The organism is Rhodoferax sp. MLSD5-FHT05B10, from assembly GCF_058793415.1.
On sequence record NZ_JBXAFT010000003.1, the window covers coordinates 163,594 to 390,346 of the forward strand.

213 protein-coding genes, 8 tRNA genes, 1 pseudogene and 1 riboswitch (2 of these 223 running past the window's edge) are annotated in these 226,753 nt (G+C 63.5%); of the genes and pseudogenes, 99 read left to right on the forward strand and 123 right to left on the reverse strand.

What is annotated here, in order from left to right; genetic code table 11:
• The 7 genes from AC1Q5W_RS05940 to AC1Q5W_RS05970 form a co-directional block, all read right to left on the reverse strand.
• Positions 1–1,149: the 5' portion of an aldehyde dehydrogenase gene (locus tag AC1Q5W_RS05940; protein ID WP_492643217.1), read on the reverse strand. 321 nt of this gene lie to the left of the window's left edge; 1,149 of the gene's 1,470 nt are visible here — the first part of the coding sequence; the start codon lies at positions 1,147–1,149; its stop codon lies off the left edge, out of view.
• Between the two features lie 54 nt (positions 1,150–1,203).
• The gene (locus AC1Q5W_RS05945; protein ID WP_492643218.1) at positions 1,204–2,055 is read right to left on the reverse strand and encodes an ABC transporter permease; all 852 of its coding nucleotides are present in this window, start codon (positions 2,053–2,055) and stop codon (positions 1,204–1,206) included.
• 10 nt (positions 2,056–2,065) lie between these two features.
• The gene (locus AC1Q5W_RS05950) at positions 2,066–2,989 is read right to left on the reverse strand and encodes an ABC transporter permease (RefSeq protein WP_492643219.1); all 924 of its coding nucleotides are present in this window, start codon (positions 2,987–2,989) and stop codon (positions 2,066–2,068) included.
• Positions 2,990–3,000: 11 nt separating this feature from the next.
• Positions 3,001–4,101: an ABC transporter ATP-binding protein gene (locus AC1Q5W_RS05955; RefSeq protein ID WP_492643220.1), complete on the reverse strand. Its 1,101-nt coding sequence runs from the start codon at positions 4,099–4,101 to the stop codon at positions 3,001–3,003.
• Positions 4,102–4,190: 89 nt separating this feature from the next.
• Complete coding sequence (locus AC1Q5W_RS05960; RefSeq protein WP_492643221.1) at positions 4,191–5,351, reverse strand: extracellular solute-binding protein; 1,161 nt, start codon at positions 5,349–5,351, stop codon at positions 4,191–4,193.
• Between the two features lie 129 nt (positions 5,352–5,480).
• The gene (locus tag AC1Q5W_RS05965) at positions 5,481–6,878 is read right to left on the reverse strand and encodes an aspartate aminotransferase family protein (RefSeq protein WP_492643222.1); all 1,398 of its coding nucleotides are present in this window, start codon (positions 6,876–6,878) and stop codon (positions 5,481–5,483) included.
• A 32-nt stretch (positions 6,879–6,910) separates the two neighbouring features.
• Complete coding sequence (locus AC1Q5W_RS05970; RefSeq protein WP_492643223.1) at positions 6,911–8,278, reverse strand: glutamine synthetase family protein; 1,368 nt, start codon at positions 8,276–8,278, stop codon at positions 6,911–6,913.
• A gap of 103 nt (positions 8,279–8,381) precedes the next feature.
• Between AC1Q5W_RS05970 and AC1Q5W_RS05975 the strand changes: the two genes are divergently transcribed.
• Entirely contained in the window at positions 8,382–9,350 is a 969-nt protein-coding gene (locus tag AC1Q5W_RS05975; RefSeq protein WP_492643224.1) for a DMT family transporter, read from the forward strand.
• Here the strand turns inward: AC1Q5W_RS05975 and rraA are convergent.
• Positions 9,334–9,855 (reverse strand): ribonuclease E activity regulator RraA, encoded by a 522-nt coding sequence (gene rraA / locus AC1Q5W_RS05980; protein WP_492643225.1) that lies wholly within the window; start codon positions 9,853–9,855, stop codon positions 9,334–9,336. The genes AC1Q5W_RS05975 and rraA overlap by 17 nt on opposite strands.
• Before the next feature lie 177 nt (positions 9,856–10,032).
• Here rraA and AC1Q5W_RS05985 point away from each other — a divergent pair, with 177 nt between their 5' ends.
• On the forward strand, positions 10,033–10,476 hold the full coding sequence (locus AC1Q5W_RS05985; protein WP_492643226.1) for an SWIB/MDM2 domain-containing protein: 444 nt from the start codon (positions 10,033–10,035) through the stop codon (positions 10,474–10,476).
• Between the two features lie 65 nt (positions 10,477–10,541).
• On the opposite strand, the gene AC1Q5W_RS05990 is transcribed toward AC1Q5W_RS05985, so the two are convergent.
• The 12 genes from AC1Q5W_RS05990 to AC1Q5W_RS06045 all read right to left on the reverse strand — a co-directional run bounded on the left by AC1Q5W_RS05990 (position 10,542) and on the right by AC1Q5W_RS06045 (position 23,120).
• Positions 10,542–11,174, reverse strand: a complete 633-nt coding sequence (locus tag AC1Q5W_RS05990) for an ABC transporter ATP-binding protein (protein ID WP_492643227.1) — start codon at positions 11,172–11,174, stop codon at positions 10,542–10,544.
• A gap of 26 nt (positions 11,175–11,200) precedes the next feature.
• Complete coding sequence (locus tag AC1Q5W_RS05995; RefSeq protein WP_492643228.1) at positions 11,201–11,878, reverse strand: ProQ/FinO family protein; 678 nt, start codon at positions 11,876–11,878, stop codon at positions 11,201–11,203.
• A gap of 78 nt (positions 11,879–11,956) precedes the next feature.
• Entirely contained in the window at positions 11,957–12,178 is a 222-nt protein-coding gene (locus AC1Q5W_RS06000; RefSeq protein ID WP_492643229.1) for a hypothetical protein, read from the reverse strand.
• Positions 12,179–12,265: 87 nt separating this feature from the next.
• Positions 12,266–13,477, reverse strand: coding sequence for an MFS transporter (locus AC1Q5W_RS06005; RefSeq protein WP_492643230.1), 1,212 nt, complete (start codon positions 13,475–13,477; stop codon positions 12,266–12,268).
• A gap of 80 nt (positions 13,478–13,557) precedes the next feature.
• On the reverse strand, positions 13,558–14,064 hold the full coding sequence (locus tag AC1Q5W_RS06010) for a PaaI family thioesterase (RefSeq protein ID WP_492643231.1): 507 nt from the start codon (positions 14,062–14,064) through the stop codon (positions 13,558–13,560).
• An 87-nt stretch (positions 14,065–14,151) separates the two neighbouring features.
• Entirely contained in the window at positions 14,152–16,755 is a 2,604-nt protein-coding gene (gene clpB, locus AC1Q5W_RS06015) for an ATP-dependent chaperone ClpB (RefSeq protein ID WP_492643232.1), read from the reverse strand.
• Positions 16,756–16,976: 221 nt separating this feature from the next.
• Positions 16,977–17,489: a molybdenum cofactor biosynthesis protein MoaE gene (locus AC1Q5W_RS06020; protein ID WP_492643233.1), complete on the reverse strand. Its 513-nt coding sequence runs from the start codon at positions 17,487–17,489 to the stop codon at positions 16,977–16,979.
• A 3-nt stretch (positions 17,490–17,492) separates the two neighbouring features.
• Positions 17,493–17,744, reverse strand: a complete 252-nt coding sequence (gene moaD / locus AC1Q5W_RS06025; RefSeq protein ID WP_492643234.1) for a molybdopterin converting factor subunit 1 — start codon at positions 17,742–17,744, stop codon at positions 17,493–17,495.
• Positions 17,741–18,982, reverse strand: coding sequence for a molybdopterin molybdotransferase MoeA (locus tag AC1Q5W_RS06030; protein WP_492643235.1), 1,242 nt, complete (start codon positions 18,980–18,982; stop codon positions 17,741–17,743). The genes moaD and AC1Q5W_RS06030 overlap by 4 nt, the downstream gene beginning before the upstream one ends.
• 70 nt (positions 18,983–19,052) lie before the next feature.
• On the reverse strand, positions 19,053–20,489 hold the full coding sequence (gene thrC / locus AC1Q5W_RS06035; RefSeq protein WP_492643236.1) for a threonine synthase: 1,437 nt from the start codon (positions 20,487–20,489) through the stop codon (positions 19,053–19,055).
• A complete protein-coding gene (locus AC1Q5W_RS06040; RefSeq protein WP_492643237.1) occupies positions 20,489–21,823 on the reverse strand; it encodes a homoserine dehydrogenase in 1,335 nt (444 codons plus the stop codon). Before AC1Q5W_RS06040 ends, thrC begins: the two co-directional genes overlap by 1 nt.
• Before the next feature lie 70 nt (positions 21,824–21,893).
• Positions 21,894–23,120 (reverse strand): pyridoxal phosphate-dependent aminotransferase, encoded by a 1,227-nt coding sequence (locus AC1Q5W_RS06045; RefSeq protein WP_492643238.1) that lies wholly within the window; start codon positions 23,118–23,120, stop codon positions 21,894–21,896.
• A 103-nt stretch (positions 23,121–23,223) separates the two neighbouring features.
• Here AC1Q5W_RS06045 and AC1Q5W_RS06050 point away from each other — a divergent pair, with 103 nt between their 5' ends.
• The 3 genes from AC1Q5W_RS06050 (at position 23,224) to AC1Q5W_RS06060 (ending at position 26,084) form a co-directional block, all read left to right on the forward strand.
• Positions 23,224–23,589 (forward strand): Mth938-like domain-containing protein, encoded by a 366-nt coding sequence (locus tag AC1Q5W_RS06050; RefSeq protein WP_492643239.1) that lies wholly within the window; start codon positions 23,224–23,226, stop codon positions 23,587–23,589.
• A gap of 137 nt (positions 23,590–23,726) precedes the next feature.
• The gene (locus tag AC1Q5W_RS06055) at positions 23,727–24,203 is read left to right on the forward strand and encodes a peroxiredoxin (protein ID WP_492643240.1); all 477 of its coding nucleotides are present in this window, start codon (positions 23,727–23,729) and stop codon (positions 24,201–24,203) included.
• Positions 24,204–24,383: 180 nt separating this feature from the next.
• Positions 24,384–26,084, forward strand: coding sequence for a PhoH family protein (locus AC1Q5W_RS06060; RefSeq protein ID WP_492643241.1), 1,701 nt, complete (start codon positions 24,384–24,386; stop codon positions 26,082–26,084).
• A 57-nt stretch (positions 26,085–26,141) separates the two neighbouring features.
• Here AC1Q5W_RS06060 and AC1Q5W_RS06065 read toward each other — a convergent pair whose 3' ends face one another.
• The 21 genes from AC1Q5W_RS06065 to ppsA form a co-directional block, all read right to left on the reverse strand.
• Complete coding sequence (locus AC1Q5W_RS06065) at positions 26,142–27,281, reverse strand: LytR C-terminal domain-containing protein (protein ID WP_492643242.1); 1,140 nt, start codon at positions 27,279–27,281, stop codon at positions 26,142–26,144.
• Positions 27,282–27,298: 17 nt separating this feature from the next.
• Positions 27,299–28,246, reverse strand: coding sequence for a type II secretion system F family protein (locus AC1Q5W_RS06070; RefSeq protein ID WP_492643243.1), 948 nt, complete (start codon positions 28,244–28,246; stop codon positions 27,299–27,301).
• A gap of 11 nt (positions 28,247–28,257) precedes the next feature.
• Positions 28,258–29,232, reverse strand: coding sequence for a type II secretion system F family protein (locus tag AC1Q5W_RS06075; RefSeq protein WP_492643244.1), 975 nt, complete (start codon positions 29,230–29,232; stop codon positions 28,258–28,260).
• Between the two features lie 4 nt (positions 29,233–29,236).
• Positions 29,237–30,589 carry a TadA family conjugal transfer-associated ATPase gene (locus tag AC1Q5W_RS06080; protein ID WP_492643245.1) on the reverse strand — a complete coding sequence of 451 codons (1,353 nt, stop codon included), beginning with the start codon at positions 30,587–30,589 and terminating at the stop codon, positions 29,237–29,239.
• Positions 30,586–31,761: a CpaE/TadZ family protein gene (locus AC1Q5W_RS06085; RefSeq protein WP_492643246.1), complete on the reverse strand. Its 1,176-nt coding sequence runs from the start codon at positions 31,759–31,761 to the stop codon at positions 30,586–30,588. The genes AC1Q5W_RS06080 and AC1Q5W_RS06085 overlap by 4 nt, the downstream gene beginning before the upstream one ends.
• 43 nt (positions 31,762–31,804) lie before the next feature.
• Positions 31,805–32,257, reverse strand: a complete 453-nt coding sequence (locus AC1Q5W_RS06090) for a TadE/TadG family type IV pilus assembly protein (protein WP_492643247.1) — start codon at positions 32,255–32,257, stop codon at positions 31,805–31,807.
• Between the two features lie 10 nt (positions 32,258–32,267).
• Positions 32,268–32,759, reverse strand: a complete 492-nt coding sequence (locus tag AC1Q5W_RS06095) for a TadE/TadG family type IV pilus assembly protein (RefSeq protein ID WP_492643248.1) — start codon at positions 32,757–32,759, stop codon at positions 32,268–32,270.
• 10 nt (positions 32,760–32,769) lie between these two features.
• Positions 32,770–34,047, reverse strand: a complete 1,278-nt coding sequence (locus AC1Q5W_RS06100; RefSeq protein ID WP_492643249.1) for a pilus assembly protein TadG-related protein — start codon at positions 34,045–34,047, stop codon at positions 32,770–32,772.
• Between the two features lie 50 nt (positions 34,048–34,097).
• On the reverse strand, positions 34,098–34,394 hold the full coding sequence (locus tag AC1Q5W_RS06105; protein WP_492643250.1) for a hypothetical protein: 297 nt from the start codon (positions 34,392–34,394) through the stop codon (positions 34,098–34,100).
• A gap of 12 nt (positions 34,395–34,406) precedes the next feature.
• Positions 34,407–35,981, reverse strand: coding sequence for a type II and III secretion system protein family protein (locus AC1Q5W_RS06110; protein WP_492643251.1), 1,575 nt, complete (start codon positions 35,979–35,981; stop codon positions 34,407–34,409).
• An 8-nt stretch (positions 35,982–35,989) separates the two neighbouring features.
• A complete protein-coding gene (gene cpaB, locus AC1Q5W_RS06115; protein ID WP_492643252.1) occupies positions 35,990–36,823 on the reverse strand; it encodes a Flp pilus assembly protein CpaB in 834 nt (277 codons plus the stop codon).
• A gap of 62 nt (positions 36,824–36,885) precedes the next feature.
• A complete protein-coding gene (locus AC1Q5W_RS06120) occupies positions 36,886–37,413 on the reverse strand; it encodes an A24 family peptidase (RefSeq protein ID WP_492643253.1) in 528 nt (175 codons plus the stop codon).
• A 71-nt stretch (positions 37,414–37,484) separates the two neighbouring features.
• Positions 37,485–37,676: a Flp family type IVb pilin gene (locus tag AC1Q5W_RS06125; RefSeq protein WP_492643254.1), complete on the reverse strand. Its 192-nt coding sequence runs from the start codon at positions 37,674–37,676 to the stop codon at positions 37,485–37,487.
• Between the two features lie 127 nt (positions 37,677–37,803).
• The gene (locus AC1Q5W_RS06130) at positions 37,804–37,998 is read right to left on the reverse strand and encodes a Flp family type IVb pilin (protein WP_492643255.1); all 195 of its coding nucleotides are present in this window, start codon (positions 37,996–37,998) and stop codon (positions 37,804–37,806) included.
• A gap of 368 nt (positions 37,999–38,366) precedes the next feature.
• Positions 38,367–39,767, reverse strand: coding sequence for a replicative DNA helicase (gene dnaB / locus AC1Q5W_RS06135; protein WP_492643256.1), 1,401 nt, complete (start codon positions 39,765–39,767; stop codon positions 38,367–38,369).
• Positions 39,768–39,997: 230 nt separating this feature from the next.
• The gene (rplI, locus tag AC1Q5W_RS06140) at positions 39,998–40,450 is read right to left on the reverse strand and encodes a 50S ribosomal protein L9 (protein WP_492643257.1); all 453 of its coding nucleotides are present in this window, start codon (positions 40,448–40,450) and stop codon (positions 39,998–40,000) included.
• A gap of 11 nt (positions 40,451–40,461) precedes the next feature.
• Positions 40,462–40,743, reverse strand: a complete 282-nt coding sequence (gene rpsR / locus AC1Q5W_RS06145; RefSeq protein WP_142810912.1) for a 30S ribosomal protein S18 — start codon at positions 40,741–40,743, stop codon at positions 40,462–40,464.
• An 18-nt stretch (positions 40,744–40,761) separates the two neighbouring features.
• A complete protein-coding gene (priB, locus tag AC1Q5W_RS06150; protein WP_492643258.1) occupies positions 40,762–41,055 on the reverse strand; it encodes a primosomal replication protein N in 294 nt (97 codons plus the stop codon).
• 23 nt (positions 41,056–41,078) lie between these two features.
• Positions 41,079–41,444 (reverse strand): 30S ribosomal protein S6, encoded by a 366-nt coding sequence (gene rpsF, locus AC1Q5W_RS06155; protein WP_492643259.1) that lies wholly within the window; start codon positions 41,442–41,444, stop codon positions 41,079–41,081.
• 96 nt (positions 41,445–41,540) lie between these two features.
• The gene (locus tag AC1Q5W_RS06160; protein ID WP_492643260.1) at positions 41,541–43,844 is read right to left on the reverse strand and encodes a VC_2705 family sodium/solute symporter; all 2,304 of its coding nucleotides are present in this window, start codon (positions 43,842–43,844) and stop codon (positions 41,541–41,543) included.
• Positions 43,841–46,234: a phosphoenolpyruvate synthase gene (gene ppsA, locus AC1Q5W_RS06165; protein ID WP_492643261.1), complete on the reverse strand. Its 2,394-nt coding sequence runs from the start codon at positions 46,232–46,234 to the stop codon at positions 43,841–43,843. The genes AC1Q5W_RS06160 and ppsA overlap by 4 nt, the downstream gene beginning before the upstream one ends.
• Before the next feature lie 218 nt (positions 46,235–46,452).
• On the opposite strand from ppsA, the gene ppsR reads away from it, so the two are divergent.
• From ppsR to hemP, 6 genes are all read left to right on the forward strand, one after another.
• Complete coding sequence (gene ppsR / locus AC1Q5W_RS06170) at positions 46,453–47,274, forward strand: posphoenolpyruvate synthetase regulatory kinase/phosphorylase PpsR (protein ID WP_492643262.1); 822 nt, start codon at positions 46,453–46,455, stop codon at positions 47,272–47,274.
• A gap of 281 nt (positions 47,275–47,555) precedes the next feature.
• Positions 47,556–49,706 carry a TonB-dependent receptor gene (locus AC1Q5W_RS06175; protein ID WP_492643263.1) on the forward strand — a complete coding sequence of 717 codons (2,151 nt, stop codon included), beginning with the start codon at positions 47,556–47,558 and terminating at the stop codon, positions 49,704–49,706.
• 198 nt (positions 49,707–49,904) lie between these two features.
• Positions 49,905–50,576 carry an energy transducer TonB gene (locus AC1Q5W_RS06180; protein ID WP_492643264.1) on the forward strand — a complete coding sequence of 224 codons (672 nt, stop codon included), beginning with the start codon at positions 49,905–49,907 and terminating at the stop codon, positions 50,574–50,576.
• A gap of 28 nt (positions 50,577–50,604) precedes the next feature.
• Positions 50,605–51,321: a MotA/TolQ/ExbB proton channel family protein gene (locus AC1Q5W_RS06185; RefSeq protein ID WP_492643265.1), complete on the forward strand. Its 717-nt coding sequence runs from the start codon at positions 50,605–50,607 to the stop codon at positions 51,319–51,321.
• Positions 51,322–51,333: 12 nt separating this feature from the next.
• Positions 51,334–51,771, forward strand: a complete 438-nt coding sequence (locus AC1Q5W_RS06190; RefSeq protein WP_492643266.1) for an ExbD/TolR family protein — start codon at positions 51,334–51,336, stop codon at positions 51,769–51,771.
• Between the two features lie 11 nt (positions 51,772–51,782).
• The gene (gene hemP / locus AC1Q5W_RS06195) at positions 51,783–51,998 is read left to right on the forward strand and encodes a hemin uptake protein HemP (RefSeq protein WP_492643267.1); all 216 of its coding nucleotides are present in this window, start codon (positions 51,783–51,785) and stop codon (positions 51,996–51,998) included.
• A 72-nt stretch (positions 51,999–52,070) separates the two neighbouring features.
• Here hemP and AC1Q5W_RS06200 read toward each other — a convergent pair whose 3' ends face one another.
• Positions 52,071–52,475 carry a heme-binding protein gene (locus AC1Q5W_RS06200; protein ID WP_492643268.1) on the reverse strand — a complete coding sequence of 135 codons (405 nt, stop codon included), beginning with the start codon at positions 52,473–52,475 and terminating at the stop codon, positions 52,071–52,073.
• A gap of 128 nt (positions 52,476–52,603) precedes the next feature.
• Between AC1Q5W_RS06200 and AC1Q5W_RS06205 the strand changes: the two genes are divergently transcribed.
• Complete coding sequence (locus AC1Q5W_RS06205) at positions 52,604–53,293, forward strand: Bax inhibitor-1 family protein (protein ID WP_492643269.1); 690 nt, start codon at positions 52,604–52,606, stop codon at positions 53,291–53,293.
• 139 nt (positions 53,294–53,432) lie between these two features.
• Positions 53,433–53,768 (forward strand): hypothetical protein, encoded by a 336-nt coding sequence (locus tag AC1Q5W_RS06210; RefSeq protein WP_492643270.1) that lies wholly within the window; start codon positions 53,433–53,435, stop codon positions 53,766–53,768.
• Positions 53,769–53,811: 43 nt separating this feature from the next.
• On the opposite strand, the gene rlmD is transcribed toward AC1Q5W_RS06210, so the two are convergent.
• The 6 genes and pseudogenes from rlmD to surE form a co-directional block, all read right to left on the reverse strand.
• Positions 53,812–55,257, reverse strand: a complete 1,446-nt coding sequence (gene rlmD, locus AC1Q5W_RS06215) for a 23S rRNA (uracil(1939)-C(5))-methyltransferase RlmD (protein ID WP_492643271.1) — start codon at positions 55,255–55,257, stop codon at positions 53,812–53,814.
• Between the two features lie 69 nt (positions 55,258–55,326).
• Positions 55,327–56,367 (reverse strand): sigma-70 family RNA polymerase sigma factor, encoded by a 1,041-nt coding sequence (locus AC1Q5W_RS06220; protein WP_492643272.1) that lies wholly within the window; start codon positions 56,365–56,367, stop codon positions 55,327–55,329.
• A gap of 11 nt (positions 56,368–56,378) precedes the next feature.
• Positions 56,379–56,732, reverse strand: a pseudogene (locus AC1Q5W_RS06225) (peptidoglycan DD-metalloendopeptidase family protein); the annotation flags it as partial.
• Between the two features lie 240 nt (positions 56,733–56,972).
• Positions 56,973–57,860, reverse strand: a complete 888-nt coding sequence (locus AC1Q5W_RS06230) for a peptidoglycan DD-metalloendopeptidase family protein (RefSeq protein ID WP_492643273.1) — start codon at positions 57,858–57,860, stop codon at positions 56,973–56,975.
• 11 nt (positions 57,861–57,871) lie between these two features.
• Complete coding sequence (locus AC1Q5W_RS06235) at positions 57,872–58,693, reverse strand: protein-L-isoaspartate(D-aspartate) O-methyltransferase (RefSeq protein ID WP_492643274.1); 822 nt, start codon at positions 58,691–58,693, stop codon at positions 57,872–57,874.
• Positions 58,690–59,469, reverse strand: coding sequence for a 5'/3'-nucleotidase SurE (gene surE / locus AC1Q5W_RS06240; protein WP_492643275.1), 780 nt, complete (start codon positions 59,467–59,469; stop codon positions 58,690–58,692). Before surE ends, AC1Q5W_RS06235 begins: the two co-directional genes overlap by 4 nt.
• 130 nt (positions 59,470–59,599) lie before the next feature.
• Here surE and AC1Q5W_RS06245 point away from each other — a divergent pair, with 130 nt between their 5' ends.
• From AC1Q5W_RS06245 to mobA, 6 genes are all read left to right on the forward strand, one after another.
• On the forward strand, positions 59,600–60,574 hold the full coding sequence (locus AC1Q5W_RS06245; RefSeq protein ID WP_492643276.1) for an NADPH:quinone oxidoreductase family protein: 975 nt from the start codon (positions 59,600–59,602) through the stop codon (positions 60,572–60,574).
• A gap of 370 nt (positions 60,575–60,944) precedes the next feature.
• A complete protein-coding gene (locus AC1Q5W_RS06250; RefSeq protein ID WP_492643277.1) occupies positions 60,945–62,180 on the forward strand; it encodes an ABC transporter substrate-binding protein in 1,236 nt (411 codons plus the stop codon).
• A gap of 103 nt (positions 62,181–62,283) precedes the next feature.
• A complete protein-coding gene (locus AC1Q5W_RS06255; RefSeq protein WP_492643278.1) occupies positions 62,284–63,159 on the forward strand; it encodes a branched-chain amino acid ABC transporter permease in 876 nt (291 codons plus the stop codon).
• A gap of 2 nt (positions 63,160–63,161) precedes the next feature.
• On the forward strand, positions 63,162–65,105 hold the full coding sequence (locus AC1Q5W_RS06260; protein ID WP_492643279.1) for a branched-chain amino acid ABC transporter ATP-binding protein/permease: 1,944 nt from the start codon (positions 63,162–63,164) through the stop codon (positions 65,103–65,105).
• 21 nt (positions 65,106–65,126) lie between these two features.
• Positions 65,127–65,846 (forward strand): ABC transporter ATP-binding protein, encoded by a 720-nt coding sequence (locus AC1Q5W_RS06265; RefSeq protein WP_492643280.1) that lies wholly within the window; start codon positions 65,127–65,129, stop codon positions 65,844–65,846.
• A gap of 28 nt (positions 65,847–65,874) precedes the next feature.
• Complete coding sequence (gene mobA, locus AC1Q5W_RS06270; protein WP_492643281.1) at positions 65,875–66,474, forward strand: molybdenum cofactor guanylyltransferase MobA; 600 nt, start codon at positions 65,875–65,877, stop codon at positions 66,472–66,474.
• 68 nt (positions 66,475–66,542) lie between these two features.
• On the opposite strand, the gene AC1Q5W_RS06275 is transcribed toward mobA, so the two are convergent.
• The 9 genes from AC1Q5W_RS06275 to uvrC all read right to left on the reverse strand — a co-directional run bounded on the left by AC1Q5W_RS06275 (position 66,543) and on the right by uvrC (position 73,377).
• Positions 66,543–66,773: a hypothetical protein gene (locus tag AC1Q5W_RS06275; protein WP_492643282.1), complete on the reverse strand. Its 231-nt coding sequence runs from the start codon at positions 66,771–66,773 to the stop codon at positions 66,543–66,545.
• Between the two features lie 56 nt (positions 66,774–66,829).
• Positions 66,830–67,621: a heparan-alpha-glucosaminide N-acetyltransferase gene (locus AC1Q5W_RS06280; protein WP_492646108.1), complete on the reverse strand. Its 792-nt coding sequence runs from the start codon at positions 67,619–67,621 to the stop codon at positions 66,830–66,832.
• A gap of 11 nt (positions 67,622–67,632) precedes the next feature.
• The gene (locus tag AC1Q5W_RS06285; RefSeq protein ID WP_492643283.1) at positions 67,633–67,938 is read right to left on the reverse strand and encodes a DUF1330 domain-containing protein; all 306 of its coding nucleotides are present in this window, start codon (positions 67,936–67,938) and stop codon (positions 67,633–67,635) included.
• 61 nt (positions 67,939–67,999) lie between these two features.
• A tRNA-His gene (locus tag AC1Q5W_RS06290) sits at positions 68,000–68,075 on the reverse strand.
• 32 nt (positions 68,076–68,107) lie between these two features.
• Positions 68,108–70,039 (reverse strand): SurA N-terminal domain-containing protein, encoded by a 1,932-nt coding sequence (locus tag AC1Q5W_RS06295; RefSeq protein ID WP_492643284.1) that lies wholly within the window; start codon positions 70,037–70,039, stop codon positions 68,108–68,110.
• A 61-nt stretch (positions 70,040–70,100) separates the two neighbouring features.
• Positions 70,101–70,176 (reverse strand) — tRNA-Val (locus AC1Q5W_RS06300).
• A 16-nt stretch (positions 70,177–70,192) separates the two neighbouring features.
• Positions 70,193–70,465 (reverse strand): HU family DNA-binding protein, encoded by a 273-nt coding sequence (locus AC1Q5W_RS06305; RefSeq protein WP_007874140.1) that lies wholly within the window; start codon positions 70,463–70,465, stop codon positions 70,193–70,195.
• Positions 70,466–70,794: 329 nt separating this feature from the next.
• Positions 70,795–71,370, reverse strand: a complete 576-nt coding sequence (gene pgsA, locus AC1Q5W_RS06310) for a CDP-diacylglycerol--glycerol-3-phosphate 3-phosphatidyltransferase (RefSeq protein ID WP_492643285.1) — start codon at positions 71,368–71,370, stop codon at positions 70,795–70,797.
• Between the two features lie 18 nt (positions 71,371–71,388).
• Positions 71,389–73,377 carry an excinuclease ABC subunit UvrC gene (uvrC, locus tag AC1Q5W_RS06315; protein WP_492643286.1) on the reverse strand — a complete coding sequence of 663 codons (1,989 nt, stop codon included), beginning with the start codon at positions 73,375–73,377 and terminating at the stop codon, positions 71,389–71,391.
• Positions 73,378–73,435: 58 nt separating this feature from the next.
• Between uvrC and earP the strand changes: the two genes are divergently transcribed.
• The 5 genes from earP to AC1Q5W_RS06340 all read left to right on the forward strand — a co-directional run bounded on the left by earP (position 73,436) and on the right by AC1Q5W_RS06340 (position 78,758).
• On the forward strand, positions 73,436–74,584 hold the full coding sequence (gene earP / locus AC1Q5W_RS06320) for an elongation factor P maturation arginine rhamnosyltransferase EarP (protein ID WP_492643287.1): 1,149 nt from the start codon (positions 73,436–73,438) through the stop codon (positions 74,582–74,584).
• Positions 74,585–74,700: 116 nt separating this feature from the next.
• On the forward strand, positions 74,701–75,255 hold the full coding sequence (gene efp / locus AC1Q5W_RS06325) for an elongation factor P (protein ID WP_492643288.1): 555 nt from the start codon (positions 74,701–74,703) through the stop codon (positions 75,253–75,255).
• A gap of 136 nt (positions 75,256–75,391) precedes the next feature.
• On the forward strand, positions 75,392–76,993 hold the full coding sequence (locus tag AC1Q5W_RS06330) for a thymidine phosphorylase family protein (protein ID WP_492643289.1): 1,602 nt from the start codon (positions 75,392–75,394) through the stop codon (positions 76,991–76,993).
• The gene (locus AC1Q5W_RS06335; RefSeq protein ID WP_492643290.1) at positions 76,993–77,883 is read left to right on the forward strand and encodes a ribose-phosphate diphosphokinase; all 891 of its coding nucleotides are present in this window, start codon (positions 76,993–76,995) and stop codon (positions 77,881–77,883) included. The genes AC1Q5W_RS06330 and AC1Q5W_RS06335 overlap by 1 nt, the downstream gene beginning before the upstream one ends.
• Before the next feature lie 11 nt (positions 77,884–77,894).
• Positions 77,895–78,758 (forward strand): LOG family protein, encoded by an 864-nt coding sequence (locus AC1Q5W_RS06340; protein ID WP_492643291.1) that lies wholly within the window; start codon positions 77,895–77,897, stop codon positions 78,756–78,758.
• Between the two features lie 28 nt (positions 78,759–78,786).
• Here AC1Q5W_RS06340 and AC1Q5W_RS06345 read toward each other — a convergent pair whose 3' ends face one another.
• The 8 genes from AC1Q5W_RS06345 to AC1Q5W_RS06380 form a co-directional block, all read right to left on the reverse strand.
• Positions 78,787–80,181, reverse strand: coding sequence for a DNA recombination protein RmuC (locus tag AC1Q5W_RS06345; RefSeq protein WP_492643292.1), 1,395 nt, complete (start codon positions 80,179–80,181; stop codon positions 78,787–78,789).
• Positions 80,182–80,267: 86 nt separating this feature from the next.
• A complete protein-coding gene (locus AC1Q5W_RS06350; RefSeq protein WP_492643293.1) occupies positions 80,268–81,257 on the reverse strand; it encodes a 2-hydroxyacid dehydrogenase in 990 nt (329 codons plus the stop codon).
• A gap of 20 nt (positions 81,258–81,277) precedes the next feature.
• The gene (pncB, locus tag AC1Q5W_RS06355; protein ID WP_492643294.1) at positions 81,278–82,471 is read right to left on the reverse strand and encodes a nicotinate phosphoribosyltransferase; all 1,194 of its coding nucleotides are present in this window, start codon (positions 82,469–82,471) and stop codon (positions 81,278–81,280) included.
• Positions 82,472–82,474: 3 nt separating this feature from the next.
• Positions 82,475–83,101 carry an ABC transporter ATP-binding protein gene (locus AC1Q5W_RS06360; RefSeq protein WP_492643295.1) on the reverse strand — a complete coding sequence of 209 codons (627 nt, stop codon included), beginning with the start codon at positions 83,099–83,101 and terminating at the stop codon, positions 82,475–82,477.
• Positions 83,094–83,897, reverse strand: a complete 804-nt coding sequence (locus tag AC1Q5W_RS06365; protein WP_492643296.1) for an ABC transporter ATP-binding protein — start codon at positions 83,895–83,897, stop codon at positions 83,094–83,096. Before AC1Q5W_RS06365 ends, AC1Q5W_RS06360 begins: the two co-directional genes overlap by 8 nt.
• Complete coding sequence (locus AC1Q5W_RS06370; protein ID WP_492643297.1) at positions 83,894–85,744, reverse strand: ABC transporter permease; 1,851 nt, start codon at positions 85,742–85,744, stop codon at positions 83,894–83,896. Before AC1Q5W_RS06370 ends, AC1Q5W_RS06365 begins: the two co-directional genes overlap by 4 nt.
• A gap of 51 nt (positions 85,745–85,795) precedes the next feature.
• Positions 85,796–86,491 (reverse strand): nitroreductase, encoded by a 696-nt coding sequence (locus AC1Q5W_RS06375; protein ID WP_492643298.1) that lies wholly within the window; start codon positions 86,489–86,491, stop codon positions 85,796–85,798.
• Positions 86,488–86,931 carry an acyl-CoA thioesterase gene (locus AC1Q5W_RS06380; RefSeq protein WP_492643299.1) on the reverse strand — a complete coding sequence of 148 codons (444 nt, stop codon included), beginning with the start codon at positions 86,929–86,931 and terminating at the stop codon, positions 86,488–86,490. Before AC1Q5W_RS06380 ends, AC1Q5W_RS06375 begins: the two co-directional genes overlap by 4 nt.
• A gap of 260 nt (positions 86,932–87,191) precedes the next feature.
• Between AC1Q5W_RS06380 and AC1Q5W_RS06385 the strand changes: the two genes are divergently transcribed.
• Positions 87,192–87,734, forward strand: coding sequence for a phasin family protein (locus tag AC1Q5W_RS06385; RefSeq protein ID WP_492643300.1), 543 nt, complete (start codon positions 87,192–87,194; stop codon positions 87,732–87,734).
• A gap of 192 nt (positions 87,735–87,926) precedes the next feature.
• Here the strand turns inward: AC1Q5W_RS06385 and AC1Q5W_RS06390 are convergent, their stop codons facing one another.
• The 4 genes from AC1Q5W_RS06390 to icd all read right to left on the reverse strand — a co-directional run bounded on the left by AC1Q5W_RS06390 (position 87,927) and on the right by icd (position 93,084).
• Positions 87,927–88,823, reverse strand: a complete 897-nt coding sequence (locus AC1Q5W_RS06390; protein WP_492643301.1) for a patatin-like phospholipase family protein — start codon at positions 88,821–88,823, stop codon at positions 87,927–87,929.
• Between the two features lie 66 nt (positions 88,824–88,889).
• The gene (gene clpA / locus AC1Q5W_RS06395) at positions 88,890–91,214 is read right to left on the reverse strand and encodes an ATP-dependent Clp protease ATP-binding subunit ClpA (protein WP_492643302.1); all 2,325 of its coding nucleotides are present in this window, start codon (positions 91,212–91,214) and stop codon (positions 88,890–88,892) included.
• Between the two features lie 77 nt (positions 91,215–91,291).
• The gene (gene clpS / locus AC1Q5W_RS06400) at positions 91,292–91,663 is read right to left on the reverse strand and encodes an ATP-dependent Clp protease adapter ClpS (RefSeq protein ID WP_492643303.1); all 372 of its coding nucleotides are present in this window, start codon (positions 91,661–91,663) and stop codon (positions 91,292–91,294) included.
• Positions 91,664–91,830: 167 nt separating this feature from the next.
• On the reverse strand, positions 91,831–93,084 hold the full coding sequence (icd, locus tag AC1Q5W_RS06405) for an NADP-dependent isocitrate dehydrogenase (RefSeq protein ID WP_492643304.1): 1,254 nt from the start codon (positions 93,082–93,084) through the stop codon (positions 91,831–91,833).
• A gap of 204 nt (positions 93,085–93,288) precedes the next feature.
• Between icd and AC1Q5W_RS06410 the strand changes: the two genes are divergently transcribed.
• Positions 93,289–93,510, forward strand: coding sequence for a signal peptidase (locus AC1Q5W_RS06410; protein WP_492643305.1), 222 nt, complete (start codon positions 93,289–93,291; stop codon positions 93,508–93,510).
• A 68-nt stretch (positions 93,511–93,578) separates the two neighbouring features.
• Positions 93,579–94,034: a DUF192 domain-containing protein gene (locus AC1Q5W_RS06415; RefSeq protein ID WP_492643306.1), complete on the forward strand. Its 456-nt coding sequence runs from the start codon at positions 93,579–93,581 to the stop codon at positions 94,032–94,034.
• A 66-nt stretch (positions 94,035–94,100) separates the two neighbouring features.
• Here AC1Q5W_RS06415 and AC1Q5W_RS06420 read toward each other — a convergent pair whose 3' ends face one another.
• A complete protein-coding gene (locus AC1Q5W_RS06420) occupies positions 94,101–94,682 on the reverse strand; it encodes a superoxide dismutase (protein WP_492643307.1) in 582 nt (193 codons plus the stop codon).
• A gap of 45 nt (positions 94,683–94,727) precedes the next feature.
• The gene (xseA, locus tag AC1Q5W_RS06425; RefSeq protein WP_492643308.1) at positions 94,728–96,038 is read right to left on the reverse strand and encodes an exodeoxyribonuclease VII large subunit; all 1,311 of its coding nucleotides are present in this window, start codon (positions 96,036–96,038) and stop codon (positions 94,728–94,730) included.
• A 295-nt stretch (positions 96,039–96,333) separates the two neighbouring features.
• Here xseA and AC1Q5W_RS06430 point away from each other — a divergent pair, with 295 nt between their 5' ends.
• The 6 genes from AC1Q5W_RS06430 (at position 96,334) to adk (ending at position 100,189) form a co-directional block, all read left to right on the forward strand.
• Complete coding sequence (locus AC1Q5W_RS06430) at positions 96,334–96,960, forward strand: MotA/TolQ/ExbB proton channel family protein (RefSeq protein ID WP_492643309.1); 627 nt, start codon at positions 96,334–96,336, stop codon at positions 96,958–96,960.
• Between the two features lie 4 nt (positions 96,961–96,964).
• Entirely contained in the window at positions 96,965–97,393 is a 429-nt protein-coding gene (locus AC1Q5W_RS06435) for an ExbD/TolR family protein (protein WP_492643310.1), read from the forward strand.
• A 4-nt stretch (positions 97,394–97,397) separates the two neighbouring features.
• The gene (gene lpxK / locus AC1Q5W_RS06440) at positions 97,398–98,474 is read left to right on the forward strand and encodes a tetraacyldisaccharide 4'-kinase (RefSeq protein ID WP_492643311.1); all 1,077 of its coding nucleotides are present in this window, start codon (positions 97,398–97,400) and stop codon (positions 98,472–98,474) included.
• Positions 98,455–98,637 carry a Trm112 family protein gene (locus tag AC1Q5W_RS06445; RefSeq protein ID WP_492643312.1) on the forward strand — a complete coding sequence of 61 codons (183 nt, stop codon included), beginning with the start codon at positions 98,455–98,457 and terminating at the stop codon, positions 98,635–98,637. Before lpxK ends, AC1Q5W_RS06445 begins: the two co-directional genes overlap by 20 nt.
• An 8-nt stretch (positions 98,638–98,645) precedes the next feature.
• On the forward strand, positions 98,646–99,428 hold the full coding sequence (kdsB, locus tag AC1Q5W_RS06450) for a 3-deoxy-manno-octulosonate cytidylyltransferase (RefSeq protein WP_492643313.1): 783 nt from the start codon (positions 98,646–98,648) through the stop codon (positions 99,426–99,428).
• A gap of 104 nt (positions 99,429–99,532) precedes the next feature.
• The gene (adk, locus tag AC1Q5W_RS06455) at positions 99,533–100,189 is read left to right on the forward strand and encodes an adenylate kinase (protein ID WP_492643314.1); all 657 of its coding nucleotides are present in this window, start codon (positions 99,533–99,535) and stop codon (positions 100,187–100,189) included.
• Positions 100,190–100,234: 45 nt separating this feature from the next.
• Here the strand turns inward: adk and AC1Q5W_RS06460 are convergent, their stop codons facing one another.
• Positions 100,235–101,245, reverse strand: coding sequence for an asparaginase (locus tag AC1Q5W_RS06460; RefSeq protein ID WP_492643315.1), 1,011 nt, complete (start codon positions 101,243–101,245; stop codon positions 100,235–100,237).
• 115 nt (positions 101,246–101,360) lie between these two features.
• On the opposite strand from AC1Q5W_RS06460, the gene lexA reads away from it, so the two are divergent.
• The 7 genes from lexA to AC1Q5W_RS06495 all read left to right on the forward strand — a co-directional run bounded on the left by lexA (position 101,361) and on the right by AC1Q5W_RS06495 (position 108,308).
• Positions 101,361–102,035: a transcriptional repressor LexA gene (lexA, locus tag AC1Q5W_RS06465; RefSeq protein WP_492643316.1), complete on the forward strand. Its 675-nt coding sequence runs from the start codon at positions 101,361–101,363 to the stop codon at positions 102,033–102,035.
• Positions 102,036–102,059: 24 nt separating this feature from the next.
• Positions 102,060–102,392 (forward strand): hypothetical protein, encoded by a 333-nt coding sequence (locus AC1Q5W_RS06470; protein WP_492643317.1) that lies wholly within the window; start codon positions 102,060–102,062, stop codon positions 102,390–102,392.
• A 59-nt stretch (positions 102,393–102,451) separates the two neighbouring features.
• A complete protein-coding gene (locus tag AC1Q5W_RS06475) occupies positions 102,452–103,459 on the forward strand; it encodes a D-2-hydroxyacid dehydrogenase family protein (protein ID WP_492643318.1) in 1,008 nt (335 codons plus the stop codon).
• 101 nt (positions 103,460–103,560) lie between these two features.
• Positions 103,561–105,081: a 3-hydroxyacyl-CoA dehydrogenase gene (locus AC1Q5W_RS06480; protein ID WP_492643319.1), complete on the forward strand. Its 1,521-nt coding sequence runs from the start codon at positions 103,561–103,563 to the stop codon at positions 105,079–105,081.
• Between the two features lie 105 nt (positions 105,082–105,186).
• On the forward strand, positions 105,187–105,906 hold the full coding sequence (locus tag AC1Q5W_RS06485) for a Crp/Fnr family transcriptional regulator (protein WP_492643320.1): 720 nt from the start codon (positions 105,187–105,189) through the stop codon (positions 105,904–105,906).
• Between the two features lie 21 nt (positions 105,907–105,927).
• The gene (locus tag AC1Q5W_RS06490) at positions 105,928–107,013 is read left to right on the forward strand and encodes a phosphotransferase (protein ID WP_492643321.1); all 1,086 of its coding nucleotides are present in this window, start codon (positions 105,928–105,930) and stop codon (positions 107,011–107,013) included.
• Positions 107,014–107,057: 44 nt separating this feature from the next.
• Entirely contained in the window at positions 107,058–108,308 is a 1,251-nt protein-coding gene (locus tag AC1Q5W_RS06495) for an acyl-CoA dehydrogenase family protein (protein ID WP_492643322.1), read from the forward strand.
• 42 nt (positions 108,309–108,350) lie between these two features.
• On the opposite strand, the gene AC1Q5W_RS06500 is transcribed toward AC1Q5W_RS06495, so the two are convergent.
• From AC1Q5W_RS06500 to AC1Q5W_RS06555, 12 genes are all read right to left on the reverse strand, one after another.
• Positions 108,351–109,589 carry an HD-GYP domain-containing protein gene (locus AC1Q5W_RS06500; RefSeq protein ID WP_492643323.1) on the reverse strand — a complete coding sequence of 413 codons (1,239 nt, stop codon included), beginning with the start codon at positions 109,587–109,589 and terminating at the stop codon, positions 108,351–108,353.
• Positions 109,590–109,628: 39 nt separating this feature from the next.
• Positions 109,629–110,258, reverse strand: a complete 630-nt coding sequence (locus tag AC1Q5W_RS06505; protein WP_492643324.1) for a DUF6806 family protein — start codon at positions 110,256–110,258, stop codon at positions 109,629–109,631.
• 15 nt (positions 110,259–110,273) lie between these two features.
• Positions 110,274–110,366: transfer RNA gene (locus AC1Q5W_RS06510), tRNA-Leu, on the reverse strand.
• 73 nt (positions 110,367–110,439) lie between these two features.
• A tRNA-Cys gene (locus AC1Q5W_RS06515) sits at positions 110,440–110,513 on the reverse strand.
• A 55-nt stretch (positions 110,514–110,568) separates the two neighbouring features.
• Positions 110,569–110,644: transfer RNA gene (locus tag AC1Q5W_RS06520), tRNA-Gly, on the reverse strand.
• An 82-nt stretch (positions 110,645–110,726) separates the two neighbouring features.
• Positions 110,727–113,168 carry an endopeptidase La gene (lon, locus tag AC1Q5W_RS06525; RefSeq protein WP_492643325.1) on the reverse strand — a complete coding sequence of 814 codons (2,442 nt, stop codon included), beginning with the start codon at positions 113,166–113,168 and terminating at the stop codon, positions 110,727–110,729.
• 143 nt (positions 113,169–113,311) lie between these two features.
• A complete protein-coding gene (clpX, locus tag AC1Q5W_RS06530) occupies positions 113,312–114,577 on the reverse strand; it encodes an ATP-dependent Clp protease ATP-binding subunit ClpX (RefSeq protein ID WP_492643326.1) in 1,266 nt (421 codons plus the stop codon).
• 98 nt (positions 114,578–114,675) lie between these two features.
• Positions 114,676–115,305: an ATP-dependent Clp endopeptidase proteolytic subunit ClpP gene (clpP, locus tag AC1Q5W_RS06535; RefSeq protein WP_492643327.1), complete on the reverse strand. Its 630-nt coding sequence runs from the start codon at positions 115,303–115,305 to the stop codon at positions 114,676–114,678.
• Between the two features lie 135 nt (positions 115,306–115,440).
• A complete protein-coding gene (tig, locus tag AC1Q5W_RS06540) occupies positions 115,441–116,751 on the reverse strand; it encodes a trigger factor (RefSeq protein WP_492643328.1) in 1,311 nt (436 codons plus the stop codon).
• Between the two features lie 68 nt (positions 116,752–116,819).
• Positions 116,820–116,906: transfer RNA gene (locus tag AC1Q5W_RS06545), tRNA-Leu, on the reverse strand.
• A gap of 86 nt (positions 116,907–116,992) precedes the next feature.
• Positions 116,993–120,178, reverse strand: a complete 3,186-nt coding sequence (locus tag AC1Q5W_RS06550; protein ID WP_492643329.1) for an efflux RND transporter permease subunit — start codon at positions 120,176–120,178, stop codon at positions 116,993–116,995.
• Between the two features lie 7 nt (positions 120,179–120,185).
• Entirely contained in the window at positions 120,186–121,370 is a 1,185-nt protein-coding gene (locus AC1Q5W_RS06555; RefSeq protein WP_492643330.1) for an efflux RND transporter periplasmic adaptor subunit, read from the reverse strand.
• A 150-nt stretch (positions 121,371–121,520) separates the two neighbouring features.
• Here AC1Q5W_RS06555 and AC1Q5W_RS06560 point away from each other — a divergent pair, with 150 nt between their 5' ends.
• From AC1Q5W_RS06560 to AC1Q5W_RS06590, 7 genes are all read left to right on the forward strand, one after another.
• On the forward strand, positions 121,521–121,745 hold the full coding sequence (locus AC1Q5W_RS06560; protein ID WP_492643331.1) for an FmdB family zinc ribbon protein: 225 nt from the start codon (positions 121,521–121,523) through the stop codon (positions 121,743–121,745).
• A 94-nt stretch (positions 121,746–121,839) separates the two neighbouring features.
• Positions 121,840–122,196 (forward strand): rhodanese-like domain-containing protein, encoded by a 357-nt coding sequence (locus AC1Q5W_RS06565; protein WP_492643332.1) that lies wholly within the window; start codon positions 121,840–121,842, stop codon positions 122,194–122,196.
• Between the two features lie 45 nt (positions 122,197–122,241).
• A complete protein-coding gene (hpnC, locus tag AC1Q5W_RS06570; protein WP_492643333.1) occupies positions 122,242–123,102 on the forward strand; it encodes a squalene synthase HpnC in 861 nt (286 codons plus the stop codon).
• Positions 123,103–123,112: 10 nt separating this feature from the next.
• Positions 123,113–123,976 (forward strand): presqualene diphosphate synthase HpnD, encoded by an 864-nt coding sequence (gene hpnD, locus AC1Q5W_RS06575; protein WP_492643334.1) that lies wholly within the window; start codon positions 123,113–123,115, stop codon positions 123,974–123,976.
• Positions 123,973–125,319, forward strand: coding sequence for a hydroxysqualene dehydroxylase HpnE (gene hpnE, locus AC1Q5W_RS06580; RefSeq protein ID WP_492643335.1), 1,347 nt, complete (start codon positions 123,973–123,975; stop codon positions 125,317–125,319). Before hpnD ends, hpnE begins: the two co-directional genes overlap by 4 nt.
• On the forward strand, positions 125,316–127,748 hold the full coding sequence (locus AC1Q5W_RS06585; protein ID WP_492643336.1) for a Lon protease family protein: 2,433 nt from the start codon (positions 125,316–125,318) through the stop codon (positions 127,746–127,748). The genes hpnE and AC1Q5W_RS06585 overlap by 4 nt, the downstream gene beginning before the upstream one ends.
• Positions 127,749–127,808: 60 nt before the next feature.
• A complete protein-coding gene (locus AC1Q5W_RS06590) occupies positions 127,809–130,232 on the forward strand; it encodes a penicillin acylase family protein (protein WP_492643337.1) in 2,424 nt (807 codons plus the stop codon).
• A 30-nt stretch (positions 130,233–130,262) separates the two neighbouring features.
• On the opposite strand, the gene AC1Q5W_RS06595 is transcribed toward AC1Q5W_RS06590, so the two are convergent.
• Positions 130,263–130,991 (reverse strand): HAD family hydrolase, encoded by a 729-nt coding sequence (locus AC1Q5W_RS06595; RefSeq protein WP_492643338.1) that lies wholly within the window; start codon positions 130,989–130,991, stop codon positions 130,263–130,265.
• Here AC1Q5W_RS06595 and hemH point away from each other — a divergent pair.
• The gene (hemH, locus tag AC1Q5W_RS06600) at positions 130,990–132,081 is read left to right on the forward strand and encodes a ferrochelatase (protein ID WP_492643339.1); all 1,092 of its coding nucleotides are present in this window, start codon (positions 130,990–130,992) and stop codon (positions 132,079–132,081) included. The two genes, AC1Q5W_RS06595 and hemH, sit on opposite strands and share 2 nt — an antisense overlap.
• A 105-nt stretch (positions 132,082–132,186) precedes the next feature.
• Here the strand turns inward: hemH and AC1Q5W_RS06605 are convergent, their stop codons facing one another.
• From AC1Q5W_RS06605 to cysS, 9 genes are all read right to left on the reverse strand, one after another.
• On the reverse strand, positions 132,187–132,498 hold the full coding sequence (locus AC1Q5W_RS06605; RefSeq protein WP_492643340.1) for a rhodanese-like domain-containing protein: 312 nt from the start codon (positions 132,496–132,498) through the stop codon (positions 132,187–132,189).
• Positions 132,499–132,537: 39 nt separating this feature from the next.
• Positions 132,538–132,894 (reverse strand): antibiotic biosynthesis monooxygenase family protein, encoded by a 357-nt coding sequence (locus tag AC1Q5W_RS06610; protein ID WP_492643341.1) that lies wholly within the window; start codon positions 132,892–132,894, stop codon positions 132,538–132,540.
• A 115-nt stretch (positions 132,895–133,009) separates the two neighbouring features.
• Positions 133,010–133,672, reverse strand: coding sequence for a hypothetical protein (locus AC1Q5W_RS06615; protein WP_492643342.1), 663 nt, complete (start codon positions 133,670–133,672; stop codon positions 133,010–133,012).
• 141 nt (positions 133,673–133,813) lie between these two features.
• Positions 133,814–133,906 (reverse strand) — tRNA-Ser (locus AC1Q5W_RS06620).
• A 39-nt stretch (positions 133,907–133,945) separates the two neighbouring features.
• On the reverse strand, positions 133,946–135,214 hold the full coding sequence (locus tag AC1Q5W_RS06625; protein WP_492643343.1) for an aspartate kinase: 1,269 nt from the start codon (positions 135,212–135,214) through the stop codon (positions 133,946–133,948).
• A gap of 26 nt (positions 135,215–135,240) precedes the next feature.
• Positions 135,241–136,197: a tRNA lysidine(34) synthetase TilS gene (gene tilS, locus AC1Q5W_RS06630; protein ID WP_492643344.1), complete on the reverse strand. Its 957-nt coding sequence runs from the start codon at positions 136,195–136,197 to the stop codon at positions 135,241–135,243.
• A 1-nt stretch (position 136,198) separates the two neighbouring features.
• The gene (locus tag AC1Q5W_RS06635) at positions 136,199–137,176 is read right to left on the reverse strand and encodes an acetyl-CoA carboxylase carboxyltransferase subunit alpha (protein WP_492643345.1); all 978 of its coding nucleotides are present in this window, start codon (positions 137,174–137,176) and stop codon (positions 136,199–136,201) included.
• A 52-nt stretch (positions 137,177–137,228) separates the two neighbouring features.
• Entirely contained in the window at positions 137,229–137,879 is a 651-nt protein-coding gene (locus tag AC1Q5W_RS06640) for a DNA-3-methyladenine glycosylase family protein (protein ID WP_492643346.1), read from the reverse strand.
• A complete protein-coding gene (gene cysS / locus AC1Q5W_RS06645; protein ID WP_492643347.1) occupies positions 137,879–139,258 on the reverse strand; it encodes a cysteine--tRNA ligase in 1,380 nt (459 codons plus the stop codon). Before cysS ends, AC1Q5W_RS06640 begins: the two co-directional genes overlap by 1 nt.
• Before the next feature lie 184 nt (positions 139,259–139,442).
• On the opposite strand from cysS, the gene AC1Q5W_RS06650 reads away from it, so the two are divergent.
• The 5 genes from AC1Q5W_RS06650 to AC1Q5W_RS06670 are packed head-to-tail and all read left to right on the forward strand — an operon-like array spanning position 139,443 to position 143,681.
• Positions 139,443–140,543, forward strand: a complete 1,101-nt coding sequence (locus AC1Q5W_RS06650) for a tetratricopeptide repeat protein (RefSeq protein WP_492643348.1) — start codon at positions 139,443–139,445, stop codon at positions 140,541–140,543.
• 14 nt (positions 140,544–140,557) lie between these two features.
• On the forward strand, positions 140,558–141,793 hold the full coding sequence (locus AC1Q5W_RS06655) for a L,D-transpeptidase family protein (protein ID WP_492643349.1): 1,236 nt from the start codon (positions 140,558–140,560) through the stop codon (positions 141,791–141,793).
• Positions 141,793–142,365: a peptidylprolyl isomerase gene (locus AC1Q5W_RS06660; RefSeq protein ID WP_492643350.1), complete on the forward strand. Its 573-nt coding sequence runs from the start codon at positions 141,793–141,795 to the stop codon at positions 142,363–142,365. The genes AC1Q5W_RS06655 and AC1Q5W_RS06660 overlap by 1 nt, the downstream gene beginning before the upstream one ends.
• A 3-nt stretch (positions 142,366–142,368) precedes the next feature.
• A complete protein-coding gene (locus tag AC1Q5W_RS06665; protein ID WP_492643351.1) occupies positions 142,369–142,875 on the forward strand; it encodes a peptidylprolyl isomerase in 507 nt (168 codons plus the stop codon).
• A 17-nt stretch (positions 142,876–142,892) separates the two neighbouring features.
• Positions 142,893–143,681 carry a UDP-2,3-diacylglucosamine diphosphatase gene (locus AC1Q5W_RS06670; protein WP_492643352.1) on the forward strand — a complete coding sequence of 263 codons (789 nt, stop codon included), beginning with the start codon at positions 142,893–142,895 and terminating at the stop codon, positions 143,679–143,681.
• A 3-nt stretch (positions 143,682–143,684) separates the two neighbouring features.
• Here AC1Q5W_RS06670 and AC1Q5W_RS06675 read toward each other — a convergent pair whose 3' ends face one another.
• A complete protein-coding gene (locus AC1Q5W_RS06675) occupies positions 143,685–146,438 on the reverse strand; it encodes a DUF349 domain-containing protein (RefSeq protein ID WP_492643353.1) in 2,754 nt (917 codons plus the stop codon).
• Positions 146,439–147,353: 915 nt separating this feature from the next.
• Between AC1Q5W_RS06675 and AC1Q5W_RS06680 the strand changes: the two genes are divergently transcribed.
• The 19 genes from AC1Q5W_RS06680 (at position 147,354) to tolA (ending at position 165,710) form a co-directional block, all read left to right on the forward strand.
• Positions 147,354–148,172 carry a lytic transglycosylase domain-containing protein gene (locus AC1Q5W_RS06680; RefSeq protein ID WP_492643354.1) on the forward strand — a complete coding sequence of 273 codons (819 nt, stop codon included), beginning with the start codon at positions 147,354–147,356 and terminating at the stop codon, positions 148,170–148,172.
• 17 nt (positions 148,173–148,189) lie between these two features.
• Positions 148,190–148,323, forward strand: a riboswitch (ZMP/ZTP riboswitch).
• A gap of 44 nt (positions 148,324–148,367) precedes the next feature.
• Positions 148,368–149,612 (forward strand): serine hydroxymethyltransferase, encoded by a 1,245-nt coding sequence (glyA, locus tag AC1Q5W_RS06685; protein WP_492643355.1) that lies wholly within the window; start codon positions 148,368–148,370, stop codon positions 149,610–149,612.
• A 19-nt stretch (positions 149,613–149,631) separates the two neighbouring features.
• Positions 149,632–150,081 (forward strand): transcriptional regulator NrdR, encoded by a 450-nt coding sequence (nrdR, locus tag AC1Q5W_RS06690; RefSeq protein WP_492643356.1) that lies wholly within the window; start codon positions 149,632–149,634, stop codon positions 150,079–150,081.
• An 87-nt stretch (positions 150,082–150,168) separates the two neighbouring features.
• Complete coding sequence (locus AC1Q5W_RS06695) at positions 150,169–150,813, forward strand: GspH/FimT family pseudopilin (protein WP_492643357.1); 645 nt, start codon at positions 150,169–150,171, stop codon at positions 150,811–150,813.
• Positions 150,807–151,394 carry a type IV pilus modification protein PilV gene (pilV, locus tag AC1Q5W_RS06700; RefSeq protein WP_492643358.1) on the forward strand — a complete coding sequence of 196 codons (588 nt, stop codon included), beginning with the start codon at positions 150,807–150,809 and terminating at the stop codon, positions 151,392–151,394. The genes AC1Q5W_RS06695 and pilV overlap by 7 nt, the downstream gene beginning before the upstream one ends.
• Positions 151,391–152,326 (forward strand): PilW family protein, encoded by a 936-nt coding sequence (locus AC1Q5W_RS06705; RefSeq protein WP_492643359.1) that lies wholly within the window; start codon positions 151,391–151,393, stop codon positions 152,324–152,326. The genes pilV and AC1Q5W_RS06705 overlap by 4 nt, the downstream gene beginning before the upstream one ends.
• Positions 152,313–152,894 (forward strand): pilus assembly PilX family protein, encoded by a 582-nt coding sequence (locus AC1Q5W_RS06710; protein ID WP_492643360.1) that lies wholly within the window; start codon positions 152,313–152,315, stop codon positions 152,892–152,894. The genes AC1Q5W_RS06705 and AC1Q5W_RS06710 overlap by 14 nt, the downstream gene beginning before the upstream one ends.
• Positions 152,895–152,923: 29 nt before the next feature.
• Positions 152,924–156,559 (forward strand): pilus assembly protein, encoded by a 3,636-nt coding sequence (locus AC1Q5W_RS06715; RefSeq protein ID WP_492643361.1) that lies wholly within the window; start codon positions 152,924–152,926, stop codon positions 156,557–156,559.
• A 32-nt stretch (positions 156,560–156,591) separates the two neighbouring features.
• The gene (locus AC1Q5W_RS06720) at positions 156,592–157,080 is read left to right on the forward strand and encodes a type IV pilin protein (protein WP_492643362.1); all 489 of its coding nucleotides are present in this window, start codon (positions 156,592–156,594) and stop codon (positions 157,078–157,080) included.
• Positions 157,081–157,082: 2 nt separating this feature from the next.
• Entirely contained in the window at positions 157,083–158,213 is a 1,131-nt protein-coding gene (ribD, locus tag AC1Q5W_RS06725; RefSeq protein ID WP_492643363.1) for a bifunctional diaminohydroxyphosphoribosylaminopyrimidine deaminase/5-amino-6-(5-phosphoribosylamino)uracil reductase RibD, read from the forward strand.
• Positions 158,214–158,270: 57 nt separating this feature from the next.
• Positions 158,271–158,903, forward strand: a complete 633-nt coding sequence (locus AC1Q5W_RS06730; protein WP_492643364.1) for a riboflavin synthase — start codon at positions 158,271–158,273, stop codon at positions 158,901–158,903.
• A 39-nt stretch (positions 158,904–158,942) separates the two neighbouring features.
• Positions 158,943–160,187 carry a nitronate monooxygenase gene (locus AC1Q5W_RS06735; protein ID WP_492643365.1) on the forward strand — a complete coding sequence of 415 codons (1,245 nt, stop codon included), beginning with the start codon at positions 158,943–158,945 and terminating at the stop codon, positions 160,185–160,187.
• A gap of 11 nt (positions 160,188–160,198) precedes the next feature.
• Positions 160,199–161,314: a bifunctional 3,4-dihydroxy-2-butanone-4-phosphate synthase/GTP cyclohydrolase II gene (gene ribBA, locus AC1Q5W_RS06740; protein ID WP_492643366.1), complete on the forward strand. Its 1,116-nt coding sequence runs from the start codon at positions 160,199–160,201 to the stop codon at positions 161,312–161,314.
• A gap of 10 nt (positions 161,315–161,324) precedes the next feature.
• Positions 161,325–161,798 (forward strand): 6,7-dimethyl-8-ribityllumazine synthase, encoded by a 474-nt coding sequence (gene ribH, locus AC1Q5W_RS06745; RefSeq protein ID WP_492643367.1) that lies wholly within the window; start codon positions 161,325–161,327, stop codon positions 161,796–161,798.
• Positions 161,798–162,340: a transcription antitermination factor NusB gene (gene nusB, locus AC1Q5W_RS06750; RefSeq protein WP_492643368.1), complete on the forward strand. Its 543-nt coding sequence runs from the start codon at positions 161,798–161,800 to the stop codon at positions 162,338–162,340. The genes ribH and nusB overlap by 1 nt, the downstream gene beginning before the upstream one ends.
• A gap of 15 nt (positions 162,341–162,355) precedes the next feature.
• A complete protein-coding gene (locus AC1Q5W_RS06755) occupies positions 162,356–163,540 on the forward strand; it encodes a pyridoxal phosphate-dependent aminotransferase (protein WP_492643369.1) in 1,185 nt (394 codons plus the stop codon).
• 44 nt (positions 163,541–163,584) lie between these two features.
• Positions 163,585–164,280, forward strand: a complete 696-nt coding sequence (gene tolQ / locus AC1Q5W_RS06760) for a protein TolQ (RefSeq protein WP_492643370.1) — start codon at positions 163,585–163,587, stop codon at positions 164,278–164,280.
• Between the two features lie 2 nt (positions 164,281–164,282).
• Positions 164,283–164,717: an ExbD/TolR family protein gene (locus tag AC1Q5W_RS06765; RefSeq protein WP_492643371.1), complete on the forward strand. Its 435-nt coding sequence runs from the start codon at positions 164,283–164,285 to the stop codon at positions 164,715–164,717.
• A gap of 36 nt (positions 164,718–164,753) precedes the next feature.
• Positions 164,754–165,710, forward strand: a complete 957-nt coding sequence (gene tolA / locus AC1Q5W_RS06770; RefSeq protein WP_492643372.1) for a cell envelope integrity protein TolA — start codon at positions 164,754–164,756, stop codon at positions 165,708–165,710.
• Between the two features lie 97 nt (positions 165,711–165,807).
• On the opposite strand, the gene dnaE is transcribed toward tolA, so the two are convergent.
• Positions 165,808–169,374 (reverse strand): DNA polymerase III subunit alpha, encoded by a 3,567-nt coding sequence (gene dnaE / locus AC1Q5W_RS06775; RefSeq protein ID WP_492643373.1) that lies wholly within the window; start codon positions 169,372–169,374, stop codon positions 165,808–165,810.
• Positions 169,375–169,414: 40 nt separating this feature from the next.
• Here dnaE and AC1Q5W_RS06780 point away from each other — a divergent pair, with 40 nt between their 5' ends.
• Positions 169,415–170,194, forward strand: coding sequence for a sulfurtransferase (locus AC1Q5W_RS06780; protein ID WP_492643374.1), 780 nt, complete (start codon positions 169,415–169,417; stop codon positions 170,192–170,194).
• On the opposite strand, the gene AC1Q5W_RS06785 is transcribed toward AC1Q5W_RS06780, so the two are convergent.
• The 5 genes from AC1Q5W_RS06785 to AC1Q5W_RS06805 form a co-directional block, all read right to left on the reverse strand.
• Positions 170,166–170,975, reverse strand: a complete 810-nt coding sequence (locus AC1Q5W_RS06785) for a DUF2145 domain-containing protein (RefSeq protein ID WP_492646109.1) — start codon at positions 170,973–170,975, stop codon at positions 170,166–170,168. The two genes, AC1Q5W_RS06780 and AC1Q5W_RS06785, sit on opposite strands and share 29 nt — an antisense overlap.
• An 8-nt stretch (positions 170,976–170,983) precedes the next feature.
• Positions 170,984–171,385, reverse strand: a complete 402-nt coding sequence (locus tag AC1Q5W_RS06790) for a hypothetical protein (protein ID WP_492646110.1) — start codon at positions 171,383–171,385, stop codon at positions 170,984–170,986.
• Positions 171,386–171,554: 169 nt separating this feature from the next.
• A complete protein-coding gene (locus AC1Q5W_RS06795) occupies positions 171,555–172,097 on the reverse strand; it encodes a flavodoxin family protein (RefSeq protein ID WP_492643375.1) in 543 nt (180 codons plus the stop codon).
• 75 nt (positions 172,098–172,172) lie between these two features.
• Positions 172,173–172,583 (reverse strand): DoxX family protein, encoded by a 411-nt coding sequence (locus tag AC1Q5W_RS06800; RefSeq protein ID WP_492643376.1) that lies wholly within the window; start codon positions 172,581–172,583, stop codon positions 172,173–172,175.
• A 37-nt stretch (positions 172,584–172,620) separates the two neighbouring features.
• Positions 172,621–173,322, reverse strand: a complete 702-nt coding sequence (locus AC1Q5W_RS06805; protein ID WP_492643377.1) for a pirin family protein — start codon at positions 173,320–173,322, stop codon at positions 172,621–172,623.
• Positions 173,323–173,439: 117 nt separating this feature from the next.
• Here AC1Q5W_RS06805 and AC1Q5W_RS06810 point away from each other — a divergent pair, with 117 nt between their 5' ends.
• From AC1Q5W_RS06810 to gluQRS, 3 genes are read left to right on the forward strand one after another with little or no spacing between them, the layout of a single operon-like run.
• Positions 173,440–174,381, forward strand: coding sequence for a LysR substrate-binding domain-containing protein (locus AC1Q5W_RS06810; RefSeq protein ID WP_492643378.1), 942 nt, complete (start codon positions 173,440–173,442; stop codon positions 174,379–174,381).
• Positions 174,382–174,436: 55 nt separating this feature from the next.
• Positions 174,437–175,480 carry an NAD(P)/FAD-dependent oxidoreductase gene (locus AC1Q5W_RS06815; RefSeq protein WP_492643379.1) on the forward strand — a complete coding sequence of 348 codons (1,044 nt, stop codon included), beginning with the start codon at positions 174,437–174,439 and terminating at the stop codon, positions 175,478–175,480.
• Complete coding sequence (gene gluQRS, locus AC1Q5W_RS06820; protein WP_492643380.1) at positions 175,477–176,475, forward strand: tRNA glutamyl-Q(34) synthetase GluQRS; 999 nt, start codon at positions 175,477–175,479, stop codon at positions 176,473–176,475. Before AC1Q5W_RS06815 ends, gluQRS begins: the two co-directional genes overlap by 4 nt.
• Here the strand turns inward: gluQRS and AC1Q5W_RS06825 are convergent.
• The 6 genes from AC1Q5W_RS06825 to AC1Q5W_RS06850 form a co-directional block, all read right to left on the reverse strand.
• A complete protein-coding gene (locus tag AC1Q5W_RS06825) occupies positions 176,435–177,598 on the reverse strand; it encodes an ATP-binding protein (RefSeq protein ID WP_492643381.1) in 1,164 nt (387 codons plus the stop codon). The genes gluQRS and AC1Q5W_RS06825 overlap by 41 nt on opposite strands.
• Entirely contained in the window at positions 177,595–178,326 is a 732-nt protein-coding gene (locus tag AC1Q5W_RS06830) for a response regulator (RefSeq protein ID WP_492643382.1), read from the reverse strand. Before AC1Q5W_RS06830 ends, AC1Q5W_RS06825 begins: the two co-directional genes overlap by 4 nt.
• A 179-nt stretch (positions 178,327–178,505) precedes the next feature.
• Entirely contained in the window at positions 178,506–179,117 is a 612-nt protein-coding gene (locus AC1Q5W_RS06835; RefSeq protein ID WP_492643383.1) for a chalcone isomerase family protein, read from the reverse strand.
• Positions 179,118–179,205: 88 nt separating this feature from the next.
• Entirely contained in the window at positions 179,206–179,898 is a 693-nt protein-coding gene (locus AC1Q5W_RS06840) for a flagellar basal body L-ring protein FlgH (RefSeq protein ID WP_492643384.1), read from the reverse strand.
• A complete protein-coding gene (locus tag AC1Q5W_RS06845) occupies positions 179,895–180,518 on the reverse strand; it encodes a cell division protein FtsI (RefSeq protein ID WP_492643385.1) in 624 nt (207 codons plus the stop codon). Before AC1Q5W_RS06845 ends, AC1Q5W_RS06840 begins: the two co-directional genes overlap by 4 nt.
• A gap of 1 nt (position 180,519) precedes the next feature.
• Positions 180,520–181,008 carry a hypothetical protein gene (locus tag AC1Q5W_RS06850; RefSeq protein WP_492643386.1) on the reverse strand — a complete coding sequence of 163 codons (489 nt, stop codon included), beginning with the start codon at positions 181,006–181,008 and terminating at the stop codon, positions 180,520–180,522.
• Between the two features lie 302 nt (positions 181,009–181,310).
• On the opposite strand from AC1Q5W_RS06850, the gene trmB reads away from it, so the two are divergent.
• Both trmB and AC1Q5W_RS06860 read left to right on the forward strand, forming a co-directional pair.
• Complete coding sequence (gene trmB / locus AC1Q5W_RS06855; protein ID WP_492643387.1) at positions 181,311–182,087, forward strand: tRNA (guanosine(46)-N7)-methyltransferase TrmB; 777 nt, start codon at positions 181,311–181,313, stop codon at positions 182,085–182,087.
• Between the two features lie 140 nt (positions 182,088–182,227).
• On the forward strand, positions 182,228–183,154 hold the full coding sequence (locus AC1Q5W_RS06860) for a pseudouridine synthase (protein WP_492646111.1): 927 nt from the start codon (positions 182,228–182,230) through the stop codon (positions 183,152–183,154).
• A 9-nt stretch (positions 183,155–183,163) separates the two neighbouring features.
• Here the strand turns inward: AC1Q5W_RS06860 and AC1Q5W_RS06865 are convergent, their stop codons facing one another.
• The 4 genes from AC1Q5W_RS06865 to AC1Q5W_RS06880 form a co-directional block, all read right to left on the reverse strand.
• Positions 183,164–184,495 (reverse strand): ferredoxin reductase family protein, encoded by a 1,332-nt coding sequence (locus AC1Q5W_RS06865; protein ID WP_492643388.1) that lies wholly within the window; start codon positions 184,493–184,495, stop codon positions 183,164–183,166.
• Between the two features lie 129 nt (positions 184,496–184,624).
• Positions 184,625–185,791, reverse strand: a complete 1,167-nt coding sequence (locus tag AC1Q5W_RS06870) for a GGDEF domain-containing protein (protein ID WP_492643389.1) — start codon at positions 185,789–185,791, stop codon at positions 184,625–184,627.
• Positions 185,792–185,881: 90 nt separating this feature from the next.
• Positions 185,882–187,561: an AMP-binding protein gene (locus tag AC1Q5W_RS06875; protein ID WP_492643390.1), complete on the reverse strand. Its 1,680-nt coding sequence runs from the start codon at positions 187,559–187,561 to the stop codon at positions 185,882–185,884.
• Between the two features lie 113 nt (positions 187,562–187,674).
• Positions 187,675–188,826 (reverse strand): transglutaminase-like domain-containing protein, encoded by a 1,152-nt coding sequence (locus AC1Q5W_RS06880; RefSeq protein WP_492643391.1) that lies wholly within the window; start codon positions 188,824–188,826, stop codon positions 187,675–187,677.
• Positions 188,827–189,018: 192 nt separating this feature from the next.
• On the opposite strand from AC1Q5W_RS06880, the gene dinG reads away from it, so the two are divergent.
• Positions 189,019–191,169 carry an ATP-dependent DNA helicase DinG gene (dinG, locus tag AC1Q5W_RS06885; RefSeq protein ID WP_492643392.1) on the forward strand — a complete coding sequence of 717 codons (2,151 nt, stop codon included), beginning with the start codon at positions 189,019–189,021 and terminating at the stop codon, positions 191,167–191,169.
• Between the two features lie 18 nt (positions 191,170–191,187).
• On the opposite strand, the gene AC1Q5W_RS06890 is transcribed toward dinG, so the two are convergent.
• Together AC1Q5W_RS06890 and AC1Q5W_RS06895 are read right to left on the reverse strand one after the other, a co-directional pair.
• Positions 191,188–192,192, reverse strand: coding sequence for an adenosine kinase (locus tag AC1Q5W_RS06890; protein ID WP_492643393.1), 1,005 nt, complete (start codon positions 192,190–192,192; stop codon positions 191,188–191,190).
• 14 nt (positions 192,193–192,206) lie between these two features.
• Complete coding sequence (locus AC1Q5W_RS06895; RefSeq protein ID WP_492643394.1) at positions 192,207–192,983, reverse strand: ferredoxin--NADP reductase; 777 nt, start codon at positions 192,981–192,983, stop codon at positions 192,207–192,209.
• Positions 192,984–193,099: 116 nt separating this feature from the next.
• Between AC1Q5W_RS06895 and AC1Q5W_RS06900 the strand changes: the two genes are divergently transcribed.
• Entirely contained in the window at positions 193,100–193,474 is a 375-nt protein-coding gene (locus AC1Q5W_RS06900; protein WP_492643395.1) for a thioredoxin family protein, read from the forward strand.
• 31 nt (positions 193,475–193,505) lie between these two features.
• On the opposite strand, the gene AC1Q5W_RS06905 is transcribed toward AC1Q5W_RS06900, so the two are convergent.
• The 3 genes from AC1Q5W_RS06905 to AC1Q5W_RS06915 all read right to left on the reverse strand — a co-directional run bounded on the left by AC1Q5W_RS06905 (position 193,506) and on the right by AC1Q5W_RS06915 (position 199,164).
• Positions 193,506–194,642 (reverse strand): alpha-hydroxy acid oxidase, encoded by a 1,137-nt coding sequence (locus AC1Q5W_RS06905; protein ID WP_492643396.1) that lies wholly within the window; start codon positions 194,640–194,642, stop codon positions 193,506–193,508.
• 6 nt (positions 194,643–194,648) lie between these two features.
• Positions 194,649–196,310: an L-lactate permease gene (locus AC1Q5W_RS06910; protein ID WP_492643397.1), complete on the reverse strand. Its 1,662-nt coding sequence runs from the start codon at positions 196,308–196,310 to the stop codon at positions 194,649–194,651.
• A 73-nt stretch (positions 196,311–196,383) separates the two neighbouring features.
• Positions 196,384–199,164 (reverse strand): FAD-binding and (Fe-S)-binding domain-containing protein, encoded by a 2,781-nt coding sequence (locus AC1Q5W_RS06915; RefSeq protein WP_492643398.1) that lies wholly within the window; start codon positions 199,162–199,164, stop codon positions 196,384–196,386.
• A 138-nt stretch (positions 199,165–199,302) separates the two neighbouring features.
• Between AC1Q5W_RS06915 and AC1Q5W_RS06920 the strand changes: the two genes are divergently transcribed.
• Positions 199,303–200,055, forward strand: a complete 753-nt coding sequence (locus AC1Q5W_RS06920; protein ID WP_492643399.1) for an FCD domain-containing protein — start codon at positions 199,303–199,305, stop codon at positions 200,053–200,055.
• A gap of 6 nt (positions 200,056–200,061) precedes the next feature.
• Here the strand turns inward: AC1Q5W_RS06920 and AC1Q5W_RS06925 are convergent, their stop codons facing one another.
• The gene (locus tag AC1Q5W_RS06925; protein ID WP_492643400.1) at positions 200,062–200,451 is read right to left on the reverse strand and encodes a VOC family protein; all 390 of its coding nucleotides are present in this window, start codon (positions 200,449–200,451) and stop codon (positions 200,062–200,064) included.
• A 153-nt stretch (positions 200,452–200,604) separates the two neighbouring features.
• Between AC1Q5W_RS06925 and AC1Q5W_RS06930 the strand changes: the two genes are divergently transcribed.
• Positions 200,605–201,999 carry a phenylacetate--CoA ligase family protein gene (locus AC1Q5W_RS06930; RefSeq protein ID WP_492643401.1) on the forward strand — a complete coding sequence of 465 codons (1,395 nt, stop codon included), beginning with the start codon at positions 200,605–200,607 and terminating at the stop codon, positions 201,997–201,999.
• Between the two features lie 48 nt (positions 202,000–202,047).
• Here the strand turns inward: AC1Q5W_RS06930 and AC1Q5W_RS06935 are convergent, their stop codons facing one another.
• From AC1Q5W_RS06935 to AC1Q5W_RS06945, 3 genes are all read right to left on the reverse strand, one after another.
• The gene (locus AC1Q5W_RS06935) at positions 202,048–202,581 is read right to left on the reverse strand and encodes a TlpA family protein disulfide reductase (RefSeq protein WP_492643402.1); all 534 of its coding nucleotides are present in this window, start codon (positions 202,579–202,581) and stop codon (positions 202,048–202,050) included.
• 58 nt (positions 202,582–202,639) lie between these two features.
• Complete coding sequence (gene alaS, locus AC1Q5W_RS06940) at positions 202,640–205,264, reverse strand: alanine--tRNA ligase (RefSeq protein ID WP_492643403.1); 2,625 nt, start codon at positions 205,262–205,264, stop codon at positions 202,640–202,642.
• Positions 205,265–205,327: 63 nt separating this feature from the next.
• The gene (locus AC1Q5W_RS06945; protein WP_492643404.1) at positions 205,328–206,719 is read right to left on the reverse strand and encodes an aminotransferase-like domain-containing protein; all 1,392 of its coding nucleotides are present in this window, start codon (positions 206,717–206,719) and stop codon (positions 205,328–205,330) included.
• A gap of 183 nt (positions 206,720–206,902) precedes the next feature.
• Between AC1Q5W_RS06945 and gabT the strand changes: the two genes are divergently transcribed.
• The 16 genes from gabT to AC1Q5W_RS07025 all read left to right on the forward strand — a co-directional run bounded on the left by gabT (position 206,903) and on the right by AC1Q5W_RS07025 (position 224,399).
• Entirely contained in the window at positions 206,903–208,195 is a 1,293-nt protein-coding gene (gabT, locus tag AC1Q5W_RS06950) for a 4-aminobutyrate--2-oxoglutarate transaminase (RefSeq protein WP_492643405.1), read from the forward strand.
• A gap of 78 nt (positions 208,196–208,273) precedes the next feature.
• Complete coding sequence (locus AC1Q5W_RS06955) at positions 208,274–209,350, forward strand: ABC transporter ATP-binding protein (RefSeq protein ID WP_492643406.1); 1,077 nt, start codon at positions 208,274–208,276, stop codon at positions 209,348–209,350.
• A 43-nt stretch (positions 209,351–209,393) separates the two neighbouring features.
• Positions 209,394–210,425: an ABC transporter substrate-binding protein gene (locus tag AC1Q5W_RS06960; protein WP_492643407.1), complete on the forward strand. Its 1,032-nt coding sequence runs from the start codon at positions 209,394–209,396 to the stop codon at positions 210,423–210,425.
• A gap of 24 nt (positions 210,426–210,449) precedes the next feature.
• On the forward strand, positions 210,450–211,721 hold the full coding sequence (locus tag AC1Q5W_RS06965) for an ABC transporter permease (RefSeq protein WP_492643408.1): 1,272 nt from the start codon (positions 210,450–210,452) through the stop codon (positions 211,719–211,721).
• A gap of 6 nt (positions 211,722–211,727) precedes the next feature.
• A complete protein-coding gene (locus tag AC1Q5W_RS06970; protein WP_492643409.1) occupies positions 211,728–212,555 on the forward strand; it encodes an ABC transporter permease in 828 nt (275 codons plus the stop codon).
• Positions 212,556–212,565: 10 nt separating this feature from the next.
• Positions 212,566–213,516 (forward strand): agmatinase, encoded by a 951-nt coding sequence (speB, locus tag AC1Q5W_RS06975; RefSeq protein ID WP_492643410.1) that lies wholly within the window; start codon positions 212,566–212,568, stop codon positions 213,514–213,516.
• A 22-nt stretch (positions 213,517–213,538) separates the two neighbouring features.
• Positions 213,539–213,832 (forward strand): cupin domain-containing protein, encoded by a 294-nt coding sequence (locus tag AC1Q5W_RS06980; protein ID WP_492643411.1) that lies wholly within the window; start codon positions 213,539–213,541, stop codon positions 213,830–213,832.
• Positions 213,833–213,868: 36 nt separating this feature from the next.
• A complete protein-coding gene (locus AC1Q5W_RS06985; RefSeq protein WP_492646112.1) occupies positions 213,869–215,347 on the forward strand; it encodes an NAD-dependent succinate-semialdehyde dehydrogenase in 1,479 nt (492 codons plus the stop codon).
• A gap of 18 nt (positions 215,348–215,365) precedes the next feature.
• Positions 215,366–216,949 carry a methyl-accepting chemotaxis protein gene (locus AC1Q5W_RS06990; protein WP_492643412.1) on the forward strand — a complete coding sequence of 528 codons (1,584 nt, stop codon included), beginning with the start codon at positions 215,366–215,368 and terminating at the stop codon, positions 216,947–216,949.
• Positions 216,950–217,107: 158 nt separating this feature from the next.
• A complete protein-coding gene (locus tag AC1Q5W_RS06995) occupies positions 217,108–217,569 on the forward strand; it encodes a cache domain-containing protein (RefSeq protein ID WP_492643413.1) in 462 nt (153 codons plus the stop codon).
• A gap of 909 nt (positions 217,570–218,478) precedes the next feature.
• Positions 218,479–219,240 (forward strand): methyl-accepting chemotaxis protein, encoded by a 762-nt coding sequence (locus AC1Q5W_RS07000; RefSeq protein WP_492704119.1) that lies wholly within the window; start codon positions 218,479–218,481, stop codon positions 219,238–219,240.
• 62 nt (positions 219,241–219,302) lie between these two features.
• Positions 219,303–219,376 (forward strand) — tRNA-Gly (locus tag AC1Q5W_RS07005).
• Between the two features lie 148 nt (positions 219,377–219,524).
• Positions 219,525–220,058: a MarR family winged helix-turn-helix transcriptional regulator gene (locus tag AC1Q5W_RS07010; protein ID WP_492643415.1), complete on the forward strand. Its 534-nt coding sequence runs from the start codon at positions 219,525–219,527 to the stop codon at positions 220,056–220,058.
• Complete coding sequence (locus AC1Q5W_RS07015; protein ID WP_492643416.1) at positions 220,048–221,538, forward strand: efflux transporter outer membrane subunit; 1,491 nt, start codon at positions 220,048–220,050, stop codon at positions 221,536–221,538. Before AC1Q5W_RS07010 ends, AC1Q5W_RS07015 begins: the two co-directional genes overlap by 11 nt.
• A gap of 41 nt (positions 221,539–221,579) precedes the next feature.
• A complete protein-coding gene (locus AC1Q5W_RS07020) occupies positions 221,580–222,821 on the forward strand; it encodes an HlyD family secretion protein (protein ID WP_492643417.1) in 1,242 nt (413 codons plus the stop codon).
• Between the two features lie 12 nt (positions 222,822–222,833).
• Positions 222,834–224,399, forward strand: coding sequence for a DHA2 family efflux MFS transporter permease subunit (locus AC1Q5W_RS07025; protein WP_492643418.1), 1,566 nt, complete (start codon positions 222,834–222,836; stop codon positions 224,397–224,399).
• 75 nt (positions 224,400–224,474) lie between these two features.
• Here AC1Q5W_RS07025 and AC1Q5W_RS07030 read toward each other — a convergent pair whose 3' ends face one another.
• The 3 genes from AC1Q5W_RS07030 to AC1Q5W_RS07040 are packed head-to-tail and all read right to left on the reverse strand — an operon-like array spanning position 224,475 to position 226,369.
• The gene (locus tag AC1Q5W_RS07030) at positions 224,475–224,969 is read right to left on the reverse strand and encodes a hypothetical protein (RefSeq protein WP_492643419.1); all 495 of its coding nucleotides are present in this window, start codon (positions 224,967–224,969) and stop codon (positions 224,475–224,477) included.
• A gap of 51 nt (positions 224,970–225,020) precedes the next feature.
• Positions 225,021–225,659, reverse strand: coding sequence for a CoA transferase subunit B (locus AC1Q5W_RS07035; protein WP_492643420.1), 639 nt, complete (start codon positions 225,657–225,659; stop codon positions 225,021–225,023).
• A gap of 2 nt (positions 225,660–225,661) precedes the next feature.
• Positions 225,662–226,369, reverse strand: a complete 708-nt coding sequence (locus tag AC1Q5W_RS07040) for a CoA transferase subunit A (RefSeq protein ID WP_492643421.1) — start codon at positions 226,367–226,369, stop codon at positions 225,662–225,664.
• Between the two features lie 105 nt (positions 226,370–226,474).
• Here AC1Q5W_RS07040 and AC1Q5W_RS07045 point away from each other — a divergent pair, with 105 nt between their 5' ends.
• Positions 226,475–226,753, forward strand: the 5' end (the start) of a protein-coding gene (locus tag AC1Q5W_RS07045) for a helix-turn-helix transcriptional regulator (protein WP_492643422.1). 282 nt of this gene lie beyond the right edge of the window; only the first 279 of its 561 coding nucleotides appear in the window; it begins with the start codon at positions 226,475–226,477; the stop codon falls past the right edge of the window.

Sequence of the window (226,753 nt, forward strand, 5' to 3'; positions counted from 1 at the left end):
CATGTCACGGTTCACGCCATCAAAAATGGTCGGCTGCACGTAACAGCCTCCCGTCTCGCGCAACACCTGTTCGCCGCCGGCAACCAGGCGGGCGCCCTGAGCCTTGCCACTTTCGATGTAACGCAAGACCGTGTCCATCTGCGCCGGGTCCACCAGGGCCCCCATGACCGTATCCGCAAGCAAGGGATTGGCTGGCGCATAACCAGGCACAAGCGCCAGGGCCTTTTCCAGAAAACGCTCTTTGATGCCGGCTTGCACATAGAGGCGCGAGGGTGCGTTGCAGCTCTGGCCCTGGTTGAAAAAGATGCTGTGAACGGCCGCCTTGACGGCTTGGTCCAGGTCGGGGCAATCCGCGAACACGATGTTGGGCGACTTGCCGCCCAGCTCCGTCCAGGCACGCTTGAGGTTGCTCTGGCCCGCCATGACATGGATCTGCTTGCCCACGCGGGTGGAGCCGGTAAAGGCAATGCAGTCCACATCCATATGCAACGCCAGGGGCGCCCCGGCCTCGGGACCAAAGCCCGGCACCACATTGAATACACCCGCCGGAATGCCCGCCTCCAGGGCCAGATCAGCCATGCGCAGGGCTGTGAGTGGTGATTTCTCGCTGGGCTTGAGCACCACGGAGTTGCCTGCGGCCAAGGCCGGTGCAATCTTCCAAGCTGCCATGATCATGGGGTAGTTCCATGGAACGATGGCCCCCACCACCCCCATCGGCTCGCGCGTGATGAGCGCCAGCGCCGTGTCGGCCGTGGGCGCAACTTCGCCATACACCTTGTCCACCGCTTCGCCATACCAACGGATGCAGTTGGCCGCGCTGTTGACGTCGACCTTGCGGGCGTACTGCACGGGTTTGCCCATGTCCAGCGTCTCGATCAACGCCAGCTCGTCTCCGTGCTCCAACAGCAATTCGGCAAAGCGGATCAGGACGCGCTTGCGTTGCGCCGGCGCCTGGCCGCACCAGCGGCGATCGTCAAATGCGGCACGGGCTGCCACGACGGCGCGGTCAATGTCCGCGCCACTGCATCGGGCCACCTCGGTGAGCACGCGGCCGTCCACCGGCGAGAGGCATGCAAATGTGGCGCCACTCACTGCGCCCACACGCTGGCCGCCGATGACGGCACGCCCATCAAACTGCAGATCGCTCATGTCCATCTCCCGGTTTTTCTGCTGCCAACACCCGGCACCCCCGCTCGGCCAGGGTCAGCGTGGCGCGTTTTCGGCGCGGGCCGCCGCGGCAATTTCGCGTTCCCGCCGGCGGGTCTGGCGGGCTACCCATACGCTGTAGCTGATGATGGCCGCTGTCACCGTGGAAATCAACAGGGTGGCTGCGGCGTAAATGGTGGGGTTGATGCCGCGGCGGGCATAGCTGAAGATGACCTGCGGCAGGGTGCTGACACCGGGGCCGGACAGGAATTCGGAGATCACCACGTCGTCAAACGACAAGGTGAACGAGAGCAGGAAGGCCGCCAGAATGCCCTGCGCAATGTTGGGCAGGGTTACCAGGAAAAACACCTCGTGCGGCCTGGCCCCCAGGTCCATGGCGGCCTCTTCCAGTGAACGGTTCACCTCCAGCAGGCGCGACTGCACCACCACCATGCCGTAGGCCATGCCCAGCAGGGTATGGCCCATGATGATGGTCAGCTTGCCGCGTTCCGGCCAGCCCATCAAATTTTGCGCACCCACCATGAGCAGCAGCAAGGACAGTCCGATCACCACCTCCGGCATGACCAGCGGCGCGTTCACCATGCCGGAGAACACGGTGCGGCCCGGGAAACGCCGGTAGCGCACCAGCACGAAGGCGGCAAAGGTGCCCAATACGGCGGACAAAACCCCCGTGACCGAAGCCACCTGAACCGACAGCCAGAAGCCCTCGACGATCTTGGTGTCGCGTGTCAGCGCCTCGTACCAGCGCAGGGAAAAGCCGGTGAAGCGGGCATCCTGGCGGGTGCTGTTGAACGAAAACACCACCATGAATATCAGCGGCAGGTACAGGAACAGGTACACCAGGGCCATCCAGCCCTTGCCAAAATGCTTTGCCAACCAGACGTTCATTGCCAGTGCCTCATGACTTGCCGGACGCGTCCTGGCCGTCACCGGTGTAGTGGTAGTAGATGGCCAACGGCACGATGATGAGCGCAATCATCACCACCGCCAGCGCGGTGGCCCGGGGCCAGTTGTTGCTGGTGAACATCTCATCCCAGACCACCCGGCCAATCATGATGTTCTCGGGCCCGCCCAGCAGCGAAGGAATCACGAACTCCCCCACGGCCGGAATGAATACCAGCATGAAACCGGCGACGATCCCGGCCTTGGACAGGGGCACCGTCACCAGCCAGAAGGTCTTGAACGGCGTGGTGCCCAGGTCATAGGCCGCTTCCAGCAGACGGACATCCATCTTGACCAGGTTGGCGTACAGCGGCAGCACCATGAAGGGCAGGTACACATAGGTCATGCCCACCAGCATGGAAATGTTGGTGTAGAGCATCTGAACGGGCTCACTGATCAGCCCGACCGCCATCAGCATCTGATTGACCACACCCTGGTCAGCCAGGATGCCCTTCCAGGCGTAGACCCGCAGCAGGAACGACGTCCAGAACGGCAGCATGACCATCATGAGCAGCGCCGGCCGCGCACTGGGCGACGAGCGGGCGATGAAGTAGGCAAAGGGGTATCCAATCACCAGGCAGAGCACGGCGGTGCACAGCGCGTACCAGATGGAACGCAGGTAGGCTTCGATGTAGATGGTGCGAAACAGCAGACCGTCTTCGGCGCTACGGAAAATGGACCCGTAGTTCTCGTACTTCAGCTTGAGCAGGCCGGTGGTGCTGTCCCAGATGGGTTTGAAGGGGTGAATGTCGCCCGCCATATCCACGAAGCTGATGTACAGCAGGATGAGGAAGGGCAGCAGAAAAAACAGCACCAGCCAGGCATAGGGCACCGCAATGACAAAACGGCGCCCTGGCATGGGAAAGGACAGTTGGGCCATGGAGCAGTGCCTCAGTCGCGCAGCACGATCGCGGAGCGGTCGCCCCACCAGAAATACACGTCATCTTCCCAGGTGATGTCGCTGAGCTCCTGGTGCGAGGTGTTGGCTTCGGTGATCTTCACCCGGGTGCCATCGGTAGCCAGCACGATGTAGGTGTTGTACGAACCGAAATACGCAATCTCCTTGACCTTGCCGGTAAACAGGTTCACGGCCACAGCCGGGCGCACCTTGCTGATGTGGATCTTCTCCGGGCGCACGGCAATGCCCACTGGCATGTTCAGTGTGCCGCTGACTCCGTGCCCCACGTGGATCTCGCCAATGCCGGTCACGGCAGCGCAGTGGTCGTGCTCGTCCACACTCAGACGGCCTTCAAAAATATTGACGTTGCCAATGAAGTCCGCCACAAAACGGTTGGCAGGGTGTTCGTACACCTCTTCCGGCGTGCCTACCTGCAGCACCCGGCCCTTGCTCATGACGGCAATGCGGCTGGCCATGGTCATGGCCTCTTCCTGGTCGTGCGTCACCATCACGCAGGTCACACCGACTTTCTCGATGATGTTGACCAGCTCGAACTGGGTCTGCTCACGCAGTTTCTTGTCCAGCGCGCCCAGGGGTTCGTCCAGCAACAGCAGCTTGGGCCGCTTGGCCAGGCTGCGCGCCAGCGCTACACGCTGCTGCTGCCCGCCCGACAACTGATGCGGCTTGCGTTTGGCATAGGCCCCCAGTTGCACCAGATCCAGCATCTCGCCGACGCGCTGGCGGATCTCGTCCTTGGGCAAGCCCTCGCGCTTCAGGCCAAAGGCCACGTTCTCCCAGATGTCCAGATGCGGAAACAGGGCGTAGCTCTGGAACATCATGTTGATCGGACGCTTGTAGGGGGGAAACCTGGCGACGTCCTGCCCGCCCAGCAAAATGCGTCCCGCAGTGGGCGCCTCAAAACCCGCCAGCATGCGCAGCAAGGTGGACTTGCCGCACCCCGAACTGCCCAGCAGGGCAAAGATCTCGCCCTGCCGGATGGAGAGCGATACCTCGTCCACCGCCAGCGCCTCGTCAAAGCGTTTGACCAGTTTTTCGGTCACCAGGTAACCCGCGTTATCCGCTTGTGCTGTCATCAAAAGATTCCCGCTGAAGACTGGGCCAGCAAAAAGGGCTGTCTATACACGCAGTACAAACAGCCCTTGGTGGCACTCAAACCCTGGGCTTACTTGCCCTTCTTGAAGGCGTTGTAGGCGTTGGCCAACGCTTCGCGGGCTTCATTGCTGAAGCTGCTGGGCGGCACCATCTTGGCCATGTAATCGGCATCGACGAAGATGGTCTTGTTGCTGGCGATTTCAGGCTTGACCTTGTCCACGGCACCCTTGTTGCCGGTGTTGTAGGACATTTCGTTGGCCATCCGGGCGGCGTTCTCGGCGCGCAGATAGAAATCGATGAACGCATACGCGTTGTTGGGATGCTTGGCGTCCTTGGTCAGCGCGATCGAGTCGATGAAGATCAGCGCGCCGGTGCTCGGCAACAAAGCCTCGATCACTTCCTTGGAACCGTTCTCCTTGGCGCGGCCCGCGGCGATGTTGATGTCGCCAGCCCAGCCGATGGCCGCGCACGCCTTGCCACCCGCGATGTCATCGATCATGGTGGCGCTGAACATGCGCACGTCCTTGCGCACCTTGGCCAGCATGGCCGCAGCCGCCTTGTAGTCATCGGCGTTGTTGGAATAGGCGTCCTTGCCGATGTAGTGCAATGCTGCGGGCAGGATTTCGGTGGGCGAATCCAGGTAGGCAATGCCGCAGGACTTCAGCTTGGCGGTGTACTTGGGGTTGAACACCAGGTCCCAGGCATTTTCAGGCATGGGCATGCCGGCCAGTGCCTTCTCGACCTTGGTCTTGTTGATACCCACGGTGGTGAAGCTCCAGGCCCATGGCACCAGGTGCTTGTTGTCCGGGTCGGCCTTGGTCATGGTGGCCAGCAGCGCGGGGTCCAGGTTGGCCAGGTTCTTGAGCTTGGATTTGTCCAGGGGCTGCAGCAAGCCGCCTTCGATCTGGGACTTGGCAAACACCGTGCCCGGAACCACGATGTCATAGCCGGTGTTGCCGGCAACCAGCTTCGCTTGCAGCGCCTCGTTGGTCTCGAACGTGTCGTAGTTGACCTTGATGCCGGATTCCTTCTCGAAGGCCGCGATCATGCCTTCGGGAATGTAGTCGGGCCAGTTGTAGATATTGAGCACCTTCTCTTCGGTATTCGCCGGTGCAGCCGGCGCAGCGGCGACAGGGGTAGACGCGGGCGCTGCTGCCACAGGCTCCTCTTTTTTGCCGCAGGCAGCCAGCATGACCGCCGAAACGGCCAGAACCAATGCGAGTTTTTTCATGTTGTTTGACACTCCAGAAACATAGGTAAGAAACCGACGAAGCACTTCGCCAGACCTGGCGTCCGCGCATCCCGTGTGCGAAGCAATATCCGGGCCCGTAACGGTGCCCCAGCGACTGCCCCGGGTATTCTATTCAAACTGGCCGGCCGCACGCAGCTCGGCCAGGGTATCGTCCAGGCAGCGCACGATGAGCCCCATCATTTCATCGATCTGGTCCCGCGTCATCACCAGCGGCGGGGCAATGATCATGCGGTCCCCCACCGCCCGCATGACCAGCCCGTTCTTGAAGCAATGGCTACGGCAGCGCATGCCAACGGCCAGGGCGGGGTCGAAGCCCTGCCGGGCCAGCTTGTCGCGCACCAGCAGCAGTCCCCCCACAAAGCCGCAGGTCTGCGCCTCGCCTACCAGGGGGTGGGCGTTGAGTTCGGCAAACCGCTGCGCCAGGTATGGCCCGACGTCGTCCCGCACACGCTGGGGCAGCTGTTCCCGCTCCATGATGTCCAGGTTGGCCAGGGCCACGGCACAGGCGACCGGGTGGCCGCTGTAGGTGTAGCCATGGGCGAACTCCCCGCCCTGGTCAATCAGCACCTCGGCCACGCGGTTGCCCACCATGACGCCCCCCAGGGGGATGTAACCACTGGTCACCGCCTTGGCAAACGTGATCAGATCGGGCTTGTAGCCGAATTTCTCGTAGGCAAACCAGTGGCCCAGGCGGCCAAACGCGCAAATCACCTCGTCGCTAATGAGCAAGATGCCGTACTTGTCGACAATGCGCTGGATCTCCGGCCAGTAGGTCGACGGCGGAATGATCACCCCACCCGCCCCCTGCACCGGCTCGGCGATGAAGGCGGCCACCTTTTCGGCACCCAACTCCAGAATCCGGCTCTCCAGCCAACCCGCCGCACGCCGGCCAAAGTCGTCTGGCGTCTCGCCGGGCCATCCGTTTTCATAGAAATAGGGTTGCCCGATGTGGGTGAAATTGGGCAGGGGCAAGTCCCCCTGCGCGTGCATGCCGCCCATGCCCCCCAGGGACGCCCCTGCCATGGTGCTGCCGTGATAGCCATTGATGCGCCCGATGATTACCTTGCGCTGGGGCTGGCCCAGCAAGTCCCAGTAGCGGCGCACCATGCGCACATTGGAGTCATTGCTCTCACTCCCGCTGGACGAGTAGAAGACATGCTGGAAGCTGCGTTCCCCCACCGGGGGCGCCAGCGAGGCCAGCCGGGCCGCCAGGGTCGCGGCCGGCACATTGGTCGTCTGGAAGAAGCTGTTGTAGTACGGCAGCGTCATCATCTGCCGGTGCGCGGCATCGGCCAGTTCCTGGCGGCCGTAGCCCACGTTGACGCACCACAGGCCGCTCATGGCATCCAGAAAACGGTTGCCCTCGGAGTCCCAGACGTAAATGTCCTGCGCCCGGGTAATCACCTTGGCCCCGCGCGTGTTGAGGTCCTTGAAATCGGTAAAGGGGTGCAGGAAGTGGGCGCTGTCCAGCGACTGGATGTGGGCGGTATCGACGGAGGTGTTCATACAAAGGGTCCGGTGAATGGAATAGGCGCTGCTCAAACGTGCAGCAACAGGTGCTCGCGCTCCCACGGCGAGATGACCTTCATGAACTCCTCCGACTCCAGCTCCTTGATTTCCGAGTACACGGTGATGAACTCCTTGCCCAGCACGTCATGCAGGTCGGACTCACGGCTCAGCCAGTCCAGCGACTCCCCCATGCTGCGGGGCAGCGCGTACGGCGACAGGTAAGCGTCGCCGCGCATTTCCGGCTTGGGCTTGATCTTGTTCTTCAGCCCCAGGTAGCCACACGCCAGCGTCATGGCCATGGCGATGTAGGGGTTGGCATCGGCCCCGATCACCCGGTTCTCCACCCGCCGGGCCTCCGGCGTGGAAATGGGGGAGCGAATGCCACAGGTGCGGTTGTCGTAGCCCCACTCGATGTTGATGGGCGCGGCCATGTAGCGCGACAGCCGGCGGTAGCTGTTGACGTAGGGCGCCACCAGCGCCATGGCCGCCGGAATGTAGCGCTGCAGGCCACCGATGTAATGCATGAAGGCGTCCGAAGGGCTGCCATCGGGGTTGCTGAAAATGTTCTTTCCACTGTCCATGCTCAGAATGCTCTGGTGCACATGCATGGCACTACCGGGCTCGCCGGCGATCGGCTTGGCCATGAACGTGGCATACATGTCGTGGCGCAAGGCCGCCTCCCGCACCGTGCGCTTGAAGAAGAACACCTCGTCGGCCAGCCCCAGGGGCTGGTTGTGGAAGAAGTTGATTTCCATCTGCCCTGCACCCACCTCGTGGATGAGGGTATCCACATTCAGCTCCATCTTGTCGGCGTAGTCGTAGATCTCCTCGAACAGGGGATCGAACTCGTTCACCGCGTCGATGCTGTAGGCCTGACGCGAGGTCTCGGCCCGACCGCTGCGCCCGACCGGCGCACGCAGGGGAATGTCGGGGTCGGTGTTGCGGTCGGTCAGGTAGAACTCCAGCTCCGGTGCCACGATGGGCTGCAGACCTTCGGCCGCGTACAGATCGCAGACCCGGCGCAACACGCTGCGCGGCGCAAACGGCACCAGGACACCGGCGTGGTTGAAACAGTCGTGCACCACCTGCGCCGTCGGGTCCACCGCCCAGGGCACGATGCGCACCGACGATGGGTCAGGACGCAGCTGCATGTCCCGGTCCACCGGGTCGATGACGTCGAAGTACGGCCCGCTTTCCGGGAACTCGCCCGTCACCCCCATGGCCACAATGGCCTGTGGCAGACGCATGCCGCGGTCTTCCGTGAACTTGGTGCGGGGCAGAATCTTGCCGCGTGCCACACCGGTCAGGTCGGGCACCAGACACTCCACTTCCGTCACCCGCCGCTCGTTGAGCCATTGCTCCAGATCGTTAAAGGTCATGGTTTTCGGTTCGTTCATATCGCCTCCCGTGCAACGCGCGGTGCTTCCGCGCCAACACCGCCATGGTGCCACCACGGCCGCGCCGTGCCAAGCCATGGTGCTCAGGCATGATGTAGGGCTCATGACACTGCACACCGATCGCCCCTCCAGCCACACCCCCAGCCGCTGGGTGGCCTACTTTTTCCTGGCCCTGAGCATGTCCCTGGTAGGCAGCTACGTGGCGCTGTCCAAACCGCTGGTTGCCGCCCTGCCCGTCTTCCTGTTGGGCTGGCTGCGCTTTGGCATTGGCGGCCTGGCGATTGCGCACTGGCTCAAACGCCCCGCTGACGAGGCCCCCATGGCCCCCGCCACCCGCAGGCTTCTGTTCCTCGAATCTTTCCTGGGCAACTTCCTGTTTTCGATCTGCATGCTGTTCGGCGTCAGCATGACCAGCGCCGTGTCGGCCGGCGTCATCATGGCCAGCATTCCGGCGGTGGTGGCGGTGATGAGCTGGGCCTTTCTCAAGGAGCGCATTGGCCTGCGTGTATGGGCCGCCGTCGCGTTCGGCGCCCTGGGGATCGGATTGCTTGCGCTATCAAAAAATGAGCTGTCTCCGCAGGTTCCAGGCGGCTCTGAGGCCGATTTAACCCACAACAAGGCCTTGCTGGGCAATCTGCTGGTGTTCGCCGCCGTGCTGTGCGAGGCCGCCTACGCCGTCATCGGCAAGAAACTCACGGGCACCTTGTCACCCAAGCGCATCACCGCGCTCATCAACCTGTGGGGTTTTCTGCTGATGACGCCCCTGGGGCTGTACGCCGCCCTGCATTTCGACTTCAGCGCGGTCGCGCTGTCTTCCTGGACACTGCTGGTGTTCTATGCCCTGGCCGCCAGCGTCTGGACAGTGTGGCTGTGGATGAGCGGCCTGCGAACCGTGCCCGCAGCCCACGCGGGGGTGTTCACGGTCATGCTGCCCATCTCGGCCGCATTGGTCGGCGTGCTGGTGCTGGGCGAAACCCTCAGCGGGCTGCAGCTGCTGGCGTTTGCCATGGCGCTGCTGGGCGTGCTGCTGGCCACCCTGCCGGGCGGCGATACGGTTACACCAGCGGCTTAGCGCTCACCACGATGCCGTCTTCGTCGGCATACAGCCAGTCGCCGGGGCGCACCCAGACGCCCTGCACCTGCACCGCCACATCAGCCTGACCTTCGTTGCGCTTTTCGGTCGGCAGCGGCATGGCCGCCAGCGCACGAATGCCCACCGCCTGAGCGGCAAGTTCCGCCGTGTCCCGCACGCAGCCATCGATCACCACACCGGCCCAGCCATTGCGGGCCGCAGCAGCGCCCAGGTTACCGCCCAGCAATGCGCGGCGCAGGGAGCCGCCACCATCGACCACCAGCACCTTGCCGACGCGCCCCTGAGGCGTTTCGGCCCAGCCGGACGCGTCCACCGCGGCCTTGACCAGCGTGTTGTCTTCAAAACACTTGACCGTGACCACCGGACCGGAGAATTTTCTGACCTGCCCGAAGTCCCGGAATACCGGGGGCAACACTCGGAAATCGCCGGTGGAATCGTTCTTGTGTGCGTCGCACAAATCGCAGCTTGCAAACTCGGTGGCCATGCCTGGGTACTCCTTTTTGATGAATGTGCCTATTCTCCAATGGAAAAAACAACATTCCCCAGTGAAAAAAGCATTTTCCTGTTGGATAAGGTGCTTTTTCTCCAGTAGCATCCGGGTTACCAGTGAAGAAGCAGTTTTTTGCTGGTGATTAATCAACTTCTAGAAGGACAATCAATCATGGCAACTGCAAAAAAAGCTCCCGCGAAAAAAGCTGCACCTGCAAAGAAAGCAGCTCCCGCGAAGAAGGCGGCTCCCGCCAAGAAAGTCGCTGTAAAGGCCCCCGCTAAAAAAGCGGCTCCCGCCAAGAAGGCTGCCCCCGCCAAGAAAGTAGCCGCCAAGAAGGTCGTTGCGAAAAAGGCCCCCGCCAAGAAGCGCACCCCGAACGCGGCCTTCATGAAGGCCCTGACCCCCAGCGCTGCCCTGGCATCCATCGTGGGCAACAGCCCGCTGCCCCGCACCGAAGTGGTCAGCAAGCTGTGGGCTTACATCAAGAAGAACAAGCTGCAAGACGCCGTCAACAAGCGCATGATCAACGCCGATGCCAAGCTGAAGGAAGTCTTCAACAAGGCCCAGGTGTCCATGTTCGAAATGGCTGGCCTGATCGGCAAGCACCTGAAGTAAGCAACACCCCTGTTGCCAAGAAGGGCCGGCTCTGCCGGCCTTTTTTTATGCCTGCGGCACCCGCATCAGGGGTTGCCCAGCACCAGTTCCCCCGCCAGGGGAACACGGGCCGGCGCCGCGTAATCGGCCAGCACCCAGGCCCGCGACGGATGGGCCGCCGCCTCCTGCAGCAACTCCGTCACCACACCCATGGAAGCCTTGTCCAGCGCCGCAAAGGGTTCGTCCAGCAGCGTCAACGCCGCACCCGAGGCAAAAGCCGCCGCCAGCCAGACTTTGCGCTTGGACCCGGTAGACAGCATGTACATCGGCTTGGCCTGGTGCGCCGTCAGCGACAGGGCATCGATCAGGTCCTCCAGCAGAGGTTGGTCCCACAGGGGGTAACGGGCATGCAGGGAGGCAAAGTACGCCAGCGCCGTGGTCTGGTCCTGCGCATCGGACCACGGATCGGCACGGTACACCCGCTGCCGGTAGGCCTGGGGCTGTGCGTCCAGCCGCACGTCCTGGATCTGCAACTGGCCGGCCTGGGCGGGCAGATCGGCAGCCAGCAGTCGCAGCAGCGTGGTCTTGCCGCTGCCCTCGTCGCCACGCACCAGCGTAACGCCGGAGCCCACGCGGGCAGACCACTGGGCAAACAGCACGCGCTGCGGATGCGCAAAGCACAGACCGTCTGCCTGCAACACCACGGGTACGTTGACCATGCCAAGCAGCTGCGACGGGTGACCTGTCAGGCGGCCACCGCGCGGGCGCGTTCCAGCATGCGGGTAACCAGGCGCGGGTCCATGCCGTACATGTCGGCAAACACCTCCACCGTCTGCGCGCTGGCCTCAAAGGCACGCAGCAGCGCTTCATCCTTGGCGGCCAGGGCCTGGGCATCGGCCAGGGCTTCATCCAGCACGGCGTTGGCCACCTCGTCGCGGCCGCGCACCAGTTCGGCATAGGCCAGGGGCGACAGGCCCGATGCCATCAACACCTGCACGATGCGCTCGCGCAACTTCGGCCGCAAATCGTCTGCAGTGCGCGCCTGGCGGCGGCGAAACACTTCCAGCAGGGCATGGTGCACGTGTTCGGGCGCCATGGCCTCCACGGGCTGCCCCTGCAGGTCATGGCGCTGCTGGCCAGCCGCGACTGCCGACAGGTAGCGCGTAGAGCGCGTGTGCATGGACAGTGCGGCCTTGAGGGCCTCGCGCTCAAACGCCTCGGGATGGGCGGCCAGCAAGTCCTGAAAAATGCCGCGCTTGAGCGGCAGAAACACGGCACCAAAGAGCTGCGGATAGAAGGCCGCCAGCTGCTCCAGCACCGGCATTACACTGGACCGGGCCGGTTGGTTCTTAGCGCGCCTGGATTGTTTTTCCGGGGTGGCTGGTTGGAGGCTCTCAGCGGATTCGGTCAGGGTGTCGGTCATGGTTCTCGGGGGAGGAAATCTGGGTCAAGCCCTCCATCATGCCAGTGAATGCCGACACCGCACATTTCAAAGCCGTGTTCAGCCCTTTTTTCCACCCATGACGAGCAGCATGCCACCCACCACAATGGCGCCGATACCGGCCCACACGGGAATGTTGACCGTTTCCTTTTCCTTGACGGATAGCTCCAGGGGACCGACTTTGACGGCGGTAGTGTCCTTGGTATACGTGAAACCGCCGTAAAACAGCCCAAGCCCCCCCGCGACGAGTAGAACAACGGCGACCAACTTGGTTGCATTCATGGATTGATTCCTATCAGCGACACCAGAACCCCACCGCCAACTGCGGCCGGGAAAGTGTCATCCAATGCATTGAAACACAGTTTGGCGTTAGCGCACGGTGCGCACGCCCACCCCCAGCGCAGCCACCACGCTGAGCAGCAGCACCAGTGCTGCTCCCAGCAAAGTCGCACCGTACCAGCCCCGGTCCATGAACACGCCAAACACCAGGGGCGAGATGGCAAAACCAACGTCGAGCCCCGAGTACACCATGCCATAGACACGGCCCGTGGCGCCCTTGGGCGTGGCTTTCTTGATCATCATGTCGCGCGAGGGCCCGCCAATGCCCACGGCAAAGCCGGTAATGGCCAGCACCACCATGGTGGCCGTGGCGCCCAGCAGCCCGGTGCCGCACAGCGCCAGCAAGACGGCGCCCGCGGCCATGGCCAGTGCCACCACTCGGTCGCTGTTGACCACGCGCACGGCAATGAAACCACCCACAAACATGCCGAACGCGCCGCTGAGCATGTAGGCGGTGAGCGTGAGTGTGGCGGCCTCGAAACTGATGCCGTGCATGGCCTTGAGAATGGAGACCGAGAAGCTCTGCACCACCGCCAGCGTCATGGTGGACAGTAGGAAGAAGCCGAAACACCACCACACCACCGGCAGCTTCATGAAGGCCAGGTCGTGTTCCTTGTGGACCTGCGGGTCATGGCGCGCCACCTCGGTGCTCAGCTTGTCGCGCTGCAACACCAGCACGGCCAGTATGCCGGCGTACAACAGCGCCGCTGCCACATAGGCATGGCGCCACCCCACGGCCGCCCCCATGCCGGCAAAGAACACCGGCGCTGCGGCCCAACCCAGGTTGCCCGTCAGGCCGTGGGCACTGAATGCATAACCCAGGCGCGGAGCCGACACCCGCTGGTTGAGAATCGTGAAATCGACCGGATGAAACGTGGCATTGCCCAGCCCGGCCAGCGCGGCCACCAGCAGCAGGCCCGCGTACCCCGTGACCAGGGACGCCGCCACACAGGCGGCGACAAAAATCCCCTGCGCCACGAACAGCAAAGGGCGTGCGCCCAGACGGTCCACCACGAAGCCGGCGCCGGCCTGGCCCAGGCCCGAAACCACAAAGAACACCGTCATGAGCAGGCCCAGTTGCGAATAGCTCAGACCGAATTCCTGCATGAACACCGGAAACAGCAGTGGCAGCAGCAGGTGGCCGAAATGCGAACTGGCGTGCGCCAGCCCGACCAGCCCGATGACGGTGGCGTCGGTTTTGAGGGGGACGGGGATGGAGTGCGAGGCAAGTACAGCGGTCATGTGCCCATCGTAGCGGAGGCTGTTGTCGGGTGCTGCGCTGGGGGCATTCCCGCCATCACGGGGCTGCGGGTGCTCCTGGATCAGGACAGCAGGCCAAACGGGTCCTTGCGCTGGCCGTCATCAATGATCTGGCCCAGCTTGAAGATGCCGCTCACCCGCAAGGCGGGCGCACCGTCTGCCGTGACCAGGGCCTGGCCAAACAGCATGTTGCGGGTGGTGCGCAACACCTGGGCCTCGCTTTGCACCCAGGCACCCAGCATGGCAGGCCCCATGTAGTCCACCTGCAGGCTGATGGTGGGCAGAAAGCGCGAGGACATGTCTGCGGTCTGGTAGAAGGCGGCGCAGGGAATGACCATATCGGCAAAGGTGGCCATCATGCCGCCGTGGCACATCTTGAGCGGGTTGGTGTGGCGCTCCTCCACCCGAAAGCCCAGCAGCAGGCGCTCGCCGGTCCACTTGGCGTACAGCGGACCGTTGTTGGCGATGAAGGCGCCCCCCACCTCCACCATCTTGAACCCCTCGGGCACGCGCGCACCGGCGGCGGGGGATATGTCGTCAAAATTTCCGGGCGGCTGGCTGGGCGTCATATGCGAAGGGCTCGTGGTGGGTAGAAGCAATGATGCTAACCGCCCCCACGACCGCCCCCCGGTCCGATGCGTGACACCCCCCGGCCCTCAAACCTTGCGGAAACTGAACTGCCCTGGCGCCTTGATCGGGTCCACGCCCACGGCAATGGTGTCCTTGGGCGCAAAGGCGCCTTCGAGCAGCAGCTTGGACAGCGGGTTCTCGATGCGCTGCTGGATGGCGCGCTTCAGGGGCCGCGCACCAAACACCGGATCGAAACCCACCTTTGCCAGCTCGGCCACGGCAGCGTCGCTCACGTCCAGCGTCAGGTCCATCCGGGCCAGGCGCGCGGTCAGCACCTGCAGCTGAATCTTGGCGATGTCGGCAATGTGGTCGGCGCCCAGGGCATGGAACACTACGGTCTCGTCGATGCGGTTGAGGAACTCTGGGCGGAAGTGGTTCTTCAGCTCACCGGTCACGGCGTCCTTCACGTCCTCGTAGTCCTGCCCCACCATGCTCTGGATCAGGTGGCTGCCGATGTTGCTGGTCATCACGATGACGGTGTTCTTGAAGTCCACGGTGCGGCCCTGGCCATCGGTCAGGCGGCCATCATCGAGCACCTGCAGCAGCACGTTGAACACGTCGGGGTGGGCCTTTTCGACCTCGTCGAGCAGCAGCACGCTGTAGGGTTTACGGCGCACGGCTTCGGTCAGGTAACCGCCCTCCTCGTAGCCCACGTAGCCCGGGGGCGCGCCGATCAGGCGGGCCACGGAATGCTTCTCCATGAACTCGCTCATGTCGATGCGCACCAGGTGCTCTTCGCTGTCGAACAGGAAGCCGGCCAATGCCTTGCACAGCTCGGTCTTGCCCACGCCCGTGGGGCCCAGGAACAGGAAGGAGCCGGTGGGGCGGTTCGGGTCGGAGAGGCCCGAGCGCGAGCGGCGGATGGCGTTGGCCACCGCGCCGATGGCCTCATCCTGGCCCACTACGCGCTGGTGCAGCTTGTCTTCCATCTGCAGCAACTTGTCCTTCTCGCCCTGCATCATCTTGGACACGGGAATGCCGGTGGCGCGGCTGACCACTTCGGCAATTTCCTCCGCGCCCACTTGCGTGCGCAGCAGCTGGCGGGCGGCGCCATCGCCGTTCCTGGACTTGCCAGCTTCTTTTTCCTGCGCCTCTTTCAGCCGCTTTTCCAGCTCAGGCAGCTTGCCGTACTGCAGCTCGGCCACCTTGTTGAAGTCCTGCTTGTCGGTGTAATTCTTGATTTGCAGCTTGAGCTTTTCAATCTCTTCGCGCACCTGAGCACTGCCCTGAGCGGTGGCCTTTTCGGCCTTCCAGATTTCGTCCAGGTCGGCAATCTCTTTTTGGAGGTTCTTGATCTCTTCGTCAATCAGTTCCAGGCGCTTGCGCGAGGCCTCGTCCTTTTCCTTCTTGACGGCTTCGCGCTCGATCTGCAACTGGATCAGGCGGCGGTCGAGCTTGTCCATGACCTCGGGCTTGGAGTCCAGCTCGATCTTGATCTTGGAGGCGGCTTCGTCAATGAGGTCAATGGCCTTGTCGGGCAGGAAGCGGTCGGTGATGTAGCGGTTGCTCAACTCGGCCGCGGCCACGATGGCCGGGTCGGTGATGTCCACGCCATGGTGCACCTCATAGCGTTCCTTCAGGCCGCGCAGGATGGCAATGGTGGCTTCCACCGTGGGTTCGCCCACCAGGATTTTCTGGAATCGGCGCTCCAGCGCGGCGTCTTTCTCGATGTATTTGCGGTACTCGTCCAGCGTGGTGGCACCCACGCAGTGCAGCTCGCCGCGCGCCAGGGCGGGCTTCAACATATTGCCGGCATCCATGGCGCCTTCGGCCTTGCCGGCACCGACCATGGTGTGCAGTTCGTCAATGAAGACAATGGTCTGGCCTTCGTCCTTGGCCAGGTCCTTGAGCACATTCTTCAGGCGTTCCTCGAACTCGCCGCGGAACTTGGCTCCGGCCAACAGGGACGCCATGTCCAGGCTCAGCACGCGCTTGCCCTTGAGGCTGTCAGGCACCTCGCCGGCCACGATACGCTGGGCCAGCCCCTCCACGATGGCGGTCTTGCCCACGCCGGGCTCGCCAATGAGCACCGGGTTGTTCTTGGAGCGGCGCTGCAGCACCTGGATGGCGCGGCGGATTTCGTCGTCGCGGCCGATCACCGGGTCGAGCTTGCCCATGCGGGCGCGTTCGGTCAGGTCCAGGCAGTATTTCTTGAGCGACTCGCGTTGGTCTTCCGCGTCGGCACTGTCCACGGCCTGGCCGCCACGCACGGCGTCAATGGCGCTCTCCAGGCTCTTGCGCGTCAGGCCGTTGGCGCGGGCCACGTTGCCGATGTCGGCCTTGCTGTCGGCCAGCGCCAGCAGGAACAGCTCACTGGCCACGAACTGGTCGTTGCGCTTGATGGCTTCTTTCTCCGACGCCTGCAGCAGCGTGACCATGTCGCGCCCGACCTGGACCTGCTCATGGCCCTCGACCTGGGGCAGCTTCTTCATGGCCGCTTCGGCGGCCGCTGCCAGGCCTTGCACGTTGACCCCGGCGCGCTGCAGCAGGGCCTTGGGTCCGTCATCCTGGCGCAGCATGGCCAGGAGCACATGGGCTGGCTCGATGAACTGGTTGTCGTTACCCAGGGCCAGCGACTGCGCTTCGCCCAAGGCTTCCTGAAATTTGGTGGTCAGTTTTTCGATTCGCATGCAAATCCCTTAACGAAATGGTGAATTGCTTCCCATCTTGGGCGTTTGCACACGCATTTCAAGTGGGTTGGTGCACATCGGGCCAGTCTAGGCTTGCTCTTTGATACGCGTCAACAACCGATGGCCCAATGGGGCTTGCCGGGGGCCGATTTGTGCGCGTTTGGCACCATGAGGCCCCCGGCAAGCCCCATTGGGCAAATGTCACCCGGCGCGAGACACCGTTAACTCGCGTTAGGCGCCACGATGCCCCACTTGGCCAGCGCCGCGTCATCGCTCACGCGGGCATCGACCCAGCGGGCGCCCTCGGGCGTCTGTTCCTTCTTCCAGAAGGGGGCCTGGGTCTTGAGGTAGTCCATGAGGAACTCGCAGGCCTGGAAGCTCTCGCCCCGGTGGGCCGAGGTGACGGCCACCAGCACGATCTGGTCGGGCGGCTGCAGCAGGCCAATGCGGTGGATGACGCGGGCGGCGAAGATGTCGAAGCGGCGGTGCGCCTCGTCGATCATGGCCTCGATGGCCTTCTCGGTCATGCCAGGGTAGTGCTCCAGCTCCATGGACAGCACCTGGTCTTTCGCCGCCAGTCCGCCTTCGGACGCGGGCGCCGCATTGCGGTCACGCACCGTGCCGATGAAGCTGCAGACCGCACCCACCCGGTGGTCGTGGGCGCGCAGGACGGCAATTTCGGCCGCTACGTCAAAATCCGCCGTCTGGATGGAAACGCGGGGTGACGTCGCCATGGCTTATCCCCCAGTCACCGGCGGGAAAAATGCCACTTCAGCGCCCTCGGTCAGCGCCTGGGATTCGTCGCTGAGCGTCTGGTTGAGCGCCAAGCGCACCGACTTGCCGCGCGCCAGGGCCTCGGCGTAGGCATCGCCGCGGGCAATGAGTTCGTCGCGCAGCGCCGCCAGGGTGGTGGCCTGGGTGTCCAGCGACTCGCCACCGGTCCCCAGCGCCTCCCGGATGGAGGCAAAGTACTTCAGGTGCACCTTCATGCCTGCAACTCCGCGAACGAAACAAAGCGGACCATGTCCCCGGGGGCGATGGTGCAGCCGGGCGGGTTGTCCACCAGGCCGTCGCCCCACACCGCGGAGGTGAGCACGCCCGAGCCCTGGTTGGAGAACAGGTCCAGCCCGCCATTGGCATTGCGCCGCACCCGCAGGAATTCACGGCGTTTGTCCGACTTGGGCCAGGTGAAATCTGCGCGGACAGCTATGGTTTTCATAGCAACATCAGCCAGGGGCAACCCCTGCAGACGCTGCAGGAAGGGGCGCACCAGCACCAGGAAGGTCACAAAGCTCGCCACCGGGTTGCCCGGCAGGCCCAGGAAGTGGCAGCCGCCGATATGGCCATAGGCAAACGGCTTGCCCGGCTTGATGGCGATGTGCCACAGGTCCAGCGTGCCCAGCGTCTGCACGGCGGGCTTGATGTGGTCTTCTTCGCCGACCGACACGCCACCGCTGGTCAGGATGACGTCATGCGAAGCGGCGGCCTCGCGCAGCGCGTGCACCGTGGCCTCGCGCTGGTCGGGAACGATGCCCAGATCGGTCACCTCGCAGCCCAGGCGGCGCAGCAGTGCCTTCAGGAAGAAGCGGTTGGAGTTGTAGATGGCGCCAGGTGGCATGTCCTGCGGCGCCACGGTGCCGGGCATGACCAGTTCGTCGCCGGTGGAGAACAGGGCCACCCGGGGGCGGCGCACCACGGAAAGCGTGGCCATGCCCACGCTGGCCGCCAGCCCCAGCTCGGCCGGGCCCAGCAGTTGCCCGCCGGTCAGCACCACGTCGCCCCGCGCCACGTCTTCACCGGCGCGGCGGATGTTCTGGCCCAATTTGGGCGCGATATTGACCTGCACGCCGGCATCGTCCGGCAGCACGGTGCAGTCTTCCTGCATGACCACGGCATCGGCGCCCGGAGGCACCGGGGCGCCGGTGAAGATGCGCGCCAGGGTGCCGCGCTCCAGCGCCGTACCGTTCATGCCGGCGGCAATGCGCTGGGACACCGGCAGCTGCGCGCCGGGTATGAGCGCGTCCGCGCAACGCAGGGCATAGCCGTCCATGGCGCTGTTGTCCTGCGGCGGCACGTGCAGGCTGGAGACCACGTCCTGCGCCAGCACGCGGCCATCGGCGTCGGCGGTGGGCACCGACTCCACTGCCTGCAGGGGCACGGCATGCGCCAACAGGGTTTTCAGGGCGTCGTCCAGTGGCTGGAAGCTGGGGCGTGGCGGTGGGGTCATACCTGGACTCTCTATTTGCTACGATTTATATAGCTGCCTGCGCACCAACTGCGCGGGCCAGCGGCACTTTTCATGCCGAATGTGCGCATTCCCGTGCAATCAGGGCCTTGATAGCGGCCACGTCGGCCTCCATCACCTGCAACCGCTTGGGCAGGGCCTCGATGCCCTCGAACTTGGCCGGCCGCTCGGGCTCACGCCCCAGGGCCTCCACAATGGTTTCGGCAAACTTGATGGGCAAAGCGGTTTCCAGCACCAGCATGGGCACGCCCGCTGTCAGGTGCTCGCGCGCCACCTTCAGGCCGTCGGCGGTGTGGGTGTCGATCATCACGCCATGGTGCTGCCAGGTGGCACGGATGGTGTCCAGCCGGTTGGCGTGGGTGCTCTTGCCGCTGACAAAGCCGTAACGGTTGGCGCACTGTGCAAACACCGGGTCGGCGCTCAAATCGAAGCGGCCGTTCTTTGCCAGCTGGGCACCGAACAGGTCGGCCGTGCGGGCACCGTCGCGGCCCAGCAGGTCGAACACGAAACGCTCGAAGTTGCTGGCCTTGGAGATGTCCATGGACGGGCTGGAGGTCTCGTGCGTGTCGGCGCTGCCGCGCACGCGGTAGACGCCGGTGCGGAAGAACTCGTCGAGCACGTCGTTCTCGTTGGTAGCCACCACCAGCTTGTCGATCGGCAGGCCCATCATGCGGGCCACGTGGCCGGCGCAGACGTTGCCGAAGTTGCCGCTGGGCACGGTGAAGCTGACCTTCTGGCTATTGGCTTGCGTGGCCTGGATGTAGCCGGCAAAGTAATACACCACCTGGGCCAGCAGGCGCGCCCAGTTGATGGAGTTGACGGTGCCGATGCGGTATTGGCGCTTGAACGCCAGGTCGTTGGAGACGGCTTTGACCATGTCCTGGCAGTCGTCGAACACGCCCTTGACGGCGATGTTGTAGATGTTGGCGTCCTGCAGGCTGAACATCTGGGCCTGCTGGAAGGCGCTCATGCGGCCATGCGGGCTGGTCATGAAGACGCGCACGCCCTTCTTGCCGCGCATGGCGTATTCGGCGGCGCTGCCGGTGTCGCCACTGGTGGCGCCCAGGATGTTGAGCTCTTCGCCGCGGCGAGCCAGTTCGTACTCGAACAGGTTGCCCAGCAGCTGCATGGCCATGTCCTTGAAGGCCAGCGTGGGGCCGTTGGACAGGGCTTCCAGCCACACACCTTCTTCCAGGTGGCGCAGGGGCACGATCTCGCCGGTGCCAAACACCTCGGCGGTGTAGGTCTTCTCGCACAGGGCGCGCAGGTCGGCAGCCGGGATGTCGTCGATGTAGAGCGACAGCACTTCAAACGCCAGTTCGGCATAGCCCTGCTGGTGGTACACCGTGCGCCAGCGCGCCAAGGTGGCGTCGCTGACCTGCGGGTAGGACTCGGGCAGGTACAGGCCGCCATCGGGCGCCAGGCCTTCGAGCAGGATTTCACAGAAACGTTTGCGCTCGGGGGCGCCGCGGGTGCTGAGGTACTTCATCAGGCCAGCTCTTCCTTGCGAATGCGGGTAATGGGGGCCAGCACGGTGGGCAGGGCCTGCATCTGCGCCAGGGCAGCGTTCATCTTGGCCTCCACGCAGTCGTGGGTCAGGATGATGAGGTCGGTCTGGGTGGCGCCCTCGCCGCCCACTTCGTCGGCCTCGCGCTGCAGCACGGCATCGATGCTGATGCCGGCCTCAGCCAGGATGCCGGTGACCTTGGCCAGCACGCCGGCTTCGTCGGCCACGCGCAGGCGCAGGTAGTAGCTGGTAACGACCTCGCCCATGGGCAGGACCGGCAACGTGTTCATGGCCTGGTCCAGCGTGTGCGGCTGGAAGGCCAGGTGCGGGACGCGGTGTTCGGCATCGGCCGAGTGCAGGCGGGCAATGTCGACCAGGTCGGCAATCACGGCACTGGCCGTGGGTTCGGCGCCGGCGCCCTTGCCGTAGTACAGCGTGGTACCCACGGCGTCGCCCTGCACCACCACGGCGTTCATGGCGCCTTCGACGTTGGCGATCAGGCGCTTGGCCGGCACCAGGCTGGGGTGCACGCGCAGCTCGATGCCCTTGTCGGTGCGCTTGGTGATGCCCAGCAGCTTGATGCGGTAGCCCAGTTGCTCGGCGTACTGGATGTCGGCAGCACCCAGCTTGGTGATGCCTTCCACATAGGCCTTGTCGAACTGCACCGGAATGCCGAACGCAATGGCCGACATGAGGGTCACCTTGTGGGCGGCGTCCACGCCTTCGATGTCGAAGGTGGGGTCGGCCTCGGCGTAGCCCAGGCGCTGGGCTTCCTTGAGCACCACGCCAAAGTCCAGCCCCTTGTCGCGCATCTCGGACAGGATGAAGTTGGTGGTGCCGTTGATGATGCCGGCAATCCACTGGATGCGGTTGGCGGTGAGGCCCTCGCGCAGCGCCTTGATGATGGGAATGCCACCGGCCACGGCAGCCTCGAAGGCCACCATCACGCCCTTGGCGGAGGCGGCGGCGAAGATTTCGGTGCCGTGCACGGCCAGCAGGGCCTTGTTGGCGGTGACCACGTGCTTGCCGGCGGCAATGGCTTCGAGCACCAGCGCCTTGGCAATGCCGTAGCCGCCAATGAGTTCGATGACGATGTCGATGTCCGGGTTGGCAATCACGGCGCGCGCGTCATTCACCACCTTCACACCGGGGCCGACGACGGACTGGGCACGGGCCACGTCCAGATCCGCCACCATGGTGATCTCGATGCCGCGGCCGGCCCGGCGCTGGATTTCCTCCTGGTTGCGCTTGAGCACCTGGAAGGTACCCGCGCCCACAACACCAATGCCCAACAGGCCTACTTGAATCGGTTTCATAAATTTCTTAAAGGTTTACGCTTGCAACCCCCGCAGATACTGCGTGGACTGCTATCAAATTACTAGTCAATCAGTTGCTGTGCTGCTTGCGATAGGCTTCCAGGAAGCGGGCAATGCGGCTGATCGCCTCGCGCAGATCGTCTTCATGGGGCAGGAAGACGATGCGGAAATGCTGGTTGTCGGGGTAGTTGAAGCCCGTTCCCTGCACCAGCATCACCTTGGTCTCCTGCAGCAGCTCCAGGAAGAACTGCTGGTCGTTCTCGATCGGGTACATCACCGGATCGAGCTTGGGAAACATGTACAGCGCGGCCTGGGGCTTGACGCAGCTCACCCCGGGAATGGCGGTGATGAGCTCATACGCCAAGTCGCGCTGCTTGCGCAGGCGTCCGCCTTCGCACACCAGGTCGTCAATGCTCTGGTAGCCTCCCAGTGCCGTCTGCACGGCGTACTGCCCGGGCACATTGGCGCACAGGCGCATGTTGGTCAGCATGTTCAGGCCTTCGATGTAGTCGCGCGCGGGCTTCTTGTCGCCCGTCACCACCATCCAGCCCGCCCGGTAACCGCAGGAACGGTAGGCCTTGGACAGGGAGTTGAAGGTCAGCGTAAGCACGTCTTCGCTGAGCGTGGCGATGGGCGTGTGCCGCACGCCGTCGTAGAGCACCTTACCGTACACCTCGTCGGCAAAGATCACCAGGCCGTGCTCGCGTGCAACCTCCACGATGCCCGCCAGCAGGTCGTCCGAATACAGGGCGCCGGTGGGGTTGTTGGGGTTGATGACCACAATGCCCTTGGTGCGCGGCGTGATCTTGGCGCGGATGTCGTCCAGATTGGGCATCCAGCCATTGGCTTCGTCGCACAGGTAGTGCACCGGGGTGCCGCCCGACAGGCTGGTGGCCGCCGTCCACAGCGGGTAGTCGGGCGCGGGCAGCAGCAGTTCATCGCCGTAGTCCAGGAGCGCGTTGGTGGCCATCACGATCAGTTCGCTGGCGCCGTTGCCCAGGTAGATGTCATCCAGGGTCACGCCCTTGATGCCCTGCTTCTGCGTCTCGTGCATCACGGCCTTGCGCGCCGCAAAAATACCCTTGCTGTCCGAGTACCCGGCCGAGTTGGGCAGGTTGCGGATCATGTCCTGCTGGATTTCCTCGGGCGCATCAAAACCGAACGGCGCCATGTTGCCGATGTTGAGCTTGATGATCTTGTGGCCCTCTTCCTCCATCTGACGCGCCGCGTCCATGATGGGGCCGCGGATGTCATAGCAGACGTTGGCCAGCTTGGCAGATTTTTGAATGGTTCTCAAAGTCCCTCCGGAAGTCAGCAGCACAGGGCGAAACCTATAATTTGACCACAGTTCCGCGCCTAGCTGGTGCGGTGCAGCATTCAATTTTCACCCGGGCACCACCATGAAACTCCAGCCAGACACCATCCGGGGGCCCTCCATCAGCGGTTACGGGCCCGGATGGGTGGCCGTGAACGGCGAAAAAATCAGCTCCAGCATCGTCATCAGCGCGACCGGCGCCCGGTTTGACTGGAACTGCGCCCGGTTTGAAGACCTGCAGTCCAGCCACTTTGCGCAGTTGGCCGGGCTGGACGCCGAACTGGTCATTTTTGGCAGCGGCGAACGCATCCGCTTTCCGCAGGCCCAGTGGCTGCAAGCCCTGTACGCCCGGCGCATTGGCCTGGAAACCATGGATACGCAGGCAGCCTGCCGGACTTACAACTTCCTGGCCGGAGAAGGCCGGCGCGTCGTTGCAGCCCTTTTGTTATAAGCCCGGCAGCCCTTATAAGGCAGAAGACGGCTTTTCAGAGTAAAATCACGGGTTGCAGTCGAGGTGTGTCAGCGCTGTCACAGCTGGCACCCTCTGCTATTGACTGACACATCCAGCACGCGAGACTAAAACACCCTATGGCGATCGTTGTCAACAAACCCCTACCCGAATTTGAAGCCAATGCGACCGGTGGCATCAAGGTAAGCAACACCACCCACCTCGGGAATACCATGGTCTTGTACTTTTACCCCAAGGACAACACCCCCGGTTGCACGACCGAAGCCATGCAGTTTCGCGACAAATACAAGGATTTCGTGAAAGCCGGGGCAACCGTGTTTGGCGTTTCCCGCGACAACATGAAATCCCATGACGAGTTCAAGGCCAAACTGGAATTGCCCTTTGAGCTGATTGCCGATACCGAAGAAAAAATGTGCCACATGTTTGGTGTGGTCAAGAACAAGATCATGTACGGCAAGAAGGTCAAGGGTATCGAGCGCAGCACCTTCCTGATTGGCGCCGACGGCGTGCTCAAGGAAGAATGGCGCGGCCTGAAGGTCCCTGGTCATGTGGACGATGTGCTCAAGGCCGTCAAGGCGCTCAAGAAGGCCGCCTGACCCGGGCCTGTTGTGTTTTGGCACATGCTGCCACAATGGCGTTGTGATGCTCATGCATAATGATCCGATGCCGTTGAAGATCGCAACCGCGCTCCCTCAAAAAGCCGCCTTGGCTCAAGGCGGCTTTTTTGCTTTTGCGACGGCATTTCTTCCCTTTCCTCCATCCACGAGCCCTACTCCATGCCCTTGCCCCCTGCCCCCACCAAACCTGCTGACCGGCTTCCCCCCAAGGCGTTTGAAGCGTCTGCGCGCAGCGCCAGCCGGCCCGCACGCAAGCCAGCACCGGTTGACGTAGCACCGCCGCAGCCGTCCGGCCGCGCGGCCCAGCAACCCAAGGCTAGGGACAGCGCCCGCAAGGCCGTCCCCTCGCTGCTGACGCCGCCGGTCGTGGCGCCCGTTGCGGTCAAGGCCCCGGCAACCGCGCAGGCCCCGGTACCGGCGGAAACGGATACAACCCGCGCCACAACCCGTTCCCGCAAGGCCCCGCGCACCGGCCCCACCAAGCTGTTTGTGCTGGACACCAACGTGCTGCTGCACGACCCCATGTCGCTGTTCCGCTTTGAGGAACACGATATCTACCTGCCCATGATCGTGCTGGAGGAGCTCGACGGACACAAGAAGGGCATGACCGAAGTCGCCCGCAACGCCCGCCAGACCAGCCGTACCCTGGACGCGCTGGCCGCAGCGCCCGGCGCCGACATCACCGCCGGCTTCCAGCTCTCGAGCACCGGCAACCGCGACGCCCGCGGCAAGCTGCTGTTCCAGACCCAGCCACTGGATTACGCCCTGCCCACCAGCCTGCCCCAGGGCAAGGCCGACAACCAGATCCTGGGCGTGGTGGAAGCCCTGCGAAAGGCCATGGCCCCGCGCGAAGTGGTGCTGGTGTCCAAGGACATCAACATGCGCGTCAAGGCGCGCGCCCTGGGCCTGGCCACCGACGACTACCAGAATGACAAGACCCTGGAAGACGGCGACCTGCTGTACTCCGGCGCCCTTGCCCTGCCCACCGATTTCTGGGCCACCCACGGACAGACCGTGGAGAGCTGGCAGCAAGGCCAGCACACGTTCTACAAGATCGACGGCCCCATTGTTCCGGCTTTGCTGGTCAACCAGTTCGTGTATTTCGAATCCCCCGGCGAGCCCAGCCTGTACGCCCGGGTCACCGAAATCCGGGGCAGCACCGCTGTCCTGAAGACCCTGCGGGACTTCAACCACCTCAAAAATGCCGTATGGGGGGTCACTGCACGCAACCGCGAGCAGAACTTTGCGCTGAATCTGCTCACCGATCCGGAAGTCGACTTTGTCACCCTGACCGGAACCGCCGGCACCGGCAAGACCCTGATGGCCCTGGCCGCCGGTCTGACGCAGGTACTGGAAGACCGCCGCTACACCGAAATCATCGTCACCCGCGCCACCGTCAGCGTGGGTGAAGACATCGGCTTCCTGCCTGGCACCGAAGAAGAAAAAATGGGACCCTGGATGGGTGCGCTCGACGACAACCTGGAAGTCCTGGGCAAAACCGACACCAGTGCCGGCGAATGGGGGCGCGCCGCCACCAACGAGCTGATTCGCAGTCGCATCAAGATCAAGAGCATGAACTTCATGCGCGGGCGCACGTTCCTGAACAAGTACGTCATCATCGACGAAGCGCAGAACCTGACGCCCAAGCAGATGAAGACGCTGATCACCCGTGCCGGCCCCGGCACCAAGATCATCTGCATGGGAAACTTGGCCCAGATCGACACCCCTTACCTGACCGAAGGCTCATCCGGACTGACCTTTGCCGTCGACCGGTTCAAGGGCTGGCCTCACAGTGGCCATATCACACTGGCGCGCGGCGAGCGTTCACGCCTGGCCGATTTTGCCAGCGAAGTGCTGTAGCCCAATACGCCCTGAACCACCACCGACCTATCCACCCTGGATGGGCCGGTGCCGTGGCTAGGCCCAGAGCCAGCCGTCGTGGCGGACCACCACTGCTGCGGTAGAGGCTTCGGTTGCCTGCAGCCACGCTGCAATGGCCTTGCCCGCCAGGTCATGGCCCAGCACCAGACGCATCTGTACGTTCTGTCCCAGCACACGGGCGGGAACGGCCTGTACGGCCACGGGCAGTTTGGCGGACAAGGCAACGGCGGCAGTCTGCTGTCCGGCGCCGAACTGGATCTCCGTCTGCGTCTGCCGGAAACCGGTCTGGTTGGTCAGGCGTGTGGTAACCAACCCCATGGGCGCCAGACGCTCAGCCGTGCGGCGTGCCATGTACCGGATGCCCACGCCGTTGGAAACCTCAATCTTGACTCCGCGCAGGGCGGCGGCATCGGCAGGCTGCGGAACCGACGAGCGGGCTCCTCCCGCACGCGCCACTTCACGCTCTGCCGGCGGGGTACTGGCCGCCGCAACAGCGGCAGTCGGAACCGCCCGCGAGGACACTGCCGCCACTGCAACGGGTTTGTCCCGCAACTCGTACACGTTGGGAGCGACCTCGACGATCTTTTGACCCGAGGGGCTGGGTTGCGCGTTCGCCTCGGTCACAGGCTGCAACGCCACCGCGCGCGCCAGTTTGGCCTGGACCAACAGCTCCCGGTTTTTCAGGGTTGACGGCCGCGCCGGGCTCAAGTCCAGCGCGCGTTGCAGGGCCGAGTCCGCCTCGTCCAGCCGTCCTGCCAGCAACAGGGCATACCCCAGGTTGTTGTACACATGGGATGCTTGGGGCTCTGCAGACAGCGCCCGATGGAATAGCGCAACGGCCTGGTCCAGCCGATGGGTCTGGGCGTAGAGCACCCCCATGGCATTGAGCGCCCCCACGTGGGCGGGGTCTTTTTCCAGAACCTTGCCGTACTGCTCTTCGGCGCGCACCAGTTCCCCGGCGCCGTGGGCGGTTTTCCCCTGCAGGAACCAGGCGTCCACCGCCGAGGCCGGCGTGGCGATGTTGGAGGCGGGCTTGTTCGCGTGCGCCACCGCCGTTGTGCCCTTGGTCGATTGGGCTACGGCCGGGTCGCCGGGAGACAGCAGCATGGAAAGCTGCGTGCATCCCATCAGCGTACCGGTGGACACGGTTGCCAGGAGTTTTCCGTAGTGGCGCATGCGATTCTCCTAAAAAGTCAACGTACCGAACCCAGGGTGGGCAGCAGCACCCGGAAGACACTGATCATGGCCGGCCCCAGCAGGACCACGAACAATGCCGGGAAGATGAAAAAGATCATGGGAAACAGGAGCTTCAGCGGAACCTTCGCGGCCTTTTCCTCGGCGCGCAGCTTGCGTTGTTCGCGCATGGTGTCGGACAACACCTTCAGGGAGTCGCCAATATTGGTTCCGAACTGGCCGGACTGCAGCAGAATGGTCACAAAAGTTGCAACGCTCGCCACCCCGGTTCTCAGTGCCAGGTTGCGCATGGCCCCTTCACGCGAGGCCCCCACTTGCAGCTCCAGCGTCACCAGGTTCAACTCCTCTGCCAGAGCCGGGCTACGCATGTCCAGTTCCTCGCAGGTGCGCCGCATGGCGGCATCAATGGCCAAGCCGGCCTCCACGCAAACGGTCATGAGGTCAATGGCATCGGGCAAGGCCTCGTCGAGTTCCCGCTGTCGCGTATGAATCAGCAGGTTCAGGATCAGGTTGGGAAGGTAGTAACCCAGGCCTGACAGCAGGAACATGACAAACAACGTTGCCTTGGCAATGCCGGTATCGCTGAAAAACCCACCGTAGACCAGAAAAGCCAGCGGAAACGACAAGGCAAAAATGCTCTTGGCTCCCAGGTACAACATGGGCCAATACGCCTGACGCAAGCCCGCATTGAAGAACCGAACCCGCAGGTACGACGCGTCGCCGGCATCCTTGGGCGTCGACAGGCTTGCAATGGGGGTAAAAACCCGGGCCAATTTGGCCAGCCAGGACGAACCCGACTGCACCGACTGGTCCAACGGTGTCTCCGCATGCTCTTTCAGCTGCCCCAACCGGCGGCCCAACGCCTCGCCCCGGTTGAACCACATGCCGATTCCCAGCACCAGCCCGGCTATGGATATGAAGACCGCAATCAAAATGGCATTCAACATGGTCTACCCTCTCAAACGCGGAAACTGGTGATGCGCCACAGCAGGAACACCCCCAAGGCCATCATGCCCAGGGCACCCATCGTGATGGAAATGCCCGTGGGATCCGTAAACAAGATGCGCATGTAGCCGGGATTCACGACCTGAATGGCGCCTGCCACAAAAAACGGCAAGGCTGTCAGGATGTAGGCGGACAACTTGCCCTCTGCGGCCAGCACCCGAATCTTGCCAAACAGCTTGTACCGTTCACGGATCAGGTTGGACAGCATGGCCAGCAAGCCTGCCAGATTGCCACCGGTCTCAAGCTGAATGATGACGGCCATGACAAAGAACCGCATATCCGCGATCGGAACCCGGACCGCAAGATTGGTCAGTGCATCCTTGGTTGAGATGCCAAAGTTGATTTCATCAAACGTCGTCTTGAACTCGGTCGCAATCGGCTCGGGAGCCTCATTGCCCACCATGGACAGTGCAGAAGAGAACGCGTGCCCCGCCCGCAAGGCGCGGCAGATCAGGTCCAGTGTGTCGGGCAGCTGGGCACTGAGCTGCTTCAGGCGCCGGGACCGAATCCACCGCAAGCGCAGCACGGGCAGCGAAGCCAGTCCGATCACCAGCACCAGCCCCCAGAGCAACGTCCAATGGAATGCCGTGGCCAGCACGGCGCCAGCCAAGGCAGCCAAGAGACAGGTTGCCAGAAGGAAGGCGACGGTTTGACCTGAACTGGCCTGCAACAAAAGTCGATCCAGGCGCTGGATTCCCGGAATAAGCGAAAGCAACTCATGCGCCAGAGCAATCTTGCTCAACGTACGCCGCTTGACCAGCTCACCAGGGGCAGACTGGGAATGCCCCGTCGCCATCGCACGCAGGCGCCGGCGTACCCGCTTGACTTCCGGGTTTCGCGTGCTGTTCCACAGCTGGAACAATCCCTCCAGCAACAGGAACACCGCCAGGAACCCCAGCATCAAAAACAAAGCATAGGTAGTGCTCATGGTGTCATTGGTAAGTTTTACGAGGATCAAACGCCTGGTCGGACACGTTGATGCCGTACGCCTTGAGCCGTTTCATGAATTCAGGGCGCACCCCTGTCGCACCAAAATACCCCTCCACTGTTCCATCGTCCGCGATGCCAGTCTGGGTGAAGGAGTAGATTTCCTGCATGGTGATGATGTCGCCTTCCATGCCGACGACCTCCTGCATGCTGATCAACTTGCGCCGCCCATCCGTCAGGCGGCCGATCTGGATGATGGCGGAAATGGCGGAAGAGATCTGCTGCCGCATGACTTTCGGCGGCACACTCACCCCCCCCATGCCCGCCATGTTTTCCAGGCGCGTCAGGGCGTCACGGGGGGTGTTCGCGTGCACGGTCGCCATGGAACCCTCATGCCCGGTATTCATGGCCTGCAGCATGTCGAGAACCTCCACGCCACGGACTTCACCCACAATGATGCGGTCAGGCCGCATCCGCAAGCTGTTGCGCACCAGCGCCCGTTGCGTAACTTCCCCCTTGCCTTCGATATTGGGCGGCCGTGTTTCCAGCCGCACCACATGGGGCTGCTGCAACTGGAGCTCGGCCGCGTCTTCAATCGTCACAATCCGCTCGGTAGGCGGAATGGCGCTGGACATCACATTGAGCAAGGTCGTTTTTCCGGTCCCGGTACCGCCGGAAATAAGGATGTTCAGCTTGGCATGCACCATCCCCGTGAGCAGGGCGGCCAGTTCGGGCGTGAGGGTCTTGAAGCGAATCAGATCTTCGGTCTTCAGAGGGATGGCGGAAAAGCGGCGGATCGAAAGCAGGGGACCATCCAGGGACAGCGGCGGAATGATGGCATTCACACGGGAGCCGTCCGCCAGACGGGCATCCACCATGGGGCTGGATTCGTCAATGCGACGGCCAATCCGGGAGACGATCTTGTCGATGATCTTCATCAGATGCGCCGTGTCGGTAAACGTCACGTCGGTCGCTTCCAGCCGCCCTCGCCGCTCCACGTACACCTTCTTCGGGCCATTCACCAGAATGTCTGATACCGTGGTGTCCGCAAGTAAGGGCTCCAGTGGCCCCAGCCCCATGACCTCGTTCTGGATGTCCAGAACCATGCGCTTGCGGTCTGCCGAGTTGAGCGCAACACCGGAGGCATCCAGCATCTTTTCAACCAGCCCCGCCAACTCCTCTCGCAGACGATCCGCCGGCATGTTTCCCAGAACTTCCAGGTCCACCCGTCCTATCAAGTCCTGGTGCAATTTGGCTTTGAGCTTGTAGTACTCGGAGACTTCCCGTGGCCGGGTTCCCTCCCAAATCTCGGACCCCAGATGGGTGCCGGAACTGTTTTTGGTGTCTCGCAAACTCATGATAAGGACCTCTTGATTCCATGCCACCAGCCGGCTTCAACCGGCTGCGATGTCGGTGCTAATTCGTGTGCCCATTCCTGCAGCGCATGGGACACGGCATCCCGCGGCACCAGCTCCAGCAAGGGAATGCCCTGATTGATCGAATCCGTCACGGGGCCGTGGCTGTTCGGAATGGTGCGATTGACTTTCAGCAGGGTCGCCTTTTCCACGTCTTCCAGCTTGATCTCTCCCCCTTTTTCAAAGCGGTTGATGACGACCCTGATCTTTTCGTTGGAGTAACCCAGCCCCCGGAACTCTTCGACCATGCGCTTGGCCGCCCGCACAAAAGGCAAGTTCAACTGGAGGGAGAGGTAGATGATGTCGGCCATGTCCAGTGCCTGGACCGTCAACGGGTCCAGCAAGGCACTGGCGTCGATGACGACCACGTCGTAGCACGTGCGCGCCAGCCGGATGATCCGCTCGATATCCGAAGGTGACACATACTTCACGTATTCCGGTGATTCCGGGGCAACCAGAATGTGCAGGCGCTCGCCGAGCTTGATCATGCTGGAATCCAGCAAGACTGCATCAAGCCCCTCTGACTTGCGTGCGAGGTCCACCACGTTGGAGGTTGGCTTGCTGTCACCCAAAAACACCACGGCATCGCCGAAATACAGGTTGAGGTCAATCACTGCCACCCGCTTGCCCTGACGCGACAGGGCGTAAGCCAGATTGGTCGCCAGGAAAGTGGATCCAGCCCCTCCCTTGGAGCCCACCATGCCAATGACCAGACCGGACTGCTTCTCCGCACGGGCTGCCTTGGCCTGGTTGCCGCGCGCGTGCTGCAGCGCCTGCTGCACGCTGGCGAACTCGAGCGGCGTGGGCAGAACTTGTCGAACACCCGCACGCATGGCACGCATCAGGAACTCCACCGAACGGTCCGGACTGACCAAAATCAGATGCGTTTCATGGCCCCCTTGCAGGGCCAACTCGACTTGCGCAATGGCCTTCTCATCCGCATTGGGAAATTCCAGAATCACCACATCGGGTTTATCGCTCTGCAACACATCCGTCAGCTGCTCGAACGCACCTTTATGCGCCGTGAACTGAATTTGCGGCAGCACGGCAATGGATGCAGCCATCCCGTCCAGCATCTGCTTGGATTCGAAGATGGCCGATACTTTAAGTGTCATAGCAACATCCCTTGGTTAGTTTTTTAATAGTCTTGCAGTTGGTTTACGAACACACCGGATTGCCCGTGCTCTTCATGAGCTCCCGGGGCAAATTGGTGGTAAACGCCGGGAGGGGCAAAGCGACGCCGAAAAAGGGAATGAGGGGCGTAAAGGTCGCATTCACGATCGATACCTCCACTGTTTTGCAATTGCTGGCATCGCAATTTGCGGGCGCATAGGTAATGGAAATCTGCGCGTCATCCACATTGGCCAGGATGTAGCGCATCTTCTCCTTGATGCGGGAATCATTCAAATCGCACACCGTGGCCAGACGTGCTCCCCACCGGGTGGCTTCCCCCGCGGCATTGAGCGTGAACATCCAGCGACCAAACTCCATGATGCCCAGCAGCAGGGTAATGAACATGAGCGCCACCAAGGCAAACTCGACAATCGCCTCACCTCGCTGCCTGCGTCGCGGCGCTGCATGGTTCGCCAGAAGATGTGAAGGTGCGCGCACAACCCGTCCCCTAAAAATACTGAGAAACCATGGTCGTCGTGACCGGGGCGAACGTGATATTGGGAATCACCCATGGCATGAGCGACGTGAAGTCATAGGCCGCTGCGCCCGTCCCGCCGATGGTGATAGACACAAGGTTTGCCGTGCCCTGCCCTGTGGAAACATTGCTGTGCGTGGTGGGACAACTGAGCAAATCACAGACCGACACTTGCGCCAAGACCAAGCCCGGCGTCAACGGTTCCTTGCCGGAGCAATCGGTAGCACCACACACCGCCAATGACCGGGCCTTGAGCCGGATCGAGGCCGCTGTCTCTCCGGTTGGTGGGCTGGACAGGCTCTGGGTCGTCATGTACCGGACCGCCCCGCGCGTCGCCTTCACCAAGCCGTTGTACATGTACAGTGCACGCCCCAACTCGACAATGCCAAAGCACAGGATCAGCATGGGCATCATGATCAGGGCCATCTCCACCGCGGCGACACCTCTTTGCTTGTGTTGCTTCATGATCGTCTTCTCACTGCGCCATGACCGGAACCAGGGGACCCGCAGTACCGGCCGCCCCGGATGACGCACACGGGCTGCCGGCAACGTTACTCAAACCGATGTATTCCAAGGTAGCTTCATTGGGCGCGCTCCCAACATTCATAGGACTGAGCATCAGCACACAGGCCCAGCCTTCCACAGAGGGCTGCGCATTGCCACTGGTATTCCAGACCGAGCAGTCCACCACCGGAGCTACTGCCAACCGGCGATCCCGACCATACGTGACAAGGTTCGCCGATGACACCGCAGAATAGCCACCGCTGGTCCCAAAGGGCGCACCACTCTGATAGGCCAAATGGCCGCTGCGCGCCGTCTGAAAATTGACGACACCAGGAACGGTGGGTGTACCCGAATAGGCATTGAAAGCCGACGGCCAACTCTTGCTGTCCGTTGAATAGGCATACCCCGTAAAGTCGGGCGGCGCATCGCTGAGGCTGGGATTGCCACCACCGTTCTTGTAGACGCCAAACCGGCTATTCCAAGCTACACCCAAGCTGGTTTTCTGGCCTTGCTCCCCCACCTTCGCACCTGCAACCATCTCGCACTGACCACTGCCCTGCAGCAAATCGGCCAGTTCATTCGCCCCGCCATTGGGCGGCGTGAAATCAATCCAGCCGAAATTGCCGGTTCCATACGGGGCCGCACCCTTGGCAACCAACCACTGGCCCGGCGTCAGGTTGTAATTGTTCGACGCAGTCCCTCCCGACGCCTTGCACACGCCCACGGGAATGGCGCAGACCGAGGCCGATGGCGCCTGCGTGGCAACCGCCATGGCACTGACCGTCTGGCTGACAAAGTCCGGATTGATCAGCTGCATGAAATAAATGGGCAGGCCGCTCAAGGGATAGCTGCACTTGGCGTACGCTGCCGTGTTGTAGTTGGCGCTGCTGCTGTCCAAGTACGTCCCATTGATGGTGTCGGAAAAAGTAATCTGGTCTGCGGCGATGGCGACAACTTCGCTCTGGAAATTGGCGCGGTTCTTGATGGCATCCAGGTTGCCCAGTCCCCCGGTGGAAAACAGCCGGCCATAGGCCACGGCCTTCGTCAACGCGGAAGCATTGTTCTGACCGGGGCGCAACTGCGATGCGGCAGCCAGGGCGCAGGCATCAACCGCGTTCTGCAGTTCGCTCTTGACGACAAAGAAGCGTCCCAGATCAATCGCCAGACCCGCAAAGCCGATCAACACCACCAAGGTAAAACCCAGCAGCACCGTAACGGCGCCCTGTTGTCGCCGCGGGGACGAAGGCATAAGCGTGAACCGGACCATGGTGCGCACCTGAAATCACTTTCCCGGACCAGTCACTGCCCCGTTACGGAGCCACCAATGCCCAGGATCTCAAAGGTCTTGGGCGGCGACTTGAAGGAGTCTTGGTAGCGGTCCTGCGCGTTGACGGCTGCCTTGCCATCAATTCCCAGAACGGGGTCCTTGCTGACAGATGCCGTCGAATTCAGCGTCTGCCGCTCGCGCGATGCGCGAACGGCGTCGCCAAACTTGGCATCCAGTTCAGGTGTTGACGCGGCGCACCCCACTACCAGCGTACAGACGCCCAAAAGAGCCGGAAGCAAAAACAGCGTGTGTGATTTTTGAATGGACATGGCTACGCTCCGTTATTTGACTTCGAAACCACCCGACGATGGCGCCGGCGGGGCTATTGGTGTGCTCACCCGATCTGGAGGCACGTCCTGATTGCCACTGCCTTCCATCTTGCCGTTCATGAAGAACTCGCCGCGACTCGGGGGGGAGAAGCTGTCGGTTGGCAAGGCAGCCTGTCCATCCAGCGGCTTGACCAGACGCGGCGTGATGAGGAACATCAACTCGGAGCGGTCGTTCTGGAACTCACTGCTGCGAAACAGGGCGCCCAGGATCGGAACTTCACCCAGGATAGGCACCCGCTTGAAGGTCTCGGACACATTGTTCTTGATCAAGCCGGCAATTGCCAGACTTTGACCATCCATCAGCTGCACCGTTGTCTGCACACGCCGTGTGGTGAAACTCGGCAAAATAGCCGTGGTTCCATCCACCGTGGTGAACGGCGAACCCGTTTGCGAGAGTTCCGACACCTCAGGAGCCACCTTCAGGTGAATGCGCCCTCCATCCAGAACCGTAGGCGTGAATTTGAGGCCCACCCCAAACTCCTTTTCGTCCAGGGTAATGGTGCTGCCACCGGTAGTACCGTTGGCACGGGCCACGGGAATGAAGATCTTTCCACCCGCCAGGAAACTGGCCTCCTGTCCGCTGATGGAAATGATATTGGGCTCGGCCAGAATCTTGATCAGCCCATCTTTTTTCTCGGCATCAATCTTCAGCAGGTTGCCGTTGCTGCCCTGAATGCTGACAGCACCGGATCCGTTGATCAAGAGATTGGTCAGAATGTTGTAGGTGATGCCGGCAGTCGTCGCGCCGACATTGAAATTGACGCCCAGCTTGTCCAGCAGCGTCTTGGAGACCTCTGCAACCTTGACTTCCAGCATTACCTGCTGGCCTTGGGTCACCTGCAGCAGGTTCACGACTTTCGCGCCACTGCTCGCGCCCGTTGCCGAAGCACCCTGCACCGGAAGCGTAGTACCCGACTGCACCTTGGCATTGCCAGCCGTAATGGGCAAGACGAGGTTGCGGTTTATGTCGCGCACGAAGGCGTTGGCGATATCTTCGGCAAATTTGGCCTGGGTCGCACTGGAAACCGTACCGGTCAAGATCACAGAATCCGCTGCAGGGCGCACCTTGATGCCTTTCTCATCGGGAAGGAGTTCACGCAACTTTTTCTCCATCCGGTCTGCATCAATGCTGACGTTGACGTCGATTGCGGTCGTCGCGCCACCTTTGCGCCAGATCATCAGGTTGGTCGACCCATAGCTCTTGCCCAAAAGGTACAGCTCGACCGGACTGATCAGCGAGATGTCGGCCACATTGGGGTTCCCCACCGAAATACGCTCAATCGGAGATGGCAGGCGCATCAGCGTGGACTTGCCAATCACCAGATCCAGGGCGGGCCCCACCGTAGTCAAGTCAGAAACTGTGCTGGTGGTGGCCCGGGCAGCCGTGCCGGCAGTCGTATTGCCTTTGGTAACGCTTGGTTTTTGCCCCAGCGCATGGCTGCTCCACGCACCCAGGGTCGCCATTGCAAGAACACAAACGGACAAACGCATCCCGTTGCTGCGAATAGATTTAGATGTATTGTTCATTTGGCGCCTCAAAAATCAGAGTTGGCTTTCTGCACACCCCGGATAACTTCGGGAGTCCCGGTTTTCCCGCCGCTTGCACGACCGGTGCCCGTCGTCTTGGGGCGTGAAGATGCGCGTGGGGCCGAAGCCTTGGATGCAGAGGGCTGGGCAGATCCGGCAGCACCCGCCGTGTCGGCTGCTGTGCTCATCAAATCATCCCGACGGGCACCGGAGGTCACGGTGCCTGCCCGGTCCAGCGGGTTGCGGAGTACCAGAGACAAGGTCCCGATGTTGCGTGCCAGGTCAATTTTCTCAGCCTGCTCGGGATCGACTTCCAGCGTAACGGCGCTGACGACCCGGGGTTTGGTCTGGTCGCGCTTGTCATCCTGCGCGACCGCCAGCACCAGGATTTTTTCGAGCACGATTTTTGAAATGGCCTTGTCCCGGTCTTCCCGGGTATTGACCATGACGTCCACCAAGCTACCCGGCCGGATGTAGCCCGCTACGCCCGCAATCTCGTTGACCTGAACACTGATGGCGCGTTTGCCGCTCTGAATGGCGGACGACAACCCCCCCATGGCACCCACCGGCGCGAGCTTTCCTTCCAGAACGGCTTCGCCCTTGAGAATCCGTTCCACGGCCACCCGTCCGTCCAGCTTCTTGGCCTCGTTGAAGGCGCCAGGCGGCACGGATTTGGAAGGCCATGCGACGATCTGCAGCATTTCTGCACCCAACACCGTCCCGGGATCCAGGTCCGTGCTGGTCGCCACAACCAGGGTGGTGCTTTCGCTGGCTCGCTGTCCCACCCACTGTGCTGCCAGCCAGACCGCGACCGCTCCCGCCAGCAAGGAAAGCAATATCATGGCAATTGCCCGAGTGTTTTTCATTGTTCACCTTCCTTGTTCAAATTCAAAAAAACAGCGCCCTAAAATGCCCCAATGCCGGAAAGTCGTGCATAACCGTACACGACAAGCCCCAGGGCAAAGGCAAACGCATACGGCATCCGATCCGCCGACTGGGTCGCGGGGTTGAAAACCTGCGACCCTCCCCGCCCCCAGCTGCCCAGTAAGACCATTACATTGCCGAGCACCACGCGAGAATTGCGTTTCATCAACATGCGTGCAAGGGCCAACACGCCTCCGGCGACCAGAATGGTCAAAGCCAGACCAATGGCGTCCCAAGGCCCCGTAAAGGCACCCAATGCAGCCATGAACTTGACGTCACCCGCGCCCATGGCTCCAAAGAAATAAAAAGGTAAAAAGACAAGCAAGCCGACCACGATGCCCAGCAAGGCCTGACCGGCACCCAAGGCACCCGGGAACGTGTCGAACAGGCCCGCCCGCTCGTTGGCCGGCCCCAGGACATGCAAGGCAACACCTGCCGCAATCGTGAACACCACCAGAACATTGGGAATGCGGCGCTCGCGATGGTCCGCCTCGATGGCCATCAGCATGACCAGTGCCAATGTGGCAAAGCACCACAGTTGCCAGCTTGCCGGGGTGAGCGCGGGAATCATAGAAACCACTACTTGCAGGTGGAAGGACTTAGAACGCAGTTCTTGACATTCACGTACGTTGCGTCGACCTGTTGCGCCACCAGGGTCACCGTGACAATGACCGCAATGACCAGCACGGCGGCAATCAAACCGTATTCGAGAGCCGTCAACCCCCGGTCATCTTCAAGAAATTTCCGAACAACCAGAGCAAAGTGCTTCATGGTGACCCTTGGTTAAAGTGCGACAACCCCTGCACCGCAATGTGCAACGAATCTCCTCCAACACGCCCGGTGGGGAAGGCACCTGCGTGCCCCACCACCGACGCATTGGCTCAAGCCACTTGTGACATCAAGTGCCGCAATTTGCAGGCGTTGTCAAACAGGTCTTGATCTTGATAAACGTGTTGTTCAGTTCCTGCCCGACGAGATACACCGTGGCAATCACCGCCACCGCAATCAGGGCCGCAATGAGGCCATATTCAATGGCGGTTACACCCTCTTCGTCACGCAGAAATTGGCGCGTTGCGAGATACAGCTGTTTCATATTTACTCTCCAGTTAGGTCAACCCACCAGCCACCTTGCACAGGCAACTGAACCAATAGCAGAACCCCGATCAGCGACCACGCCGTCGAGCTGAAAAACTGAACCTGCCGTTAAAACAAGTAACAATTTGTTCTGCCTGAGAGGTATTAATCTCCAACTCGCACCCCACGCAGTTGCGAATAATCAATTTTCCCGACACCTATCGCCGGAGCGAAACGGGATATGCCAAATCCTGCTCCATTGACGAAAGCCGAAACGAGAAATGCACAAGATGTGTGCGACGCAGGAAGGCGCGCGTGGGCTGTTGGCAGCGCATGTGCCCACGAAGAAACTCCAGCCCGCACACCAGGGCGGCCGGAGAATAAGGCTTAGTAGTCCCCGCCGCTGCTGGCGAGGCTCTCGAACTTGGTGATCCGGTTCAGGAAAGCCAGTTTCACAGTGCCAGTGGGGCCATTACGCTGTTTGGCGATGATGACCTCGGCCACGCCCGGTTCCTTGCAGGCGTCCTTGGTGTAGTACTCGTCACGGTAGATGAACATGATGATGTCGGCATCCTGTTCGATGGCGCCGGATTCACGCAAGTCACTCATCATCGGCCGTTTGTCGGGGCGCTGTTCCACACTGCGGTTGAGCTGGGACAACGCGATCACCGGGCACTTCAACTCACGGGCCAGCATTTTTAAGCCCCGGGAAATTTCTCCCAACTCGGTGGCGCGGTTCTCGCCGTCACTGCTAGTGCCACTCATGAGCTGCAGGTAGTCGACCACAATCAGCCCCAGTTGTCCGCACTGACGGGACAAACGCCGCGCATTGGCACGCAGTTCGCTGGAGTTCAAACCGGCACTCTCGTCGATGTGCAGGGAAATGGTGCGCAGTTTCTCGATCGCCTCCGACAGGCGCGGCCATTCGTCATCGGTCAGCTTGCCCGTGCGCAGATGGCCCTGGTCAATCCGTCCGATGGAGCCCACGATACGCACCGCCAGTTGGGCCGCGCCCATTTCCATGGAGAACACCGCCACCGGCAACCCCTCGTTCAGGGCTACATGTTCGGCAATATTGATGGCCAGTGCGGTCTTGCCCATGGATGGACGGGCGGCCAGCACAATCAGGTCACCGGCCTGCAGGCCAGCCGTCATGCGGTCCAGGTCATAGAAACCGGTGGGTACCCCCGTCACGTCGTTGGGGTTGTCGGCCATCTCCTGTACGCGGTCAAGCAGCTTGACGACCAGCGAGTCCATGGCCTGAAAGCCCTGCTTGTTCCGTTTGCCCTGCTCACCAATATTGAATATCTTTTGCTCGGACTCATCCACGATCTCTGAGACCGCCCGACCTTGGGGATTGAAGGCATTGGTGGCAATCTCGTCACTGGCGCTGACCAGCTTGCGCAAGATGGAGCGGTCTCGCACGATCTCGGCATACCGGCGGATATTGCTGGCACTGGGCACGTACTGGGCCAGCGAATTGAGGTACGCCAGGCCACCAATCTCCTCGGCCCGACCCTGGCTCTGCATGTGCTCAAACACGGTGATCACATCGGCCGGCTTGCTGGCGTTGACCAGCGAACCAATGGCCGCATAGATCAGGCGGTGCTCATAACGGTAGAAATCACTGTCGACAAGAATGTCTCCCACGCGGTCCCAGGCGTCGTTATCGAGCAGCAAGCCGCCAAGCACGCTGGACTCGCCTTCAATGGAGTGCGGCGGAACACGCAGCTGGGCAATTTGACGGTCTTGACCGTATTCGTCTACGGCGGAAAATACGGCGGACATGGTGGATTAATAGCTCGATGGAAGATGGTGCGGCACTGCGCTGCATGCTACGCGGCTTGCCCGGCGGTGTCGAGGGAAAGACTGGGCATAAATCCGGTACAACATGTGGGCAAGTTGTGGAAATCACGGGATAACCTGTGCCACAAATACAAAAGCCGCAAGGGACAGGCCCTGGCGGCTTTCGCGTCATTTCGGCCAGAGCCTGAACAGGCTCCGGCGTCCATATCCGATCAGGCTGTTTCGCCGTACACGGAAACAGTGATATCCACCACCACGTCGGTATGCAAAGCCACGCTGACCGTGCTGTCGCTCACGGTCTTGATCGGACCATTGGGCATGCGGATCTGGGCCTTGGCCACCTTGTAACCGTTCTTGACCAGTTCTTCCGCGATGTCGGAGTTGGTCACGGAGCCGAACAAACGACCGTCCACACCGGCTTTTTGCGTCAGCTTGATGGTCGTGCCACCCAGCTTTTCGCCCAGCGCCTGGCATTCGGCCAATTTTGCAGCAGCAGCTTTTTCGAGCTCCGCACGCTTGGCTTCAAACTCCGCCTTGGCAGCTTCGGTAGCGCGGCGAGCGCGGCCCGAGGGAATCAGGAAATTGCGGGCATAGCCGTCCTTGACCTTGACGATATCGCCGAGGCCACCCAGGTTCACGACCTTGTCGAGCAGAATGATTTGCATGGTCGGACTCCTTAGATCTTGTGCTGGTCGCTGTACGGCAGCATGGCGAGGAAACGCGCACGCTTGATAGCGGTGTTGAGCTGGCGCTGGAAAATGGCGCGGGTGCCGGTCAGGCGTGCGGGAATGATCTTTCCGTTTTCAGCAATGAAATCGCGCAGCGTGTCGATGTCCTTGTAGTCGATCTCTTCGACGCCGGTCACCGTGAAGCGGCAGAAGCGCTTGCGCTTGAACAGCAGATTTTGTGCGGGGCGCTTGGGGCGCTTGTCTTTGTTGAATTTTTTGAACGTGGCCATGAGGGCCTCCTGAAAAAATTAATCTTGCGAAAACTCTTGAATGTGAAACACAACGTATTTGCCGTTCCGGGGAGTAGCCAGAAAACCGCTGAACCTCCAGACACTGCCGATGGCTTGTTGAACAAGCCGCTCCGCCAGCGTTCCAAAGGCCACCGCCTTCACCGCCGCCTTCACCTGTCTGCTCTGTCCTGCCTCCAGAACCTCGGACTCGTGTTCGAGTCGCAGATTCAGGGCGGGCAATCCGGCTGGCGTGTAACGCAGGGCCTCAGCCTCTGCAATGCACGCACTCAAGACAAGCGTGTTGGCAGGCACTCTCCGTCGGCAAAAATGCCGTCTTAACCCTGGTACTCAGCCTGTTGGGTCTTGCGCGCATCTTCGCGCTCGACCGACTTCATCATGGAAGAAGGACCAGTTTCGGCCTTTTTCTTCAACACGGTCAGGTGACGCAGAACGGCATCGTTGAACTTGAACGCGTGTTCCAGTTCCGACATCACAGCCTGGTCGGCTTCAATGTTGACGCACAAATAGTGGGCTTTGGCGAGCTTGTTGATCATGTAGACCAGCTGGCGACGGCCCCAGTCTTCCACGCGGTGCACCTTGCCACCGCCAGCGGTGATCATGCCCTTGTAACGCTCCAGCATGGCTGGAACTTGCTCGCTCTGATCCGGATGGATCATGAGAATGATTTCATAGTGACGCATTGATACTCCTTTTGGATATCCCGATTTTCAAAACTCTTCGGGTAAGAAAAGCTGCCCTCAGCGTCTAATTGAGGTGCAGCAAGGCGAAGCCTGCCATTATAGCCCAAGCTGGCTATGTGCGGCTAGCGGCTTTTCCGGGCGGGCCAACAGGCTCACTAGCACCGTCATGGCGAATCCGGCCGTGACGCCGAAAACCCCTGCCGATACAGGCTGGATACCCCACCATAGCCCGTCACCCGCCAGCCCGAGCGCGGCCCGCACGGCCGGTATATTGATAGCCATGTAGTAGATCGTGATGCCCAGACCGGCCAGCATGCCCGCCACGGCGCCCGATCGGGTAGCGCCCTGCCAGAAGATTCCGAGCACCATCGCCGGGACAAAAGCGGAGCCGGCCAGTGAAAACGACGCCGAAACCAGGTACAGAATGCCCGCTGGCCGCTGCGCCGCCACATACGCCGCAACCAGTGCGACCACGAGCAGGGCAAACTTGGACCACATCACCCGCCGCATGGCCTGGGCCTTGTCGCTATCCCCCTCAAAATACACATCGTGGGCCAACGCATTGCCGATGGTCAGCAGCAGGCCATCGGCCGTGGACAACGCCGCGGCCAATCCGCCAGCCGCCACCAGCGCCGAAACCACGTAAGGCAGCCCCCCGATTTCGGGACTGGCCAGCATCACCAGATCGGCCCCGAACTTCAACTCAGCGAACTGCAGGACGCGATCGCCATTGACATCGGATACCGTCAACAGCGTTGCATCCCGTGCCCACTGCGCCACCCAGGACGGCAACTGGTCAAACGGCTGCCCCACCAGATGCGCCATCACCTCGTATTTGACCAGCACGGCCAACGCCGGCGCCGACAGGTACAGCAAGGCTATGAAAAACAGGGACCACGCCACCGAGCTGCGGGCTTCGGCCACCGTCGGCGTGGCGTAATAGCGTGTCAGCAAATGGGGCAGACCAACCGTACCCACCATCAGGCAAAACATCAGGGCCAGAAAGTTCAGCCGGGAGGTCTGAAACGTTTCCCGCTCTTGCGCCGAGCCCACAGGATCCCCTGCAAACGGCGTCGTATGCGAAGGCATGCCTCCCAGAGGCTTGGCCCGCTCCAGGTTTTCGGTCAATTCCCGGGACCAGAGCTCGCGGGCGGCAGCAGCGTCCTTGGGCACGGCGGCGAGCTCGCGGCGCAACAGCATCGCACGGTCGTCGTCGGCTTTCATGCCTCCCATGGCGCGGAGTTGATCACGCAAACCCTGCCGCTCGGTCTGCAGGGCCTCATCCACATCCTGCAGCTTTTGTTCGTAAACACGGGCCCGCCGGGCGAATTCATCCGTCACCTGCCGCTCCGCTGGCGAATTCACCAACTCCAGCTCCATGGCAGCGATTTTCTGCAACTGTTGGCCGTAGGCGAAAGGCGCCAGCGGGTTCCCGATCTGCTTGTAGGACAACCAGGAAACCGGAATCAAAAACGCCAGAATGATGACAACGTACTGCGTGACCTGCGTCCAGGTGACCGCCCGCATGCCGCCCAAAAACGAACACACCAATACGCCGCCCAACCCCAGCAAAATGCCAATCTCAAAGTGAACCCCGATCAGCCGGGAGGTAATGAGCCCCACGCCATAGATTTGCGCCACCACATAGGTAAAGGAGCACAAGACCGCGGCCAATGCGGCAATCATGCGGGGCCAGCGCCCGCCAAAACGCACCGCGAAGAAGTCGGGCACCGTATACAGGTTCATGCGCCGTAGATAGGGCGCAACCAGCAGTGCGACCAGGCAAAACCCGCCTGTCCACCCCAGAACATACGCCAACCCTCCGGACTGGGCGTCGGTGCCGGAAAAACCCTGCAGATACAGCCCGCCCGCCAGGCTGATGAAGGAGGCCGCACTCATCCAGTCCGCCGCGGTAGCCATGCCGTTGTACATCCCTGGAATGCGCCGGCCGGCAACGTAGTATTCGGCCGCGTCCGCGGTGCGGCCGTACACCCCAATGACGGCATACAAAACCAGGGTTGCCGAAAGAAAGATGCCGGCTACCCAGACCTTGGACATCCCCCAGCGCTCGGCCACTGCCAAAAGCAACAGAAACGCCAGCAGGCCCGCAACATACAGGGCAAACCGCCGATGCAGCTTGCGCTTGTACAGGGCATAAGCCCTGGCATCAAACCCCGGTTCAGGCCCCTCACGCCGATTGGCAAGCCAAGCGAACAGGAACACGATGGCGATGAAAACCACCACCGAACCCTGGGCCGCAAACCAGAACCCGACCGGCCAGTTCGCCACCACGAACTGGAGGTCATGGGCAAAAAAGACCACACCAAACGACACGGCAAACCACAGCGCCAGAAGCCCTGCATGCAGAGCCCCAAAGCGCGCGACTGCCGGCACCGTCATTTGGCGGCGAGCTGCTGCCAGGTAGAAATGACAGAGTCGGGATTGAGGGAAATCGACACAATCCCCTCGTTCACCAGCCATTGCGCAAAATCGGGGTGGTCACTGGGCCCCTGGCCGCAAATACCAATGTATTTCCCCTGCCGCTTGCAGGCGGCTATGGCCAGACTGATCAGCGCCTTGACGGCAGGGTCGCGTTCATCGAAATCCGCCGCCAGCAACTCCAGCCCCGAATCCCGGTCCAGGCCCAGCGTGAGCTGGGTCAGGTCGTTGGAGCCAATCGAGAAGCCATCAAAGTACTCCAGGAACTGGTCTGCCAGGATGGCATTGCTGGGAATCTCGCACATCATCACCAGCTTGAGTTCGTTCTCGCCCCGCTTGAGGCCGTGGCGGGCCAGCAGTTCGGTCACGCGCTGGGCCTGCCCCAGGGTACGCACAAAGGGCACCATGACCTGCACGTTGTTCAGGCCCATGTCGTTGCGCACACGCTTGAGCGCCTCGCACTCCATGGCGAAGGCCTCGCCGAATTCGTGGCTGACATAACGCGCAGCACCGCGGAAACCCAGCATGGGGTTCTCTTCTTCCGGCTCGTAACGGCTGCCGCCGATCAGCTTGCGGTACTCGTTGCTCTTGAAGTCCGACAGGCGCACGATGACGGGCTTGGGCCAGAAGGCGGCCGCAATGGTGGCAACCCCTTCCGCCACTTTGTCGACATAAAAGGCACGCGGCGAAGCATGGCCACGCGCCACCGATTCAACCGCCTTTTTCAGATCGGCGTCGATGTTCGGGTAGTCCAGGATGGCCTTGGGGTGCACGCCAATGTTGTTGTTGATGATGAATTCCAGGCGGGCCAGGCCCACACCCTCGTTGGGCAACTGGCAGAAATCAAATGCCAGTTGGGGGTTGCCCACGTTCATCATGATCTTGACCGGGCTCGCGGGCATGGTGCCGCGCTGCACTTCGGTCACTTCGGTTTCCAGCAGACCGTCATAGATGAAGCCGGTATCACCCTGGGCACAGCTCACCGTCACCAGCATGCCATCCTTCAGGGCGTCGGTCGCGTGGCCACACCCCACGACCGCCGGAATGCCCAGTTCACGGGCAATGATGGCGGCGTGGCAGGTGCGCCCACCGCGGTTGGTCACGATGGCGGCCGCGCGCTTCATGACCGGTTCCCAGTTGGGGTCCGTCATGTCGGTCACCAGGATGTCGCCAGCCTGCACCTTGTCCATCTCACTGATGTTGTGCACGATGCGCACCGGGCCCGTACCGATCTTCTGACCAATGGCCCGGCCTTCGACCAGCACCGAACCCGACTCCTTGAGCTTGTAGCGGAACTCGGCCTGGTTGCCGGCCTGGCTCTTCACCGTTTCAGGGCGCGCCTGCAGGATGTAGAGCTGGCCGTCCACGCCGTCCTTGCCCCATTCAATATCCATGGGGCGGCCATAGTGCTGCTCGATCACCAGGGCGTAGTGGGCCAGTTGCTCCACATCAGCGTCGGTGAGCGAATAGCGGTTGCGCAACTCGGGTGGCACATCGGTGGTTTTGATGAGCTTGCCGCCCTGGGCTTTTTCTTCCGGGGTGGTAAACACCATCTGCAGCAGCTTGGAGCCCAGGTTGCGGCGGATGACGGCACGCTTGCCCGCCTTGAGCATGGGCTTGTGCACATAGAACTCGTCCGGGTTGACGGCGCCCTGCACCACGGTTTCGCCCAGACCGTAGCTGGAGGTGATAAAAACCACCTCCGAAAAACCGGACTCGGTATCGATGGTGAACATCACCCCCGCAGCGCCCAGATCGGAGCGCACCATGCGCTGGATACCAGCGCTCAAGGCCACCACGTCATGGGCAAAGCCCTTATGCACGCGGTAGCTGATGGCGCGGTCGTTGTACAAGGAGGCAAACACCTCGCGGATCTTGCGCAGGATGTCCTCGATGCCATGCACGTTCAGGAAGGTTTCCTGCTGGCCAGCGAAGGAGGCATCGGGCAGGTCTTCGGCCGTCGCGGACGAGCGCACGGCAAAGGTGGCATCGGCATTGCCGGCGCTGAGGGTGGCAAAGGCCTCACGAATGCCTTTTTCCAGCTCGGGCGGAAACGGCTGGACTTCGACCAGCGCCCGGATTTCGGCACCGACCTGGGCCAGGGCGCGCACGTCCTCCACGTCCAGCGCCGCCAGCTTGGCACTGATCTTTTCGGTCAGGCCGCCGAATTTCAGGAATTCGCGGAAGGCGTGGGCCGTGGTGGCGAACCCGGTGGGCACTTTGACGCCGGTGGGCAGGTGGGAGATCATCTCCCCCAGGCTGGCGTTCTTGCCGCCGACCGACTCGACATCGGTCATGCGCAGGTTTTCAAAAGGTACGACCAAATCGGTCGGGCTGAAAAGTTTCGACATTGCTAAGCTCCGGAAGTTAAAACCGTTTTGCAGCCCTCAAGCCGGCACCAGACCCGCCTGCAGCCGCCATTTCCCGTTGTCTGTCGTTGTTCTGGTTAAATCCGGGAAATGCAAAAAATGCGCTAAATTGCAGACATTGTAGGGGTCGCCCCACGGGGTCACCAACCACACCGTCGATCCCCACTTGCACTACTCTGACACTCCAACCCTGCCCCACCATGACCCACCGCACCGTATTTTTTGTCTCCGACGGCACCGGAATCACCGCCGAGACATTCGGCAACGCCATCCTCGCCCAGTTCGAGACCAAGGCGCGCCACGTCCGCCTGCCGTTTTGCGACACCGTGGACAAGGCACACCAGGCGGTGCGCCAGATCAACCATACTGGCGTGGTGGACGGCTACCGGCCCATTGTGTTCACGACCCTGGTCAACATGGAGGTGCTCAAGGTCATACAGGACGGATGCCAGGGCATGCTGCTGGACATGTTCGGCACCTTTGTGCACCCGCTGGAAAAGGAGTTCAACCTCAAATCCAGCCACCGCATTGGCCGCTTCAGCGATGCCAGCAAGAGCAAGGAATACCAGAACCGCATCGAAGCCATCAACTTCTCGCTGGCCCACGACGACGGCCAGATGAACCGCGATCTGGAGCAATCCGATGTCATCCTGGTGGGGGTCAGCCGCAGTGGCAAGACGCCGACCTCGCTGTACCTGGCCATGCAATATGGCCTCAAGGCCGCCAACTACCCGCTGATTCCGGAAGACTTTGACCGCCGGCAACTCCCCCCCGCCCTGGTGCCGCACAAGGGGAAGATCTTCGGCCTCACCATCCAGCCCGAGCGATTGAGCGAGATTCGCAACGAACGCCGCCCCAACTCCAAATACGCCTCCTTGGAGAACTGCCGCCACGAAGTCAGCGAGGCCGAGGCCATGATGCGGCGCACCGGCATCCGCTGGCTGTCCACCACCACCAAGTCGATCGAAGAGATCGCCACCACCATCCTGCAGGAAATCCACCCGGAGCGGCTGGTGTATTAACCCCCGACGCGGTGCGCCAAGCGGCGCACCATGCTTGCGGCAAGGTCATTTTTATTTTTAATAGGAATGATTCGCATTTGTATATAAAATAGGCGCTGTCCATTTCCACAACAGCCAGCCACGCCACGTACCGCTTCAGCGCCGTGCCATAGCCAGCCAAACAACGCCCCACCCGGGCCGCTGCCGCCATGCCACCACGCCGAAATTGCACCCAAAATAGCCCCCCAGGCCCCGTCAAATCTGCGCAAGCAGCTACAAAACCGATAGCGCCGAGCACGCTGTTGCCGATCAGCGCCATGCTGTTCATGGCCCCCCTGGGCGCTGCGGCACAAGACGCCAGCGATCCGGCCCCCACCCTGCCCACCGTGGTCATCACGGAACGGGCCGAGGCAACGACCGGCAAAGACGCCTACCGCACCACCCAAACCGCCATCGGCAAGGGCAATCAGCAGCTGCGCGACATTCCCCAGTCCATCACCGTGGTGACCGAGCGCCTCGTGGATGACCGCAATCTGGACACCCTCAAGGAGGTGCTGCACAACACCGCCGGCGTCACCTTCCAGGCCTCCGAGGGCGGTGAGGAGGACATCCGCCTGCGCGGCTTCTCGCTGGCCACCACGGGCGACATCTTTGTGGATGGCATGCGCGACCCGGCCTTCTACGAACGCGACACCTTTGCCAACGACCGCATCGAATTGCTGCGCGGCTCGGCGTCCATGTTGTTTGGCCGGGGCTCCACCGGCGGCGCCGTCAACCAGGTCAGCAAGCAACCCCGCACCGAGGACGTCAGCGAGATCTCCACCACCCTGGGGAGCTACAACTACCGCCGCGTCACCGGCGACTTCATCCTCCAGACCAGCGAAGACGCCGCGCTGCGCATCAACGCGATGGCCACCCGGGCCGACAATAATGGCGCGGGCAGCCGCGTGGACAAACGGGGTCTGGCCGCAGCCTACCGCTTTGGCATCGACACGGCAGACGACGTCACCCTCAGTGTGTACACGCTAGAAAACAACAATGGCATCAACTACGGCATGCCGTGGATCAAACCCACGTCCGCCGCCCCCACGTCGTCCAGCACGCTCAACAACCGCCTGGACCCCAGCGCCTACTACGGCATGGCCAGCGACTACAATAAGGGCACCGCCAACTACGTCACGGCCAGCCACACGCACCGCTTCCAAGACGACAGCACGCTCAAGACCACGCTGCGCAAGGGCCTGTACACCCGGGACCTGCGGGCCAGCGCCATCCGGCTGGCCGCCGGCACCGGACTGGACAACTTCTCCGATGCCACGGTGCTCACCCGTGGCAACAACCCCAAAGTCCAGGACCTGGACGCCACCTACGCCCAAAGCGACTACAGCACCCAGTTCTCCGCGCTGGGCCTAAAGCATGAGGTACTGGCAGGCATCGACCTCGCACGGGAAGCCAAAAACGTCTACCGCGTCAGCGCCGCCACCAAGCCGAACACCACGGTGGGCACGCCCGACGACGGGGCATGGATCGACGAGGGCGCCCGCACCACCAGCGTCTCCAGCGCCTTCGTGGCCGACAATCTGGGCCTGTATGCCCAGGACATGGTGCAGATCGCCCCCAGCTGGAAGCTGCTGGGCGGCCTGCGGTTTGACCGCATGCGCGGCAACTTCGACAACATCGCGGCCAGCGGCGCCATCACCACCTCCTACAACCAGACCATTGCCGACTGGAGCCAGCGCTGGGGCGTGCTGTACCAGCCCGACGCGCGCAGCTCGTTCCACTTTTCCTACGGCACCTCGTTCAACACCTCGGCCGACACCTACTCCTACAGCGCCCTGAGCGCCAACACCGACCCCGAGCAAAGCCGCAACATCGAATTCGGCGCCAAGCTCGACAGCGCCGACAAGCGCTTCAGCACCCGGCTGGCGGTGTTCCAGTCCACCAAGTACAACGAACGCAACACCGATCCCGACTCCGCCGCCACCGCCATGCTGCTCTCGGGCAAGCGCCACACCAGCGGGCTGGAAATCGACCTCAGCGGCCGCCTGACGCCCCGTTGGGAAGTGTTCGGTTCCTACATGTGGATGCCCGACGCCATGATCGACGTGGCCGCGCCCACGGCGACCGCCGGCGAGCGCGCGGGTGAACGCCCGTCGCTGACCCCGGTCCACAGCGGCACCGTGTGGAGCACCTACCAGCTCGACTCCGCCTGGCGCGTGGGGGGCGGCATCAACTTCCGCAGCGAACAGGCCCCCAACCGCAACCCCGGCTTCATGGCACCCGCCTACGCCACGCTGGACCTCATGACCGAATACCGCTTCAGCGAGCGTTACGTACTCAAGGGCAACATCACCAACGTGACCAACGTCCTCTACGCCGACGCCCTGTACACCGCGTTCTACGTGCCGGGCGCGGGGCGCAATGTGCAAGTCACACTGAACGTCCAATTCTGATGACCCCACGGCATGAACCTGCTCCAACCTGTTCCACAAGGATCTCCATGAACCTGCTATCAACCCTGGGCACCAGCCTGCTTCTGGCCGTGGGATCAGCCTGGTGGATTTGCCGCCCGTAAGCCCCGCGGGGCAACACGCCGCCAGCTTCTACACTATGTGGTCTTTTTTCCCGCCTTTTCACACCCATCTGTCCGCATGAACCGCACTCTCTCCATCGTCGCTGGCGTCGTGCTGTTGCACATCGGTGCGCTGTGGGCGCTGCAAACCGGGCTGCTGCGCCGCGTGACCGAATTGCTGGTGCCGGCAGAAATCCTGGTGGAAATCACGGCCCCCAGCGCGCCCGCCACAGTGCCCCCCACCGTGGCACCCCGGGCACCCAGCCCTGCCCCCGCGGCGCCCAGGCCGCCGGCACCGGTCAAGGCCCCCGCGCCGGTGGCGGCCCCCACGCCACAAGCCACAGTGGAACCGGCCCCCGCCAGCACCGCACCGGTGACCGTGGCCACCACCACGGCGCCGGCCAACGCAGGCGCCACGGGCACCGTCACCCCGTTTCCGGCCGGCAGCCCGACCGGCAGCGCCTCGCGGGTGGACCTGCCCTCCAGTGACGCCGACTACCTGCACAACCCCAAGCCGCCCTACCCGCCCCTGAGCAAGCGCCTGGGCGAACAGGGCAAGGTGGTGGTGCGGGTCTTCATCGGCACCGACGGCACGGCGCAGAAAGCTGAAATCAAGCAGTCCAGCGGGTTTGACCGCCTGGACCAGTCCGCCCTGGCCACCGCGCTGCGCTGGCGCTACCTGCCCGGCAAGCGCGCCGGCGTGCCCGAAGCCATGTGGTTCAACGTGCCGTTCAATTTTGTTCTTGAATAACCCAATCTGAATTTTTAGTGGAGTAGTTATGGATTCGCAACTCGGACTTTTGAGCCTCTGGACCCAGGGCGACTGGGTGACCAAATCAGTCGCCCTGATGCTGCTGCTGATGTCGCTGGCCTCGTGGATCGTCATCCTGACCAAGGCGCTGGATATCTTCAAATACCAGGGCGCGGGCCAGCGCACCGAGGCGTTCTGGCACAGCGAAGACTTCGACAGCGGTCTGACCCGGCTGGGCCCGCAGGACGGCAACCCGTTTGTGCAACTGGCGCTCGCCGGACGCGAGGCCACGGCGCACCACCGCAACGCCAAGACCCAGTTGCACGACACGCTGGACACCAGCGAGTGGATCAGCCGCTGCCTGCGCAACGCCATCGACGACAGCACGGCGCGCTTCCAGTCGGGCCTGGCCATCCTCGCGTCAGTGGGTTCCACTGCGCCCTTTGTCGGGCTGTTCGGCACGGTCTGGGGCATCTACCACGCGCTCATGGCCATCGGCGCCTCGGGGCAGGCCAGCATCGACAAGGTGGCCGGGCCCATCGGTGAGTCGCTCATCATGACGGCGCTGGGGCTGGCAGTGGCCATTCCCGCGGTGCTGGGCTACAACGCCCTGGTGCGGGGCAACAAGGCCATCCTGACCCGCCTCAACCGCTTTGCACACGACCTGCACGCCTACTTCCTGACGGGTGCCCGGGTGGGCAACGCGGCGGCCGATGGAAAAATCGTCGCCATGAAGAAAACCTGAAGGAGAGACCCCATGGCATTTGGTATGCACGACACGTCGGCCGACACCGACTCCGAGGTCATGAACGAGATCAACATGACGCCCCTGGTGGACGTGATGCTGGTGCTGCTCATCATCTTCATCATCACCGTGCCGGTGATGAAAAACGCCGTCAACGTGGAGCTGCCCAGCGCCACCAGCCAGCCGGTGAGCGCCAAGCCCGAGACCATCCAGCTCAGCGTGGACGCCCAGGGCGGCTATTTCTGGAACCAGAACCGGGTGACGCAGGCCGAACTGCCCGCCCTGCTGCAGGCGGAGGCGGGCAAGAACCCGCAACCCGACCTGCACATCCGGGGTGACAAGGCCGCACGCTACGAATTTGTGGCGCAGGCCATGGCGGCAGCCCAGCAGGCGGGCCTGCGCAAGATCGGCTTCATTACCGAGCCGCAGGCGGCCGCAAGTGGCCACTGACCGGATTGACCGTGCAACGCCCGCTTTCCCTTTCGCGCCATCCGGGTGCAACGCCACCCGGTGCGCCACCCGTCACCGACGCCAAGGGCCCGGGTACGGACACCGGCGATGCCGTGCTGCACTCCGCCGACTTGCTGGGTGCGCGCCAGGCCGTCGAGATCGAGCACAACGGCCAGCGCTACCGCCTGCAAGCCACCCGCCAGGGCAAGCTCATCCTGACAAAATAGGCACAAAACGGCCTACAGACCGCACAGGTCCTGCGCAGGCAGCTATCAAAAAGTGAGTGAATCTGTGCGCCGTTACGCCACAGCGGCCACGCCGGCCTTGGCGATTTGCGCGTCTTCGCTGGACTTGACACCGCTCACACCCACGGCCCCGAGGCACTGGCCGTCCTTGAGGATGGGCACGGCGCCTTCGAGCATGCCTTCAAGCATGGGTGCGCTCAGGAACGAAGCGCGTCCACCGTTGATCATGTCTTCATAAATTTTGCTGTCGCGCCGGCCCAGGGCCGAGGTGCGGGCCTTGCTCTGGGCGATGTGGGCCGAAATGGGCGCCGCGCCGTCCAGCCGCTGGAACCACAGCAGATGGCCGCCGTCGTCCACGATGGCAATGCTGGCCGCCCAGTGGTTCTTGACCGCTTCGGCTTCGGCAGCGGCGGCGATCGCCCGGACGTCGGAAAATTCGAGAATGGCTTTTGTTTTCATGGCAAATGTCTCTGTTATGGTTGCGGGGCGCAAGCATAACGTCTGGCGGCAGCCCCGGGCGCGGCAGGGTCTTGATAAGCCCTAGAATGGCCCCACCTGCTGCGGGCAGTAATTGAAGGAGTTACACCATGGACAACCGAATGACCTCTCTGGATCTTGGCTATCTGGCTTCCAGCGAACAGCGCAACCGGGTTTTGCGCAACACCTACGGACTGCTGGCGCTGAGCCTGCTGCCCACCGTGCTGGGGGCTTGGCTGGGCGTTGAACTGGGGCTGGCCGCGCTGTTCCGTGGCTGGCTGGGGATGATCCTGTTCATGGGCGTGGCCTTTGGCTTCATCTACGGCATCGAGAAGACCAAGAATTCCGCCGCCGGCGTGCCCATGCTGCTGGGCTTCACCTTCTTCATGGGCCTGATGCTCTCGCCCATGATCCAGGCGACCCTGGGTTTCCGCAACGGCCCGCAACTGATCATGACGGCGTTTGCCGGCACCGCTGGTGTGTTTATGGGCATGGCCGCGCTGTCCAGCGTGATCAAGCGTGAACTGTCGGGCATGGGCAAGTTCCTGTTCGTCGGCCTGATCATGCTGGTGATCGGCGGCCTGATCAACGCCTTTGTCGGGTCGACTACCGGCATGATCGTGCTGTCCATGATCAGCATCGGCATCTTCAGTGCCTACATGCTGTATGACCTCAAGCGCATCGTGGACGGCGGCGAGACCAACTACATCAGCGCCACCCTGGCCCTGTACCTGGACATCATCAACGTGTTCCAGAGCCTGCTGGCCCTGCTGGGCATCTTTGGCGGCGAGCGCGAGTGATCGCCCCGAGCGAACACCCCGCCCCGCTCCGCGAAAAAGGCCCATTCGGGCCTTTTTCTTTGCCTGCGCGGCGCACCGCCCGCTCAATACCCGGCACAATTTGCCGATATAGAACCCAGACACCCACCACTGCCGCCCCATGATCGCACGCCTCACCCTCTTCGCCTTGACCCTGTTGCTGGCCGGTTGCGACCTGGCCAGCCTGATGGCCGACCCCAGGGAGGCCCAGCGCGAGGCCGACGCCCGAGCCATCGGCAGCGCCTGCCGGCACGGCCTGCGCAGCCTGGAAGACTGCTACGCGCTCAACGAGAAGGCCTCCAAGGCCGCCGTCTTTGCCGGCTGGAAGGAGATGGACCAGTACATGCGCGACAACAAGATCGAAGGCATCGTGCCGGTCGGCAAGAAGCCCCCGGAGCCGACCGAAGAGGTGGTGACCGAGGCCAAATCCAAAGCCGAGGAAAAAACACAGGAGTAACCCGCCTGCGCCCCGGCGCAGCGGGTCGGGGCACTGCCGGGCGTCAGTCCTGCAACTCAAACACCGCCATGCTTTCCACGTGCGCGGTGTGCGGGAACATGTTGACCACCCCGGCGGATGCGCAGCGGTACCCCGCCTCCACCAGCACCCCGGCGTCACGTGCCAGCGTGGCGGGGTTGCAGCTCACGTAGACAATGCGCCGGGGCGCCGTCCAGGCGCGCTCCGCCCCACTGGCCACACCGTCTTTGATGCGCTGGCGCAATGCCGCCAGGGCCTGCACCAGGGCGTAGGCGCCCTCGCGCGGCGGGTCCACCAGCCATTTGTCGGCAGCACCATCTCCGGCCAGCACTTCGGGCGTCATTTCAAACAGGTTGCGCGCTACAAATTCAGTAGCTGCCAGCGCAGGTAAATGGCGGCTTGCAGCCTGATTGAAGGCGTAATTCTCGCGGGAGCGAGCGACCAGCGCCTCCGCCCCCTCCACGCCCAGCACCGCGCGCGCCTGCGTGGCCAGCGGCAGCGTGAAGTTGCCCAGGCCACAGAACCAGTCAATCACCCGTTCCTGCTTGCCCACGGCCAGCAGACCCAGTGCCCGGGACACCAGGACGCGGTTGATGTGCGGGTTGACCTGGGTGAAGTCGGTCGGGCGAAACGGCATGGTGATGCCAAACTCGGGCAAGGCGTAAGCCAGCTGCCCGGTGGTGTGGCCCGGCAATTCGTCCATCCGGTGCACGGTGTCCAACCCCTTGGGCTGCAGCCACCACTGCACGCCGGGGTGCGCCTGCGCGAACGCGCGCAAACGCTGCAGGTCCGCGTCGCCCAGCGGCTCCAGGTGGCGCAACACCAGGGCCGTCACGTCGGCGCCGCCCATGTCCCCCACGGCCAGCTCGATTTGCGGGCACGCCTCCACGGCGTCCAGCGAGGCGATCAGCGAGCGCAGGGGCATCAGCATGGCGCCCACGTGCGGTGCCAGCACGTGGCACTCCTTCATGTCGGCCACATAGCGGCTCTTGCGCTCGTGGAAGCCCACCAGCACCGCGCCCTTCTTGCGCACATGGCGCACCGACAGGCGGGCCCGGTAACGGTAGCCCCAGGCAGGTCCTTCAATGGCGCGCAGGATGTTGTCCGGCCTGACCTTGCCGATATGCCACAGGTTGTCTTCCAGCACGCGCTGTTTCACCGCTACCTGGGCGCCAATGTGCAGATGCTGCATCTTGCAGCCGCCGCAGGCGCCTTCGTGCAGGCCGAAATGCGGGCAGGCCGGGCGCACGCGTTGCGAGGATTCCACATGGATCTCGGTCAGCGTGCCCTTCTCAAAGCTGCTCTTGGTACGGTGAATCTGGGCGCTCACCACCTCGAAAGGCAGCGCACCATCAATGAACACCACTTTGCCATCGGGCTTGTGGGCAACGCCCTGGGCTTCCAGGTCCAGGGATTTCACCTGGAGCCAGCCCTCGGGCAGGTTTTTTTCAGTCGAAATGGGTTCTGTCATACCCGCAATTGTCTCAGGTACGGCGCCGCCCTTGCGCGGCAGCGGCATCACACCGGCGCCACCCCGGCGTCAGATCAGCGATTCGCGGGTAATGCCGTTGCGCGTCAGGTGGCGTTTGAGCTTGAACAGCGCCTCGTTTTGCACCTGCCGCACCCGCTCGCGGGTCAGCCCCAGGCGGATGCTGAGCACATCCAGGGTTTCCGGCTCCCGGTCATGCAGGCCGAAGCGCCCCTCCAGCACCTCGCGCTCGCGTTCCGTCAGAGCGCCCACCCAGTCCTGCAGCAAGCGGTCAACCTCGTGCGACTGGGTGATGTCTTCGGGGGCCAGCGCCAGTTCGTCCACCAGCGTGTCACCCAGTGAATGCTCGTCGCCGGTGCTGTCCAGCGCAGCGTCCAGCGAGCGGGGCGACTCGGCCATGGAAAGCAGATCCGCCACATGGCTGGTTTCCTGCCCCAGCAGCGCGGCAATATCTTCCACCCGGATGCCTTCAGGCCGCCGGGCGACAAGCGCGGCATCGTTCTCCAGCATGCGCCGCGCCCGCATCACGTGCTGGACTTCCCGCACCACGTTGACCGGCAACCGCACCGCCCGCCCCTGGTACATGAGCGCGCGGTCCACCGACTGGCGTATCCACCAGGTGGCGTAGGTGGAAAACCGGAAACCCCGCTCGGGTTCGAACTTGTCGATGGCGTGCATCAGGCCCAGGTTGCCCTCTTCGATCAGGTCGGCCATGGGAACGCCGCGCCCCATATAGCCCTTGGCGATGCTCACGACCAGACGCAGGTTGTGCTCGATCATGCTCTGGCGCGCCTCGAAGTCGCCCGCCCGGGCGCGTGTGGCAACTTCAAACTCCTGCTCAGGCGTGAAGAGTTCGGTCCGCCGGACGCCGCGCAAGTACAAGGCCAGGGCGTCCACCGACTCGTCCTGCGCGGAGTCCGCCGACGGCTCGCTGTGGGTCAGGGCGTCCAGTGCGTGCAACGCGACCGCGTCGATTGCCACGGGGGCACTGTTGGCGTGCGGCGCAAGGGCGTCGGTGTGCGTCGGCACATCCCCCGCCGCCGGGAAAGCAGCAGCACAGGCAGCAGGACCAGGTGTGCGGGGTTTCTTCATGGTGCTCTCCGCTACCGGGCCGGCAGATACGGGGCCGGATCAACCGGCTTGCCCTTCATGCGCACCTCAAAATGCAGCTTGACCCGGTCGGACTCGCTGCTGCCCATTTCAGCAATTTTCTGCCCCCGGCGAACGAGCTGGTCTTCCTTCACCAGCAGAGAACGGTTGTGGGCGTAGGCACTCAGATAGGTGTTGTCATGCTTGAGGATGACCATGTTGCCGTAGCCCCGCAGGCTGGAACCGGCATACACCACGCGGCCATCGGCTGCCGCCCGTACCGGGTCACCGGCCGTGCCGCCAAAATCCAGGCCCTTGTTCCTGGACTCGTCAAATACAGCGATAACGGGGCCATCGCTGGGCCAGGCCCATGCCAGCTGATTGAGCGCGGCGCAACCGGCCAGGACCAAAGCGGAGACCAGCGCGGCCAAGCCATGCGTTCTGTAGCGTCTGACTATCTGACTCAGCCTCAACATGAGCAGTCCTTTCACACACCCCAACACACCGCATCAAACCACCGTAGCCGTCACCCCATTTTCATCGCAAAAACACGTACAACGCAAACAGTGGACCCCATTTTGGAATCCACACCGGGCCAGTCAAGTACCTTACCGGGCGGGCAGGTATTTGGCCGGGTCCACCGGTTTGCCCTGCCGGCGCACCTCAAAGTGCAGCTTCACCCGGTCGGCATCGCTGTTGCCCATCTCCGCGATCTTCTGCCCCTTCTTGACCGTCTGGTCTTCCTTGACCAGCAAGGTCTGGTTGTGGGCATAGGCGGTCAGGAAGGTGTTGTTGTGCTTAAGGATGACCAGGTTGCCATAGCCCCGCAGGCCAGCGCCGGCATACACCACGCGGCCTTCGGCGGCGGCCAGCACCGGGTCACCGGCAGCACCGCCAATGTCCAGTCCCTTGTTCTTCACTTCGTCGTAGCCCGCAAGAATCGCCCCGCGGCCCGGCCAGATCAGGCCCAGGTCGTCGTCGCTGCCCGAGCCTGCAACGGGTGTCGGTGCCGATGCGGGAGCCGGGGCCGGCGCAGCCACTGGTGCCGCACTGGCTGCAGAAGCCGGCGCCGAGGCTGGCTTGGCGGGCCCGGCCGAAATCGGCGTGGGTGTCACAGCCGCTGACGCCACGGGCTTGGCAACCGCAGTCTCGTGGATGACCGGCGGGACCACCCGCAAGACCTGGCCGACTTCGATGCGATTGGGATTCTCCAAGTTATTCCAGCGGGCAATATCCTTGTGACTCTGCCCGGCCTCCAGACCGATGTGGATCATGGTGTCACCCGGCTTGACGGTGTAATAGCCCGCCTTGCCTGCGTTCTCGAAGCCTGGTGGCTGCTTGACGGCGGCCGTGCGCCCGTCCATGCCCACCCGGTTGGCAGCGGAACCCCGGTCTTCCACCGGCGCACGATTGAGCGGTTTGGAGCCGCAGCCAGACAGCAGCACGCCCACAGCAGCCAACACCAACCAGAAACCCCCACGCATAAACCCGAACATAAGCACTTCCTTCAAGCAACGCCTGATTTTAGAGGGACAAAATGCACTGCCTCCAGAAGGGTCTGGCGGATGCCCTGCGGCGTCTTGTCCAACACCAGCAACGCCTGGGTCCCGCCCGGCGCCCCTGCCGCGACCACCGGGGCCACCAGGCGTCCCCCCATGGCCAGCTGATCCACCCAGGCCTGCGGCACGGCCTCGCCCCCGGCCGCGGCAATGATGGCCGCATACGGTGCGCCCTTGGCGTAGCCCGCCATGCCGTCGCCGAACAACAGGTGCAGATTGGACAGACGCAAGTGGCGCAGGTTCTCGCGCGCCTTGTCGTGCAGGCCGCGCAGGCGCTCGATGCTGTAGACCTCGCTGGCCAGCAGGCTCAGCACGGCGGCCTGGTAACCACAGCCGGTGCCGATCTCCAGCACACGGCCCAGCTTGCCGGTCTGGCCGTTGCGCAGCAACTCGGCCATGCGCGAGACCACCCCGGGCTTGGAAATGGTCTGCCCCAGCCCGATGGGCAGGCTGGTGTCCTCGTAGGCCTGGTTGACCAGGGCGCTGTCCACAAAACGGTGGCGCTCGACGGTGCCCATGGCCATCAGCACCTGCGGGTCGGTCACGCCCTGGGCGGCAAGCTTCTGCACCATGCGCAGGCGCACCGCGCTGGAGTCCATGCCCACGCCATGCGGCACGGCCGCCAGGGACGCAGGCTTGGCGCCTTGGAGGCCGGACACCGGGGCTTTGGCCACGCTGGTCTGGCCAGCCAATGGCGCGCCGTGCGGGCTGGGCCGGTTCTTGGCCAGCGTCACGTCCAGCCGCGCCGGAAAAGAGGGGCGCTGCTTCATGGCTTGGCCGTTTGCAGGCTGGCAGCCAGGCGCGAAGCGGACTGGGCCCAGTACTGCAGGTTGTCATGGTCGGTCAGGTCCACCTTGAGCGGTGTCATGGCGATGTGACCCTGGGCGGTGGCATGGAAATCGGTGCCGTCGGCATCGTCCTTCACGGGGCCGGCCGCGCCGATCCAGTACATGGTTTCCCCCCGGGGGCTGACCTGCTGGATGACCTTCTCGGCCGAGTGGCGCCGGCCCAGGCGGCACAGCTTCATGCTGCCAATCTGCTCATACGGCAAATTGGGAATATTCACATTGAGCAACCAGGGCGTGTGGGTGATCAGTTGCTGCTGGGCCATGGCCAACACCAGGTCCCGCGCCTTGCGGGCAGCGGCGTCCACGTGGTGCCAGTCTTTCTCCACCTGCGAGAACGCAATGGCCGGAACTCCGAACAGGTAGCCTTCCATGGCCGCGCCCACGGTACCGGAGTAAATGGTGTCATCGCCCATGTTGGCGCCATTGTTGATGCCCGAAATCACCAGATCCGGCCGGTAGTCCAGCAGACCGGTCAGGGCGATGTGCACGCAGTCGGCCGGAGTGCCGTTCACAAACCGGAATCCGTTGGTCGCCCGGGTCACGTACAGCGGCGAATGGAGGGTCAGCGCGTTGGATTTGGCACTGTTGTTGTGTTCGGGAGCAATCACCTCAACCTCGGCCACCTCTTTCAGGGCTTCATACAGTGCCGCAAGACCGGGGGCCTGGTAACCGTCGTCGTTGGAAATAAGGATTTTCATAATCTCGGGGAATAGCGTGCCATTGTAGGTGGCAGGGCAAACCCTTGGTCGTGCCGGGCGGGTCACGCCAGAGACAATTTTGACCGCACCATGGCCCTATGATGCGTCCACCTTTTTTGGAGACTTCCCCATGCATGCCTGGCTTTGTGAGAACCCCATCGGCGTTGACGCCCTGACCTGGAAAGAACTGCCCACGCCCCAGCCCAAGGCCGGTGAGGTGCTGATCGCCATCAAGGCCGCGAGCCTGAACTTCCCCGACATCCTGATCGTGCAGAACAAGTACCAGATGAAGCCGCCCCTGCCCTTTGTGCCGGGCTCGGAGTACGCTGGCGTCATCGAGGCCGTAGGCGAAGGCGTCACCCACCTCCAGGTCGGCCAGAACGTGGCCTGCCTCTCCGGCACCGGCGGCTTTGGCACCCACACGCTGGCACCGGCTGCCCTGTGCATGCCGCTGCCAGCGGGCTTCCCGTTCGTGGACGCGGCCGCCTTCATCATGATCTACGCCACCTCCTACCACGCGCTGGTGGACCGTGCCCAGCTCAAGGCCGGCGAGACCGTGCTGGTGCTGGGCGCTGCCGGCGGCGTGGGCACCTCGGCCATCCAGATTGCCAAGGCCATGGGCGCCAGGGTGATTGCCGCCGCCTCCACCGACGAAAAGTGCGCGCTGTGCAAGAAGATCGGTGCGGATGAAACCATCAACTACGCCACCGCCAATCTGCGCGACGCCCTCAAGGAGCTCACCGGCGGCAAGGGGCCGGACGTGATCTACGACCCCGTGGGCGGTGACTTTGCCGAGCCAGCCTTCCGCTCCATTGCCTGGCGTGGGCGTTACCTGGTGGTGGGCTTTGCCTCCGGCCCCATTCCCGCACTGCCCTTCAACCTGGCCCTGCTCAAGGGTGCCAGCATCGTCGGCGTGTTCTGGGGCGACTTTGCCAAGCGCGAACCCAAGGCCAATGCCGCCATGATGGGCGAACTGGCCCAGTGGTATGGCCAGGGCAAGATCAAGCCCGTCATCGACCGCACCATGCCCATGGCCGAGCTCAAGGCCGCCTATGCCCACATGGGTTCGCGCGGCGTCATGGGCAAGCTGGTGATGGTGAACTGACCCGTCCCCACCTTTCTGAACAGCGGAGTTGCGCCAGCGCGGCGCTCTCCACCCCGGTGTGGCTCCAAGCCGGCGTCCGCCCCCCCACACCCTGTAGTGCGCTGCCTTGTCACGCGCAGGCTGCACCATTCCCCACGGGCCGCCACACGTCCCTCCTGCCAGGCTGCGTACCGGAAACCCGTGCCCCACGGGTTCGCCGCCTCACGCCCGTCACGCGAAGCTGTTACAAGGGTCAGTGCAAGACAGGTGTATGTGTTTTTTGGTACAACAACAACGGATGGCGGGGTTTTGCCTAATGACACGCCAGCCTTCACGTCTTAAAGTGGTATGGCCACTTTCAACAATTGACAGAAAAACAGGAGACAAGACAATGAAATTGAAATCAGGATTGACCGCCATCGCACTGGCCTTGACCGCACTGGGTGCTTCGGCAGCCGACCCCATCAAGGTGGGGGTATCCGGCCCCTACACTGGTGGTTCCTCGTCCATGGGCGTCAGCATGCGCGATGGCGTCCGTCTGGCCGCAGACGAAATCAACAAGGCTGGCGGGGTTCTGGGACGCCCCCTGTTGCTGGTCGAACGTGATGACGAAGCCAAGAACGAACGCAGCGTGCAAATCGCGCAGGAACTGATCAACAAGGAAAAAGTGGTCGCCACGCTGGGCTTTATCAACACGGGTGTGGCGTTGGCGTCACAGCGTTTCTACCAAGAAGCCAAGATCCCGGTCATGAACAACGTGGCAACCGGATCGGTCATTACCCACCAGTTTGACAACCAGCCCGACAACTACATTTTCCGCAATTCGGCTCACGACAGCATCCAGGCGCCCATGATTGTGGAAGAAGCCATTACCCGCCGGGGCTTCAAGAAGGTCGCCATCCTGGCGGACTCCACCAACTACGGTCAACTGGGTCGCGAAGATCTGGAGAAGGCCTTGGCACTGAAGGGCCTCAAGCCCGTGGCCGTCGAAAAGTTCAACATCAAGGATGTTGACATGACCGCCCAGCTGCTCAAGGCCAAGGAAGCCGGCGCCGAAGCCATCCTGACGTACGCCATCGGCCCCGAACTGGCCCAGATCGCCAACGGCATGACCAAGCTCGGCTGGAAAGTCCCCATGGTCGGCAGCTGGACCCTGTCGATGGCCAACTACATCGACAATGCAGGCCCTGGCGGCGAGGGTGCACGCATGCCCCAGACCTTCATCCAGGAGCCAACCACGCCCAAGCGCCAGTCCTTCATCATCAGCTACCTGAAGACCTTCAACCCCAAGAATGCCCGCATCGACTCTCCGGTGTCGGCTGCCCAGGGTTATGACTCGGTCTACCTGCTGGCTGCCGCCATCAAGCAGGCCGGCTCCACGGATGGCCCCAAGGTCAAGGCGGCACTGGAAGACCTGAAGGCTCCGGTGGAAGGCGTGGTGACCACCTACACCAAACCCTTCTCCAAGACCGACCACGAGGCCATCACGGTCAACATTCCCGTCATGGGCGAAGTCAAGGGACAGAAGGTGGTCTACGCTTACCCTGAAGACCAGAAAAAGGCTTCCCAAGTCCGCGTGAAAGACACGGAAGCCAAGGGCGCCCTGTCGCAAACGAAGAAGAAGTAAATAAGGCCACAAGCCATGGACGCGGGATGCGGGCTGTGCCCGTGTCCCGCTACTTCGTGATCTCTGCACCGGCCGACTGGGCCGCGTGTACTCAAAGGACCGTATGCAGATCTTGATTCAACTGGTGTTCAGCGGCATTGCGCTGGGCATGATTTACGCCGTCATTGCATTCGGCTACCAGCTCACATTCGCCACCTCCGACACCCTGAATTTCGGACAGGGTGAGGCCTTGATGCTGGGCGCTCTGGTCGGACTTTCGTGCGTGGGGCTGGGCATCAACTACTGGTTGATGATTCCGCTGGTGTGTCTTTTCGGCGCCGCGCAGGGCGCGCTGGTCGAACGCATTGGTGTGCGTCCGGCCATCAAGATCAAGAGTGAGTTCGGCTGGATCATGTCCACCATTGCACTAGGCATCATTTTCAAGAACGTCGCTGAAAACGTGTGGGGGCGCGACGATCTGCGCTTTCCGTCGCCGCTGCCGGAAGCCCCGCTGCACTTCCTGGGGGCCAACATCCTGCCCATGGAAATCCTCGTCGTGGTGGGCGCGCTGCTGATGATGCTGTCGGTGGAAATATTCAACCGCCGCTCGATCTACGGCAAGGCTGTCGTGGCAACATTCAACGACCGCGACGCCGCCAAGCTGATGGGCATCAATACCAGCCTGGTCATCACTTTCTCCTACGCGCTGTCGTCCATCACGGCCGCGGTCGCGGGGGTATTAATTGCACCACTGACCCTGACCGGCGCCACCATGGGGTCGGTACTGGGCCTCAAGGCGTTCGCGGTCGCCATCATCGGCGGACTGACCAGCGGGTTGGGAATTATTGTGGGGGGGATCATTCTGGGCGTTGCCGAGACCACCACCGGTTTCTACATTTCCACCGGCTACAAGGACGTACCCGGACTGGTACTGCTGCTCATCGTGCTCGCGCTCAAGCCCGCAGGGCTGTTCGGCAAAAACGCAATCAAGAAAGTTTGAGAATGAAGCGATCGCAATTGGCTCTCTCGGCGCTGGGCATTCTCGCGCTGGCGCTCTTCCCCATGGCGGTGGGTAATCCGTACTACATCCACCTGCTGGAAACCATCATGATCTATGCGATCGTGCTGTTCGGCCTGGATATCGTTGTGGGCTACACCGGACAGGTGTCGCTCGGCCATGCCGGCCTGTTCGGCATCGGCGCCTACACCGCAGGTGTACTGGTGCTCCATCTGGGAGCTCCACTGTGGGTGACGCTGCCGGCCGCCATCGTGGTCACCGCCATTTTTGGCGCCCTGCTGGCGCTGCCCGCGCTGCGGGTCACCGGGCCCTACCTCGCCATGGTCACACTGGCCTTCGGCACCATCATCCAGATTCTCATCAACGAGATGACTTTCCTCACCGAAGGCCCCATGGGCATCAAGGTAGAGAAGCCCAGCCTCTTTGGTCACCAGATGGACGAGCAGGAGTTTTTCTGGCTGGTCGGGGTTCTGCTGATCGCCTCCCTGGTGCTTGTGCACCGCATTTTGCGGTCACAGCTCGGGCGGGCCTTTGAAGCGTTGCGCGGCAGCCCGGTGGCGTCCGACTGCATGGGCGTTTCGGTTTACCGCTACAAGGTGTACGCCTTCGTCATCAGCGCCGGCCTGGCCGGTCTGGCCGGTTCGCTGTACGCCTACTCCGAGCAGTACATCTCGCCCAACACCTACAACTTCGAACTGACGGTGATGTTCCTGCTGGCCATCATCATGGGCGGGCGCAAGACGCGCGTCGGCGCCATGCTGGGTGCAGCCATCATCGTGATGCTGCCCAAGCTGCTCGACGACATCGAGTTGTTCCGCATGGTGTCCGTGGCACTGGCTGTCCTGATCATCATCGGCAGCGTGGTACTGGTGGCGCGCAAGAAGAAGACGGTGGGCAATGTGGCGATTCCAGTGGCCGTCAGCGTCGCGTTTGCCGGCCTCTCCTACGTGCTGACGGCCATGACCGACTGGCGCCTGTCCATCTTCGGTCTCATCACCCTCTTCGTCGTCTATTACCTGCAGGATGGCATCGTCGGCTTCGTGCGCGCAACCCTGAACCTGCAGAGCTACGCGCAGTCCGACGCCGAAACCACGCGCGCCACCGCCCATGTTGAAAAGGCCCTGCAGCACCAGACCGCTGCCACGGCGGAGGAAATCCTGGTGGCATCCGGCATCCTGATGCAGTTTGGCGGCCTCAAGGCCCTCAACAACGTCGACCTGCGCATCCGGCGCGGCACGATCCACGGCCTGATCGGCCCGAATGGTTCCGGCAAGAGCACGATGATGAACGTCCTGACCGGCATCTACGTGCCAACGGCCGGCAGCATCGCCTTCGAAGACCGTTCACTGGTGAAGCGGAGCTCGTCCGAGATCGCCCTCTCCGGCATAGCCCGGACGTTCCAGAACGTGCAGCTGTTCGGCGAAATGACCGCCATGCAAAACGTGCTGGTCGGCCTGCACCACACCTATGCCAGCAACCTGCTGGACGTGGCCCTGCACACACCGCGCTACCGGCGCGAGCGGGACCAGAGTGCATCCCGCGCGCACGCCCTGCTGCAATTCGTGGGGCTGAGCGACCTGGCCGGCGAAGAGGCCCGCAACCTGCCCTACGGTAAGCAGCGGCTGCTCGAAATTGCGCGGGCGCTGGCCCTCAACCCACAGCTGCTACTGCTGGACGAGCCCGCAGCCGGCCTGACGGCGCCAGACATCAAGGAGCTGGTTTCCATCATCCAGAAGATTCGGGGTGAAGGCATCACCGTGATCCTCATTGAGCACCACATGGACGTGGTGATGTCGATCTGCGACACGGTCACCGTACTCGACTTCGGCCAGAAGATTGCCGAGGGCACCCCCTCGGTCGTGCAGACCGACCCCAAGGTCGTCGAGGCCTATCTCGGTGGCGACGCAGCTGCGTTGTCCGCTGCCTGACCCAACCATTTGGACTACAAGATGCTCAAGATTTCCAACCTGCATGCGGGCTATGGCAAGGTCGAGGTGCTGCACGGCATCAGCCTGGAAGTGCCCAAGGGCCGCGTCGTGACCCTGATTGGCAGCAATGGCGCCGGCAAGACCACGACCATGCGCGCCGTTTCCGGCATGATCGCCCCCCGCGAGGGAAACATTACCCTAGGTGAGACCGATATCACCGGCAAGGAGTCGTACCACATTGCCAAGCTGGGGCTGGCCCACTCGCCCGAGGGGCGGCGTGTGTTTGCCACCATGACGGTGAACGACAACCTGCTGCTAGGGGCTTTTCCCCGCTTCACGGGTTCACGGGCCAAGGGCGACGTCAACGCCGACCTGGAACGGGCCATGGAATACTTTCCCCGGCTCAAGGAACGCCGCACGCAGCTCGCCGGCACCCTGTCCGGTGGTGAGCAGCAGATGCTGGCCATGGCCCGCGCCATGATGATGAACCCGGACGTCGTGCTGCTGGACGAGCCTTCCATGGGGCTGGCCCCCATCCTGGTGGAAGAGGTGTTCCACATCATCTCGCGGTTGCGCCAGGAAGGCGTGACCATGCTGCTGGTGGAGCAGTTCGCCGCTGCCGCACTGAACGTGTCCGACTACGGCTACGTGCTGGAAAACGGACGCATTGCCGTGCACGGACCGGCAGACAAACTCAAGAACGATCCGGCCGTGAAGGCCGCCTACCTGGGCGGCCATTAGCCTGCAGGGTGCGCCGGTAAAATGGGCCATGCGCATTACCGGACTCCTTCTCGCCGGCGGCCGCGGCACCCGCATGGGCAGCGTGGACAAGGGGCTGCAGCCGTTTCGCGGCACGCCCATGGCCCTACACGTCCTGCGGCGGCTGGCACCCCAGGTGCAGACTGTCATGGTCAACGCCAACCAGAACCTGGCGGCGTATGCCGCATTGGGTGCGCCGGTCTGGCCCGATGTGATGCCCGATTTTGCCGGCCCGCTGGCCGGTCTGCAGGTCGGGTTGATGCACTGCGAAACCCCGTATCTGGTCAGCGTGCCGTGTGACTCGCCTTTTCTGCCGCCGGACCTGGTGCAGCGCCTGGCCCAAGCCTTGGTCGCCGAGGACGCTGACCTGGCCGTTGCCGTCACGGGGCACGGCGACGCCACGCAGGTGCACCCCGTTTTCTGCCTGCTGAAGACGACCCTGCTGCCGCATCTCACCCAGTACCTGGAAAACGGCGGCCGCAAGATGGCCGCCTGGTATGCCCCGCTGAAAGTCGCGCAGGTGCATTTCGCCGACGAAGCGGCATTTCGCAACATCAATACACGGGATGAACTGCAAACCTGTGACAACGACACGCCGCTGACAAGCTGAAGAATCGACAGCGCGGTCTATCGGTTGCGTGCCGCAGCGCACGATGCCTGGGCCTGCAAAGATGCGGTCTAGGTGGCCCCCAACTTCTCGTCCACCAACCGCTCGCCCACCGCGCGCCCGTGTGCCACCGCCTCGGCTTCCGTCAGGAAGTAGTCGAGCACCGGAAAGCGATGGTCCAGAGCCGCATCCCCGCTCTCCTCGGCTACAACCACCTGGGCGCCAAACCGGCCATCCGCCATTGCCAACGGACCGCAGTGCAAATGATGCCCGCGGTACTTGAAACTGTGATCGGTTGCCATACTGGGGCCCTCCAAGGAAGTCTGTGCCTATTGTGCACCGCCTATCGCCCGGCAGACTAGCGCAAAGCCATCGCTGCCAACGTCAGAACGCCCATCAGAAGCAGCTGGTGCAGCATGTACCAGCTCAAACTCCATCGCCCGATCAGTGCCAGTGCGGCAATGACCCTAGACCTGCTGCGCACGGGAGCCCCCGCACGCAACCATCCCCGTGCCATGACCCACTGCCCCGCAGCCACGCCCCACCACACCGCGCCCAGCCAGGGCAGCAGCGGAACAAAGTCTTCCGTGACGGGTTTGCGGCCCACCAAGCCCATCCAGTTCAGCGCCGGCCCGTCCAGAACGGCAAACTGCGGCCATTGCGCATGTGCCTGCGGGGCCAGTACCCCTGCCGCCACCGCCACCAGCCCGGCCAGCCACAACCCACGGCCCCAACCCGCCGTGAGGCGTGCGATCGGCAACATCACGGCCATGCCGTGCAGTACGCCAAAGTAGATCCAGCTCCGGGGAAACACAAGCGCCGACCCCGCACTGACCAGCAGCGCGCAGCCGGCGATCTGGGCCCAGCGCCGCCAGAACCGCGGCCAATCCTGGGCACCGGACACCGCGATCGCCTGCCCCACCCCCGCACAGAACAGGAACAGGCTCAGGATGCAGGTCCGCTGCAGGGTCCAGACCGGCGAGCGGTAGAAATCCTGCTGTATGAACCCGAAGTAGTTGAGATCAAACGCAAAGTGGTACAGCGTCATCCACAGCAGGGCAACGCCGCGCACCGCATCCAGCACGTCATGGCGGGAGCGCACCAACCCGGAGAGAGCGGCGCTACGCGGTGGCACCGGGGTGCGGGACATCGCCATTGCGCTCAGGACGGCTGGGGACCGTCGTAGCCTTCCACAATGACCAGGTCAATGCTCGAAACCGGCTGGCGCAGCGCGATGGCTGCCTGGTATTGCGGAGAGTTCCAGCAATCCAGCGCCGCCTGGTAGGAAGGGAATTCGATCACGATGTTGCGGGACCGGCTGGTGCCTTCGGGATTCTCATAGCGCCCGGCCCGCACGAGGAAACGGGCTCCGAACTGGCGGAAAGGCTCCGCATTGGCGGCAACATAGGCCTTGTACATCTCCGGGTCCGCAACCTCGACCCGCCCAATCCAGTAACCCTTGGCCATGGAACTCTCCAAAAGAAAAAACCCTGCTATCTTTTGAATAGCAGGGTTTCTTGGTATCACTTGGGGTGGCTGATGGGGCTCGAACCCACGACAACAGGAATCACAATCCTGGACTCTACCAACTGAGCTACAGCCACCGTGAGCTTGCAATTATAGCGTGTCTTCGCGCCTATTCTGCAGCAGCCTGTGCACCCAGCGCATTTCTTGCGGGCCGCGGCACCTTGATCTGGACCTTGAAGCGGTCCTTGAGCATCTGGTAATACGCCTGGTTTTCTGCGCCAGCCACCCACTGCGCGTATTGCTGGCGCTCCTGCGCGGCGGCAGCGGGAGCCGGTGCCGTGCGGGGCAACACCTTGTTGACACGCACCACGGCGTACCCTTGTGTCCCCAGATCCACTCCCACCCATGCCGGCAGGGTACTGGTATCGGCATGCAGGGCGGCGTCCAGCACCGGCCCCTGAACCGGCTGGCCCGCCTCGCGCGACACCACCACGGCAGCGGGCAGGTTGCCCGGGGCAGCGGCCTTCCAGGCAGCCAGCTTCTCGGCGCCCTCTTTCTTCGCCAGCTCGGCGGACCGGCTGGCTACCAGCCGGTCACGCACATTGGCGCGCACTTCGGAAAGTGGCCGCGTGCGTGCCGGCGTGTACTGGGTAATGCGTGCCGCGGCCAGTTGGTTGGCACCAATTTCAATGGCCTCGGTGTTGCGCTTTTTCTCGATCGAGTCGGCCGTGAACAAGGCTGCCAGCAACTTCGGATTGGCCAGCACCAGGTTGCCCGCCGGCGCACTCTGCCGTTGCACGTTGGTGGCGGTCTTGACTTCGAGCTTCAGGCGTTCGGCCACGGGCTTGAGGCTGTCGGACTGCTCGTAAACGCCGTTGGTAAAGGTCTCTGCCACCTCGGCAAACTTGCGCTGGGCCTGCTGTGCCTTCAGGTCGGCTTCCATGCTGGCACGCAGTTCCTCAAAACTACGCTGCTTGGGGGCCTTGATATCCGTGAGTTTGATGATGTGAAAGCCAAAGTCCGACTCCACCACATCGCTGATTTCGCCTTTTTTCAGGGCAAATGCCACGTCCTCAAACGGCTTCACCATGGCGCCGCGGCCAAAGAAGTCCAGGTCGCCACCGGCGGGCGCAGAACCCGTATCTTGCGAATTCTTGCGGGCCACGTCGGCAAAAGTTTCCGGGGCCTTGCGCACCTGGGCCAACAAGGCGTCGGCGCGTTCGCGGGCCTTCTGGCGGTCGGCGGCAGGCATGCCCTTGGGGGCGTTGATCAGGATGTGGCTGGCACGACGCTCTTCCTTGCCGCTCAGACGGCTCGCGTTTTGTTCGTAATACGATTTGAGGTCCTGCTCATTGAGGGTAATGGACTTTCTGACGGTGTCGAGGTCCAGCACCACATACTCCACGCTGGCGGACTCAGGCGCCTGGAACAGCGCCGGGTTGGCCTGGTAGAACGCTTCAATGTCGGCGTCGCTCGGGGCAACCTTGCCCGCATAGTCCGTCGGGTTGAAACGGGCAATTTGCACCTCGCGCCGCTCGAAGAAGGCGTTCAGGGAAACGTCGGCCACCGCCTGGGGCGTGAACGCGGTGCCCACCAAGCCAGCCTCGACCTGGCGCGTGGACAGGTCGCTGCGCACACGGGCCTCAAAACCATCCGGCGTCAGCCCCTGGCTGGCGGCCAGCTGGCGATAACGCTCGATGTCGAGCTTGCCATCCGGAAGGCGCAGGGACGCGATGGTGGGGTCCTGTTGCAGGGCGCGTGCCAGCCGTGCGTCACTGGTATTGAGGTGCGAACTCTGCACGGCTTCGGACAAGACGCGCTCGCGCACCATCCGCTCCAGGGTGGCATAGCGGGCCTCGGGAGAGTCCAGCAGCTTGGCATCCAGGTTGGGCATGGACTGGCGCAGGCGATCGACCTCGTTCTTGTGCGCGTTGTCCCATTCGCCCCGGGTGATGCTGTGGCTGCCAACCTTGGCTACGGCGGCACCCTCGCCACCCAGGCGGCGAAACCCATCCACACCCACCAGTACAAACGCCGGGATGATCAGCAAGAACATGAGAAACATCATGACCTTTGTGTGCTTGCGGACGAAATCGAACATGCGTTAACTCTCCATGAAAAAACAAAAAAGGCGAACAACACTGTTCGCCTTTGCTGGGTGGTGGTGGGTGATGACGGGCTCGAACCGCCGACCCGCGCCTTGTAAGGGCGCTGCTCTACCAACTGAGCTAATCACCCCACCTTAAACCTCATGTCAGTTCAAGGCATCCTTCAATGCCTTGCCCGGACGGAACTTTGGAACTTTGGCAGCCTTGATTTTAATCGCATCGCCGGTGCGTGGATTGCGACCGGTGCGCGCAGCACGTTTGCCCACTGCAAAAGTACCGAAACCAACCAGGGAAACAGAGCCGCCTTTTTTCAGCGTGGTCTTGACCGCGCCAATCGTGGACTCCAGTGCGCGTGTAGCAGCAGCCTTGGAGATGTCGGCGTGTTTTGCGATGTGTTCAATCAGTTCAGTTTTATTCACAAAGACCCCTTGTATGGAAGCAGAGTTAGTCGAATTGTCTCTTCAAAATCTTGTTATCACCTGACATTGCCACCGGCCATCTGCGTGTTGTGCAGACGACTCAAAGGCAGGTCCGGGGCAAGCTGGTAGCAGCCGAAACTGCTGCGGTCCATTAAAGCCACGGGTCTGACCCGTGTCAATACGCCGTGCAGTATTACGACAGTGCGGAGCCGAATTCTAGTCGCTTTTTTTGGCCCTCCGGAGCAGCGCCGGGCAAGAAACATTGTGTTACAGGTCACGCGGGAAGCGCATGGGCGCACCGCGCCAAAACGCCCCGGTCCAGGGTCGGTTCAGTGTGCACGGGCACGGATCTCAGGCACCGCCTTTTGCAGGTAATACACCATGGACCAGACGGTCAGCACCGCTGCCATCCAGATCAGCCAGACACCCCACTGATGGGTGTTGATCAGCCCGAACAACACACCGTCAAACAGCAGGAAAGGAATGGCGACCATCTGCACAACCGTCTTGAGCTTGCCGATCATGTGCACGGCCACACTCTTGGAGGCACCGATCTGCGCCATCCATTCGCGCAAGGCCGAAATAGCAATTTCACGGCCAATGATGATCAGCGCCACGAACACATCGGCACGCTGCAGGTGCACCAGCACCAGCACGCAGGCGCAGACCAGGAACTTGTCGGCCACGGGGTCGAGAAAGGCACCGAAGGAAGACGTCTGGTTCAGCCGGCGGGCCAGGTAGCCGTCCAGCCAGTCTGTGGCGGCGAACACCACGAACATGACGGTGGCAATCAGGTTCTTTTCAGCCGGATTGGCGAAGGCATCGGGCAGATAGAAGACACCCACGATGAGCGGAATCGCAAAGATGCGCGTCCAGGTCATGATGGTGGGAATCGTTGTGAACATAGCGTGATTGTGGCACGGCTAATGCAGGGCCCGATAAATTTCATCGGCCAATTCGCGGGAGATGCCATCGACTGTTGCGATGTCGTCCACACTGGCCAGGGCGACGCCCCGCACGCCACCAAAACGCTGCAGCAAACGGGCCCGGCGCTTGGGACCCACGCCGGGAATTTCCTCCAGCTTGCCACCGCCCACGCGCACCCGGGCCCGCTGGGCACGCATGCCGGTAATGGCAAAGCGGTGGGCCTCGTCCCGGATTTGGGCCACCAGCATCAGCGCCGCCGAATCGGACCCCAGGTAGACCTTGTCCCGCCCGTCGGCAAACACCAGCTCTTCCAGGCCCACCTTGCGGCCCTCTCCTTTTTCCACGCCCACGATCAGCGATAGGTCTAGCCCCAACCCTTCGAAGACGGCACGGGCCATGGCAACCTGACCCTTGCCGCCGTCCACCAGCACCAGATCGGGCATGCGGGCCGCACCGGCGGGTGCCTGTCCGGCATGCTTGGCCTCCTTCAGCGCCTCGGCCACCTTGCTGTAGCGGCGGGTCAGCACCTGGCGCATGGCGGCGTAGTCGTCCCCCGGGGTGATGCCATCGATGTTGTAGCGCCGGTACTCGGCGTTCTGCATCTTGTGGTGGTGAAACACCACGCACGACGCCTGGGTGGCTTCGCCCGCAGTGTGCGAGATGTCGAAGCACTCCACCCGCAGCTCGTCCAGATTCTCCAGCGTCAGGTCCAGCGCCTCGGCCAGGGCACGGGTGCGCGCCTGCTGCGACCCTTCTTCGGCCAGCAGGCGGGCCAGTTGCAGGGCGGCGTTGGTTTGCGCCATCTCCAGCCAGGCGCGGCGCTGCTCGCGCGGCTGGTGCACCGCACTGACCTTGAAACCCACCTGCTCGGACAAAACCTTCAACAGGCCCTTGCTCACCGGTTCACTCACGACCAGGGTGGGCGGCATGGGCACATCGATGTAATGCTGGGCCAAAAAGGCTTCCAGCACCTGCACCTCCACCGAAACCGCCGGCGTCTCGCCCTCGCCGCCGTCGGCCAGGCCGGCCGCGTCTTCCACATGGACCGGAAAATACGGCCGGTCGCCCAGGTGGCGTCCGCCGCGCACCATGGCCAGGTTCACGCAGGCTTTGCCGCCCTGCACCTTGACTGCCAGGATGTCCACGTCGCGGTCGGCCACGTTGTCCATCGACTGCTGGTGCAGCACATTCGACAGCGCCGCCACCTGGTTGCGCAGCTCGGCCGCCTGCTCGAACTCCAGCTTGTCGGCATGCATCATCATGCGGGCTTCCAGCGTGCGCATCACTTCCTGGGCATCGCCCCGCAGGAACTTCTCGGCGTTGGCCACATCACTGGCATAGTCCTGCGCCGAGATATGCCCCACACAGGGTGCCGAGCAGCGCTTGATCTGGTACAGCAGGCACGGCCGGGTGCGGTTGCTAAACACCGGGTCCTCGCAGGTGCGCAGGCGAAACACCTTCTGCATCAGCAGGATCGCCTCCTTCACCGCCCAGGCACTGGGATACGGGCCGAAGTAGCGGTGCTTCTTGTCCACCCCGCCCCGGTAGTACGACACACGGGCAAAGTGGGCCGCCACCGGCGTCGCCGGAACGGGTGCCCCCGAAGCATCCGCCGCCCCGGCCGCACGCGCAGCCGACGGCGGCACCCCGGTCATCTTGAGGTACGGGTAGCTCTTGTCGTCCCGAAACAGGATGTTGTAGCGGGGCTGCAGCGTCTTGATGAGGTTGTTTTCCAGCAGCAGCGCTTCCGCTTCGGAGCGCACCACCGTGGTTTCCATGCGCACGATCTTGCTCACCATGTGGCCGATGCGCGTGCCCCCGTGGTTCTTCTGGAAATAGCTCGATACCCGCTTCTTCAGGTTGATGGCCTTGCCCACGTAGAGTAGCTGGTCCGCGCTGTCGAAATAACGGTACACCCCCGGCAGTGCCGGCAGCGCCGCCACTTCGCGCAACAGTTCATCCGGGTGGGCTTGTACGTGGGACATGGTGCGTTATTGTCCGTCCTTTGCCCACCCGCATGCCGCTGCGTGGACAATCCGGGCCATGCACGCTTTGCCGCCCTCGCCCGCCACCCCTACCCTGCTGTGGGACATTTTCTGCCGCGTGATCGACAACTTCGGCGATATCGGCGTGTGCTGGCGCCTGAGCGCCGACCTGGCCGCGCGGGGACACCAGGTGCGCCTGTGGGTGGATGACGCCAGCCCCCTGCAGTGGATGGCCCCCGGCGCCCTGGAGGGCCGCTGGCCCGGGGTGCAGGTACGCGACTGGGGCCAGTCGCAGGACGCCCGCGCACTGGCCGCGCTGGCACCGGCCGACGTCTGGATCGAAGGTTTTGGCTGTGAAATTGCTACAGAATTCATAGCTGCCTACGCAGAATCCACGGATCATAGCGGCCAAAATACCGTTCAATTTCCGGTATGGATCAACCTGGAATACCTGTCCGCCGAGCGCTACGTGGAGCGTGCCCACGGCCTGCCTTCACCGGTCATGAGCGGCCCGGCCAAGGGCTGGACCAAACATTTCTACTACCCCGGCTTTTCGGCCCACACCGGCGGGCTGCTGCGCGAACCCGACCTGCTGCAGCGCCAGCAGGCCTTTGCACAGGAGGGCCAGCGTGCCGCCTGGCTGGCCCGCAACGGGGTGACCTGGGAAGGGGAACAACTGGTGTCCCTGTTCTGCTACGAGCCTCCAGCCCTGCGCGCCCTGCTGGAGCAGCTGGACGCGCAGGCCACGCCCACCCGTCTGCTGGTCACCCCGGGGCGCGCGCAACAGGCCGTGCAGGCCGCCCGCACCGGGCTGCAGCGCCTGCGCATTGACTATCTGCCGCACCTGACCCAACACGACTTTGACCACCTGCTGTGGGCCTGCGACCTGAACTGCGTGCGCGGCGAAGACTCCGTGGTGCGCGGCCTGTGGGCGGGCAAGCCGCTGGTGTGGCAGATCTACCCGCAGCAGGACGCCGCCCACCACGCCAAACTGGACGCCTTCCTGGACATGCTGGGCGCCGACGCCACCCTGCGCGCTTTCCACTACGCATGGAACGGCGTAACCGGCACCTCCGGGGACGCGCCGCCGCTGCCATTGATTCACCTCAACACATGGTCAGAAACCCTGCAGGCAGCCCGCCAGCGGCTGCTGCAAATGGACGACCTGGGCACGCAGCTGATCGCATTCGTCCAGAAAAAACGGTAAAATTTAGGGCTTTGCTGATATTGCCGCGTGAGAGGGGCAAATCATGCCCCCGCCGCAGACAGCGGCCTATCACGCTGACAGCACAGGCTAGCAGCGACTCCTGTTATTTGATCTTTATGAAAATCGCTCAAGAAATCCGCGCCGGCAACGTCATCATGCACGGCAAAGACCCCATGGTCGTCCTGAAAACCGAATACAGCCGCGGCGGCCGCAACTCGGCCACCGTGCGCATGAAGCTCAAGAGCCTGATCGCCAACTTCGGCACCGAAGTCGTGTTCAAGGCCGACGACAAGATGGACCAGGTCATCCTGGACAAGAAGGAGTGCACCTACTCCTACTTCGCCGACCCCCTGTACGTGTTCATGGACACGGAGTACAACCAGTACGAAGTCGAAGCCGAGAACATGGGCGACACACTGAACTACCTCGAAGACGGCATGGAAGTCGAAGTGGTGTTCTACGAAGGCAAGGCCATCTCGGTTGAGTTGCCCACCAGCGTGGTGCGCGAAATCACCTGGACCGAACCCGCCGTCAAGGGCGACACATCGGGCAAGGTCCTGAAGCCCGCCAAAATCGCCACCGGCTTTGAAGTCGGCGTGCCAATCTTCGTGGCCCAGGGCGACAAGGTCGAAATCGACACCCGCACCGGCGAATACCGCAAGCGCGTGTAATGCCCCTGGCACCAGCGCCCCCGCGCTGGCATCCGGCAAAAGGCTCCTTCGGGAGCCTTTTTGCTTTCCACCGCTGACCTGCGGCAAACCAGGCCGGCACCCGGATGGCGGGCCAAATCCGGTGTAGGCTATCCCCATGCACAAAGAGATTTCTGAACCCTCTGCTGCCAGCTCGGTATCGGGCAACGGCGCCTTCACCCCGGCCCGGCTCGCCCTGCGCCGCGTCCTGATTGACACCTACCACGAGAACGTGGCCTACATGCACCGGGACTGCGAGATTTACCGGGCAGAAGGCTTCAAGGCCCTGTCCAAGGTCGAGGTGCGCACCAATGGCCGGCACGTCCTGGCCACGCTCAACGTGGTGGTGGACCCATCCATCGTGGCCTGCGGCGAACTGGGCCTGTCCATTGCCGCCTTCGCCCAGATGGGCGTGGAAGACGGCCACACCGCCACGGTGTCGCAGGCGGAGCCGCCGGCGTCCATCGGCGCGCTGCACCGCAAGCTCAACGGAGAGCGTCTGGGGCTGGACGATTTCCGCACCATCGTGCAAGACATCGCGCAACACCACTACTCCAAGATCGAGCTCACCGCCTTCGTCGTCGCCTGCAACCGTGACGAACTGGACCGCGAAGAGGTCTACTACCTCACCGAAGCCATGATTGCCGCCGGCAAACGCCTGGACTGGCGCGAGAACATGGTGGTCGACAAGCACTGCATAGGTGGCATTCCGGGCAACCGCACCTCCATGCTGGTGGTGCCCATCGTCGCCGCGCACGGCATGCTGTGCCCCAAGACCTCGTCGCGCGCCATCACCTCACCGGCCGGCACCGCCGACACGATGGAGGTGCTGGCCAACGTCGAGCTGTCCGTGGAGAAGCTGCAGGACATCGTGCGCAAGCACCGTGGCTGCCTGGCCTGGGGTGGCACGGCCAACCTGTCGCCGGCCGACGACGTGCTGATCTCGGTGGAGCGGCCGCTGTCGCTGGACTCGCCGGGGCAGATGGTGGCCTCCATCCTGTCCAAGAAGGTCTCGGCGGGCTCCAGCCACCTGGTGCTCGACATTCCCATCGGCCCCACAGCCAAGGTGCGCTCCATGCCGGATGCCCAGCGCCTGCGGCGCCTGTGCGAGTACGTGGCCCGGCGCCTGAAGCTCACGCTCGACGTGGTGATCACCGACGGCCGCCAGCCCATCGGCTTGGGCATTGGCCCGGTGCTGGAGGCGCGCGACGTCATGCGCGTGCTGGAGAACGACCCCCGCGCGCCCAACGACCTGCGGCAGAAGGCCCTGCGGCTGGCCGGGCGCCTGATTGAATGCGACCCCGATGTGCGCGGCGGCGACGGCTTCTCCATTGCCCGCGACATCCTGGATTCGGGCCGCGCGCTGACCAAGATGAACGACATCATCCAGGCGCAGGGCAGCAAGCACTTCGACCACAACCAGCCGCAACTCGGGGCCCTGACCTTTGAAATCCACGCTACCGAAACCGGCGTGGTGACCGGCATCGACAACCTGCAGCTGGCGCGCATTGCCGGTCTGGCGGGCGCTCCCAAGGTCAAGGGCGCCGGCGTGGACCTGCTGTGCAAGCTTGGTGCCAACGTGCAACCTGGCACTCTGCTCTACCGCGTCTACGCGGACTTCACGGCGGATCTCGAATTCGCACGCCAGGCCTGCAAGAAGTCGTCGGGCTACACCATCGGCGAGGCCAGTGAGATGCCGCACGTCTTCGTGGAATTCTGATGGGAGCCGCCGCCATGCTGCTGCACTTTGAAGAAGACCAGGCGCTGGCCCAGCGCATCGCCGGCGCAGCCGGCCTGCCCACCGCCGCCATCGACCGCCACCGCTTCCCGGACGGTGAACTCAAGCTGCGTCTGCCCGCCACCCTGCCACCACAAGTCGTGCTGCTGCGCACGCTGGACAACCCCAACGAAAAACTGGTGGAACTGCTGCTGGTGGCCCGCACCGCCCGGGAACTGGGCGCACAGCACCTGACGCTGGTGGCGCCCTACCTGGCCTACATGCGCCAGGACATCGCGTTCCAGCCCGGAGAAGTCGTCAGCCAGCGCGTGGTGGGCCGTTTTCTGGCCGACCTGTTCAACGCCGTCATCACCGTCGACCCGCATCTGCACCGCGTTGCCACGCTGCAGGAGGCCGTGCCCGTGCCGCAGGCCGTGGTGCTCAGCGGCGCGCCCTTGCTGGCCGACCTGATCGCCGCACACCATACACGCCCCCTGCTGGTTGGCCCGGACGAAGAATCCGCCCAGTGGATTGCGCAGGCAGCCGCACGCCACCATTTCGACTACGGCGTGTGCCGCAAAGTCCGCCATGGCGACCGCCAGGTGGACATTGCGCTGCCCGCGTTGGACGTGGCCGGCCGCGCCGTGGTGCTGCTCGACGATGTGGCCAGCAGCGGCCACACCCTGGCTGGAGCGGCGCGCCTGCTGCGGGCGGCCGGTGCCGCCTCGGTGGACGTGGCGGTTACCCACGCCCTGTTTGCGGGCGATGCCCTGCAGGTCATCCAGGCCGCCGGTGTGGGCACAGTCTGGAGCACCGACTGCATCACCCACCCCAGCAACGCTGTCAGCATGGCGCCGCTGATCGCCCAGACCCTATTGACTTTGACCCCCTAGGAAACACGCACTTGGAATCCCCCCACACCCTCACCGAACGCACCCTGGCCGATGCCTGGGCCGACCTCAAGGCCCATGCCGATGCGGGCCTTCCCCTGCAGCCCGACGCCTACCGCCTGGCCTTCGCCGACCCCGAATTCCTGCTGCGCCGCGAAACCCGCGGCATCCGCTTCCAGCTGGAGATGCTCAAACCCGACCTGGACCAGGCCGAGATGGGCATCGACAGCACCATCGTGGTGTTTGGCAGCGCCCGCTTCAGCGCGCCCGAAGACGCCCTGCGCTACCTGGAAGAAGCCCGCAAGAGCGGGGACGCCCAGGCCATGACCGACGCCAAGCGCCACATGCGCAACGCCCACTTCTACGACCAGGCCCGCCTGTTTGGCCGCATCGTGGCCACCCACAGTGCGACGCTGCCAGAGAAGGAGCGCCTGTACATCTGCACCGGAGGCGGCCCCGGCATCATGGAAGCGGCCAACCGCGGCGCCTTCGAGATGGGCGCCCCCACGCTGGGCCTGAACATTGCCCTGCCGCACGAACAGGGCGCCAACCCCTACGTCACGCCGGCCTTGAGCTTCAAGTTCCATTACTTTGCACTGCGCAAGATGCACTTCATGATGCGCGCCAAGGCACTGGTGGCCTTCCCCGGCGGCTTTGGCACGCTGGATGAGCTGTTTGAGGTGATCACCCTGGTGCAGACCAAGAAGGCCAGCCCGGTGCCCATCATCCTGTTCGGCTCGGACTACTGGAAGCGCCTCATCAACCTCGATGTGCTGGTGGAAGAAGGCGCCATCTCCACCGAAGACCTGAAGCTGTTCCAGTACACCGACGACCCGCAGCAAGCCTGGGACGCCATCCGCGCGTTCTACGAGCTGTAAGCCGGCCGGGGGGCCGCCGGCCCCGCGTTCAAACCTGGCCGCTGCCGGCTTCCGCGTCGCCGGTGTCCAGGTCCCGGTCGATCGGAATCAGGGCCTGGGCCTGCGTGTCGGGCAGTGCATCCACCTTCTTGAGCACACGGCTCATGGCGCGGCTGCGGGTCTCGGCGCTGTCCAAGGTGTTGAGCACGGTCTGCGTCTGCGACTTGACCTTGGCCAGCACGCCACCAAATTTTTCGAACTCGGTCTTGACCGCACCCAGAACCTGCCAGACCTCGCTGGAGCGTTTCTCCAGCGCCAACGTGCGAAAGCCCATCTGCAGCGAGCTGAGCATGGCCAGCAAAGTGGTGGGCCCGGCCAGGGTGACGCGGTGGTCGCGCTGCAGGCTCTCCATCAGGCCGGGGCGGCGCAGCACTTCGGCGTACAGGCCCTCGGTGGGCAGGAACAGGATGGCGAAGTCGGTGGTGTGCGGCGGCTCCACGTATTTCTCCACCATGGACTTGGCCTCCAGCCGGATGCGCGCCTCCAGCGCCTTGCCGGCCATCTCGGCGCCAGCCACGTCCGCGCGGCCCTGGGCGTCGAGCAGGCGCTCGTAATCTTCGTTGGGAAACTTGGCGTCAATGGGCAGCCACAGCGGCTCGCCGGTGTCGGACTTGCCGGGCAGCTTGATGGCAAAGTCCACCACGTTCTTGCTGCCCGGGCGGGTGGCCACCTGCACCGCGTACTGGTCGGGCACAAACACCTGCTCCAGCAGGCTGGCCAGTTGCGCCTCGCCAAACATGCCGCGCGTCTTCACGTTGGTGAGCAGGTGCTTGAGGTCGCCCACGCCCTGGGCCAGGGTCTGCATTTCGCCCAGGCCCTTGTGCACCTGCTCCAGCCGGTCGGCCACCTGCTTGAAGCTCTCGCCCAATCGGGCCTGCAGCGTGGACTGCAGCTTTTCGTCCACCGTGGCGCGCATCTCGTCGAGCTTGGTGGCGTTGGTACTCTGCAGTTGCAGCAGCTGCTTTTCCAGCGTCTCGCGTACTTCGGCGATGCGCCGCGCGTTGGACTCGCCCAGATTGGAAAGCTGCAGCGTCAGCGTGTCCGACAGCGTTTTCTGCAGCAGCGCCAGCTGCTGGCCAAAGGCGTCAATCTGGGTGTTCTGCGTGCGCGTGGCCTCCGCCCCCTGCTGGGTCAGCGTCTGCTGGAAGGTGGCCAGGTTCTGCGTGGTCTCCTGGCGCGCGCCGCGCGAGGACTCGGCAATTTCCCGGCGTAACTCGCGCTCCAGCCGCTCGCTGCTGGTTTGCAGCAGGCCGCGCAGTTCCTGCAGCTCCTGGCGCTGGGCCTGCACCTGCGCGTCACCTCCCTGGCGGCGCGCCAGCCACAGCAGCGCGCCCAGATTCACCACCGCCAGCGCCACCAGCGCTCCTGTCAACCAGTCGTTCACGTTACAGCCCTTGTTTCAGAAATAAGCATCAAATCAGCCGAAAGCGACCGTATCCATTGCGCAGACAGCTATACAAATCATAGCAACTACACTGCTACCGTATTCAGGGGCGTCTTCGCCTTGCCGTGCACCAGGTAGCCGATGAGGTTGTCCACCGCCATCTGTGCCATGGCGCGGCGCGTGCCCACGGTGGCGCTGGCAATGTGCGGCGTGAGCACCACGTTGGGCACGGTGAGCAGGTCGGGGTGCACGCTGGGCTCGCCCTCGAACACGTCCAGCCCGGCCGCGGCAATGCGTTTGTCCCGCAGGGCGGCGGCCAGCGCGGCGTCATCCACGATACCGCCGCGGGCGATGTTGACCAGGGTCGCCGTGGGCTTCATCAGGGCCAGCTCAGCCGCACCGATGGTGTGGTGCGATGCGGCGGAGTACGGCACCACCAGCACCACGTGGTCGGCAGTGCGCAGCAGCTCCTCCTTGCCCACATAGGTGGCGCGGCATTCGGCCTCCGTGGCGGCATCCAGGCGGCTGCGGTTGTGGTAGATCACCTGCATGCCAAAGCCCAGCGCCCCGCGGCGCGCTATGCCCTGCCCAATGCGCCCCATGCCGATGATGCCCAGCGTGGAACCGTGCACTTCGGCGCCCGAGAACATGTCGTAGCTCCAGCGCGTCCACAAGCCCGCCCGCAGGAAATGCTCGCCCTCGGTCACGCGCCGGGCGGTGGCCATGAGCAGGGCAAAGCCGAAGTCGGCAGTGGTTTCGGTCAGCACATCGGGGGCGTTGGTGCCCAGCACGCCAGCCGCCGTCATGGCGTCAAGGTCGAAGTTGTTGTAGCCCACCGTCATGTTGGCGCAGATCTTCAGCTGCGGGCACTGGGCCAGCAGGGGCGCGGTGATGCGCTCCACGCCAAAGGTCATGACGCCGATCTTGTCCTGCAGGCGGCGCGCCAGCTCGTCGGCACTCCAGTCGGCGTCATCCGGGTTGGACTCCACCTCGAAGTGCTGCGCCAGCTGTTCGACGATGTCGGGAAAGATCGCACGGGTGACGAGGATACGGGGCTTGACAGAGGGTGTGGGCATGGCGGGTGCTCGGTAGAGGGTCAGACCGGGGTTGCGGGGGGCGCTATTTCAAACACCTGGCGCAGATAGGCCAGGTAATTCTTGTCGTCGCACATGTCTTTGGCGGGCGTGTCCGAGAGCTTGGCCACCGGCTGGCCGTTGCAGCGCACCATCTTGATGACGATCTGCAGCGGCTCGTAGCCCAGGTCGTTGGTCAGGTTGGTGCCGATGCCGAAGGCCAGCTGGCAGCGTCCGCGGAACTGCTGGTACAGCGCAATGGTGCGCGGCACGGTCAGCGCGTCGCTGAAGATCAGCGTCTTGGTGCGCGGGTCCACCCGGTTGTGTGCGTAATGGTCCAGCATGCGCTCGCCCCACTGGAAGGGGTCGCCGCTGTCGTGGCGGGCGCCGTCAAACAGCTTGCAGAAATAGAGGTCGAAATCGCGCAGGAAGGCGGTCATGCCGTAGACGTCGGACAGGGCAATGCCCAGGTCGCCCCGGTACTCCCGCGCCCAGGACTCGAAGGCAAACACCTGGCTGTCGCGCAGCCGCGGACCCAGGGCCTGCGAGGCCTGCAGGTACTCGTGCGCCATGGTGCCCAGGGGGGTCAGCCCCAGCGTCATGGCTAGCAGCGTGTTGCTGGTACCGGCAAACTGGCCCGCCGTGCCGCTGCCCAGGCGCGCCACCAGCACCCGCAGCACCTCGTCGTGCCAGGCGCGCGAGAAGCGCCGGCGCGTACCGTAGTCGGCAATCTTCAGGTCGGCCAGGCCCTCGGCCTGCAGCTGGCCGATCTTGACGTCCAGCCGGCGGCGGCCTTCCAGGAAGTCGGGCACCTTCTGCGTGTTGCGGAAGTACACTTCGTTGACGATGGCGAGCACCGGAATCTCGAACAGGATGGTGTGCAGCCAGGGGCCGATGATGACGATCTCGATCTCACCGCTGGGCAGCGGCGTGACGGTGATGTACTTCTCGTTGAGTTTGAACAGCCCCAGGAAATCCACAAAATCGCTCTTGATGAAGCGCATGGACCGCAGGTAGGCCAGCTCGCTGTCCTGGAAATGCAGGCTGCACAGGGAGCCGATCTCTTCCCGGATTTCGTCGGCGTGCGCCGCCAGGTCAATGCCGGGGTTGCGGCACTTGAAGCGGTATTCCACCTGGGCACCGGGAAACTGGTGCAACACCACCTGCATCATGGTGAACTTGTACAGGTCGGTATCCAGGAGGCTGGTGATGATCATGGTTCAAACAGTGGGTGCGGGCTGCGCTGTGAGTGTAATGACCCGGTCGGCCCGCTGTGCCAGCACGCCGTTTTGCTCGGCCACCAGCAGGGACATTCCTGTGCCCTTGAGCGCCAGCAAGGCATCACGAATGGATTCCACCAGCACCGGGGCAATGCCCTCGCAGGGCTCGTCCAGCAGGAGCAGCGTGGAGTTGGTCATCAGCGCACGGGCAATGCTGAGCATCTGCTGCTCGCCACCGCTCATGTGGGCGGCGCGCCGCCCCAGCATGGCCTGCAGCGCCGGGAACAGCTGTAGCACCCGCTCCTGGCCCTGCCACCCGGCCCGTGCGGCCACCCGCAGATTCTCCTGCACGGTGAGTGCAGTGAACAGCCGCCGGTCCTCCGGCACATAGCCCAGCCCCCGACGCGCCCGCTGGTGCGGTGGCAGGCCCAGAAGGCTCTGGCCCTGGTAACGGATGTCGCCCTCGACACGGGGCAGCAGCCCCATGATGGCCTGCAGCAAAGTGGACTTGCCCGCGCCGTTGAGGCCCTGCAGCACCACCAGCTCGCCCGGATGCACCTGCAGCGACACGCCAAACAGGGCCTGCGCCGCGCCGTGCCAGGCACAGAGGTCACGCACTTCAAACATGGTCGGCCTCCCCGTCCGTGGCGCTGGGCGCCGGCTGCCACCACTGGCCCAGGTAGCGCTGGCGCACGGTGGCGTCCTGCGCAATGTGCTCGGGGCTGCCCTGGGCGGCCAGCGTGCCGTCGATCAGCACCAGCACCCGGTCGGCCACGCCAAACACGGCGTCCATGTTGTGCTCGGTGTACAGCACCGCCATGCCCGCCCGCCCGGCCTGCGGGCGGGTCAGCGACTGCACCAGCTGCATGGTGTGCGCCCGCTCGGACGGCGCCAGGCCGGCCGCCGGCTCGTCCAGCAACAAGAGATGGGGCGCATCCGCCGCCTGCAGCCCCGCCAGGGCCATGGCCAACTCCAGGCGCTTCTTGGCACCGTAGGGCAGGCTCTGCGCGCTGGCCTGTGCCCAGTCCGCCAAATCCACCTGCGCCAGCAGGGCCATGGCTTGCGTGCGGTCTGCCAAATCCAGCACGTTATAGGCCTTCAGCCCCCGTGGAACCTGCGTGAGCAGCTGCACATTTTGTAGCACCGTCAACGCTTCGAAAGTCTGCGCCACCTGGAACGTGCGGGCCATGCCGCGCTGCAGGCGCTGCGCCGGGCGCAGGGTGTCGATGCGCTGGCCATTCCACAGCACCTGCCCGGCGGTCAGCGCGTACTGGCCCGCTATGCAGGCAAAGGTGGTGGACTTGCCCGCACCGTTGGGGCCGATCAGCGCCACGCATTCGCCGGGCGCCACGGTAAACGACACGCCCTTGACCGCCTGCACGCCGCCAAAATGTTTGACCAGACCTTGCACCTGCAGCGTCATGGGCGTGCCCTCCCCCCACCGGCCGAACGTCGCCAGCCCAGCACCCCCGAGGGCGCCAGCACCATGAGCAGCATCACCAGCAGGCCCAGCGCGCCGCGCCAGTAATCGAAACCACGCCCCAGCTCCGCCGAGGCGCCCACCAGAATGCCCGCGCCCACAGCCGCCCCCCACAGCTGGTGCATGCCGCCAAGCAGCACCACCAGCAAGGCATCCACCGACGTGGACACCGAGGCCACCGACGGAAACACCGCCCCCTGGTGCGCCGCAAACAGCCCCCCCGCCAGCCCGGCCAGCGTGGCACTCTCCACATAGATCCGCAGCTTGATGCCGTGCACCGGCAGGCCGCTGGCCGCCGCGCGCAGGGGCGCATCGCGCACGGCTTGCAGGGCGGCACCCAGGGTGGAACGGCTCAGGCGCCCCAGCGCCCCCACGCTCAGCAGGGCCAGCCCCACCAGCAGGGTAAAGAACAGGGGCCGCGTGTCATCGGAGACCAGATGCAGGCCGATCAGCCCGTTGTCGCCACCGGTCAGCGCCCCCCACTGGCTGGCCGTCGCCCACACCACCTGGGCCAGGGCCAGGGACAGCATGGCCAGGTAAACCCCGGCGCTGCGCACCAGCACGCCGCCCACCGCCAGCGCCACCCCCAGGGCCGCCGCACACCCCACAGCCAGGGCGCCCGGCAGGCTCCAGCCCCACACGGCATGCGCCAGCGCGGCACCATAGGCCCCCAGGGCAAAAAAGGCCGCGTGCCCAAAGCTCACCAGTCCACCCAGCGCCATCATGGACTGCAGGCTGACACCCAGGATCAGCAGAATCAGCGCATCACTGACCAACGACTGCCAGTAGTCGCCAGCCCACCAGGCCACGGCGGCCAGCGCCACGCCGCCCGCGCAGACGGCCCAGAACCCGGCGCGCGAGCGCGGCCGCAGCTGGAACGGGTGCGCCACCTCCTGCGGGCCGGCATCCAGCGGCTGGCCCAGCAGGCCCTGCGGGCGCACAGCCAGCACCAGTGCCATGGTCACGAACACCAGCACCAGCGTGGCTTGGGGAAACAGGCTGATGCCAAAGGCGTGCACCACGCCAATGAGCACGGCAGCACAAAAAGCGCCGCCAATGCTGCCCAGACCGCCGGTCACCACCACCACAAAGGTCTCCACCACCGCGTTCGCGTCCATCTGCAAATGGGCCGGCTCGCGCGGCAACTGCAAGGCGCCCCCCAGCCCCGCCAGCGCGCAACCCAGCACCACGGCGCCCAGCATCAGCGGTGCGGCGTTGACACCCAGCGCCGACAACATGCTGCGGTCCTGCGTGGCCGCGCGCAGCCGGCTGCCAAACAGGGTACGCGTGAGCAGCAAGTGCAGGCCCAGCCACACCAGGGGCCCCAGCGCGATGGTGAACGCCTGGTACTGCGGAAAGAACTCATCCCCCAGGGCAATGGCGCCCTTGAGGCCCGGAAAGCGCGGTGCAAACACCTCGTCCGGCCCAAAGGCCCAGCGCATGGCGTCGTGCAACGCCAGGCTCAGGCCAAAAGTGGCCACCAGCTGGTACAACTCGGGCACGCCGTACAACCGGCGCAACAGGAAAAATTCGGCTATAGCCCCCATCAACGCTGCGCAGGTCGCTCCCAAAAGCATAGCAGCCGCATACAGCCAGGCGCTGTCGCTCCAGGCCGGAAACCAGTTCACCAGCCAGTGCGCGCTGAACAGGGCGCCCAGCATGAAGAAGCTGCCGTGCGCGAAATTGACGATGCGGGTGACGCCAAAGATCAGCGTCAGCCCGGCCGCCATCAGAAACAGGGTGGTGGCGTAGCTCAGCCCGTTGAGGAGCTGGATGGCAACAGAACTCATGGCCAGGCTCGGTACGCGCCGCGGTTCGCCCGGTTCCGAGACATCGGGGCCTCAGTCCAGCCAGTGCGTGAACTCGTGCACCGGCACGCGCGGCGTGTGGAAAGTGTTGACGGCGGCGGTCTCGTCGGCATACCCCAGCGCCATGCCACACACCAGCATCTCGTCCGAGCCGGCGCCGATATGCGGCATGATGATCTTGGAGAAGTTGTTCCACGCCGCCTGCGGGCAGGTGTGCAGGCCGTGGCCCCGCGCCGCCACCATGATGTTCTGCAGGAAGGCACCGTAATCCACCAGCGAGCCGCGGCCCATGACCCGGTCGATCGTGAACATCAGGCCCACCGGCGCGTCAAAGAAGCGGTAGTTGCGCTGGTGCTGCGCGTGCATCTTGTCCTTATCGCCCTTGCCGATGCCCAGCAGCCCGTACAGGCCCCAGCCGTTTTCGCGGCGGCGGTCAATGTAGGGGCTGACCCATTGCTGCGGGTAGTAGTCGTACTCCTCCACGTACTCGGCCACCAGGGCCGGGTCGGTGCGCATGGCGTCATGCGTGGCGCACACCTGCTCCACCAGCCGGTCACGGCTGGCGCCCTGCAGCACGTAGACGCGCCAGGGCTGGCAGTTGGTGCCCGACGGGGCGCGGCTGGCGACCTGCAGAATCTGCGTGATCTGTTCGCGGGTGACGGGCTGGTCGGTAAAGGCCCGGACGGACATACGGGAGGCAATTGCCGCATCCACTGCGGAAGGATTCATAACAGGGTCTCCAGAACGGTTTTGAGGTGCGCAGGCAAAGGCACGGGCCTGCGCGTCGTTTTATCCACATACACATGCACGAAATGGCCCTTGGCGGCCGTGAGCCCGGTTTCGCCGAAGATGCCCACTTCGTAACGCACGCTGGAGTTGCCCAGACGCGCCACGCGGATGCCCACGTGCACGGTCTCGGGAAACGCCAGCGAGGCGAAGTAGTTGCATTGGGTTTCGATCACCAGCCCGATGGTCTCGCCGGCATGGATGTCCAGCGCGCCGTGCTCGATGAGGTAGGCGTTCACCGCCGTATCAAACCAGCTGTAGTACACCACGTTGTTCACGTGCCCGTAGGCGTCGTTGTCCATCCAGCGGGTGGTGATGGGGCGCAGTACGCGGTAGGCGCTGCGCGGCTCCGGCGCAGGCTTTTGAATGGCAGATTCCGTCATGCCCTGATTCTGCCAGCCTCAGGCACCCCAATGCGCCGCCCCAACCTGTGCCAGCGCTTGCAGTGACGCGTGTGTGACCCGGTCATGACAGCGGCGTGTTTTAGAAAAATGGTTCTAATTTGTTGCAATGCAGCAAAAATAGCTTGCTATCCGGAATGCCCCTCCTATAATTCGTTCCATGCTGCACTGCAACATAGATGGCAACAGGCCAGGTTACGGAGCAGATCGGATTCTTTACCGCAACTTCTGGAGATATTGACATGCTGACCGTCGAACAAGTAATGGCTTCCCACAAAGCTAACCTCGAAACCCTGTTTGGTCTGACCACCAAGGCCTTCGAAGGCGTGGAAAAAATCGTCGAACTCAACCTGACAGCTTCCAAAGCTGCCCTGGCTGAAGCTAATGAGCACACCCAATCCCTGCTGAGCGTGAAAGACGCTCAGGAATTGCTGGCCCTGCAATCCGGCCTGTTCCAGCCCCTGGCTGAAAAGACCGTGGCCTACAGCCGCCACCTGTACGACATCGCTTCCGGCACCGGCGCTGAATTCACCAAGAATTTCGAAGGCCAGGCTACTGACGCCCAGAAGAAGTTCATGGGTCTGGTGGACAACGCTGCCAAGAACGCACCCGCAGGCTCCGAAGCCGCAGTGGCGATCATGAAAAGCACCGTGGCTGCCGCCAACAACGCCCTGGAATCGGTGCAAAAGGCTGTGAAGCAAGCGACCGAAGTGGCTGAGAGCAATTTCAACGCTGTTGCCACGACCGCCACCAATGCGGCCAAGCAGCCAGCCAAAAAGCGTTAATTCGCTGACAGAAATGTAATTTTTGGTGCAATGACTCTAGCAACCAAGGGAAAACCCTGAGATAATTGCCACCATTGAGAAGTAAGTTTACTTCTCCCCGGTTGTCTCCTCGGGTCCTTTCGAAACCATCAGGTTCAGGGATCCCTTCAAGGCCTCGTTGTAAAACGGGGCCTTTTTTTTGGTCTTTGGGAATCAGTGCGTTTTGGCCGCAATGGCCAAGCGCAGCTGGGGCAGCTGCTGCAACATGGCCTGGCGTCCGGCCTCGATGGAGCGCTTGCGGGCGCTGAAATCGGAACTTGAAACCCCGGGCAGTGCCGGACGCACCACCACATCGGCGTCCTTGAGCTCGAAGCTGTTGATGCTCTTGCCCATGATGGAGAAGGTCTGCAACAGCACGTCCACCGTTCCCCCACCCAGGTTGCCGTCCGGAGGGCTGGAAATATCCACCGCAATGACCAGTTCGGCGCCCATCTGCCGCGCTGCGCGCACGGGCACCGGGGACACCAGTCCGCCGTCCACGTACTCGCGCCCGGAAATCTTGACCGGCTGGAACACGGCGGGCACCGCGCTGGAGGCCCGCACGGCTGTGCCGGTGTCTCCCCGCTGGAACAGCATGCTCTGCCCGCTGTTGAGGTCTGTTGCCACGATGCCCAGCGGCAGGGGCATGTCTTCGATCAGGCGGGAGCTGACCTGGCCGTTCACGTAGCGGGCCAGCGCGTCACCGCGCAGCATGCCGCGGTTGAACAGAGGCAGGGTCCAGTCGGTGATGGCGCCCTCTTCCATGGTCTCGGCCACCCGCTGCAGCTGCTTGCCGTTCTTGCCGCTGGCATAGATCGCCGCGACCAGGCTGCCGGCCGAGGTTCCGGTCACCAGCGTCGGGCGAATTCCGGCCTCCTCCAACACCTGGATCACTCCCACATGGGCAAAGCCCCGGGCTGCCCCGCCCCCCAGCGCCAAACCAATGCGCGGGGGCGTCTTGACAGCGGCCACTGGCGCAGGAGGAATGACGTCCGGGGCGATTTCGGGTTTGGGAACGCTGCCGCACCCCACCAGGACCGCGGCACTGACCAACAACAATAAATACTTCATGAGACCCTACGCAAAAACCAACCGGCCCCGGTTCGTTGCGAACAGGGGCCGGTGGGTCAGGATGCCTTAACTGGCGGTGGCTTCTTCCGGCTTGGGCTTGCCCTTTTTCTCGGGCAAGGGCTGGATATCGAGCAGCACTTCCGTCTTGGTTTCGTCCTTGTCATCCAGGTCCACCGTCAACCGGCCGCCTTCGGTCAGGCGGCCAAACAGCAACTCGTCGGCCAGGGCGCGGCGAATGGTGTCCTGGATCAGCCGCTGCATGGGGCGTGCGCCCATGAGCGGATCGAAGCCCTTCTTGGCCAGATGCTTGCGCAGCTTGTCGGTGAAGGTAACATCCACCTTCTTCTCGGCCAGCTGGGTTTCGAGCTGCAGCAGGAACTTGTCCACCACCCGCAGGATGATGTTCTCGTCCAGCGCCTTGAAACTCACAATGGCATCGAGCCGGTTGCGGAACTCGGGGGTGAACAGGCGCTTGATGTCGGCCGCCTCGTCTCCGGCTTCGCGCGGATTGGTGAAGCCGATGGTGGCCTTGTTCATGGTCTCGGCACCCGCGTTGGTGGTCATGACAATGATCACGTTGCGGAAATCGGCCTTGCGCCCGTTGTTGTCCGTCAGCGTGCCGTGGTCCATGACCTGCAACAGCACATTGAAAATCGCCGGGTGCGCCTTCTCGATCTCGTCGAGCAGCAACACGCAGTGCGGCTTCTTGGTGATGGCCTCGGTCAACAGACCACCCTGGTCAAAGCCCACATAGCCGGGAGGCGCGCCAATCAGGCGGCTCACGGCGTGCTGCTCCATGTACTCGCTCATGTCGAAGCGAATCAGATCAATGCCCATGATGTAGGCCAGCTGCTTGGCGGCTTCGGTCTTGCCCACGCCCGTGGGGCCGCTGAACAGGAACGAGCCAATGGGCTTGTCGCCCTTGCCCAGGCCGGAACGGGCCATCTTGACGGCCGATGCCAGCACGTCCAGCGCCTTGTCCTGGCCGAACACCACGTTCTTCAGATCCCGCTCCAGGGTCTTGAGCTTGCTGCGGTCGTCGTTGGACACATTGGCCGGCGGAATGCGGGCAATCTTGGCCACGATCTCCTCCACCTCGGTCTTGCTGATGGTCTTCTTGCGCTTGCTCGGTGCCAGGATGCGTTGGGCCGCGCCCGCCTCGTCAATGACGTCGATCGCCTTGTCGGGCAAATGGCGGTCATTGATGTACTTGGCGCTGAGCTCCGCCGCCGCCTGCAGAGCGGCCACGGCGTACTTCACGTTGTGGTGTTCCTCGAACCGGGATTTGAGCCCCTTGAGGATTTCCACCGTCTGTTCGACGGTCGGCTCCACCACGTCCACCTTCTGGAAGCGGCGCGACAGCGCGGCGTCTTTTTCGAAAATGCCCCGGTACTCGGTAAAGGTGGTGGCGCCAATGCATTTCAGCTGCCCGGAACTCAGGGCCGGCTTGAGCAGGTTGGAGGCGTCCAGCGTCCCCCCCGATGCGGCGCCGGCACCGATCAGGGTGTGGATTTCGTCAATGAACAAGACGGCATGGGGTTTGTCCTTGAGCGACTTCAGGACACCCTTGAGCCGCTGCTCGAAGTCGCCCCGGTATTTGGTTCCTGCCAGCAAGGCGCCCATGTCCAGCGAGTACACAATGGCCTCGGACAGGATCTCCGGCACGTCGCCCTGGGTGATGCGCCATGCCAAGCCCTCGGCAATCGCCGTCTTGCCGACGCCCGCCTCCCCCACCAGCAGCGGGTTGTTCTTGCGCCGGCGGCACAGGATCTGGATGACGCGCTCCACCTCGTACTCACGGCCGATCAGCGGATCAATCTTGCCTTCCTTGGCGAGCTGGTTCAGGTTCTGCGTGAACTGCTCCAGCGGGGAGGCTTTTTCGTTCTTCTCGGAGGCGCCGCCCTCCTCGTTTTCCACCGGGTTTTCGCTGGCCTTGGCCGACTCCGGCGGGTCGCTCTTCTTGATGCCGTGCGCAATGAAGTTGACCACGTCCAGCCGGGTCACACCCTGCTGGTGCAGGTAGTAGACCGCATGCGAATCCTTCTCGCCAAAGATGGCGACCAGCACGTTGGCGCCGGTCACTTCCTTCTTGCCGCTGCCGGTGGACTGCACGTGCATGATGGCGCGCTGAATCACACGCTGGAAACCCAGGGTCGGCTGGGTGTCCACGTCATCGGTTCCGGAGACCTGGGGGGTGTTGTCCTTGATGAAATTCGACAGGGACTTGCGCAAATCGTCAATGTTCGCCGAGCAGGCGTGCAGCACCTCGGCTGCGCTGGGGTTATCGAGCAACGCGAGCAAAAGATGCTCCACGGTAATGAACTCGTGGCGCTGTTGGCGCGCTTCCACAAACGCCATGTGCAAACTGACTTCCAATTCCTGGGCAATCATGTGATTTCCTTTTGCCTTGCGTTGATGATTGACTGTAAACCGTTTTAAGACCTGGGTTCGTACTTAGGGCTAATTGGCTAGAAATCAACAGGCTCACTGATGCATTTGAGCGGGTGGCCGGCTTTATGGGCCGCCTCCAGCACCTGGTCCACTTTGGTGGCCGCGATGTCCTTGGGGTACACCCCGCACACCGCCTTGCCATCGAGGTGGATTTTCAACATGATCTGGGTCGCAGACTCCAGGTCTTTGCCGAAGAACTCCTGGATCACCACCACCACGAACTCCATGGGGGTGTAGTCGTCATTGAGCATGACGACCTGGTACATCTGCGGTGGTTGGACGCGCTGTGTGCGACGTTCCAGCACCACCGAGCCGCCCTCGTCCCGGTCCGGCTGGCGAACGGGGGGCTCTGGTGGTTTGAACGGATTATTTGTAGCCATGAATTCCATTCTATCGGTCACCTCGCAATGGCGCCGGCGCCACTCTGAGTTGGTGGCATATCGGACCGATTCAAGCGCCAGACATAAAAAAACCGCCCCGGGCCACACAAGCCCTGGCGGTCTTTCCGTCAACTGGAAACCGGGCGTCCCGAAACGGGTGCCCGGACTCCGTCCACTTACATGTGGTCGATCATGACCTGTCCGAAACCGGAGCAGCTCACCTGAGTTGCGCCGTCCATCAGGCGGGCAAAATCGTAGGTCACCTTCTTGCTGTTGATGGACTTCTTCATGGAGCTGATGATCAAATCCGCAGCTTCGACCCAGCCCATGTGGCGCAGCATCATTTCGGCGGACAGGATCTCGGAACCCGGGTTGACATAGTCCTTGCCAGCGTACTTCGGTGCGGTACCGTGGGTCGCTTCAAAGCATGCCACCGAATCCGACAGATTGGCGCCGGGGGCAATGCCGATGCCGCCCACCTGGGCCGCCAGCGCGTCGGACACATAGTCGCCATTGAGGTTCAGCGTGGCAATGACGCTGTACTCGGCGGGGCGCAGCAGAATTTGCTGCAGGAACGCGTCGGCAATGCTGTCCTTGACGATGATCTCTTTGCCCGTCTTGGGGTTCTTGAACTTGCACCATGGGCCGCCGTCGATCAGTTCGGCACCGAATTCCTTTTGCGCCAGGCCGTAGGACCAGTCACGGAAGCCACCTTCGGTGTACTTCATGATGTTGCCCTTGTGGACGATGGTCACACTGGGCTTGTCGTTGTCGATGGCGTACTGGATCGCCTTGCGCACCAGGCGCTCGGTGCCTTCACGCGAAACCGGCTTGATGCCGATGCCCGACGTGTTGGGGAAACGGATTTTCTTGACGCCCAGCTCGTCCTGCAGGAACTTGATCAGCTTCTTGGCCTTGTCGCTTTCGGCTTCGAACTCGATACCGGCGTAGATGTCTTCCGAGTTTTCGCGGAAGATCACCATATTGGTCTTCTGGGGCTCTTTCACCGGGCTGGGAACGCCATCAAAATACTGGATGGGGCGCAGGCACACATACAGGTCCAGCTCCTGGCGCAGGGCCACGTTCAGGGAGCGGATACCACCACCCACGGGGGTTGTCAGCGGGCCCTTGATGGACACCACGTATTCGCGCAGGGCCTGCAGGGTTTCTTCGGGCAGCCAGACGTCCGGACCGTACACCTTGGTGGATTTCTCACCGGCGTAGACTTCCATCCAGTGGATTTTTCGCTTGCCGGAATACGCCTTGGCGACTGCGGCGTCCACCACCTTCAACATCACGGGGGTAATGTCCAGACCGGTGCCATCCCCTTCGATAAAGGGAATGATCGGCTGGTCGGGCACGTTCAACGACATGTTGGCGTTAACCGTGATTTTTTTGCCTTCGGTGGGAACTTTGATGTGCTGGTACATGGAAAAAAGGTCTCCGTAGATTTTGGGGATCGGAACTACCTGAGAAAGGCTGCTTATGGCAGTCGCTTCTGAAAGTGGCCAAATTTTAGCCTCAAAAAATTACTCGATTCTGTCAACCGGCCGAATTCCGGCGGCGTTGTGGAAGCGTCTTCCCAATGTTGTGGAAGAACGGCCCTCGGGTAAAACCTTTTTTAGGAACTTCAAATGAACAAACTTCTCGCTGCATTGGTTGCTGGTCTCATCTCCGTTGGCGCGTTCGCACAGGCCGCAGCTCCCGCTGCTCCTGCAACACCCGCAGCGCCTGCAACCCAGGCTGCTCCTGCAGCGGCTCCGGCCCCTGCCAAGGAAATGAAGAAAGAAAAGGCCGCCGCTCACAAGGCCAAGAAGTCCAGCCGCAAGGCCAAGAAAGCCGCCAAGAAGCAATAATCTTCTGACGTGACTTGCCAGATGCCCGCGAAAGCGGGCATTTTTCATTGTTCAGCCACAATCTCTGCATGAAAAATACTTTTACCGTCCTGCTGGCAGGATTTGCCCTCTGGTGCACGGGTGTCGCAGCCCAGGGCGTTCCACAGACGCAGTTGCAGCGCATCACCCTCTCTGCCGGCATTCACCAGATCGACACCCAACTGGCGCTCACGCCCGAGCAGCAGGGCATCGGCCTGATGTTCCGCAAGGAAATGCCCCAATACGAGGGCATGCTGTTTGTCTTCCCGGGTCCGAGCCGCCAGTGCTTCTGGATGAAGAACACCGTCCTGCCCCTGACTGCCGCCTTCATCGCCGACGATGGGACGATTGTCAATCTGGAAGACATGAAGCCGCAAACCACCGACTCCCACTGTTCGGCCAAGCCCGTGCGCTATGTACTGGAAATGAACCAGGGCTGGTTTGCCAAAAAAGGGCTGAAGGCCGGGGCCAAACTGTCAGGCCAGCCGTTCTCTGCGGCGAAGTAACCGGTACCGCCCAACAAAAAAGCCGACCCCAAGGTCGGCTTTTTTTTTATGCGTTCACGCCAGCTGTCAGGCGAAATTGGCTTCGGCAAAGCCCCAGTTCACCAGCTTGTCGAGGTAGGTTTCCACGAACTTCTGGCGCAGGTTGCGGTAATCGATGTAGTACGCATGCTCCCACACGTCGACCGTCAGCAAGGCCTTGTCGGCTGTGGTCAGCGGGGTGCCGGCAGCGCCGGTGTTCACGATGTCCACCGAGCCGTCGGCCTTCTTCACCAGCCAGGTCCAGCCGGAACCGAAGTTGCCCACGGCCGACTTGACGAAAGCTTCCTTGAACGCAGCGTAGCTGCCCCACTTGGCCGTGATAGCAGCCGCCAGTGCACCACTGGGTTCGCCACCACCGGCGGGCTTCATGCAGTTCCAGAAAAAGGTGTGGTTCCAGATCTGGGCCGCATTGTTGTAGATGCCACCGGTCGATTTCTTGATGATCTCTTCCAGCGTCATGCTTTCAAACTCGGTCCCTTTTTGCAGGTTGTTGAGGTTGACCACATAGGCGTTGTGGTGCTTGCCGTGGTGGAACTCCAGGGTCTCTTTGGAATAGGCGGGTGCCAGTGCGTCGATGGCGTAAGGCAGTGCGGGCAAGGTATGTTCCATGGATTCCTCTCTGTTGCAGGGCTAATAAAGGGTTGATTGTAGAAACTAATTTGACGTTTTGTTGACCACGGTCAAGTCAACCGTACCATCCGCAAGGGTAGCGCGCACACGCTGCCCGATATGGGCTTGTGAAACGCTGGTCAGCGCCGGCCCCTCCTCCTGCGTCAGCCAGGCGTAGCCGCGCTTCAACACGAGCGAAGGATCCAGCAACCCCAGGCGCAATTCCGCGCGCGCAACCCGCTCGCGCTGGTGCTGAAGGGCCCGGCCAGCCGCTGCCGGCAGGTCCTGGTGCCAGCGGGCCGTCTGCGCCTGCCGGTACTGCAATGCCGAGCGCAGGGCGTGGTGCATCTGCTGCTGTGCCGCCGCCAGCTTCAGGCGCTGGCGACCGGCCAGTGCCGAGGGCCGGCCCAGGCGGGTGGTGGCCAAGTCCAGGCGTTGCGCCTGGCGGTCCTGGTAACGCTGCAGCGCGTCCTGCATGCGCCCTTCCAGGTCCGCGACCACGCCCAGCCACACCGGCAGGGACTCGGACACCAGTTCGGCCGCCGCGGTGGGCGTGGGAGCGCGCAGATCGGCCACAAAATCGGCGATGGTGAAGTCGGTTTCATGTCCGACGCCGCTGATAACCGGCACCGGACTGCGCGCCAGCGTGCGCGCCAGCTGCTCGTCGTTGAACGCCCAGAGGTCTTCCATGGCGCCACCGCCCCGCACCAGCAGGATGACGTCCACATGCACCGCCTGTGGACCGCTAGCCGGCTCTGCCAACGCATACAGTTCGGTCAGCGCCTGCATGAGTTCACGCGGCGCGTTGTCGCCCTGCACAGACGCCGGAGCCAGCACCACGGGAATATGGGGCACACGCCGCTGCAAGGCCGTCACCACGTCGTGCAGGGCCGCCGCGCCCAGTGAGGTCACCACACCAATACCCCGGGGCATGGGTGGCAGGGCACGCTTGCGTGCAGCCTCGAACAACCCCTCCTGCTCCAGCTTGGCCTTGATCTTGAAGAATTGCTCGAACAAGGTCCCCTGCCCGGCGGGACGCATGCTCTCCACCACCAGCTGCAGCTCACCGCGGGGCTCATAAACCCCCAGACGGCCCCGCACTTCCACCCGTTCCCCATCCCGGGGCGCAAAGTCCAGCAAGCCGGCGGCACGCCGGAACATGGCGCAACGCATCTGGCCGGCCGCGTCTTTCAGCGAAAAATAGCAGTGCCCGCTGGCCGCGCGCGTGAAACCGCTGATCTCTCCGGCCACGCTGACGGGGTTGAAGCGGGCCTCCAGTGCATCGGCAATGGCACGGCACAGGGCGCCGACCTGCCAGACGCGGGATGCCCCAGACGCCAGAACGGTATCAACCATGGCAAGCCGTGGCGCATGCGCCCGGGTACCGGTGGCAAACCTTCCACACCATGGCCGGTACCTGCGCACCACTGGCACCGCCCTGCGGATCACACCGTTTTTCGTAGAAGGTCATTGATTTCATTGGTTTTTCTGATGCCCTATTTGTCATCAATGTGTCAAAGCGATGCAATGGTGCGGGTCGGCGCACGCTCCCAACAGAGTTTTGCACAAAGTTATCCACAATTTCTGTGGGCTGCGGGCTTGTCCGGCTGGGCCATAATCGCGAAGCATTTCATCTGCGCGGAGTCCACATTTGTTTTCCATCATACAAGCCGCCGGCTGGCCGATCTGGCCCCTCGTTGCCTGCTCCATATTGGCCCTGGCCATCGTCATCGACCGTTTTGTCAGCCTCAAAGCCAGCAAGGTTGCACCGTCCCAGTTGCTCGATGAAGTGCTGGGCGTGACCCGCACCGGCGTCCCGGCGCCGGACGTCGTTTCGCAGCTGGAACAGAACTCTGCCCTGGGAGAGGTGCTGGCCAGCGGGCTGCGGGCCCTCAACACCGATCCCCAGTGCAGCGAGGAAGATCTGCGCGCCTCGATGGAAAGCACCGGACGCACCGTGGCCCACCGGCTGGAGCAGCGCCTCAGCGCACTGGCCACCATTGCCTCGGCCGCCCCCCTGATGGGACTTTTCGGCACGGTGGTCGGCATGATCGAGATTTTCGGCTCCCAGGCCCCCGGCGGCGCCACGGGCGGCAACCCGGCACAACTGGCACACGGCATTTCGATTGCCCTGTACAACACGGCATTCGGCCTGATCGTGGCCATTCCCTCCCTGATCTTCTGGCGCTACTTCCGGGGACAGGTCGATGCCTACCTGCTGACGCTGGAACTGTCCGCCGAGCGGCTGGCCCGCCACCTCAAGGCGCTGCGCAAATAACGCCATGAATTTCCGCCCCCGAACCCAGGACGAGCCCGAGATCAATCTGATCCCGTTCATCGACGTGCTGCTGGTGGTGCTGATTTTTCTCATGCTGTCCACCACCTACAGCAAGTTCACGGAGATGCAGCTCAAGCTGCCCGTGGCCGACACCGACGCGCAGCGCGACTACGCCAAGGAAGTGATCGTTGCCGTCAGTGCCGACGGCGCCTACAGCGTGAACCGTGTCCCCGTGGCCGGCCGCAGCATGGCCAGCGTGGCCAGTGCACTGACCGAAGGCGCCAAGGCCGGCAAGGACACGGTCGTCATCATCAGCGCCGACGCCAGCGCCAAGCACCAGGCCGTGATCACCGTCATGGAAGCGGCCCGGCGCTCGGGCCTGAACCAGATCACCTTTGCCACGCAGACGTCGGCACAGGCGGGTGGCCAGTAGCAACATGCCAGGCGCCACGCGGCCTGCGCTGCAAAGCGCCCTGTTGCGTGCATGGACCCGGCGGGGGCTGGTCGCCAGCATGCTGTGGCCGTGGTCGCTGTTGTTTGGCGCCCTGGGCGCGCTGCGCCGCCAGCTCTACCAGTGGGGTCTCCTGACCACCCGGCGTGTGGACGCCCTGGTCGTCGTGGTGGGCAATGTCGTTGCGGGCGGTGCCGGCAAGACGCCCACGGTCATCGCCCTGGTCCAGTACCTGCAGGCCCACCACCACCACCGCGTGGGCGTGATTTCCCGTGGCTACGGGCGCCAGCGCAGCGACTGCCTGGAGGTGCTGCCCCACTCTGCCCCTGAAGACGTTGGCGACGAACCCCTGCTGGTGCGCCGCAGCACCGGCGCCCCGGTGTTTGTGGGGCGCAGCCGCCATGAGGCCGCCACAGCCTTGCTGGCGCACTACCCGGACACCCAGATCATTGTGTGCGACGACGGGCTGCAGCACTACGGCCTGTACCGCGATCTGGAAATCTGCGTCTTTGACGACCGGGGCTGCGGCAACGGCTGGCTGCTGCCCGCCGGCCCCCTGCGCGAAGGCTGGCCCCGCCGCGCCGTACAGCGGGCGGGGCAACACCCGGAACGCCTGCTGGTTCTGCACACCGGCAGCCGGCCGGCGTTTGCGGGCTACACCGCCCAGCGCAGCCTGACGCCCGCTGGAGTGCGTCAGGATGGAACACAGATTGCGCTGACAACCTTGCTGGCTCCCGCAGCCCCGCCCCTGATGGCCGTGGCCGGTATCGGGCAGCCCGAATCCTTCTTTGCCATGCTGCGCGCCCTCGGCCTGCCCCTGGCCAAGACCGTGGCGCTACCCGATCACTATGATTTCAATAGCTGGTCACGCAATGAATACGCCGGGTACACGCTGATTTGTACCGAAAAAGACGCCGCCAAACTGTGGCCCCAGGCACCCGAAGCCGTGGCCATCCCTCTGGTGCTGACGGCCGAGCCTGCCTTTTGGGCGGCACTGGACACCCACATCGCCAGCATGCTGGCCGCAAAGTTATCATCGACGCATGGACACAAGACTTCTTGAACTACTCGTTTGCCCGGTCACCAAGGGCCCCCTGGAATACGACCGCGAAAAGCAGGAACTGATTTCGCGCAGCGCGCGGCTGGCGTACCCGGTGCGCGACGGCATTCCGGTCCTGCTCGAAAACGAAGCCCGCACGCTGACCGACGCCGAACTCGACCTGTAGGCCCGCGCATGGGTTACACGGTCCTCATACCCGCCCGGCTGGCATCTTCCCGCCTGCCCAACAAGCCGCTGGCCGACCTGGAAGGCGCCCCCATGGTGGTGCGGGTCGCCCAACGCGTGCGCGCCGGTGTCGCGCCGTCGACCCGGGTGGTGGTGGCGGGCGACAGCCCCTCCATCATCCAGGCCTGCCAGGACCACGGCATTGAAGCGGTCCTGACCCGCGAGGACCACCCCTCGGGCAGCGACCGGCTGGCCGAAGCCAGCGAGCTGCTGGCCCTGGACGATGACGAAATTGTGGTGAACGTGCAGGGCGATGAACCCCTCATTGACCCAGCGCTGGTGCAAGCCGTTGCCGACCTGCTGCGCGACACCCCCCAGGCCAGCATGGGAACGGCCGCGCACGCCATCGACCAGGTGAGCGACTTTGCCAACCCCAACGTCGTCAAGGTGGTGCTGGACGCCGCCGGCCTGGCGCTGTATTTCAGCCGTGCGCCCATCGCCTGGTGGCGCGACGGCTTTGCCCGCGGTATCGACACCCTGCCCCAGCCGGCCCCTCTGCGTCACATCGGCATCTATGCCTACCGCGCGGGTTTCCTGCGCCTGTTTCCCCAGCTGGCGCAGGCCCCCATCGAAGTGACCGAGGCACTGGAGCAATTGCGCGCCATGTGGCACGGCTATCGCATTGCCGTGCACGTGAGCGACCGTGCTCCCGGCCCCGGTGTGGACACGGCGCAAGACCTGGAACGCGTCCGGGCGTTGTACCGAACCCAGGGTGCGCCGTCTGTAAGTTAAGCGGCATGTCGCCCGTGCTATTCTCGGGGGACAATCGCGTGCCGCGTTGGGCCTGTTGGGGGCCACCGCTGGCGCTCCAGGTTTAGTTCAATCCAAGGGTATCCATGAGACTCATTTTGTTAGGCGCACCCGGCGCAGGCAAAGGCACACAAGCCACCTTCATTTGTCAAAAGTACGGAATTCCACAGATTTCGACCGGTGATATGTTGCGTGCCGCCGTCAAGGCCGGTACGCCGCTGGGCCTGCAGGCCGATGCTGTGATGAAGTCCGGCGGTCTGGTCAGCGACGACCTGATCATCAACCTGGTCAAGGAACGCATTGCCCAGCCCGACTGCGCCAAGGGTTTCCTGTTTGACGGTTTCCCTCGCACCATTCCCCAGGCCGACGCCATGAAGGCCGCCGGTGTGGCGCTGGACTACGTGGTCGAGATCGATGTGCCCTTTGACGCCATCATCGAGCGCATGAGCGGACGCCGCTCGCACCCCGCCTCCGGCCGCACCTACCATGTCAAGTTCAACCCGCCCAAAGTGGCCGGTGTGGACGACGTGACGGGCGAGCCCCTGATCCAACGCGAAGACGACAAGGAAGAAACCGTCAAGAAACGCCTGGATGTCTACAGCGCCCAGACCCGTCCGCTGGTGGATTACTACTCCAGCTGGGCCGCCAAGGACGCGGCCAGCGCCCCCAAATACCGCGCGGTCAGCGGCATGGGCGATGTGGAGGTCATCAAGGCCCGCGTGTTCGAGGCACTGGCCAAGTAAGCCGCCACGGCACTACCCTGAAAAAGGCCGCTGTTGCGGCCTTTTTCACGTGCTGAGCGATCCGCCGTTCTGCTCCCGTGCCAGCAACTCCAGCATGAGCGCTATGCGGGCCTTGACGGGAGACAGCCCCTCGGAGTGGGGCAAGCCGGCACCCGGTTCCGCCCCCTGCACCACCTGCCCCAGGGCGCAACGGGTGGAACGCACCACCCGTACGCCCTGGCGTTGCACCTCCTGCAGCGCCGCTTCCAGGTCCTGGTGCACCGTGCCGTTGCCGGTGGCCGCCACCACGATGCCGCCCACCGGCATTCCACCATCCACGGCGGGAGAACACAGGGCCCGGACGGTGGCCCCCGTAGCCCCCACGTAGCTCATGACAATGTCCACCCGCGGCCAACGCGCTGCGGACAGCCGATCGATGCGAACCTGCGCGAACGCAGGAACGGCCGGCGGACAGGGATGCACCCAACGCACCCTGCCTTCTTCCACATAGCCCAAGGGACCCGCGTCACCGGAGGTAAAGGCGTCCAGCCGGTAGGGATGCACCTTCTGCACATCGCGGGCCGCGTGAACTGTTCCCGCGCACACCGCCAGCACGCCCCGGGCCTCCGGCGCGCGCGCCAGTGCAACCGCATCCAGCAGGTTCTGGGGGCCATCCGGCGTGAGCGAAGTGGACGGGCGCATGGCGCAGGTCAGCACCACCGCCTTGTGCGCCAGCCCTTCGGCCGGCAACACCCGCGACAAGAAAAAAGCGGTTTCTTCCAGCGTATCGGTACCATGGGTAATGACCAGCCCGCGCACATCCGGCAAAGCCAGGTAATGGGCCACCCGGGACGCCAGGGCGCACCACTGGGGCCACCCCATGTCCTTGCTGTCGATCTGGGCGACTTGCTCCACCACCGGCGCATGGTCCGCCAGCGTGACGCGCAACGCCGGCAGGGCCGACAGGAGCTGCCCCACCCCCAATTGGGCGGCCTGGTAGCCCACGTTGTCGGTGGCGCTCTCGGCCGTGCCCGCAATCGTGCCCCCCATTCCCAAAAACACTATCTTTTTCAACATTTTTGCGCGCCCCACTTGCCAACACTATAAAACTGGTTAAAAATACAGGTACTGGATGCCGAAACAGTGTGTATAGACCAACAGCCCTCCCCGGCTCCAGTTACAAGGAGTCAGCATGCTTGAAAGCCCCAAACTCACCGCACGGCAGCAACAGATTCTGGACCTGATCCAAAGCGCCATCGCACGCACCGGCGCCCCACCCACCCGCGCAGAAATCGCCAGCGAGCTCGGGTTCAAATCCGCCAATGCCGCAGAAGAGCATTTGCAGGCCCTGGCACGCAAAGGTGTCATTGAGCTGGTGAGCGGCACCTCCCGCGGCATCCGGCTCAGAAGCGAGGCCATGCGCTCCATCAACGAATCCCGCAGCAAGCAGTTTTCGCTGCCCCTGCCCGGCTTGGCCCAGCTGGCGTTGCCGCTGATTGGCCGTGTGGCCGCAGGCTCGCCCATTCTCGCCCAGGAGCATGTGGACCAAACCTACTACGTGGAAAACAGCCTCTTCCAGCGCCAGCCGGATTACCTGCTGAAGGTGCGCGGCATGTCCATGCGCGATGCCGGCATCATGGACGGAGACCTGCTGGCCGTGCAGGCGACCAAGGATGCCAAGAATGGCCAGATCGTGGTGGCCCGGCTGGGTGATGAAGTCACCGTCAAACGTTTTCGCCGCAACAAGCACCTGATCGAACTGCACCCGGAAAACCCGGACTACCAGACCATCGTGGTCGAACCCGGCGAGCCCTTCGAGATCGAGGGCCTTGCCGTCGGCCTGATCCGCAACACCATGCTCATGTAAACCGGTTGTAACAAGGCATTCTTTATGAACATCGCTCTCCTTGCCCATTCAGGCGTCTTTGCACCGCTCCAGGGACTCGTGCGCTGGTGGACCCAAAGCCGCGCACCGGCCCAGGCAGTGGTGGCGCGTGCCCCCGCAGCGAAGCCCGCATTTGCTCCTGAATCCATAGCTGTCAACGCAATGAAAACGGGCTCCAGCGACCAGAAACATGCAGCACACAGACCTCTGCGCATCGTGCGCGTGCTGGAAGCCGGTCAGGCGCGGACCACCGTCGGACGCATGGTCATCTCCGGCTGCATGGCCGACGTCTGTGCCGAACTGGACCATCTGGCCGCCCGCGAAGCTGCACTGTCTTAAGCGCCCGCGTACCGGGCGAGACACGCCCGGCTACCTCCCGACAAGGCACAATTGCATCCATGAATATTGTGATTCTGGATGATTATCAGGATGCCATTCGCAAACTGGAATGCGCAGCCAAGCTGGAGAACTACCCAGCCAAGGTGTACACCAATACGGTCAAAGGTATCGGCCAACTCTCGATCCGTCTGAAAGACGCCGATGTGATCGTCTTGGTCCGTGATCGCACCCATGTCACGCGGCAGTTGATCGACAAGCTGCCCAAACTCAAGTTCATCTCGCAAGCCGGACGTATTGGCAGCCACATCGATGTCCAGGCATGCACCGAACGGGGCATTGCCGTAGCCGAGGGCGTGGAGTCGCCTGTGGCTCCGGCCGAGCTGACCTGGGCGCTGATTCTGGCGGCCATGCGCCGGCTGCCGCAATACATCGGGAACCTCAAACACGGTGCGTGGCAGCAGTCCGGGCTGAAGGCCGGCTCCATGCCCGCCAACTTCGGACTGGGCAGCGTGTTGCGTGGCAAGACCCTGGGCATCTGGGGTTACGGCCGGGTCGGCCAACTGGTCGCCGGATATGGCAAGGCCTTTGGCATGCAGGTGGTCATCTGGGGCAGTGACGCCTCGCGGGAGAAAGCCCACCAGGACGGCTATGCGGTGGCATCCAGCCGTGAAGCCTTTTTTGAAGCGTGCGACGTGCTGTCCTTGCACCTGCAGCTCAGCGAAACCACCCACAATCTGGTCACGCAGGCCGATCTCGCGCGCATGAAAACCACCGCGCTGCTCGTGAATACGTCGCGGGCGGAAATTGTGGATACCAACACCCTGATCGGGGCCCTCAATCGCGGGCGCCCTGGCATGGCCGCAGTGGACGTTTTTGAAACCGAACCGATCCTGCAGGGACACGCCCTGCTGAGGCTGGAGAACTGCATCTGCACCCCGCACCTGGGCTACGTGGAACAGGGCAATTACGAAATGCTGTTTGGCGCGGCCTTTGACAACGTCACCAGTTTCATCAAGGGCACCCCCACAAACATCATCAACCCCGGGGCTCTGCAGGTACGCCGCTAACCGGGCACAGGCCGCCAGCGGTGCCGCAGACACCGCCTCGCTGACCGGTGGGCGCCTCGCCTGTTGCAACGGGCCTTGAGGGGCAGCGCGATAATCGCGCGATGAAACCACACTACACCACCATCGGAATCGTGGGTGCCGGCGCCATGGGGCGCGGCATCGCCCAAATTGCAGCCCAGGCCGGCAGCCAGGTACAGCTCTTTGACCTGCAGGCCCCAGCCGCCCAGGCGGCCCAACGCCATGTGACGGAACAATGGAACCGCCTGCGGGACAAGCAGCGAATCAGCCCCGAAGACGCACAAACCTATACCGCGCGCCTGCACATTGCGCATCAGCTACAAGACCTGGCCCACTGTGATCTGGTCATCGAAGCGGTTGTTGAGCGGTTGGATGTGAAGACCCAGCTGTTCCAGGAGCTCGAAAGCATTGTTTCCTCGTCGGCCGTTCTGGCCACCAACACTTCCTCGCTATCCGTCACCGCCATTGCAGCCGGCCTGAAGCATCCCCAGCGGTTCGCCGGCTTTCACTTCTTCAACCCCGTGCCACTGATGAAGGTGGTGGAGGTCATCGGCGGACTCCGGACGGTGGCGGCGGTGATCGATGACCTGGCGCGGTACGCCGAGCAAATGGGCCATATGCCCGTGCGGGCACAGGATTCGCCCGGCTTCATCGTCAATCACGCAGGACGCGGGTACGGCACGGAGGCGCTTCGCATCGCCTCCGAGGGCGTTGCCGATTTCGCCAACATCGACCGCATCCTGCGCGACCAGGCCGGTTTCAAACTGGGGCCGTTTGAACTGATGGACCTCACTGGCCTGGACGTTTCCCATCCGGTCATGGAGTCCATCTACCACCAGTATTTCGAAGAGCCGCGCTACCGGCCCAGTGTCATCACCGCGCAGCGGCTGGCAGGCGGGCTCACCGGCCGCAAAGCTGGCGAAGGGTTTTATACCTATGCCGACGGCGTTGCACAAACACCCGCGGAAGCGGTGGTACCGGTCGTGGCAGAAATGCCGCCCGTATGGGTGTCGCCACGCGCAGCACGCCGTCTGGAGTTGCTGCAACTACTCAAGGACCTGGGCGCCCACATTGAGACGGGGCAATCCCCATCGACCCAGGCCCTGACACTGGTGGCACCCCTGGGGTTTGACGTCACAACCGTTGCCGTAGTCGAGCGACTGGACCCCACGCGCACTGTCGGCATCGACATGCTGGTGGACGACGCCAGCAGCCGTCGCCGCGTGATTGCCACCAACCCGGCGACGCGCCCCGACATGTGGGACGCCGCACACGCGCTGTTTGCCCGCGACGGCAAGGCCGTGAGCGTCATCCGCGACAGTGGGGGCTTTGTCACCCAGCGGGTGCTGGCCCACATCATCAACATTGCCAGCGACATGTGCCAGCAATCCGTCTGCTCGCCTGCCGACCTGGAAACGGCCGTCACCCTGGGACTGGGTTATCCCCGCGGCCCGCTGGCCATGGGCAATTTGTACGGCCCCACCAGCATCCTGGAGGTGCTGTTCAACATGCAGACGGTATACGGCGATCCCCGTTACCGCCCCAGCGCGTGGCTGCGCCGGCGCGGCGCCATTGGGCTGAGCCTCCTGCACGAAGAATCCTGACGCGGCAAGACGCGCAGGCGACATGCGTCGCCCCCCTGAAACGGGTCTCGCGAGTGACAATAACGCCGACCCCACCGACCCACACAGTCACCCAAAAGACAGGCTATGGACGAACCTATTCTTACCATTGAAGAACGTGCAGCGATCAACTCCGGTCGCTGGTTTTCAACGCTTTCACCGTCCCTGCGACACGACATACTTCGATGTGCCTACGTCAAACGCCACAAAGACGGCGACCTCTTAGCCGCCCGGGGCGAACCGCCGGACGAGTGGATCGCCTGTGCCAAGGGTGCGGTGCGGGTCAGCTCCACCTCGATATCGGGCAAGCAGATCACCCTGACCTACGTGGAGCCGGGCATCTGGTTTGGGGACGTTGCGATGTTCGACGGCGACCGGCGCACGCACGATGCCTACGCCCATGGAGAAACCACAACCCTGTGCGTGGTGAAGGCGGATTTCAAAAAGATACTGGCGGCGCACAACGAACTGTACGAAGCCCTGCTGCGCCTGCATGCCCGTCGCATCCGCCAGCTCTACGGCTTGGTAGAGGACCTCAACACCCTGCCCCTGCGCGCACGGCTGGCCAAACAGCTGCTGCACCTGGTACGCAGCTACGGTGTGCCGTCCTTGAGCAATGCCAACGAAGTGCGGATCGGTCTGCATCTCGCGCAGGAGGAGTTGGCACAGCTGCTGGGTGCCTCGCGGCAGCGGGTCAACCAGGAACTCAAGGCCATGGAGCGGGACAACGCCATTCGCATCGAGCAAGGCGGGCTGGTCATACGTGACCGCGACGCCCTGATGCAAATCATTGAATCCGACGACTAAGCCACACTAACCCGACACCTTATGAGCAATTTCGACCATTTCGTAGGTACCCGATCCGTATCCGACCAGCACGCATTCGATCTGGCTGCGTTGAGCACCTGGCTGGAGAAAAACCTGGAAGGATTTGCCGGCCCCCTGACCGCAGAGATGTTCAAGGGCGGCCAATCCAACCCGACCTACAAGCTCAACACCCCCGGCAAGAGCTACGTGATGCGGGCCAAGCCCGGGCCGGTTGCCAAGCTGCTGCCGTCGGCCCACGCCGTGGAACGCGAGTTTGCCGTCATGCAAGGGTTGCAGGGAACCGATGTGCCCGTGCCCCGCATGTACTGCCTGTGCGAAGATGAATCCGTCATCGGACGCGCCTTTTATGTCATGGAATTCATGCAGGGGCGCGTCCTGTGGGACCAGTCGCTGCCCGGCATGGACCGCTCCCAGCGCGCAGCCATCTACAACGAGATGAACCGCGTCATTTCGGCCCTGCACAAGGTGAAGTTCGCCGAACGCGGATTGAGCAGCTACGGCAAACCCGGCAATTACTTTGAGCGCCAGATTGGCCGCTGGAGCAAGCAGTACACCGCGTCCATCACACAACCGATCCCCGAAATGGACCAGTTGATGGAGTGGCTCCCCAAAAACATCCCGGCCATGGCGCGGGACGAAGCCATGGTGAGCATCGTGCACGGAGACTTCCGGCTGGACAACCTGATGTTTGATGCCGAGCAACCCAGAGTTCTGGCCGTGCTGGACTGGGAACTCTCCACGCTGGGCCATCCCCTGGCAGATTTCAGCTACCACTGCATGGCGTGGCACATTCCTCCAGGCACCTTCCGCGGCATTGGCGGGCTGGATCTGGCCGACCTGGGCATTCCCAGCGAAGATGAATACATCCGCCTGTACTGCGAGCGTACGGGTCTGGCTACACCGGAGCAGCTCAAAGCCGACTGGAATTTCTACATGGCCTACAACATGTTCCGCATCGCCGCCATTTTGCAGGGCATTGCCAAACGCGTGGAGGCGGGAACAGCCTCCAGCGCGCAGGCTGTCAGCTCCGGAGCAGGCGCGCGTCCCATGGCGCAGATGGCCTGGAAGTTTGCCCAGCAGGCCTGAACGCCACCCCCACCTTTTCAAGTTCACACACCAACGGAGATCCTATGGATTTTGACTACTCACCGAAAACAAAAGAACTGCAAGCCCGCTTGTTGAAGTTCATGGATGACTACATCTACCCGGCAGAAGGCGCCTACCACGCCGAGATCGAGGCCAACACGGCGGCTGGCAAACGCTGGACGCCCCTGAAGACCATTGAAAACCTCAAGCCCAAGGCCCAAGCTGCCGGCCTGTGGAACCTGTTCCTGCCGGAAGACAGCGCAGCGGCCTCCGGCTACGCGGGCGCTGGCCTGACCAACCAGGAATATGCCCCCCTGGCCGAGATCATGGGACGCGTCATGTGGTCCAGCGAAGTATTCAACTGCTCCGCTCCCGACACCGGCAACATGGAAACCATTGCCCGCTACGGCTCGGAAGAAAACAAGGCCCGCTGGCTCAAGCCCCTGCTCGAAGGCACCATCCGTTCAGCCTTTGCCATGACGGAACCCCAGGTGGCGTCCAGCGATGCCACCAACATCGAGACCCGCATCGAACGCCAGGGCGACGAATACGTCATCAATGGCCGCAAGTGGTGGACCTCCGGCGCCGGCGATCCGCGCTGCGCCGTGTTCATCACCATGGGCAAAACCGACCCAGAAGCTGCCCGCCACTCGCAGCAAAGCATGGTGCTGGTTCCCGCCAACACCCCCGGCATCAAGATCGTGCGCCCGCTCAACGTGTTTGGTTACGACGACGCTCCCCACGGCCACATGGAAGTGCTGTTTGAAAACGTCCGCGTACCCGTCAGCAACATTCTGCTGGGCGAAGGCCGTGGCTTCGAGATTGCCCAGGGTCGCCTTGGCCCGGGACGCATCCACCACTGCATGCGCCTGATTGGCCTGGCCGAACGTGCCCTGGAGCTGATGTGCAAGCGCGCCTCCCTGCGCGTGGCCTTTGGCAAGCCCATTGCCGCCCAGACCGTGACCCAGGAGCGTATTGCCGAAGCGCGTTGCAAGATCGACATGGCCCGCCTGCTCACGCTCAAGGCGGCCTGGATGATGGACGTGGCTGGCAACAAGTTCGCCAAGAACGAAATTGCAATGATCAAGGTCGTGGCTCCCAAGATGGCATGCGATGTCATCGACTGGGCCATCCAAGTACACGGAGGTGCCGGCATGTGTGATGACTTCCCGCTGGCTTACGCCTACACCAATGCGCGCACCCTGCGCTTTGCCGACGGCCCGGATGAAGTCCACCGCAACGCCATCGCCAAGTCCGAACTGGGCAAATACAACCCCAAGCCCAAAGCGGCTTGACCCCCATGAAAAACGGCGCCAGTGGCGCCGTTTTTTTTCACCCTACCAGGGTGCGCGACTCAGGCCTGACCACAGTTCATTCAAGTCAGCAAAACGCCACTGGGCCGGATCTTCGCGGCTGACAATCTTTTCGCCGGCACCGGGAAGCGAAAGATCAATGACCTCCGGAACAATGCGCATGTTCGACTTGGTCGAAAAGAACACCTTCACCGAGGGGGTAATCAGGGATTTTCCCGTCTGCTCCACCACCACGCCCAGGCGGCCAGAGGACAGCCGAACCAGCGACCCAATCGGGTAAATCCCCAGACTCTTCACGAACGCCTGAAACACCTGGCTGTCGAAATGCCCGTTGGCCCACTCGGCCATTTTGCGCAGGGACTCCGCGGGGTCCCAGCCGGACTTGTAAGGGCGGTTCGAGGTAATGGCGTCATACACGTCACAAACAGCCCCCATCTTGGCAAACAGGCTGATCTCATCGCCTCGCAGACCTTTGGGGTAGCCCGATCCATCGATCTTTTCGTGGTGGTGCAGGCACACGTCCAACACCATGGGGTCCACATGGCTGTCTGCCGCCAGCAGGCGATGACCTTCTGCCGGATGCGTCTTGATGATGGTGAACTCCGCTTCCGTGAGTTTGCCCGGCTTGTTCAGCACCTCCATGGGCATCATCGCTTTGCCCAAATCGTGCATCAAGCCGGATAGCCCGGCAGAACGGGTCTGCTGCTCATCCAGCCCCAGCTGCCTGGCCAGCGCGACCATCATGGCGCACACCGCTACCGAATGCATGTACGTGTAGTCGTCGGCCGTCTTGAGCCGCGCCAGGCTGATCAGGGCCCCGGGATTGCGGGTCACCGAATCTGCGATCTCCACCACCAGGTGCTGGGCGGCACGGGTGTCCACCGCCTTGCCCATGCGGGCTTCCTGAAACATGGAAATCACTGCCTGCTTGGACTGGTTGCAAATCCGGGTAGCACGCGCCACTTCAACAGCCGTCGAAACGATTGCCACCTCGCGCTGCACACCTGCAACACGCTGCAATTCCGCTTCGACTTGCGCGTCGGACTCGGCCTCAGACAATGCGGACTGTCCGGGTGCCACATCCAATCCCTTGCCAGAGTCGATCCAGACCTCCTTGATGCTGCTGGACAGGATGGTCTGGATGTCCTTGGGGTCCTGCAGGACAAAGCCGCTGCGCCAAAAGGGGTGCTCCATCCAGGAGCCGCAAAACTCCTTGATATACATGCCCAGCACCAACTGCTCAACGTCGATTTTCTTGAGCATAGGGATGCGGGTTGTCAAGTGGATGCGGTGCCAGGAAAATCAGTGCAGATGCCGGGGCTTTCTGCCGCCGCCATGGCCACCACCGTGGTTGCCACCCGACCCGCTCGGGGGCTTCCCCAGGGCCAGTGAGCTGACCAGCGTGTCAAACCGGTGCTCGAACAATTTATCCACCTGGGCTACCACGCCACCGAGTTCAGAGGCATCGAAATGGCGTTCCATCAGGTTGATGACATCCTGCACCAGCAAATCCCTTTGCACCTGCATGATGGCTGCCGGGTTGGGGCCTACAAACAGCATCACAAAATCATCCCGAGACTCACTGCCCGGCTGGGCGTCTTCCTCATCGAACTCGGCGTCGTAGAACGTTACCTCAATGGCAGCGCCGCCGTCCGCGAGTTCATTGAGGTTCATGCAAACCTCGTCCAGCGTCTGGCGAAAATCTTGATCACCTGCAACCGTCCAGCACATCTGCAACAGGTGCTCGTGCGCGTCAAACTTGATGCCCGGCTCGTCTTCATAGGAGCTGCCTGCACCGTCCGCCAGTGAACGGGCGCCGGCGTATTGCCACAAAGGTTTGAGCCCCTCCTGAAGCTGCTCAAACCCGACATCTGCGCGCAAAGGCACCTGTCCGTGAACATGGATTTCGAAGGGGGCGTTGTAGCGTGGCATAGGCTGAAGTGTAGGTGGTGCCCGAGACCGGAATCGAACCGGTACGCCCGTTATTCACGAAGCGGCGGATTTTAAGTCCGATGTGTCTACCAATTTCACCACTCGGGCGCGTTCGGTCTATTGTGAAACAAAAATGCCCCATCAGCGAACGTTGACGGGGCACTGAGGACCAAATAATTACTGGAGGCGCGGTCCGGAGTCGAACCGGACTAACCGGATTTGCAATCCGGGGCATAACCGCTTTGCTACCGCGCCGCTCTGTCTTCACCTAAAGAAAAAGGGAAGCTGCTTGCTTCCCTTTTCTAAAATATGGAGCGGGAAAAGAGTCTCGAACTCTCGACCTCAACCTTGGCAAGGTTGCGCTCTACCAACTGAGCTATTCCCGCGTTTCAAGCCTCAAATTATAGCGTGGTTTTTTTGGTTTTTTGCAAACTTCCGAAAAATTTTGCTGACCGCCTCGCTATCCGTTCAATGCTTGATCGAATCCTGCGATTGTACCGCAGGAACTGCCGCCGGCGTCGCCGCTACAGCCACAACCTCTTCTTCCGGCAAGGGCACGGGCAGGGTTTCCAGCGCCAGTTCCAGGACTTTGTCGATCCAGCGAACCGGGACAATCTCCAGACCATTCTTCACGTTCTCGGGAATGTCCTGCAAGTCCTTTGCGTTGGCTTCGGGAATCAGCACCATCTTGATGCCACCGCGCAATGCCGCCAGCAATTTTTCCTTCAGGCCACCGATCTCGGTTACCTCGCCACGCAAGGTAATCTCACCTGTCATGGCCACATCGCCACGCACCGGAATGCCTGTCAGGGCCGACACAAACGCCGTGGTCATGGCAGCGCCGGCACTGGGGCCATCCTTGGGGGTTGCACCGTCCGGCACGTGGATGTGAATGTCCTTCTTCTCGAACACTTCATCCTTGATGCCCAAACGGCGCGCCCGGCTGCGCACCACGGTGCGTGCGGCTTCGACGGACTCTTTCATCACGTCACCCAGGGAACCGGTGCGGGTGATGACGCCCTTGCCCGGTGTCAGCGCAGCCTCGATGGTCAGCAAATCGCCGCCCACTTCGGTCCACGCCAGCCCGACCACCTGCCCCACCTGGTTTTGCTGCTCTGCGCGCCCGTAGGTGTACTTGCGCACGCCCAGATAGTCGTTCAGGTTGTCCGCGGTCACCTTGACCTGCGGCTCCAGCTTCTTCAGCAGCAGGCCCTTCACCACCTTGCGGCAGATCTTGGACAGTTCCCGCTCCAGGGAGCGCACACCCGCTTCGCGGGTGTAGTACCGCACGATGTCGCGCACGGCGTCTTCGGCAATCGCCAGTTCGGAGTCCTTGACGCCGTTGTTCTTCATCTGCTTGGGCAGCAGGTAGGTGATGGCGATATTGGTCTTTTCGTCTTCGGTGTAGCCCGAGAGACGAATCACTTCCATACGGTCCAGCAGGGCCGATGGGATGTTCATGGAGTTGGAGGTGGCCACAAACATCACATCACTCAAGTCGTAGTCGACCTCGACATAGTGGTCACCGAACTTGTGGTTCTGTTCCGGATCCAGCACCTCCAGCAGCGCGCTGCTGGGGTCGCCACGGAAGTCGGTTCCCAGCTTGTCGATTTCGTCGAGCAGGAACAGGGGGTTACGCGTACCCACCTTGGTCAGGCTCTGGAGCACCTTGCCTGGCATGGCGCCAATGTAGGTCCGGCGGTGGCCGCGGATTTCGGCTTCGTCGCGCATGCCGCCCAGGGCCATGCGCACGTACTTGCGCCCGGTGGCCTTGGCAATGGACTGGCCCAGCGACGTCTTGCCCACACCCGGAGGGCCCACCAGGCACAAAATGGGGGCCTTGACCTTGTCCACGCGCTGTTGCACCGCGAGGTATTCCAGAATACGGTCCTTGACCTTGTCCAGCCCGTAGTGGTCTTCGTTGAGCACTGCCTCGGCGTTCGCCAGGTTGTGCTTGATCTTGGTCTTGGCCGTCCAGGGCAGGGCTACCAGCACATCAATGTAATTGCGCACCACGGTGGCCTCGGCCGACATGGGCGACATGAGCTTGAGCTTCTTCAGCTCGGCTTCCGCCTTCTTGAGCGCCTCCTTTGGCATCTTGGCGGCCTTGATCTTTTTCTCGATCTCCTCGATGTCCGCGCCCTCTTCGCCCTCGCCAAGCTCCTTCTGGATGGCCTTGACCTGTTCGTTCAGGTAGAAGTCGCGCTGGTTCTTCTCCATCTGGCGCTTGACGCGTCCGCGGATCTTCTTGTCCACATTCAGGATGTCAACTTCGCGTTCGATTTGCTCGAACAGGTTCTCCAGTCGGTCTTTCACGCTGGAAAGACCCAGCACGGCCTGTTTGCTGTCAAGCTTCAAGGGCAGATGGGCCGCAATGGTGTCGGCCAGGCGCCCAGCATCGTCAATGCTGGAAATGGAGGTCAGGATCTCGGGCGGAATCTTCTTGTTGAGTTTGACGTACTGGTCAAACTGCTGCATGACGGCACGGCGCAGGGCTTCCACCTCGCTGGCCTTGCCGTGGCCTTTTCCCGTACCGTCGGCCACGGCCTCGATGGGGGTCACATTGGCCGTGAAATGGGACTCGCCCTCCTCGATCTGGTTGACCGATGCGCGCTGATGGCCTTCCACCAGCACCTTGACGGTGCCGTCGGGCAGCTTGAGCATTTGCAGGATGGTGGATACGCAGCCGACATCGAACATGTCGGACACCACGGGATCGTCCTTGGCGGCAGCCTTCTGGGCCACCAGCATGATGCGCCGGTCCGCTTCCATGGCAGCCTCCAGAGCCTTGATGCTCTTGGGGCGCCCCACGAACAGGGGAATGACCATGTGCGGGAACACCACCACGTCACGCAAAGGCAACAGCGGCAGTTCAATCGGGAGAGCAGGCAAAGTAATATGGCCAGACATGGGGAACCTCTTAGTTACCTGTTGAATATGGTCCGTGAAGCCTGAATTTCAAGCGCACTGCCATTATCAAAGCAGCAGTGGCTTGAAAATTCAAATAAACCTGCGCAAAAACCTGTCATATCAGGCATTTGTGCGCCCCGGCCTCACGCCTTCTTGGCGATATCGCGGTAAACAAGCAGCGGTGGCTTGTTTTCGTCGATGGTGGTCTCGTCCACCACCACTTTTTCCACATTGGTGGCGTTGGGCAGCTCGTACATGGTGTCAATCAGGGACTGCTCCAGGATCGAGCGCAGGCCGCGGGCACCCGTCTTGCGGGCCAGTGCCTTGCGGGCGATCGCCTTGAGTGCCGCCGGACGGATTTCGAGTTCCGCACCTTCCAGGGCCAGCAGCTTGGTGTACTGCTTGACCAGGGCGTTCTTGGGTTCGGTGAGGATCTGCACCAGCGCATCTTCGGTCAACTCGGCCAGGGCAGCCACCACCGGCATGCGGCCCACCAGCTCGGGAATGAGCCCGAACTTGATCAGATCTTCGGGTTCCACTTCCTTGAACACATCGGTCAGGCTGCGCTGCTGCTTGCTCTGGACCGTGGCACCAAACCCGATGCCCGAGGACTGGGTACGGGCCTCGATGACCTTCTCCAGCCCCGCAAACGCGCCACCACAGATGAACAGGATGTTGGTCGTGTCGATCTGCACGAAGTCCTGGTTGGGGTGCTTGCGTCCGCCCTGGGGCGGCACGCTGGCCATGGTGCCTTCAATGAGCTTCAGCAACGCCTGTTGCACACCCTCGCCCGACACGTCACGGGTGATGGAGGGGTTGTCGGACTTGCGGGAAATTTTGTCGATTTCGTCGATGTAGACGATCCCGCGCTGGGCTCGCTCCACGTCGTAATTGCAGCTCTGCAGGAGCTTGAGGACAATGTTCTCCACGTCCTCGCCCACGTAACCGGCTTCGGTCAGTGTGGTGGCGTCCGCCATGACGAAGGGCACATCCAGCATGCGTGCCAGGGTTTGCGCCAGCAGGGTCTTGCCCGATCCGGTGGGACCGATGAGCAGGATGTTGCTCTTGGCCAGCTCCACATCGTCTTTCTTGGCTTTTTCCTTGTGGCGCAGGCGCTTGTAGTGGTTGTACACCGCCACGGCCAGCGTCCGTTTGGCGGGCTCCTGCCCGATCACGTAGTTGTCGAGATTGGCCTTGATTTCCGATGGCGTGGGCAAATCGCTACGCGCCTCGGCGCCTTCGGTCGTGGCGGGCAACTCGTCGCGGATGATCTCGTTGCACAGGTCAATGCACTCATCGCACACAAACACCGATGGTCCTGCGATCAGTTTCTTGACCTCGTGCTGACTCTTGCCACAAAACGAGCAGTACAGGGTTTTTTCGCTGGAAGAGCCTTTTTTCTCGGCCATGGGGTGACTGCCTTTTCGGTGAATGTCCGAATGATACTCAAATACAAAAGGGGCGGCCGCGCCGCCCCACATACCGCTTGAACGGTGTCTTTTCTATCTCAAGCGCGCTTGGAAATGACCTGATCAATCAGGCCATACTCCTTGGACTCCTCGGCCGACATGTAGTAGTCACGCTCCGTATCCTTCGCAATGCGCTCCAGGGGCTGCCCGGTGCGTTCGGCCAGGATCTTGTTGAGCTGCTCGCGTGTCTTCAGGATTTCGCGCGCCGCAATCTCGATCTCGGTTGCCTGCCCCTGGCTGCCACCGGACGGCTGGTGAATCATCACCTTGGAGTTAGGCAACGAGAACCGCTTGCCCTTGGCCCCGGCCGCCAGCAAAAAGGCGCCCATGCTGGCCGCCATGCCAGTGCACAGTGTGGACACGTCGGGCTTGATGAAGTTCATGGTGTCATAAATGGCCATGCCCGCACTCACCGAACCACCGGGTGAGTTGATATAGAACGAAATATCCTTGTCCGGGTTTTCGCTTTCCAGGAACAGGAGCTGCGCCACCACCAGATTGGCGGTCTGGTCGTTGACCGGGCCCACCAGGAAGATCACCCGCTCCTTGAGCAGGCGCGAGTAGATGTCGTAGGAGCGCTCGCCCCTGCCCGACTGCTCGATAACCATGGGGATCATGCCCAGTGCCTGTGTTTCCATGTTGCCTGCCGCTCCGTATTTCACATTCATAGCGTCTCCAAAGAAGGATACTTACTGTACCGAAAAACCAATCCCTGAAAGCAAATGGGGCTTGCCTGCAGAACTACAAGCCCTGCCCAAGCCCCTTATGCCGCCAAGCCGTTCGCCTTTTCAGCGAACTGGCACTCAGTTTTGGCCCATCAGCTCGTCGAAGGAGATGGATTTGTCGCTGACCTTGGCCTTGGACAGCACAAAGTCGGTGACGTTGTTCTCAATCACCACCGCCTCAACTTCGGCCATGCGGCGGTTGTCGCTGTAGTACCAGCGCACCACGTCAGCCGGCTTTTCGTAGCTGGCGGCCAGTTCGTCAATGTGGGCCTTGATCTGCTCGGGCTTGGCTTGCAGTCCGTTGCTGTGCACCAGTTCGGCCACCACCAGACCCAGCCGCACGCGGCGCTCGGCCTGGGGACGGAACATGTCTTCGGGGATGGGCGCCTTGTCGGCGTCCTTGATGCCGCGCTGCTTCAGGTCGGCGCGCGCGCCTTCAACCATGCGCTCAAGCTCGCCCTGCACGCTGGATTTGGGCAGGTCGAGTTCGGCCTTGGACAGCAAGGCATCCATCACGACTTGCTTGTTGCGGGCCAGCAGGCGGTATTTGACTTCGCGCTCCAGGTTCTTGCGGATATCAGCGCGCAGGCCGGCCACGGTGGCTTCGGCGATGCCCAGGGACTTGGCCAGTGCGTCGTCCACTTCGGGCAGATGGGCGGCTTCCACCTTCTTCAGGGTCACCAGGAAGTCGGCGGTCTTGCCGGCCACATCCTTGCCATGGTAATCCGCAGGGAACGCCAGCGGGAACGTCTTGCTCTCGCCCGACTTCATGCCACGCACGGCGTTTTCAAACTCCTTGAGCATCTGGCCATCGCCCACGATGAACTGGAAGGCCTCGGCCTTGCCGCCGGCAAAGGGTTCACCGTCGATCTTGCCTTCGAAGTCCACCGTCACGCGGTCGGTGTCCTGGGCTGCGGCGTCCTGGGCGCGCTGGGCGAAGCTGCGGCGCTGCTTGCGCAGGATGTCCACGGTCTTGTCGATGGCTTCTTCCGTCACTTCGGTGCTGATCTTTTCCACTTCGGCCGTGGACAGATCGCCGATCTTGACCTCCGGGAACACCTCAAACACCGCATCAAAAGCCATCTGGCCTTCGGGCGACGCTTCGTTCTCGGTAATGCGGGGCTGACCGGCCACGCGCAGCTGGGCTTCGTTGGCCGCGGTGGAGAAAGCCTCACCGACCTTGTCGTTCATCACTTCGTAGTGGACCGAATAGCCATAGCGCTGGGCCACCACGTTCATGGGGACCTTGCCGGGACGGAAACCGTCCATCTTGACCGTGCGCGCCAACTTGCGCAAACGGGACTCCACCTCCGACTGGATCACGCCCACGGGCAGTGTCAGCGTGATTTTTCGCTCCAGCTTTTCCAGAGTTTCTACAGTAACGGCCATGATTCACTCCTAAATATTGGTGTTTGCAGGGCTTTCACCTGCGACATTGCGGAAATGCCATGCCTGGATGGTGCGCGGGGGGGGACTCGAACCCCCACACTGTTGCCAGCGTCAGGACCTAAACCTGGTGCGTCTACCAATTTCGCCACCCGCGCAAAAAACAAAAATGGGGGTCAAAAACCCGTGCAGACACAGCCTGCATGGTTTTGACCACCCACTTGAAATCGGTCAACCGGCTATTTTAACCTGCTGCGGGAGCCTCCCGCTTCACTTTGAACCACGCCGCGTACATGGCCGGCAACGCCAGCAGTGTCAGCACCGTGGCGACGACCAGCCCGCCCATGATGGCTACCGCCATGGGGCCCCAGAAAACCGAGCGCGACAGCGGAATCATGGCCAGCACGGCAGCGGCGGCCGTCAGCACGATGGGGCGCAGCCGGCGCACGGCGGACTCCACAATGGCGTCCCAGGTCGGCACACCGGCCGCGCGGTCCTGCTCGATCTGGTCGATCAGAATCACCGAGTTGCGCTGGATCATGCCCATCAGGGCAATCACGCCCAGCAAGGCCACGAAGCCAAACGGTCGGCCGGAAACCAGCAGGGCCGCAGCCACACCGGCAATACCGAGCGGGCCGGTCAGGAACACCAGCATGGCGCGGCTGAAGCTGTGCAGCTGCAGCATCAGCAGCGTGAAAGTGACGAACAGCATGACAGGAATACCGGCTGCAATGGACGCCGAGCCCTTGCTGCTCTCTTCCACCGCGCCGGCCACCTCGATGCGATACGCCGTCAGGCCCTTGGCCTTCCAGCCGGCTTCCAGCGCCCGCAGCTTGGGCAGCAGTTCGGCTGTGACGGTGGCGCCCTGCAGGCCTTCCACGATGTCACCCTGGACGGTAATGGAGTAATCACGCCCGTCGCGCCACATCACGCCCGGCTCCCACGCAAAAGTGGGCTTGGCGATCTGCGTCAGCGGAATCGACTTGCCACTGGCCGTGGGCAGGTAGGCGTTGCCGATGTCGGTGATGGCATTGCGCTCGTCCAGCGGCTGGCGCAGCACGATGTCGATCAGCTTGTCACCCTCGCGGTACTGGCCCACGGTAGTTCCCGACAGGATGGTCTTGGAGGCCTGGGCAATGGACTGGCTGGTCACGCCCAGGGCGCGTGCCTTGGTCTGGTCCACTTCCAGGCGCAGCACCTTGACCGACTCGTTCCAGTTGTCATTCACGCCGCGCATGTTGGTGCTGGCGCGCAGGATGGCCTTGACCTCGTCGGCGCGCGCGCGCAGCACCTGCGGCTCACCGCCGACCACGCGGAACTGCACCGGATACGGCACCGGTGGGCCGTTGGGCAGGATCTTGATACGGGCCCGCACCTCGGGGAACTCCTGCGCCACCAGCGTCTGCAAGCGCACGCGCAGGGGTTCGCGCAGCTTCAGGTCCTTGGGCTGGATGATGATCTGCGACACATTGCTCTGCTGGAAGATGGCATCCAGCGGCAGGTAGAAGCGCGGCACGCCCGAGCCCACCCAGGTGGTGACGCTCTGCACATCGGACTCCTGCATGAGGCGCGCCTCGATGCGCTTGGTGATTTCCTCATTGGCGGCGAAGGCCGTGCCTTCCGGGTACCACACGTCCAGCAGGATTTCCGGGCGCGAAGAGTCGGGGAAGAACTGCTGCTGCACCTTGCCCATGCCAGCAATGCCCAGCGCAAACATCAGCACCGTGGCGCCAATGGTCATCCAGCGGTGCTGCACGCACCAGTTCACCGCCTTGCGGAAGGTGTTGTAGAACGGGGTGTCAAACAGCTCGTGCGGCTGGCCGCCCGTGGTCTCCTGGCCCGGTGACTGCTGCGCGGTAGCATGCGGCTTCACCTTGAGCAGCACCGTGCCCAGGTACGGCACGAAATACACCGATACGAACCAGCTCAGAACCAACGCCAGCACCGTCACGCCGAAGATGGCGAAGGTGTACTCGCCCGTGGACGAGCGGGCGATACCAATGGGCAGAAAACCCACGGCGGTAATCAGCGTGCCCGTCAACATGGGCATGGCCGTGATCTCGTAGGCGAAGGTGGCCGCGCGCACCTTGTCGTAACCCTCCTCCATCTTGCGCACCATCATTTCCACGGCAATGATGGCGTCGTCCACCAACAAGCCCAGGGCGATGATCAGCGAGCCCAGCGATATCTTGTGCAGGCCTATGCCCCAGTACTGCATGCCCAGGAAGGTGACCGCCAGCACCAGCGGAATGGTGATACCCACCACCAGGCCGGGGCGAAAGTCCACGTACCAACGCCGCCACAGCGGGTGCTGGCCCTCGCGCTTGTGCAGCCCCAGACTGAGGAAACTCACGCCCAGTACCACCACCACGGCCTCGATCAGCACGCCAATGAATTCATTGACCGACTTGGCCACGGCCGTGGGCTGGTCCTGCACCTCGACCAACCGGATGCCGGCCGGCAAGGTGGCGCCGATCTTCTCGGTGGCGACCTTGAGCGCCTTGCCCATGGCGATGATGTCGCCACCTTTGTTCATGGACACGCCCATGCCAATGATCTGCTTGCCCTGGTAACGCACCTTGACCTGGGCCGGGTCGACGTAACCGCGCTTGACCTCGGCAATGTCACCCAGACGCAGCTGGTTGCCGCTGGCACCGCGGATGGGCATGGCACGCAGGTCCTCCACTGCCTCGAATTGGCCGCCCACGCGCACCTGCAGCACATCCACCGGCGTCTGCATCGTGCCGGCGCCTTCGATGGCGTTCTGCTGGTTGAGTTGGGCCAGCACCTGGTTCATGTCCAGCCCCAGCTGGGCCAGGCGCTTTTGCGAGATCTCGATGTAGAGCTTTTCGTCCTGCACACCATAGAGCTCGACCTTGTTGACGTCGGCCACCTTGAGCAGCTTCTGGCGCACATCGTCGGCAAAGGTCTTGACCTCGGCATCGGAGAAGCCATCGGCCTGCAGGGCGTAGATCACGCCGTACACATCACCAAATTCGTCGTTGAAGAACGGGCCCTGCACACCACCGGGCAGGGTGTAGCGCATGTCGCCCACCTTCTTGCGCACCGTGTACCAGGTGTTGGCCACGTCGGTGCCGCGGGTGGAGTCCTTCACCTGGAACAGGATGGTGGTCTCGCCGGGCTTGGAATAGCTGCGGATCTTGTCGGCGTTGGGCACTTCCTGCAGGGTGCGCTCGATCTTGTCGGTCACCTGCTCGGCCATCTGCTGGGCGGTGGCGCCGGGCCAGAAGGCGCGCACCACCATCAGGCGAAAGACAAAGGGCGGGTCTTCATCCTGCCCGAGCTGGAAGAAGGCCGCCGTGCCCAGAACCATGAGCACGATCATCAGGAACTTGGTCAGCGGAACATGGTCCACCGCCCAACGCGAGAGGTTGAACCCCTTCTCGGGGTGCAGATGCTGGTCGGACATGGTCAAATCACTTTCCCGACGCAGCGGAAGCAGCCGGAGCGGCTGGGGTTGGACTGGATGGCGCTACAGAATTCGTAGCTGCCTGCGCAGCGTTTACGGGTGCTGAAGCCTGTTTTTCCTTGTAAATGGTGACCTTCTGGCCGGGCGAGAGCACGTGCACGCCCGCCACAACCACCTGCATGCCGGGCTGCAGGCCGCTGGATACCACAACATCGTTGCCGTCGGCCGTGGCAATCACCACCGGCTGCAACTTGACCGTCATGCTGGCCGTGTCCAGCACCCACACAGCAGAGGACTGGCCGTCCTGGCGGAAGGCGCTGGTGGGCAGCTTCACCACCTGGGCGCCGCTGCGGTCCAGCGACTGCGGTACCACAGCCACCGTGCTGCCCAGCACCAGCGCATCGCTGGCGGGCATGGAAACCTTGACAGTGAAAGTGCGCGTCACCGGGTCGGCGCTGGCCGCCACCTCGCGCACGCTGCCCTTGAGCACGCCGCTGGCGCCCCACACCCGCACGTCCACGGCGGAGCCTACCTTCACGTGCGTCACTTTATCCTCCGGCACGGCAAACACCACGTCGCGCGGGCCGTCCTGGGCAATGCGCACCACCGGGGTTCCGGCAGCCACCACCTGGCCGGGTTCGGCCTCAATGGCGGTCACCACGCCCGACACGTCCGCCACCAGAGTGGTGTACGCGGCCTGGTTGCCCTGGCCCGACCACTGCGCCTGCGCCTGGTCCGCCTGGGCCTGGGCCGCCTTCAGGGCCGCCTCACGCCGCTCCAGTTCGGCACCGCTGATGAAGTTCTGCTCGCGCAACTCCTTGTAGCGCTTGAAATCGGCCGCCGCCAGATCCCGGTTGGTCGTTGCTGCCGCCAGTTGCGCCTGCGCGGCCTGCGCCGCTAGCTTGTAGTCCTGCGGATCCAGCTGCGCCAGCACCTCGCCGGCCTTCACGCGCTGCCCCAGTTCGGCTTGGCGCCGCACGATCTTGCCCCCCACGCGAAAGCCCAGCCGGGACTCCACCCGCGCCCGCACTTCGCCGGCAAACTCGGCGCCCGACTGCATGCCCTGCGCCCCCACCGTCAGGATCTTGACCGCCCGGACGGGCTCTTCCGTCGGGGCGGGTTTGGAACAGGCGCTCAGTGCCAAGGCGGCTGCGATGAGCGTCGCGACGAGGGGTGTGGATGGAGTGGACATGGAAGTGCCGTAAAAAGAAGGAAAAACAGTGGCGTGTATTTTAATGACCAATTGGTTAGTAATTTAGGGTAAACGCGAATATCTGTCAACTGACCGGGCCGCCGGGGATCATCCCAGGACGGATAATCCGCCCGAACAAGGACCTGCCCCATGCCCATCTACGAATACGCCTGCCGCGACTGCGGCAACCAATTTGAGACCCTGGTACGTGCCAGCGATACCCCCGAGTGCCCCCGCTGCCATTCCACCCAGCTGGAAAAGCTGCTGTCGGTTTTTGCCACCACGGGCGACTCGGCCAAGGCCGCGCCGGTCATGCCCGGCGGGTGTGGATCGTGCGGGCACCCCGGCGGGCCCGGGGCGTGCGGAATGGGGTAAGCCCAAGACAATGCATACTCCATAGGGTATATTCAGACGACTGAGGCTGCCCCATCTACCGCGACATCCGCGGTTCAGCCTGACAAGGAGTTGTATGAATTTCCCGGCATTGCTCGAAAACTATTGGCCATTCCTGGCGCTGGGCCTCTGGTTCGCGTACAAGTGGTGGAATTCCCGGCGCGTCGTGGCCCTGCTGCCCGCGCTCAAGCAGCGGGGCGCAGTCCTGGTTGACGTGCGATCGGCCGCGGAGTTTGCAGGCGGGAGCGCCCCCGGCACCGTCAACATCCCCCTACAGGAATTGGGCCGCCGGCTGGGCGAGATCCCCAAGACCGCGCCGGTTGTGGTCTGCTGCGCCAGCGGAACCCGCAGTGGCATGGCCAAAATGCTGCTCAGAAAGAACGGCTACCCGGAGGTCCATAACGTCGGAACCTGGAGCAAGCTCCTGGGCTGAGCGTCCCAGCACGGGCATGGCGCCGCACAAGGCAAAATCGGCACCATGCAGACCCCTTTGGCCACCAGCCCGCCCCCCGTCACCCACTACGAAAACTTCCCCGTCGCCTCGTGGCTGTGCCCGGCCCACTTGCGCCGCCCCATTGCCGCCATCTACCACTTCGCCCGCACGGCGGACGACATCGCCGACGAGGGCGATGCCAGCGCGCCGCAGCGCCTGGACGAACTGCAGGCCTACCGCCACGACCTGAGCGCCGCCTGCCAGGCCGCACCCGAACCCAGCTCGCGCTGGCCGCAGGTGTTTGGGCCGCTGCACGCCGCCATCCGGACCCACCAGCTGCCGCCCCAGCTGCTGCACGATCTGCTGGACGCTTTTGTGCAGGACACCCGGCAGTCCGCCGCCGGCGCGGGCTACGCCACGCAAGCCGAACTGCTGGACTACTGCCGCCGCTCGGCCAACCCGGTCGGGCGGCTGCTGCTGCACCTGTATGGCGTGACTGACGCGCTGGCGCTGGAACGCAGCGACGCCATCTGCACCGCCCTGCAACTCATCAATTTCTGGCAGGACCTGAGCGTGGACATTCCCCGCGGCCGCTACTACCTGCCGCAGGACGACTGCGCCCGGCTGGGCGCCTCCTGGCACGACGTGCTGGAGCGCCGGCAGACGGAATCAGCTACCAAATTGATAGCTGTCTGCGCAGATTCTGCAAGGGCCAGCATGCTCAAAGGTGCCCCATTGGTGCACCAGATCCCCGGGCGCGCCGGCTGGGAACTGCGCCTGGTGGTGCAAGGCGGCCTGCGCATCCTGGACAAAATCGAGGCCCTGCACTTTGCCACGCTGAACCAGCGCCCTACCCTGCGCGCGTGGGACTTTCCGGTGATGCTCTGGCGCGCGCTGTGGATGTAACAATACAGCCATGACCCCTGCGCAATACGTCCAGCAAAAAGCCGCCGCCTCGGGCAGCAGCTTCTACTACGCCTTCCTGTTCCTGCCGACCTCCCGCCGGGCTGCGATCACCGCTTTTTATGCCTTTTGCCGCGAGGTCGATGACGTGGTGGACGACATGGTGGACATGGGCGTGGCCCACACCAAGCTCGCCTGGTGGCAGGGTGAAGTGGCCCAGGCGTTTGCCGGACACCCCACCCACCCGGTGATGCAGGCCCTGATGCCGCTGACGACCGAATTCGGCATCGAGCAGCGCCACCTGCAGGCCGTGATCGACGGCTGCCAGATGGACCTGGAGCAGACCCGCTACCTGGACTACCCCGCCCTGCAACGCTACTGCCACCTGGTGGCCGGCGTCGTGGGAGAGGTGGCCGCGAAGATCTTCGGCCAGACCCAGGAGCAGACCACGCGCTATGCCCACACGCTGGGGCAGGCCCTGCAGCTCACCAACATCATCCGTGACGTCGGCGAAGACGCCCTGCGCGGACGCATCTACCTGCCCGTCAACGAGCTGCAGCAGTTTGACGTCAAGGCACACGAAATCCTGAAACGCCAGGGCGCCGATGGCGATGCCACCGATTTCCAGCGCCGCTTCCAGGCCCTGATGGCCTTCCAGGCCGCACGCGCCCACCGCCTGTACGACGAAGCGCTGGCCCTGCTGCCCGACGCCGACCGCCGCGCGCAAAAACCCGGCCTGATGATGGCCAGCATCTACCGCACCCTGCTGCGCGAAATCGAACGCGACCAGTTCCAGGTGCTGAACCAGCGCACCAGCCTGACGCCCGTGCGCAAACTGTGGTTGGCCTGGAAGGTCCAGGCGCTGGGACGCGTGTGAAAGTCGCCGTCGTCGGTGCCGGGTGGGCGGGCATGGCGGCAGCCGTAGCGGCCAGCGAAGGCGGGCACGCGGTCACGGTTCTTGAATCAGCCCGCACCCTGGGCGGGCGGGCACGGGCCCTGAGCGTGCCCCTGCCCGACGGCACCGAAGCCACGCTGGACAATGGCCAGCACATCCTGATCGGCGCCTACACCGACACCCTGCGCCTCATGCGCCATGTGGGCGTGGACGCCGGAGCCACCCTGCTGCGCAGCCCCCTGTCCCTGCCCTTTGTCGACGGCAGCGGCCTGCAGACGCCCGCCTGGGCCGCCGCCTGGCCGGCGCCGCTGGACGCCCTGGCCGCCATGGCCACGGCGCGCGGCTGGACTTGGCGTGACCGGCTGTCCCTGCTGCGGGCCTCCCTGTCCTGGCAACGCGCGCGGTTCGCCTGCGCACCGCAGTTGTCCGTGGCGCAACTGTGCCGCGGCCTGGCGCCGCGCGTGCTGCAGGAACTGATTGAACCCCTGTGTGTCTCGGCCCTCAACACCCCGGCGGACCAGGCCAGCGCCCAGGTCTTTCTGCGGGTGCTGAAAGACGCCCTGTTTGGCGTGCGCGGCGGCTCCCACCTGCTGCTGCCCCGCACCGACCTGACGGCCCTGTTCCCTGCCGCCGCGGCGCACTGGCTCACGCAGCGCGGCGGGCAGGTACACACCGGCCAGCGGGTGGAGCAACTGCGCTGGGAGGCGGGGCACTGGCATCTGGACGGCACCGCCTTTGATCGCGTGATCTGGGCCACTTCAGCATCCGAAGCAAGCCGCGCCCTTGTGGAATGTGCGCAGACAGCTCCTGATTTCATAGCAAAACCCCTGTGCGGCTGGTCTGAACCGGCCGCTGCGCTGCGCTTTGAAGCCATTGCCACGGTCTATGCCTGGGGCGACGGCGCCCGCTTGCCGCATGCCATGCTGGCCCTGCGCACCACGGCACAGGCCCCCGCCCAATTCGTGTTCGACCGCGCCCAGCTCGGCGGCCCCGCAGGCTTGCTGGCCTTCGTGGTGAGCGCCAGCCATGGCCCGCGCGAGGCCCTGCAGGCGGCGGTGCTGGCCCAGGCGGCCCAGCAGCTCGCCCCGCTGGGGCTGCCCCCCCTGCAGGCCGTGCAGACCGTGGTGGAAAAACGCGCCACCTTTGCCTGCAGCCCCAGGCTGGAACGCCCCCCCCAGCTCATTGCGCCCGGCCTGTACGCCGCGGGGGACTATGTCGCCGGCCCCTACCCCGCCACCCTGGAAGGGGCGGTGCGCAGCGGCTGGGAGGCCGGCCATGCCCTGCCGCCTGTTTCCACCACTCCACCCCACCCCGACCGCCCATGAACACCACCAGCCTGCCCAGTGTCCAGTTGCGCCTGACGATTGCACCCGAATCGCTGGGCTTTGCCAGCACCGCCGAGCTGGTGCAGCAGCCTCTGCCGTGGATCGGGCAGGAACGGGCTGAAAAGGCCGCCCGTTTCGGCCTGGCCATGGACCAGCCCGACTACAACCTGTTCGTGCTGGGCGAAGTGGGCAGCGGACGCTCGTCCCTGCTCAGCCAGGTGATGCACGAGGCAGCGGCCAGCCGACCTGTGCCGCCGGACCTGTGCTATCTGCACAACTTCGACGCCCCCGAACACCCGCGCGCCCTGCGCATGCCGCCCGGCCAGGGGCGCCAGTTGCGCCAGCTCATGGCCAAACTCACGCACACGCTGCAAAAGGAGATTCCCCTGCGCTTGGGCAGCGAAGACTTCAAGTCCGAAAGCGAGCACATCCAGAACGCCTACAAGCAGGAAGAGTCCAAGGCCTATGCGGAGCTCGATGCCTTTGCCGAGGCGCGCCACTTTTCGCTGTTCCGCGAATCCGGGCATCTGGTGTTCACGCTGGTGGGGGACCAGGGACGCGCCCTGACCGAGGGAGAGGCCCACGCCCTGCCCAAGGAACGCCGCGCCGAGATCGACCAGGCCGAACAGGAACTGCGGGGGGAGATTACGCGCTTCATGGAAACCATGCGCCCCATCGAGCGGGTGATGAACGAAGCGCTGTCCGCCCTGCGCCGCCAGGTCGTCAAGCCCGTGCTGGACCATGAGCTGCAGGACATCCGCAACAGCCTGAAAAAGCAGATCAAGGACTCCGTCAAGCTCGGCGCCTACCTGGACCAGGTGCTGCACGACGTTCTGGAACACCTGGAACTCTTCAGCCCGTCGGACGAAGAGGAAGACGAGGAAGCGCGCCGCGAAGCCCTGGCGCAGCTGCTGATGCGCTACCGCGTCAACCTGGTGGTGGACAACGAGGGGCGCACCGGCGCGCCCGTCATCATCGAGCAGAACCCGGTGTTTCGCACGCTGTTTGGCAGCGTCGAGTACCAGGCCGAGGAAGACGTGTTGATGACCGACTTCTCCCGCGTCCGCGCCGGCAGCCTGCTCAAGGCGCACGGGGGCTTCTTGCTGCTGCAGCTGCGCGACCTGCTGACCGATGAGTTGGCCTGGGAAAAACTGCGGCGCTTCCTGCGCAGCGGGCGCGTGCAGATCGAGGAGCCCGGCACCGCCATGATGCCCATGGCCGCCGTGTCGCTGGAACCCGAGGCGGTGGACGCCGAGGTCAAGATCATCCTCATCGGTTCCGTGGAGCACTACTACGCCCTGCAGGAAGGCGACCCCGAGTTTGCGCGGCGCTTTCGCGTCAAGGTGGACTTTGCCGAAAGCTTTGCCGCCAGCGACGATACCCGCACCGGCACCGCCATCTTCGTCGCGCACGCCTGCCGCAAGCTGGGCCTGCCCCACTTCTCGGCCGGCGCCGTGGCACGACTGCTGGAAGATGCCCACCGCGAGGCCGACGACCAGACCCGCCAGAGTGCCAACTTTGCCCGCATCGAGTCCCTGGTGGCCGAGAGTGCTGCCATCTGCCGCACCCGCGCGGGCAGCGCCGGCAACGGCGACACCCTGGTCAACGCCGCCGATGTGGAGCAGGCCCTGGCCGCACGCCGCCTGCGCCACGACTACCCCGAACAGCGCCTGCGCGAGTCCATTTCCGACGGCGACCGCCTGATTTCCCTGAACGGTGAACACGTAGGCCAGCTCAACGGCCTGACGCAGATCGATCTGGGCGACTGGCGCTTTGGCCTGCCCGTGCGCGTGACCGCGCGCACCCATGCCGGCAACGAAGGGCTGATGAACATCGAGCGCGAGGTCGAAATGTCGGGCCCCATCCACGACAAGGGCGTGCTGATCCTGCACAGCTACCTCATAGCCCTGTTTTCCCACATGGCGCCGCTGGCACTGAACGCCTCCATCGTGTTCGAGCAGGAATACAGCGGCGTGGAGGGCGACTCGGCTTCATGCGCCGAGTTGTACGCCGTGCTGTCGTCCCTGTCGGGACTGCCCCTCAAGCAGGGCATTGCCGTCACCGGTGCCGTCAACCAGCACGGCGAAGTGCTGCCGGTGGGTGGCATCAACGAGAAGATCGAAGGCTGGTTCCGCGTCTGCGAGGCCGCCGGCCTGGACGGCCAGCAGGGCGTGCTGATTCCCGCGCGCAACCGCCGCCACCTGATGCTGGAACCGCAGGTGCTGGACGCGGTCGACCAGGGGCTGTTCCACATCTACACCGCCACCCACGTGCGCGAGGGGCTGGAGCTGCTCACCGCCCACCCCTCCGGCATGACCGCCCCGGTGGGGCCGTACCCGGCCGACAGCGTGCTCGGCCACGCCGAGCAGACCCTGGCGGCGTACCGCCGTGCCTGCCAGCAAACCCGCCGGCGCAGGCCCCGCAGCTGATTCGGGTATTCCCCGCAAGGCCATTGCGTATGATGGGCGCCAAAAAAGGAGACGCCGTTCATGCACATTGCCCTGAAAATCGTGGCCGCCACGGTCACCGCAGCCGCCGTCGCGGCCGGTGGCGCCATTGCCTGGCACATCCATACCAAGCAACCCGTGCGCAGCGGCACCGTGGCCCTGCAGAAGCTGCAGGCCCCGGTGAGCGTGGCCTATGACGAGCGGGGCGTGCCCCACATCCGCGCCGGCAACGAAACCGACCTGTACCGCGCACTGGGCTACGTGCACGCGCAGGATCGCCTGTTCCAGATGGAAATGGTGCGCCGCCTGGCCCAGGGCGAACTGGCCGAAGTGCTGGGCCCCAAGCTGCTCGACACCGACAGGCTGTTTCGCACCCTGGGCATTCGCGCACGCGCCCAGGACATGGCCGCCAGGATGGACCCCGCAACCCCGTCCAACCAGGCCCTGCTGGCCTACCTAGACGGCATCAACCAGTACCAGGCCGGCCACCCCGCGCCGCTGGAGTTCGACATCCTGGGCATTCCCAAACGCCCTTTCACGCCGCAAGACACTTTTGCCGTCTCGGGCTACCTGGCGTACAGCTTTGCTGCCGCCTTCAAGACCGAACCGGCGCTGACCTACATCCGCGACAAGCTGGGCCCCGACTACCTGCGCGTGTTTGACCTGGAGTGGCACCCCGAAGGCGTGCTGGGCGCCACGGCGGCGGCCCGCCTGCCGCAGCAGCCGGCGCTGGCCCTCAACGCCAAGGACTGGCAGGGCCTGAGCCAACTGGCCCAGCTCAGCCAAGACGCGCTGGACGCAGCCGGCGTGCCCGCCTTTGAAGGCAGCAACGCCTGGGCCATCTCCGGCCAGCGCACCGCCAGCGGCAAACCCCTGCTGGCCGGCGACCCGCACATTGCCTACTCGGCACCCGCCGTCTGGTACGAAGCCCACCTGAGCGCCCCCGGCTTCGAGCTGTACGGCCACTACCAGGCACTCAACCCCGTTGCCCTGCTGGGGCACAACGGGCAGTTTGGTTGGAGCCTGACCATGTTCCAGAACGACGACGTGGACCTGGTGGCCGAAAAGACCAACCCCGCCAATGCCAACCAGGTCTGGGTGCGTGGCGCCTGGACCGAGCTGCAAAGCCGCAGCGAGACCATCAAGGTCAAAGGTGCGGCGGACGTGCAGCTGACCCTGCGCCGCTCACCCCATGGCCCCATCATCACGGACGCCTTCAAGGACAGCCTGGGCACCACCCCCATCGCCATGTGGTGGGCATTCCTGGAAACCGAAAATCCGGTGCTGGAGGCCTTCTACGACCTGAACCGCGCCAACACCCTGGAGAAGGCCCGCCACGCGGCGGAAAAGATCCACTCCCCCGGCCTCAACGTGGTGTGGGCCAGCGCCAGTGGCGACATCGGCTGGTGGGCGGCCGCCAAGCTGCCCATCCGCCCGGAAGGCGTGAACCCCACGTTCATTCTGGACGGCAGCACCGGTGAGGCCGAGAAGACCGGCTTCTACAACTTCGCCTTCAACCCGCAGGAAGAAAACCCGGCCCGCGGCTACATCGTGTCGGCCAACCACCAGCCGCAACCGGTCAGCGGCGTGCCCGTGCCCGGCTACTACAACCTGGCCGACCGGGCCCAGCGCCTGGACTCCGTGCTGCGCGACCCCAAGAACAAATGGAACACCGCAGCCGCGCAGGCCCTGCAGCTTGACAGCGGCAACGGCTACGGCCCACGCACGCTCGCCGCGCTGCTGCCCATCCTCAAGGCCGTCGTCACCGACCCCTACGAAAAGGCGTTCCTGGAACCCCTGGAGTTGTGGAACGGCGACTACACCACCGACGGCATCGCCCCCCTGCTGTTCAGTCAGATGCTGTACGAGCTGGCGCATGAGGCCATGGCCGACGAAATGGGCGAGGTCCAGTTCGCCAACCTGCTCAAGACCCGGGCGCTGGACAGCGCACTGCCCCGGCTGGCCGCCGACGCCAACTCACCCTGGTGGGACAACGTGAAGACCAAACAGGTGGAAAACCGGTTCGAAACCATGCGTATCGTCTGGGGCAACACGCTGCGGCACCTGGAAGGCCTGTACGGGAAGGACCTGCTGAAGTGGAACTGGGGCCGCGCGCACACCCTCACCCACAACCATCCGCTGGGCATGCAAAAGCCGCTGAACCTGCTGTTCAACGTCGGACCGTTCCCGGTACCGGGCGGGCGCGAGACGCCCAACAACTTCTCCGGCAGCATCGGCCCGGCACCCTGGGCGGTGAGCTACGGCCCCTCCACCCGGCGGGTCATTGACTTTGCCGACGCCAGCAAATCCGTGGGGATCAACCCGGTCGGCCAAAGCGGCGTGCTGTTTGACGCCCACTACTCCGACCAGGCCGAACGCTTCGTGGCCGGTGTGTATGTGCCGCAGTACCTGAGCGAGGCAGACGTCAAGGCCCACACGCAAAGCACGCTGACATTGCGCCCTTGAACAGCCGGGGCAGGCGGCCAAATTGAGCGACTAATCGGCCTCCGTGCGGCCCAACAGGTCGCACAGTTCGGCCAGGTCGGCCACCGTGGCATGTGGCTGCCGGGTCTGGGTCCACAGGTGATCCTCCCGGTTGATCCACGCGGTCTGCATGCCTGCGTCCAGGGCGCCCAGCACGTCCAACGCGGCGTCATCGCCCACGTGCAGCACGTCCTCGGCCGGGACCCTGGCAGCGCGTGCGGCCACCTGGAATATGCGCGGGTCAGGCTTGCCGACCCCCACGTCCCGGGCGCTGATGCTGGCGCAAAAGAATTCACCCACGCCGATCTGGTGCACGTCGGCATTGCCGTTGGACAGCGCCACGATGGGCAGACGCCCCGCCAGCCACGCCAGCGCCGGCCGGACGTCCTCGAACAGGGTCACCTGCATGCGCTGCGCCATGAACACGTCCAGTGCCGGCTCGGCCAGCGCCGCGTCGTCACCGGCTCGCTGCAGAGCCAGGCGGATGGACTCGCGCCGCAGGGCGGCCAGATCGTGGGCCAGATCGGGCCACTGGCGTTCGGTGGCCGCCCGCAATTCGCGGCGCATGTGGGGGTTGGCAATCAGCGCTGCAGTGGCAGGAGCCTGGGCCTGCAGCCACGTGTGCAAGACCTTCTCGGCCCGTTCGATGGTGGGCCAGATGGGCCACAGGGTATCGTCCAGGTCCAGGGTTATTGCCTTGATTTTGGAAATATCGAGCATAGGTGCGGGAGAATACCGCATGCCCTTTTCCAAAGAACCCTCTTACACCCACGGCCAGGCGCCGCGCACCGCCATCCTGTTGTGCAACCTGGGCACACCCGATGCACCCACCGCGCCGGCGGTACGCCGCTACCTGGCGGAGTTCCTGAGCGACCGCCGGGTGGTGGAGATCCCCCGGCTGCTGTGGCTGCTGATCCTGCACGGCATCATCCTGCGGGTGCGCCCGGCGAAGTCGGCCACCAAGTACGCCAGCATCTGGACGCCCGAGGGCTCGCCACTGAAGGTGTGGACCGAGAAACAGGCCAAGCTGCTGCAGGGCTGGCTGGGCCAGCGCAACCACCAGGTCAAGGTGCGCTGGGCCATGCGCTACGGCAGCACCTCCATCGCTTCGCAGCTCGACGCCCTGAAGGCCGAGGGCGTGACCCGCGTGCTGGTGGTGCCAGCCTACCCCCAATACAGTGCCACGACCACGGCCAGCGTGTTTGACGCCGTGTACGGCTGGGCGCAGCGCACGCGTGCCCTGCCCGAACTGCGCTTCGTGAACCATTACCACGACGACGCAGGCTACATCGCCGCGCTGGCCGCCAGCATCCAGCGCCACTGGAAGACCCATGGCCGCCCCGACCAGCTGGTGATGAGCTTCCATGGCGTGCCCGAACGCACCCTGCAGTTGGGCGACCCCTACCACTGCGAGTGCCTCAAGACCGCACGCCTGCTGGCCGGGCGCCTGGGGCTGGACGCGGAGCAATACAAGGTCACCTTCCAGTCCCGCCTGGGCCGCGCCAAATGGCTGGAGCCGTATACCGAGCCTACGCTCAGGGCGCTGGCCAAGGCTGGCGTGCAGCGCGTGGACGTGGTGTGTCCGGGTTTCAGCAGCGACTGCCTGGAGACCCTGGAGGAAATTGCAATGGAAGGCCGTGCCGCGTTCCTGCAGGCCGGCGGCAAGGCGTTTGGCTACATTCCCTGCCTGAACGATGACCCGGAGTGGATCGCCGCGCTGTGCAACCTGACCCAGCAGCACCTGGCCGGCTGGCCCACCCAGGCCGCGCCGGATACCGAGGCACTGGCGGCCTCCCGCGCGGCGGCACTGGCACGGGGCGCGCGCCAATAGCGTGCGTGCAGCACACCTGGCGCTATCGTATCAATAGCTAACTACGCAGGTTTCATGCGGGTTAAAGACCGGTTTCATGCATGAAACCGGAGTCGCTTGCATACCTTACTGGCCCAGCAGCTTGCGTGCCTGCTCGAGGCCGCCGTAGTTCTCGACGTGGAGATAACCCATTTTCTTGAGCGTTTCCTGGGCCTTTCCGGAGCGTTGGCCGGAACGGCAATAGAGGATGACGGTGTCATTCTTGTCCACGTTGGCCTTGGAGATTTCCTGCCCAATGACTGTGTGGTCGATGTTGAGGGCGCCTGCCACATGGCCTTGGGAATACTCCTGGCTGGTACGCACGTCAATCACCACGTTCTTGGCCAAAGCCGCCGTGGAACCCATCGCCAAAGCCAGAAGCACTGTCAACAATTTCATACATTTCCTTGAACGCCCAGTCGGGCAAGACCTAATTTTTCAACCAACAACCACATCATAAAACACAGGGCTCCGGCTGCCATCGAACATGGGGGCTACAAGCTTGCTGGCTTCCGCGTGAGCGGGGGTGTTGTGCATGGCCATGAAGGTTTCATGGCTCTCATGTTCCACGATGGCTGCATAGTTGCCACCCTGGACGGGCTTCAAGAGCCGTCGGCTGATAAAACCTGCATGGCTTCCAAACTCCTTATTGGTCTGGACAAACCATTCGCGAAACGCGGCATCTTTGCCTGGCTGAATCGGCGGGAATTTAACAATGACAACGAACATGGTATTTACCTCGTTTTGCTGAATGACAAATCCGATCTTGCTGCGCGCGACGATTTCGCCACCCATGCAAGATCGGTCTGGCGCAACTGCCTTGCGCCATTCATTCAACGTACGAGGATCAAAAATGTTCCCACTATTCGAGGCTCCGACATGAGCGCCCGAGGGGTGGCTGTGCCGGCTGTTACAACTTGCCGTACTGGGTGCCGCCGATCATGATGCCGTCGTCCAACGGAGCCAGATCCGACTTGTACTCCCGGTCACCCACATGGATGGCAGGAGGGTTGACGCCCTTGCGCAGGGCGTCCATGAACGCCTGAGCTTCCTCATCGGATACCGGCTGGTAGGCTTCACGTGCCAGCTTGACGCCATTGCCAGCAGGCGCCGTTACGCTGTCCACCGGTTTCTTCCGCGCCTGAATCGCACCGAAGTCGTCTGCGGTGGCCGAATCGGTGACCCGGGGCTGGAATTCGAACTGTTCTTCCGTCTCGCTCACACGCCAGTAGATGCCGGTGATCAGAATGCCGTAGCGGTTATAGGTGTGCGCGCGCATATGCTTCTCCAGGGCGGCGAAGCTTTTTGTCCGGTTCTCCTTGTTGGTGATAAAAAATTTGGCCACATCAATCATGGCGACAAAACGGTGATGGCGCGCATCCACCGGCATGACCTTGAACTTGTACATGCTCCCGATCACCTCCATGGCGAGGAAGGTCTCCCGGATGGACTGGTACAGCATCTCCTGCCGATAGGCCTTGCGTTCGTCCAGGCTCATGCGGTTGACTGCGTCGGGATGCAGATCAACGGCGGCAACCGGCTTGCGTGGCTTGGCTTTAAAGAAGGAAAACATGGATTTCCGTGTTCGCTGAAAGATTCTATGCACCGCGCCGTGACTCGCAAAGCACTTCAATTGTTACAAAAAGCCACTGCATCGGCACGGGAACAGCACCCCGCAGCAACAAAAAAGCCACCCGAAGGTGGCTTTCTGATTTGGCGGAAACGGAGGGATTCGAACCCTCGATGAGGCTCTACACCCCATACTCCCTTAGCAGGGGAGCACCTTCGGCCACTCGGTCACGTTTCCTGAACAGCCCGCATTATCTCACGACTCTGCGGTGTTTTTTCAACCCGGAGGCTGGTCCAGGTCAAAAGCTTTGTGCAAGGCACGCACGGCGAGTTCCATGTACTTCTCGTCAATGACCACGGAGGTCTTGATTTCGGAGGTGGAAATCATCTGGATGTTGATCCCCTCTTCGCTCAGCACGCGGAACATGCGGCTGGCCACGCCTACGTGGCTGCGCATGCCGATACCCACGATCGACACCTTGCAGATCTTGGTGTCGCCCACCACCTGCTCGGCGCCCAGGCTGGGCAGCACTTTTTCCTTGAGCAGGTCCACCGTCTTGGCGTAGTCACCGCGGTTCACCGTGAAGCTGAAATCGGTCTTGCCGTCCTTGCTCAGGTTCTGGATGATCATGTCCACTTCGATGTTGGCGTCAGCCACGGCGCCCAGGATCTGGTAGGCAATGCCGGGTTTGTCGGGCACGCCCATGACGGAGATCTTGGCCTCATCGCGGTTGAATGCAATGCCCGAAACGATGGCTTGTTCCATGTTCTCGTCTTCCTCAAAAGTAATCAGAGTGCCGGACTTGGCCTCCTCGTTTATGTCAATGTCCCAGGGCGTGAAGCTGCTCAGGACGCGCAGTGGCACCTTGTATTTGCCGGCAAATTCAACCGAGCGGATCTGCAGCACCTTGGAGCCCATGGATGCCATTTCCAGCATCTCTTCAAAGCTCACGGTCTGCAGGCGGCGTGCCTCGGGCACCACGCGCGGATCGGTGGTGTAGACACCATCCACGTCGGTGTAGATCAGGCACTCGGCGGCTTTCATGGCCGCTGCGACAGCCACGGCCGAGGTGTCAGAGCCGCCGCGCCCCAGCGTGGTGATGTTGCCTTCGTCGTCCATGCCCTGAAAGCCGGTCACGATGACCACCTTGCCCGCCGTCAGATCGGCACGCACGCGCGCATCGTCAATCGACTCGATGCGGGCCTTGGTATAGGCGCTGTTGGTACGAATGGGAACCTGCCAGCCCGCATAGCTGACCGACTCCATGCCCTCTGCCTGCAAGGCAATGGCCAACAGTGCGCTGGATGCCTGTTCGCCGGTCGCGGCCAGCATGTCGAGTTCGCGGCCATAGGCCTCGCTCTGCCGGGATGGTGCCAATTCTTTGGCCAGACCCAGCAAGCGGTTGGTCTCGCCGCTCATGGCGGAGGGAACCACCACCATCTGGTGACCTGCACGTGCCCATTTGGCAACGCGTTTGGCGACGTTGCGGATGCGGTCCGTAGAACCCATCGACGTGCCGCCGTATTTGTGAACGATCAATGCCATGGAATGAGATTTTTTTGTAGCAAAACCTAGGGATTGTACCAAGTCAGCACATCACCACGGCGCTGCACAAAGCCATTGCCCACCTTGATGTGGATGCGGTGCCCTCGGGTGGTGCAAGCGGCCAGTTGATCCAGCAACTCCTGCAGCTGGGCTGTGCTGGGAATCACCTGGAACCGGCTTCTGAGCCAGTACCGCACGGCGTTGGCCTGGCGCGCACGGCTCAGTTGCTGCAGGGACTTGATCAGCAGCAAGCCATCCGAGGCACGGCACACCAGCCCGCCATCCTGCACGGCCACCTCATCCAGCACGGCCTGCGCCTGGGCCGCATGCGCCGCACTGCGGGCAAAGGTATCCAGGAATTGCGGAAACGCCGCCTGCAGCGCCGGCATCACCCGGGCGCGGATGCGGTTGCGGGTGAACTGCTCATCGGCGTTGGTAGGGTCCTCCACGAACGCAATACCCCGCCCGACCAGCCAGCTGCGAATGTCCGCGCCCGCCACTGCCAGCAGCGGGCGGTAGTAGTCCAGGCCATCGCGCTGCCAGTGGGCAGGCATGGCGCTCAAGCCTCCCAGGCCCGCGCCCCGACTCAGGGCCAGCAACAGCGTTTCCACCTGGTCATCCGCGTGCTGCGCCAGCGCTACTGATTTAATAGCTGTCTGCGCAGGCTCCATGCGGGCCAGCGCATCAAAAGCCTTGTAACGCGCCTGCCGGGCCGCATCTTCGGGGCTTTGCCCGCTGTGGTGTCGCGCGTCGACCCGCTGCACGCGCAGGGGTACCTTCAGGCGTTCGCACAGGTCGCGGCAATGGTGCTCAAACGTGTGTGCGGCCGCCTGCAGCCCGTGGTTGACATGCAGAGCCACCACCTGACCCGGCCACTTCTCGGCGCATGCCACCAGCAGGGCCGTGGAATCGGCTCCGCCACTCAGCGCGACCGCCAGCGGCAATGCGGGGGCGAAGCCGCGCAATGCCGCGTCAACCGTCACCCTACTTGGCGTTGGCTTTGGTGTCGGTGAAACGCCCATAGCTTTGCAGGCGTTCGTAGCGGCGGTCCACCAGCTCCTTGACCTTCAGGTCGCTGACCTGGCGGTACGCGTCCACCAGGGCACGCTTGAGGAAGGCCGCGGCCTGCTTGGTGTCGCGGTGTGCGCCGCCCACGGGTTCGTTGACGATCTTGTCAATCACGCCCACGGCCTTGAGCCGGTGCGCCGTGATGCCCATGGCCTCGGCCGCGTCGGAAGCCTTGTCCGACGTCTTCCAGAGAATGGAGGCGCAACCTTCGGGGCTGATGACAGCGTAAATGGAGTACTGCAGCATCACCAGCTGGTCCGCCACCGAGATGGCCAACGCACCACCGGAGCCCCCTTCACCAATGATGGTGGTGATGATGGGCACTTCCAGCTGGGCCATCTCGAAAATGTTGCGGCCGATGGCTTCAGACTGGCCGCGCTCTTCGGCGTCAATGCCGGGGTAGGCACCGGGCGTGTCCACAAAGGTGAACACGGGCAACTTGAATTTTTCCGCCAGCTTCATCAGGCGCAGGGCCTTGCGGTAGCCCTCGGGCTTGCTCATGCCAAAGTTGCGCAACCCGCGCTCCTTGGTGTCGCGCCCTTTCTGGTGCCCCAGCACCATGCAGGGCGTGCCGTTGAAACGGGCCAGGCCTCCGACGATGCTCAGGTCATCGGCAAAATGCCGGTCGCCATGCAGCTCCACGAAATGGGTGAAGATTTCCTTGACGTAGTCCAGTGTGTAAGGCCGCTCGGGGTGGCGGGCAATCTTGGTGATTTGCCACGGCGACAGATCACTGTAGATGTCTTTGGTGAGCTGCTGGCTTTTCTTGCTGAGCTGGTCGATTTCGGAAGAAATATCGACTGCCGACTCGTTCTGCACGTAGCGCAGTTCTTCGATTTTTGTTTCAAGTTCCGCTATGGGTTGCTCAAAATCCAGAAAGGTCTTCTTGGCCATGAATCTATCCTAATCAGTTGGGAACAGTGTCAACGATCTGTCCCGCAAAGTCTCAATAAGTCACCGGCACGGGGTCGAGCGAGCGCCAAATATACCAAGTTGCCACGGTGCAGTACGGCGCCCAGGCTGCAGCCACCTCGCGCGCATCACTGCGGCTCACTGCATCCCCCGAAAAATAATTGCGGCTGATGCCATTGATCAGGCCCACGTCGTCCAGCGGCAGGATGTTGGGCCGCATGAGGTGGAAAATCAGGAACATCTCGGCCGTCCAGCGGCCAATGCCCCGAATGGCCACCAACTCGGCCACGATGTCCTCGTCGCTCATCTCCTCCCAGGCCGCCACATGCAGGGCGCCACTGTCAAAGTGCAGCGCCAGATCCACCAGGTACTCCACCTTGCGTGCACTCAGGCCCGCGGCGCGCATGTCGTCCACCTTGAGCTTGAGCACGTTGGCCGCCGTCATCTTGCGCAGCAGCAGGGAAAACCGGTCCCACACCGTCTGCGCAGCCTTGACCGATATCTGTTGCCCCACGATGCTGCGCGCCAGCGTGACAAAGGCATCACCCCGGGTTTGCAGGCAGGCGTCTCCGTACTGGGGAATCAGGCGCTTCATCACCCGGTCTTTTTTGACCAGGTGCTTGCAGGCCTCTTCCCAGAAATGCGGTGTCACCGGGGGTGTTGCGGCCGGACGGGCGACCGTCATCATTGCACGGCCTCCCATGTCGTGCCAGCCGGCGAGTCCTTGAGCACGATGCCCTGGGCCAGCAAATCCTTGCGGATGCTGTCGGCCAATGCAAAGTCCCGCGCGGCCTTGGCCGCGCCGCGCTGGTCAATCAGCGCCTGGATGGCAGCGGTGTCCAATGTGGCGCCAGCCTGCAGGAACACCTCGGGGGCCTGCTGCAGCAGCCCCAGGCAACCGCCCAGGGCCTTGAGCAAGCCCGCCAGCGCGGGCGATTGGGTCCGGTTGACCTCGGTAGCCAGTTCGAACAACACGGCCACCGCCTCGGGTGTGCCAAAGTCTTCATCCATGGCCGCCTTGAAACGTGCGGCCAGAGGCTGGCTCCAGTCCAGGACGTAACCCACCGGAGGGGGCACCAGCTGCAGTGCGGTGTACAGGCGTTTGAGCGCATTGCGCGCATCGTCCAGGTGCGCGTCACTGTGGTTCAGGGCGCTGCGGTAGTGGGCGCGGATGATGAAAAAGCGGGTCGTCTCCGCATCGTATTGGGCCAGGATGTCCCGGATCGTGAAAAAGTTGCCCAGACTCTTGGACATTTTTTCGTTGTCACGCGTCACAAACCCGTTGTGCATCCACACCCGGGCCAGCGGCTTGCCGGAAGCACCTTCACTCTGTGCAATTTCGTTTTCATGGTGGGGAAATTGCAGGTCGGCTCCACCACCGTGGATGTCAAACGATTCGCCCAGCATCTCGCAGCCCATGGCGGAGCACTCGATATGCCACCCGGGTCGACCAGAGCCGTAGGCACTGGGCCACTTGGCCTCGGCAGGCTCGGACTCCTTGGCCGACTTCCACAACACGAAGTCCAGCGGATCTTCCTTGCCATCGGCCACCGCCACCCGCTCGCCGGCCCGCAATTCGTCCAGCGACTTGCCCGACAACTTGCCATAGCCTTCAAACTTGCGCACCGCGTAATTGACGTCGCCGTTCGAGGCGCGATATGCCAGCCCCTTGCCTTCGAGCTTGCCGATCAGGCTCAGCATCTGGGGAACAAATTCGGTGGCGCGCGGCTCATGGGTGGGTCGCTCGATGCCCAAGGCGTCCGCGTCCTGGTGCAGCGCGTCAACCATGCGGTCCGTCAACGCGCGGATGCTCTCGCCGTTTTCCAGGGCGCGGCGGATGATCTTGTCGTCGATGTCGGTGACGTTGCGGACATAGGTCACGCGAAAACCGCTGGCCCTGAGCCAGCGCTGCACCACGTCGAAGGCGACCATGGATCGCGCATGCCCCAGGTGGCAGAGGTCATACACCGTCATGCCGCAGACATACATGCGCACATGCCCCACTTCAATGGGGGAAAACGGTTCCAGTGCACGCGACAGCGTGTTGTAAATGCGCAAACTCATGGGTAATTCGTGGCCATTGCGCAAGGATACAAGTTCCTCGCAACGGCGGGGGCCGATACAGATCTGGTTAGGGGAGACTCTAGGTATTTCAGGAAGGAGCGTGCGCCACCCCTCAGCTACAATCCAGCGCAGTATAAAGCCCCGCTCGCAGGGCTCGACCAACGCGCAAGAACCAAAAGGCTTTATGACGCACGCCAGTTCCCTTGTATTGCAGTCACTTCGGCTGCTGACCCTTTCCGCCACGCTGGTAATTTTCCAGGCCTACGCAGACGAGTACGCAGATGTGTCGCAATTGGTGCGTGGGGGCAAGCTCTCGGAAGCCCTTTCCAAGGCAGACCAGTACCTGGCCAGCAAACCGCGTGACCCGCAAATGCGCTTCCTCAAGGGCGTCATCCAGCGCGACTCGGGCAAGACCAGCGATGCCATTGCCACCTTCACCCGGCTGACGGAAGACTACCCGGAACTGCCAGAACCCTACAACAACCTGGCCGTGCTCTACGCCGGGCAAAGCCAGTTCGACAAGGCGCGCACCGCACTGGAAATGGCTATCCGGACCAACCCCAGTTACGCCACGGCGCATGAAAACCTCGGCGATGTCTATGCCAAGCTGGCCAGCCAGGCCTACAACAAGGCGTTGCAGCTGGATGCCGCCAACCCCGCCGTGCCCCCCAAGCTGGCCTTGATCCGCGAACTCTTCACCCCCACGGGAGCCAAGAACCAGCGCCCCACCGCAGCACCCGTCAGCGCTCCGGCGCTGCCAGCGCCGGCACCCGCGCCCGTAGCAGCCGTCAAGCCGCCGCCGGGCCTGCCCGGCCCCGCCAAGGCCCCTGCTGTCGCTGCGGCCCCTGCTGCAACGCCAGCAGTGGCTCCTCCCGCCGTAAGCACCCCGGCTCCCGCAGCACCTGTGGCCACGGCTCCCGCCCCGGTCGTGGCGGCGAACAACAACGGCGTGAAAGAAGCTGAAGCCGCCGTGCGCGCATGGGCCAAAGCCTGGGCCGCCAAAGATGTCAAGGGATACCTGGCTGCCTACGGCCGCGAATTCGATCCCCCCGGAAAGCAAAGCCGCAGCGCCTGGGAAGAGGAGCGCCGCCAGCGCATCAACGGCAAGTCCAAGATCAGCCTGAAGCTGGAAAACCTTACGGTCACGGTCAGTGGCAACAAGGCCGTTGCCAAGTTCCGCCAGGACTACAAGGCCGGTGGACTGGCCGTGAGCAGCCGCAAGACACTGGACCTGGTGAAAAGCGGTGACCGCTGGCATATCGTCAGAGAGTCCACCGGAACCTGATCCTCACTGCTGACATGGCGAGACTGCATTTCACCGTCGCACTGCTGTCCTTGCTTCTGGCAAGTGCCGGCCCGCTGCACGCGGCCCCCCAAAAAGGCAAGGCCAAGCTGGTACGCCAGGAATTGCCGGTTGTCAAAGACACCGACGGCGTGGCCGAAGCCCGGCTCATCGAGATTTACAAGCTGATCGGCCAGGCACAAAACCGCGAAGCGCTGACCAAGGCAACCCAGCTGGCAGCAGACCTGCCCAACTTCCAGCTCGCCCAGCTGGTGTACGGCGACTTGCTGGCCGCCAGGACGCGTCCGGTCAAGGCGTTTGGGGATGTCCCCGACACCATGGCACGTGCCGCCAGCGCCACGCTCAAGGAACTTCGGGAAGAGTCGCAGCGCCGCGTCAACGCGCTGCGGGAACGCCCCCCGGCCGGCACGATTCCCTCACAATTCCTGGAGCTTTCGCAACGCTCGCGGCACGCCATTGCGGTGGATGCCTCGCGCTCGCGGCTGTACCTGTTCCAGAACACGCCGGCTGGTCTGAAACTGATTGCGGACTATTACATTTCCGTTGGCAAGGCCGGTACGTCCAAGTCGGTAGAGGGTGACCAGCGCACCCCGCTGGGGGTGTACTACATCACCAGCAACCTGGACCCCAAATCGCTCAAGGATTTTTACGGTTCCGGCGCCCTCCCCATCAGCTACCCCAACGTTCTGGACAGCAAGCGGGGCAAGACGGGCAGTGGCATCTGGTTGCACGGAACGCCCCCCAACCAGTTCTCGCGCCCCCCGCTGGCCACCGACGGCTGCGTGGTACTGGCCAATCCGGACTTGCAGCACATCATCCGCACCGTTGAAGTCCGCTCCACACCGGTGGTGATTGCTTCGCAGTTGCAGTGGGTAGCCCCGCACAGCGTGCGCGCCGAAAGCAAGCCGTTTGAAGATACGCTGTATGCGTGGCGCAATGCCAAGACCTCGGGCAATCTGCAGCAGATTCTGTCGTTCTACACCGCCGACTTCACCAGCAACGGCAAGACGCTGGCCCAGTGGACGCCAACACTGAAAAGCGAGCTGTCCGAAACCCAGGGACGCACCATCCAGCTCAAGGACGTGTCCTACCTGCGCTGGACCGATTCAGCCGACACCATGGTGGTGACATTTGGCGAAGTCGCCGATGGCACGCGCACCGGATGGACCAAGCGCCAGTACTGGATGCGGCAGGGCAACCAGTGGAAGATATTTTTTGAAGGAGTCATCTGATGACAACGCATTGGAACCAATGGACCCGGCGTCTGGTACTCGCCGGATGCACCGCCGCGCTGCTGCCGCTGGCCGCGCAGGCACAGACACCGCCCAAAGTGAAGTTCCAGACCACCCTGGGTGAATTCGTGGTGGAGGTTTACCCCGACAAGGCACCCAAGACCGTCGAAAACTTCCTGCAGTACGTGAAAGACAAGCAGTACGACGGCACGATTTTCCACCGCGTCATCGATAACTTCATGGTGCAGGGCGGTGGCTTCACCAGCGCCATGAACCAGAAATCCACGCGCGCCCCCATCCCGCTGGAAGCCAACAACGGCCTGAAGAACGACCGCGGCACCATTGCCATGGCCCGCACCAGCAATCCCAATTCGGCTACCGCCCAGTTTTTCATCAACGTCGTAGACAACACCAGCCTCAACGCACCTTCGCCGGACGGCTATGGTTACGCGGTATTCGGCAAGGTGACCTCCGGCATGGATGTCATCCAGAAGATCAAGACAACGCCCACCGGACCGGGCGATGTTCCCAAGACCCCCATCGTTATCAACTCCGCCACTTTGGTGAAATAAATCATGAGCAATCCACAAGTCGAACTTCACGTCACCGGTTACGGCGTCATCACCCTGGAACTGGATCAGGACAAGGCCCCCAAGTCGGTCGCCAACTTCCTGTCCTACGTGAACAAGGGCCACTACAACAACACGATTTTTCACCGTGTCATCCCCGGCTTCATGATCCAGGGTGGCGGCATGGAACCCGGGATGAAGCAAAAATCCTGCGATGCCCCCATCGAAAACGAAGCCAACAACGGCCTGAAGAATGCCAACTACACCGTGGCCATGGCGCGCACCGGCGACCCCCACTCGGCCACCGCCCAGTTCTTCATCAACGTCGCCGACAACGGTTTCCTGAACCACACCGCTCCCAACGCCCAGGGCTGGGGCTATGCGGTGTTCGGCAAAGTCGTTTCCGGCTCCGATGTGGTGGACAAGATCAAGACCGTGTCGACCGGCCGCAAGGGCTTCCATGACGACGTGCCCAAGGAAGACGTCGTTATTGAAAAAGCCGTCGCGCTGTAAGCACGCCGCCGCCCGGGATGGAACTCCACGCCCCATCCCGCTGGCGCTGCATCGACATCATTTCGGACCTGCACCTGCAGGAATCCGATTCGGCAACTTTTGAGGCCTGGCGCCACTACCTGGAGCACACCGCGGCCGACGCGGTTTTCATTCTGGGTGACCTGTTCGAGGTCTGGGTGGGAGACGATGTGCTCACCTTGACCGCGGGTTTCGAGCACCGATGCGCCGACGTGTTGCGTTCCGCTGCCAACCGGCTGGACCTGTTCATCATGCATGGCAACCGGGATTTCCTGATGGGACCGGCGCTGATGCAGGCCTGCTCAGCCACTCTGCTGGAAGATCCGGCCGTGCTGGCGTTTGCCGGTCAGCGCTGGTTGCTGACCCACGGCGACGCCCTGTGCCTGGACGATACGGCTTACATGCGATTTCGGGCAGAGGTGCGCAGCGCGCCCTGGCAACGCGATTTTCTCGCCAAGCCCCTGCCCCAGCGTCTGGCACTGGCGCGCGGCATGCGAACCCAAAGCGAGGCACTCAAACACAGCGACACCGTGTACGCCGATGTGGACAGCGCGGCTGCCAACGCCCTGCTGCATGCAAATGCAGCCGACCACATGATCCACGGGCATACGCACCGCCCCGGCAAGCACGCGCTGGACGCCGGTCGGGAGCGGCTGGTACTCAGCGACTGGGACCTGCGCGCGCAGCCTCCGCGCGCCGAAGTCCTACGCCTGCGCGCCAACGCCACCGGCCACGCCAGCACCGTGGAGCGACTGCCCCCCGCCATGGCGGGAGGCACCCCTTGCTAACCCTTACTTCCTGAGCAGCACCTTCAGGACATTCTGGACACGGCGGGCAACAGGCGCGCTGAATGGTCCGGCCAGCACCGCCGCGCTATCCTGCCCCCAGGTCTGAGCCGGAGCGGGATCGTTACGGCGGGTCAGCAACTGCAATTGCAGGCTGCGACGCGCGTCCAGGTCTTCGGCCGGTGTGGGCACTTCGGCAGCCATCTCCAGGCGCAGCAGCGCCACATGTGGATCGACCGGCTTGACGGCAACCGCACCCTTGGCCTCGCCGCCCAGCGCCTGCACCCAGGCGGCACGCACGGCGGGTGCCGCCCGGTTGCCCAGTTCCTGGGTGCCGGGCACTAGGCTGGGGTCGCGCTTTTCCCAGGCGGTCAGCAATTGGGTCAAGGCTTCGCCATGGGCCTGCACAGCCAGCTTCTTGAGGGCCAGCTGGGCATGCTCCAAAGCGTCGCGCTGTGCCCGGAAAGCGGCGTCACCCAGGCGCGGTGCCTCGGAACGGCCCTCCGCACCAAAACGGCCCGAGGGGCGGCCACCGTCACGCCCATCGGGGCGGAGGCCACGATCACCCGGGCGCTGGCCCGGCTTGGCGTCACGCGAGCCACGGGCGCCGTCGCCGCGGTCCCCCCATTTGCCGGGGCGGCCTGCGGCCGCCGCGGGGACTTCCTTGCGGGTTCCCGGGCGGTCGTCACCGCGCGCCGCCACCACCGGTTTGGGCGCAGCCTTGGGTGCTGCGGCCGGCTCGGCAGGTGCCGTGGCCGTGGTTTCGGCATCTGGAGTTGCTATTGTTTCTGTAGCTGTCTGCGCATTGTCCACGGGGGCTGCCGTCACATTTTCAGCAGATTCCGGGGTTTGCGCCATGGCCTTGGCCTGGCTTTCCTGCGATCCGGCCGTTTGTACATCGGCCTGCGCCTGGGCCTGCCCTTGCAGGGCAGCTTCCAGCGCGGCCATGGCTGCGCGGATGGTTTGGGCATCGCCGCTGGCGTTGGCGGCGTCCAGGGCTTTGGCCGCTTGCAGCACCACGCGGTCGCGCTCGCCCAGGGCGGATTCGGCCTTTTCACGTTCGGCCGTCTTGCGGTTGAAGGCGTCGTCAATGGGTTTGCGGAAGGCATCCCAGAGCTTTTGTTCCTGGCGGCGGTCCATGGGCACGCGGTGCGCCTGGGCCTGCCAGCGCTGCTGCAGGGCTTTCACGGCATCGATGCGCAACTCGGGCGCGGCGCCCAGCACCTTGGCTTCCTCGATCATGGCGTGGCGCAGGGCCAGGCTCTCGGTCTGCAAGGCCTCCAGCGGCGCAGCCGCCTTGGCAATGGCAGCCTTCCACAAGGGTTGCAGTTCGGCAAAGGCTTTTTCGCCCAGATGGCCGGCCTCGCGCCAACGGTCGCCAAACTGGTGCAGGATGCGGTTGAAGCCCTTCCAGTCGTCGTCCAGCGCAGTGGTGTTGGCCTCAGCCCAGGCCTTCACTTCCTCAATCAGCGCCAGGCGCTGGGCCTTGTGCTCGGCCGACTCGGCGCGGACCTTGTCCAGCCAAGCCTCCACCACCTTGTGGGCCTCGTTGCAGGCTTCGTCAAAGCGTTTCCACATGGCGTGGTTGGGCGCGCCGCCCTGGTCCGTCTGTTTCCACTGCTCGCGCAGGGAGCGCAGGGTCTCCTGCATCTTGCGTCCGCCCATGGCCTGGCCTTCGGGGCGCTTGAGCAGGCCTTCGGCCTGGGCCACCAGGGCCTCGCGCAGCTGGTCGGCGCGCCAGCGCTGCCAACCTTCCAGCTCACCGGCCGCTGCCAGGGCGGCATGGGCCTGGTTTTCCAGCTTGTCGTCAATGACTTTCCCAAATTCCTTGAGGGCCTGGCGCAGTGCACCGGCCGCGCCGGCACTGGCCTTGCCATGACCTTCGGCGATTTCCAGCTCCAGGACAGACAGGACTTCCCGCACCTTGGCCGTGGCCTGGGCGCGCACCTCCGGGTCCACCTTGGGCTTGGCCTGCCGGGCCACCGCCTCGACGGGCACACCACGCGCCACGCGCAACTCATCGGCCCACACGGGCACCGGCGGCAACGCGGCGGTCACATCCTGCGCGGCCGCCACGGCGAGCGTCAGCGCTCCCTGGAAAGCCTCCCACACCACCAGCAGTTGACCCCGCGAGGCCTCCAGCAAGGGGGGAAATTTCGCATCCACGCTGGCCCAACTGGTATCGGCCACCAGCTGCGCGGCCTGCACCTGCCACTGGTCCACGTCTATCCGCAAGGCATCCAGCACGTTTTGCGCGTCTTTCCAGGATTTGGTCGACAGCACCTCAATGCGCTGCGCCAGCAACACCGCGGCCTCGCGCTGCACCTGTACCCGCCGCTGCAGGTCTTCAATAACCCGTACACGTTCGGCCAGTTCGGTCTTGAGCAAAGCCAGCGGCTCCCGGCTCAGCGGCGCCCCCGCCTTGGCGGCGTCGCGTTGCCAGGCCAGGGCATCGGCAATATTGAGCTTGGCCATGTCCAGCAAGGCCCGGGCCTTGGCCGCCCATTCGGCTGCCAGCGTCTCCTGACCCTTGATGCGCCGGGCCTCATCGAGCTTCTCGCGCACCAGCTTGGCGGCGCCCTTGTCCTTGACGCTCAGTTCCTTGAACACATCGGCCAACTGCTCCGGGCTGGGGCTACCCAGCAGCCACTCCCGCACGCGCGCCGCACGCTCACCGGCCGTGGGAGCGGAAAAGGCGCCACCGGTCAGACTGTCTAGATGGGCAATATCGTTGTTTTTGGTGGGAGAAGTCGACGTCACGGTAGGCTCGGGAATAGGTTGAAGGGAAATCTGCAACTGCGTATTTTCGCCGCGAATTGGAAGATGCCCAGTGGATTTTGTCCGGTCCGGCGCAAACCCGCTCGCCAGGCCTTCGCTGCAGTGCCTGGATTTACGATGCATTCACCATCAACCGCCCGTCAATACTGCGCATGCAGCTATCAAAAAAGTAGCATGAACCATTTATCGATCGCCACAAAGAGCCACCGCGTCGACCCACCGTAGGGTGCTTTGACCGCATTCCGGCTACCCGCGTCCCCAGGGAGTGCGCACGGTGCCTATATATATGAGGTGCACAAACGAGAAAGCCCGAACCCAGACCATCAGGTCCGGACCCGGGCTCGACGGCTGACCACAGGTCCATGCCGTCTGGGCTGACACGCGGGAGTTTGAGGTCCCATGGTGTCTAGGAGGCAATAGATTGCCTCCTTGAAATGTCGGGGCCGCTTCATCGCGCTACCACAATGGTATGGACTGGCTACTGCCGACACCTGCCTGTGTTTAACAGGCGATTCCAGTCTAGTAACGGCCCTGGCCCATTGCAAATTCCTCTTTCAATGGGCTTTGTCACACCGATTGCCAGATTTTCTGAGCGCTCGGCCATGTTCGGGAAAGCCGCATCAGGCTTGCCTCTGCGGCCTTATTTAGATATGTCAAGCATATCAATCATGATTTATATGGTTGACTTCGTATATTGCAGCCCCCTAGAATCCGCCCATCCCAAAATTTGACTAGGGATAACCCGCATCCGCTGCCGAACCCGGCATATTCAAATCGCTGCACATGTCGAATCGACGCCGCAGGATATTGATAGCGTACCAACCCAAACGGGGTGTCTGAAACGGCCTGCTGCCCTGCAGTGGCCAGCCCCAGACCCACGCCAAAGAAGGAAGAGCTATGACAGCGACCCAAAAATTCACCAAGGGCCTGGCAACATTTGCCACCGACATCGCCCAAGGTTTCTTCGAAATCACGCACAACGGCTTTGCCCTGCTGGGCTTGGCCGTGATGTTTGCCGTGATCACCCTGACTGCAAGGCCGGAAATCCGCCAGGCGAGCGAGGTCCAGCTGATGAGCTGGCTCCAAGCGCGCCAAAGCGCCGTTACTGGCGTTACCGGCGTTGCCGACAACGTGGAAGCCGTTGACCGGGCGACCGCCACCAACCCGCACAGCCTGCCCAAGCAACAGGCGGCCGTAGCCTACTGGCTGAGCAAGAAGTACAACGTGGCGCCCGAGCCCCTGAGCGCGCTGGTGGCTGAGGCCTACGAAACCGGCAACCGCGCCAAGCTCGACCCCACGCTGATCCTGGCCATCATGGCCATCGAGTCGGGCTTCAACCCGTTCGCCCAGAGTTCCGTGGGCGCTCAAGGCCTGATGCAGGTCATGACCAAGGTCCACAGCGACAAGTACGAAGGTTTCGGCGGCAAGCTCGCCGCCTTTGACCCGGTTTCCAACCTGCGCGTCGGCGTCAAGGTGCTGCAGGAGTGCATTGCCCGCGCTGGCTCCATTGAAGGGGGCCTCAAATTCTACGTGGGCGCCGGCAACCTGGAAGACGATGGCGGCTATGCCGCCAAGGTCCTGGCTGAGCACAACCGCCTGCAAATGGTGGCATCGGGCCGGGTGGCGACGCCCATCCTGCCGCAAGCCATACCGGTGACGCACCCGGTAAAGCCCCAGGATGCAACCGAAAACCTGGCCGGCCATTTCAACTCGTAAGCGGCGTCAGGTAAAATCCTCCTGCACGCGACTGGCGATAGGCGTCTGAACCCGCAGCGGTTCTTGGCGTTGACGTGGGACACCACTGGGAAGCGTGCCGTGACCACCCTGCAAGGGCGGGCACGTTCAGCCGTTCGCCTGGGCAGCCCTTGTCTCATCTCATGTGAACAAGGTTCATTGTCTTAAAGGACTGCCATGTACAACCGCAACATCCTCGTCGAACAAGCCGATCCCGAACTGTGGACCGCCATCCTGGCCGAAAACGCCCGCCAAGAGCACCACATCGAACTGATCGCCAGTGAAAACTACGCCTCCCCCGCCGTCATGGCCGCGCAAGGCAGCCAGCTGACCAACAAGTACGCCGAAGGCTACCCCGGCAAGCGCTACTACGGTGGCTGCGAATACGTGGATGTGGCAGAACAGCTGGCCATTGACCGCGTCAAGCAGATTTTCGGCGCCGAAGCCGCCAACGTGCAGCCCCACTGCGGCGCATCCGCCAACGAGGCCATTTTCCTGGCCTTCCTAAAGCCCGGCGACACCATCATGGGCATGAGCCTGGCCGAAGGCGGCCACCTGACCCACGGCATGCCCCTGAACATGAGCGGCAAGTGGTTCAACGTTGTCTCCTATGGCCTGGATGCCAAGGAAGCCATCGACTACGACGCCATGGAGAAGAAGGCCCACGAAACCAAGCCCAAGCTGATCATCGCTGGCGCCAGCGCCTATTCCCTGGCCATCGATTTCGAACGTTTTGCCAAGGTCGCCAAGGACGTGGGTGCCATCTTCATGGTCGACATGGCCCACTATGCCGGCCTGATTGCCGCAGGCGTCTACCCCAACCCGGTGCCCCACGCCGACGTGGTGACCTCCACCACGCACAAGAGCCTGCGCGGCCCCCGTGGCGGCATCATCCTGATGAAGGCCCAGCACGAAAAAGCCATCAACAGCGCCATTTTCCCCGGCCTACAGGGTGGCCCGCTGATGCACGTGATTGCCGCCAAGGCCGTGGCGTTCAAGGAAGCCCTGACGCCCGAGTTCAAGGTTTACCAGCAACAGGTGCTGAAAAACGCCCAGATCGTGGCCGAAACCCTCACCCAGCGCGGCCTGCGCATTGTGAGTGGCCGCACCGAGAGCCACGTCATGCTGGTGGACCTGCGCGCCAAGGGCATTACCGGCAAGGAAGCCGAGGCCGTGCTGGGCAGTGCCCACATGACCATCAACAAGAACGCCATCCCCAACGACCCCGAAAAACCCATGGTGACCAGCGGCGTGCGCATCGGCACCCCGGCCATGACCACTCGTGGTTTCAAGGACGAGGAAGCCCGCATCACCGCCAACCTGGTGGCCGACGTGTTGGACAACCCGCGCGATGAGGCCAACATTGCCGCGGTGCGCGCCAAGGTCAACGCCCTGACCGCCCGCTTCCCGGTCTACCGCTGATCCGGGGATTGCACGAGCCATGAAGTGCCCCTTCTGCAGCCACTCCGAGACCCAGGTGGTGGAAACGCGGATTTCTGAAGATGGGGACTTCATCCGCCGCCGGCGCCAATGCGGCTCGTGCGAAAAGCGCTTCACCACCTACGAGCGCCCGGACGTCAACTACCCGGCCATTGTCAAGAAAGACGGCCGGCGCATCGAGTACGAGCGCGCCAAGCTACTGGCCTCGTTCAAGCTGGCACTGCGCAAGCGCCCGGTCAGCACCGAACAAATCGACAGCGCCATCGAGCGGATCGAAGAAAAACTGCTCAACCTGGGCCTGCGCGAAGTGCCCTCCGCCCGCATTGGCGAACTGGTCATGCGCGAACTGAAGAAGCTGGACAAGGTGGCTTACGTGCGTTTTGCCAGCGTTTACCGCAGTTTCGAAGACATTGACGAATTCAAGATGCTGGTAGACGAGGTGCGGCGGTAGGCCAATAGGCCACCGTTCATCTCCCCAATCTGCCCGGTTGTCAACCGCCGGTTGCCAAACCGGCGTGCTTCGCAGAACCTCGGGGGCATGTGGAAAAGACCATCCTGCCCTGATACCGGACGAGCGCCCGGAAAACGCCCCATCGGCTCACTGCCGCAACGCGGGTTCACGCTGATTGAACTATTGGTGGTGGTAACCATTGCCGCCATCTTGGCGGCCATCGCTGTGCCATCCTTCATGGGCCTGATTGCCAACTCCACGGTTTCAAGGGCCGTCAACAGCTTCATCGGAGACACCCGATACGCCCGCGGCGAGGCCATGCGACGCGGAAAAAGCGTCACGATGTGCCGCAGCAATGCCCCGCTGGCCGCCGCCCCTACGTGCTCCAGCGGAGACGGGCTGGCTGTCGGTGGCTGGATGGAAGGCTGGGTGGTGTTTCTCGACGAAAACGGGGACGGCACGTTCGACAACGGCACGGACACCGTCTTGCGCGTTCAAGAATCGTTGCGGGGCATCGGCGACTTTTTTGCAGTCAGTGCCAGCCCCTCGGTAAGCGCCGTCACCACCGGAAACAAAATCATCTACGACGCCAACGGCCGTGCCGTGGGTCAACAGGGGCGGTGGCTGGTTCATGCCCCCGGTTCGCTGAACAGTGATGCAAGCTATGCCCGTACGCTGTGCCTCAATTCTGTTGGTCGAGTCCGCCTGCAAAAGGGGGAGTCTGCATGCTAAACGCATCCACGCAAAGCCATTTCGCCAGCCGAAGTCTGCGCACGCAGCGTGGCGCTTCGCTGCTGGAAGTGCTGGTTTCCATTTTGCTCATGTCCTTCGGTTTGTTGGCAATGGCAGGCATGCAGGCCTACTCCGTAGCGGCACAGAAAAATGCTGCAAACCGCGCCGTTGCGAGCGCGCTGGCCAACGAGCTGGCCGAAATCATCCGCTTGAACCAAACCGGTTTTGCCGCCGGCAACTACGACGTATCCAAGCTGACGGATGCGGCGCCCCCGGCGGAAGCTCCGTGCGCGTTTCCGACCTGCAATACCGCGCTGCTTCTGGCAACGGCCGATTTGACAGGCTTCCAGAATCTCGTACGCAAACAACTTCCGCTGGGCGGCGTGGAATTGTCGCGCCCTACCGTTGGCGGGGTCAAAAGCACAACCGAAGCCGATTTATGGATTGTCTGGGAGGAACCCGGTGTCCTCAACACCCTTAAAAATGGAACCTCAACCGAAATCAATGCCGACAATTGCCCCGCGACCGCCAAAGCCCTGGCGAATTTGCCGCGCTGCTTTTATATGAAGGTGCAGCTATGACACGGCACACTCTGCACCATCCTGCCCACTCGCGCAACCACCAAAACGGCGTTACGCTGATCGAACTCCTGATCTCCATTACTTTGGGACTGGTTGTAGTCGCCGCCCTAGTGGTGATTTACACCTCAGGCAGCACCGCGACACGCAACGCGCAAGCCCAAGCCCAAATGAATGAGGATGCCCAGATGGCCCTGGACGTTATCACCCAGGAGTTGCGCCGGGCCGGCTACAACCCAGTCCGATCGGGTGGGGCCGTCAACGACCTGGGGCAAGCCGGCTGGAGTCTCTTTGCCTGCGACACGGGCTTTACAGACACCAAGCTCGCCAACGTAAGCGCCCTGACCTGCAACGCCAGCGGTAGCGATGCAGCATTGGCCGTAGTTTACGAAGGTGACCCTGCATCCGGAAAGTGGAGCAAGAAAGCGCTCCCCACAGACCCGACATTGCTGCAGGACTGCCTTGGAACGGGCGTTGCAGCAACCCCTGGCCCGCCCAGCTATTACAAAATGCAAGCGCGACTCTACGTTGCCAACAACGCGCTCAACTGCCGGGGCAGTGGCGACCTGACACAAACACAGGTACTTGCGGAGAACATAGAAAGCATGTCGCTGAGTTTTGCTGTGACGGACCCGGCCGTATTGAGCAGCCAGACCGTTATGGGCTACCTGACTGCAACTGAGATCAACACGCCCGTTGCCTCACTCGCCGCCTGGACGAGCCTACAGCGCTGGAACAAGGTGGCGGCAGCCCGGGTGTGCGTCGTAGTCACCAGCGAAAACCCGGTGCTGCAAGATCTCAAGGAAGCCGCCAGCAACCCCACCTACCAGGATTGCAGCGGAAACAATGTGGATATCACGGATGGGAAAATGCGGCGAGCCTATCGCACCACGGTCTTGCTGCGCAACCATGGAGTAGGTTATGCGGATTCCTGATTCCTTCTCCCCCCCTCAAGGCGGGCGCCAGCGGGGCATCGTGCTGATTGTTGTCCTGATCATGCTGATGGTGCTGTCCATCCTGGCCAGTGTGTCCATCCGCGGTGCCTCCTCTACCGAACAGGTAGCCAACCAGAGCCGGTTGAAGGCTCTCGGGCAACAAGCTGCCGAGGCGGCACTGCGGTACTGCGAGGAACAGGTCCAGCTGAACGCACTGGATGGCACCAAGGGATTTGCTCCCGAAGCCGCACCGGTCGGTGCCGGCGTCAAATACAGCTGGGAGATCATGAGCAACTGGGATGCCATTGACGGCGCGGTCACACCATGGATCCTGGCCGGAAATCTGAAGACGCTGACGGCCGCCCAATTCAAGGCTTCCGGTGACGCCGGAGCCGTGACCTACTTCAAACGGCCACCGGAATGCATGTCCCAGTATCTGGCAACCGGAGATACCAAAGTGTTCGTCACAACAGCCCGGGGTTTTGGCCCGGAAGTGAGCGCCACCAAGGACGGCAATGTTCCCAAAGGCTCCGAGATCTGGCTCCAGTCTGTGGTCACCATGAAATAAAGCGCGCAGCTTGCTTGAAAGGACTCCCCATGCAAACCCCATTCCTCCGCCGAACCGGCTTGCACCTGTGCTTGCTTGCAGCCACCGGCACAGTCGGCGCCACGGTATCGCAAACCCCCCTCTTGAGCAAGACTGTGAACGTGCGACCCAATATCGCCTTGGTGCTGGATACGTCGGGCTCCATGGACTGGGACTGCGTCTACGCCAAGCACGTGAACGACGCGCTGACCAAGGACGGCCTGTCTGCCAGCAACATTCCCGGCTTGACCACCAGTTGCCTGTCGGCCTCCGACATGCGCCAGTCATCGCCCGTCAATAACAAGTTGTTCTACGACCCCAAAGAGACCTATGGGCCGGGTTATGTTGCCGGCGTCCTGCAGTCCAACGCTACTTTGCTCACATCGACCCTCACGGTCTACTTGCCCAAAGCCGGGGTCGATCCGACAACGTTCTCCACGTCCAATGCCATCAAGGACACCACGATTTACGATCGGTATGACGTTACAAAATCCACGTTCAAGTTCAATACCGTTTCGCAGTCTGCCAATCCATTTGGACCGCATAACGGGACACGGACTGACTGCGCCGGCACAACCTGCACCCTCGACGAGGAACGCCAGAATTACGCCAACTGGAAAGCGTACCACTACAAGCGCATCCTGGCGGCAAAGACCGGGCTCTCCGGCGCCTTTGTCAACCAGGCGGACAACTTCCGGCTGGCCTATACCGATATTTACAGCAGCCTGAGCACCATGACCGATTTTGCGGTGGCGCAAACGGCCTTCTACACTTGGTTGGACGGTCGCGTGGCCAACGGCGGAACCCCCCTGCGCACCGCGCTGGACAACGCAGGGAAGTACTACCAGAGCACGGCCAATACCGGCCCGTGGGGCACCAAACCGTGGTCCCCCCCGTCCGAAAAAGCCACTGATCACCTGTCGTGCCGTCGCTCCTACACGCTGATGATCACGGACGGTTTCTACAACGATTCCTCGCCACCGTCCCCTGGCAACGTCGACTCCAAGAAAGGACCGGCACTTACCTACGCCCTCGACTCAACCAAGACGTACCAATACACACCGGGTGACACAAACGATGTCCGAAACAAGGGCAAGTCCGATCTGCCCAGTGGCAGCGGTGGCTACAGCGACACCCTAGCGGACATCGCAATGAAATACTGGGTCACTGATTTGCGTACCGACCTGGCCAACGACAACGGCAAGGGCAACCCCACCGACCCACCGTTCTGGCAGAACATGACCACCTACATGGTGAGTTTTGGTGCACCCGGAACGATGACCGATGCCGACGTGGCAAAGGCAAAGGCCGGCACCCTGGCCTGGGTTAAACCCACAGCAGACACCTACTCCGCCATTGATGACATGCGCCATGCCGCGCACAATGGCGGCGGAGACTTTCTGACGGTGAGCAATGCACAGCAATTCACCACCGACCTGGGCAACGTCATTGGCAGCATTGCGGGCCAGCAATTTTCACAGGCTGGCGTAGCAGCGACGGCGGTGACACTGCAGACAGATACCAGGAAATTTATTCCCTACTACACCAGCGGAAGCTGGTGGGGCAACTTGCAGATGATTGACTTGACCAACAGCGGAGGCAATGACAGCACTGTGTGGCAGGTTATCAGTACCGATTCCAACGGACAGCCTACCGGCGTAACAACCCTGCCGGTCCCGGGTAACCGCAACATTGTGGTGTGGGCTGATGCCAGCAAACAGGCGGTTCCCTTCACCTACGCACAAATCACCACCGCAGCAAACAGCCTGAAGGGCACCAACACCAATATGCAGATGAGCAACAGTGTCACATCCGACATTGTTGATTTCCTGCGCGGAGTGCGCACCAAGGAAGGCATAGGTTTGCGCAAACGCAGTGCCGTTTTGGGCGACATCGTCAACTCAACCCCTGCATTCGTCAAGAACAACACCAATCCCTTGTATGAACAACTACCCGCCAACACACCGGGCCTGTCGGGCTACGCTGCCTACATGACGGCCAAGGCGGCTCGTACCGAAGGGGTGTTGATCGTCGGCGCCAATGATGGCATGGTCCACGCCTTCGCCGAAGGTACTGGGACCAACGCCGGCGGCCGCGAAGTGTTTGCCTACGTTCCTCGATCCGTATTGGGGAAACTGGAGTCCTTGACGCAAAGCGGTTACACCTATGCCCACACCTACACGGTTGACGGCCCCTTGATCGAAACCGACGCCTATGTCTCAACCCCCGATTTGACAACCGGCACGCCAGCCACGGGCTGGCGCAACATCGTCGTCGGCACCACAGGTGCAGGGGCCAAATCGGTCTTTGCCCTCAATGCAACCAATCCGCTGGGCATGAATGGTCGTGCCGTACTGTGGGAAATCAATCCCGACCCTGCTTTCCCGACCGTATCCACCAACACGACTACTGCGTTTGCCGAATTGGGCAGCGTGCTGACGCAACCCCAAAGCGGCATTACCGTCAGTGGAGACTGGGTCACCATTTTCGGTAACGGCTACGACAGCAAGTCAGGCAAGGCCAGTTTGTTCATCGTCAACACCGGTACGGGGCAACTCCTCAAAGAGATCACCACAGACTCGAAAACCAGCAATGGCCTAGGCGGTATCCGCTTGGTGCTCAACAGCAACCAGCAGATCATTGGAGCCTATGCCGGAGACCTTCAGGGACGGGTGTGGAAGTTTGACCTGAGCAGCACGCTCTCCAGTGGATGGAAACTCGGCAACGGTGGCGTTCCTCTATTTACCGCCATGAGCGGAGCCACGCCTATGCCTATCACGGCGGCGCCCGCCGTCTTGGAGCGCACCGACCAGGCCAGCTTCAAACCCAGTTACCTGGTGACCGTCGGCACCGGCAAATTGATTGAGGCCGCCGACCCCAACGTGACATCGCCAACCCAGGCAACCTACAGTCTGTGGGACCAGCAGCCCTTTGGCTCCACTACAGCCGTCACCATCAACGAGTCCGACCTTGAAAACATTCGAATCAAAGCGGTTGCCACAGGCATTGATCCCACTACGGGGTCCACAATCAACGCCGGGGGCATTACCAATTTCTACACCGTGGAATTCAGCAGCCCGTCCGTCACCAAGATGGACTGGACCACCAAACTGGGGTGGAAAATGAATCTGGATGTCAATGCCGGCCAGCGGGTTATCTATCCGGTTCAAATGCAAGGCGAAGTCGTCAAGATCGATACGGTTGCTCCGCAGGCCAGTACCTCCAACTGTGTTTCCACGTCCAGCAACGCCTTGAGTCTGTACGTCGATCCGCTGACCGCGGCCTGCCGGATCGGCGGCACACTGGATACCAACGGCGATGGGAATATCGATGCCAGCGATGCCAATGTCTGCGCCTACTCCTCGCTGGCCGACGGAATGGATGTGGTTCTCAAGATTCTCGATTCCACAGGCGCAGACACCGGCCTGCGCGATATCCAGGACTCCTCCGGCCACATCAATGTTCGCGTCACTGGTGGCTCAAAGCCCGATTGCACCAACCCTATTTATCTAGCGGCGAATCCGGATAAATGCCCCACCGGAGGAGGCACTTGTGCGGACGCCGCATACCGTGCGGCCCACCCCGGAACCTGCCCCGGATCAACGCTCAACCGGTCGTGGCGACAAATTTTCCCGCGCGCCAACTGAAACGGCTGCCATCTCCCTGAAAATGCGCATGTATGAAAAATAAAATCATTGCCTCCCGTCGCCGCATGGCCGGTTTCACCCTGATCGAACTCATGATCGTGGTGGCCATCGTGGGCATACTCGCCAGCATCGCCCTGCCGTCCTACCGCAGCTACGTTGCCAGGGGATATCGCGCTGCGGCCAGGGCCCAGCTGATGCAGGCAGCCCAATACATGCAGCGCTTCTATTCCGCCAATGACCGCTACGATGCCGAACGCACCGGCGTCAACTCCATCTGGGTCAGCATGCCGGCTAGCCTGATGACCGCCCCGACGGACGGTACCAAGCTGTACGAGATATCGAATACTGGGACCAACGCCAGTTCCGCTGACCAAAGCACCTTCACACTGATCATGCGCCCCATCTCCGGAACCACCATGGCCAATGACAGCTGTGGCGGGTTCACCCTGACGCAAACCGGCGCCAAAGGCATCACCGTGGCGGGCGCGACGGCGGACAAAATCGCCGAGTGCTGGCGTTAGTCGTGGCACCTTCCCTGCTTGAAACACCCTTGCGTCTGGCGGCGCAGTCGGTCAACATCACCTCCCCCAACCCCCGCGTAGGGTGCATTGTGGTGTCTCCGGACGGACAAACCCTCGGCCAGGGCCACACCCAGCGTGCCGGCGGCCCCCACGCTGAAATCATGGCCCTGCGGGACGCCCAGGCCCGGGGGCACTCGGTCAAAGGGGCTACCGCCTACGTCACGCTGGAGCCCTGCTCCCACCAGGGCCGCACCGGACCATGCTGCGATGCCCTCATTGCCGCTGGCATCAAAAAAGTGGTGGCCACCAACACCGACCCCAACCCGCTGGTGGGCGGACAAGGATTTGAGCGGCTGCGGGCTGCGGGCGTGGAAGTGGAAGTGCTGCCCCCGGACGATCCGCTGGCCATCGTGTCCCGCGAGCTCAACCTGGGTTTTTTCAGCCGCATGATCCGCAAGACCCCCTGGGTGCGCATGAAAGTGGCCGCTTCGCTGGACGGAAAAACCGCCCTGGACAACGGTGTCAGCCAGTGGATCACCGCTCCCGAAGCCCGCGCCGACGGCCACGCCTGGCGCGCCCGGGCCTGCGCCGTGCTCACCGGCATTGGGACCGTGCTGGCCGACCGGCCCCGGCTGGATGTGCGTCTGGTTGAAACGCCCCGCCAGCCCCACGTGGTGGTGGTCGACAGCAACCTGCAAACGCCCCTGGATGCTCCTCTTTTCATAGCTGGCCGCGCAGTATTCATCTACGCTGCGCGCCAGAATGATGCCAAAAAACAGGCCCTGGAAGCCCGCGGTGCCACGGTTGTCTACCAACCCGGCATGGACAGCGGCGGCGTCCCCACCGGCCAGGTGGATCTGGCGGCGATGCTGCTGGACCTGGGCAAACGGGAAATCAACGAACTGCACGTAGAAGCCGGCCACCGGCTCAACGGAGCGCTCATCCAGGCGGGTCTGTTAGACGAATTGCTGCTCTACCTAGCCCCCAAACTCCTCGGGCAGGGCCGCGATATGGCCCATTTTGGCCCCTTGAGCGCGCTGGAACACGCCTTGCAGCTGGATTTTCGGTCCACCGAAAGGGTTGGCCCCGACCTGCGGATAGTGGCACGCGTGACCGGCAGAGACCATTTTTAGCCAAGAAGTTTTTGTGTCAAGGCCGGGTAGCGGCCCAATCCCTGCGAAAATGCGGGGATGTTTACTGGAATCATCACCGGTGTGGGCCGCATTGCGGCCGTTCACGCCCTGGGCGACGCGCCCACCCACGGCAAGCGCCTCACCATTGAAAGCCCGGCCGGCTACCTGGACGACGTGGGCCTGGGCGACAGCATTGCGCTCAACGGCGCCTGCATGACCGTCACCACACTGGATGCGGCACACCGCCAGTTCACCATCGACATCTCCGCTGAGTCGCTCACGAAAACGGCCGGACTGGACGCCGTGGGCACCATCAACCTGGAAAAGGCCCTGCGCGCCAACGACCGCCTGGGTGGCCATCTGGTGTCCGGCCATGTGGACGGCATCGGCCGGGTCACCCACTTCGCCCAGGTGGGCGAAAGCTGGGAGCTGCGCGTGCTGGCGCCCCAGTCGCTGGCGAAATACCTGGCGTACAAGGGTTCCATCACCATCAACGGCGTGAGCCTCACCGTCAACCGCATCGCCGACCTGGCTGACGGTTGCGAAGCCAGCATCAACCTCATTCCCCATACCGTCGAAAATACGGCTCTGGGCACCCTCCAGACCGGCTCGCTGGTCAACCTGGAAATTGACCTGATTGCACGCTATGTCGAGCGCATGCTCGGCAACAACCCGCCCGTGCCGGCCTGATACCTATTTCCACCCTACTTACCTATGACAAGGACAACGATGAAACGAGTAGATGATTTCCGCCTTAAGTTCGGCAAAAAAGAGCTGGTGCCGATCATGATTGGCGGAATGGGTGTTGACATTTCCACCGCCGAACTGGCGCTGGAAGCGGCACGCCTGGGTGGCATTGGGCATATTTCGGACGCGCTGATCCATGACGTGTCTGACCGGCGCTTTGACACGGAGTTCGTCAAGGGTAAAACCAAGTTTTACAAAGCCAACATCAACAATTCCGACAAGAGCATCATCCAGTTCGACCTCGGCCATCTGGCCGAAGCCACCCGCCTGCATGTGGGCAGGACCATGGAAGCCAAGCGCGGCGATGGCATGGTGTTTGTCAACATCATGGAAAAGCTGACCATGAATGCCGCGCGTGAAACGCTGCAGGTCCGCCTGAATTCGGCCCTGGATGCCGGCGTCGACGGCATCACCCTGAGTGCTGGCCTGCACCTGGGTTCGTTCGGCCTCATGGCCGACCACCCGCGCTTTCGCGACGCCAAGCTCGGCATCATCGTGTCGTCGGTGCGTGCGTTGCAGCTGTTCCTGCGCAAGACCGCGCGCCTGGACCGGCTGCCCGATTTTGTGGTGATTGAGGGCCCGCTGGCCGGCGGTCACCTGGGCTTCGGCATGGACTGGGCCCAATACGATCTGGCCACCATCGTGGCCGAGATTGCCGCCTACCTGAAAGCCGAGCAGCTGGATATTCCGCTGATTGCCGCAGGCGGCATCTTTACCGGCAGCGACGCCACCGCGTTCTTGGAACACGGCGCCGCCGCCGTCCAGGTGGCAACCCGCTTTACGGTGGCCAACGAGTGCGGCCTGCCCGCCAAGGTCAAGCAGGAATATTTCAAGGCCAGCGAAGAAGACATCATCGTCAACACCATTTCGCCCACCGGCTACCCCATGCGCATGCTGCGCAACACACCGGCCATCGGCTCGGGCATCCGCCCCAACTGCGAGGCCTATGGCTACCTGCTCGACGGCAACGGCAACTGCGCCTACATCACCGCCTACAACCAGCAAATTGCACTGCACCCCGATGGCAAGAACATCTCGGTCATGGACAAGACCTGCCTGTGCACCCATATGCGCAACTACAACTGCTGGACCTGTGGCAGCCTGACCTACCGCCTGAAAGACACCACCCGCAAGGCAGCCGACGGCAGTTACCAGACACTGAGCGCCGAGCACATCTTCAAGGACTACCAGTTCAGCGTGGACAACCAGATTCTGCTGCCCGCCTGAGACACGACACCATGACCACACTCAACCCCGTACCCATTTCCCCTGTTGAAGACATCGTGGCCGACATGCGCGCCGGGCGCATCGTGATCCTGGTGGACGAGGAAGACCGCGAAAACGAAGGCGACCTGGTTCTGGCCGCCGACCACGTGACGGCCGATGCCATCAACTTCATGGCCCGCTTCGGCCGGGGCCTGATCTGCCTGACCCTCACCCGCGAACGCTGCGAGCGGCTGCAATTGCCCCCCATGACGGTGCACAACGGCGACAAGAAAGGCACGGCCTTCACCGTGTCTATTGAAGCCGCCGAGGGCGTCACCACCGGCATCTCCGCCGCCGACCGTGCCCGCACCGTGCAGGCTGCCGTAGCCAAGGACGCCGTAGCCAGCGATCTGGTGCAACCCGGCCACATCTTCCCGCTGCAGGCCGTCGCGGGCGGCGTGCTCATGCGCGCCGGCCACACCGAAGCCGGCTGCGACCTGGCCACCATGGCGGGTTGCTCGCCGGCCGCCGTCATCTGCGAGATCATGAAGGACGACGGCACCATGGCCCGTCTACCGGACCTGCAGCTGTTCGCAGCCGAACACGGCCTGAAGATCGGCACCATCGCCGACCTGATCGCATACCGCAGCCGGGTGGAGTCCCTGATCGAGAAAATGGGCGAGCGCACCATCCGCACGGCCTTTGGCGAATTCACGGCCCACGCCTTTCGCGACACCACCGGACACGGCGTGCACCTGGCGCTGGTGCGGGGAGCCTGGGCTGCCAGCGACACGGTTTCGGTCCGTGTGCACGAACCGCTGTCGGTGCTCGACGCGCTGGAAATCGACCGCAGCATGCACTCCTGGAGCCTGGACGCCGCGTTGTCCCACATAGCCAACGACGGCAAGGGCGTCGTGGTCCTGCTCAACTGCGGTGAAAGCGGCGAACAGTTGCTGTCGCAGTTCGACGGCACCGCCCGCCCCGCCCACGCGCCCGAGCACGGCCGCATGGACTTGCGCTCCTACGGCATCGGTGCGCAGATTCTGCGCCAGTGCGGCGTGCACAAGATGCGCCTGATGGGCAGCCCGCGGCGCATGCCCAGCATGACCGGCTACGGGCTGGAAATTACCGGCTACATCAGCAAATAAGGAACACACTATGTTTGGCGCAGACAAAGGCACCGTTGCCACCGAAGACAGCCGCATGAACGGCAAGAAGCTCAAAGTGGGCATTGTGCAGGCGCGCTTCAACGCCTCCGTCACCGACGCACTGGCACAGGCCTGCAAGGCAGAACTGCTGGCACTGGGCGTGGCGGAGAGAGACATCGAGCACGTCACAGTGCCTGGCGCGCTGGAAGTCCCGGTGGCCCTGCAGGCCATGGCCGAAAAGGCCAGCTACGACACCCTGATCGCCATCGGCTGCATCATCCGTGGCGAAACCTACCACTTCGAACTGGTCGCCAACGAATCCGGCGCGGGCGTCACCCGCGTGTCGCTCGACTACCAGCTGCCCATCGCCAACGCCATCCTCACCACCGAAGACATGCCCCAAGCCGTGGCCCGCCAGGTCGAGAAAGGCCGCGATGCGGCCCGCGTTGCCGTGGAAATGGCCAACCTGCTGGAGTCGATTTGATGAGTGACATGAACACGCCCTCGGCCGCCAAGCGCCCGCCACGCCAGTCGCGCACCGGGTTGACCAGCACCGGCGCCCGCAAGGCCGGCAGCAAGTCCGACCGCAGCCGTGCGCGTGAGTTTGCCCTGCAGGGCCTGTACCAGAGCCTGGTCGGCGGCAATGCCGTGGACGACATCGACACCTTCACCCGCGATCTGGCCGGTTTCAACAAGGCCGACTCGGTGCATTTCGATGCGCTGCTGCAGGGCTGCGTGGCCGAGGCCGCCCAGCTCGACGCCCTGATCACCCCCCTGCTGGATCGCCCCATGGGGGAAATTTCTCCGGTCGAACATGCCATCATGTGGATCGGCACCTACGAAATGGCGCATTGCCTGGACGTGCCCTGGCGTGTCGTGCTCAACGAGTGCATCGAACTGGCCAAGGAATTTGGCGGCACCGACGGCCACAAGTACGTCAACGCCGTGCTCAACGGCATCGCCCCCAGCCTGCGGGCAGCCGAGGTGGAGGCCGACCGCGGCCGGGACAAGAAACCACGCGACTGAGCCGCGCGCCCGCCCATGCAGATATCCTCGCGCGCGCAGAAGATAGAACCCTTCTATGTCATGGAGGTGGCCAAGGCTGCTTCCACCCTGGGCGCGCAGGTGGCGCACACCGATGCGCCCATGATTTTCCTGAACATTGGCGAACCCGACTTCACCGCCCCGCCGCTGGTGCAGGAGGCCGCTGAAAAGGCCATCCGCGACGGGCGCACGCAGTACACCCCGGCCACCGGTCTGCCGGCCCTGCGCGAGCGCATCAGCGACTGGTACACGCAGCGCTTCGGCGTGGACGTGCCAGCCAGCCGCATCATCATCACAGCGGGCGCCTCGGCGGCGTTGCACCTGGCGTGCATGGCCCTGATCGAGGCGGGCGACGAAATCCTGATGCCCGACCCCAGCTACCCCTGCAACCGGCACTTCGTCAATGCCAGCGAGGGCCGCGCGGTACTCATCCCCACCACCGCCGAAGAGCGCTTCCAGCTCAGCGCCGACAAGGTCCGCGCCGCCTGGGGCGCGCGCACGCGCGGGGTGCTGCTGGCCTCGCCGTCCAACCCCACCGGCACATCCATCCACCCGGATGCCCTGCGCGACATCCACCAGGTGGTGCAGTCGCATGGCGGCATCACGCTGGTCGATGAAATCTACCTCGGCCTGAGCTTTGAAGCCCGGTTCGGCCAGACAGCCCTGGCGCTGGACGAGCACCTCATCAGCATCAACAGCTTCAGCAAGTACTTCAACATGACCGGCTGGCGCCTGGGCTGGATGGTGGTGCCCGAGAAACTGGTGCCCGTCATCGAGCGCCTGGCGCAAAACCTGTTCATCTGCCCCAGCAGCATTGCCCAGCACGCCGCACTGGCCTGCTTCGAGCCGCAGAGCTTGGCCCTGTACGAGGAACGCCGCCATGAATTCAAGGCCCGGCGCGACTACTTCCTGCCCCAGTTGCAGGCCATGGGGCTGAACGTGCCAGTGCTGCCCGACGGGGCCTTCTATGCCTGGGCCGACTGCTCGCAGGCCTGCGCCAGACTGGGTGTCGAAAACAGTTGGAACTTTGCCTTCGAAATCATGAACAAAGCCCATGTCGCCATTACGCCGGGGCGTGACTTTGGTACCGCCCAGACACACAACTTTGTCCGCTTTTCAACCGCCAGTTCCCTGGCGCACCTGCAGGAGGCCGTGGCCCGCCTGCGCGCGCTGCTGCTGTGATGCGGGCGTTGCCAAACCCCGTGCACCTACCCTGAAACGCTGAAATGAACCAAGACCTCTCCATCCTCCACCTGGTGCTCAACGCCAGCCTTGTGGTGCAAGCCGTCATGCTGCTGCTGATGCTGGTGTCCATCGCCAGCTGGGCCGCCATCTTCCGCAAGCTGTTTGCCCTCAAGCGGGTCAAGGGACTCAACGAGTCTTTCGAGCGCGAGTTCTGGTCGGGCTCCAGCCTCAACGATCTGCTGGCCGCCGCCAGCAAGAACGCCAGCCACTGCGGTCCCATGGAACGCATTTTTGCCAGCGGCATGCGCGAGTTCCAGAAACTGCGCGAGCGCCGCATCACCGACGTAGGCACCCTGATGGACGGTGCACGGCGCGCCATGCGAGCCAGCTTCCAGCGCGAAATGGACGTGGTGGAGAGCAACCTGTCGTTCCTGGCCTCGGTCGGCTCCGTGTCCCCCTATGTGGGCCTGTTCGGCACCGTGTGGGGCATCATGCACGCCTTCAGCGGCCTGGCTGCACTCACCCAGGTGACGCTGGCCACCGTGGCGCCTGGCATTGCCGAAGCGCTGGTGGCTACCGCCATCGGCCTGTTTGCGGCCATTCCCGCCGTAGTGGCCTACAACCGCTTCGCCCGCGACATCGACCGCATTGCCACGCAGCAGGAGACCTTCATCGAGGAGTTCTCCAACATCCTGCAGCGCAACGTGGGCGCGCAGGCCGGCAGCACGGGTCGCTGACCATGCCAGCCGTCTCACACCGCGGCCGGGGGCGGCGCACCATCAACGAGATCAACATGGTGCCCTTCATCGACGTGATGCTGGTGCTGCTGATCATCTTCATGGTCACAGCGCCCCTGATCACGCCCAGCATGATTGACCTGCCCAGCGTCGGCAAGGCGGCGCGCCAGCCCGACCAGATCATCCAGGTCGTGCTGGGAAAGAACGACACCCTGGAAATGAAGATCAAGGACCAGACCACGGCGCTCTCGCTCAAGGAGCTGGCCACCGCCGTCAAGCGCGCGCAAGGCGCCAAAGACAGCGTGGCCGCTGCCAACTCGGCCGTGGTCATCAGCGCCGACAAGAACGTGAAGTACGAAAGCGTGGTCAAGGTCATGGACACCCTGCAGCGCGCCGGCATCCAGCGCGTGGGCCTATCCGTGCAGCTGGCCAACTAGCGCGCACCCGGCAGGTCACCCGCACCACAGCATCCCATGAGCGCCACCACCGCCGAACGCCTGGAGTTTGCACCACCGCCCACACCGGGCCTGGTGCGCGCCCTGGCCCTGGCCATCGTGGCCCACGCCCTGCTGCTGGCTGTGCTGGCGGTGGGCGTGCAGTGGAAGCGCGACGCCACCCCGGTCACCGTGGAAGCCGAACTCTGGTCCGCCATTCCCGAGCAGGCCGCGCCGCCGGCCCCGGAGCCCGCACCGCCGCCACCGCCCGCCATCCCGGCGCCAGCACCCAAGCCCACCACCGTGGCGCCGCCCGCCCCGCCACCACCCGTGCCCCTGCCCGACCCGAGCATTGCCATTGCCAAGGAGAAGGCCCGCCTGCAAAAGGAAAAGCAGGCGCAGCAGGACAAGCTGGAGCAGGAAAAGCGGCAGAAGGAAGCGCTGCAAAAACAGAAGCTGCAGGAAGCCAAGGACGCGCGGGAGAAAGCCGCACGCGACAAGGCACTGCATGACAAGGAAGCCCGGGACAAGGCGCTGGCCGACAAGGCAGCCGCCGCCAAGAAGCTGCAACAGGAGCAGCGCACCCAGGACGCCAAGGCCGCCAGCGACGCCAAGAGCCTGGCCCAGTCGCGCCAGCAGCAGCTGGAGCGCATCGCCCGCATGGCCGGCGCGGCCACCGGCAACGGCGACGCCAGCTCCACCGGGACGGCCAAACAATCCTCCGGGCCGTCGGCCGGCTATGCCGGACGCCTGCGGGCCCGCGTCAAACCCAACATCACCTACACCGAGCCCATATCCGGCAACCCGGCAGCCGAGGTGGAAGTCCGCACAGCCCCCACCGGCACCATCATCAACCGCAAGCTGGTGAAATCCAGCGGCGTGAAGTCGTGGGACGACGCTGTGCTGAACGCCATCGACAAAACCGAAACGCTGCCGCCGGACGTGGACGGCCGGGTGCCGTCGTCGCTGCTCCTGATCTTCCGCCCCAAAGACTGAGCGGCATTGCCAGCGTTGCAAGCGCTACAGTTTCAATAGCTGTCTGCGCAGTGAATACAGGGGCTGCAAGCCTTTTTCCTGCTGATTTTCAGCAGCGTCATTCGTAGGCGATCACCGCTTTGCCCTGGTCCGCCTGCGCCCGCCAGCCTGCCAGTGCGGAGTCGGAGGGATAAAACCGCGCGTTGTCGCCCAGGTGCAGTTCGGCCGCGGCGCCGGAACACTCGTCCGACGCACCGCCCGTGCACTGCACCGACAGACGCACCGACAGCCCCCGCACCAGTTCACCCTGCTCGGTCATCTCGCGCTGTGCCGGAAATTCCTTCACCATGCGCCCCACGTCCGGCACCTTGCCGGTGCCGTCCACCTGCACCGCCACCCGCAGGTATTTGCCGAAACGGCAGCGCGCCTGCTCCAGATCCCAGATCTGCGTCACGGTGAGCTGCTTGCCACCGGAGAAGCGGTCATCCCTGACCTTGCCCATGACGATGATGAGCTCGTCGTCTTTGAGCAGGTTCTTGTGGGCGTTGAGCAGGTCTTCTTCCACCCGCGCGTCGATCATGGCGGACTTGTCGTCCAGCTTGAACAGTGCCAGCTTGCCGCGCTGGCCGTTGATGACCCGGAAATCGGTGACGATGCCGGCCAGCAGCTGCGGCTCACGCGTGTCCAGCAGCTCATCGAGCTGGCGCTTGGCAAAGCGGCGCACCTCCCGCGTCACCTCATCAAACAGGTGGCCCGACAGGTAGAAGCCCACGGCCGTCTTTTCCTGCATCAGGCGCTCTTTCACGCCCCAGGGCATGGCCTCCACCAAGTCCGGCTCCTGCGTGCTGGAGCCGTGGTCGTCCTCGCCCCCCATGTCGAACAGGCCCACCTGGTTGGCGTTGGCGGCACTGGCCGTGGCAAAGTCAAAAGCCCGGTCGATGCTGGCCACCAGCGACGCCCGGTTGAGTTGCAGGGTGTCAAAGGCCCCCGCCTTGATGAGCGCCTCCACGCAGCGCTTGTTCAGGCGCGTGCGGTCCACGCGGCGGGCAAAGTCGAACAGGCTGGTGAACGGCCCGGCCTCGCCCGTGGGGCCCTTGCCGTCGCGCGCTGCCACAATGGCTTCGATGGCCTGCTGACCCGTGCCCTTCACGGCCCCCAGGCCGTAGCGGATTTCCTTGTTGGAGATGGGCTCGAACCGGTAGCGCCCGCGGTTGATGTTGGGCGGCTCGAACGACAGCCCCATCTTCTCGGCGTCTTCGAACAAGACTTTCAGCTTGTCGGTGTCGTCCATTTCCACCGTCATGTTGGCGCAGAAGAACTCGGCCGTGTAGTGCACCTTGAGCCAGGCCGTGTGGTAGGCCAGCAGGGAATAGGCGGCGGCGTGCGACTTGTTGAAGCCGTAGCCGGCGAACTTTTCCATCAGGTCAAAGACCTCGTCGGCCTTCTCCTGGCTGATGTCGTTCTTGGCGGCGCCAGCGCGGAAGATGGCGCGGTGCTCGGCCATTTCTTCGGCCTTCTTCTTGCCCATGGCCCGGCGCAGCATGTCGGCGCCACCCAGCGAATAGCCGCCCAGAATCTGCGCGGTCTGCATCACCTGCTCCTGGTAGACCATGATGCCGTAGGTCTCGGAAAGCATGTCGGCTACCAGCGGGTGCGGGTACTCGATCACCTCGCGCCCGTGCTTGCGCGCCACGAAGCTGGGAATCAGGTCCATGGGGCCTGGGCGGTACAGGGCGTTCAGCGCAATCAGGTCCTCCAGGCGCGTGGGCTTCGCGTCGCGCAGCATGCCCTGCATGCCGCGGCTTTCAAACTGGAACACGGCCTCGGTCTTGCCGTCGGAAAACAGCTTGTAGACCTTGGGGTCGTCCAGCGGCAGGTTCTCGAAGGCAAAGTTCTCCTGCCCCGGGTGGCGCTGCATGATGAACTCGCGCGCAATCTCCAGGATGGTCAGCGTGGCCAGGCCCAAGAAGTCGAACTTCACCAGGCCGATGGCCTCCACGTCGTCCTTGTCGTACTGGCTCACGGCCGACTCGCTGCCAGGCTGCTGGTACAGCGGGCAGAAGTCAGTGAGCTTGCCCGGGGCGATCAACACGCCCCCGGCGTGCATGCCGACGTTGCGGGTCATGCCCTCCAACTTGCGGGCCAGCTCCAGCAGGGTCTTGACGTCTTCTTCCTTTTCCTCGCGCTCGGCCAGGATGGGCTCGGCCTCGGTGGCATACACGTACTTGTCGCTCTTCTTGCCGTCGGTGGGCGGCAGCTGCAGCGTGACGTTGGTGCCGGGCTTGTTGGGGATGAGCTTGCTGATGCCGTCGCAGAAGGTGTAGCTCATGTCCAGCACGCGACCCACGTCGCGCACCACGCCGCGCGCGGCCATGGTGCCGAAGGTGGCGATCTGGCTCACGGCGTCCTTGCCGTACTTGCTCTTCACATAGTCGATCACCAGATTGCGGTTGGTCTGGCAGAAGTCGATGTCGAAGTCGGGCATGGAGACCCGCTCGGGGTTCAGGAAACGCTCGAACAGCAGCTTGTAGCGGATGGGGTCCAGATCGGTGATCTTGAGCGCGTAGGCCACCAGCGAGCCGGCACCGGAGCCCCGGCCCGGCCCCACCGGGCAGCCGTTGTTCTTGGCCCAGTTGATGAAGTCGCCCACGATCAGGAAGTAGCCGGGGAAACCCATTTTCAGGATGGTGGTCAGCTCAAATTCGAGGCGCTCCACATACTCGGGCATGCGCTGCGCACGCTCGGCGGCGTCCGGGTACAGGTGCGCCATGCGCTCCTTGAGCCCTTCGTGCGAGGCGTAGCGGAAATATTCCTCTGGCGACATGCGCTGGCCATTGACCTCGGGCGTGGGAAAGTCGGGCAGCTGCGGCTTGCCCAGCACCAACGTCAGGCTGCAGCGCTTGGCAATCTCCAGCGTGTTGGCAATGGCCGAGGGCACATCGGCAAACAGCGCCTCCATCTGCGCGGCCGACTTGAAATACTGCTCGCGCGTGAACTTGCGCACCCGGCGCTGGTTGCCCAGGATCTCGCCGTCGGCAATGCAGACCCGGGCCTCGTGGGCCTCGAAGTCATCGGGCTCGGTGAACTGCACCGGATGCGTTGCCACCACCGGCAGTTTCATGCGTGCCGCCAGTTGCACGGCGGCGGCCACATGGGCTTCGTCGTCCAGGCGCCCGGCGCGCTGCAACTCGATGTAAAACCGGTGCGGGAACACGCTGGCGAGCTGCAGCGCCACGGCATGGGCCCGCGCCGTGTCACCCTGCACCAGCGCCTGACCCACGGGGCCGGCCTGCGCCCCCGACAGGGCGATCAGCCCCTCGCCCAGCTCCTGCAGCCAGGCCAGCTTGACCACGGCCTGGGCTTTCACCACGTTTTGCGTCCAGGCCCGCGCCAGCAACTCCGACAAGTTCAGGTAGCCCTGCTTGTTCTGCACCAGCAGCACGATGCGCGACAGGGCCGCCACATCACCCCCCAGGCCCTCCAGGAAAATCTCGACGCCGATGATGGGCTTGGTGCCCTTGGCGCGCCCCTGCTTGTAAAACTTGATGGCGCCAAACAGGTTGCTCAGGTCCGTAATGGCCAGCGCAGGCTGGCCATCGGCCACCGCCGCCTGGATGATGTCGTCGATGCGGTTGGTGCCGTCAACGACAGAAAATTCGGTGTGCAGGCGCAGGTGTACAAACATGGGACCATTGTAGTTTTTCACGGCCCGTAAAATCGGGGACATGAACCCGGTACTGAACATCTCGGCCTATAAATTTGTCCCATTGCCGGACACGGCGGCGCTGCGCGAAACGCTTTTGGCCCGCGCGCTGGCGTTGCAGCTCAAAGGCACCATTTTGCTGGCCGAAGAGGGCATCAACCTGTTCCTGGCTGGACCGGCCGACGCTGTGCGCGGCTTCGTGGCCCAATTGCAGGGCGACCCGCGCCTTGCCGACGTGGCCCCCAAGGAAAGCTGGTCCGAAACCCAGCCTTTCAAGAAGATGCTGGTGAAGGTCAAGGGCGAGATCATCCGCATGAACCACCCCACCATCCGGCCCGCCGAAGGCCGGGCGCCGGCCGTTGCCCCCGCCACCGTGAAGCGCTGGCTCGACCAGGGGCATGACGACGCGGGCCGCCCGGTGGTGACGCTGGACACCCGCAACGACTTTGAAGTGGACGCCGGCACCTTTGAAGGCGCCATTGACTGGCGCATTACCAAGTTCACCGAATTTCCGCAGGCCCTGCGCACGCACAAGGCCGACCTCCAGGGCAAGACGGTGGTGAGCTTCTGCACCGGCGGCATCCGCTGCGAGAAGGCGGCCATCCTGATGCGCGAAGAAGGGCTGGAGCATGTGTACCAGCTCGAAGGCGGCATCCTCAAGTACTTTGAGGAAACCGATGCCGCCCACTACCAGGGCGGCTGCTTTGTGTTTGATGAGCGCCGGGCGGTGGATGTGGCACTCAAGGCCACACCGGAATTGGCAAGCCCCCCCGTCAGCGCAGCGTCACCACCGGCTGCGTAGCCAGGCCGGCACGCAGCATCCAGGCAAAAACCGAGTCCACGGTCGTGGTCTCGATACGGTCGGCATAGCGCTTTTCATTGGGGTGATCATCGAAGGCCACATTGGCCGCCGTGACGCGTGCACCCAGGCGGGTCAGCGCACCAATGTTCAACACAGAAGGCTGAAAGCCTTTCAGCAGCAACCAGGACTGGGCCTGCTGCCGGGTGGGGTTGCTCACCGTGGACAAATCTTCGGATAAGGCCAAGGCCATGGTCTCCGTGGCCCATTGGTTGGACTGCTGGTACTTGGAACCCCACACGTAGCTGACCATGCTGTAGGGTTTCTCGTGCAGACGCACGGCGCGGCTTTCGTCTCGCAGCAGGGCCAGCAGTTTGCTCTGGGCCTCGGGTGTCGGAACCACCCAGGCGGCTTCGTATTGCCAAAGGTCGTCCAGAAAGAACTCGCCCAGGCCCTGGCGGTAGATGTCAGCCTCGGCCGTGCCACACTGGTTGAGCTTGTGCAGAACGCGCCAGACATGTCCACCCCGGTCATCGGGCTGCTGGTACGCAAAACCAAAATGCGAGTAACGCAGGCCGTATTTGCTTAAATCCTGCCCGGCACGCGCCAAGATAACAACCTTGGCCCCGCTTTGATCCAGCGCCTGCAAGGTACGCATGGCCAGATTAAGCGAGCGCTCGACGGTGGTTACCGTCATCGGCTGCGGCTCTCCGCAGGCGCGCCCCGCGTATGCCGGCCCCAGATGCAGCAGCAACGCCGCAAGCAGCGCCCTGCCAACGACCATCAGGTGCTTCACAGCGTCACGCGTTGGTTGTGCAGCAGGGCACGGCCCGCTTCATTGGGCACAAAGGCAAGGACCTGCCCCGCCACCGATAGCACCACCCCCGCGCTGATGATGCTCACGCTGACTACCGTACCCACCGTGGTCGAGGCCGCACCAGCTACCTTGCCGGACACTTCAACACTCGCTCGCGCACCATCCGACACGCGCTCCAGCACATACCGGGTGCCTGTCGCCGAGGCTTCAACGCCCTTGACAACCAGCACCGCACCCGCCGTGGAAAAAGCCACAGGCAAGGCCACTGCAGCCCCCACACTGGCACCCACTACCGAGCCCAGCGGCATCAGGGACAGTGCGCTGGCCGTGGATGCGTTGTTTTGAGCCTGTGCAGCAGGGACTCCACCGACAACCATGGCGCACGCAAGCACCCAAGCATGTGTGAATTGTTTCAAGATAGCGCTCCTTTGTTTAACGGATCAACACGCAGCACTATATCGGGACCATCCAGACAAAAAAGCCCGAACGCTCTGCATGAGCGTCCGGGCTGATCTAGCGCAAATATGAAAAATATCTGCCGCTGGATTACTTGGCCATGGCGGCAATGCGGGCGCCAAACAGCCGTGCGGTTTCCAGGTCCCCGGCATTCATTTCTTCGCCGCTGGCGTCGCCCGGGGTCTGGGCCATGGGGCCTGCGCTGGAAGCCAGGTAATTCACGTCGCTGCGCTGCGAAGCCTTGGTGTTGTTGTAGTTCAGGCCCGTACCCACCCACACGCCGCCGTGCTGCATGGCCAGCGTCATGAAGTAGTGCAGCGTGGAATGCTTGTCGCCGTTGACGTTGGCGCTGGCGGTGAAGCCGCCAAAAATCTTGTCCTTCCAGGCCTGGGTGTACCAGGGCTTGCTGGAGGCATCGGCAAACTTCTTGAACTGCCAGCTCACGCTGCCCATGTAGGTGGGCGATCCAAAGATGATGGCGTCGGCCGCGGCCAGGGTCTCCCAGGCGCCTTCGGGCAGGTTGCCATCCGCGTCAATGGCGATGAGCTCTGCGCCCGCGCCCTGGGCCACCGATTGCGCCATGCGCTGGGTGTGACCGTAACCCGAATGAAAAACCACTGCTACTTTTGCCATGAACGAACTCCTGGTTTGCTACTAAAAGAATGGAACCGCTGCGGCGCAGCGCCTCCGTGGGAACAATCTGAAGAATCAGGCGCCGCGCCGGGCGTCGACGCTATAGGCGCCAGCCCCGAAAGCCGTCAGCATGAGCAATCCGCCGGCGATGGCCAGGTTCTTGTAGAACATGATCTGGTTCACCATCACCTGGTCCGCTGGTGCCGCCCAATACTTGTGAAAGAACAGGCCAGCCGCCACGGTAAACACCGCGGTGATCAAAGCTGCCCAACGGGTCTGGAAACCGAGCAGCAAGGCCAGGCCGCCACCCACTTCCACCGCAATGGCCAGCGCAGCGCCCAGTTCTGGAAACGGCAGTCCGACCGATCCGATGTACCCCGCCGTACCGGCGAAGCCACCCAGTTTGGCAATGCCGGCCGGCAGGAACAACAGTGCCATGAGAATGCGAGCCGCCAGGGCCAGGGGATCTTGCAACTTGGTCAACATGAAAACTCCTTGAATTTAAAAACAGTCAAAAAAACGATCAGGCTGAAAGATCAAACACCAGCACTTCCGCGGCTTTGCCGTGGGCCAGGGTCAACACGTTTTCTGCCTCCAGCAGCACCGCGTCACCGGTGCTGAGGGGGTGCCCGTTGACCTCCAGCTCGCCACGCAGCAGGTGCACATAGGCTTTGCGCTGGGGGTCCAGCACCAGCTGGGCGCTCTGCTCACCGTCGAGCAGGCTGCTGTACAGGCGTGCATCGGCATGGATCAGCACCGAGCCCTCGGCCCCGTCAGGGGAGGCCACCAGCCGCAGCACGCCCTGCTTCTCCGCCGCGGCAAAGGTCTTTTGCTCGTAGCTGGGGGCAATGCCGGTCACATTGGGCTCGATCCAGATCTGGAAGAAATGGGTCGTCTCGTTGGGTGCGTGGTTGAACTCGCTGTGCTGCACGCCCGTGCCGGCGCTCATGCGCTGCACGTCGCCCGGGGGAATGCCCTTGACGTTGCCCATGCTGTCCTTGTGCGCCAGGTTGCCCGACACCACGTAGCTGATGATTTCCATGTCGCGGTGGCCGTGCGTGCCGAAGCCGGTGCCGGGGGCAATGCGGTCTTCGTTGATGACGCGCAGGTTGCCCCAGCCCATGTGGCGGGGGTCGTAGTAGCCGGCGAATGAAAAGCTGTGGAAGGACTTGAGCCAGCCGTGGTCGGCGTAGCCACGGTCTGCCGATTTGCGTAAGGTCAACATGGTGGGGTTTCCTTGAAGTTCCTGTCGATGGGTAGAACTTTAGGCCCGGCACCGGGACTTTCCACCCACCCTGTTTGATGGCATCATTCAAATAATTTCAACCAAAAAGGCCCATCCATGCAAACCGCACGCGATGTGTTGACCCCCGATGCCCTGGCCATGCTGCAGGCCATTGAGTCGGCTGGCAGCTTTGCCGCCGCCGCCCGCGCCCTGGGGTTGGTGCCCAGCGCCCTGACCTACCGCATCCGCCAGATCGAGGACGCGCTGGACGTGCTGCTGTACGACCGCAGCTCGCGCCAGGCCCGCATGACCGAAGCCGGTGCCCTGCTGATGCGCGAAGGCGCGCGCCTGCTCGGCGAGATCGATGCCGTGGCCAACCGGGTCAAGCGCGTGGCCACCGGCTGGGAGCCGCTGCTGACCATTGCCGTGGACACGGTCATCTCCAAGGCCACCGTCATGGAGTTGTGCGAGAGCTTCTTCAGCCTCTCTCCCCCCACCCGCATCCGACTGCGCGACGAGACCCTCTCCGGCACGCTGGAAGCCCTCACCGCCGGCCAGGCCGACCTGGCCCTGGGCGTGGCCCTGGATGCGGCCAACAACGCCGGCATCCAGGGCAAGACCCTGGGCACCATGCAATTTGTCTACGCGGTGGCACCCCACCACCCGCTGGCCAATGCCCCCGAGCCTTTGAGCGACACCGTCATCCAGCAGCACCGCGCCGTGGCGGTGGCGGACTCCGTCCAGCGCGGCAGGGGCATGACCTACGGCCTGCTGGGCGGACAGGATGTATTCACCGTCGCCAGCATGCACGCCAAGCTCGATGCCCAGTTGCGCGGTCTGGCGGGTGGCTACCTACCGCAGTGCATGGCGGGCAGCTACATTGAAACGGGCCGCCTGGTCGTCAAGCAGACCGAGCGCCCGTACCGCACGGTGCCGCTGAGTTACGCCTGGCGCGGAGCCACTTCGTCGACCCAGGGCCGGGCCTTGCAATGGTGGCTGCAGCAACTCGAAAGCCCCGCCACCCGCCTCGCGCTGCTGGAACAACACCGTAGCGCCTGATGCCAGCGTGTATAAAGAGGCATAAACCTTCCCACCACTCTTGGAGACACCGCACATGACCGCTTCCAGACACATCGCCATCGTGGGTGCCGGCATGGCCGCCATCGCCTGCGCCCGCACCCTGGTACAGGCCGGCCACCGTGTCACGGTGTTCGAAAAAAGCCACACCGTGGGCGGTCGCATGGCCACTCGCAACAGCCCGTTTGGCAGCTTTGACCATGGCACGCAGTACTTCACCATCCGCGATCCGCGTTTCGAGCTGGCCCTGCAGACCAGCCCCGGGGTGTGCAAACCCTGGAGTGCCAACACGGTGCATGTGCTGGACAAGCAGGGCCGTGTCGCCGCGGCCGGCCATCCCGCCGGGGAGGCGCACTGGGTCCCCAAACCCACCATGAACACCCTGCCGCAGCAGTGGGCCAAGCCGCTGCTCGACCAGGGCAGCGTGGAGTTGCAGACCCGCGTCGACCGCATCGAACCCGACGCCCTCAACAAGCGGCAATGGCAGCTGCGCACCACCGGCGCCCAGGACAGCACGCATGTGTATTCCGGCTTCGACGCCGTGGTGCTGGCCATCCCGTCGCCACAGGCGCTGGCCCTGCTGCAGGCCTCCCAGGTGGGCGCGCCGCTGCAGAAAGACATCAGCAAAGTCACGGTCGCACCCTGCTGGACGCTGATGCTCGCCTTTCCACAGGCCGTGCAACCCGGCCTCACCACGCTGGGGCCGCAGTGGAGCGCTGCCCGCAGCACCCACCACCGCATTGCCTGGCTGGCGCGTGAATCCAGCAAACCGGGTCGCGGCTGGGTGGAGCGCTGGACGGTGCAGGCCAGCGCCACCTGGTCGCAGGAACACCTGCAGGATGACGAGGCGCGTGTGCAGGCCAAGCTGCTGAAGGCCTTTACCGAAGTCACCGGCATCCGTGCCGAGCCGGCGCACATGGACACCCAGCGCTGGAAGTACGCGCAGACCGTGCAGCCGCTGGGCCGCTCCCACCTGTGGGACGCCAAGACGGGCCTGGGCCTGTGCGGCGACTGGTGCCTGGGCCACCGCGTGGAAGATGCCTTTGTGTCTGGCCTGGAGCTGGCCCTCGCAATCATTTGAGTACCCCGCCTGTCGCCCCCGGCTACCGGGGGCGCTTTGCCCCCTCGCCCACCGGCCCGCTGCATGCAGGCTCGCTGGTGGCCGCCCTGGCGAGCTGGCTTGACGCCCGGGCCCATGGCGGCCCGTGGCTGGTGCGCATCGAAGACGTGGACACACCGCGCTGCGTGCCCGGGGCCGACCAGACCATCCTGCGCCAGCTTGCCGCCTGCGGCCTGCACCCCGATGAACCGCCGGTGTGGCAGAGCCGGCGCACACCGCTCTACCAGCAGGCGCTGGAGCACTTGGTCGCGCGCGGCCTGGCCTACCCCTGCGCCTGCTCGCGCAAGGACATCGAAGCCGCCCTGCAGCAAGCCGGCATGACAAAGCCCCGCCACGGCGAACTGGTCTACCCCGGCACCTGCCGCGCAGGCCTGCAGGGCAAGCCCGGGCGCGCCTGGCGGTTGCGCACCGATATTTCAATGCCCAATCAGCCTGCAGGCCACGAAGAACCTGCGCAGAAAGCTACGAAAAATATAGCGAGCCAGGTAGTGCACTGGACCGACCGCCGTCTGGGTCCCCAACAGCAGGACGTGGCGCAGGAGGTGGGCGATTTCGTGCTCCAGCGCGCCGACGGCCTTTTTGCCTACCAACTCGCCGTGGTGGTGGACGACGCCGCGCAGGGCATCACCCACGTGGTGCGCGGCGAAGACCTGACCGACAACACGGCGCGGCAGATCCTGCTGCAGCGCGCCCTGGGCCTGCCCACGCCACAGTACCTGCACACCCCTCTGGTGCGCGGCGCCAACGGAGAAAAACTCTCCAAGCAAAACGGCGCACAGGCGCTGGACGTGTCCGACCCGCTGGCCGCACTCAACGCCGCGGCTGCCGTGCTGGGCCTGCCCGCCCAAGGCGGCACGCTGGAGCATGCCCTGACCCATTGGACCGGGCTCTGGCGGGCGACGGTGCAACCGCATGCTACACGCTGTCGCAGAGGGCGCGGGGCAATGCCACCGTGACCGCCAGTCCCCCTTTTTCACCGTTCCGGAGGCGCACCGTACCGTTCAGGCGCCGCGCGATGTCGTTGGCAATCGAAAGCCCCAGGCCGACTCCGCCGCTGTGGCGGTTGCGTGAGCCCTCCGCCCGCTGAAACGGAGTCAGCATCCGGTCCATGTCGGCTTCGGCAATGCCCGGCCCGCTGTCACTGATCTCGATGCACACATGCCCCGGTGTTTCATGGCAGCGCACCCGGGCATGCCCGCCATACCGGATGGCGTTGTCGACGATGTTGTTGATGCACCGGCGCAAGGCCGATGGCTGCGTGCGCAGCGGCGCGCAGGCCTGGGCCGATTCGGCATCCACCAGCTCCACGGCATGGCCACTGGCGGCATAGTCGTCCACCAGGCTGCGCAGCATCGAGTCCACATCCAGCAACACAAACGGCTCGGCATGCGCCGCGCCCCGCAGGTAGTCCAGCGTGGTGGTGATCATGGCGTTCATCTCCGCAATGTCCCGCCCGAAGCGCAGACGTTGCTGCACGTCGGCCAGGCCTTCGGCCCGCAAGGCCAGGCGCGTCAGGGGGGTACGCAGGTCGTGCGACACCGCCGCAACGAAACTGTCCCGCTCGCTGAGCTGCCGGCAGATCTGTGCCTGCATCTGGTTGAAGACCCGGGTGGCCTCGCGGCATTCGTCCGTACCCTCTTCCACCAGCGGCGCACGGTGGATGTCGCGTCCCAGCTCATGCGCGGCGTTGGCCAGGCGCCGCACGGGCTGCGACAGCCAGCGGGCACCGATCCAGGCCGCCAGCATCAGGGCCGCAATGCGAACCCCCACGTCCACCCACAACCGCGGATTTAGGAAGGGGCGCGGCCCGTTCGGTCCCCCCGGACCACCCGGGCCGGGGGGCGGCCCCGCAGGTCCCATGGGCGGCGGCATACCGCCCGGTCCCTTGGCATTGAGGGGCGCGTACACCCCGGGCACGGCACCCGGCCCTGGGCCGAACAGGTGGGGGCCCATTTCAAACATCAACCGCAGCGCCAGGGCATGGCTGACCAGCACCGCCACCCCCAGCAACAACGCCAACCGGCCAAACAGCGTGCTGGGCACCAGCAGGGCGCGGGCCCAGGCCAGCACACGGTTCATGCCGCGCGGCCCTGCACGGACGCTACATCGAACAAATACCCTCTGCCGCGCACCGTCTTGATCATGTTCGATCCCTCCGGCGCGCGCGCCAGCTTCTGGCGCAGACGGGAAACCAGCAGGTCGATGCTGCGCTCGTTGGCGCCGGCCATGTGCCCGCGGGCCAGTTCCATCAACTGATCGCGGCTGAGCAGGCGGCGCGGCGTATGCAGGAAGGTGCTCAGGAGCCGGAATTCCGCATTGGACAAGGCTACCATCAGGCCACTGGGCGCATGCAGGCTGTGGTTTTCCCGGTTCAGTTTCCAGCCGTTGAAGCAGATCACGTCGTTTCCGGCACGCCGTGCGGGGCCATCCAGCGGTATGGTGGAGCGCCGCAGCACCGACTGGATGCGGGCCACCAGCTCCCGCGGCTCGAACGGCTTGCTCACGTAGTCGTCGGCCCCGTTTTCCAGCCCCAGCACCCGGTCGTAATGGTCCGAGCGCGCCGTCAGCATGATGATGGGTATGCGGGATTGCCGCCGTATCTCCCGTGCGAGGGTCAGGCCATCGGCGCCCGGCAGCATGACGTCGAGCACGATCAGATCGATCGCATGCTGCGCCATCTGCTGGCGCATGCCCGCGCCATCACCCGCCACATGGACCCAAAACCCGTAGGGCGCCAGATAACCAGCCAGCAGACCGGTAATTTCCGCGTCGTCGTCAACAATCAATATATGGGTTTTCGGAATCATGGCGGGCGAAAGCAAATAAGTATAAATTCCCGCCAGAGGCATTCCCCGGAAAACCGAGTTTTCCCGCCTACTTTGCAAACTCTTTACATACCATTTATGTCAACCCTGATACAGAGTCGACATAATCCCTATACAAATATATTGAAAAGATAATCGACGTCGCCAGCCCCCCCCCTTTCTCAGTAGGTCATGGAGGTACGCGTTATCTGGGGTTGTCCCAGCAGCTTGGTCTTGAGGCCCGGATCGGCGGGCTTGTCACCCAGCCAGATGTTGAGCAGCGCGTTGAAGAACGCAATGTCGCGCAAAGGCGCCGTCAGGGGCTTTTTGTTGAGCTCCACCACCGTGCCGGTACCGGGCACCCAATCCAGGGTCAGCGTGTCGCCCTTGCGCAAGCCGTTCGGCTGGCTGGAAATCGCCTTGCCCAGCTGCAGCAGGTGCCCCATGACATGGGATTGCAGAGCCCCGCCGTCGGTCGAGGCATAGTTCGCCAGCACGTCATTGAAATCCTCGCCGCTCACATCGCGCAACATGGCAATCACCAGCCGCCGCGGGCCATCCATGGACAACACGTCGCGCACAGACCCTCTCTGGTCCGGCAGATACAGGCCCATGGCGTAGATCTTGAAAATCAGCCGCATGCTGACGCCGGCACCATTGAGCTTGAGGTTCTTTCCCGCCACCAGGACCGAATCATCCAGCGCGACGCCCTCCATATCGACGGTTGCCGCAGCCGGCGCGCATGCCACGGCGCAAGCCACAGCAGCCAAGGTAGTTCTCAGTTCCAATAACATGGGTGTTCTCCAAAAAGCGGACCGGCCCGACAAGCGCACGACGTCCATTGATTTGCGGGAAGGAAATTCGGGCACCGCGCAGCGCCCTCTACCAGATGGCCAGGGTGTTGGTGAGCGCGCGCTGCAGCCAGTTGCGCGTGGCGCCATCCGATACATCGCCCTGCCCCACGACCTCCAGGCGGGCATTGACCACGTCGGCCGAGCGCACGACATTGCCGTCCTTGATGTCCTTGGGGTCCACCACCCCGGAAAAGCGCATCGTGTTGACCCCGCCGTGCAGGGAGATGCTGCGCTCACCCGCCACGACGAGATTGCCGTTGGCTAGCACATTGATGACCGACGCCGCCAGCTGCCCGGTGAAACTGCTGTCGTTCTTGGCCGTGCCGTTGCCCTTGAAGGTGTTGCTGCCCGAGGCCGTGACGTCCTGCGCCATCAGTCCGGGGAGAATGTTGTTGGTCGCGGCCGCACCAGGCCCCTTGGAAGCCAGCGCGCTGTCGCGGCTGATGTCGGTTTTGATCGTGTTGCTGGCGCGCAGGCTTTCGGAGATGTCGACCTTCAGTGTGTCGCCCACGTTGCGCGGCTTCTGTCGCCCCGAGAACAGCGACACCGAGTTCGGCTGGTACAGGGAGCCGGTATTCACCCGCTCCACGCTGGCCGGACGGGGAATGGGCGCCGCGGCCAACGGGCCCTGCACGATGGTGCTGGGGGTGCTGGCGCAGCCGGTCAGCAGACTGATGGAACAGGCCAGCCCGACCAGGCCGCCATGGATGTACTTGCTCATGAATTTCCCTTCTGGATGGAGGACGAACGCCGCTCCGGGACCACACCGGTCACCAGCGCCGCGACCACGGGTTCCAGCTTGTCGTGCGTGGAAGCCCATTTGCTTGCGCCGTAGCCGGGATCCAGCACGTAGTGGCTGCTCGACAGCACCCTTCCCTGCGCGGTCTGCAGGGACAGTGCCGCGGTGCTCACAAACGACTGGAAGCGCTCGGTCATCGGTGGCCGGTCCCAGTCAATCTGCGCGCTGTAGCGCAGCCAGACCTGGCACGCCTGCCCCGCGACGGCGCCCTCATACACCCGGCTCTCTATGTGGTGGCTGCGCAAGGCCGTCTGCAGGGCCGGCACCATGTCGGCCACCTGCGTCTGCGGGTTGAACTCGATGCACAGTTCCGGGAACGGTTGGTGGGCGTGGTAGACCGTGTCGCTGGCCTGCCCGGGCTCCGACTGAATTGCCATCGTGGCAAGACTGCCGGTGGCCTTGGCCAGCTCCCACACGGGCATGGGACTGATGATGGAGCAGCCCGATTGCAGCGCACCCAGCACCGCCACCAGCACCATGCGCTGGCGTAGCGGTCGGGTATGCAACCCACCGGCGGCCCGCAATCCATTACGGCGCGGCATGTCAGACGATCGCGTTGATGGCCTGGGCGACCGCCGACACACCCAGCGACGCATAGTTCGCCGCCTTGCTGGCCGCCGAGCTGATGCCGTCGCCAATGGACGACAGCACGCCACCGACCGCCGAGGCCGCTGACGACACTTCCGCTTCCAGGTCATGCACGGCGCCGCCCACCGCGTCGCTGACCGCCTTGCCGGCATCGCTCACCGTAGTGGCCACCGTGGCGGCCTCGTCCTCGACACTCTGCCAGGCGCTCTCCACCACCTTGCCCAGTGCGTCGTATTCGGACTCGACGGCGTCGCCCAGCTTGCCCAGGCTCTCCGCACTGAACGAACAGATTGCGCTGACGGAATCACCTACAGCATCGGCGGCACCGGCGATGGACGCCACAACCGGGCCATAGGCCTGGGCATTGGCGTCGTAACTGCTCTGGGTGGCCTTGGACGGCGTGATGGACGGAAGATAGGACGTAACCGAATTAATACTGCTCACAGGATGCTCCTTGGTTGGCGTTGAGGGATGAGCAAATATTAATTTCTCAAATAAATTAGAAACCTCTCATCAAAATAGATAAAGCAAGTTACTTCAGATACTGGAAAAAACGTATTAACCAAATATAAATATCCGGCACATACAGACCAAACACAGACACGCAAAATATAATATTCAGATATATTTTTCAATATCGACACACAATATATTTGTGCGCCAAGATAATCGGGTGCGCAGCCTGCCGGTCGCCGCGTGCACGCCACCCTCCCTACAATGCAGGCCACACTCACCATCGGCCCACCATGACTTCCGTACCCACCGAACCTCACGCCCCGGACGCCCCCGACTCCAGCAAGCCCTTCATGCGCACCATCAAGAGCTTCGTCAAACGCGCCGGCCGTACCACCACCGGCCAGGCCAAGGCGTTTGAGGAACTGGGGCCCAAGTTCCTGCTGCCCTACCAGCCGTCCGCTATCAATTTGGAAGCTGTATTCGCAGATTCCACGAGGCCTGAAGGCCAAAACGATGCGCAAAAACACCCTGTCGTGCTGGAAATCGGCTTTGGCATGGGTGAGGCCACGGCGCATATCGCCGGCGTGCTGCCCGAGACGCATTTCCTGTGCTGCGAGGTGCACGAACCCGGCGTGGGCGCGCTCCTGAAGCGCATTGGCGAGCAGAACCTCTCCAACATCCGCATCTGCGCCCACGATGCGGTGGAGGTGATCGACCACATGCTGCCCCTGCAAAGCCTGGACGGCGTGCACATCTTCTTCCCCGACCCCTGGCACAAGACCAAGCACAACAAGCGCCGCCTGATCCAGTCACCCCTGGTGGCCAAGCTGGCGCAGCGCCTCAAGGTGGGCGGCTATATCCACTGCGCGACCGACTGGCAGCCCTACGCCGAGCAGATCCTGGAGGTGTTGACCGCCGAGCCGCTGTTGAAGAACCGCGCCCTGGCCACGAACCCCGAACTGGCCGGCTATGCGCCCAAGCCGCACTACCGGCCACTGACCAAGTTCGAGAACCGCGGCATCAAGCTGGGACACGGTGTGTGGGACCTGGTGTTCGAACGGATCTAGGTCTATGGCCCCCACGATAGGCACGGCCCACGGTCTGGGCGGCACAGGGCTTTGCGCAGGTAAAGGAGGAGAGCGCAACGCGCTCGGGGGACACGGAGCAAAACCCTGTGTCGCCCAGACCGTGGGCCCTCACGCTGGCGATGGCCCTGTACCGGCCTAATCCGCCCCCCAACCGCAACGGCGTGAGCGCCAGTTGCGTGGTGTTGCCCCCCGGGCCGTGGCCCCGGGTGCTGGACTTTCTGGTGCAGCGCTTTCCCGGTGTCCGGGCTGACGCTTGGTTGCAGCGCCTGCAAGGCGGCGACGTGCTGGACGACCAGGGCGCGCTGGTGTCCCCCGACGCACCCTACCGCGCCGGGCAACGCCTGTACTACTTTCGCACCGTGCAGGCCGAACCGCCCATTCCCTTTGAAGCCACCGTGCTGTGGCAGGACGCGCACCTGCTGGTGGTGGACAAGCCGCACTTCCTGCCCGTGCTGCCATCAGGCAAGTATTTGCAGGAAACCGTGCTGGTGCGGCTCAAGCGCGCGCTGGGTCTGGCCGACCTGTCACCCATCCACCGCATCGACCGCGACACCGCGGGGCTGGTGCTGTTCTCCACGCAGGCGGCCACGCGCGGCGCCTACCAGGCCCTGTTTCGCCAGCGCGCGGTGGACAAGACCTACGAGGCCATTGCGCCGTGGAACCCCGATCTGCCCTGGCCCGTGCGCCGCGAATCCCGCATCGCCCCGGCCACGCACTTCATGCAGCAGACCGAGGTGGATGGCCCGCCCAACGCCCTTACCCACATCACGCCGCTGGAGGTACACGGCACGCTGGCGCGCTACGCCCTGAAACCGGTCACCGGGCACCGCCACCAGCTGCGCGTGCACATGGCCGCACTGGGCCTGCCGCTGGTCGGCGACGGCATTTACCCGGTGCTGACACCCGAAGGCAGCGCCGACTACAACAACCCGCTGCAGCTGCTGGCACGCTCCATCGCCTTCACGGACCCGCTCAGCGGCCAGCCGCGGCAATTTGAGAGCCGGCGCACGCTGCGCCCGCTGTCCTCCATCGCCCAGACCGGCTGAGCCCGGCGCTCAGCGCATCTCGAACAGTTCCTGGTGGAAGTCATCGGCGTTGAGCCCCATGGCCACCAGGTCGCGCCGCAGGGCCTGCCCGAAGGCGGCCGGGCCACAGAACCAGATGTCGGCGTTCCTCCAGTCGGGCACGGCCTCGCACAGGCGCTGGGCGGTGAGCCGGCCGTCGCGTGCGTCCCACAGCACATGGAAATTCACGTTCGCGGCCTGGGCATCCCGTTGCAGCTTGCCTATGGCGTTTTCGTCATACACGGCCGTGGGGTGGAACAGGTCCACGGTCTTGCCGTCGGGCGTACGCGCCAGGGTTTTCATGCGGGCGATGAACGGTGTGATGCCGATGCCCGCCCCCACCCAGATCTGGCGCGGCTTGCTGCCGCTGAAGTTGAAGCGCCCGTACGGGCCCTCCAGCTTCACCACCTCGCCCTTCTTCAGGCTGGTCGGCAGGGTGCGGGTGTAGTCGCCCAGCTCCTTGATGATGAAGGCAATGTGGCCGTCCCCCTTCCAGGCCGAGGAGATCGTGAATGGGTGCGCCCCTTCTTCGGCATGGAAGGTCACAAAGGCAAACTGCCCGGCCTCGTGGCCCGCCCAGCGCCCCCGGATCTGGATGTCCACCTCCAGCACCTGCAGATCGGCATGGCGGATGACGCCCTCGACCTCGCCCACGGTCTGGCGGCCAATGGACACCTTGCGCACGACCACGACCACCGCCGCCACCGTACCTCCCAGCATGAGCAGGCCCATGACCACGCCCAGCGGGCTGCCCCAGTAGTTGAACTGCAGGAGCACCACCGAATGGAACACCAGCACCAGGTAGGCCAGCGTCAGCAGGTGGTGGATCTTGAAAAAATAGCGGTACGGAAACCGCTTCACCAGCGCCAGCACGATCAGGGCCACAGCGGCGTAGAAAGCCCATTCCCCCAAGCCTTCGGCAGGGTGGCGCAGGCCACGCAGGAACCCCTCGATGCCCTCGATCTGTCCGCCCGGCGGCCCCCGACGCGCCGGCCGCTCCAGCCACCCCCAGCCCACCATCCATTTCGGCACTTCAACCCACAGCCAGTGCGTGATGGCAATCACCAGACCGGAAATGCCCAGCCACTTGTGCAGGCGGTACATCTTGTCCAGACCGCCCAGGTAGGGTTCGAACATGGTGGGGCGCGCCGCCAGGATCATGGCCACGCTCATCACCCCCATGCCCAGCACGCCGCTGTACTGCAGAAACAGCGGACGCAGTGCAAATACGCTCCAAGCCCCCCCAGCCAGCCTGTCAACCCACAGCCAGAGCAGTGTCAGCACTACCAGCAGGCCCCAGAAACTCTTCTTGATGTTTTTCATGGTTCGTCCATTTCCGTCCCGTGCAGCGGGACTACTGCCAATGTAGCCGCGCCACGTGAACGCCGTGTAACGCTTGCATCAAGATCCGGCAAAAAAGCCGGAAATACCTGCCGGAAGGTTGCCGCAACGTCAGGCCGTGCCGCCGGGAAACACTTCCACGCGGTTGCGGCCGTTTTCCTTGGCCCGGTACAGGGCCTGGTCGGCCCCGCCAATCATGTCGTCGCTGCGCTGGCGGGTTCGCTGCTTGCGCTCGTACAGGCCGATGCTGATGGTGACCGGAATCAGCGTTCCGTCCTCGCCGAAGAACGGGGTGGCCTCGATGCAGGCCCGCAAGTCCTCGGCCAGCTGGCAGGCGCCTTCGGTAGCCGTGTCGGGCAGGATGACCAGAAACTCCTCCCCCCCCAGACGGCCGATGATGTCTTGGTCGCGCACGCGCGAAATCAGCGTACTGGCGAGCTTTTTCAGCACCAGATCGCCCGACAAGTGCCCGAACGTGTCGTTGACCCGCTTGAAATGGTCGATGTCGATCATCAGCACCGTCAACGGCTGCTCGGCACGCTGGGCCAGTGCCAGGTTCTGGTGCAGTGACTCCAGCAGGAAACGCCGGTTGGTCAGGCCCGTGAGCTCGTCACGCATGGCCATGTCGCGGTTGCGCGCATCTGCCTGTTCCTTGAGCATGATGACCAGCCCCAGGCTGATCACAATGAGGCACATGCTCACCAGCAGGTAGGTAATGGCCTGGATGCGCGGGTTGGCCGCGACCAGAAAGCTCACCTCGCCCATGTGCTGCGCCGTCGCGATGCCGCGGTAGCCATACATGCCCATCAGCATCACCCAGCCAAAGGCCAGCGTGTACTTGCCCCGCCCGGCCAGCTCGCGGCGCCGTTCCCACAGCACGGACAGCACCTGCGCACACTGCACGATGGCGACGGCCGCACTCAGCAGGATGCGCTCGGCGACCCGGTCCACCAGGAAAGCGAAAAACACCGCCAGCACCAGCACCGGAGACCAGACCAGCCAGCGGGGCGGCCGACGCTGCTGGAACTCGAACAGGCCCTCCACGAACAGGGCAATGGAAACGGACAACAGCAGGTTGGCGCCATAGACCGTGATGCCGTCGCTCAAATGGCCCCGCAGGCTCAGCAGCATGTAGCTGGCCGTCTGCGCCACCATGGCCAGTGCCCAGAACAGCATGCCGTTGCGCTCCTTGAAGCGCACGGCCACCGCAGCGGCGATGGTCAGCGTCGCGCTGGCCATCAGCAGCATCAGGAACATGGTGGGGGTATGGGCTTGCATCGGCGCTTACGGATAAGCGCACAGCATAGCGGCTATGCCCCGTGCGGTCTAGCGACCAGGCGCCAGCGGCGCCTCAGACCCACTGGACCTTCAAGCCCACTGCACCTTGGCACGCTCGGCGTACCAACCCTCCACCCGGGCAGTCACTTCGCTTTCAATGCGGCTGCGCCGGATCTTCATGGTGGGCGTCAGACAGCCATTTTCGATGGTCCAGGGCTCGCTGGCGATCACGATCAGCTGCAGCTTCTCGTAGTCGGCCAGTTCGTTGTTCACATCGACCAGCAACTGGCCCAGCTGCGCTTGCACTTCCGCGCGGAACGCGGCATCTCCCTGGCGGGGACGCAGGTCTTCGGCCAGCACGACCATGGCGTAGGCCGACGGTTGCCCCACGCCCGACACCAGGCTGGTCTCCACCATCGGGTGGGCGTTGATGCGGTTCTCGATCGGTGCCGGCGACACGTATTTGCCCTTGGAGGTCTTGAACAGTTCCTTCACGCGCCCGGTGATCTTCAGCAATCCGTCGGCGCGCCGCTCACCGCGGTCACCGGTGCGGAAGTAACCGTCTGCGGTGAAGACCTCGCCATCGAGGTCGGGGCGCTTGTAGTAGCCCACCATCTGCCCCGGGGACTTGATCAGGATCTCCCCCTCGTCGCTGATGCGCACCTGCACCCCCTCCAGCGGCACCCCGACGCAGCCCGGCGCATTGATGGTAGGGGTGGAGTTGTGCGAGTAAGCGAAGTCCTCGGTCATGCCATAGCCTTCGATCAGGTTCAGGCCCAGGCGGCGGTACCACACGATCAGCGCCGGCGGAATGGGCGCCGAGCCGCTGCCTGCCAGCAAGACCTGGTCCAGCCCCAGCCCCTTGAGCACCTTGCGCCCGATCAGACGGCCCAGCAGGGGGATGCCCAGCAGGCGATCGAGCTTCTGGGGCGGCATCTTGGAAAAAACACCCTGCTGGAACTTGAGCCACAGGCGCGGCACCGAGATGAACGTGGTGGGCTTGGCGCGGTTGAGGTCCTGCAGGAAGGTGTCCAGCGCGTCGGCAAAGTAGACATGGGTGTGACCGTCCAGCAGCGAGAGGCACTCCACCCAGGCCCGCTCGAAGACGTGGGCCAGCGGCAAGTAGGACAGCACCCGGATTTCCGCCTTCTCGCCAATGCGTGACTGGATGTCGCGCTGCATGAGCTCGCTGACGCGAGTGATGCGCTCGAAGCTGTGCATCACGCCTTTGGGCTGGCCGGTAGAGCCCGAGGTGTACATGAGGATGGCAATGTCGCTCCCCGCCCGCTGGATGCGCCCGGCCAGCGGTGCGGTGCGCGCCGTGATGGCGTCCCAGGTCTCGTAGCCGGTCTGGGGCGCCAGCGGCAGGGCAATGCAGGGCAGGTCCGCCGCAATGCCGGGCTTCTGGTGCTCCCAGGTATCGAGCTTGCCCACAAACAGCAAGCGCGCACCGCTGTGCTCCAGCACGAAGCGGATGGTGTCGGCCGTCTCCGTGGGGAAAATGGCCACCGTCGTGCCGCCGGCCATCCAGATCGCCAGCTCGGCCATGATGAAGTGGGCGCAGTTCTTGGACAGGATGGCGATGCGCGCACCCGGCTCAAACCCCTGCGCCCGCAGGTGCGCCGCCATGCGGCGGGCCTGGTCAACCACCTGGCCCCAGGTGTAATCCACGACCTGCCCGCCACCGGTGGGCTGGGTCAGGTAAACCGTTTCAGGGTGCGATGCTTCGTGGTCAAAAACGTAATCCAGCATCAGCTTGGGTGCTGCCATAGGCTTGTCTCCTGGTTGTTATGCCACCAGCCTACCGCATCACGCCGCTCCTGCCCAGTGCGGCAAACACCCCCCTGCCCCTGCACCCACCCACCGGGTGGTGTGCAGGCTGCTCAGGCCTTGATTTCCCTGGCCGTGATCTGGTACTTGAAATCGTCCGGCGCGTAGGAGTCCAGGCGCCCGGCGGCTGTCTCGGCCGTGGGGTACATGAGAAAGCCCAGCCGGGGACCCTGGGCATGCGGCAGCGTGACATCGTGGGCGGTGTTGTAGGCCATCCAGTTGCCTTCCCAGCTGCCGAACAGTGCCGCGTTGACCGGCGCCACCAGGGGGTCCTTGGGCGTCTTGATCCAGGCGGGTGTTTCCATGCGCATCACCTTGGCCACATCGGCCGGGTCCATGCCCACCCAGCCATGGCCGGCCAGGTAGACCTCGGCACGGCAATGCTGCGCACCCTTGAGGCTGGCCGGGTTGCCACCCAGTTCGCGGTAGCCAAAGGCACTGGGCGCCAGGCGCAGGCCATACACGTCGCGGGCCGGCAGACCCACCGCGCGGCACAGGCCCACGAACAGGGCGTTCAGGTCGGCGCACTTGCCGCCCAGGTTGCCGGTTTCCAGCATGGTCTTGATGTCACCCTCGCCGCAACCGCGCACCTTGGGCTCGCGGTAGGTGTTGGCCACGATCCAGTCGAACAGCTTCTGCGCCTTCTCCACATCGGTGCGGGCCCCGCGAATGGCCTCTTGCGCCGTTGTGCGCACGATGCCGTCGATGGGCAGCAGGCTGGTGGCCCGGGTCCAGTAGCGCAAGCTGGCCGCATCTTCCCGGGGGGCGGTACGCCGGGCCCAGTCCACACCCCGGTTCTGGGTCTGGACGCGGCTGGTGAGTTCCACAAAGGGCCGGGCCTCGTCGGCCGCGAACTCGGCATAGAGCATGCGCGCACCCGAGTGGCCGTCGCTGGTCACCAGGGTCGAGCCGTTGCTGGAGAAGCTGCTGTCCATAGACTGCTGCCAGTCGCTGTTGACGCTGGGGATGGGCAGCCAGACCCGGGTCACGCCCTGCGGCTTGGCAATATCGACACGGGTGGTGACTTCAAACGTGCGCCAAGCGCCGGGCCGGGGGCTGAACTGGCGCGGTGCGGCAGCGGTCGTTTGTGCAAAATTGATAGCAGGCAACGCAGTTGCTGCAAGGGCCAGGGCCGAATTTTTCAGGAAAATGCGGCGCGCATCGGTACGCGCAGGCGTTGGCACGCCAGGAGGAACGGTGGTCATTCAGAGAACTCCGGATTGGGGGATAAACGGGCGCAATCGGCGTAGGTCAAAATACCCCGAAATTGGCACTGGCAGCACCCGGACCAGCCGGACACCGCGCACCGATTATCGCCGCACCCGGTATATTCAGGCTCCCCCGCACGCCTTTCCCTTCCATCGCGCCTTCCCGCGCACCCATCTGGATGACATTGTTTGAGTTCTGAGTCTCTGGCCGATCTGGCACTGGCCGCTTTTGAGAAAGTCGTGGGTGCCACCCCCGGCTTTCGTCCCCGCCCCGGCCAGCACGCCATGGCCGCCAGCGTGGCCACCACGCTGGCCCGCGCCGACCTGGGCGAGCACCCCGCCCCCACCAAGGCCATTGCCGTCGTCCAGGCCGGCACCGGCGTGGGCAAGAGCGCGGCCTATGCCTCCACCGCCATTGCACTGGCGCTGGAGCGCAAGACGCGGGTGGTGATTTCCACCGCCACCGTGGCGCTGCAAGAGCAGCTCATGACCAAGGACCTGCCGGCGCTGGCGCGCACGATGGACAAGCCCTTTGCATTTGCCCTGGCCAAGGGGCGCGGGCGCTACGTGTGCAAGCTCAAACTGGAACGGCTGGTCGGCTCGGGCGCGGGCAGCGAGGAGCTGTTTGACGCGGACGACGACGCCCCCGCTGCGGCCACCGCCACCCGCTATGGCTCGCCGCTGTCGGAGGAGGCCCTTGAGGAGCGCCGCACCCAGCTCTATGAGACCATGGCCACCACCCTGGCCACCGGCAGCTGGGACGGCGACCGCGACACCCTGGCCGAGACGCCCGACCCGCGCGACTGGTCCGTGGTGGCGGCCGAGCGCCACACCTGCACGGTGCGCCACTGCCCGCGCTTCAAGGAGTGCAGCTACTACGGGGCCCGCACGCGGCTGGCCGAGGCCAACGTCATTGTGGCCAACCACGACCTGGTGCTCGCCAGCCTGGGCACCAAGACGCTGCCCGACCTGGACAACTGCCTGGTGATCTTTGACGAAGGCCACCACCTGCCGGCCGTGGCGCTGGACCAGTTTTCCAGCACCATGGACCTCTCCAACCTGCGCTGGCTCGATAAACTGCCCAAGACCGTGCAGGAAGTCAGCAGCAAGCTCAACCTGCACGCCGGCGAGGACGTGCAGACGGTGACCAGCCAGCTCAAGGGTGCCCTGACCACGCTGGCGCGCATGGCCATGGACCTGGTGTGGGCCCACACCGGTCGCAATGCCCGCGGTGAAGGCCAGGACGGCTCCCTGCGCTTTGCCAACGGGGTGCTGCCGGCCGCGCTGGTGGAGCCGGTCACGCAGATCCACGCCCAGGCCGCAGGCCTGTCCAAGGTACTGGAAGCGCTGGGCGTGGACGTGAAGGCCGTGGCCAAGGAGGACCCCAGCCAGGCCGTGCTGTGCGCGCAGCTGTACGCCCAGCTGGGCAGTCTGGCACCGCGGCTGGGCAGCGTGGTGTCCACCGCCAGCCTGCTGCTGGAACACGGTGCGCAGCCGCTGGCCAAGTGGCTGCAGGCCCAAAGCGAACACGGCTACCTGACCCTGACGGCGCATGCCTGCCCCATCGTGCCGGGCGATCTGCTGCGCCAGTTCCTGTGGAGCCAGGTGCGCGGGGCCGTGGTCACCTCGGCCTCGCTCACCAGTTGCGGCAGTTTTGATTATTTTTTGCGCGAAGCGGGCCTGTCCAACAACCCCGCCGTGCAGGCGCTGGAAGTGGCCAGCCCGTTCGACTACGCCGCACAGGGCACGCTCACGGTGGTGCACACCCGCACCGACCCCAAGCAGGCCGACGCCTACACGGCCGAAATGGTGCGCCTGCTGATGGCCGACCTGGAGCAGGTGCGGCGCGGCGCGCTGGTGCTGTTCACCTCCCGCGCGCAAATGCGCGCCGCCACCGAGACCGTGCCGGGTTACCTGAGCGACATGGTGCTGGTGCAGGGCACGCAGTCGCGCGCACGCCTGCTGGCGGCGCATGCGGCGCGGGTGGAGTCGGGCATGCCTTCGGTGCTGTTTGGCCTGCAGTCGTTTGGCGAGGGGCTGGATCTGCCGGGCTCGCTGTGCGAAACCGTGTTCATTGCCAAGCTGCCGTTTGCCCCGCCCTCGGACCCGGTAGACGAGGCGCGTGCCGAGTGGCTGCGCAGCGTGGGGCGCGACCCGTTCAACGAACTGGTGATTCCGGCCACCGGCATCAAGCTGCTGCAGTGGACCGGGCGGGCCATCCGCACCGAGGACGACCGGGCCCAGGTGATCTGCTACGACAAGCGCCTGACACAGCAGGCCTACGGGCGGCGCATGCTGGGCGGCTTGCCGCCGTACCAGCTGCACAAGCGGGACGCCTGAGCCCCCCGCCTGCGGCTTTCAGGCCACGTGCTGTGCGAACCGCGCCTTCAGCGCAGCCATGGCTGCGGGGGTCAGGCGGTTGCCGTATTGGCTCACCACCTGGCCGGCAGCCTGGTTGGCCAGCCACGCAGCGTGCGCCAGGGTGTGGCCCTGGGTCACGGCGTAGAGGAAGGTGCCGGCAAACATGTCGCCGGCGCCGTTGGTGTCCAGCGCCTTGACCGGGGCCGCCGGCACCTCGATCCGCTGGCCCCCTTCCAGCACGATGCAGCCCTTGGCGCTGCGGGTCAGGCAGACCACGCGGGCGAGCTGGCTGACCTGCTGGCAGATGGCCTCCAGGTCCTGCGTGCCGCACCAGGTCTGCGCTTCTTCTTCGTTGCAGAACAGGTAGTCCAGGCCGCCGCCCACCATGGCGTCCAGGCCCGCGCGGCAGAAGTTGATCATGCTCATGTCGCTCAGGGTCAGCGCCAGCGCCACGCCCGCCTCCTTGGCAATGGCGCGGCCCTGCAAGGCGGCGTCCAGTCCGGTGGGCGATGCGGCCAGGTAGCCTTCCATGTAGTAGACCTTGGACTTGGCGATGTCCTTGGCATGCAGCGCCGTGTGGTCCAGCTCGGCGGTGGAGCCCAGGAAGGTGCTCATGCTGCGCTCGGCATCGGGCGTGACCATCACCATGCAGATGCCGGTCTGGCCTTCCGCCGGTTTGGTATGCGTGAGGTTGGTCGCCACGCCGTTGGCCACCAGGTCTTCGCGGTAGAAGGCGCCCAGTTCGTCGTCCGCCACGCGGCAGGAGTAAAACGCCTTGCCGCCCAGCTGGGCCAGCGCCACCACCGTGTTGCCCGCCGAGCCGCCGCCGGTGCGGCGCACATGCATGCCATGCACATGGGCCAGCAGCGCAGCACGCCGCTCGGCGTCGATCAGGGTCATGTGCCGCTTGGCCACGCCCATGCTTTCCAGCTGGGCGTCGGTCACTTCGTATTCAGAGTCCACCAGGGCATTGCCGATGGCGTAGAGGTCGTAATGGGACATGGGGCGGGTGGTTCTTATTGTTCGACGAAGGCGCGCTCGACGACATAGTCGCCCGGCGTCGTGGTGCTGCCTTCGACGAAGCCGCGTGCATCCAGCAGCTCACGCATGTCCTTGTTCAGTGCCGGGCTGCCGCAGATCATGATGCGGTCGCGGGCGGCGTCCAGCTTGGGCAAGCCCAGATCTTCCTGCAGCTTGCCGCTGGCGAGCAGGTCCGTGGCGCGCCCCCGGTTCTTGAAGGGCTCGCGTGTCACGCTGGGGTAGTACAGCAGCTGCGACTTGACGGCTTCACCCAGGTACTCGTGGTTGGGCAGGTCCACGGTGATGTACTCGGCGTAGGCCAGTTCCTTGACCTCGCGCACACCGTGGAACAGGATGACTTTTTCGAACTTCTCGTACGTGGCCGGGTCGCGGATCAGGCACATGAACGGCGCCAGGCCGGTGCCGGTGCCGATGAGGTACAGGTTCTTGCCGGGCAGCAGGTAGTCGATCAGCAGCGTGCCGGTGGGCTTTTTGCCGACGATGATCTTGTCCCCCACCTGGATGTGCTGCAGCTTAGAGGTCAGCGGACCGTCCGGCACCTTGATGCTCAGGAACTCCAGATGTTCTTCGTAGTTGGCGCTGACGATGCTGTAGGCGCGCAACAGCGGCTTGCCGTTTTCCTGGCGCAGGCCGATCATCGTGAAATGCCCGTTGGAAAAGCGCAAAGCCTGGTCACGCGTGGTGGTGAAGCTGAACAGCCGGTCTGTCCAGTGGTGAACGCTCAATACGGTTTCTTCCAGAAATGCACTCATGGGGGCCCTTGAAAAAGTTCAGTACGGTGGCAGGGAAAACCCTCAATTGTAAAACGCCCGCCTCCCTGCGCCCGGAACGCGCGGAATGCCCCAAAAATTTCTGCGATCATTGGCCCATGCCGACTGTCCGCCCCTCCTCCGAAACGACCTTGCTGGTCGCCTGCCTGTGCGCCAACTGGTGCGGCACCTGCCGGGACTACCAGCCCCTGTTTGGCACGCTGCAGGCGCAATTTCCGGATGTGCAGTTCCAGTGGGTGGATGTGGAGGACGAAGCCGACCTGGTAGACCCGATCGAAGTGGAAAATTTTCCGACGATCCTGATCGCCACGCGCCGCCAGACGCTGTTCTTTGGCACGGTCACACCGCACCTGCAAACGCTGCAGCGCCTCATTGAATCGCACCGGACCGACAGCACGCGGCCCCTGCCGGCCTCCCCTGACCTGGATGGATTGCTGCACCGGCTGTGGCAACGCATGCCCTCCGCGCAGTAGGCTGGCAACCCAAGCCAGGCACCGGGGCTGCCTATTGCAGGATGCCCTTGGTGACATGGTCAATCTGCGTGTTTCCGGTGAACGCCATCGTGATGTCGAGTTCGTTGTGGATGATCTCCAGCGCCTTGGTCACACCGGCCTCACCCATGGCACCGAGACCGTACAGGAACGCACGTCCGATGTAGGTGCCGCGAGCGCCCAGGGCGCGCGCCTTGAGCACGTCCTGACCACTGCGAATGCCGCCATCCATGTGCACCTCAATCTGGTTGCCCACCGCCTCCACAATGGCGGGCAAGGCACGGATGGAGGACTCGGCACCGTCAAGCTGGCGCCCGCCGTGGTTGGAGACGATCAGCGCATCGGCACCGGATTGGACGGCCAGACGCGCGTCTTCAACATCCTGAATGCCCTTCAGGATCAGTTTTCCACTCCAGCGCCGTTTGACCCACTCGACATCAGCCCAGCTCAAGGTCGGATCGAATTGTTCCTTGGTCCAGGCGCTCAGCGAACTCATGTCGCTTACCCCCCGGGCGTGGCCGATCAGATTGCCAAAACCGTGGCGCCGCGTTGCCGCCATGCCCAGGCACCAGCGCGGCTTGGTCATCAGGTTGATGAGGTTGGCCAGCGTGGGCTTGGGCGGTGCCGTCAGACCGTTCTTCAGGTCCTTGTGGCGCTGCCCGATCACCTGCAGGTCCAGTGTCAGCACCAGTGTCGTGCAGCCCGCTGCCTGTGCCCGACCCATGAGGCGCTCCATGAAATCACGGTCTTTCATCATGTAGAGCTGAAACCAGAAGGGGTGGTTGCCCGTGCCCGCCGCCACGTCTTCAATGGAGCAGATGCTCATGGTGGAGAGGGTGAACGGAATGCCAAATTTCTGGGCAGCACGGGCGGCGAGAATCTCGCCATCGGCGTGCTGCATGCCCGTCAGGCCGGTGGGCGCAATGGCCACCGGCATGGCCACCGGCTGGCCGACCATGGTGGTGGCGGTGCTGCGATTGTCCATGTTGACGGCGACGCGCTGGCGCAATTTCAAGGTCTGGAAATCAGACGCATTGGCACGGTAGGTGCCCTCCGTCCAGGAACCCGAATCGGCGTAGTCGTAGAACATGCGCGGCACGCGCTTTTGCGCAAGCACGCGCAAGTCTTCGATGCATGTGATAGTTGGCATGTTTTCTTACCTGACAACCATTGCGGTAAACGGCCACACATAGGCCTGCATGGTCACATACAGTCCGACCAGGCAGGCCAGCGCAATCGAATGGAAGAACACGTAGCGCAAGATGTCGCCTTCATGGTTGAACCAGCGCGTTGCGGTAGAGGCTACGACGATGGATTGCGCATCGATCATCTTGCCCATCACCCCACCCGAGCTGTTCGCGGCACCCATGAGGTTGACCGAAAGACCCAGCTGATCGGCCGCGACTCTTTGCATGCCGCCAAAGAGCACATTGCTTGCGGTATCCGAACCGGTCATGGCCACGCCAATCCATCCCATCAAGGTACCAAAGAACGGATACAGGACACCGGTATTGGCAAACGCCAGCCCCAGGGTGGTGTCGGTACCCGAGTAGCGCGTGAGCGTGCCCAGTCCGAGCATCAGGACAATGGTGATCAGCGAGTAGCGCACCATCCAGAAGGTGCGACCAAAGGCGCGCACCAATTGCAGCGGGTTGTATTTCATGACCAGTCCGCCAATGAGGGCCGACAGCAATATCCCCGTACCCGTTGCCGACAACAGATTGAAGGTATAGACCGCCGCCTCCTTGGTGGGTTTGGAAACCACAGGCGCAACTTTTTCAACCATGTTGTGCAGCCCCGCCATCGGGAATGCGGGGGCGTACAGGCTGTTGAGATAGTTCTTGACCGATGGCAGACCCCAGATGAACACGCACACCGTAAGAATGAGCCACGGCGTCCACGCCTGGATCAGCGCTGCCTTGGAATGCACCTTGAGTGTCACTTCGGGTTGTGCTTCGCCACCGTCGGTTTCATGGCCTTTGAGCGAGGTCGAACGCCACACTGTCTTGGGCTGCCACACGCGCAGGAACAGGATCAGCGAAACCATCGAGACGAGCGCGGCAATGATGTCCACCAACTCCGGGCCGATGAAATTGGAAACCAGGTATTGGGGAATCGCAAATGACAGCCCCGTGACCAGAATGGCGGGCCAGATTTCCATCATGGCCTTGCGCCCCGCAAAGGCCCAGATCAACCAAAACGGCACCAGCAGCGAGAAGAACGGAAGCTGGCGCCCAATCATGGCCGTCACGGCCATCAGGTCGTAGCCATGCACTTTTGCCAGCGTAATGACCGGTGTGCCCAGGGCACCAAATGCCACCGGTGCGGTATTGGCGATCAAACTCAGCCCCGACGCCGCGAGTGGTGAAAATCCGAGGCCAATCAGGATGCCTGCGGTCACCGCCACCGGCGTACCAAACCCGGCCGCGCCCTCAAAGAAAGCACCGAAGCAGAAGGCGATGAGAAGCAACTGCAGACGCCGGTCGCGCGTAATGCCCGACAAGGAATCCTGCAACACGGCAAAGCTGCCGTTCTGCTCAGCCAGCTGCTGCAAGAAGATGATGTTGAGAACAATCCAGCCGATCGGCAGCAGACCCGTGAAGCCGCCCAGCAAGGCCGCCTTGCCGGCCATTTCGGCGGGCATGCCGTAGGCGAGAACGGCAATGAGTAGCGCACTGAGCAAGCCCAGTCCGGCTGCAATGTGCGCCTTGATATGCAAAAAACCAAGACAAACAAGCATCACCACGACCGGCACAGCAGCCAGCAGGGTGGAAATGACCATGTTTCCAAACGGATCGTAAATTTGTTGCCAGACCATAGAGGGTTCCTCGTTGAATTTGAAATAGATGTGCGCGTAAGCCAGGGGCCGCATGTAGGGAGTTGCTGTGGATTCAACACTGCATGGGCGCTACCTCCCGGCTGCATTCTTCAAGCAGATAGGCCACTGAGCGGTAGGGCAGCCCCGTTTCGTCGGTCAGGCCAATCTCGCACGTGCGGTTGGTGGAAACCCCTTCACAGCAGGCGCTGGGGAGCGCGCTGTGGATCTTCCGCAGCGCATGCGCGTTGAGTTCGGGAACCACAAAACCGCGGTCGCCGCCAAACCCGCAGCAACCCACGTCGCGGGGTTCCGTCACCTGCTCGGCGCAGGCGGCCAGCAGGATGCGCAGCTTGGCGTCCGTTTCGCCACGGCGCACGCTGCAGTTGACATGCAACGCAATGGGACCCGCCTTGCGGCGTATCCGCAATCGCGGCAAAAGCGCATCCACCGCGAACTCATGAAAGTCCAGAATCTGGATCCGTCCATCGACCAGCTTTTTCATGCGCTCCGTGCACGAGCTGGCATCCATCACGATCGGGAGCAGCCCGCCCCTGCCATCATCCGCGGCAACCAACAATGCGTCCGTCAGGTTCTGGGCCATGGCATCGGCCTCAGATGCCAGCCCCTTGCTGGCCAGCATGAGGCCGCAGCACAGCTTGTTGTGTTGCGCTGGCAGGCGCGGGGCATATCCGGCCCGGACCAGGAGTTCCATCACCACATCGGGCAGACCGGATTCGTGCGCTGCGTTGCCACCGAAGATACGCCCCCCGCACGCGGGGAGGTAAACCACCGGGTCGCCTTGTTCCGCCCGCCTGCGCGGCGCCGTTCCGGCCTGTGGCAAGGTACTTTTCCAGGCGCCTCCGGTGACCCTGGACATCACTTTGCTACCCACCACGGCAGATGCCACATGCCCGGCCGTCAGGCCGATTCGCGAGAGGCCAACCACCTTGTCGAAGTGGTTCACAACCATTTTTCCGACCGCACGGTTGACGCTGCCCAGGCCTTGGCCACGCAACACGCGCACCAACTCCCCCGTGTCTATGCCGACGGGGCAAGCGGTTGAACACAAGCCGCAGCCGGCACAGGTATCCAGTCCGAAATAGGCGAAGTCGGTGGCCAGCGTGCCCACGCGCTCCTGGCCATCCTTGCGGCGCGAAAGCTCCCGCCAGCTGACAATGCGCTGGCGGGGCGACAGTGTAAGTTGATGGGACGGACAAAGCGGCTCGCAGAATCCGCATTCAATGCACTGATCCACCAGCGCCTGCGCCGCAGGCATGGGCTTGAGGTGTTTCAGATGCGCTTGCGGGTCGGTGTTGAGAATGACGCCGGGGTTCAGCAGATTGCCGGGATCCAGAAGTGACTTGATGCTGCGCATCAGTTCGGTTGCTTCGCGCCCCCACTCCAGCTCCACAAACGGCGCCATGTTGCGCCCCGTGCCGTGCTCGGCCTTGAGGGAACCGTCGTAGGTGTCGACCACCAGATGGCATACCTCGTCCATGAACCGGGCATAGCGCGCCACTGCTGCGCGGTCCCCAAAGTCCTGGGTGAACACGAAATGCAGATTGCCTTCCAGGGCGTGTCCAAAGATGATGGCTTCGCTGTAACCGTGGCGTGCCAGCAAGGCCTGCAAATCCAGCGTTGCGGCTGCCAGCGACTCCATCGGGAAAGCCACGTCTTCGATGATGACAGTGGTACCGGCGCGACGCATTGCGCCAACCGACGGGAAGGTGCCCTTGCGCACTTTCCAGTACATCTCGCAAGTGGCCGCATCGGTGAAGAACTGCGCCGGCTCCACCGTGTCGATGCCGTCGATGGCACACAGTGCGGTCTTGATCTTCAACTCGAGGGCCGCGCTGGTTTGTGCGCGCACCTCAATCAGCAACGCAGACACATCGGCACCCAGCGCACGGATGGCCTGCGGCATGCCAGGCTGGTCCTGCACCGAACGAAGGGCTGCGCGATCGAGCAACTCCACCGCCGAAACGCGCGCCGGCTTGAGTCGCATGGCCGCCTCGCAGGCACTGCCCATGGAGGGAAAGAACACCAGTGCGCTGGCCTTGAACGGATCTTCGACCACGGTTGCCAGCGTGATGCGCGACAGGAATCCCAAGGTTCCCTCAGAGCCGACCATGAGATGGGTCAGGATGTCCAGAGGATTCTCGAAATCCACCAGCGCGTTAAGGCTGTAGCCGGTGGTGTTCTTGATCTTGAACTTGTGCCGGATGCGCTCGGCCAGGGCGGTGTTGGCACGGGTCTGGGCGCCCAGCTGGGCCAACGCATTTAGCAACGCACCGTGGCTGGCCTGAAAAGCAGCCATGCTGGCGGCATCTTCGGTGTCCAGCACGGTTCCGTCGGCCAGCATGACACGCATGCCAAGCAGGGTGCGGTAGGTGTTTTGCGCGATGCCGCAACACATGCCCGAGGCGTTGTTGGCGGCAATGCCACCGATTTTGCACACGGCAATCGAAGCCGGGTCCGGACCGATCTTGCGACCCAACGGCGCCAGCCGGGCATTGACTTCGCCACCGATGATGCCGGGGCCGAGCCGCACGCTGGCCGCATCGGCCGCAATGTCACAGCTTGCAAAACCCTCACCGATCAGCATCAGCACGCCATCGGTCACGGCCTGCCCGGAAAGACTGGTGCCCGCAGCACGGACGGTCACCGGGCGACCATGGGCGCGCGCGATCTCCAGCACCAAGCGGACTTCGTCTTCACTTTCAACAATGGCCACCACCTCGGGAACCATGCGGTAAAAGCTGGCGTCCGTGCCATACGCATGCCGGCGCAGTTCGTCCGATAGGACCTGGCCCGGCGGCAGTGCATCCGTCAGCTCTGGGAGAAGTTCTTTCATTTGGTAAAGTGGTAATACCATTACGGGTAATGTATGGGAGAGCACACTTCTTGGATACAAGGGGAAACCCCTAAGTGACAGCGCATTTTTTTTCACGGAATGCAATATGATGAAAATGGTCATACCAATTAAGTTGCCATGTCTCCCAACCGCATATCCTCGACCCGCTTGTCCGATACCGTAGCCTCCGACCTGGAAACCCGCATCCTGGAAGGCTCGCTCAAACCCGGCGACCGTCTTCCCTCGGAGCGCACCCTGGCAATCGAAATGGGGGTGTCCCGGCCCTCTCTGCGCGAAGCAATGCAGAAATTGGTATCGAAAGGCCTGCTCACCACCCGCCACGGCGGTGGCACGGTCGTGACCGACCACCTGGAAACCACCTTTTCGGACCCCTGGAAGGCCATGTTGGACGGCCACCCGATGCTGCAGACCGACATTCTGGAATTCCGCCACATGCTGGAAGGCGAAGCCGCGCTGCTCGCCGCCGAGCGCGCCACCGATGAAGACATCGTTCGCATTGAAGCCACGTTCAACGCACTGGAAGCGGCCTACGACTGCGACGACCTCAGGGCATGCATCGACGCCGATGTCGCTTTTCACCAAGCCATCGCGGAGGCATCGCACAACGCCATGATTGGACACATATCAGCCAGCCTGATGCGTGTGGTGCACGACCATGTCGCCGACAATCTGGTGCACTTGCATGCGCGCCCGGCACAGTGGGCGCATATTCGTGAACAACACCGGAAAATCTGGGACTCCATCCGCAATGGTCATGCACAGGCCTCCCAGCAAGTGGCCAAAGAGCACATTGCATTTGTGCGCAAAAGCATGGAGGACGCCGTCAAACTGCAAAGCCGGCGCAGCAGCGCCCGACGGCGCTTGAACTGAGCAGGGTCAGCCCATGCGGGGCTGCAGCATGCTGTTGCGGTTGCCTTCGGTATCGCGAAACGCAACATAGCGCCCAACGCCCGGAATCTCCATGGGCTCGCCCAGCACCGTCCCGCCGGCCTCGCGTACCCGTTCCATGGCCGCGCCTATGTCCTCCACTCCGATGACCACGGAGGGGTGCTGGTCGGGTTGGTCGGGCTGATAGGGGAACAACCCTCCGTTGATCGCCCCGGCGGGTGCATCGGGCCGGAGGCTTTCCACCACCGTCGTGACCAGGAGATAGTCCCCCATCTCGGGCCCCAGCATCTGCGTCTGCCAGCCAAAGGCCGCCACGTAGAAACGGGCAGCGCGCTCCCGGTCGCGGTATGGCATTTCAAAGTGGATAACCGAGTTCATCCAAACGCCCTCCTATAAGCCAATGCTAGGTCAACGCCTGTCAAATGCAAGTCGGTCCGTGATTACACTGGTCCCAGCGTGGGCATGCCAGCCTGTGGCGGAGATACAGCGCCTCGGCTGCACCACCAACGTTCAACCGTCCGGGAGTCGACTGTGAGCAAGACACCAAGCAGGGCCACTGCGGCCATTGACATGCTGCGTGCCGAGCACGAAGGCCCGACCGGGCTGGAGCGGCGCCAGCGCCAGCGGCTTGCCGAACTCCTGGCGCACGCGCGCGCCCGCTCCCCCTTCTACTGCGACCGGTACGCACACCTGCCGCAGAGCGCACTGCCCCTGACGGACTTGCCGCCCGTGACCAAGCCCGAGCTCATGGCCCACTTTGATGCCTGGGTAACCGACCCCAGAATCACCCGGCACGGGGTGGAGTCGTTCATGGCCTGCAGCGCCAACCTGGGCCGGCCGTTTCTGGGCGAGTACCTCGCCTGCACCTCATCGGGCACCACGGGTCACCCGGCCCTCTTCATCCACGACCAGCGGGCCATCAACGTCTACCGAGCCATCGCCCTCGCCCGCATCGACCGCAGTTGGGTCTCGCCACGCGGCGTCTGGGAAATCCTGCTGAAACGCGGGCGGTGGGCTGCGGCCGTGGGTACGGCCGGCCATTTTGCCGCTGCCGGCTGGATGGAACACGAAAAACGGCGGGGCGGGCTTCGGCGGCATGCATACGCGGCCTTCTCGGTCGAGCAGCCGCTGGCCGACCTGGTCGCCCAACTCAACCGCTACGACCCGGCGGCATTGACCACCTACCCCAGCGCCCTGGAACTGCTGGCGCAAGAGCGGATGGCAGGGCGGCTGCACATTGATCCGGTCATCATCGAGGCAACCGGCGAGTCTCTGTCGGCCGCGGACAAGGTCCGGATGGGCGCCGCCTTTGGCCGCCCGGTGCATGAGGCGTACGGCACCTCGGAATTTCAATGCATAGCGTTTGACTGCGATTGCGGCTGGCTGCACGTCAACAGCGACTGGATCGTGGTGGAGCCGGTGGACGCGCACCACGCGCCCACGCCGCCCGGCACGCCGTCCCACACGGTGCTGATCACCAGCCTGGCCAACCAGGTTCAGCCGCTCATCCGGTATGACCTGGGCGACTCCGTGCTCGTGTCCGGCACGCCATGCCCGTGCGGCAGTCCCTTGCCCGCCATCCGGGTACAGGGCCGCAAGGATGACACGCTGCACCTGCGGACGGCCGCGGGCGCCGTCGTGCACATCACCCCGCTTGCCATTGGTTCCGTCATTGAACAGGCCGGCGGACTGCAGCGTTTTCAGCTGGTCCAGACCGGACCCTGCGATATCCGGGTGCGCATCGAGCCCCACGCCGGCGCCGATGCCCAGGAAGTCTGGCAGCAGGTGGCCGCCCATCTGCAGACCTTTCTGGCTGCGCAGGGCCTGTCCAACGTGCAATGCGTCCAGGGGTACGAACCGTTTGCATCCAGCGGATTGAGCGGCAAGTTCCGCCAGGTCATTGGCCTTCCGGAGGGTGGCACCTAACCCCGCCATTGGGCCTGCGCCGTGCCCGGCAAGCCCCGGCAAGCCCCTCTACTGCCCCGCCTTCAGCAGCGGCTCCCACAGCGCGGCCGCGTCGGCGCTGCCCCAGTCAACCTCCCCGCGCACGACGGCGCGCACGTGGCCATCCGCTGCGATCAGCACCGTGGACGGAAAGATGCGAACACCCCACTGGCGGGCGATGGCCCCCTGCGGGTCGGGCAACACGGGCAGCCGCAGGCCGGTGCGCTGGACAAACTGCGCCACGGTGGCCGGAGACTCTTTGAAGTTGACCGCCAGCACCACCAGCCTGTGCGGCCCCTGGCGCTCGGCCAGGGCCTGCAGCGAGGGCATCTCGGCGCGGCAGGGCTCGCACCAGCTGGCCCAGAAGTTGATCAGAACGGCCTTGCCGCGCAGATCTGCCAGGCGCCAGACATTGCCGCTCAGGTCGGTGGCCTGCAACGCGGGCACCGGCGCCGACGGGCTCCAGTGCTGCACGTCAAAGCCCTGCGCCGCCGCGCCGGGGCTGTGCCAAGCCAGCCAGCAGACGGCCAAGCTCAGCAGATGGGAACGCGCGATTTTCAGCATCAAATCCCCCTCAAACCCGCATTGAATCTGCGCAGACAGCTACAGATTCAATAGCACGTCAGAGCTTGCCCGCCACCCAGCCCTGCACGCTGGCCAGGGCTGCCGGCAGCTTGGCGGGCTCGGTACCGCCGGCCATGGCCATATCAGCCTTGCCGCCGCCCTTGCCGCCCACCTGGGCCGCAATGAAGTTGACCAGCTCGCCCGCCTTGACCTTGCCCGTGGTGTCGGTGGTGACACCCACGGCCACCTGCACCTTCGCGCCGTCGACCACGGCCAGCACGATGACGCCCGTCTTGAGCTTGTCCTTGAGCTTGTCCATGGTGTCGCGCAGGGTCTTGACGTCGGCGCCGTCCAGCGTGGCCACCAGCAGCTTGACGCCCTTGATGTCTTGCGCCTGCGTCAGCAGCTCGTCGCCCTGGGCGGACGCCAGCTTGCCCTTGAGGGCCGCCAGTTCCTTTTCCAGCGCCTTGGCGTTGTCCACCATCTGGCCCAGGCGGCCCGTGAGCTCGGCCACGGGCGCTTTCACCAGGGCCGCTGCCGCGTCCACGGTGTCTTCCAGGTCCTGCAGGTAGGTCAGCGCATTCTGGCCGGTGACGGCTTCGATGCGGCGCACGCCCGCGGCCACGCCGCTTTCGCCCACCACCTTGAACAGGCCGATGTCGCCGGTGCGCTGCACGTGGGTACCCCCGCACAGTTCGCGGCTGGAGCCGATGTCGAGCACGCGCACGGTCTCGCCGTACTTCTCGCCGAACAGCATCATGGCGCCGGTCTTCTGGGCCGACTCGATGTCCATCACCCGCGCCTGCGTGGCGGCATTGGCGAGAATCTCGGCGTTCACACGCACTTCGATCTCGCGGATCTGCGCGTCGGTCACCGGCGCGTTGTGCGCAAAATCGAAACGGGTGCGCTCGGCATTGACCAGGCTGCCCTTTTGCTGCACGTGGCTGCCCAGCACTTCACGCAGGGCCTTGTGCATCAGGTGGGTAGCCGAGTGGTTGCGCACGGTGGCGGCACGTTTGGTCGCGTCCACATGGGCCGTCACGGCGTCGCCCACCGCGAGGATGCCGCTTTGCACCACGCCGTGGTGGCCGAACACGTCGGCCTTGATCTTCTGCGTGTCTTCCACCTGGAACAGGCCACCGTCGCAGAACACCGCGCCCTGGTCGCCGACCTGTCCGCCGGACTCGGAATAGAACGGCGTGCTGTCGAGCACCAGCACCCCGGATTGACCCGCCTTGAGCGTGGCAACCGGCGTGCCATCTGCGTAGAGCGCTACGATTTTGCTTGTCTGCGTCAACTGCTCGTAGCCCACGAAGGTGTTGCCGGCACCACTGTATTCCAGCGCCTTGTCCATCTTGAACTTGCCCGCCGCACGACCCTTGGCCTTTTGCGCCTCCATGGCGGCGGCAAAGCCGGCGCTGTCGACTTCAACCCCGCTTTCGCGGCAGACGTCGTTGGTCAGGTCCAGCGGGAAGCCGTAGGTGTCGTGCAGCTTGAAGGCCACTTCGCCGGGCAGTACTTTCACGCCGCCGGCCAGCGCCTCGTCCAGGATCTGCATGCCCGTGGCCAGGGTCTCGAAGAAACGTTCCTCTTCCACGCGCAGCACTTCGGTGATACGGGCTTCCTGGTTGGCCAGGTTCGGGTAGGCGGCACCCATGACCTGTACCAGGTCCTTGACCAGCTTGTGGAAGAACGGTGTCTTCTGGCCCAGCTTGTAGCCGTGGCGGATGGCACGGCGCACGATGCGGCGCTGCACGTAGCCGCGGCCTTCGTTGCTGGGAATGACGCCGTCGCTCACCAGGAAGGCGGTGGCGCGGATGTGGTCGGCGATCACGCGCAGGCTCTTGTTGTCCAGGTCGGTGCGACCGGTTTCACGGGCTGCCGCCTTGATGAGTGTGTCGAACAGGTCGATCTCGTAATTGGAATGCACGTGCTGCAGGATGGCCGCCAGGCGCTCCAGACCCATGCCGGTGTCCACGCAGGGCGCGGGCAAGGGCGTAACCGAGCCGTCTTCCGCCATGTCGAACTGCATGAACACGTTGTTCCAGATTTCGATGAAGCGGTCGCCGTCTTCCTCGGGGCTGCCGGGGGGGCCGCCGGGAATGTGGTCACCGTGGTCGTAGAAGATTTCGCTGCACGGACCGCAGGGTCCGGTATCGGCCATCATCCAGAAGTTGTCGCTCTTGTAGCGACCGCCCTTGTTGTCGCCGATGCGGATCACGCGCTCGGGGGGCAGACCGATCTCCTTGGTCCAGATGTCGTAGGCCTCGTCGTCTTCCGCGTACACCGTGGCCAGCAGACGGTCTGCCGGCAGCTTGTAGACCGTGGTCAGCAGTTCCCAGGCCCACTTGAGCGACTCGCGCTTGAAGTAGTCGCCAAAGCTCCAGTTGCCCAGCATCTCGAAGAAGGTGTGGTGGCGTGCGGTGTAGCCCACGTTTTCCAGGTCGTTGTGCTTGCCACCCGCACGCAGGCAGGCCTGCACCGAGGCGGCGCGCACGTAGGAGCGCTTGTCGGCACCCAGGAACACGTCCTTGAACTGCACCATGCCCGAGTTGGTGAACATGAGCGTGGGGTCGTTGCCCGGCACGAGCGGGCTGCTGGGGACCACCGTGTGGCCTTTGGAGGCGAAAAAGTCGAGAAACGTCTTGCGGATGTCGGCAACGGTAACGGTGGCTTGGGTCATGGTGGGCAAGAACTCCGGTGAAATGGCAGGGGGCGCCCTGCAAAAGCAGGCGAACCCGTGATTTTAGGTGGCTTTGAGGCCGAGCAGGAAGCTGAGCACGGCCTCGTCCTGCGCCCAGGCCACATTGAAACGCAGCCAGGGGCTGGGCTCCAGGTCGACCGAGAACAGGTGACCGGGGCCCAGCAGGATGTCCTGCTCGGCCGCCTTGTAGGCCAGTTCGGCGGCATTCTGGACTTCGGGGTGGCGCGCCCACAGGAACATGCCGGCCTTGGGCTCGGTGAACAGCTCGAACCCCAGTTCCAGCAGGCGGCTGGAGAGCTGCTGCTGCCCCTGCGCCAGGCGCTCCCGCAGGGTCTTGATGTGCTTGCGCCAGCGGCCATCGATCAGGGCGCCGTAGGCCAGCCGCTCGGTGAATTCGGACGATGTCAGCCCCGAAATCATCTTCAGGCGCACCAGGTCTTCCAGCAGTTCGGGGTTGGCGGCCAGGTAGCCCACGCGGATGTTGGGCGAAATGGTCTTGGAAAAGCTGCTGATGTACACCACCCGGCGCAGCTGGTCCAGGCTGGCCAGCGAGGGGTGCGAGCCGGGGTCGAGATCGGCATAGATGTCGTTCTCCACGACGGTGATGTCGTATTTCTCGGCCAGTTGCAGAACCCGGTGCAGGTGTGCCAGCGAGGCCGTAGAGCCCGTGGGGCTTTGCAGGCGCGGCTGGGTGAAGAACACCTTGGGCCGGTGCTCGATGATGCGGGCCTCCAGCGTGTCCAGGTCGTACCCGGCCGGTGTGCGCGGCGCCCCCACCAGCTGCGCCCCCAGGAAACGCAGGGAAAACAGCAGGTTGGCGTAGCCGGGCTCGTCCACCAGCACCGCGTCGCCGGGGCGTACCAGCCGGCGGGCCGCCAGGTCCAGCGCCTGGCTGGAACCTTGGGTCAGCAGCACCTGGTCGGCGCTGAGCACCACCTCGCGCGCGGCCAGCAGATCCCGCACCAGCTGGCGCAGGGGCAGATAGCCCCTGGGCTCGCCGTAGCCGCCCAGATCGGTCTCCTGGGCGGCCAGGTTGCGCTGGCTGCGGCGCAGGCCGTCGGCAAAGAGCCATTCACCCGGCAGCCAGCCGCACCCGGGCTTGCTGCGCAGGCCGCGGTTCTCGAAGATCCGCGACAGAAACCACATGGAGTCAAAGCTGTAGGACCCCGCCCCCCCGGAGGCCGAGGCGCCCTGGCTGCCGCGGCTGCGGACAAAGAACCCGGAATGCGCCTGCGACTGGAAATACCCCAGCGCCACCAGGCGGTCGTAGGCGTCGACAACGGTGTAGACACTGACGCCGTTGGCGTGCGCGAACTGGCGGATGGAGGGCAGCTTAGCACCCGCACGCAGGGCGCCGTCGTCCACCATCTGGCGAAATCCGCTCACGATCTGGGTTACCAGCGGCACGGAAGACTGAGGATTGAGTGCAAACATCGGAAAAAACAGGCCCCAACGGGCTAGGGTTTGTATGTACTGGTCGTACGGACTGCACAGTGCATTCCAAAACCGCAGCAATCTGTATATGTTAGCTCTAGGGACTGCCCCCTAAAGTCTGCCCCCATAGACGCCCAGACCCACAGGGCTTTTCCAACCACCCGCCACTGTCCAAGGATTCTCATGCAACGCGACGCCCACCTCACCAACGCCGCCCTGTTCGCCCGCCGCGAGGCCGCCATCCCGCGCGGCGTGGGTCACAGCCACCAGATCTTCATCGCCAAGGGCGAGAACGCCGAAATCTGGGACGTGGAAGGCAAACGCTACATCGACTTTGCCGGTGGCATTGCCGTGCTGAACACCGGCCATCGCCACCCTGCCGTCATCCAGGCCGTGAAAGACCAGCTCGACAAGTACACCCACACCTGCTTCCAGGTGCTGGCCTACGAACCCTATGTGGAACTGGCCGAAAAGCTCAACGCCAAGGCGCCGGGCAACTTCGCCAAGAAAACCCTGTTCCTCACCACCGGCGCCGAAGCCGTGGAAAACGCCATCAAGATCGCCCGCGCCTCCACGGGTCGCTCCGGCATCATCTGCTTCGGCGGCGGCTACCACGGCCGTACCCTGCTGACGCTGGCCATGACCGGCAAGGTGGCGCCCTACAAGACGGGCTTTGGCCCCTTCCCCGCCGAGGTGTTCCACGCCGTCTTCCCCAACGCCCTGCACGGCGTGACGGTGGACGATTCCATCTCCTCGGTGGAAGCCATTTTCAAGAACGACATCGAAGCCAAGCGTGTGGCGGCCATCATCCTGGAGCCCGTGCAGGGTGAAGGCGGCTTCCAGGTGGCACCGCCCGCCTTGCTGCAGCGCCTGCGTGCCCTGTGCGACCAGCACGGCATCTTGCTGATCTGCGATGAGGTGCAGACCGGTGCCGGCCGCACGGGTACCTGGTTTGCCGTGGAGCAAAGCGGCGTGGCCCCCGACCTGATCACCATGGCCAAGTCCATGGCCGGTGGTTTCCCCATTTCCGCCGTGGTGGGCCGCGCCGAAGTGATGGATGCGGCAGCGCCGGGTGGCCTGGGCGGTACCTATGCCGGCAGCCCCATCGCCTGCGCCGCCGCGCTGGCCGTACTGGATGTGTTCGAAAAGGAAAACCTGCTGCAGCGCAGCCGCGATGTCGGCACCCGCCTGGTCAACGGCCTGCAAGCCATCGCCAAGCGCCACAAGTGCATTGGCGACGTGCGCGGCCTGGGTGCCATGGTGGCACTGGAACTGTTCAAGAACGGCGACATCAAGCAGCCCGATGCCGACCTGGCCAAGCGCATCGCTGCCGAAGCCACCAAGCGCGGCCTGATCCTGCTGACCTGCGGAACCTACGGCAACGTCATCCGCGTGCTGGTGCCGCTGACCGCCAGCGATGCCCTGCTGGACGAGGGTCTGGCCATCGTGTCCGCCTGCTTTGACGCCGTGGCCTGATCTGCCCACAATGGCACCAAACTTGCGTTTACATGGCGGCGCAAGTCTTGATTCTTCTAGTTACAACAGGCTCCTACGATGACCCAACCCCAAGCCCTCGTCAGCTTCACGGGCGTGCAGAAAACCTATGACGGCACAAGCCTCGTGGTGCGCGACCTGAACCTGGATATCCAGCGTGGCGAATTCCTGTCGCTGCTGGGCCCCTCCGGTTCCGGCAAGACAACCACCCTGATGATGCTCGCCGGGTTCGAATCCCCCACTGCCGGTGAAATCAGCCTGGACGGCGTGCCCATTACCCGCACACCGCCCCACAAGCGCAACTTCGGCATGGTGTTCCAAAACTATGCGCTGTTCCCCCACATGACCGTGGCCGACAACATCGCCTACCCGCTGACCGTGCGCAAGGTGTCCGCCGCCGACCGCGAAGCCAAGGTGGCGCGGGCGCTGGACATGGTGCAGCTAGGCCGCATGGGTTCACGCTATCCGTCGCAGCTCTCGGGCGGCCAGCAGCAACGCGTGGCGCTGGCGCGGGCGCTGGTGTTCGACCCCCAGCTGGTACTGATGGACGAGCCGCTGGGCGCGCTGGACAAGCAGCTACGCGAGCACATGCAAATCGAGATCAAGGCCCTGCACCGCCGCCTGGGCGTGACCTTTGTGTACGTGACGCACGACCAGACGGAAGCCCTGACCATGTCGGACCGCGTGGCCGTCTTCAACGAAGGCATGATCCAGCAGATCGACGTGGTGGACCGCCTCTACGAGACACCAGTCAACCGCTTCGTGGCAGGGTTTGTGGGCGACCGCACCGTGCTGCAGGGCGAGGTCGCCAAGCTCGACGGCACCCAGTGCGAAGTGCGCCTGCCCAACGGGGGCGTGCTGCGCGGCTTCAACGTCAACGCCGCCCAGGTGGGCGATGCCGTGCAGTGCGGCATCCGTCCGGAACGGCTCCAGCTGGCGTCCCAGGCCGACGCCAACACCTTTGCGGCCCGCGTGGCCGACGTCATGTACTTTGGCGACCACCTACGGCTGCGCTGCGAGGTGCCCGGCCAGGCCGACGCCACCATCAAGATGCCTCTGGCGCACCACGAGCTGCCAGAACCCGGCCAGACCGTTCAGGTCCTGGCCCTAGAAAAACACCTGCGTGTGTACCGCTGATTGTCAGCACTTTCAACTTAACTTCTCCTGGAAGGAACCGTCGATGAAACTCAAACCCCTGATGATTGCCGTGGCTGCCATCGTCACCCTGCCGGTGCTCGCACAGAGCCAGCTGACCGTGGTGAATTTTGGTGGTGCCAACGGCGCCGCCCAGAAGAAGGCGTACTTCGAATCGTTTGAAAAGGCCGGCGCGGGCAAAGTGGTGCCCGTCGAATACAACGGCGAGCAGGCCAAGATCAAGGCCATGGTGGAAGCCAAGAACGTGACCTGGGACGTGGTGGAAGTGGAAAGCCCCGACGTGAACCGCGGCTGCGACGAAGGCCTGTTCGAGAAGATGGACTGGTCCAAGGTCGGCAACAAGGCCGACTTCCAGCCCGCCGCCGTGCATGAATGCGGCGTGGGTACCTTCGTGTGGTCCACCGTGATGGCCTACAACGGCGACAAGCTCAAGACCGCTCCCACCACTTGGGCTGATTTCTGGGATACCAAGAAATTCCCCGGCAAGCGCGGCATGCGCAAGGGTCCGCGTTACAACCTCGAATTCGCCCTGATGGCCGACGGCGTGAAGTCTGCCGACGTCTACAAGGTGCTGGCCACCAAGGAAGGCGCGGACCGTGCCTTCAAGAAGATGACCGAACTCAAGCCCAACATCCAGTTCTGGGAAGCCGGCGCGCAGCCGCCCCAGTTCCTGGTGGCCGGTGACGTGACCATGACCACCGCCTACAACGGCCGCATCGATGCTGCCCAGCGCGAAGGCAAAAACCTGAAGATCACCTGGACCGGCGGCATCTATGACCTGGACTACTGGGTCATGCCCAAGGGCACGCCCAACAAGGCCCTGGCTCAGAAGTTCATCACCCACGCCTCCAGCGCTGATGCCCAGGCCGAGTACGCACGCAACATCTCCTACGGCCCCACCAACAACAAGGCCCTGGCCAAGCTGGACGCCAAGGTGCTGAGCCTGCTGCCAACGTCCCCCGCCAACAGCAAGGACGCCCTGCAGTTCAACATCCACTTCTGGGCCGACCAGGGTGAAGCGCTGGAAAAGCGTTTCGCTGCCTGGGCTGCACAGTAAAGCGGACATAAAAAGGGTCAATGCATGAACGCAACGGCTTCCCTGCCCATGACGTCAATCGCCTCTGAGAGCATCGCTGGACCGGGCCTGGCCCGCCAGCTGGCCCGGGTGGAGCGCCGCAAACGTCTGCGCGCCATGGCATTGACCCTCCCGCTGCTGGTATTCCTGGCGGTCACCTTCCTGGTGCCGCTGGGTGCCTTGCTGGTTCGCGCTGTCGAGAACCCGGAGGTGGCCTCCACCCTGGGCCGCACCGGCGAAGCGCTTGCGCACTGGGACCGCAAGGCGGCCCCGCCTGATGCGGCCTATGCCGCGCTGCTGGCCGACCTGGCGGCCATTCCCGAAACCGCGCAGGCCGGCGTGCTGGCCCGCCGGCTCAATTCCGAGGTGAGCGGAGCCCGCTCCCTCATCATGGGCACCTACCGTGCGCTGCCCCTGGGCGAAGGGCTCAGCCCGGAGCAGGCCCGGGAGCACCTGCTGGCCCACGACCCGCGTTGGGGCGAACTGCCCTACTGGTGGGCCATTGCCAAGAACAGTTCCCGCTGGACGCCGGACTACCTGCTGACTTCGCTGGACCTCAAGCGCGATGCGCAGGGCCAGATCGTGCGGGTCGGCGCGGAAGAAGCTGCATTCAGCGACATCCTGCTGCGCACCTTCTCCATCAGCGCCGTGGTAACGCTGGTGTGCATCCTGATCGGTTATCCGCTGGCGTACTGGCTGTCCACCCTGAGCGAGCGCCGTGCCAACCTGATGATGATCCTGGTGCTGCTGCCCTTCTGGACCTCGGTGCTGGTGCGCATTGCCGCCTGGATCGTGCTGCTGCAATCGAACGGACTGGTGAACCGCTTCCTGATGTTCACCGGTCTGACGGACGGCCCCATCCCCCTGCTGTTCAACCGGCTGGGCGTGGTGATTGCCATGGTGCATATCCTGCTGCCGTTCATGATCCTGCCGCTGTACAGCGTGATGAAGTCGGTGCCACAGAACTACGTGCGCGCCGCCGTGTCGCTGGGCAGCGCGCCGCTGGCCGCCTTCTTCCGGGTCTACGTGCCCCAGACCTATCCCGGCGTGGCTGCAGGTGGCCTACTGGTGTTCATCACCTCCATCGGCTATTACGTCACCCCGGCCCTGCTGGGTGGCGCAGCCGACCAAATGCTGAGCTACTACGTGGCCCAGTACACCAACGTGGATGTCAACTGGGGCATGGCCTGCGCGCTGGGCTCGGTCCTGCTGACTGCCACACTGATTCTGTATTCCGTGTACCGCCGCTTTGCCAAAGCCGAGTTGAGCCTGGGTTGAACCACCATGAAACCGTCCTCCTTTCCCGCCTACTACACGCTGGCCGACAAACTCGGCTGGTACGGCTTGCGCACGCTGTGCGGCGCGGTGCTGGTGTTCCTGCTGCTGCCGATCCTGGTGATCATTCCGCTGTCGTTCAGCAACTCGTCCTTCCTGTCGTACCCCATTCCGGGCTGGTCCCTGCGCTGGTACCAGGAGATCTTTGCCTCGGAAGACTGGGCCCGCGCCACGCGCAACAGCTTCATCGTGGCCCCGCTGGCCACGCTGCTCGCCACTTCGCTGGGCACCCTGGCCGCCGTGGGGCTGGCTCGCGTGCAGTTCTTTGGCAAGGGCTTGATCACCAGCCTGCTGATCGCCCCCATGGTGGTGCCCATCGTGGTGGTCGGGGTCAGCACCTACCTGTTCTTTGCACGCATCGGGCTGTCAGACTCGTATACCGGCCTGGTGCTGGTCCATGCCGCCCTGGGAGCACCCTTTGTGGTGACCACGGTGCTGGCCACTCTGCAGAGCTTCAACCAAAACCTGGTCAAGGCCAGCCTGAGCCTTGGGGCCGGGCAGGTCCAGACTTTCTTTCGCATCACCCTGCCGGTCATTGCGCCGGGAGTGATCTCGGGTGCGCTGTTTGCGTTTGCCACCTCGTTTGACGAGGTGGTGGTGACCCTGTTCCTGGCGGGCCCCATGCAGGCCACGTTGCCGCGCCAGATGTTCACAGGCATCCGGGAGAACATTTCCCCCGCCATCGCCGCCGTGGCCACCCTGCTTATCCTCTTCACGGCCACCCTGATGATGGCGCTGGAGTGGCTGCGTGGGCGAGCCAAGTCCAACACCATCTGATGCCACACCTATGCCCATGACCTACAACCAACCCATGGGGGGCAACACCATGCCCCGATTCGGCGGCTGGGCCAGCATGATGCGCCTGCCCATGGTGGGCGAGGCCACGGGGCTGGACGCTGCCTTCATTGGCGTGCCGCTGGACATTGGCACCAGCAACCGCTCAGGCGCACGCTTTGGACCCCGGCAGATCCGCGCCGAATCCAGTCTGATCCGGCCCTACAACATGGCCACTGGCGCCGCCCCGTTCGATGCCCTGCAGGTGGCCGACCTGGGTGATGTGGCCATCAACACCTACAACCTGCAGAAATCGATCGAGATCATCGAGCGACATTACCAGCCCGTGGTGGATGCCGGGTGCAAGCCGCTGACGCTGGGCGGTGATCACACCATCGTGCTCCCCATCCTGCGGGCCATGGCTCGCCGGCACGGCCCGGTGGCGTTGATCCATGTGGATGCCCATGCCGATGTCAACGATGACATGTTTGGCGAGCGCATTGCGCACGGCACGCCATTTCGCCGTGCAGTGGAAGAAGGGCTGCTGCAGACCGACAAGGTCTGGCAGATTGGCCTGCGCGGCAGCGGTTACAGCGCGGAGGACTTCGATTGGCCACGCCAGCAAGGCTTCACCGTGGTGCAGGCCCACGAGGTCTGGTACCAGTCGCTCGCCCCTCTGATGGAGCAGGTGCGTGAATCCATTGGCCAGGCCCCCTGCTACCTGAGCTTTGACATCGACGGCATCGACCCGGCGTTTGCCGGCGGCACCGGAACCCCGGAAATTGGCGGGTTGACGGTGCCGCAGGCGCTGGAGATCATCCGCGGCTGCCATGGCCTGAACCTGGTGGGCGCCGACTTGGTGGAGGTTTCCCCCCCCTACGACACCACCGGCAACACCGCCTTGCTGGGTGCCAACCTGCTGTTTGAAATGCTGTGCGTGCTGCCCGGCGTGCGCTACCGCTGAACCCGACCTGCCCTTCATACCCATGACCCCGTCCACACGCCCCCCCGCCGTTCCCACCGTGCAAGTCAGCAATGAGCACGTCATCGTGACCGAATGGCGTTTTGCCCCCGGCGCGGAGACCGGCTGGCACACCCATGGCCACAACTATGTGGTGATACCCCAGACCAACGGAGCCCTGCAGCTGGAAACCCCGGAAGGCCCCAAGACGGTGCCGCTGGTTGCAGGCCAGTCGTACGCACGCAGCATTGGCGTGCAACACAATGTCATCAACCCGACGGACCACGAAGTGGTCTTCATCGAAGTCGAAGTTCGCTAAATACTGTTCTGCCCACTACACACCATGAGTTCATCCATGCAAAAACCCACTGGCCCCCTGGCCCTGCTCAAGGACCCTACCCTCCTCAAGACCGACGCCCTGATCAACGGCCAATGGATCGCCGGCCCCAGCCGCTTCGACGTGCTGGACCCCGCCACCGGCCAGAAGCTGGCCGATGTGGCCAACCTGGGACCGGCAGAGACCGAAGCCGCCATCGCAGCGGCCAACGCCGCCTGGCCGGCCTGGCGCACCAAGACGGCCAAGGAGCGCAGCATCATCCTGCGCAAGTGGTTCGATCTGCTGATGGCCAACCAGGAAGACCTGGGGCGCCTGATGACAGCCGAGCAGGGCAAGCCGTTTGCCGAAGCCAAGGGCGAAGTGGCCTATGGCGCCAGCTTTGTGGAGTGGTTTGCCGAAGAGGCCAAGCGCGTCAACGGCGAAACCCTGCCCCAGTTCGACAACAACCGCCGCCTGATGGTCCTGAAGCAGCCCATTGGCGTGTGCGCGGCCATCACGCCCTGGAACTTCCCCCTGGCCATGATCACCCGCAAGGTGGCACCGGCCCTGGCCGCTGGCTGCCCCGTCATCATCAAGCCGGCCGAGCTGACACCGTTGACGGCCCTGGCCGCCGCCGAGCTGGCCATCCGGGCCGGCATTCCTGCCGGTGTGCTCAACATGATCACCGCCGACAGCAGCAACTCCATTGCCGTGGGCAAGGTGATTTGCGCCAGCGACGTGGTGCGCCACCTGAGCTTTACCGGCTCCACCGAAGTGGGCCGCATTCTCATGGCCCAGTCGGCTCCCACCGTCAAGAAACTGGCACTGGAACTCGGTGGCAACGCGCCTTTCCTGGTGTTTGACGATGCCGACATCGACAGCGCCGTGGAGGGGGCCTTTGCCAGCAAGTACCGCAACGCCGGCCAGACCTGCGTCTGCTCCAACCGTTTCTACGTGCAGGAAGGCGTGTACGACCAGTTCGTCGAGAAGTTCGCCGCCAAGGTGCGCACCGCCAAGGTCGGCAACGGCTTCGACGACGGCGTGAACCAGGGCCCGCTGATCGAGGAAGCCGCGCTGGAGAAGGTGCAGCGCCACGTGGATGACGCCGTCGCCAAGGGCGGCAAGGTTCTGGTGGGTGGCAAGCGCCTGGCCGGCCAGTTCTTCGAGCCCACCGTGGTGGCCAACGCTACACCCGACATGCTGTGCGCCCGCGAGGAAACCTTTGGCCCCTTCGCCCCGGTGTTCAAGTTCAAGACCGAGCAGGAAGCCATTGATGCCGCCAACAACACCGAGTTCGGCCTGGCCAGCTACTTCTACAGCCGCGACATCGGGCGCATCTACCGCGTGGGCGAGGCGCTGGAGTACGGCATGGTGGGCATCAACGTCGGCATTTTGGCCACCGAGCACGTGCCCTTCGGCGGGGTCAAGCAGTCCGGCCTGGGCCGCGAAGGCAGCCACTTCGGCATGGACGACTACGTGGAGGTGAAATACCTCTGCATTGGCGACATCCTGAAGTAAAGCCGGAACGCAAGGCCCATGAATTACCTGGCGAAACTCAAACTCAGCACCCGGCTGGCATGGGCCTTTGGCCTGCTGCTGGTCCTGCTGATGGGCGTAGCCGGCATGGCGGCCAAGCAGATCAGCGTGATTCACGGCGCGCTGGACTATTACACCGCCAACACGACTCCCTCCTTGCAGGCCGTGCGCTCATGGGAGGAGCGGATGGCGGCCATTCGCATGCTGCAGGCGCAGCACCTGATGGCCAGTTCCGAAGCCGAGATGACGGAACTCGAAGCGGGCATTCAAACCGCCAGCAACGAACTCAAAGCCGCCCTGGCTGAGCACGAGAAGCTGCTGTCAGGCGATGAAGACCGGGAGCTGTGGCAGAACGTGATCGCCGCCACCGGACGGGCCATGGCCGACTGGGACAAGCTCAAGGCCGCTTCCCGCGAGGCACTCGCCAACCCGGAAAAGGTCGAGGAAGCCCGCCGGCTGTTCACCGGAAAGTCCGAGCGCCTGTCCAAGGCGGCCGCCATCGCCATCAACCAGAAGTGGGATTTCAAGTCCGGCGTTGCCAAGCAGCTCGCGCAGCAGGGCGCGGAAACCTACCGCCTTTCCCTGATGATGCTGGTGATTGCCTGCGCTGTCGCCCTGGTGGCGGGCATCGGCGCTGCCGCCATCGTCGTGCGCTCCATCGTGCGCCAGATGGGGGGTGAACCCGGTGAGGTGGCCCACATCGCGCTGGCCATTGCAGACGGCAACCTGGGCACGCAGGCATCCTCCACTTCGGTGCAGGCCGGCAGCGTCATGGCTGCCATGGAAACCATGCGCGAGCGCCTGGCCAAGATCGTGGGCGCGGTGCGCCACAGCAGCGAGAGCATTGCGACCGGCTCCGCAGAGATTGCGGGCGGGAACGCCGATCTGAGCCACCGCACCGAGGAACAAGCCACCCACCTGCAGCAGACCGTTGTGTCCATGGAGCAGCTGGCAGAAACGGTCCGACACAACGCCCACACCGCCGATGAAGCCAACCGCCTGGCCTCCAGCGCCTGCACCAGCGCCGTGGCGGGCGGCAACGCCGTGGCCCAGGTGGTGGCCACCATGCAGGGTATTGCCGCCTCGTCCCAGACCATCAGCGACATCACCGGCGTGATTGACGGCATTGCCTTCCAGACCAACATCCTGGCGCTCAACGCCGCCGTGGAAGCAGCCCGCGCGGGCGAGCAGGGTCGCGGCTTTGCCGTCGTGGCCAGCGAGGTTCGCCAGCTCGCCCACCGTTCAGCGGAAGCCGCCAAGGAAATCAAGAAGCTGATCGGCGACAACGTCGGCAAGGTAGAGGCCGGCGCCCGCCAGGTGAACGACGCTGGCGCGTCCATGCAGGAGATCGTCCTGCAGGTGCAAAAAGTCAGCGCGCTGATCGGAGAAATCCACAGTGCAACCACCGAGCAATACGGCGGCATCAGCCGGGTCAGCGAAGCGGTCGGGCGCATGGACCAGGTCACGCTGCAGAATGCCGCCCTGGTGGAGCAAAGCAGCGCCGCCGCAGACAGCCTGAAGGCGCAGGCCGCACGCTTGGCCGACGAGGTTCGCGTGTTTCAGCTCAACGGGCACCCCGCCTGAGTGCATCTAGGGGTTTTCCCTTAGATTGACGCGTTTTTAAATTGCGTGTCATCAAGTTCGGTTACGAAACTACCGATAAACTTACAAGCGGCAGTGCATGAACTGCTGCATGGATGTGCGTCGCACACCTGTTGTTTAACACCGTTGGAGACTCGACAATGAAATTACTGCGCGCCCTGCTCGCCTTCACCCTGGTTGGTTTTGTATCCGTCAATGCCATGGCCCAGGAACACGGCACCAAAGACGAAGCCAAGGCCATGGCCGAAAAGGCGGTCGCCTACATCAAGTCGGCCGGTACTGAAAAGGCGTTCAAGGACTTCACCAGCGACAAGGCCAACTGGACCAAGAAAGACATCTACGTCTACGTCGCGGACTTCCAGGGCAACGTCCTGGCACACGGCGCCAATGAGAAGCTGGTTGGCAAGAGCCTGCTGGAAATGAAAGACCAGAACGGCAAGCAGTTCGTGAAGGAAGCCATCGAGGTCGTCAAGACCAAGGGCTCCGGCTGGATCGATTACGACTGGGCACATCCCCAGACAAAAAAAGTGGAAGGCAAGACCACTTACGTGCTGAAGGCCGGCAATTTTGACGGCTTCGTGGCGGTCGGCATCTACCGTTAAGGGCTACACACCCGCCAATTGGATAAGGGCCAACATGGGTTGGCCCTTTTTTGTTCCGCTCCCCAAAACCGGGTTTCTACGCAACCCGACTCTTGCCCCGCACACCCCATGCATCAGCTCATTCGCCGCCTGCCAGTCTCCGTCAAGATCACCCTGGCACCGCTTCTTGTCATGATCTTTCTGCTGGCCCTGGCCCTACAAAGCTACATTGGCAACCGACAGGCCAGCGCCGCACTGGAAGAAATCAGCCAGACCAACCTGCCCAAGATGGCGGCCGCCGGTTCGCTCAAGGAACGGGCCGTGCAGCTCAATGGCATGGTGATGCAGAGCCTGGCCTACGAAGGCGCAGGCCTCAAGCCCGAAATCATCGCCGCACTGGACAAGCGGATTGGCGAAGAATTCAAGGCCTTGGGCGCTTCACTGCAGGAGCAAAAGAAAGCCGCTGGCGACCAGAACCCGCAAGCCGTGGCGCAGTTGCTGGCAACCGAAGAGGCATTCAAGAAGTTCGAGCGCAGCGCGCTGGATACCCTGGACATGAAGAGCGCCAGCCTGTCCACCGCAGCGACCATGATGACGGTGTCCGAAGCCGCCTACGCCGAGTTGCGCAAACAGATGACCACCGTGGTGGACTCTGAAATGGCGAGCGGCACCGCCGCCGCGGCGGAAGTTGGCAAGACCGTCGCGTTCATCAACACCGGCACCCTGGTGCTTGCAACCCTCGCCTTGGTGCTGTCCGCCGCGGTCACCTGGTACTGCAACCGCCTGATTGTCCAGCCGCTGGGCGAAGCCGTCTCCATTGCCCGGGAAGTTGCAGACGGCAACCTCAAGCACCACAACATTGCCGCCGGTGGCGACGCCACCGGTCAGGTCCTGCAGGCCCTGGATGACGTTGCCAAGCGCCTGAGCGGCATGATCGACAACATCCGTCGCAACGCCGACCAGATCGACACCGCTGCCAGCGAAATTTCCATCGGCAACAACGACCTGGCTGCGCGCACCGAGCAGACGGCTTCGGCGCTGCAGGCCACCTCGTCCTCAGTCAACGACCTGACTCACACCATCAAGCTCAACGCCGAAACCGCCGTGCAGGCCAATCGCCTGGCTGCCGACGCCTCCCGCGTGGCGCAGCAAGGCGGCGACGACGTGGCCGAAGTCGTCAAGACCATGGATGGCATCAGCGCGCAGGCCAAGCGCATTGGCGACATCATTGGCACCATTGACGGCATCGCCTTCCAGACCAACATCCTGGCACTCAACGCCGCCGTCGAAGCAGCCCGTGCCGGTGAGCAAGGGCGTGGTTTTGCAGTGGTGGCTGGCGAGGTGCGCAGCCTGGCCGGGCGCAGCGCCGAGGCCGCCAAGGAAATCCGGGGCCTGATCAGCACCTCGATCGAGCAGGTCGAGTCCGGCACCAGCAAGGTGCAAGCGGCGGGCGAAACCATGCGTCGCATCGTGGCGTCCATCGAGCAGGTCAACACCATGGTCGCCGAAATTTCCCGCGCCACAGCCGAGCAGGCCGATGGCATCCAGGGCGTCAATCAGGCGGTTTCCGACATGGACAAAAGCACCCAGCAAAACGCCGCCCTGGTGGAAGAAAGCGCTGCGGCGGCCGAATCCCTGCGGGTGCAGGCCGCCGGGCTGGTGCAGGCCATCTCGGTCTTTCGCATGTCCTGAACGCGCCCGGCGCAACAAAGCACGCGCAGGGCGATGTAAACTAGCGCCGTCTGCGCAGCACTGCGGGTGTAGTTCAATGGTAGAACGGCAGCTTCCCAAGCTTCATACGAGGGTTCGATTCCCTTCACCCGCTCCAGTCCCCCAGCTGCAACACGCCAGCCCCTCTCTTCCTCCCCCGTAAGTACAGCCCCCGCGCCAATTGCCGCGCAGCGGACACGCCCCAATAGCTGCCCAATCAATAACAGCCTTGACATTAATTGCCTAAGCAATTAATATTGACGCCCATGAAAACAGCACCACCCGCCCCCCAGCCGCCCGGCCCGGCATGCGACACGTTCTACCGTGCGCAGGGCTACAACCCGGACGAGAGCATGGGCTACCTCATGCGCCAGATCCTGACCATGGTGGCCCAGGAGGTGGAGCAGCAGCTGGCGCACACCGATCTCACCAATGCGCAGTGGCTGCCACTGTTCAAGCTCTACAACAAACAGGCCTCCACCGTGGCGGAGCTGGCACGCGAGTGCCGCCTGGACACCGGCGCCACCACCCGCCTGCTGGACCGCCTGGAAGCCAAGGGCCTGTGCCGGCGCGAGCGCTCCGAAGCCGACCGGCGTGTGGTGCACATCGCTCTGACGGAAGACGGCAAGAAGGCCGCCAGCGAAATTCCCCAGGTGCTGTGCGGTGTGCAGAACGCCCACCTCGCGGGGTTCAGCCCCGAAGAATTTGAAACCCTCAAAAGCTACCTGCGGCGCATCTTTGCCAATGCCCAGGCCATCAAGGCTGCCACCGATCACTCAAGAGATTCCCATGCCAACTGAAACTCACGCCCCCTCAACCCCACGCTGGGCGCGCCATGCCCTGGGCGCCGTGCTGCTGGCGTCCCTGGGCGCCTGCGCCAACTACTCGGGCATCCTGCCCCAGGCCCGTCCGCTGGACGCCAAGGCACTGGGCCTGCAGGACGGCCCCGCCGCGCCCGCTTCCGCAACCCCGGGACTGGATGCGCAGTGGTGGCGCATGTACAGCGACGCGCAGCTCGACCAGCTCATTACCCAGGCCTTGGACAAAAATCCGTCACTGCGCGTTGCGCAGGCGCGGCTGCAGCGCATGCAGGCCGGCAGCGATGCCATCCATGCGGCCGACATTCCCCAACTCGGCGCAGGCGCCGACCTGACGCGCCAGCGCTTCAGCGCCAACAGCATCTACCCGGCGCCGCTGGGCGGCTCCATCCAGGAGCTCGGCACCGTGCAGGCCAACGCCAGCTGGGAGCTGGATTTCTTTGGCAAAAACCGGGCCGCGCTGGAAGCGGCCCTGGGCCAGACACGGGCGGCACAGGCCGATGCCCAGGCAGCCCGCATGCTGCTGGCCAGCAACATCACCCGTGCCTACTTTCAGCTGGTGCGCCTGAACGCCCAGCTCGATGTCGCACAGCGCACACTGGCGCAACGGGAACAAACCCGGCAGCTGGTGCAGGACCGCGTGAACGCCGGCCTGGACACGCAACTGGAATTGCAGCAAAGCAACAGCGCACTGCCCGACGCCCGCCTGCAGATCGAACTGATCCAGGAACAGAAAGCCCTGGCCCTCAACGCCCTGGCAGCCCTGACTGCACAGCCAATTTCGGCCCTGAGCCTTGAAATACCTGCGCAGACAGCTATCAAAACAGTAGCAATTGCACAGACGATCCCCATGGACCTGCTGGGTCGCCGGGCCGACATTGCTGCCGCGCGCTGGCGCGTGGAGGCTGCTGCCCGCGACGTGGACAGCGCCAAGGCCCAGTTCTACCCCAACGTCAACCTGACCGCCTTTGCCGGCTACTCCAGCATCGGCTTTGACCGCCTGCAGAAGACCGGAAGCGACCAGTGGGGTGTGGGCCCCGCCATCCGTCTGCCGCTGTTTGATGCCGGACGCCTGCGCGCCAACCTGCGCGGCAAGACGGCCGACCTCGATGCTGCCGTGGAAAGCTACAACGCGCTGGTGCTCGACGCCGTGCGCGACGTGGCCGACCAGCTGACCTCGGCCCAGGCCATTGGCCGCCAGCAGGCGGAGCACGCCGCCGCGCAAACGTCCGCCGAAGCCGCCTACGCCATCGCCCTGCAGCGCTACGAGGCCGGCCTGGGCAACTACCTCCAGGTGCTGAGTGCCGAAACCGCCGTGCTGGCGCAACGCCGCCAGGGCGTTGACCTGGCAGCGCGCGCCATCGACACGCAGGTGCAGCTGATCCGCGCGCTGGGCGGCGGCTACTCCGAAGAACCCGCCACCGCGGCAGTGGCCGCGGCACCCGCCACGGCCCAGCGCTAACCCCGGCCCCCTTTTCGTCCCATTGCCCCAAGAGACACCCCATGAGCAACGCACACACATCCGCCGCCCCCGCCATTGCCGCCCCCAGCCGCAACCGCAAGAAGGTCCTGACAATCCTGTCCACCGTGGTCCTGATCGGGCTGGCCTGGGGCGGTTATGAATGGTTCCTGTCGCGCCACATCGAGACCACCGACAACGCCTACGTACAGGGCAACGTGATCCAGATCACTCCGCAGATTGGCGGCACCGTCACCGCCATCCTGGCCGACGACACCGACTTCGTGAAAACCGGCCAACCGCTGGTGCAACTGGACCCGGCCGACGCCAAGGTGGCGCTGGAGCAGGCCGAGGCCAATCTGGCCCAGGCCGTACGCCAGGTGCGCACCCTGTATGCCAACAACGGCACGCTGGCGGCACAGGTCACCCTGCGCGAGTCCGACATTATCAAAGCCCAGACCGAAATCGAGCGCGCCACCGACGACCTGGCCCGCCGCCAGTCGCTGGCCGGCAATGGCGCGGTTTCCAAGGAAGAACTCAACCACGCCAAGTCCCAGTTGACCGCCGCGCAGAACGCGCTGGCCGCAGCCCAGGCCGGAGTGAGCGCCGCGCGCGAGCAGCTTTCCAGCAACCAGAGCCTGACCGATGGCACCAACATCGAAGCCCACCCCAGTGTGCTGGCGGCCGCGGCCAAGGTGCGCGAGGCCTACCTGACCCTGCACCGCGCCGCCCTGCCCGCCCCTGTGGATGGCTACGTAGCCAAGCGCACGGTGCAGCTCGGCCAGCGCGTCGCCGCCGGCTCACCGCTGATGTCCATCATCCCGCTCAACCAGCTGTGGGTGGACGCCAACTTCAAGGAAGTGCAGCTGCGCAACATCCGCATCGGCCAGCCCGTGACACTCACGGCCGACCTGTACGGCAAGCGCATGGAATACAAAGGCACCGTTGCCGGCCTGGGCGCCGGCACCGGCGCGGCCTTTGCCCTGCTGCCGGCCCAAAACGCCACCGGCAACTGGATCAAGGTGGTGCAGCGCGTGCCGGTGCGCGTGGCACTGGATGCGGCGCAACTGGCGCAGAACCCCCTGCGCGTGGGCCTGTCCATGGAAGCCACCGTGGACGTGACCGACCAGAGCGGCAAGGCCCTGGCCGATGCGCCACGCGGCAACTCCAGTGTACAGACCGAGGTGTACGCCGCGCTGGACAAGGACGCCAGCACCGAAGTGCAGCGCGTGATCGCGGCCAACCTGGGGCGCGGCAGCAAGCCCGCCACCCCCAAGGCCCACTAAGCCGGATACTGCATGAGCACGTCTCCCGCCTACACCCCCCAGGCGCCCCTGCAAGGGTCGGCGCGGACGTGGGGCACGATTGCCCTGTCGGCCGCCACGTTCATGAACGTGCTGGACTCCTCCATTGCCAACGTCTCGCTCCCGGCCATCGCCGGGGACCTGGGCGTCAGCCCGAACCAGGGCACCTGGGTCATCACCAGCTTTGGTGTGGCCAACGCCATCGCCCTGCCACTGACGGGCTGGCTCTCGCAGCGCTTCGGCCAGGTGCGTCTGTTTGTCACCAGCGTGCTGCTGTTTGTCCTGACGTCCTGGATGTGCGGTCTGGCACCCAACATGAACACCCTGATCGCCGCGCGCACGCTGCAGGGCTTTGTGGCCGGCCCGATGATGCCGCTGGCCCAGTCCCTGCTGCTCTCCAGCTATCCGCCAGCCATGGCCGGGATGGCGATGGCGCTGTGGGCCATGACGACGCTGGTAGCGCCCGTGATGGGGCCGCTGCTGGGGGGCTGGATCACCGACAACGCCCACTGGGGCTGGATCTTCTACATCAATATCCCGGTGGGTCTGCTGGCCGGGTTCATCACCTGGACTATCTTCCACAAGCGCGAAACCGCGACCCACAAGCTGCCCATCGATACCGTCGGCCTGGCCCTGCTGGTAGTGGCCGTGGGTTGCCTGCAGATCATGCTGGACCGCGGCAAGGAACTCGACTGGTTTCATTCCAGCGAAATCATGACCCTGACTATCGTCTCGGCCATTGCGTTTGCCTTCTTCATCGCCTGGGAACTGACCGACGCGCACCCGGTGGTGGACCTCAAGCTGCTCAAGGTGCGCAATTTCTGGACCGGCACGGTGGCCATGTCGGTGGCCTACAGCCTGTTCATGGGCAACATCGTGCTGCTGCCGTTGTGGCTGCAGCAATACATGGGCTACACCTCTACCCTGGCGGGCATGATGATGGCGCCGGTGGGGCTGTTTGCCATCATTCTCTCGCCCATCGTGGGCAAGAACGTGGCCCGTTTTGACCCGCGCCTGCTGACCTCGTTTGCGTTCGTGGTGTTCTCCCTCGTGCTGTTCATGCGCTCGCACTTCAACACGGGGGCCGACTTCGACACCATCATGGTACCCACCATCGTGCAGGGCGTGGCGGTAGCGTTCTTCTTCATTCCGCTGACGACCATCACCCTGGGCGGCCTGCCGCCCGAGAAGATCCCGTCGGCCTCGGGCCTGTCGAGTTTTGCGCGCATGGTGGGCGGCTCGTTTGGCACCTCGATTGCCATTACCGTGTGGCAGGACCGCACCGCAATGCACCACGCGCAGCTGGCCGAACTGGTCAACCGCGGCAGCAGCGCCTCCAACAGCGCACTGGCCGGCTTCAACGCCTCGGGCATGTCAGCGGAGCAGGCTCTCAGCCAGATCAACCGCATGGTGGACCAGCAGGCCGCCATGCTGGCGGTAAACGACGTGTTCTACGCCTCCGCGCTGATCTTTCTCACACTCATTCCCCTGGTGTGGCTGGCGCGCCCCAAGCGCATGGGAGCGGCGGCCGCTGCCGACGCTGCGGCCGGCGCACACTGACACAGGCACCAGCACGGCCTGCCAGCAAAAAAAACGGGGCAGTACGCCCCGTTTTTTTTGTCCCTGCCGTGCCCGTCACAGACCGGGATCATTTCCCAGCGAAGCCCCTACGGCGCGACCACTGCGAGCCCCGCCGTTGTTGACCGACCACGGAATGACCGGCGTCTGCTCGATCGGCTTGGCCTTGGTGAACAGCGCCTGCCAGAAGAAACCGCTCTGGAAGGCAATCACTTCAAACAGGATGTAACTCTGCGAGCTGCTGGAGAGCCACAGGTTGTAGGTGGGGTAGAAAACAATGGGCGAAACCAGCAGCGGCAGCATGATGCGCCCGACCTGCACCGAATCGAGCCCCTTGCCCATGTTGAACAGGTCCCAGTAGTAGTTCGCAAACATGCCCATGGTCATCCAGCAGGCCAGGTGCCACACGAACACGATGCCGTGGTTGCGCGCCAGCAGCGCCACCCACTGGGGCGAACTCTCGTCGGCGTTGACGATCAGCACCATGAACACCCCCGTGGTGAGGAACACCACGAAATAGATGAACATGAGAAGTTTGAGTGCTCTGGACATGGTTCCCCCGGGTAAGTCTGACTGCGATCTTACCCGGTGTAGGGGGCACATTTACAGAAGTGGGACGCCCGTTTTTTCCTGTAGCTCCTCGCGGCTGACGCCCGGCGCCAGTTCCACCACTTTCAGGCCCTGGGGCGTGACATCCATCACGCCCAGGTCGGTGATGATGCGGTCCACCACGCCCACGCCGGTGAGCGGCAGCGTGCACTGGGGCAGGATTTTCAGGTCGATGCTGCCGTCCTTCTTCTTGGCCACGTGCTCCATCAGCACGATCACGCGCTTCACGCCGGCCACCAGGTCCATGGCGCCGCCCATGCCCTTGACCATCTTGCCGGGGATCATCCAGTTGGCCAGGTCGCCCTTCTCGCTGACCTGCATGGCGCCCAGGATGGACAGGTTGATCTTGCCGCCGCGGATCATGGCAAAGCTCTCGTGGCTGCCAAAGATGGACGAACCCTTGAGCGTGGTCACGGTCTGCTTGCCGGCGTTGATGAGGTCGGCATCGACCTCGTCTTCGGTCGGGAACGGGCCAATGCCCAGCATGCCGTTCTCGGATTGCAGCCACACTTCCTTGTCAGCCGGCACATGGTTGGCCACCAGGGTGGGAATGCCAATGCCCAGGTTCACGTAGAAACCGTCTTCCAGTTCACGGGCGGCACGCGCGGCCATCTGGTCTTGATTCCAGCTCATGTTCAGACTCCTTCTTTCGAGGTAATGGTGCGCTTCTCGATGCGCTTCTCGGGCGTGGCGTTGAGCACGATGCGGTGCACATAGATGCCCGGCAGGTGCACCTGGTCGGGCACCATGTCGCCGGTCTCCACGATCTCTTCCACTTCCACCACGCAGATCTTGCCGGCCATGGCAGCGGCCGGGTTGAAGTTGCGCGCAGTCAGGCGAAACTGCAGGTTGCCCGACTTGTCGGCACGGTGCGCCTTGACCAGTGCCACTTCGGGCACCAGGGCGCGTTCCATCACGTAGGTCTCGCCGTCAAACTCGCGCAGCTCCTTGCCTTCGGCCACGATGGTGCCCACGCCGGTCTTGGTGAAGAAGGCGGGAATGCCGGCACCGCCAGCGCGCAGCTTCTCGGCCAGGGTGCCCTGGGGCGTGAACTCCAGCTGCAGCTCGCCGGCCAGGTACTGGCGCTCGAACTCCTTGTTCTCGCCCACATAGCTGGAAATCATCTTCTTGATCTGGCGCGTTTCCAGCAGCTTGCCCAGGCCAAAGCCGTCCACGCCGGCGTTGTTGGAAATAACGGTCAGGTCTTTCACGCCGGTGTCCTTGAGTGCGTCGATGAGCGCCTCGGGAATGCCGCACAGGCCAAAACCGCCAACCGCCAGCAACTGGCCGTCCTTGACGATGCCTTGAAGCGCCGCAGCGGCGCTGGGATAGATCTTGTTCACTGCGCTGGTCTCCTGTAATGAATCAACAGGCGTACGATACTACCTATTGCACTACGTAGTTTCCCGTAAAGTCCAACCCTAGCCCGCCTTGCGACCCCTGCTCCCATGGACATTGATTATCGTCTCGCCTTTGACATGGCCCCTGTGGGCCTGGTGCTCTCGCGCAACCGCACCATCATGGACTGCAACCAGCACGTGTGCGACATGTTTGGCACCACGCGCGAGCAGCTCGTGGGCCAGTCTTTCCAGGTGCTGTACCCCAGCGCCGACGAGTTCGAGCGCACCGGCGCGCGCATCGCCCCCATCCTCAACCGCAACGGCACCTACTCCGACGACCGCATCATGAAACGGGTGGACGGCCGCCACCGGGGCGAACCCTTCTGG

Coding starts and splice junctions, on each gene's coding strand:
- AC1Q5W_RS06765 (WP_492643371.1), top strand. CDS start 164,283: ATGCCAGCCGTCTCACACCGCGGCCGGGGGCGGCGCACCATCAACGAG.
- dnaE (WP_492643373.1), bottom strand. CDS start 169,374: ATGTTTGTACACCTGCGCCTGCACACCGAATTTTCTGTCGTTGACGGC.
- AC1Q5W_RS06020 (WP_492643233.1), bottom strand. CDS start 17,489: ATGGCGACGTCACCCCGCGTTTCCATCCAGACGGCGGATTTTGACGTA.
- AC1Q5W_RS06060 (WP_492643241.1), top strand. CDS start 24,384: ATGCCCTTGCCCCCTGCCCCCACCAAACCTGCTGACCGGCTTCCCCCC.
- AC1Q5W_RS06265 (WP_492643280.1), top strand. CDS start 65,127: ATGCTCAAGATTTCCAACCTGCATGCGGGCTATGGCAAGGTCGAGGTG.
- rpsF (WP_492643259.1), bottom strand. CDS start 41,444: ATGCGTCACTATGAAATCATTCTCATGATCCATCCGGATCAGAGCGAG.
- AC1Q5W_RS06845 (WP_492643385.1), bottom strand. CDS start 180,518: ATGCCGCGCCGTAATGGATTGCGGGCCGCCGGTGGGTTGCATACCCGA.
- AC1Q5W_RS06665 (WP_492643351.1), top strand. CDS start 142,369: ATGAGCAATCCACAAGTCGAACTTCACGTCACCGGTTACGGCGTCATC.
- AC1Q5W_RS06275 (WP_492643282.1), bottom strand. CDS start 66,773: ATGGCAACCGATCACAGTTTCAAGTACCGCGGGCATCATTTGCACTGC.
- pilV (WP_492643358.1), top strand. CDS start 150,807: ATGCTAAACGCATCCACGCAAAGCCATTTCGCCAGCCGAAGTCTGCGC.
- AC1Q5W_RS06030 (WP_492643235.1), bottom strand. CDS start 18,982: ATGACCCCACCGCCACGCCCCAGCTTCCAGCCACTGGACGACGCCCTG.
- AC1Q5W_RS06415 (WP_492643306.1), top strand. CDS start 93,579: ATGAAAAATACTTTTACCGTCCTGCTGGCAGGATTTGCCCTCTGGTGC.
- AC1Q5W_RS06785 (WP_492646109.1), bottom strand. CDS start 170,975: ATGGTCGTTGGCAGGGCGCTGCTTGCGGCGTTGCTGCTGCATCTGGGG.
- AC1Q5W_RS06295 (WP_492643284.1), bottom strand. CDS start 70,039: ATGTTCGATTTCGTCCGCAAGCACACAAAGGTCATGATGTTTCTCATG.
- AC1Q5W_RS06235 (WP_492643274.1), bottom strand. CDS start 58,693: ATGAAGCAGCGCCCCTCTTTTCCGGCGCGGCTGGACGTGACGCTGGCC.
- tolQ (WP_492643370.1), top strand. CDS start 163,585: ATGAACCAAGACCTCTCCATCCTCCACCTGGTGCTCAACGCCAGCCTT.
- AC1Q5W_RS06565 (WP_492643332.1), top strand. CDS start 121,840: ATGAATTTCCCGGCATTGCTCGAAAACTATTGGCCATTCCTGGCGCTG.
- AC1Q5W_RS05960 (WP_492643221.1), bottom strand. CDS start 5,351: ATGAAAAAACTCGCATTGGTTCTGGCCGTTTCGGCGGTCATGCTGGCT.
- AC1Q5W_RS06390 (WP_492643301.1), bottom strand. CDS start 88,823: ATGAAGTATTTATTGTTGTTGGTCAGTGCCGCGGTCCTGGTGGGGTGC.
- AC1Q5W_RS06005 (WP_492643230.1), bottom strand. CDS start 13,477: ATGACCGCTGTACTTGCCTCGCACTCCATCCCCGTCCCCCTCAAAACC.
- AC1Q5W_RS06480 (WP_492643319.1), top strand. CDS start 103,561: ATGAAACCACACTACACCACCATCGGAATCGTGGGTGCCGGCGCCATG.
- AC1Q5W_RS06735 (WP_492643365.1), top strand. CDS start 158,943: ATGAAACGAGTAGATGATTTCCGCCTTAAGTTCGGCAAAAAAGAGCTG.
- ppsA (WP_492643261.1), bottom strand. CDS start 46,234: ATGTCGAAACTTTTCAGCCCGACCGATTTGGTCGTACCTTTTGAAAAC.
- AC1Q5W_RS06730 (WP_492643364.1), top strand. CDS start 158,271: ATGTTTACTGGAATCATCACCGGTGTGGGCCGCATTGCGGCCGTTCAC.
- AC1Q5W_RS06110 (WP_492643251.1), bottom strand. CDS start 35,981: ATGAACAATACATCTAAATCTATTCGCAGCAACGGGATGCGTTTGTCC.
- tig (WP_492643328.1), bottom strand. CDS start 116,751: ATGGCCGTTACTGTAGAAACTCTGGAAAAGCTGGAGCGAAAAATCACG.
- AC1Q5W_RS06350 (WP_492643293.1), bottom strand. CDS start 81,257: ATGCCCACACCCTCTGTCAAGCCCCGTATCCTCGTCACCCGTGCGATC.
- AC1Q5W_RS06880 (WP_492643391.1), bottom strand. CDS start 188,826: ATGACCACCGTTCCTCCTGGCGTGCCAACGCCTGCGCGTACCGATGCG.
- AC1Q5W_RS06460 (WP_492643315.1), bottom strand. CDS start 101,245: ATGTTGAAAAAGATAGTGTTTTTGGGAATGGGGGGCACGATTGCGGGC.
- hpnD (WP_492643334.1), top strand. CDS start 123,113: ATGACCCCTGCGCAATACGTCCAGCAAAAAGCCGCCGCCTCGGGCAGC.
- AC1Q5W_RS06780 (WP_492643374.1), top strand. CDS start 169,415: ATGAACCCGGTACTGAACATCTCGGCCTATAAATTTGTCCCATTGCCG.
- AC1Q5W_RS06435 (WP_492643310.1), top strand. CDS start 96,965: ATGAATTTCCGCCCCCGAACCCAGGACGAGCCCGAGATCAATCTGATC.
- AC1Q5W_RS06945 (WP_492643404.1), bottom strand. CDS start 206,719: ATGTTTGCACTCAATCCTCAGTCTTCCGTGCCGCTGGTAACCCAGATC.
- AC1Q5W_RS06385 (WP_492643300.1), top strand. CDS start 87,192: ATGCTGACCGTCGAACAAGTAATGGCTTCCCACAAAGCTAACCTCGAA.
- AC1Q5W_RS07010 (WP_492643415.1), top strand. CDS start 219,525: ATGAAAACAGCACCACCCGCCCCCCAGCCGCCCGGCCCGGCATGCGAC.
- AC1Q5W_RS06365 (WP_492643296.1), bottom strand. CDS start 83,897: ATGACGCTGCAGGTGCAAGGTCTGGTCAAACATTTTGGCGGCGTGCAG.
- AC1Q5W_RS06585 (WP_492643336.1), top strand. CDS start 125,316: ATGAACACCACCAGCCTGCCCAGTGTCCAGTTGCGCCTGACGATTGCA.
- AC1Q5W_RS07035 (WP_492643420.1), bottom strand. CDS start 225,659: ATGAGCTGGAATCAAGACCAGATGGCCGCGCGTGCCGCCCGTGAACTG.
- AC1Q5W_RS07020 (WP_492643417.1), top strand. CDS start 221,580: ATGAGCAACGCACACACATCCGCCGCCCCCGCCATTGCCGCCCCCAGC.
- AC1Q5W_RS06560 (WP_492643331.1), top strand. CDS start 121,521: ATGCCCATCTACGAATACGCCTGCCGCGACTGCGGCAACCAATTTGAG.
- nrdR (WP_492643356.1), top strand. CDS start 149,632: ATGAAGTGCCCCTTCTGCAGCCACTCCGAGACCCAGGTGGTGGAAACG.
- lon (WP_492643325.1), bottom strand. CDS start 113,168: ATGTCTGGCCATATTACTTTGCCTGCTCTCCCGATTGAACTGCCGCTG.
- rpsR (WP_142810912.1), bottom strand. CDS start 40,743: ATGGCCACGTTCAAAAAATTCAACAAAGACAAGCGCCCCAAGCGCCCC.
- AC1Q5W_RS06105 (WP_492643250.1), bottom strand. CDS start 34,394: ATGTCCATTCAAAAATCACACACGCTGTTTTTGCTTCCGGCTCTTTTG.
- AC1Q5W_RS06680 (WP_492643354.1), top strand. CDS start 147,354: ATGACAGCGACCCAAAAATTCACCAAGGGCCTGGCAACATTTGCCACC.
- AC1Q5W_RS06255 (WP_492643278.1), top strand. CDS start 62,284: ATGCAGATCTTGATTCAACTGGTGTTCAGCGGCATTGCGCTGGGCATG.
- AC1Q5W_RS06410 (WP_492643305.1), top strand. CDS start 93,289: ATGAACAAACTTCTCGCTGCATTGGTTGCTGGTCTCATCTCCGTTGGC.
- AC1Q5W_RS06895 (WP_492643394.1), bottom strand. CDS start 192,983: ATGAGTGCATTTCTGGAAGAAACCGTATTGAGCGTTCACCACTGGACA.
- AC1Q5W_RS06705 (WP_492643359.1), top strand. CDS start 151,391: ATGACACGGCACACTCTGCACCATCCTGCCCACTCGCGCAACCACCAA.
- glyA (WP_492643355.1), top strand. CDS start 148,368: ATGTACAACCGCAACATCCTCGTCGAACAAGCCGATCCCGAACTGTGG.
- uvrC (WP_492643286.1), bottom strand. CDS start 73,377: ATGTCCCACGTACAAGCCCACCCGGATGAACTGTTGCGCGAAGTGGCG.
- AC1Q5W_RS06605 (WP_492643340.1), bottom strand. CDS start 132,498: ATGAAATTGTTGACAGTGCTTCTGGCTTTGGCGATGGGTTCCACGGCG.
- AC1Q5W_RS07000 (WP_492704119.1), top strand. CDS start 218,479: ATGATCGACAACATCCGTCGCAACGCCGACCAGATCGACACCGCTGCC.
- AC1Q5W_RS06130 (WP_492643255.1), bottom strand. CDS start 37,998: ATGAAACAGCTGTATCTCGCAACGCGCCAATTTCTGCGTGACGAAGAG.
- AC1Q5W_RS06905 (WP_492643396.1), bottom strand. CDS start 194,642: ATGCCAACTATCACATGCATCGAAGACTTGCGCGTGCTTGCGCAAAAG.
- ribBA (WP_492643366.1), top strand. CDS start 160,199: ATGACCACACTCAACCCCGTACCCATTTCCCCTGTTGAAGACATCGTG.
- xseA (WP_492643308.1), bottom strand. CDS start 96,038: ATGGTTGATACCGTTCTGGCGTCTGGGGCATCCCGCGTCTGGCAGGTC.
- AC1Q5W_RS06250 (WP_492643277.1), top strand. CDS start 60,945: ATGAAATTGAAATCAGGATTGACCGCCATCGCACTGGCCTTGACCGCA.
- cpaB (WP_492643252.1), bottom strand. CDS start 36,823: ATGATATTGCTTTCCTTGCTGGCGGGAGCGGTCGCGGTCTGGCTGGCA.
- AC1Q5W_RS06200 (WP_492643268.1), bottom strand. CDS start 52,475: ATGAAAACAAAAGCCATTCTCGAATTTTCCGACGTCCGGGCGATCGCC.
- speB (WP_492643410.1), top strand. CDS start 212,566: ATGCCCATGACCTACAACCAACCCATGGGGGGCAACACCATGCCCCGA.
- AC1Q5W_RS06280 (WP_492646108.1), bottom strand. CDS start 67,621: ATGTCCCGCACCCCGGTGCCACCGCGTAGCGCCGCTCTCTCCGGGTTG.
- AC1Q5W_RS05990 (WP_492643227.1), bottom strand. CDS start 11,174: ATGGTCAACGTACCCGTGGTGTTGCAGGCAGACGGTCTGTGCTTTGCG.
- tolA (WP_492643372.1), top strand. CDS start 164,754: ATGAGCGCCACCACCGCCGAACGCCTGGAGTTTGCACCACCGCCCACA.
- mobA (WP_492643281.1), top strand. CDS start 65,875: ATGCGCATTACCGGACTCCTTCTCGCCGGCGGCCGCGGCACCCGCATG.
- AC1Q5W_RS06055 (WP_492643240.1), top strand. CDS start 23,727: ATGGCGATCGTTGTCAACAAACCCCTACCCGAATTTGAAGCCAATGCG.
- moaD (WP_492643234.1), bottom strand. CDS start 17,744: ATGAAGGTGCACCTGAAGTACTTTGCCTCCATCCGGGAGGCGCTGGGG.
- AC1Q5W_RS06915 (WP_492643398.1), bottom strand. CDS start 199,164: ATGAAAGAACTTCTCCCAGAGCTGACGGATGCACTGCCGCCGGGCCAG.
- clpA (WP_492643302.1), bottom strand. CDS start 91,214: ATGATTGCCCAGGAATTGGAAGTCAGTTTGCACATGGCGTTTGTGGAA.
- pncB (WP_492643294.1), bottom strand. CDS start 82,471: ATGATCATCACCAGCCTCCTGGATACCGACCTGTACAAGTTCACCATG.
- lpxK (WP_492643311.1), top strand. CDS start 97,398: ATGCCAGGCGCCACGCGGCCTGCGCTGCAAAGCGCCCTGTTGCGTGCA.
- AC1Q5W_RS05985 (WP_492643226.1), top strand. CDS start 10,033: ATGGCAACTGCAAAAAAAGCTCCCGCGAAAAAAGCTGCACCTGCAAAG.
- AC1Q5W_RS06990 (WP_492643412.1), top strand. CDS start 215,366: ATGAATTACCTGGCGAAACTCAAACTCAGCACCCGGCTGGCATGGGCC.
- alaS (WP_492643403.1), bottom strand. CDS start 205,264: ATGACCCAAGCCACCGTTACCGTTGCCGACATCCGCAAGACGTTTCTC.
- rraA (WP_492643225.1), bottom strand. CDS start 9,855: ATGGCCACCGAGTTTGCAAGCTGCGATTTGTGCGACGCACACAAGAAC.
- AC1Q5W_RS06100 (WP_492643249.1), bottom strand. CDS start 34,047: ATGCCTTCGTCCCCGCGGCGACAACAGGGCGCCGTTACGGTGCTGCTG.
- AC1Q5W_RS06960 (WP_492643407.1), top strand. CDS start 209,394: ATGAAACTCAAACCCCTGATGATTGCCGTGGCTGCCATCGTCACCCTG.
- AC1Q5W_RS06670 (WP_492643352.1), top strand. CDS start 142,893: ATGGAACTCCACGCCCCATCCCGCTGGCGCTGCATCGACATCATTTCG.
- AC1Q5W_RS06800 (WP_492643376.1), bottom strand. CDS start 172,583: ATGTTGACCAAGTTGCAAGATCCCCTGGCCCTGGCGGCTCGCATTCTC.
- AC1Q5W_RS06660 (WP_492643350.1), top strand. CDS start 141,793: ATGACAACGCATTGGAACCAATGGACCCGGCGTCTGGTACTCGCCGGA.
- AC1Q5W_RS06075 (WP_492643244.1), bottom strand. CDS start 29,232: ATGAGCACTACCTATGCTTTGTTTTTGATGCTGGGGTTCCTGGCGGTG.
- AC1Q5W_RS06360 (WP_492643295.1), bottom strand. CDS start 83,101: ATGTTTGAAGTGCGTGACCTCTGTGCCTGGCACGGCGCGGCGCAGGCC.
- clpX (WP_492643326.1), bottom strand. CDS start 114,577: ATGGCCGAGAAAAAAGGCTCTTCCAGCGAAAAAACCCTGTACTGCTCG.
- AC1Q5W_RS06180 (WP_492643264.1), top strand. CDS start 49,905: ATGAACCGCACTCTCTCCATCGTCGCTGGCGTCGTGCTGTTGCACATC.
- rplI (WP_492643257.1), bottom strand. CDS start 40,450: ATGCAAATCATTCTGCTCGACAAGGTCGTGAACCTGGGTGGCCTCGGC.
- AC1Q5W_RS06375 (WP_492643298.1), bottom strand. CDS start 86,491: ATGAATCCTTCCGCAGTGGATGCGGCAATTGCCTCCCGTATGTCCGTC.
- AC1Q5W_RS06190 (WP_492643266.1), top strand. CDS start 51,334: ATGGCATTTGGTATGCACGACACGTCGGCCGACACCGACTCCGAGGTC.
- AC1Q5W_RS06860 (WP_492646111.1), top strand. CDS start 182,228: ATGGCCCTGTACCGGCCTAATCCGCCCCCCAACCGCAACGGCGTGAGC.
- AC1Q5W_RS06230 (WP_492643273.1), bottom strand. CDS start 57,860: ATGTTCGGGTTTATGCGTGGGGGTTTCTGGTTGGTGTTGGCTGCTGTG.
- pgsA (WP_492643285.1), bottom strand. CDS start 71,370: ATGTTCACAACGATTCCCACCATCATGACCTGGACGCGCATCTTTGCG.
- AC1Q5W_RS06500 (WP_492643323.1), bottom strand. CDS start 109,589: ATGCTCAAGAAAATCGACGTTGAGCAGTTGGTGCTGGGCATGTATATC.
- AC1Q5W_RS06790 (WP_492646110.1), bottom strand. CDS start 171,385: ATGGTTGTCGGTGGAGTCCCTGCTGCACAGGCTCAAAACAACGCATCC.
- AC1Q5W_RS07015 (WP_492643416.1), top strand. CDS start 220,048: ATGCCAACTGAAACTCACGCCCCCTCAACCCCACGCTGGGCGCGCCAT.
- AC1Q5W_RS06080 (WP_492643245.1), bottom strand. CDS start 30,589: ATGAGTTTGCGAGACACCAAAAACAGTTCCGGCACCCATCTGGGGTCC.
- AC1Q5W_RS06210 (WP_492643270.1), top strand. CDS start 53,433: ATGATCGCACGCCTCACCCTCTTCGCCTTGACCCTGTTGCTGGCCGGT.
- AC1Q5W_RS07030 (WP_492643419.1), bottom strand. CDS start 224,969: ATGTCCAGAGCACTCAAACTTCTCATGTTCATCTATTTCGTGGTGTTC.
- clpB (WP_492643232.1), bottom strand. CDS start 16,755: ATGCGAATCGAAAAACTGACCACCAAATTTCAGGAAGCCTTGGGCGAA.
- AC1Q5W_RS06655 (WP_492643349.1), top strand. CDS start 140,558: ATGGCGAGACTGCATTTCACCGTCGCACTGCTGTCCTTGCTTCTGGCA.
- AC1Q5W_RS06935 (WP_492643402.1), bottom strand. CDS start 202,581: ATGCTGAAAATCGCGCGTTCCCATCTGCTGAGCTTGGCCGTCTGCTGG.
- ribH (WP_492643367.1), top strand. CDS start 161,325: ATGTTTGGCGCAGACAAAGGCACCGTTGCCACCGAAGACAGCCGCATG.
- AC1Q5W_RS06010 (WP_492643231.1), bottom strand. CDS start 14,064: ATGACGCCCAGCCAGCCGCCCGGAAATTTTGACGACATATCCCCCGCC.
- AC1Q5W_RS06865 (WP_492643388.1), bottom strand. CDS start 184,495: ATGAAAAACATCAAGAAGAGTTTCTGGGGCCTGCTGGTAGTGCTGACA.
- AC1Q5W_RS06485 (WP_492643320.1), top strand. CDS start 105,187: ATGGACGAACCTATTCTTACCATTGAAGAACGTGCAGCGATCAACTCC.
- AC1Q5W_RS06835 (WP_492643383.1), bottom strand. CDS start 179,117: ATGTTATTGGAACTGAGAACTACCTTGGCTGCTGTGGCTTGCGCCGTG.
- AC1Q5W_RS06815 (WP_492643379.1), top strand. CDS start 174,437: ATGACCGCTTCCAGACACATCGCCATCGTGGGTGCCGGCATGGCCGCC.
- AC1Q5W_RS06330 (WP_492643289.1), top strand. CDS start 75,392: ATGCACAAAGAGATTTCTGAACCCTCTGCTGCCAGCTCGGTATCGGGC.
- AC1Q5W_RS06910 (WP_492643397.1), bottom strand. CDS start 196,310: ATGGTCTGGCAACAAATTTACGATCCGTTTGGAAACATGGTCATTTCC.
- ppsR (WP_492643262.1), top strand. CDS start 46,453: ATGACCCACCGCACCGTATTTTTTGTCTCCGACGGCACCGGAATCACC.
- AC1Q5W_RS06955 (WP_492643406.1), top strand. CDS start 208,274: ATGACCCAACCCCAAGCCCTCGTCAGCTTCACGGGCGTGCAGAAAACC.
- AC1Q5W_RS06475 (WP_492643318.1), top strand. CDS start 102,452: ATGAATATTGTGATTCTGGATGATTATCAGGATGCCATTCGCAAACTG.
- AC1Q5W_RS06445 (WP_492643312.1), top strand. CDS start 98,455: ATGGACACAAGACTTCTTGAACTACTCGTTTGCCCGGTCACCAAGGGC.
- AC1Q5W_RS06615 (WP_492643342.1), bottom strand. CDS start 133,672: ATGTTTTCCTTCTTTAAAGCCAAGCCACGCAAGCCGGTTGCCGCCGTT.
- AC1Q5W_RS06470 (WP_492643317.1), top strand. CDS start 102,060: ATGAACATCGCTCTCCTTGCCCATTCAGGCGTCTTTGCACCGCTCCAG.
- AC1Q5W_RS05955 (WP_492643220.1), bottom strand. CDS start 4,101: ATGACAGCACAAGCGGATAACGCGGGTTACCTGGTGACCGAAAAACTG.
- AC1Q5W_RS06095 (WP_492643248.1), bottom strand. CDS start 32,759: ATGAAGCAACACAAGCAAAGAGGTGTCGCCGCGGTGGAGATGGCCCTG.
- AC1Q5W_RS06925 (WP_492643400.1), bottom strand. CDS start 200,451: ATGAACTCGGTTATCCACTTTGAAATGCCATACCGCGACCGGGAGCGC.
- AC1Q5W_RS06185 (WP_492643265.1), top strand. CDS start 50,605: ATGGATTCGCAACTCGGACTTTTGAGCCTCTGGACCCAGGGCGACTGG.
- thrC (WP_492643236.1), bottom strand. CDS start 20,489: ATGAAGTACCTCAGCACCCGCGGCGCCCCCGAGCGCAAACGTTTCTGT.
- icd (WP_492643304.1), bottom strand. CDS start 93,084: ATGTACCAGCACATCAAAGTTCCCACCGAAGGCAAAAAAATCACGGTT.
- AC1Q5W_RS07025 (WP_492643418.1), top strand. CDS start 222,834: ATGAGCACGTCTCCCGCCTACACCCCCCAGGCGCCCCTGCAAGGGTCG.
- AC1Q5W_RS06825 (WP_492643381.1), bottom strand. CDS start 177,598: ATGAACCGTGTGCTGGCCTGGGCCCGCGCCCTGCTGGTGCCCAGCACG.
- AC1Q5W_RS06120 (WP_492643253.1), bottom strand. CDS start 37,413: ATGCTGATGGCCATCGAGGCGGACCATCGCGAGCGCCGCATTCCCAAT.
- hemH (WP_492643339.1), top strand. CDS start 130,990: ATGCCCTTTTCCAAAGAACCCTCTTACACCCACGGCCAGGCGCCGCGC.
- AC1Q5W_RS06590 (WP_492643337.1), top strand. CDS start 127,809: ATGCACATTGCCCTGAAAATCGTGGCCGCCACGGTCACCGCAGCCGCC.
- AC1Q5W_RS06065 (WP_492643242.1), bottom strand. CDS start 27,281: ATGCGCCACTACGGAAAACTCCTGGCAACCGTGTCCACCGGTACGCTG.
- AC1Q5W_RS06125 (WP_492643254.1), bottom strand. CDS start 37,676: ATGAAGCACTTTGCTCTGGTTGTTCGGAAATTTCTTGAAGATGACCGG.
- gabT (WP_492643405.1), top strand. CDS start 206,903: ATGCAACGCGACGCCCACCTCACCAACGCCGCCCTGTTCGCCCGCCGC.
- kdsB (WP_492643313.1), top strand. CDS start 98,646: ATGGGTTACACGGTCCTCATACCCGCCCGGCTGGCATCTTCCCGCCTG.
- AC1Q5W_RS06595 (WP_492643338.1), bottom strand. CDS start 130,991: ATGCGGTATTCTCCCGCACCTATGCTCGATATTTCCAAAATCAAGGCA.
- AC1Q5W_RS06840 (WP_492643384.1), bottom strand. CDS start 179,898: ATGAGCAAGTACATCCATGGCGGCCTGGTCGGGCTGGCCTGTTCCATC.
- rlmD (WP_492643271.1), bottom strand. CDS start 55,257: ATGACAGAACCCATTTCGACTGAAAAAAACCTGCCCGAGGGCTGGCTC.
- adk (WP_492643314.1), top strand. CDS start 99,533: ATGAGACTCATTTTGTTAGGCGCACCCGGCGCAGGCAAAGGCACACAA.
- AC1Q5W_RS06370 (WP_492643297.1), bottom strand. CDS start 85,744: ATGAGTTCTGTTGCCATCCAGCTCCTCAACGGGCTGAGCTACGCCACC.
- AC1Q5W_RS06970 (WP_492643409.1), top strand. CDS start 211,728: ATGAAACCGTCCTCCTTTCCCGCCTACTACACGCTGGCCGACAAACTC.
- AC1Q5W_RS06555 (WP_492643330.1), bottom strand. CDS start 121,370: ATGTCCACTCCATCCACACCCCTCGTCGCGACGCTCATCGCAGCCGCC.
- AC1Q5W_RS06245 (WP_492643276.1), top strand. CDS start 59,600: ATGCATGCCTGGCTTTGTGAGAACCCCATCGGCGTTGACGCCCTGACC.
- AC1Q5W_RS06040 (WP_492643237.1), bottom strand. CDS start 21,823: ATGAAACCGATTCAAGTAGGCCTGTTGGGCATTGGTGTTGTGGGCGCG.
- AC1Q5W_RS06635 (WP_492643345.1), bottom strand. CDS start 137,176: ATGGCCAAGAAGACCTTTCTGGATTTTGAGCAACCCATAGCGGAACTT.
- AC1Q5W_RS06920 (WP_492643399.1), top strand. CDS start 199,303: ATGTCTCCCAACCGCATATCCTCGACCCGCTTGTCCGATACCGTAGCC.
- AC1Q5W_RS06335 (WP_492643290.1), top strand. CDS start 76,993: ATGGGAGCCGCCGCCATGCTGCTGCACTTTGAAGAAGACCAGGCGCTG.
- AC1Q5W_RS05965 (WP_492643222.1), bottom strand. CDS start 6,878: ATGAACACCTCCGTCGATACCGCCCACATCCAGTCGCTGGACAGCGCC.
- AC1Q5W_RS06260 (WP_492643279.1), top strand. CDS start 63,162: ATGAAGCGATCGCAATTGGCTCTCTCGGCGCTGGGCATTCTCGCGCTG.
- AC1Q5W_RS06610 (WP_492643341.1), bottom strand. CDS start 132,894: ATGGGTGGCGAAATCGTCGCGCGCAGCAAGATCGGATTTGTCATTCAG.
- earP (WP_492643287.1), top strand. CDS start 73,436: ATGCACGCTTTGCCGCCCTCGCCCGCCACCCCTACCCTGCTGTGGGAC.
- AC1Q5W_RS06085 (WP_492643246.1), bottom strand. CDS start 31,761: ATGACACTTAAAGTATCGGCCATCTTCGAATCCAAGCAGATGCTGGAC.
- AC1Q5W_RS06640 (WP_492643346.1), bottom strand. CDS start 137,879: ATGACGGTCGCCCGTCCGGCCGCAACACCCCCGGTGACACCGCATTTC.
- AC1Q5W_RS05970 (WP_492643223.1), bottom strand. CDS start 8,278: ATGAACGAACCGAAAACCATGACCTTTAACGATCTGGAGCAATGGCTC.
- AC1Q5W_RS06205 (WP_492643269.1), top strand. CDS start 52,604: ATGGACAACCGAATGACCTCTCTGGATCTTGGCTATCTGGCTTCCAGC.
- efp (WP_492643288.1), top strand. CDS start 74,701: ATGAAAATCGCTCAAGAAATCCGCGCCGGCAACGTCATCATGCACGGC.
- AC1Q5W_RS06965 (WP_492643408.1), top strand. CDS start 210,450: ATGAACGCAACGGCTTCCCTGCCCATGACGTCAATCGCCTCTGAGAGC.
- clpP (WP_492643327.1), bottom strand. CDS start 115,305: ATGAATGTGAAATACGGAGCGGCAGGCAACATGGAAACACAGGCACTG.
- AC1Q5W_RS06490 (WP_492643321.1), top strand. CDS start 105,928: ATGAGCAATTTCGACCATTTCGTAGGTACCCGATCCGTATCCGACCAG.
- AC1Q5W_RS06795 (WP_492643375.1), bottom strand. CDS start 172,097: ATGGCAAAAGTAGCAGTGGTTTTTCATTCGGGTTACGGTCACACCCAG.
- dnaB (WP_492643256.1), bottom strand. CDS start 39,767: ATGTCCGCCGTATTTTCCGCCGTAGACGAATACGGTCAAGACCGTCAA.
- AC1Q5W_RS05995 (WP_492643228.1), bottom strand. CDS start 11,878: ATGACCGACACCCTGACCGAATCCGCTGAGAGCCTCCAACCAGCCACC.
- hpnC (WP_492643333.1), top strand. CDS start 122,242: ATGCAGACCCCTTTGGCCACCAGCCCGCCCCCCGTCACCCACTACGAA.
- AC1Q5W_RS06870 (WP_492643389.1), bottom strand. CDS start 185,791: ATGCAAGCCCATACCCCCACCATGTTCCTGATGCTGCTGATGGCCAGC.
- AC1Q5W_RS06805 (WP_492643377.1), bottom strand. CDS start 173,322: ATGTTGACCTTACGCAAATCGGCAGACCGTGGCTACGCCGACCACGGC.
- AC1Q5W_RS06505 (WP_492643324.1), bottom strand. CDS start 110,258: ATGCCACGCTACAACGCCCCCTTCGAAATCCATGTTCACGGACAGGTG.
- AC1Q5W_RS06715 (WP_492643361.1), top strand. CDS start 152,924: ATGCAAACCCCATTCCTCCGCCGAACCGGCTTGCACCTGTGCTTGCTT.
- AC1Q5W_RS05975 (WP_492643224.1), top strand. CDS start 8,382: ATGACACTGCACACCGATCGCCCCTCCAGCCACACCCCCAGCCGCTGG.
- AC1Q5W_RS06995 (WP_492643413.1), top strand. CDS start 217,108: ATGAAATTACTGCGCGCCCTGCTCGCCTTCACCCTGGTTGGTTTTGTA.
- AC1Q5W_RS06160 (WP_492643260.1), bottom strand. CDS start 43,844: ATGACGGTGCCGGCAGTCGCGCGCTTTGGGGCTCTGCATGCAGGGCTT.
- cysS (WP_492643347.1), bottom strand. CDS start 139,258: ATGAGTTTGCGCATTTACAACACGCTGTCGCGTGCACTGGAACCGTTT.
- AC1Q5W_RS06420 (WP_492643307.1), bottom strand. CDS start 94,682: ATGGAACATACCTTGCCCGCACTGCCTTACGCCATCGACGCACTGGCA.
- AC1Q5W_RS06980 (WP_492643411.1), top strand. CDS start 213,539: ATGACCCCGTCCACACGCCCCCCCGCCGTTCCCACCGTGCAAGTCAGC.
- AC1Q5W_RS06220 (WP_492643272.1), bottom strand. CDS start 56,367: ATGAAGAAACCCCGCACACCTGGTCCTGCTGCCTGTGCTGCTGCTTTC.
- AC1Q5W_RS05945 (WP_492643218.1), bottom strand. CDS start 2,055: ATGAACGTCTGGTTGGCAAAGCATTTTGGCAAGGGCTGGATGGCCCTG.
- AC1Q5W_RS06810 (WP_492643378.1), top strand. CDS start 173,440: ATGCAAACCGCACGCGATGTGTTGACCCCCGATGCCCTGGCCATGCTG.
- nusB (WP_492643368.1), top strand. CDS start 161,798: ATGAGTGACATGAACACGCCCTCGGCCGCCAAGCGCCCGCCACGCCAG.
- AC1Q5W_RS06285 (WP_492643283.1), bottom strand. CDS start 67,938: ATGGCCAAGGGTTACTGGATTGGGCGGGTCGAGGTTGCGGACCCGGAG.
- AC1Q5W_RS06000 (WP_492643229.1), bottom strand. CDS start 12,178: ATGAATGCAACCAAGTTGGTCGCCGTTGTTCTACTCGTCGCGGGGGGG.
- AC1Q5W_RS06890 (WP_492643393.1), bottom strand. CDS start 192,192: ATGTCCCATTACGACCTCTACGCCATCGGCAATGCCCTGGTGGACTCT.
- AC1Q5W_RS06875 (WP_492643390.1), bottom strand. CDS start 187,561: ATGGCAGCACCCAAGCTGATGCTGGATTACGTTTTTGACCACGAAGCA.
- AC1Q5W_RS06720 (WP_492643362.1), top strand. CDS start 156,592: ATGAAAAATAAAATCATTGCCTCCCGTCGCCGCATGGCCGGTTTCACC.
- clpS (WP_492643303.1), bottom strand. CDS start 91,663: ATGGAATTCATGGCTACAAATAATCCGTTCAAACCACCAGAGCCCCCC.
- AC1Q5W_RS06550 (WP_492643329.1), bottom strand. CDS start 120,178: ATGTCCGACCAGCATCTGCACCCCGAGAAGGGGTTCAACCTCTCGCGT.
- AC1Q5W_RS06650 (WP_492643348.1), top strand. CDS start 139,443: ATGACGCACGCCAGTTCCCTTGTATTGCAGTCACTTCGGCTGCTGACC.
- AC1Q5W_RS06900 (WP_492643395.1), top strand. CDS start 193,100: ATGCCGACTGTCCGCCCCTCCTCCGAAACGACCTTGCTGGTCGCCTGC.
- surE (WP_492643275.1), bottom strand. CDS start 59,469: ATGAAAATCCTTATTTCCAACGACGACGGTTACCAGGCCCCCGGTCTT.
- trmB (WP_492643387.1), top strand. CDS start 181,311: ATGACTTCCGTACCCACCGAACCTCACGCCCCGGACGCCCCCGACTCC.
- AC1Q5W_RS06830 (WP_492643382.1), bottom strand. CDS start 178,326: ATGATTCCGAAAACCCATATATTGATTGTTGACGACGACGCGGAAATT.
- AC1Q5W_RS06695 (WP_492643357.1), top strand. CDS start 150,169: ATGTGGAAAAGACCATCCTGCCCTGATACCGGACGAGCGCCCGGAAAA.
- lexA (WP_492643316.1), top strand. CDS start 101,361: ATGCTTGAAAGCCCCAAACTCACCGCACGGCAGCAACAGATTCTGGAC.
- AC1Q5W_RS06985 (WP_492646112.1), top strand. CDS start 213,869: ATGCAAAAACCCACTGGCCCCCTGGCCCTGCTCAAGGACCCTACCCTC.
- AC1Q5W_RS06050 (WP_492643239.1), top strand. CDS start 23,224: ATGAAACTCCAGCCAGACACCATCCGGGGGCCCTCCATCAGCGGTTAC.
- AC1Q5W_RS06495 (WP_492643322.1), top strand. CDS start 107,058: ATGGATTTTGACTACTCACCGAAAACAAAAGAACTGCAAGCCCGCTTG.
- AC1Q5W_RS05950 (WP_492643219.1), bottom strand. CDS start 2,989: ATGGCCCAACTGTCCTTTCCCATGCCAGGGCGCCGTTTTGTCATTGCG.
- AC1Q5W_RS06710 (WP_492643360.1), top strand. CDS start 152,313: ATGCGGATTCCTGATTCCTTCTCCCCCCCTCAAGGCGGGCGCCAGCGG.
- AC1Q5W_RS06625 (WP_492643343.1), bottom strand. CDS start 135,214: ATGGCATTGATCGTTCACAAATACGGCGGCACGTCGATGGGTTCTACG.
- AC1Q5W_RS06755 (WP_492643369.1), top strand. CDS start 162,356: ATGCAGATATCCTCGCGCGCGCAGAAGATAGAACCCTTCTATGTCATG.
- AC1Q5W_RS06380 (WP_492643299.1), bottom strand. CDS start 86,931: ATGACGGAATCTGCCATTCAAAAGCCTGCGCCGGAGCCGCGCAGCGCC.
- AC1Q5W_RS06070 (WP_492643243.1), bottom strand. CDS start 28,246: ATGTTGAATGCCATTTTGATTGCGGTCTTCATATCCATAGCCGGGCTG.